Origin of the sequence: Thalassospira sp. CH_XMU1458, assembly GCF_037027205.1 — a bacterium.
In the GTDB taxonomy this organism is placed as follows: Bacteria; Pseudomonadota; Alphaproteobacteria; order Rhodospirillales; family Thalassospiraceae; genus Thalassospira; species Thalassospira tepidiphila.
Genome location: NZ_JAYMDW010000002.1, coordinates 1,220,343 through 1,435,807, shown reverse-complemented (window position 1 = coordinate 1,435,807; position 215,465 = coordinate 1,220,343). Strand labels below are relative to the sequence as shown.

The 215,465-nt window shown below is 54.9% G+C and carries 189 protein-coding genes and 2 tRNA genes (1 of these 191 only partly in view); 83 read left to right on the top strand and 108 right to left on the bottom strand.

The annotated features are described in order from the left end of the window. Window positions 1-77, top strand: a tRNA-Met gene (locus WBY09_RS14060). A gap of 135 nt (window positions 78-212) precedes the next feature. Here the strand turns inward: WBY09_RS14060 and WBY09_RS14055 are convergent. The 6 genes from WBY09_RS14055 to katG all read right to left on the bottom strand — a co-directional run bounded on the left by WBY09_RS14055 (window position 213) and on the right by katG (window position 9,183). Further along, window positions 213-1,355: an amidohydrolase family protein gene (locus tag WBY09_RS14055; protein WP_197147104.1), complete on the bottom strand. Its 1,143-nt coding sequence runs from the start codon at window positions 1,353-1,355 to the stop codon at window positions 213-215. A gap of 315 nt (window positions 1,356-1,670) precedes the next feature. Continuing rightward, on the bottom strand, window positions 1,671-2,189 hold the full coding sequence (locus WBY09_RS14050; RefSeq protein WP_336233053.1) for a methyltransferase family protein: 519 nt from the start codon (window positions 2,187-2,189) through the stop codon (window positions 1,671-1,673). A 262-nt stretch (window positions 2,190-2,451) separates the two neighbouring features. Next, window positions 2,452-3,339: a hypothetical protein gene (locus WBY09_RS14045; RefSeq protein ID WP_336233052.1), complete on the bottom strand. Its 888-nt coding sequence runs from the start codon at window positions 3,337-3,339 to the stop codon at window positions 2,452-2,454. 236 nt (window positions 3,340-3,575) lie between these two features. Continuing rightward, window positions 3,576-5,114 carry a DNA polymerase gene (locus WBY09_RS14040; RefSeq protein ID WP_336233051.1) on the bottom strand — a complete coding sequence of 513 codons (1,539 nt, stop codon included), beginning with the start codon at window positions 5,112-5,114 and terminating at the stop codon, window positions 3,576-3,578. 1 nt (window position 5,115) lies between these two features. Beyond that, on the bottom strand, window positions 5,116-6,783 hold the full coding sequence (locus WBY09_RS14035; RefSeq protein ID WP_336233050.1) for an RNA-directed DNA polymerase: 1,668 nt from the start codon (window positions 6,781-6,783) through the stop codon (window positions 5,116-5,118). A gap of 216 nt (window positions 6,784-6,999) precedes the next feature. Then, on the bottom strand, window positions 7,000-9,183 hold the full coding sequence (gene katG, locus WBY09_RS14030; protein WP_336233049.1) for a catalase/peroxidase HPI: 2,184 nt from the start codon (window positions 9,181-9,183) through the stop codon (window positions 7,000-7,002). A gap of 516 nt (window positions 9,184-9,699) precedes the next feature. On the opposite strand from katG, the gene WBY09_RS14025 reads away from it, so the two are divergent. From WBY09_RS14025 to WBY09_RS14000, 6 genes are all read left to right on the top strand, one after another. Next, window positions 9,700-10,710, top strand: coding sequence for a cation diffusion facilitator family transporter (locus WBY09_RS14025; protein WP_336233048.1), 1,011 nt, complete (start codon window positions 9,700-9,702; stop codon window positions 10,708-10,710). A gap of 109 nt (window positions 10,711-10,819) precedes the next feature. Further along, entirely contained in the window at window positions 10,820-11,752 is a 933-nt protein-coding gene (locus tag WBY09_RS14020) for a 2-dehydro-3-deoxygalactonokinase (protein WP_336233047.1), read from the top strand. A gap of 65 nt (window positions 11,753-11,817) precedes the next feature. Beyond that, entirely contained in the window at window positions 11,818-12,477 is a 660-nt protein-coding gene (locus WBY09_RS14015; RefSeq protein WP_336233046.1) for a 2-dehydro-3-deoxy-6-phosphogalactonate aldolase, read from the top strand. Window positions 12,478-12,599: 122 nt separating this feature from the next. Then, window positions 12,600-13,382 (top strand): SDR family oxidoreductase, encoded by a 783-nt coding sequence (locus WBY09_RS14010; RefSeq protein WP_008890444.1) that lies wholly within the window; start codon window positions 12,600-12,602, stop codon window positions 13,380-13,382. A 170-nt stretch (window positions 13,383-13,552) separates the two neighbouring features. After that, window positions 13,553-13,825, top strand: coding sequence for a GIY-YIG nuclease family protein (locus WBY09_RS14005; RefSeq protein WP_296989011.1), 273 nt, complete (start codon window positions 13,553-13,555; stop codon window positions 13,823-13,825). 97 nt (window positions 13,826-13,922) lie between these two features. Further along, a complete protein-coding gene (locus tag WBY09_RS14000; protein WP_008890446.1) occupies window positions 13,923-14,270 on the top strand; it encodes a hypothetical protein in 348 nt (115 codons plus the stop codon). Window positions 14,271-14,350: 80 nt separating this feature from the next. Here the strand turns inward: WBY09_RS14000 and WBY09_RS13995 are convergent, their stop codons facing one another. The 14 genes from WBY09_RS13995 to cysD form a co-directional block, all read right to left on the bottom strand. Further along, window positions 14,351-15,454, bottom strand: a complete 1,104-nt coding sequence (locus WBY09_RS13995) for an ABC transporter substrate-binding protein (RefSeq protein ID WP_336233045.1) — start codon at window positions 15,452-15,454, stop codon at window positions 14,351-14,353. Between the two features lie 181 nt (window positions 15,455-15,635). Then, complete coding sequence (locus tag WBY09_RS13990) at window positions 15,636-16,274, bottom strand: CDP-alcohol phosphatidyltransferase family protein (protein ID WP_197147121.1); 639 nt, start codon at window positions 16,272-16,274, stop codon at window positions 15,636-15,638. 92 nt (window positions 16,275-16,366) lie between these two features. Further along, window positions 16,367-17,302, bottom strand: coding sequence for a glucosaminidase domain-containing protein (locus WBY09_RS13985; protein ID WP_197147122.1), 936 nt, complete (start codon window positions 17,300-17,302; stop codon window positions 16,367-16,369). A gap of 63 nt (window positions 17,303-17,365) precedes the next feature. Next, window positions 17,366-18,076, bottom strand: coding sequence for a GNAT family N-acetyltransferase (locus WBY09_RS13980; protein WP_197147123.1), 711 nt, complete (start codon window positions 18,074-18,076; stop codon window positions 17,366-17,368). Window positions 18,077-18,259: 183 nt separating this feature from the next. Continuing rightward, entirely contained in the window at window positions 18,260-20,011 is a 1,752-nt protein-coding gene (locus WBY09_RS13975; protein ID WP_197147124.1) for a peptidase M14, read from the bottom strand. After that, window positions 20,008-20,862, bottom strand: coding sequence for an ABC transporter permease (locus tag WBY09_RS13970; protein ID WP_336233044.1), 855 nt, complete (start codon window positions 20,860-20,862; stop codon window positions 20,008-20,010). Before WBY09_RS13970 ends, WBY09_RS13975 begins: the two co-directional genes overlap by 4 nt. Before the next feature lie 4 nt (window positions 20,863-20,866). Further along, window positions 20,867-21,790, bottom strand: a complete 924-nt coding sequence (locus WBY09_RS13965) for an ABC transporter permease (RefSeq protein ID WP_008890453.1) — start codon at window positions 21,788-21,790, stop codon at window positions 20,867-20,869. A gap of 73 nt (window positions 21,791-21,863) precedes the next feature. Further along, the gene (locus WBY09_RS13960) at window positions 21,864-23,393 is read right to left on the bottom strand and encodes an ABC transporter substrate-binding protein (RefSeq protein WP_197147127.1); all 1,530 of its coding nucleotides are present in this window, start codon (window positions 23,391-23,393) and stop codon (window positions 21,864-21,866) included. A gap of 101 nt (window positions 23,394-23,494) precedes the next feature. Beyond that, entirely contained in the window at window positions 23,495-25,321 is a 1,827-nt protein-coding gene (locus tag WBY09_RS13955; protein ID WP_287444138.1) for an ABC transporter ATP-binding protein, read from the bottom strand. Between the two features lie 474 nt (window positions 25,322-25,795). Next, window positions 25,796-29,170, bottom strand: a complete 3,375-nt coding sequence (locus WBY09_RS13950) for an error-prone DNA polymerase (RefSeq protein WP_336233041.1) — start codon at window positions 29,168-29,170, stop codon at window positions 25,796-25,798. A 4-nt stretch (window positions 29,171-29,174) separates the two neighbouring features. Next, window positions 29,175-30,809: a Y-family DNA polymerase gene (locus tag WBY09_RS13945; protein ID WP_336233039.1), complete on the bottom strand. Its 1,635-nt coding sequence runs from the start codon at window positions 30,807-30,809 to the stop codon at window positions 29,175-29,177. Continuing rightward, complete coding sequence (locus WBY09_RS13940) at window positions 30,721-31,542, bottom strand: ImuA family protein (RefSeq protein WP_197147129.1); 822 nt, start codon at window positions 31,540-31,542, stop codon at window positions 30,721-30,723. The genes WBY09_RS13945 and WBY09_RS13940 overlap by 89 nt, the downstream gene beginning before the upstream one ends. 160 nt (window positions 31,543-31,702) lie before the next feature. Next, complete coding sequence (cysN, locus tag WBY09_RS13935; protein WP_336233038.1) at window positions 31,703-33,622, bottom strand: sulfate adenylyltransferase subunit CysN; 1,920 nt, start codon at window positions 33,620-33,622, stop codon at window positions 31,703-31,705. Further along, entirely contained in the window at window positions 33,622-34,515 is an 894-nt protein-coding gene (cysD, locus tag WBY09_RS13930) for a sulfate adenylyltransferase subunit CysD (RefSeq protein ID WP_245227912.1), read from the bottom strand. Before cysD ends, cysN begins: the two co-directional genes overlap by 1 nt. Before the next feature lie 345 nt (window positions 34,516-34,860). Between cysD and WBY09_RS13925 the strand changes: the two genes are divergently transcribed. Next, window positions 34,861-35,661: a hypothetical protein gene (locus WBY09_RS13925; protein ID WP_336233037.1), complete on the top strand. Its 801-nt coding sequence runs from the start codon at window positions 34,861-34,863 to the stop codon at window positions 35,659-35,661. Between the two features lie 157 nt (window positions 35,662-35,818). Continuing rightward, a complete protein-coding gene (locus WBY09_RS13920; protein WP_336233036.1) occupies window positions 35,819-37,036 on the top strand; it encodes an aminotransferase-like domain-containing protein in 1,218 nt (405 codons plus the stop codon). A gap of 107 nt (window positions 37,037-37,143) precedes the next feature. Here the strand turns inward: WBY09_RS13920 and WBY09_RS13915 are convergent, their stop codons facing one another. From WBY09_RS13915 to WBY09_RS13900, 4 genes are all read right to left on the bottom strand, one after another. After that, the gene (locus tag WBY09_RS13915; RefSeq protein WP_197147134.1) at window positions 37,144-37,278 is read right to left on the bottom strand and encodes a DUF2474 family protein; all 135 of its coding nucleotides are present in this window, start codon (window positions 37,276-37,278) and stop codon (window positions 37,144-37,146) included. After that, window positions 37,278-38,270 carry a cytochrome d ubiquinol oxidase subunit II gene (gene cydB, locus WBY09_RS13910; RefSeq protein ID WP_443082662.1) on the bottom strand — a complete coding sequence of 331 codons (993 nt, stop codon included), beginning with the start codon at window positions 38,268-38,270 and terminating at the stop codon, window positions 37,278-37,280. Before cydB ends, WBY09_RS13915 begins: the two co-directional genes overlap by 1 nt. 2 nt (window positions 38,271-38,272) lie before the next feature. Next, window positions 38,273-39,661, bottom strand: a complete 1,389-nt coding sequence (locus WBY09_RS13905) for a cytochrome ubiquinol oxidase subunit I (protein ID WP_336233034.1) — start codon at window positions 39,659-39,661, stop codon at window positions 38,273-38,275. Between the two features lie 206 nt (window positions 39,662-39,867). Continuing rightward, on the bottom strand, window positions 39,868-40,764 hold the full coding sequence (locus WBY09_RS13900; protein ID WP_336233033.1) for a LysR substrate-binding domain-containing protein: 897 nt from the start codon (window positions 40,762-40,764) through the stop codon (window positions 39,868-39,870). Window positions 40,765-40,873: 109 nt separating this feature from the next. On the opposite strand from WBY09_RS13900, the gene WBY09_RS13895 reads away from it, so the two are divergent. Further along, entirely contained in the window at window positions 40,874-41,878 is a 1,005-nt protein-coding gene (locus WBY09_RS13895) for a YeiH family protein (protein ID WP_336233032.1), read from the top strand. 171 nt (window positions 41,879-42,049) lie between these two features. Here the strand turns inward: WBY09_RS13895 and WBY09_RS13890 are convergent, their stop codons facing one another. Together WBY09_RS13890 and adh are read right to left on the bottom strand one after the other, a co-directional pair. Then, entirely contained in the window at window positions 42,050-42,457 is a 408-nt protein-coding gene (locus WBY09_RS13890) for a DUF779 domain-containing protein (protein ID WP_336233031.1), read from the bottom strand. 72 nt (window positions 42,458-42,529) lie between these two features. Further along, a complete protein-coding gene (adh, locus tag WBY09_RS13885; protein WP_336233030.1) occupies window positions 42,530-44,050 on the bottom strand; it encodes an aldehyde dehydrogenase in 1,521 nt (506 codons plus the stop codon). Between the two features lie 376 nt (window positions 44,051-44,426). Between adh and WBY09_RS13880 the strand changes: the two genes are divergently transcribed. The 4 genes from WBY09_RS13880 to WBY09_RS13865 all read left to right on the top strand — a co-directional run bounded on the left by WBY09_RS13880 (window position 44,427) and on the right by WBY09_RS13865 (window position 52,138). After that, window positions 44,427-46,328 carry a sigma-54-dependent Fis family transcriptional regulator gene (locus WBY09_RS13880; RefSeq protein WP_336233029.1) on the top strand — a complete coding sequence of 634 codons (1,902 nt, stop codon included), beginning with the start codon at window positions 44,427-44,429 and terminating at the stop codon, window positions 46,326-46,328. A 98-nt stretch (window positions 46,329-46,426) separates the two neighbouring features. After that, complete coding sequence (gene asnB, locus WBY09_RS13875) at window positions 46,427-48,361, top strand: asparagine synthase (glutamine-hydrolyzing) (RefSeq protein WP_336233028.1); 1,935 nt, start codon at window positions 46,427-46,429, stop codon at window positions 48,359-48,361. A gap of 253 nt (window positions 48,362-48,614) precedes the next feature. Further along, window positions 48,615-50,159, top strand: coding sequence for a glycerol-3-phosphate dehydrogenase (gene glpD, locus WBY09_RS13870; protein WP_336233027.1), 1,545 nt, complete (start codon window positions 48,615-48,617; stop codon window positions 50,157-50,159). 191 nt (window positions 50,160-50,350) lie between these two features. Continuing rightward, window positions 50,351-52,138, top strand: coding sequence for a Na/Pi cotransporter family protein (locus WBY09_RS13865; protein ID WP_197147144.1), 1,788 nt, complete (start codon window positions 50,351-50,353; stop codon window positions 52,136-52,138). A 12-nt stretch (window positions 52,139-52,150) separates the two neighbouring features. Here WBY09_RS13865 and WBY09_RS13860 read toward each other — a convergent pair whose 3' ends face one another. Both WBY09_RS13860 and WBY09_RS13855 read right to left on the bottom strand, forming a co-directional pair. After that, window positions 52,151-52,603, bottom strand: coding sequence for a GNAT family acetyltransferase (locus WBY09_RS13860; protein ID WP_197147145.1), 453 nt, complete (start codon window positions 52,601-52,603; stop codon window positions 52,151-52,153). A 212-nt stretch (window positions 52,604-52,815) separates the two neighbouring features. After that, on the bottom strand, window positions 52,816-53,466 hold the full coding sequence (locus WBY09_RS13855; RefSeq protein WP_197147146.1) for a hypothetical protein: 651 nt from the start codon (window positions 53,464-53,466) through the stop codon (window positions 52,816-52,818). A gap of 210 nt (window positions 53,467-53,676) precedes the next feature. Here WBY09_RS13855 and WBY09_RS13850 point away from each other — a divergent pair, with 210 nt between their 5' ends. The 3 genes from WBY09_RS13850 (at window position 53,677) to WBY09_RS13840 (ending at window position 57,480) form a co-directional block, all read left to right on the top strand. Next, window positions 53,677-54,402: a response regulator gene (locus tag WBY09_RS13850; protein ID WP_063088408.1), complete on the top strand. Its 726-nt coding sequence runs from the start codon at window positions 53,677-53,679 to the stop codon at window positions 54,400-54,402. Next, window positions 54,399-55,949 (top strand): ATP-binding protein, encoded by a 1,551-nt coding sequence (locus tag WBY09_RS13845; RefSeq protein ID WP_336233026.1) that lies wholly within the window; start codon window positions 54,399-54,401, stop codon window positions 55,947-55,949. Before WBY09_RS13850 ends, WBY09_RS13845 begins: the two co-directional genes overlap by 4 nt. Window positions 55,950-56,175: 226 nt before the next feature. Next, the gene (locus WBY09_RS13840) at window positions 56,176-57,480 is read left to right on the top strand and encodes an adenylate/guanylate cyclase domain-containing protein (protein WP_008890478.1); all 1,305 of its coding nucleotides are present in this window, start codon (window positions 56,176-56,178) and stop codon (window positions 57,478-57,480) included. A gap of 6 nt (window positions 57,481-57,486) precedes the next feature. Here WBY09_RS13840 and WBY09_RS13835 read toward each other — a convergent pair whose 3' ends face one another. The 14 genes from WBY09_RS13835 to WBY09_RS13770 all read right to left on the bottom strand — a co-directional run bounded on the left by WBY09_RS13835 (window position 57,487) and on the right by WBY09_RS13770 (window position 65,532). Next, window positions 57,487-58,083 (bottom strand): hypothetical protein, encoded by a 597-nt coding sequence (locus tag WBY09_RS13835; RefSeq protein WP_197147148.1) that lies wholly within the window; start codon window positions 58,081-58,083, stop codon window positions 57,487-57,489. An 85-nt stretch (window positions 58,084-58,168) separates the two neighbouring features. Continuing rightward, window positions 58,169-58,429: a RebB family R body protein gene (locus WBY09_RS13830; protein WP_008890480.1), complete on the bottom strand. Its 261-nt coding sequence runs from the start codon at window positions 58,427-58,429 to the stop codon at window positions 58,169-58,171. 58 nt (window positions 58,430-58,487) lie between these two features. Then, window positions 58,488-58,811 carry a RebB family R body protein gene (locus WBY09_RS13825; RefSeq protein ID WP_008890481.1) on the bottom strand — a complete coding sequence of 108 codons (324 nt, stop codon included), beginning with the start codon at window positions 58,809-58,811 and terminating at the stop codon, window positions 58,488-58,490. Between the two features lie 86 nt (window positions 58,812-58,897). Beyond that, window positions 58,898-59,122: a RebB family R body protein gene (locus WBY09_RS13820; protein ID WP_008890482.1), complete on the bottom strand. Its 225-nt coding sequence runs from the start codon at window positions 59,120-59,122 to the stop codon at window positions 58,898-58,900. Beyond that, window positions 59,119-59,304: a hypothetical protein gene (locus WBY09_RS13815; protein ID WP_063088406.1), complete on the bottom strand. Its 186-nt coding sequence runs from the start codon at window positions 59,302-59,304 to the stop codon at window positions 59,119-59,121. The genes WBY09_RS13820 and WBY09_RS13815 overlap by 4 nt, the downstream gene beginning before the upstream one ends. A gap of 41 nt (window positions 59,305-59,345) precedes the next feature. Continuing rightward, entirely contained in the window at window positions 59,346-59,624 is a 279-nt protein-coding gene (locus WBY09_RS13810; RefSeq protein ID WP_008890484.1) for a RebB family R body protein, read from the bottom strand. Between the two features lie 14 nt (window positions 59,625-59,638). Then, window positions 59,639-59,935 carry a RebB family R body protein gene (locus tag WBY09_RS13805; protein WP_296991240.1) on the bottom strand — a complete coding sequence of 99 codons (297 nt, stop codon included), beginning with the start codon at window positions 59,933-59,935 and terminating at the stop codon, window positions 59,639-59,641. Window positions 59,936-60,075: 140 nt separating this feature from the next. Further along, window positions 60,076-60,411, bottom strand: coding sequence for a RebB family R body protein (locus WBY09_RS13800; protein WP_008890486.1), 336 nt, complete (start codon window positions 60,409-60,411; stop codon window positions 60,076-60,078). Window positions 60,412-60,645: 234 nt separating this feature from the next. Beyond that, window positions 60,646-60,969, bottom strand: coding sequence for a RebB family R body protein (locus WBY09_RS13795; RefSeq protein ID WP_008890487.1), 324 nt, complete (start codon window positions 60,967-60,969; stop codon window positions 60,646-60,648). Window positions 60,970-61,201: 232 nt separating this feature from the next. Next, window positions 61,202-61,525: a RebB family R body protein gene (locus WBY09_RS13790; protein ID WP_008890488.1), complete on the bottom strand. Its 324-nt coding sequence runs from the start codon at window positions 61,523-61,525 to the stop codon at window positions 61,202-61,204. 154 nt (window positions 61,526-61,679) lie between these two features. Beyond that, window positions 61,680-62,915 carry an RNA polymerase sigma factor gene (locus WBY09_RS13785; protein WP_336233024.1) on the bottom strand — a complete coding sequence of 412 codons (1,236 nt, stop codon included), beginning with the start codon at window positions 62,913-62,915 and terminating at the stop codon, window positions 61,680-61,682. Between the two features lie 243 nt (window positions 62,916-63,158). Beyond that, entirely contained in the window at window positions 63,159-63,659 is a 501-nt protein-coding gene (locus WBY09_RS13780; protein WP_120226168.1) for a hypothetical protein, read from the bottom strand. Further along, window positions 63,659-65,251, bottom strand: a complete 1,593-nt coding sequence (locus tag WBY09_RS13775) for a hypothetical protein (RefSeq protein ID WP_336233023.1) — start codon at window positions 65,249-65,251, stop codon at window positions 63,659-63,661. Before WBY09_RS13775 ends, WBY09_RS13780 begins: the two co-directional genes overlap by 1 nt. A gap of 205 nt (window positions 65,252-65,456) precedes the next feature. After that, a tRNA-Thr gene (locus WBY09_RS13770) sits at window positions 65,457-65,532 on the bottom strand. Window positions 65,533-65,727: 195 nt separating this feature from the next. Here WBY09_RS13770 and WBY09_RS13765 point away from each other — a divergent pair. Next, entirely contained in the window at window positions 65,728-66,501 is a 774-nt protein-coding gene (locus WBY09_RS13765; RefSeq protein ID WP_336233021.1) for a class II glutamine amidotransferase, read from the top strand. On the opposite strand, the gene WBY09_RS13760 is transcribed toward WBY09_RS13765, so the two are convergent. Next, window positions 66,502-67,284 (bottom strand): DeoR/GlpR family DNA-binding transcription regulator, encoded by a 783-nt coding sequence (locus WBY09_RS13760; protein ID WP_197147152.1) that lies wholly within the window; start codon window positions 67,282-67,284, stop codon window positions 66,502-66,504. 200 nt (window positions 67,285-67,484) lie between these two features. Here WBY09_RS13760 and WBY09_RS13755 point away from each other — a divergent pair, with 200 nt between their 5' ends. From WBY09_RS13755 to WBY09_RS13730, 6 genes are read left to right on the top strand one after another with little or no spacing between them, the layout of a single operon-like run. Next, on the top strand, window positions 67,485-68,462 hold the full coding sequence (locus tag WBY09_RS13755; RefSeq protein ID WP_336233019.1) for an ABC transporter substrate-binding protein: 978 nt from the start codon (window positions 67,485-67,487) through the stop codon (window positions 68,460-68,462). Next, window positions 68,462-70,198: an ABC transporter permease gene (locus WBY09_RS13750; protein ID WP_336233018.1), complete on the top strand. Its 1,737-nt coding sequence runs from the start codon at window positions 68,462-68,464 to the stop codon at window positions 70,196-70,198. Before WBY09_RS13755 ends, WBY09_RS13750 begins: the two co-directional genes overlap by 1 nt. Beyond that, the gene (locus WBY09_RS13745; RefSeq protein WP_286791075.1) at window positions 70,186-71,277 is read left to right on the top strand and encodes an ABC transporter ATP-binding protein; all 1,092 of its coding nucleotides are present in this window, start codon (window positions 70,186-70,188) and stop codon (window positions 71,275-71,277) included. Before WBY09_RS13750 ends, WBY09_RS13745 begins: the two co-directional genes overlap by 13 nt. Then, window positions 71,277-72,365 carry an MBL fold metallo-hydrolase gene (locus WBY09_RS13740; RefSeq protein WP_286791076.1) on the top strand — a complete coding sequence of 363 codons (1,089 nt, stop codon included), beginning with the start codon at window positions 71,277-71,279 and terminating at the stop codon, window positions 72,363-72,365. Before WBY09_RS13745 ends, WBY09_RS13740 begins: the two co-directional genes overlap by 1 nt. Before the next feature lie 34 nt (window positions 72,366-72,399). Further along, a complete protein-coding gene (locus tag WBY09_RS13735; protein ID WP_336233017.1) occupies window positions 72,400-72,990 on the top strand; it encodes a histidine phosphatase family protein in 591 nt (196 codons plus the stop codon). Continuing rightward, complete coding sequence (locus tag WBY09_RS13730) at window positions 72,987-73,460, top strand: phosphatase domain-containing protein (RefSeq protein WP_083952903.1); 474 nt, start codon at window positions 72,987-72,989, stop codon at window positions 73,458-73,460. Before WBY09_RS13735 ends, WBY09_RS13730 begins: the two co-directional genes overlap by 4 nt. Before the next feature lie 62 nt (window positions 73,461-73,522). Here WBY09_RS13730 and msrB read toward each other — a convergent pair whose 3' ends face one another. The 5 genes from msrB to WBY09_RS13705 form a co-directional block, all read right to left on the bottom strand. After that, a complete protein-coding gene (msrB, locus tag WBY09_RS13725) occupies window positions 73,523-73,963 on the bottom strand; it encodes a peptide-methionine (R)-S-oxide reductase MsrB (protein ID WP_336233015.1) in 441 nt (146 codons plus the stop codon). Window positions 73,964-74,107: 144 nt separating this feature from the next. Then, window positions 74,108-74,581 carry a thermonuclease family protein gene (locus tag WBY09_RS13720; RefSeq protein ID WP_336233013.1) on the bottom strand — a complete coding sequence of 158 codons (474 nt, stop codon included), beginning with the start codon at window positions 74,579-74,581 and terminating at the stop codon, window positions 74,108-74,110. A 15-nt stretch (window positions 74,582-74,596) separates the two neighbouring features. Beyond that, window positions 74,597-75,151: an AAA family ATPase gene (locus WBY09_RS13715; RefSeq protein WP_336233012.1), complete on the bottom strand. Its 555-nt coding sequence runs from the start codon at window positions 75,149-75,151 to the stop codon at window positions 74,597-74,599. Window positions 75,152-75,343: 192 nt separating this feature from the next. Then, complete coding sequence (locus WBY09_RS13710) at window positions 75,344-76,408, bottom strand: hypothetical protein (protein ID WP_336233011.1); 1,065 nt, start codon at window positions 76,406-76,408, stop codon at window positions 75,344-75,346. 95 nt (window positions 76,409-76,503) lie between these two features. Then, window positions 76,504-77,490, bottom strand: a complete 987-nt coding sequence (locus WBY09_RS13705) for a LysR family transcriptional regulator (RefSeq protein WP_336233010.1) — start codon at window positions 77,488-77,490, stop codon at window positions 76,504-76,506. Between the two features lie 234 nt (window positions 77,491-77,724). Here WBY09_RS13705 and chvE point away from each other — a divergent pair, with 234 nt between their 5' ends. The 4 genes from chvE to araD all read left to right on the top strand — a co-directional run bounded on the left by chvE (window position 77,725) and on the right by araD (window position 83,587). Continuing rightward, the gene (gene chvE, locus WBY09_RS13700; protein WP_008890506.1) at window positions 77,725-78,804 is read left to right on the top strand and encodes a multiple monosaccharide ABC transporter substrate-binding protein; all 1,080 of its coding nucleotides are present in this window, start codon (window positions 77,725-77,727) and stop codon (window positions 78,802-78,804) included. Window positions 78,805-78,951: 147 nt separating this feature from the next. Then, window positions 78,952-80,475 carry a multiple monosaccharide ABC transporter ATP-binding protein gene (mmsA, locus tag WBY09_RS13695; RefSeq protein WP_336233009.1) on the top strand — a complete coding sequence of 508 codons (1,524 nt, stop codon included), beginning with the start codon at window positions 78,952-78,954 and terminating at the stop codon, window positions 80,473-80,475. A 10-nt stretch (window positions 80,476-80,485) separates the two neighbouring features. Further along, window positions 80,486-81,670, top strand: coding sequence for a multiple monosaccharide ABC transporter permease (mmsB, locus tag WBY09_RS13690; protein WP_336233008.1), 1,185 nt, complete (start codon window positions 80,486-80,488; stop codon window positions 81,668-81,670). Between the two features lie 168 nt (window positions 81,671-81,838). After that, entirely contained in the window at window positions 81,839-83,587 is a 1,749-nt protein-coding gene (gene araD, locus WBY09_RS13685; RefSeq protein ID WP_286791083.1) for an L-arabinonate dehydratase, read from the top strand. Between the two features lie 103 nt (window positions 83,588-83,690). Here the strand turns inward: araD and WBY09_RS13680 are convergent, their stop codons facing one another. Further along, a complete protein-coding gene (locus tag WBY09_RS13680) occupies window positions 83,691-84,368 on the bottom strand; it encodes an HAD hydrolase-like protein (RefSeq protein WP_197147164.1) in 678 nt (225 codons plus the stop codon). Between the two features lie 259 nt (window positions 84,369-84,627). On the opposite strand from WBY09_RS13680, the gene glmU reads away from it, so the two are divergent. The 5 genes from glmU to rfbA all read left to right on the top strand — a co-directional run bounded on the left by glmU (window position 84,628) and on the right by rfbA (window position 90,935). Then, a complete protein-coding gene (gene glmU / locus WBY09_RS13675; protein ID WP_197147165.1) occupies window positions 84,628-85,971 on the top strand; it encodes a bifunctional UDP-N-acetylglucosamine diphosphorylase/glucosamine-1-phosphate N-acetyltransferase GlmU in 1,344 nt (447 codons plus the stop codon). Window positions 85,972-86,053: 82 nt separating this feature from the next. After that, on the top strand, window positions 86,054-87,877 hold the full coding sequence (gene glmS, locus WBY09_RS13670; RefSeq protein ID WP_197147166.1) for a glutamine--fructose-6-phosphate transaminase (isomerizing): 1,824 nt from the start codon (window positions 86,054-86,056) through the stop codon (window positions 87,875-87,877). Between the two features lie 209 nt (window positions 87,878-88,086). Continuing rightward, window positions 88,087-89,157 (top strand): dTDP-glucose 4,6-dehydratase, encoded by a 1,071-nt coding sequence (gene rfbB / locus WBY09_RS13665; protein WP_197147167.1) that lies wholly within the window; start codon window positions 88,087-88,089, stop codon window positions 89,155-89,157. Beyond that, the gene (gene rfbD, locus WBY09_RS13660) at window positions 89,111-90,061 is read left to right on the top strand and encodes a dTDP-4-dehydrorhamnose reductase (RefSeq protein ID WP_245227904.1); all 951 of its coding nucleotides are present in this window, start codon (window positions 89,111-89,113) and stop codon (window positions 90,059-90,061) included. The genes rfbB and rfbD overlap by 47 nt, the downstream gene beginning before the upstream one ends. Next, window positions 90,054-90,935 (top strand): glucose-1-phosphate thymidylyltransferase RfbA, encoded by an 882-nt coding sequence (gene rfbA, locus WBY09_RS13655; protein ID WP_064781648.1) that lies wholly within the window; start codon window positions 90,054-90,056, stop codon window positions 90,933-90,935. Before rfbD ends, rfbA begins: the two co-directional genes overlap by 8 nt. 6 nt (window positions 90,936-90,941) lie before the next feature. On the opposite strand, the gene rfbC is transcribed toward rfbA, so the two are convergent. Further along, complete coding sequence (rfbC, locus tag WBY09_RS13650; protein WP_064781647.1) at window positions 90,942-91,499, bottom strand: dTDP-4-dehydrorhamnose 3,5-epimerase; 558 nt, start codon at window positions 91,497-91,499, stop codon at window positions 90,942-90,944. Between the two features lie 151 nt (window positions 91,500-91,650). Then, window positions 91,651-92,361: a hypothetical protein gene (locus WBY09_RS13645; protein WP_287444168.1), complete on the bottom strand. Its 711-nt coding sequence runs from the start codon at window positions 92,359-92,361 to the stop codon at window positions 91,651-91,653. A gap of 508 nt (window positions 92,362-92,869) precedes the next feature. On the opposite strand from WBY09_RS13645, the gene groES reads away from it, so the two are divergent. Together groES and groL are read left to right on the top strand one after the other, a co-directional pair. Beyond that, complete coding sequence (gene groES, locus WBY09_RS13640) at window positions 92,870-93,157, top strand: co-chaperone GroES (RefSeq protein ID WP_008890518.1); 288 nt, start codon at window positions 92,870-92,872, stop codon at window positions 93,155-93,157. A gap of 59 nt (window positions 93,158-93,216) precedes the next feature. Further along, window positions 93,217-94,872, top strand: coding sequence for a chaperonin GroEL (gene groL, locus WBY09_RS13635; RefSeq protein ID WP_063088383.1), 1,656 nt, complete (start codon window positions 93,217-93,219; stop codon window positions 94,870-94,872). Window positions 94,873-94,997: 125 nt separating this feature from the next. Here groL and WBY09_RS13630 read toward each other — a convergent pair whose 3' ends face one another. Next, window positions 94,998-96,092, bottom strand: a complete 1,095-nt coding sequence (locus tag WBY09_RS13630) for an NADH:flavin oxidoreductase/NADH oxidase (RefSeq protein WP_064781644.1) — start codon at window positions 96,090-96,092, stop codon at window positions 94,998-95,000. Window positions 96,093-96,401: 309 nt separating this feature from the next. On the opposite strand from WBY09_RS13630, the gene WBY09_RS13625 reads away from it, so the two are divergent. Continuing rightward, complete coding sequence (locus tag WBY09_RS13625; protein WP_287444169.1) at window positions 96,402-96,905, top strand: Hsp20/alpha crystallin family protein; 504 nt, start codon at window positions 96,402-96,404, stop codon at window positions 96,903-96,905. Window positions 96,906-96,997: 92 nt separating this feature from the next. Here the strand turns inward: WBY09_RS13625 and WBY09_RS13620 are convergent, their stop codons facing one another. Further along, window positions 96,998-98,119, bottom strand: coding sequence for a PLP-dependent cysteine synthase family protein (locus tag WBY09_RS13620; protein ID WP_064781642.1), 1,122 nt, complete (start codon window positions 98,117-98,119; stop codon window positions 96,998-97,000). A 232-nt stretch (window positions 98,120-98,351) separates the two neighbouring features. Between WBY09_RS13620 and fliN the strand changes: the two genes are divergently transcribed. Continuing rightward, on the top strand, window positions 98,352-98,654 hold the full coding sequence (gene fliN, locus WBY09_RS13615; RefSeq protein ID WP_040823589.1) for a flagellar motor switch protein FliN: 303 nt from the start codon (window positions 98,352-98,354) through the stop codon (window positions 98,652-98,654). A 179-nt stretch (window positions 98,655-98,833) separates the two neighbouring features. Then, a complete protein-coding gene (locus WBY09_RS13610; RefSeq protein ID WP_287444170.1) occupies window positions 98,834-101,188 on the top strand; it encodes a glucose/quinate/shikimate family membrane-bound PQQ-dependent dehydrogenase in 2,355 nt (784 codons plus the stop codon). Between the two features lie 79 nt (window positions 101,189-101,267). Here WBY09_RS13610 and WBY09_RS13605 read toward each other — a convergent pair whose 3' ends face one another. The 3 genes from WBY09_RS13605 to WBY09_RS13595 all read right to left on the bottom strand — a co-directional run bounded on the left by WBY09_RS13605 (window position 101,268) and on the right by WBY09_RS13595 (window position 102,955). Beyond that, a complete protein-coding gene (locus WBY09_RS13605; protein WP_336233006.1) occupies window positions 101,268-101,933 on the bottom strand; it encodes a tetratricopeptide repeat protein in 666 nt (221 codons plus the stop codon). A gap of 114 nt (window positions 101,934-102,047) precedes the next feature. Continuing rightward, window positions 102,048-102,446, bottom strand: a complete 399-nt coding sequence (locus WBY09_RS13600; RefSeq protein ID WP_336233005.1) for a DUF2794 domain-containing protein — start codon at window positions 102,444-102,446, stop codon at window positions 102,048-102,050. 83 nt (window positions 102,447-102,529) lie between these two features. Next, window positions 102,530-102,955, bottom strand: coding sequence for a hypothetical protein (locus tag WBY09_RS13595; RefSeq protein WP_008890527.1), 426 nt, complete (start codon window positions 102,953-102,955; stop codon window positions 102,530-102,532). Between the two features lie 496 nt (window positions 102,956-103,451). Here WBY09_RS13595 and WBY09_RS13590 point away from each other — a divergent pair, with 496 nt between their 5' ends. The 3 genes from WBY09_RS13590 to der all read left to right on the top strand — a co-directional run bounded on the left by WBY09_RS13590 (window position 103,452) and on the right by der (window position 107,152). Beyond that, a complete protein-coding gene (locus tag WBY09_RS13590) occupies window positions 103,452-104,102 on the top strand; it encodes a tetratricopeptide repeat protein (RefSeq protein ID WP_210519428.1) in 651 nt (216 codons plus the stop codon). A 69-nt stretch (window positions 104,103-104,171) separates the two neighbouring features. Further along, window positions 104,172-105,506, top strand: coding sequence for an outer membrane protein assembly factor BamB family protein (locus WBY09_RS13585; RefSeq protein WP_232308365.1), 1,335 nt, complete (start codon window positions 104,172-104,174; stop codon window positions 105,504-105,506). Between the two features lie 110 nt (window positions 105,507-105,616). Then, entirely contained in the window at window positions 105,617-107,152 is a 1,536-nt protein-coding gene (der, locus tag WBY09_RS13580) for a ribosome biogenesis GTPase Der (protein ID WP_336233004.1), read from the top strand. A 347-nt stretch (window positions 107,153-107,499) separates the two neighbouring features. Here der and WBY09_RS13575 read toward each other — a convergent pair whose 3' ends face one another. The 13 genes from WBY09_RS13575 to rpsF form a co-directional block, all read right to left on the bottom strand. Continuing rightward, complete coding sequence (locus WBY09_RS13575) at window positions 107,500-107,973, bottom strand: c-type cytochrome (RefSeq protein WP_286792241.1); 474 nt, start codon at window positions 107,971-107,973, stop codon at window positions 107,500-107,502. Between the two features lie 174 nt (window positions 107,974-108,147). Further along, a complete protein-coding gene (locus WBY09_RS13570) occupies window positions 108,148-108,858 on the bottom strand; it encodes an SDR family NAD(P)-dependent oxidoreductase (protein ID WP_336233003.1) in 711 nt (236 codons plus the stop codon). Further along, the gene (gene purF / locus WBY09_RS13565) at window positions 108,855-110,315 is read right to left on the bottom strand and encodes an amidophosphoribosyltransferase (RefSeq protein ID WP_336233002.1); all 1,461 of its coding nucleotides are present in this window, start codon (window positions 110,313-110,315) and stop codon (window positions 108,855-108,857) included. Before purF ends, WBY09_RS13570 begins: the two co-directional genes overlap by 4 nt. 64 nt (window positions 110,316-110,379) lie before the next feature. Further along, window positions 110,380-111,066: a CvpA family protein gene (locus WBY09_RS13560; protein WP_008890535.1), complete on the bottom strand. Its 687-nt coding sequence runs from the start codon at window positions 111,064-111,066 to the stop codon at window positions 110,380-110,382. Between the two features lie 58 nt (window positions 111,067-111,124). Beyond that, window positions 111,125-112,537, bottom strand: a complete 1,413-nt coding sequence (gene radA / locus WBY09_RS13555) for a DNA repair protein RadA (RefSeq protein WP_063088371.1) — start codon at window positions 112,535-112,537, stop codon at window positions 111,125-111,127. A gap of 57 nt (window positions 112,538-112,594) precedes the next feature. Next, complete coding sequence (locus tag WBY09_RS13550) at window positions 112,595-113,371, bottom strand: ABC transporter ATP-binding protein (protein WP_064781622.1); 777 nt, start codon at window positions 113,369-113,371, stop codon at window positions 112,595-112,597. An 18-nt stretch (window positions 113,372-113,389) separates the two neighbouring features. Continuing rightward, window positions 113,390-114,163 (bottom strand): MlaE family ABC transporter permease, encoded by a 774-nt coding sequence (locus tag WBY09_RS13545; protein WP_008890538.1) that lies wholly within the window; start codon window positions 114,161-114,163, stop codon window positions 113,390-113,392. A 59-nt stretch (window positions 114,164-114,222) separates the two neighbouring features. Continuing rightward, window positions 114,223-115,344: an alanine racemase gene (alr, locus tag WBY09_RS13540; RefSeq protein WP_120226201.1), complete on the bottom strand. Its 1,122-nt coding sequence runs from the start codon at window positions 115,342-115,344 to the stop codon at window positions 114,223-114,225. 49 nt (window positions 115,345-115,393) lie between these two features. Continuing rightward, window positions 115,394-116,932, bottom strand: a complete 1,539-nt coding sequence (locus tag WBY09_RS13535; protein ID WP_008890540.1) for a replicative DNA helicase — start codon at window positions 116,930-116,932, stop codon at window positions 115,394-115,396. Between the two features lie 203 nt (window positions 116,933-117,135). Then, window positions 117,136-117,750, bottom strand: coding sequence for a 50S ribosomal protein L9 (gene rplI, locus WBY09_RS13530; protein ID WP_336232999.1), 615 nt, complete (start codon window positions 117,748-117,750; stop codon window positions 117,136-117,138). Then, window positions 117,750-118,688, bottom strand: a complete 939-nt coding sequence (locus WBY09_RS13525; RefSeq protein WP_063088484.1) for a DUF2232 domain-containing protein — start codon at window positions 118,686-118,688, stop codon at window positions 117,750-117,752. Before WBY09_RS13525 ends, rplI begins: the two co-directional genes overlap by 1 nt. A gap of 47 nt (window positions 118,689-118,735) precedes the next feature. Continuing rightward, window positions 118,736-118,969 (bottom strand): 30S ribosomal protein S18, encoded by a 234-nt coding sequence (rpsR, locus tag WBY09_RS13520; RefSeq protein WP_008890543.1) that lies wholly within the window; start codon window positions 118,967-118,969, stop codon window positions 118,736-118,738. Between the two features lie 22 nt (window positions 118,970-118,991). Further along, window positions 118,992-119,369, bottom strand: coding sequence for a 30S ribosomal protein S6 (gene rpsF, locus WBY09_RS13515; protein WP_008890544.1), 378 nt, complete (start codon window positions 119,367-119,369; stop codon window positions 118,992-118,994). Window positions 119,370-120,024: 655 nt separating this feature from the next. Between rpsF and fabD the strand changes: the two genes are divergently transcribed. From fabD to mltG, 5 genes are all read left to right on the top strand, one after another. Next, complete coding sequence (fabD, locus tag WBY09_RS13510; RefSeq protein ID WP_008890545.1) at window positions 120,025-120,966, top strand: ACP S-malonyltransferase; 942 nt, start codon at window positions 120,025-120,027, stop codon at window positions 120,964-120,966. A 42-nt stretch (window positions 120,967-121,008) separates the two neighbouring features. Continuing rightward, window positions 121,009-121,749, top strand: coding sequence for a 3-oxoacyl-[acyl-carrier-protein] reductase (gene fabG, locus WBY09_RS13505; protein WP_008890546.1), 741 nt, complete (start codon window positions 121,009-121,011; stop codon window positions 121,747-121,749). A 170-nt stretch (window positions 121,750-121,919) separates the two neighbouring features. After that, entirely contained in the window at window positions 121,920-122,156 is a 237-nt protein-coding gene (locus WBY09_RS13500; protein WP_008890547.1) for an acyl carrier protein, read from the top strand. An 88-nt stretch (window positions 122,157-122,244) separates the two neighbouring features. Further along, the gene (gene fabF / locus WBY09_RS13495; RefSeq protein WP_336232997.1) at window positions 122,245-123,504 is read left to right on the top strand and encodes a beta-ketoacyl-ACP synthase II; all 1,260 of its coding nucleotides are present in this window, start codon (window positions 122,245-122,247) and stop codon (window positions 123,502-123,504) included. 29 nt (window positions 123,505-123,533) lie between these two features. Next, entirely contained in the window at window positions 123,534-124,508 is a 975-nt protein-coding gene (gene mltG, locus WBY09_RS13490; RefSeq protein WP_336232996.1) for an endolytic transglycosylase MltG, read from the top strand. A 64-nt stretch (window positions 124,509-124,572) separates the two neighbouring features. Here the strand turns inward: mltG and WBY09_RS13485 are convergent, their stop codons facing one another. After that, a complete protein-coding gene (locus WBY09_RS13485) occupies window positions 124,573-125,364 on the bottom strand; it encodes an SDR family NAD(P)-dependent oxidoreductase (protein WP_286792249.1) in 792 nt (263 codons plus the stop codon). 192 nt (window positions 125,365-125,556) lie between these two features. Here WBY09_RS13485 and WBY09_RS13480 point away from each other — a divergent pair, with 192 nt between their 5' ends. Together WBY09_RS13480 and gmk are read left to right on the top strand one after the other, a co-directional pair. Further along, entirely contained in the window at window positions 125,557-126,441 is an 885-nt protein-coding gene (locus WBY09_RS13480; protein ID WP_120226205.1) for a YicC/YloC family endoribonuclease, read from the top strand. A gap of 20 nt (window positions 126,442-126,461) precedes the next feature. Then, window positions 126,462-127,094: a guanylate kinase gene (gene gmk / locus WBY09_RS13475; RefSeq protein ID WP_064781615.1), complete on the top strand. Its 633-nt coding sequence runs from the start codon at window positions 126,462-126,464 to the stop codon at window positions 127,092-127,094. 23 nt (window positions 127,095-127,117) lie between these two features. On the opposite strand, the gene rsmA is transcribed toward gmk, so the two are convergent. From rsmA to WBY09_RS13440, 7 genes are all read right to left on the bottom strand, one after another. Then, a complete protein-coding gene (rsmA, locus tag WBY09_RS13470; RefSeq protein ID WP_064781614.1) occupies window positions 127,118-127,987 on the bottom strand; it encodes a 16S rRNA (adenine(1518)-N(6)/adenine(1519)-N(6))-dimethyltransferase RsmA in 870 nt (289 codons plus the stop codon). A 5-nt stretch (window positions 127,988-127,992) separates the two neighbouring features. Next, window positions 127,993-129,009 (bottom strand): 4-hydroxythreonine-4-phosphate dehydrogenase PdxA, encoded by a 1,017-nt coding sequence (pdxA, locus tag WBY09_RS13465; RefSeq protein ID WP_064781613.1) that lies wholly within the window; start codon window positions 129,007-129,009, stop codon window positions 127,993-127,995. A gap of 27 nt (window positions 129,010-129,036) precedes the next feature. Further along, complete coding sequence (locus WBY09_RS13460) at window positions 129,037-130,317, bottom strand: peptidylprolyl isomerase (RefSeq protein ID WP_336232994.1); 1,281 nt, start codon at window positions 130,315-130,317, stop codon at window positions 129,037-129,039. Window positions 130,318-130,323: 6 nt separating this feature from the next. Next, a complete protein-coding gene (locus tag WBY09_RS13455; RefSeq protein WP_336232993.1) occupies window positions 130,324-132,492 on the bottom strand; it encodes an LPS-assembly protein LptD in 2,169 nt (722 codons plus the stop codon). Window positions 132,493-132,513: 21 nt separating this feature from the next. Further along, on the bottom strand, window positions 132,514-133,617 hold the full coding sequence (lptG, locus tag WBY09_RS13450; RefSeq protein WP_064781610.1) for an LPS export ABC transporter permease LptG: 1,104 nt from the start codon (window positions 133,615-133,617) through the stop codon (window positions 132,514-132,516). After that, window positions 133,614-134,711, bottom strand: a complete 1,098-nt coding sequence (gene lptF, locus WBY09_RS13445; protein ID WP_064781609.1) for an LPS export ABC transporter permease LptF — start codon at window positions 134,709-134,711, stop codon at window positions 133,614-133,616. The genes lptG and lptF overlap by 4 nt, the downstream gene beginning before the upstream one ends. Window positions 134,712-134,946: 235 nt before the next feature. After that, window positions 134,947-136,713, bottom strand: a complete 1,767-nt coding sequence (locus WBY09_RS13440) for an acyl-CoA dehydrogenase (RefSeq protein WP_336232991.1) — start codon at window positions 136,711-136,713, stop codon at window positions 134,947-134,949. 381 nt (window positions 136,714-137,094) lie between these two features. Between WBY09_RS13440 and WBY09_RS13435 the strand changes: the two genes are divergently transcribed. Beyond that, entirely contained in the window at window positions 137,095-138,597 is a 1,503-nt protein-coding gene (locus tag WBY09_RS13435) for a S41 family peptidase (protein WP_252724093.1), read from the top strand. Between the two features lie 85 nt (window positions 138,598-138,682). Here WBY09_RS13435 and WBY09_RS13430 read toward each other — a convergent pair whose 3' ends face one another. The 3 genes from WBY09_RS13430 to WBY09_RS13420 form a co-directional block, all read right to left on the bottom strand. Then, window positions 138,683-139,552: an NAD(P)-dependent oxidoreductase gene (locus WBY09_RS13430; RefSeq protein WP_336232989.1), complete on the bottom strand. Its 870-nt coding sequence runs from the start codon at window positions 139,550-139,552 to the stop codon at window positions 138,683-138,685. Window positions 139,553-139,675: 123 nt separating this feature from the next. Beyond that, entirely contained in the window at window positions 139,676-140,728 is a 1,053-nt protein-coding gene (ppk2, locus tag WBY09_RS13425) for a polyphosphate kinase 2 (RefSeq protein ID WP_286792256.1), read from the bottom strand. A 247-nt stretch (window positions 140,729-140,975) separates the two neighbouring features. Further along, window positions 140,976-141,218 (bottom strand): DUF1127 domain-containing protein, encoded by a 243-nt coding sequence (locus WBY09_RS13420; protein ID WP_286792257.1) that lies wholly within the window; start codon window positions 141,216-141,218, stop codon window positions 140,976-140,978. A 138-nt stretch (window positions 141,219-141,356) separates the two neighbouring features. Between WBY09_RS13420 and gcvA the strand changes: the two genes are divergently transcribed. Continuing rightward, window positions 141,357-142,304, top strand: a complete 948-nt coding sequence (gcvA, locus tag WBY09_RS13415; RefSeq protein WP_336232988.1) for a transcriptional regulator GcvA — start codon at window positions 141,357-141,359, stop codon at window positions 142,302-142,304. 2 nt (window positions 142,305-142,306) lie between these two features. Here the strand turns inward: gcvA and WBY09_RS13410 are convergent, their stop codons facing one another. Continuing rightward, entirely contained in the window at window positions 142,307-142,723 is a 417-nt protein-coding gene (locus tag WBY09_RS13410) for a DUF1489 family protein (protein ID WP_008890565.1), read from the bottom strand. A gap of 216 nt (window positions 142,724-142,939) precedes the next feature. On the opposite strand from WBY09_RS13410, the gene WBY09_RS13405 reads away from it, so the two are divergent. From WBY09_RS13405 to WBY09_RS13380, 6 genes are all read left to right on the top strand, one after another. Beyond that, window positions 142,940-143,233, top strand: a complete 294-nt coding sequence (locus tag WBY09_RS13405; RefSeq protein ID WP_008890566.1) for a DUF2849 domain-containing protein — start codon at window positions 142,940-142,942, stop codon at window positions 143,231-143,233. A 10-nt stretch (window positions 143,234-143,243) separates the two neighbouring features. Continuing rightward, window positions 143,244-144,899 (top strand): nitrite/sulfite reductase, encoded by a 1,656-nt coding sequence (locus WBY09_RS13400; RefSeq protein WP_336232987.1) that lies wholly within the window; start codon window positions 143,244-143,246, stop codon window positions 144,897-144,899. Beyond that, window positions 144,886-145,401, top strand: coding sequence for a DUF934 domain-containing protein (locus tag WBY09_RS13395; RefSeq protein WP_336232986.1), 516 nt, complete (start codon window positions 144,886-144,888; stop codon window positions 145,399-145,401). Before WBY09_RS13400 ends, WBY09_RS13395 begins: the two co-directional genes overlap by 14 nt. 341 nt (window positions 145,402-145,742) lie before the next feature. Beyond that, window positions 145,743-147,410, top strand: coding sequence for a methyl-accepting chemotaxis protein (locus tag WBY09_RS13390; protein ID WP_336232985.1), 1,668 nt, complete (start codon window positions 145,743-145,745; stop codon window positions 147,408-147,410). Between the two features lie 427 nt (window positions 147,411-147,837). Beyond that, window positions 147,838-149,175: a hypothetical protein gene (locus tag WBY09_RS13385; RefSeq protein WP_336232984.1), complete on the top strand. Its 1,338-nt coding sequence runs from the start codon at window positions 147,838-147,840 to the stop codon at window positions 149,173-149,175. A 37-nt stretch (window positions 149,176-149,212) separates the two neighbouring features. Continuing rightward, a complete protein-coding gene (locus WBY09_RS13380; RefSeq protein WP_336232983.1) occupies window positions 149,213-150,601 on the top strand; it encodes an MATE family efflux transporter in 1,389 nt (462 codons plus the stop codon). A gap of 16 nt (window positions 150,602-150,617) precedes the next feature. On the opposite strand, the gene WBY09_RS13375 is transcribed toward WBY09_RS13380, so the two are convergent. Genes WBY09_RS13375 through WBY09_RS13355 form a run of 5 tightly spaced genes read right to left on the bottom strand, consistent with a single transcriptional unit; the run spans window position 150,618 to window position 156,495 of the window. Beyond that, window positions 150,618-151,127, bottom strand: coding sequence for a GNAT family N-acetyltransferase (locus WBY09_RS13375; protein WP_286792264.1), 510 nt, complete (start codon window positions 151,125-151,127; stop codon window positions 150,618-150,620). A 3-nt stretch (window positions 151,128-151,130) separates the two neighbouring features. Continuing rightward, on the bottom strand, window positions 151,131-152,060 hold the full coding sequence (locus WBY09_RS13370) for a hydroxymethylglutaryl-CoA lyase (RefSeq protein WP_336232980.1): 930 nt from the start codon (window positions 152,058-152,060) through the stop codon (window positions 151,131-151,133). After that, window positions 152,060-154,063: an acetyl/propionyl/methylcrotonyl-CoA carboxylase subunit alpha gene (locus tag WBY09_RS13365; protein ID WP_336232979.1), complete on the bottom strand. Its 2,004-nt coding sequence runs from the start codon at window positions 154,061-154,063 to the stop codon at window positions 152,060-152,062. The genes WBY09_RS13370 and WBY09_RS13365 overlap by 1 nt, the downstream gene beginning before the upstream one ends. Window position 154,064: 1 nt before the next feature. Continuing rightward, window positions 154,065-154,877, bottom strand: coding sequence for an enoyl-CoA hydratase/isomerase family protein (locus tag WBY09_RS13360; RefSeq protein WP_336232978.1), 813 nt, complete (start codon window positions 154,875-154,877; stop codon window positions 154,065-154,067). Window positions 154,878-154,884: 7 nt separating this feature from the next. Beyond that, window positions 154,885-156,495, bottom strand: coding sequence for a carboxyl transferase domain-containing protein (locus tag WBY09_RS13355; protein WP_336232977.1), 1,611 nt, complete (start codon window positions 156,493-156,495; stop codon window positions 154,885-154,887). A 468-nt stretch (window positions 156,496-156,963) separates the two neighbouring features. On the opposite strand from WBY09_RS13355, the gene WBY09_RS13350 reads away from it, so the two are divergent. Continuing rightward, entirely contained in the window at window positions 156,964-157,617 is a 654-nt protein-coding gene (locus WBY09_RS13350) for a hypothetical protein (RefSeq protein WP_336232976.1), read from the top strand. 62 nt (window positions 157,618-157,679) lie between these two features. On the opposite strand, the gene WBY09_RS13345 is transcribed toward WBY09_RS13350, so the two are convergent. Further along, a complete protein-coding gene (locus WBY09_RS13345; protein ID WP_336232975.1) occupies window positions 157,680-158,312 on the bottom strand; it encodes a 2-hydroxychromene-2-carboxylate isomerase in 633 nt (210 codons plus the stop codon). Window positions 158,313-158,431: 119 nt separating this feature from the next. After that, a complete protein-coding gene (locus WBY09_RS13340) occupies window positions 158,432-158,905 on the bottom strand; it encodes an Lrp/AsnC ligand binding domain-containing protein (RefSeq protein WP_008890579.1) in 474 nt (157 codons plus the stop codon). Between the two features lie 204 nt (window positions 158,906-159,109). On the opposite strand from WBY09_RS13340, the gene putA reads away from it, so the two are divergent. From putA to WBY09_RS13325, 3 genes are all read left to right on the top strand, one after another. After that, window positions 159,110-162,913, top strand: a complete 3,804-nt coding sequence (gene putA, locus WBY09_RS13335) for a bifunctional proline dehydrogenase/L-glutamate gamma-semialdehyde dehydrogenase PutA (protein WP_336232974.1) — start codon at window positions 159,110-159,112, stop codon at window positions 162,911-162,913. Window positions 162,914-163,141: 228 nt separating this feature from the next. Then, window positions 163,142-163,759 carry a BON domain-containing protein gene (locus WBY09_RS13330; RefSeq protein ID WP_336232973.1) on the top strand — a complete coding sequence of 206 codons (618 nt, stop codon included), beginning with the start codon at window positions 163,142-163,144 and terminating at the stop codon, window positions 163,757-163,759. A gap of 165 nt (window positions 163,760-163,924) precedes the next feature. After that, on the top strand, window positions 163,925-164,158 hold the full coding sequence (locus WBY09_RS13325) for a (2Fe-2S)-binding protein (RefSeq protein ID WP_063088336.1): 234 nt from the start codon (window positions 163,925-163,927) through the stop codon (window positions 164,156-164,158). Between the two features lie 92 nt (window positions 164,159-164,250). Here WBY09_RS13325 and WBY09_RS13320 read toward each other — a convergent pair whose 3' ends face one another. Further along, the gene (locus WBY09_RS13320) at window positions 164,251-165,300 is read right to left on the bottom strand and encodes a Glu/Leu/Phe/Val dehydrogenase dimerization domain-containing protein (protein WP_336232972.1); all 1,050 of its coding nucleotides are present in this window, start codon (window positions 165,298-165,300) and stop codon (window positions 164,251-164,253) included. Between the two features lie 538 nt (window positions 165,301-165,838). Between WBY09_RS13320 and WBY09_RS13315 the strand changes: the two genes are divergently transcribed. Further along, complete coding sequence (locus WBY09_RS13315; RefSeq protein ID WP_008890584.1) at window positions 165,839-166,072, top strand: hypothetical protein; 234 nt, start codon at window positions 165,839-165,841, stop codon at window positions 166,070-166,072. Between the two features lie 105 nt (window positions 166,073-166,177). On the opposite strand, the gene WBY09_RS13310 is transcribed toward WBY09_RS13315, so the two are convergent. From WBY09_RS13310 to WBY09_RS13285, 6 genes are all read right to left on the bottom strand, one after another. Then, entirely contained in the window at window positions 166,178-167,854 is a 1,677-nt protein-coding gene (locus tag WBY09_RS13310; protein WP_336232970.1) for a thiamine pyrophosphate-dependent enzyme, read from the bottom strand. 67 nt (window positions 167,855-167,921) lie between these two features. Beyond that, window positions 167,922-169,271 carry an NADP-specific glutamate dehydrogenase gene (gene gdhA / locus WBY09_RS13305; protein ID WP_336232969.1) on the bottom strand — a complete coding sequence of 450 codons (1,350 nt, stop codon included), beginning with the start codon at window positions 169,269-169,271 and terminating at the stop codon, window positions 167,922-167,924. A 112-nt stretch (window positions 169,272-169,383) separates the two neighbouring features. Further along, window positions 169,384-169,983, bottom strand: a complete 600-nt coding sequence (locus tag WBY09_RS13300; protein ID WP_336232968.1) for a 2-hydroxychromene-2-carboxylate isomerase — start codon at window positions 169,981-169,983, stop codon at window positions 169,384-169,386. A 164-nt stretch (window positions 169,984-170,147) separates the two neighbouring features. Next, window positions 170,148-171,326: a hypothetical protein gene (locus WBY09_RS13295; RefSeq protein ID WP_336232967.1), complete on the bottom strand. Its 1,179-nt coding sequence runs from the start codon at window positions 171,324-171,326 to the stop codon at window positions 170,148-170,150. 32 nt (window positions 171,327-171,358) lie between these two features. Continuing rightward, window positions 171,359-172,495, bottom strand: coding sequence for an NAD(P)/FAD-dependent oxidoreductase (locus tag WBY09_RS13290; protein ID WP_336232965.1), 1,137 nt, complete (start codon window positions 172,493-172,495; stop codon window positions 171,359-171,361). 31 nt (window positions 172,496-172,526) lie between these two features. Beyond that, complete coding sequence (locus tag WBY09_RS13285) at window positions 172,527-173,516, bottom strand: hypothetical protein (RefSeq protein WP_336232963.1); 990 nt, start codon at window positions 173,514-173,516, stop codon at window positions 172,527-172,529. Between the two features lie 239 nt (window positions 173,517-173,755). Between WBY09_RS13285 and WBY09_RS13280 the strand changes: the two genes are divergently transcribed. The 6 genes from WBY09_RS13280 (at window position 173,756) to pgmG (ending at window position 180,094) form a co-directional block, all read left to right on the top strand. Continuing rightward, window positions 173,756-174,655 carry a division plane positioning ATPase MipZ gene (locus tag WBY09_RS13280; RefSeq protein ID WP_008890591.1) on the top strand — a complete coding sequence of 300 codons (900 nt, stop codon included), beginning with the start codon at window positions 173,756-173,758 and terminating at the stop codon, window positions 174,653-174,655. A 67-nt stretch (window positions 174,656-174,722) separates the two neighbouring features. Further along, window positions 174,723-175,445 (top strand): VWA domain-containing protein, encoded by a 723-nt coding sequence (locus WBY09_RS13275; RefSeq protein ID WP_336232961.1) that lies wholly within the window; start codon window positions 174,723-174,725, stop codon window positions 175,443-175,445. Then, window positions 175,445-176,272, top strand: a complete 828-nt coding sequence (locus tag WBY09_RS13270) for a J domain-containing protein (RefSeq protein ID WP_336232960.1) — start codon at window positions 175,445-175,447, stop codon at window positions 176,270-176,272. The genes WBY09_RS13275 and WBY09_RS13270 overlap by 1 nt, the downstream gene beginning before the upstream one ends. A gap of 113 nt (window positions 176,273-176,385) precedes the next feature. Beyond that, entirely contained in the window at window positions 176,386-177,273 is an 888-nt protein-coding gene (gene galU / locus WBY09_RS13265; protein WP_197147216.1) for a UTP--glucose-1-phosphate uridylyltransferase GalU, read from the top strand. A gap of 80 nt (window positions 177,274-177,353) precedes the next feature. Beyond that, a complete protein-coding gene (locus WBY09_RS13260) occupies window positions 177,354-178,676 on the top strand; it encodes a UDP-glucose dehydrogenase family protein (RefSeq protein ID WP_197147217.1) in 1,323 nt (440 codons plus the stop codon). A 2-nt stretch (window positions 178,677-178,678) separates the two neighbouring features. Further along, window positions 178,679-180,094, top strand: a complete 1,416-nt coding sequence (gene pgmG, locus WBY09_RS13255; RefSeq protein WP_286792279.1) for a phosphoglucomutase/phosphomannomutase PgmG — start codon at window positions 178,679-178,681, stop codon at window positions 180,092-180,094. 83 nt (window positions 180,095-180,177) lie between these two features. Here the strand turns inward: pgmG and WBY09_RS13250 are convergent, their stop codons facing one another. Beyond that, window positions 180,178-181,446 (bottom strand): D-alanyl-D-alanine carboxypeptidase, encoded by a 1,269-nt coding sequence (locus WBY09_RS13250; protein ID WP_197147219.1) that lies wholly within the window; start codon window positions 181,444-181,446, stop codon window positions 180,178-180,180. A gap of 214 nt (window positions 181,447-181,660) precedes the next feature. Here WBY09_RS13250 and WBY09_RS13245 point away from each other — a divergent pair, with 214 nt between their 5' ends. Then, complete coding sequence (locus WBY09_RS13245) at window positions 181,661-182,410, top strand: hypothetical protein (RefSeq protein ID WP_286792281.1); 750 nt, start codon at window positions 181,661-181,663, stop codon at window positions 182,408-182,410. A gap of 536 nt (window positions 182,411-182,946) precedes the next feature. Here the strand turns inward: WBY09_RS13245 and WBY09_RS13240 are convergent. Further along, window positions 182,947-183,126 carry a hypothetical protein gene (locus WBY09_RS13240; protein WP_336232959.1) on the bottom strand — a complete coding sequence of 60 codons (180 nt, stop codon included), beginning with the start codon at window positions 183,124-183,126 and terminating at the stop codon, window positions 182,947-182,949. Window positions 183,127-183,238: 112 nt separating this feature from the next. On the opposite strand from WBY09_RS13240, the gene WBY09_RS13235 reads away from it, so the two are divergent. From WBY09_RS13235 to WBY09_RS13210, 6 genes are all read left to right on the top strand, one after another. Then, the gene (locus tag WBY09_RS13235) at window positions 183,239-184,090 is read left to right on the top strand and encodes a phasin family protein (protein WP_286792282.1); all 852 of its coding nucleotides are present in this window, start codon (window positions 183,239-183,241) and stop codon (window positions 184,088-184,090) included. A 305-nt stretch (window positions 184,091-184,395) separates the two neighbouring features. Further along, a complete protein-coding gene (clpS, locus tag WBY09_RS13230) occupies window positions 184,396-184,722 on the top strand; it encodes an ATP-dependent Clp protease adapter ClpS (RefSeq protein WP_008890601.1) in 327 nt (108 codons plus the stop codon). Between the two features lie 3 nt (window positions 184,723-184,725). Then, the gene (gene clpA / locus WBY09_RS13225) at window positions 184,726-187,044 is read left to right on the top strand and encodes an ATP-dependent Clp protease ATP-binding subunit ClpA (protein ID WP_008890602.1); all 2,319 of its coding nucleotides are present in this window, start codon (window positions 184,726-184,728) and stop codon (window positions 187,042-187,044) included. Between the two features lie 107 nt (window positions 187,045-187,151). After that, the gene (locus tag WBY09_RS13220) at window positions 187,152-187,694 is read left to right on the top strand and encodes a hypothetical protein (RefSeq protein WP_008890603.1); all 543 of its coding nucleotides are present in this window, start codon (window positions 187,152-187,154) and stop codon (window positions 187,692-187,694) included. 550 nt (window positions 187,695-188,244) lie between these two features. Next, window positions 188,245-188,862 carry a hypothetical protein gene (locus tag WBY09_RS13215; protein ID WP_064781557.1) on the top strand — a complete coding sequence of 206 codons (618 nt, stop codon included), beginning with the start codon at window positions 188,245-188,247 and terminating at the stop codon, window positions 188,860-188,862. 11 nt (window positions 188,863-188,873) lie between these two features. Then, window positions 188,874-190,556, top strand: a complete 1,683-nt coding sequence (locus tag WBY09_RS13210; RefSeq protein ID WP_336232956.1) for a methyl-accepting chemotaxis protein — start codon at window positions 188,874-188,876, stop codon at window positions 190,554-190,556. Window positions 190,557-190,629: 73 nt separating this feature from the next. Here WBY09_RS13210 and WBY09_RS13205 read toward each other — a convergent pair whose 3' ends face one another. Next, the gene (locus WBY09_RS13205; protein WP_252724095.1) at window positions 190,630-191,790 is read right to left on the bottom strand and encodes a GNAT family N-acetyltransferase; all 1,161 of its coding nucleotides are present in this window, start codon (window positions 191,788-191,790) and stop codon (window positions 190,630-190,632) included. 241 nt (window positions 191,791-192,031) lie between these two features. Here WBY09_RS13205 and serA point away from each other — a divergent pair, with 241 nt between their 5' ends. Beyond that, complete coding sequence (gene serA / locus WBY09_RS13200; RefSeq protein WP_063088315.1) at window positions 192,032-193,273, top strand: phosphoglycerate dehydrogenase; 1,242 nt, start codon at window positions 192,032-192,034, stop codon at window positions 193,271-193,273. Between the two features lie 81 nt (window positions 193,274-193,354). Here the strand turns inward: serA and WBY09_RS13195 are convergent, their stop codons facing one another. From WBY09_RS13195 to WBY09_RS13175, 5 genes are all read right to left on the bottom strand, one after another. Next, window positions 193,355-193,837: a GNAT family N-acetyltransferase gene (locus WBY09_RS13195; protein ID WP_286792284.1), complete on the bottom strand. Its 483-nt coding sequence runs from the start codon at window positions 193,835-193,837 to the stop codon at window positions 193,355-193,357. Window positions 193,838-193,880: 43 nt separating this feature from the next. Then, window positions 193,881-194,546, bottom strand: a complete 666-nt coding sequence (aat, locus tag WBY09_RS13190; RefSeq protein WP_008890610.1) for a leucyl/phenylalanyl-tRNA--protein transferase — start codon at window positions 194,544-194,546, stop codon at window positions 193,881-193,883. 202 nt (window positions 194,547-194,748) lie between these two features. Continuing rightward, on the bottom strand, window positions 194,749-196,098 hold the full coding sequence (gene accC / locus WBY09_RS13185; RefSeq protein ID WP_197147226.1) for an acetyl-CoA carboxylase biotin carboxylase subunit: 1,350 nt from the start codon (window positions 196,096-196,098) through the stop codon (window positions 194,749-194,751). Between the two features lie 17 nt (window positions 196,099-196,115). Next, window positions 196,116-196,562, bottom strand: coding sequence for an acetyl-CoA carboxylase biotin carboxyl carrier protein (locus tag WBY09_RS13180; protein ID WP_197147227.1), 447 nt, complete (start codon window positions 196,560-196,562; stop codon window positions 196,116-196,118). Between the two features lie 10 nt (window positions 196,563-196,572). Beyond that, window positions 196,573-196,860 (bottom strand): type II 3-dehydroquinate dehydratase, encoded by a 288-nt coding sequence (locus WBY09_RS13175; RefSeq protein ID WP_197147228.1) that lies wholly within the window; start codon window positions 196,858-196,860, stop codon window positions 196,573-196,575. A gap of 320 nt (window positions 196,861-197,180) precedes the next feature. Between WBY09_RS13175 and thiS the strand changes: the two genes are divergently transcribed. Then, window positions 197,181-198,176: a sulfur carrier protein ThiS gene (gene thiS / locus WBY09_RS13170; RefSeq protein ID WP_064781543.1), complete on the top strand. Its 996-nt coding sequence runs from the start codon at window positions 197,181-197,183 to the stop codon at window positions 198,174-198,176. Window positions 198,177-198,307: 131 nt separating this feature from the next. On the opposite strand, the gene WBY09_RS13165 is transcribed toward thiS, so the two are convergent. The 3 genes from WBY09_RS13165 to WBY09_RS13155 all read right to left on the bottom strand — a co-directional run bounded on the left by WBY09_RS13165 (window position 198,308) and on the right by WBY09_RS13155 (window position 201,194). After that, window positions 198,308-199,069 (bottom strand): DsbA family protein, encoded by a 762-nt coding sequence (locus tag WBY09_RS13165; RefSeq protein WP_197147229.1) that lies wholly within the window; start codon window positions 199,067-199,069, stop codon window positions 198,308-198,310. Window positions 199,070-199,155: 86 nt separating this feature from the next. After that, entirely contained in the window at window positions 199,156-199,842 is a 687-nt protein-coding gene (locus WBY09_RS13160) for a hypothetical protein (RefSeq protein ID WP_252724096.1), read from the bottom strand. Then, window positions 199,839-201,194, bottom strand: a complete 1,356-nt coding sequence (locus tag WBY09_RS13155) for a M48 family metalloprotease (RefSeq protein ID WP_336232954.1) — start codon at window positions 201,192-201,194, stop codon at window positions 199,839-199,841. Before WBY09_RS13155 ends, WBY09_RS13160 begins: the two co-directional genes overlap by 4 nt. On the opposite strand from WBY09_RS13155, the gene WBY09_RS13150 reads away from it, so the two are divergent. Next, a complete protein-coding gene (locus tag WBY09_RS13150; protein ID WP_336232953.1) occupies window positions 201,181-202,569 on the top strand; it encodes a gamma-glutamyltransferase in 1,389 nt (462 codons plus the stop codon). The two genes, WBY09_RS13155 and WBY09_RS13150, sit on opposite strands and share 14 nt — an antisense overlap. A gap of 78 nt (window positions 202,570-202,647) precedes the next feature. Beyond that, entirely contained in the window at window positions 202,648-203,799 is a 1,152-nt protein-coding gene (locus WBY09_RS13145; RefSeq protein ID WP_336232952.1) for a pyridoxal phosphate-dependent aminotransferase, read from the top strand. Between the two features lie 72 nt (window positions 203,800-203,871). Here the strand turns inward: WBY09_RS13145 and WBY09_RS13140 are convergent, their stop codons facing one another. After that, window positions 203,872-206,874 (bottom strand): Rne/Rng family ribonuclease, encoded by a 3,003-nt coding sequence (locus tag WBY09_RS13140; protein ID WP_336232951.1) that lies wholly within the window; start codon window positions 206,872-206,874, stop codon window positions 203,872-203,874. A gap of 649 nt (window positions 206,875-207,523) precedes the next feature. Between WBY09_RS13140 and WBY09_RS13135 the strand changes: the two genes are divergently transcribed. From WBY09_RS13135 to WBY09_RS13115, 5 genes are all read left to right on the top strand, one after another. After that, window positions 207,524-208,807, top strand: a complete 1,284-nt coding sequence (locus WBY09_RS13135) for an N-acetylmuramoyl-L-alanine amidase (protein WP_336232950.1) — start codon at window positions 207,524-207,526, stop codon at window positions 208,805-208,807. Between the two features lie 257 nt (window positions 208,808-209,064). Further along, on the top strand, window positions 209,065-211,488 hold the full coding sequence (locus WBY09_RS13130; RefSeq protein ID WP_197147231.1) for a penicillin-binding protein 1A: 2,424 nt from the start codon (window positions 209,065-209,067) through the stop codon (window positions 211,486-211,488). Window positions 211,489-211,669: 181 nt separating this feature from the next. After that, window positions 211,670-212,798 (top strand): peptide chain release factor 2 gene (prfB, locus tag WBY09_RS13125; RefSeq protein WP_120226253.1). Its coding sequence is split into 2 segments (ribosomal slippage): window positions 211,670-211,738 and window positions 211,740-212,798, totalling 1,128 coding nucleotides; the frame shifts between segments, so codons are not numbered across the junction. 254 nt (window positions 212,799-213,052) lie between these two features. Next, entirely contained in the window at window positions 213,053-213,307 is a 255-nt protein-coding gene (locus WBY09_RS13120; RefSeq protein WP_008890625.1) for a hypothetical protein, read from the top strand. A 118-nt stretch (window positions 213,308-213,425) separates the two neighbouring features. Continuing rightward, window positions 213,426-214,031, top strand: a complete 606-nt coding sequence (locus tag WBY09_RS13115; protein ID WP_197147232.1) for a nucleoside deaminase — start codon at window positions 213,426-213,428, stop codon at window positions 214,029-214,031. 81 nt (window positions 214,032-214,112) lie between these two features. Here the strand turns inward: WBY09_RS13115 and WBY09_RS13110 are convergent, their stop codons facing one another. After that, on the bottom strand, window positions 214,113-215,465 hold the 3' portion of the coding sequence (locus tag WBY09_RS13110; RefSeq protein ID WP_286792290.1) for a methyl-accepting chemotaxis protein. Its footprint extends 786 nt past the window's final position; only the last 1,353 of its 2,139 coding nucleotides appear in the window; the start codon falls outside the window, past its right edge — the gene reads right to left on this strand; it ends in the stop codon at window positions 214,113-214,115.

The following is a 215,465-nucleotide window of genomic DNA, read 5'->3' as shown; positions in this document are numbered from 1 at the left end:
CGCGGGGTGGAGCAGCCCGGTAGCTCGTCAGGCTCATAACCTGAAGGTCGCAGGTTCAAATCCTGCCCCCGCAACCACTTCTTGTATAAGTCGCTTCTTTGCGAAATATAACAACGCCCTAAATCAAAACACCCCGCTTGGCGAACCTGAGCGGGGTGTTTGTCTTTGCTGTAGCCTTGTTTGGTAAAGGCGTGTGGGTTTGAGGAGAGGTCTCAGACCTTTATACCGAACAGTTTTTGCGCATTCCGGAAGGCAATTTTTTCCTTGGCTTCACGGGGCAGATCCACTGCCTTAAACCAGTCGGTTCCCTGCTTCATGTCTGCAAACGGATAATCGGTTCCAAACATCACACGATCCACACTGATGTATTTCAACAAAAGATGAAGCAGTTCATCCTGGAAAAATGCGCTGGTCGTGTACCAGAAATTGTCATTGAAGTACTGGCCGATGGGCTTGTTCAGTGAGCCTTCGGTCACGTCGCCCAAATCTTCGACGATACGCTCAAAGAAGAACGGAAGGCCTTCTCCCATATGGCCGATGATCATTTGCAGTTTGGGGAACCTGTCGAACGTTCCTGTCATGATCAGTCGAAGACATTGCGTAAGCACCTCCTGATGCCAACCATATCCGGAACCACTGAGAATATAGTCCTGATATTCGTCATTATATCCTGGCCGCATGATGCGGTAGTAAATGTCGAAGACTTCCTTGGGCGGGAAACCCGGATGCAGGTATATCGGGACATCAAGTGCCTCGGCCCGCGCCAGAAGGGGTTCAAAATCGGGATGGTCGAGAAACTTTTTGCCGATGAAGCCATTGGTCATGGCGCCGACAAAGCCATCTTCGCGAACGGCGCGTTCCAGTTCGTCGGCTGATGCGGCCGGGTCCTGTAGCGGCAGGGTTGCATAGGCCTGGAACCGCCCCGGATAGGTGACCATCGGGCCTGTGGCAATCATCTTGTTGAGGCGATAGGCAAAATCGATGCCTTCCTGACCAGCGAGATCCTGCACACCGGGTGTATGTGCCGAGAGGATCTGCATATTGATCCCTGCCTGATCCATGTCACCGATGCGGCCGGGGCCAAGTTCGGCAAGACCGGTTTCCCTGAGATATTCCACGTGATCATCGTTAATCGCATTCAGCGCGATCAGTTCGTCGGTGGTATAGGTCTCTTCGGTGGCGATAAAGGGCAGGTCCTGGTCTCGCAAGGCAATGGTCGATTTTACTGCCGCAGTGGTGTTGGCGGCATTGGCGGGTGCGGCCAATCCGGCACCAACACCAATGGCCGCAGCACCACTTAGAAAGCTGCGGCGTCCTATTGCTAGGTTCCCTTGGTGATTTTCGGTCGGTTTCATATCAATTTCTACTCCGCTATTACGTTGTGTGGTTCGGGGGCTTTCGTCATCATCGTTCTTGGGATCGAACATTGGTGACGGCAGCCCGGTAGGCCTAAAACCAATGGAAAGGGCAGGCGCTTCACTCAGACGGCCTTGTGTGGATCGACTTATGCGCGTCCACGTCTGGGCAAATATCGGATCAACAGGCAAAAGGCCTGCTATTGCTGGGGGTGGGGGCAGATCGCAACATCGTCGCGCGGGATAAAAGACAAGCTGTTTTTCAGCCGCTCAACCGCGTCGGGCTAAGCGGGACACCCTATTTAGGTTTGGCACCTAGGGCAGATAGATCACAGGTGTCAGCCATCCCTTTTCCTGCATCACTTTGATGCCTTCCAATACCGGTCCAGCAGCCAGAAACCACATCGCATCGCGCGTCGTGGTTAAAAACAGTGACGGCTTGCACAGCAGTGTTTCTTTATCCCGCCAGCGAAACCAGGTCGGCCGAAAACGCGGCACAGTATTGGTATAGCGCAGGAATGCCTTGCCAAAGCGTTCTGATAACAGCACCTCTTCTTGCAAGACCACATTGCGAAACACCATCCAGCACACGCCCGCAAACAAACTGGCGAGCACGATGCTGCCGGTCTGGGCTCCGACACCAAACGCCCCGATTATGCTGAAGAGATAAAGTGGATTACGGCAGCTTGAATAAGGCCCGGTGGTGACAAGCTCTGTGTTCTTGCGCCCGCCGATATAAAGGGAGCACCAGCCACGTCCGATGATGCATACGTAAATCGCAAATAGCCCAACGGCTTCGATCATGTCGTGAAGCGCGCTCTGCCGATCGGTCAAGGACCGAGATCCGGCAACGAGTACCAGAAGAACCACAACACCAAGCCGAAGAATACGTTTTCTTCGGCGCTGTATGGTTCGCATGCCGGCGTCATCCGGGGGCGTTCCCGACACCGCATTACCGGCAAAACGGAGTGCTGTAGGGGGGATCATAAAGTTCACTCTTGCCACAAATCAAACTGCGGTAACTTCTATCGTTAACAGGTTGATTGTGGCGTCCAGTGCTTCACATCCGGTCGTTCGGTTGCAAACTCAAACTTACTCACTCCCCCTCAACCACCCCATCGACAACACCAGCCTCCATCAGCTCTGCCACCTCCGGGAACCAGATCCCGGAATGCGGGGCGAGGAAGACTTGCTTAAGGAAACTCTCGGCAATGCCCTGGCTGCGATAGAAGGTGATTTCCTTTTCCTGCTGGCCCTTGATGTCATAAAGCGGGACGGGGTAGTCGAGATCGATCTTGTATTGATGAAAGCCCAGCCGGGCGTTCGGGCCAAGGTAACGCTTGGCGCCACCGATAAAGGCGGTTGTGCAGGCGGAACTGCAGGCCTCATAAACATAGGTGTCCAAGCCCCGATCGCGGATCAGCAAGCCGACACCGCGCCCCTCATAGACATGCCCGCCATCACTATGCAGGACGATGCCGGTGATACCCGGATTTTGATCGAGCAAGGCGGCCAAGCGCTGCGCCATGCCAAGGGTAAAGGTGCCAGTGATGTAAATGCGGGTGTTATCGGGGCTGAGGGTCAGCGCATACTGGCTGGCGCGGGCATCTTCAAGCTCGGTCAGGTTGACCGGAATAAACCGCTCCGGGGCAAGGGCGCGGAAGGAGGCCGCGATGCTGAGTACGGTAAAGACCAGACAAAGCCCGATCACCCCATAACTCACAACGGTCCAGATATTGGCAAGAATGCTCGATTGAAGTTGGGTAGCACGCAGCACCCCAACCACCTGCCAGACAAAAACAACGCCATGAAAAAGAAGGATAAACGCAACCGTCGCGATCAGCGCGGGGATGCGATCAGAGATGTAGGGCGGGAGCGTATAGCGATCTGCAAACAGGATCAGAGCACGGATCAGGATCAGGTTGACGCACAACGCGAATAACAGCGGGTGTTTTCCCTGCCAGTGATCCCGGATGTATGCCAATCGATCTTTCCCTAAGAAATTTCAGATCCTTTTTCCACGATACAATTTTATTGCTGCTTCGAATAGCACAGTGCGGCTTTTGGGGAGAAGGGCTGAAACGAAAAATATCAAGTATGGATATGATAAGGGAGCCAGATACTGCTTCAGTCGAGGGAACAAAAAAAGAGAGCAAAAATAACTCTGTCCCCTTTCTGCAAATAATTGTTATTTGGTGGAGGTGAGGTTAGATCGCAATATTAAGTCAAAAAGCTACCAATCGAGGCCTTTCCAGAGACCTTGCCGTCAAAATGATTTGTCATCACCGTTTCAAAAGTATTTTGTACGTTGTTGGGAGTATCCGGTCTTGCGTGCTGAAAGAGCACTGCGTCGTGCATTGGCAGCAATATCTCAACATCGTCGTGTTTAGATACTTCAATGATTGTTTTCTTAAATATCAAAGAGCCTTCACCTTGAACAAGTTGACTGATTGCGGAAAGCTGTTCCTTCTTGGTGGCTTCATCGCCTTTCTTATAGAATCGATTTCCACTCGAAGTTGATACAAAGCCAAATTGTTCAAAGTTTCGCAAAGCCTCAGTTTTCCATGCTTCATAGCGTGTAAACCCCTTGAAGGCTGCTCTAACAACTTTCCGGTCAATGCCATGCTGAGCGGCAACAATAGTTAAGTTCTGACGTTTCATCCCGTAGGCGTATGCAAGGAAAAGAATTTTTGCTGCCTTACGAGTTCCCTGTCCTTCCAATTGATCCGTACAAAAAGAAGCGTACATGTCAGCTTTAGCGTAAAGTTTCAATAACTCAGGATCGTCGGACAAAGCCGCCATGATTCCAACTTCAAACTGCCCATAATCTACGTAGCATAACTGTTGTCCGGCATTGGGGATGATAATATCGCGGTAGCGTTTTGCTAAGTTTTGCAGCGAAGGGTTTCTGGTTATAATTCGAGAAGTTCTGCTGCCAAAAACATCGTATAGAGGATGAACTTTATCATCTCGCAAAGCGATCGATTTTAAAATAGTACGAGAGTTGTCAATCTTCCTTAATTTCAAGACCATCTCAGAGTAGTCTCGGATATTGGGGTGATAGTTCGTTATGAAATCTATAGAGTAAGATGAAATATCTACATTTTTTTTAGCCGCATGGTTAATGATTTCTTCATCAGAGGGAACCTCAAGGTAAGTATTGTACTTATCTGAGAACTCCTGAAGCTCGCAGTAATATTGATGATCTGCTTCTGAGCGGTAATCCGTAAGTCGATCATTCGAAATTGAAACGCCGCGAGCTCCAGAGGTTTGAACGACGTTCATGCAAGGAACTTCTATGTTCAGAAATCGTTCAAAATCACCGGTGATAAATGAACGGCGTACCAACTCGATATAGTACAGGCTCATGAGTTCGTGAAATTTATGTACTGTTTCTAGTTGAACAGGTGCCTCTTTATAAAAAGCCTTTTTATACTTCGATACTGTCTCATGTTCCCGTGGTGCGAAGCGGTTAACATAGTTTATGACGTCAAGTTTCTCGCGGTCTTTACGAGTTTTGGGATCTCTCGAAGTGCTGCTGCGAAGTTCATCAAGGTCAATCACCCTTTTCGGCAATTTCCCGCACTGATTGTAGATGTCTTGAGCTATGAGCCAATAATCGTGCGTGATTATTAAGCCTTGAAGGTCTTGGATGTTCGTTGCGTCAATTTCCCCAAAGTAATTTTCTGACGTAATAAAAAAAAGAGATTTATCACTCTCTGAGTAGTCTTTGATGAATGTTAAGATGTGATATGGCATGCTACGAATAGTCTTTGATATCTGCGTAAAGATCTGAAAGTGTAGGGCGTTCTGGCTCGGAGATAGCTACACCATCGCTACGGAAATACTTTATGGACTTTTCTATTGTTCGAAGTAGCTTTATCGGTACTTTTCCATGAAGTTTTCTCTTGTGTGTCGGTGACAATATACTAGCCGTCATTAGAAAATAGCGTTGAGTTTGATACGGCCAAGAATCATCGTATGCATCTAGTAGTTGTTCTATGATTTCTTTTGACCCGGTGGCGTGAAGCCAAATTAAAACTCCCGAAATTTCTCCACAATACTTGGTAGATATAACAAGGTTTTTAGCTAATTCGTCTAGGTCGTCACGCTGAAACTTATGTGAGGCGAGAAGTATCCACAGCCAGTAGTTTTGCCAATCATGAATTGCGGTGCTTCTATCCACAAGTATATCAGAAATTTTATCCAAAGAGCTTTTATCCGGTGACAATACTTGAATCAGCGAGCAGAGTTGGTCTGTCGAAACAGCGTCTGTCTTTAAGCTGCTAATAGCATAATCAATTAGTTGGCTCGCAGTAGAGCTTTTCACATCAAACATATTGGCTGCTATTATCTGGCTAAGTCTGTTAACCGCAAATCTAAATGAACGTGATTGTGTTTCTCCATGTTCTAGAGAATTCTCTATTATTAGAATAATATATTCGATGGATCGAATAAATACCCTTCGACTTTTAGATCTCCACATATTCTCTACTGAAGATACAAGAGAATTTCTTGATGGAAAAAATTCCACTATTTGATTATGGTCGGCGTCGTGAGCGAGAATATTTGTCTTCGTAGCATTGATATTCATACCAATATCCCGAAGAAGTGTGATTAATTTCTGTAATGCTTTTCTTGCTTCAAGCTCATTGTCAGAAATGATTCTGATGTCGTCGACGTAACGATAGTAGTTGTATCCCAGATCTTGCATTCCGTGATCTACATGAGACAGTAACACGTTTGATAGGAATGAAGAGGCGTCTCTGTTCTGCGGTAAGCCAAAATCGCCAGAGTATGTCCAATTGCTGAGTAAATTTTGTAAAGATTGAATTGCAGAACGTACCTGTCCTTTGATATATCCGTCAGTAGTCGATTTATGAAGAATGCTTAAAAGAGCTTCAATTAATTGATCACGCGATATGTTTTCAAAGAAGTTACTTATATCAGTTGCAACTAGGTACTTTTTTCTGCGGACAAAAGTGTAGGTGAAACCTTCGAAATCGAGCCATTTGTTGATTTTATTACAAAACAAATATTTCGTTTCAGGCTCTCTTCGATTGTATCGGTAGCTAAGGACTCTGGGCGAAAGGCACGAATCAAAGTGAGGCACCAGGAAGGTGCAAATTGCTTGATAAACAAACCGGTCAAAGAAGTCTGTTTCTAATGAATATCTTTCTGCAAAGTTCTTTTTAGGGATGGAGCGCACGCTTCTCTTATCTCCCGTGTATAGTCCTCCCCCAATATTTAAACATTCGAGAATTACATCCATACAGTGCGTAGGGTCTTTGAATAGGTCAATGTAGCCAAGTGTGTCTGCATACCAATCATCCCGCATGTCTTGCTGTAAGTGTTGCAAGACCAGCTTGAAGTTCACTGGAAATCCAAGCGCCTGTCCTGTTTCAAACAAATCGTATTTAGATTGCATTTTCTCAGCCTGCTGAGTTTTCTCAGAGAAGATTTCTGATCCCTGAAATTTTGTTTAGCATTAACTTAATCTACTATTGAGAGATATGTCTCATGGAAAATCTCTTTTATGTGGTTCGAGGTGTCACTCAAGCACAAAAAAACACCCCCGGCCAACGACCGGGGGTGTTCTCTTTCCAGAGCCCTAAAGCTCCAAATCACATCAGGCGATTAGCCCTCACGCCAGATCAAAGCGATCGGCGTTCATGACTTTTACCCAAGCCGCGACGAAGTCCTTGACGAACTTCTCGTGGTTGTCGTCCTGAGCGTAGACTTCGGCGTAGGCGCGCAGGATCGAGTTGGAACCAAACACCAGATCCACGCGGGTGGCGGTGTATTTGGTTTCGCCGGACTTGCGATCAACGATGTTGTACAGGTTGTTGCCCGCCGGTTTCCAGCTGTAGCCCATGTCGGTCAGGTTGACGAAGAAGTCGTTCGAGAGAACGCCAACGCGGTCGGTGAAGACACCGTGTTTGGTGCCGCCATGGTTGGTGCCAAGGGCCCGCATACCACCGATCAGGCAGGTCATTTCATGGGCGGTCAGGCCCATGAGCTGTGCACGGTCCAGCAGCATTTCTTCCGGTGAGACGACATAGTCCTTTTTCGACCAGTTGCGGAAACCATCGGCCAACGGTTCGAGGACATCGAAGCTGTCCGCGTCGGTCATTTCGTCCGTCGCGTCACCCCGGCCCGGTGCGAACGGGACGGTGATGTTAACCCCGGCATCTTTCGCGGCCTTTTCAACCGCAGCCGTACCGGCGAGCACGATGAGATCGGCAATCGAGACTTTCTTGGCAAGGCCAGCCTGGAAGTCTTCGAGTGCCTTGAGGACTTTCGCAAGGCGTGCGGGTTCGTTGCCTTCCCAGTCCTTCTGCGGGGCCAAGCGAATACGTGCGCCATTGGCACCACCACGGCGGTCCGACCCACGGAAGGTGCGGGCAGAGTCCCACGCGGTGTTGATCAGATCGGTCGCGGAGACGCCAAGACCCAGCAGCTTGGATTTGAGATCGGCGATCTCGGAGTCCGAGAGGGTATAATCAACTGACGGGATCGGATCCTGCCAGATCAGGTCTTCTTTCGGGACATCCGGGCCGAGATAGCAGGCCTTCGGGCCCATATCACGGTGGGTCAGTTTGAACCATGCACGGGCAAAGCAGTCGGAGAAATAGTCAAAGTCATTATTGAATTTCTCGATGATGGCGCGATAGGTCGGGTCCATCTTCATCGCCATGTCGGCATCGGTCATGATCGGCATGCGGCGGATCGACGGATCTTCGACGTCAACCGGCATGTCTTCTTCTTTGATGCCGATCGGTTCCCACTGGTTGGCACCGGCCGGGCTTTTCTTAAGCTCCCACTCATAACCCAGCAGCAGCTTGCAATAGCCGTTATCCCACTTGGTCGGGTGGGTGGTCCAGGCACCTTCGATGCCAGACGTCACGGTATCGCGGCCAATGCCACGCTTGGTGTGGTTCATCCAGCCAAAGCCCTGTTCATGGACATCGGCGGCTTCGGGTTCGGCTTCCAGCAGGGATGCATCGCCATTGCCGTGTGTTTTACCAACCGTGTGACCACCAACCGTAAGCGCGGCGGTTTCTTCGTCATCCATTGCCATACGGGCAAAGGTTTCACGCACCTGGGCTGCGGTCTTGAGCGGGTCGGGCTGACCATTGACCCCTTCCGGGTTCACATAGATCAGGCCCATTTGGACTGCTGCCAGCGGGTTTTCCATGGTGTCAGGCTTGGAGACATCTTCATAACGATTGTCAGATGGTGCCAGCCATTCGCGCTCAGCCCCCCAATAGGTGTCCTTTTCCGGGTGCCAGATATCTTCACGGCCACCGGCAAAGCCAAAGACCTTAAGACCCATCGACTCATAAGCCATGGTGCCGGCCAGAATGATCAGGTCGGCCCAGGAAAGCTTGTTGCCGTATTTCTTTTTGATCGGCCAGAGAAGACGGCGCGCCTTATCAAGGTTGGTGTTATCGGGCCAGGAGTTCAGCGGGGCGAAACGAAGGTTGCCCTTGCCGCCGCCACCACGGCCATCGGCCAAGCGGTACGACCCGGCAGAGTGCCAAGCCATACGGATCATCAGACCGCCATAGTGGCCCCAGTCGGCCGGCCACCAGTCCTGGCTGTCGGTCATGAGATTTTTGATGTCGGTCTTGACCGCTTCAAGGTCGAGCTTTTTGAATTCTTCGGCATAGTTGAAGTCTTCACCATAGGGGTTCACCTTGGTGTCGTGCTGGTGAAGAATGTCGAGATTAAGCGTCTTTGGCCACCAGTCGCTTACTGATTTGCCCGTCTCGGTCATGCCACCATGCATTACCGGACATTTCCCTGCGGTATGTTTTCCGTCCATTTTTTCTCTCTCCGTCGTGGCTGAGATGTTTTAAACAGCTCCTGGACCCGTATCGCGTGTATCGCGCGGTCGTGGGACGCGTTGATGTGTTGCGTCCGTTTGTTGTTTCTCCCTGACCTAGTTTAACCAAAACCAGCACCATGAAACCAGAAGTTATACGTGACGGTTTCATGTTGAAGGTAATCATCAACTCAGGGATCGCAATGCGACACGGGGTAATCAATTTTGCGCAACGGGTTTCCCATCGCTTTGAGAAGGCTAACAACGATACAGGTAATAGGGGAAATAGTTATTTCATGTGTTTTCGATAGTTTTTATCGATGAATTGATTTGGGGTGGTGAAATTGCCGGTTTTGGCCGGGGGCGGTTGGGGTCGTGACATTTGCAATCAGTCGGGTAGACTGTGTTCGAGTTCACAGTCTTAAGACCTCAAACATGCGGGGTTTTCCTGATCCCGCATGTTACGCGCCCACCACACTGCCCCGATGCAGCCCCACAGAAAGCGGAAATCCCCATATGTCTCATTCTTCAAAAGGTGCCATCTATATGGCGGCAGCGGCCAATTTGCTGATTGCTGTCGCCAAGTTTGGCGGGGCGGCGATTACCGGATCGGCCGCGATGATGTCGGAAGGCATTCATTCGCTTGTCGATACCGGCAATCAGGGGCTTTTGCTTTTGGGCTTGAAGCTTTCAACCCGTGAACCCGATGAACGGCATCCGCTGGGCTATGGCAAGGAAACCTATTTCTGGTCGTTTCTGGTGGCGGTGATGATTTTCGGACTGGGGGCCGGCGTTTCGATCTGGGAAGGCGTGGACAAGGTCATTCATCCGCATGCGCTTGATGTACATGTGGTGGCAACATTTGGCGGGTTTGATTTCCGCACCTATCACGTGGTGTTTTCGATCCTGGTCATCGCGATTGTGCTTGAGGGCTTGGCGTTTCGCACGGCCTATATCACCTTCCGGGCACAGCATCCGAATGTGCCGCTGATCAAGGCGGTGCGTAGCAGCAAGGACCCGACCGTTTTTGTCATCCTGTTTGAGGATTCAGCAGCGCTTTTGGGGCTTGTTGTCGCCTGCGTCGGGATTGCGGCCGCCTATTTGCTTGAAATGCCGGTGCTTGATGGTTTCGCATCGGTGATGATCGGGCTTATTCTGGCGGTGACGGCCTTTATGCTAGCGGTTGAGTGCAAGGGGCTTTTGATCGGTGAAAGTGCCAACAGCCAAAGCCGCAAGAAGATCAATGACATGGTTGCCGCCATTCCCGGCATTCTTAAGGTCAACGAGATCATTACCCTGCATCACGGGCCAAAAAGCCTGATTGTGTGTGTCAGTGTTGATTTCGAAGATACGGTCACATCGGTCGCATTGGAGGCCGCCGTATCGCGGCTTGAAAGTGATATTCGCGCCGAAATTCCCGAAGTATCGAAAGTGTTTATCGAAGCACAGAACTGGCGCGCCCATCAGAAGCTTCTTGATGAATTGGGTAGTGGCCCCGATGCCGCCCCCTTAACCCACCCGGCCTAACGCGACGGTGCTATTGGTGTGTGCGCTGGTTGCGGTTGAACTGGCGTGCGCGAAATAGTATGAGGAATAAAACCAATAAGGAATTTCACGGGAAGGGATGCGTTCGAACATGACTAAAAAGATCTTCCCGAGCTGGATCGCGGTTGATTGGGGGACGTCAAATCTGCGCCTTTGGGCGATGGATGATACCGCGAACATCCTTGGTTCGGCGGAAAGTCCGCTGGGCATGAATGCGATTGCAGGCGACGCCAAACTTTCGTTCGAGGCGGTCCTGATCGACCTGATCGAAGACTGGCTTGGCGGTGACCGGGCAAAGCTGCCGGTGGTGATTTGTGGCATGGCCGGCGCCAAGCAGGGCTGGATCGAGGCACCATATTGCGATGTGCCGGCACGGCCATCCGATCTGGCCAAGGGGGCGGTAACACCAAATGTGAGCGATCCTCGCATTTCTGTTTTTATCCTGCCGGGGCTTTGTCAGCGCGGTGACCCAGATGTCATGCGCGGCGAGGAGACCCAGCTTGTTGGCTTTATGGCGCAAAACCCGGACTTTTCCGGCTGGGTCTGTTTGCCCGGTACTCATTCGAAATGGGCACAGGTTGGCGATGGCGTGATCAAGGCGTTTCGCACCTATATGAGTGGCGAGGTATTTGCCCTGCTTTCGCAGCAATCCATCCTGCGTCATTCGGTCGATGATGCCTGGGACAATGCTGCCTTTGCCGATGCCGTGCGCAAGGCATCCGAACAGCCAACCGCCTTCCTGCACAGCCTGTTTACCGTGCGGGCCGGGGCGTTGGTGGCAAAGGGGGATGCATCTGTTGCGCCGGGGGCAGCGGTTTTATCGGGCACGGTCATCGGGGCCGAGATTGCCGATGTTTTAAGTCGCCTTGCACCGGGGGATGACATTGCCCTGATCGGGGCGGGCAAGCTGGCATCACTTTATCAGGCGGCCTTGGCGGTTCATAACCACAAGGCAACGCCGCAGGACGGGGCTGCGATTACGCTTGCCGGGCTGTCGCGTGCCCATGACGTTGTGACAGGCTAAATCCCGATCTATTCAGGCCCCGGATGCATGACATGCAAGCGGGCTTAACAAACAGGAAGACAGTTATGGCTTATCCGACATCCGTCAATGACCAGATCACCGATAGCGCCTCAGGGGCCGGGCACCGCAAACTGATCGCGATCCTGCGCGGCGTGCAGCCCCACGAGGCCGTTGATATGGCGCGCGCGCTTGTCTATGCCGGGATCACGATGATCGAGGTGCCGCTCAATTCCCCTGAACCGCTTAAAAGCATTTCTGCCATGAAAGAGGCGGTCGGGAATGCCGCGATGATCGGGGCGGGCACGGTTTTGACAACCGATGACGTTGCCAATGTGAAGGCGGCGAACGGTGAATTCGTCGTATCGCCAAACTGCGATGTCGAGGTGATCGCCAAAACCAAGGAACTTGGTATGGGCTCCTGGCCCGGTGTTTTGACGCCCACCGAATGCTTTGCCGCGATCAAGGCCGGGGCAGACGGGCTTAAGATTTTCCCGGCCAGCATCATCGGCGCTGAGGGCATCAAGGCAATGCGTGCTGTCCTGCCAAAAGATGTGCCGGTTTATGCCGTTGGCGGTGTCGGCCCGGATGATTTTAGCGTCTATGCCAAGGCGGGCTGTGATGGTTTCGGCCTTGGTTCGGGCATCTATAAGCCCGGCATGACGGCGGGCGATGTCTCAAAGGCGGCCGTTGCCTATGTCCGCGCGCATGATGCGGTGTTTGGCTGAAGGGCCCGTTCCGGAAGATTCGGTTTTGAAATAATTCCAAATTATGGAAGTGCGTTTGACCCTTGGGGGCGTGCGGGCTAAATTCCTGCCATTGTCTGAATTCCTGAACATGGGAGGATCCATTGGATCTTGGAATTAAGGGCCGCAAGGCCATCGTTTGTGCCTCATCCAAGGGGCTTGGTCGAGGCTGTGCGATCAAACTGGCCGAAGCCGGTGTTGATCTTGTGCTCAATGCGCGTTCCGAAGGGCCGCTGAACGAAACTGCGGAATATATCCGTGATACTTATGGCGTGAATGTCACAACGGTCGCCTGCGACATCACAACCGAAGAAGGCCGTAACAAGGTTCTGGCGGCTGTCGATGCGCCGGATATTCTTGTTAACAACGCAGGTGGTCCGCCCCCGGGTGTGTGGTCCGACTGGGGTCAGAAGGAATGGGAAGCCGCCGTTCAGTCGAACATGCTGACACCGATCCTGCTTGCGACCGCGGTTCTGCCGGGCATGATTTCGCGCCAGTGGGGCCGGATTGTGAATATCACGTCGGGTTCGGTCAAATCGCCAATCCCGCATCTGGGCCTTTCGAACGGGGCGCGTGCCGGTCTGACCGGCTTTGTTGCCGGGACTTCGCGTCAGGTGGCCAAGGATGGGGTGATTATGAACAACCTCCTGCCGGGCCAGCATGATACCGACCGTATCAATGCGCTGATGACCAACAAATCCAAGGCAGAAGGCATTTCGCTCGAAGAGGCACGCACCAAAACCCAGGCGGGTCTTCCCACGGGACGTTTTGGTGATCCGCTTGATTTCGGGGCGACCTGTGCCTTCATGTGCAGCGAACATGCGAAATTCATGGTCGGGCAGAATGTTCTGCTTGATGGCGGAGCCTTCAACTCCACCATGGGCTGATATGTCGCCTTTCGTCACAGGACGGTCTGCAAACACCCATTTGCTGCGCTTCCGGTGCTCACGTACGTCAAGTACGCTGCGCGCCGGTTCTCACAAACAGGCATTTTCGACACGCCCTGTGACGAAATCCAACATATCACCAAGTGCCCAACACAAAGGGTGGTGCTAGCATGGCGTCATTCACCTTTGTTTATGTACTGCGCGAATGTGATTTCAGGCCGGGGCAGGGCAAGGCCGCTTTGCCCCGGACCTATGTTGGCTGGTCGACCGATGTCGAGGCCAGGCTTGCCACGCATAACAGCGGCAAGGGAGCCAAGACGACGCGCGGGCGCCAGTGGGAACTGGTTTATGTCGAACGGTTCCGCACCTTCGGGCAGGCGATGAGCCGGGAATGGCATCTTAAGCGCGATCGCAAGCTGCGTAAGATGCTGGCAGGTGGATAGGCTGGTTGATTTGGAAACAAATCAGGGCTTGCATCATCGCGCCAAGTGACAGATATGTCCTTGAAATAAACGCATTCAAACTAGGGTACCTCTGATCATGGCATTCGTTCGCAAAAATCCACTGAAACTCAACAATCTGCAGCTGCGCACGCTTGTGCTTGCACAGGTGATTGCCAAGGACCCGAATTCGGGCAAGATTGACGAGGCCACCGGCGAAGCAACGCTTTTGCGTGTCCCCCATGCCCATGGTGATCACGTTCATGTTGGCAAGTTTACCGTGGCCGCCCGTGATGCCAGCGGGTTCGACAACCCGGCTGTCTGGGTCGCACTTGCCCGTAAGGGGCTGGTCAAGGAAGGCTATCCGGCCAGCATCGTTCTGACCAAGGAAGGCATGGAATATGATACCGGCCTTGGCGATCATTTCCTGGAAGAAAGCGATCACTAGGATCGGTTGATAGCGATACCGACCTGAGACGAAAAAGCCCTGCATTTGCAGGGCTTTTGTTTTGGCAATGACGTGCCTTTTTAGTCGACCCGGATGAATTTTCCGTCCTGGATGGCCACGAAATAGATGTTGCGATTGCCATCGCCAAAGGCATCAAACACCAGTTCCTGATGCAGCCCCTGTTGCGGCGGCAGATTGGTCAGCGCATCGGCAAGCGATTGATCCGGGTGCTTGGTACGGAGTGCGGCAAACAGAACGGTCGCCGCGTCATAGCCCAGAACCGCGGTATAGCCGGGCTGACGACCGAACATTTCGTTGAATGCGGCGACAAATTTCTGGAAGCGCGGGTTGGTGTCATAGCGGTCATAGGCCTGTGCCAGTTCCACGCCTTCGACCGCCTCGCCACCGACCTCGATCAGGGCCTGTGAACCCGCCCATTCTGAGACAGCAAGCGGAACGCTTGATGACAGCTTGCGGATTTCTTGGGCCATCATCGCACTGTCTGTGCTGTTGGTGATCAGAACGATCGCGTCGGGATCGTCGGCCAACAATTGGGCTGCTGCTTCGGCGTGGGTGATATTGTCGGTATTGATCCAGATTTTGGAGATGACCCGCCCGTCAAGGGCATCAAGTTCCAGAAGGAACTCGCGATACCAGCTGTCAGTAAAGGCCTGGTTCTGGCCATCAAGGGCAAGGGCGACCCGTTCATAGCCCTGATCGATATAGCGACGGGCATAGGCGCGCGCATTTTCACGCGTCGTGGTGTTCATGCGAAACAGGTTGTCACGAAAACCGGCAAAGTCGGCCGCAGAGACCGTAGGCGAAATGGTCACGACACCCAATTCATTGATCACCGGCAGCATCGCCATGCCGATCGAACTGATGATCGGGCCGACAATCGCATCAACGCCAAGACGCTTGAGCTCGCGCACGTGATTTTGGGCCACTTCCGGGGTTTTCAGATCATCACGCGGAATGATTTCCACCATGCGACCATTGATGCCGCCATCGGTATTGACCTGTTGGGCGGCCAGTTTCAACGCATCAAGCGCGTCCGTTCCGGCATCCGATCCGGGGCCGGACAGGCCGGCAATGAAACCGATTTTGATCGGGCCTGATTGATCACAGGCAACCAGCAAGAAGCATCCGACAAAGACAGAGCACAGAAACCTGATGGACCGCATTTTATTCCTTGCAGTTTTTCTTGATCGGCCCGATAGGCTGGCCCTTTGTTATTGCCTTATCCTGTCATGATCGTCAGCGACAAGGCGACAAATCCGATATGGCAGTTCCCCGAATGTGTTTCAAGCGGTTGATATTGCGATATTTGCCGCATCAACCCAAATCCCGATCCTAGCCCAAGTCCTAGCCAAAGTCGCGTCTGGCCTGAAGCACCCGTCCCATCGTGGTCATCAGGCACAAGGCACCGAAAACGGCGGCGATCATGTTAAACGAGGCCGGGAAGATACAAATAAGACATAAGACCAGTATGGTCTCGCTGCCTTCGGTGATGCCGGTCAGATAGAAAAAGCTCTTCTTGCCTTGGGCGTCGCCATCCGTGCGCCCCTGCTTGGCGGCAATGATCGCATAGGCCAGAAAACTCGAGCCGGTGCCGACAAAACAGAAAATCAGAAACGCCGCCATCAGGGCATATTCCGGTCGACCGATGGCAAAGGCCAGAATGATGCCCGAATAAAACAGAAAGTCGGACACGATATCGTAGTAACCGCCGAGATCGCTTTCCTGGCTTTTTGCATTGGGATGGCGCGACCGTGGGGCGGCATGGCGTGCAACTGCGCCATCAAGCCCGTCCATGAACCGTGATCCAAGGATCAAAACAAGTGCTGCGTAATCAAGTCTCAGCACAAGACAGCCTGCCGCCAGCAAGCCAAGGAAAAAGCCAACGCCGGTGATGAAGTTGGGCGTAATGCCCGTGCCCGAAAGCGTACGCGCAATCGCATTCAACGGCACATCAATCAGCGGGCGCAGGCGGGCATCAAACATCTGGTGTTTCCGGTTATCTCGTTGAAACAGCGACTATAAGCGCAAGTTCGATGGAATGAAAATCACCAGTTTGTTGATTGCGGGTGAGATGACTATTCACCGGACGGGATCAGTTGGTAATAGGGGCTTTCTTCAAGCACGGCGTCGTCGACGGGGCTGAGTTTGTTTTGTCGAATGACCGCCTGGATTTCTTCGATATAGACACTGCCGCGTTCGGAATATCGGGTCAGTGTTTCGGCCAGAACAGATCCCGAAAGGGGTTCCTGAGCGGCGATCATTCTGGCGCGCAAATCGCGAAATTCCGTGTAGGCCGACCCGGTATTGAGGTTCATCATATAGGCCCGGACCGAACCGAACGGTGTTTTGAAAGCCGCGATCTTGTAATCACCAAGGTGCTTTCGCTGTTCTTCGGGCGTGATGCCGTCGCCGCCATAGGTCCATTGGCCAAACAATGCGTTGCCAAGGGCGGCAAAGCGCGATGTGCCCCAGCCGCTTTCGATGGCCATTTGCGCCATGGCAAGCGACGGGGGAACCGGCGCGATGCGTTTTTCAAGTTCCGCGATGGTTGCCGGGTCTTCGGGGGCTGTTTCAACACGGTATTGTTCGGCCAGTTCAGCAATGATCGAAAGATCGTTGGTGCGGATCGCATCGCGAAGGACACTGCTTTGCAGGGCGATTTCCTCGTTCGCAAGCAGGGTCAACGGGCCGAGTGTCCGGAAAAATGTGCGTTTCTTGGCCGTGACCGTCAGTTGATCGGCAAGTTCGTCGCGCCATCTCGTCGGGATGGTTTGCAGGAAAAGCCGGGGAACGATGCGTTCCCCCGCGTTCCAGCGTTCTGCGGTATAGCCAAGATCCTCAAACAGCTTTTCAAGCTGTTCATAGCCATTCAGTTCAATGCGGATAACGTCGCTTTGGTCGGGCGTCGGCAGAAGGATATCCGCCCGTGCAGCGGGAAGGAGACCCGCGGTCATCCCAAAGGTGGCAACCGCCAGAACGGAAAATGTGCGTATCAGGACACGTTTAAACATGGTGTGCCTCGCTGATCTGACCTGACATCGGTGCAGGATCAGAATGCTACCATGCTTTGGGGTTTAACGGCGAAAATCTTCAAGACGTTTGCGCTGTTTTCCAGCCTCGTCAAAGTTATCGGGTGCCAGCCACGCCTCGAACGCGGCCTTGACGGCGGGCCATTCTTCAACGATGACGGAAAACCATGCGGTGTCGCGGTTGCGCCCTTTGTAAACCATGTGATTGCGGAACGTACCTTCATAGGTGAAGCCATATCGTGTGGCGGCGGCACGCGACGGGGCGTTCTGATCGTCGCATTTCCACTCATAGCGGCGATAGCCCAGCTCATCAAAGGCGCGCTTCATCATCAGATACATCGCCTCTGTCCCGCCGATGGTCTTTGAAAGGGCCGGGGCATAATTGATATTGCCGATTTCGATCACGCCATTGTTGGGATCCATGCGCATGAAGGCGGCAACGCCGACAGCCATGTTGGTGGCCTTGTTGATGATGGTATGGAGCATCGGGTCGTTACTGGCGTTCATGCCGTCGAGCCAAGCCTTGTAAGCGGTGAAATCGGCAAACGGGCCAGTCGGAAGGTATGCGAAGCGCGACCCATCGGGCACCTTGCTGTTGGCATCAAACAGTTGCGTGGCATCGCGGGCAACATCAAGCGGGCTTACGATGACGTGGCTGCCGATCATGTCGTTGCGCGGTGGCAATGCACACCCGGTCCAGTTTTCAACCGGGTGGCCGACGGGTTTGCCAAAAATGTCTTTGTGGGGCGTGGTCATGGTGGTTCCTGTTGGTCTGATAAAGGGTGGTTTCTGATCAGCAGGATGGTTTGAATTGGCTCTCTGTTCCAGTGCCAGTTTTGCAAATGTGATGGTGCCAATGCAAAGCCCCCACATCGGGCAATGCGGGGGCAGGAGGCTTGGAGGGGAGTTTGTGTTTGTCGGCAAGATGAAGGGCCGTGACTATCCCTTTTGCGCCATCAGTTTTTGATGGGCGTCGTAGGCCGCGATCACGGTTTCCATCTGTGCTGTGTGACCCGCAATGAATTCCGCGCCATAGATTGTCTCGTCGGGATATTCTGTGATCAGGGTCAGCGGAACATCATGGCGATCATCAATGGAAATCATGCATGGGAACCCATTGATGATGTCAAAGCCGGTATCGCCCGCATGGGTGCGATACAGTTCGATCTGGGCATTGTTGAAATCAAGGAGGCCCGGAATGGTTGCCAGCTGCTTGGTGACCAGATCAATGAAGGCATTGGCATGATCGGTCCAGTCATCGTGATGACGCATGATCAGGAAAAACCCCTTGGGCAGGGTCCACATATCAAACCCGCGCGGAACATATCCCGACAGCGGCCGGGTCCATTCGTGGGATGGATAACCATGCAAGTTTACATGCAATTGCGCCTTGCTGAAATCTTGCGCCTTCTTGCGAATTTCCTTTTCCAGCAGGTTGGCGCCAGTACGATATTCAAGATCATCTCCCAGTGCCGTATAGCGTGCCGCATGATGCATATGACGCGGATTGTCGATAATCAGCCGCTGATGCAGGGCATAGCCATCGGGGTTTTCCAGCGGCGAAATGGTGAAATGCGCACCATCGCGTTTGGCTAGTGCCTTGGCCGCGCGAAGCGCGCCGGACGGCCCGGTGATTTCGTTTGGATGCTGCCCGCCACTGATCATCACAGGAATATCGGTTCCGCTGTGATAACGTGCGCTGATCGTCCGTCCTGAACGCGATTGCGCTGTAAAGACGTCCCCGTCAATTTTCCCCAGTTCATCGGCGATCTGGGCACTGGTGAGCGGATTGGTCGCGGTATCAAGGTCCTGTGCTGGTCCTATGGTTTCCGTCGTTGAAAGCGCGCGGTTTTCAACCGTCACCGTCAGTTTGTCGGTCCCGGTCTTGATTTCCGGGACGATCTGCCCGGGTTGCAAGCCACGATCGCCCAGCGGTCGGCCGGATTTGACCTGAAACAGTTCAAGCAGCGAGAAATAGAAATCTTCGTGCAGGGCTTCATGCAGGCTGATTGCTTCATGCCCGAGTGCGATCGGGTGATCCTGACCGGGGAGCTCGACCGTGATGTTCAGTTCATTGAAATACGGTTCCTGATTGCCCCAGTCATGGGCAGCGATGGCCGCCATGGTTTGATGAAACAGGATTTCGTAATCTGTATCGAGTTGGGCGTCGCCAATGACTTTGCCATCGGCATCAGAAATCCGCAGCCAGCCGGTCGGTGACAGATGCGTTTCATTGACCGTATCGCGATGTACGCGGTTCGGGGCAAAGACTTCATGACTGGCCGTTGCACCGTTCCGGTCGGTCAGAACAACTTCATAAACCCCGTCGGTCCGGGGGCCTGCGTGAAAACTGATCCGCGCATCACCGACAAGTGCGCCTAATGGATAGGTTTCAAGTAGGAACCGGTTATCGTTTGCGGCTTCGTGGCGCGGATAGGTTACGCGGATGTCAGAGTAAGACTGCGCAGCAAGATCAATTTCTTCCTGGAAGAAATGCAGCAGCGGCTTATAGGAACTTCTGATCCTTGCGGTGATGCCGTGCTTGGCAAAGGCGGCCTCTGCCGCGCGGCGGGAAGGGGCATCTTCAAACAGCCATGCCTCGATCACCTGACCTTTGTGTGCCGGTGTTGCGAAATCCCTGATCAGGGTGTCGATGGTCCGTGGAAGGGTGGTGGCGAAAATACGGGTCATCGTGAAGTCCTACCTGTGGGGTCAAGGCTGTCGCGAAGCCAGTCACCAAGAAGGTTCAGGCCAAGCACGGTCAAAAGAATGGCAAGTCCCGGGAAGACAGATACCCACCAGGCATTTTGAAGGTAAGTACGGCCATCGGCCAGCATGCCACCCCAGCTTGGGATCAGCGGATCAACGCCGAGGCCAAGGAAGGTCAGACTGCTTTCGAGCAGGATGTTATTGGCGACATTCAACGTCATCAGAACAATGACCGGGCCGATCAGGTTGGGCAAAAGGTGACGGAGCAAAATGTGAACATCGCGCACGCCAATCGCCTGTGCCGACTGGATGAATTCCCGATCGCGCAGCGACAAGACCGAACCGCGCACCAGACGGGCATATTGCACCCATTGCGAGACGATCAGCAAAATGATCATGTTGGTCAAACCGCCGCCGACAATGGCGATAAAGGTGATCGCCAGCAGGATGAAGGGCAGGGCAAGCTGCACATCGGCAAAGCGCATGACAATCATGTCCCAGAAGCCGCGATAATAGCCCGATACAAGCCCCATGATCACGCCGATCACAACCGCACCGGCAACCGAAAGAATGCCAACCTGAAGCGAGATTTTGCCCCCCATGACGACGCGGGCCAGCACATCACGGCCCAGCGGGTCGGCGCCCAGTATGTGGGCCGTGTCGGTGAAGGGCGCTGTCAAACGGGCCATCAGGTTGATCTTGTCACCGCCGTCGGGAAACAGCAGGTCGGAAAACAGAACCGCAAGGCAGATTCCGCCGGTCAGAAGCACGCCAAGAATGAATTCCAGATTTTTATACCGCATGAAACGGGCGGATTTGGCAATGGCTGTCATGGAATTACTCCGTTCTGATCCGCGGATCGATCAGGCCATAGGCAATGTCGACCAAAAGGTTCACGCCAACAATCAGCATGGAAAGAACCGTAATCACCGCCTGAAGCACGGGGTAATCACGCGCCCCCACAGCATCAAATGCAAGGGTACCAAGACCAGGCCAGTTGAAAACGCGTTCGACCACGACGATGCCCCCCAGAAGCCCGCCAAACTGAAGACCGAAATAGGTAATCAGCGGGATGGCACAATTGCGCAGCGCATGTTTGTACAGCACCGTGCTTTCGGAAAGCCCCTTGGCCCGGGCGACCATGATGTATTGCGACTGCATGGTTTCGAGCATCGAGGTCCGCACAAGACGCACATTGGTTGCGGTCAGGATGATGCCCATTGTAATGGCGGGCATCAGGAAGCTTGCAAATCCGTCCATTCCGCTTGGCGGCAGCCATTGCAGGGTAATGGAAAACAACAGAACAAGCATGATGGCCAACCAGAAGTTCGGGAAGGATAACCCGATCAGCGAAATGATCCGGATGAACTGATCTGCCCATTTGCCGCGCGAAACGGCGGCCTTGATGCCAAGCGGGATTGATACCGCGATCGAGACGAACATCGAAGCAAAGGCCAGCATCAACGTTGCCGGCAAGGCATTGCCAATCAGGTCGATCACCGGTGTTCCGCCAAGGAAAGAGCGGCCGAAATCAAGGGTGAAAATCCCCAGAAAGAAATCGGTATATTGCACCAGAAATGGCTTGTTGACGCCCAGTGCCTCGCGAATACGGGCAAGGTCCTCTTCGGTGATGCTGCCTGCACCCTGCGAAAGCATGAGTGCCGGGTCACCGGTCAGGCGAACGGCAAAGGCGACGACCAGTGTGACGGCGACAATCACAAAGGCAGCCTGCAAAATGCGTTTAATCAGAAATCCGGCCAAGGTCTTAATTCCTTAAGCAAACAGAAGGTGGGATGCCGCCCGTAATGCGGGGCAGGCGGCATCCCGTAAAGGATCAGTCGACTGAAACTTCGTTCAGGCGCAGGCGGCTATCGGGAACCGGGGTGAAGTTTTTAACCCGGTTGGATAGGCCAAAGATCGCATTGAGGTTGTAAAGCGGCATTTCCAGCGCACGATCAGCTGCGTAATTGGCAATCTCGCGCAGGATTTCCTCACGCTTGGCCTGATCGGTGATGGCGCGCTGGCTTTCAAGCAGCTCGTCCATTTTTGGGTCGCTGTCATACGGGTTCCATTTTTCACCCGTGTGATACATGAAATAAGCCGTGTTATCGAAATCAAGCGTCCAGCCACCCCAGGACTGCTGGAACATCTCGCCGGTTTTACCCTGCGGGATAATGTCGTTTAGCAGAACGTTGGTTTCGTAAGGCTTGATCGTTGCATTCAGGCCAATGATCTGAAGGTAGCTGGCAACAGCCTGCGCCACTTCGTTAAAGGTTGAAGCATTGCCGCGAATATTGATCTGAACATTGGCGCCCGGTGCGACGCCCGCTTCGGCCAGAAGTTCCTTGGCTTTGTTCGGATCATAAGGAAGCGGCTCCAGGGAGGGATCATAACCAAACGACAATTCACCCTGGAAGCTGACGATCTCGGATGCCTGACCACCCAGAACCGCATCAATGATCGCCTTGCGATCAACGCCATAAATCATGGCCTTGCGCACGCGCTCATCCTTGGTAATACCGTTCGCGGTATTAAAGCGCAGGGCATAGACGGTCGGGCTTGCGGTGGTGACGACCTGAATATTCGGGTCTTCTTCGATGGTCGGGATCATGCCGATCGGAATGGTCGGCGGGATCACCAGGTCAACGCGACCAGCCTGCAATTCGGCAACAGCCGTCGATGGCTCGCTGATGAAGCGGTATTCAAGATTGGAAATCTTGGCCTGATCGCCCCAGAACCCGTCATAGGCTTCCAGTTTGATGCCGACCTTCGGTTCGTAGGATACGAATTTGAACGGACCGGTGCCGACCGGGTGCGCGTTGAAATAGTCTTCGCCATTCTCAGCGATATATTTCGGCGGCACGATCATCGCACCATAGCCGGCAAGCTTGGTCAGCAGAACCGGATCAGGCTGGGTGAGGTGCATGTCGACCGTGTAATCGTCGATGACTTCGACATTGTCAATCGCGGCATAGTTCGAACGCTGCGGGCCTTTTTTACCTTCTTCGCCCATCAGGCGATCAAAGGTGAATTTTACAGCATCGGCGTTGAACGGCTCGCCATTATGGAAGGTAACGCCTTCACGCAGTGCAAAGCGGATACGCAAACCGTCATCAAGAACCTCCCACGAGGTTGCCAGACCCGGTACCAGTTTGGTGTCCGGCCCGCGATAGGTCAGACCATCATAAATGTTGGTTGCAACCGAGGCCCAGTTAACCAGAAAGGTATCGACCGGATCCCAACTGCCCGGATCCTGCGGCGAGGAAACGGTGAGTGTGCCTTCGGCGTGTGCCGGCGCAGACGCCATCATGCCACCGGCAAGAGCCAGCGCCATAAGGGCGGTACGCATTCCCTGTTTAATCATCAAGTTTTCTCCTTTGGTTGGTGGCTGGCTTTTGGAGCATCACGGAAAACACCGGTTTTTGATTTTCTGGTGTTTTTTTGGGTGACGTCCCGAAAGCCCGATCAGACCGCGTTGGCCACAAGATGGCCGGGTGCGATTTCCTGATAGCTGACAATGGCCGGTTCATCCCCGACACGACGCACCGGGCTTGGAATTTCACCGTCAAGCATGGTGCGATTAACGTCGCGTGTGGGGTCGGCCACCGGTACGGCGCTGAGCAAGCGCTGCGTATAAGGGTGTGACGGGTTTTCAAGAACCTGCTGGCGCGAACCAAGTTCGGCGACCTGACCGAGATACAGCACGGCGACCCGGTGGCTCATCTTTTCAACGACGGCCATGTCGTGGCTGATGAACAAGTAGGCCAGGCCGTGTTCTTCCTGCAATTCCATGAACAGGTTGATGATCTGTGCCTGGATCGACACATCAAGGGCCGAAAGAGCTTCGTCCGCGATGATCAGTTTCGGGTTCGAGGCAAGTGCACGGGCAATACAGATGCGCTGGCGCTGACCGCCGGAAAATTCGTGCGGATAGCGATCCGCATGTGCCGATGTCAGGCCGACACGTTCAAGCAACTGGTCAACGCGCATTTTGATCTGTTTGGTGCCATCCATCAGATGATGGGTATGGATCGGTTCGGCAATTGAAAAACCGACCTTTTTGCGCGGATCAAGCGAGGCAAACGGGTCCTGGAAAATATATTGAATTTCCTGACGCAGACGTTGCTGATCAGCCTTGCCCATGCTGGCAAAGGGACGGCCATCAAATGTGATGTTACCGCTGGTGGCTTTTTGCAATTGCTGAATGGTCCGCCCGATCGTCGATTTGCCTGATCCGGACTCTCCGACCAGGGCAAGAGTCTCGCCGCGGTAAATGTCAAAGCTTACATTTTCGACCGCATGCACACGATGTGTGACGCCGCCAAAAATCCCCTTTTTGATGTCAAAGCGGGTGACAAGATCGCGCACCTGCAAAAGTGGTTGGGCATCGTATTTTGCCGTGTTCTGGATGTGCTCACTGCCGACGATACGCGGGGTGTCGCCATCCATGACGGCAACCGGGAACCGTTTGGGGAATTTCTCGCCCGCCATGGCACCAAGACGCGGAACCGCCGAAAGAAGTGTTTTGGTGTAGGGGTGCTTTGGGTTGGCAAACAGGTCTTTGACCGGGCCTTCCTCGACCTTTTTACCTTTCCACATCACCACGACGTCGTCGGCAACTTCGGCCACCACGCCCATATCGTGGGTGATGAAAATAACCGCCATGCCGAGTTCGGCCTGAAGATCACGAATGATGGTCAGGATTTGGGCCTGAATGGTGACGTCAAGGGCGGTGGTCGGCTCGTCCGCAATCAGCACTTTGGGCCGGCAGGCAAGGGCCATGGCGATCATTACGCGCTGTCGCATGCCGCCGGAAAGTTGGTGTGGGTAGCGGTTCAGAAGTTGTGCGGCATCTGGCAGGCGCACCATTTCAAGAAGCCGCAGCCCTTCTTTCAGAGCGTCTTTCTTGGACATGCCTTCATGCAGGATCAGCGATTCTGCAATTTGGTCACCTATGGTGAATACCGGGTTCAGCGACGTCATCGGTTCCTGGAAGATCATGGCAATGTCCTTGCCACGGATCGCACGCATCTTTTTTTGCGGCAGGGCGAGCAAATCCGTTTTGCCCGTCGTTCCTTCAAAGATGATTTTCCCGGACGGGTACGTTGCCCCCATCATTTCTGCCAGACGCATCACCGAAAGAGAGGTCACTGACTTGCCTGATCCGGACTCTCCGACAATGGCCGTCGTTTTGCCCGGTGAAACGGAAAGGTTCAGGTTTTCAATGACGCGCGATGCGCCAAACTCGACAGACAGATCCTCAATACGCAGAAGCGGGGCATGTTCAGTCACGCGATTATCCTCGACTATCAAGTGTCGGAACGCGGGGTGGCGCGTACCGTGCAGACCGGGACCCGGAATTGCTGTGGATGGTTGGCATCTGATAAAGAGGTGTTGGGACGCCGTGGGGGGCGATGATCCCGATGTTTGCTGCACCGGCAGCACGTACCTTTTTCCAGATAATAGAGTTCAGCAACCCTGATCGCGGTTGAGCGATTTATAATTTATACACAATCATCATCATTTATCTGACGTTTTGTCAACGTTTTGTCTTTTTTTGAAGTTCAAATCGCATTTTCTGCACTTTCGGACGTGTCAGACCCTTTTTCGCGATCTGCTAGTTTGCTGTTTTTAATAAAAATAGTTACAGGCGACTTCTTTTGGCTCTTAAGCTCGGTGTTGGATGCGTGATGTGCCGGTCCAAGGGCAAAAAGACAGACTCCGTGAGTTGGATTGGCCGATACCTGTTTGGGTCAAACGGTCAGATCAATGGAAATCATGGCTGTCGATCTTAAGACGTTTGTGACTGGCGGTGCGTGTTTCTGGTTTTGAGCCCAGCTGATCCAAATCAGCCTCCGGTTTAGGGGCGGGTCGGGGTGCTGTGGGTGATGTGGCTTCCCCGGTTGGCAGGGCGGTGCGTGGGCTGGCCCAGCGCAGGTTGCGTGGATGGTTGTTGGCATCGCGCGCAATTTTGGTGTTCTCGCTCATCGATTGCAGCATATGGCTCAGATCGACCAGCTTGTCGGCAATGATGTGCGTCACCCCGTCTTCACGTTGCAATTTGCCGGTCACCCCAAGGACCGTGGCGGTCATCACCTCGCGACGGTGTTGTTCCATCACCTTGCTCCAGACCACAAGGTTGGTGATGCCGGTTTCATCCTCAAGGGTGATGAAAACAACCCCGGATGCCGTGCCGGGGCGCTGGCGAACAATCGCAAGTCCCGCATGGGTCAAACGATCCCCATTTCGCACATTGGGCAGATCACTGGCGGTACATACACCGGCGGCACCCAATGCATCACGCAGCATCGCCATCGGATGGCCCTTAAGCGACAGGCGCAGGCTGGCGTAATCTTCGATGATCTCTTCGCCCGGGCCCATGATCGGCAGGTCCACCGGCGCCTCTGCGCCAAATTCGGCCGAGACCCCCATATTGTGGTTAAAGTTCTGGGCCGCCTCAAACAGCGGCAGGCTTGCTGGGGCCTTGCGCCCCTTGCCAAAACGCCGCACGGCCCAAAGGGCTTCGCGCCTTGATAAGCCAAGCGATCCGAACGCATCGGCCTCAGCCAGTTTTTCAAGGGCTGCTGGGGATAGTCCTGTCTGGCGCGCCATCAGATAGACATCCTGAAACCCGCCAGCGGGCCGGTTGGAAATCAGGGCAAGGGCATCAAGCTCGCCAAATCCCTTGATCTGGCGAAAGCCAAGCCGCACGGAATGATATCCCGCCGTGCGGCCCAGTTCACGTTCCAGCTGATTGTCCCAGAAGCTGTGATTGATATCGATTTCAAGCACGCGCACCCCGTGATTGCGCGCATCATTGACCAGTTGTGCCGGGGCATAAAACCCCATCGGTTGCGAATTCAAAAGCGCACATAAAAACACATCCGGGTGATGGCATTTAAGCCAGGACGACGCATAGGCCAGAATGGCAAAACTCGCCGCGTGGCTTTCGGGGAAGCCATAATCGGCAAAGCCTTCGATCTGTTTGAAGCAGCGTTCGGCAAATTCCATGTCATAGCCGTTACCCAGCATGCCATTGATGAACTTGGTCCGGTGTTCGCCAATGGTGCCGGTGCGCTTGAACGTTGCCATGGCACGACGCAGGTTGTCGGCCTCTCCGCCGGAATAGCCAGCGGCGACAATGGCGATCTGCATCGCCTGTTCCTGAAACAGGGGCACACCGCAGGTGCGTTTCAATACGGCTTCGAGTTCCGGGGATGGATATTCGACCTTTTCACGGCCCATGCGCCGCTGCAAAAATGGATGGACCATGCCGCCCTGGATCGGGCCGGGACGGACGATGGCGACCTGAATGGTCAGATCATAGATGCTTTGCGGTTTAAGGCGGGGCAGCATGCTCATTTGCGCGCGCGATTCCACCTGAAAGGTGCCGACACTGTCGGCCTTTTCCAGCATGCGATAGGTCGCCCGATCTTCCTTGGGAAGGGTGGCCAGATCATAATCAATGTTCTTGTGCGTGCGCAGCTCATCCAAGGCCTTTCGGATGCAGGTCAGCATGCCAAGGGCCAAGATATCGACCTTAAGGATACCCAGCGCATCAATGTCATCCTTGTCCCATTCAATGGTAGTCCGGTCCGCCATGGCGGCATTGGCAATCGGCGAGAGTTCACAAAGCGGCCCGCGCGTGATGACAAAACCACCAACATGTTGCGACAAATGGCGCGGGAAGCCCGTCAACTCGCCCGCGATATCGAGAACCGCCTTCAGGCGTGGTTCATCGGGATGAATGCCAGATTGACGCATCATATTGTCATGCGCGCCCTTGCTGCTGGATCCCCAGATGGTTTTGGTCAGTTTGACGATGGTGTCTTCCGACAGGCCAAATACCTTGCCAACATCGCGAATGGCGCTGCGCGATCGATATGAAATCACCGTGGCGGTCAACCCCGCCCGTTCGCGGCCATAGCGTTCATAGATGAACTGAATAACCTCTTCGCGGCGTTCATGTTCAAAATCGACATCAATATCCGGTGGTTCATTGCGCGCATTGCTGATGAAGCGCGAAAACAGCAATTCCACCTTGTTGGGATCGACCGAGGTGACATGCAAACAAAAACACACCGATGAATTGGCCGCTGATCCGCGCCCCTGACACAAAATGCCACGGGACCGGGCAAAGGCAACAATGTCATGCACGGTCAGGAAATAGGGGGCATAGCCCAACTCGTCGATCAGTTTAAGTTCTGTCTCGATCAGGTTTTTGACCTTGCCCGGCACACCTTCGGGATAGCGTTTATGCGCGCCTTCCCAGGTCAGGCGGATTAACCGTTCCTGGGTGCCTTCGCCCGATCCGTCATTTTCATCGGGGTATTCATAGCGCAACTCATCCAGGCTGAAGGTGCATTGATCGGCTATCTCGACGGTGCGTGCGATCCAGTGCGGGTGACCCGGAAACAGGCGGGCCATTTCACGCGGTGATTTGATATGGCGTTCGCCATTGGGGAATAAACGGTATCCCGCATCCTCAATCGTGCAGTGATGGCGAATGCAGGTCAGGACATCCTGCAATGGTTTGCGCGATCGTAAATGCATATGCACGTCATTGGTCACCACGGCCGGAATGCCAAGATCGGCCTCGACCGCCTCGGTAAATTCCAATCGTTCGCTGTCAAACCCGTCCATAAACCGCCCGATGGCCAGCCAAATGCGATCTTCGAAATGCGATTTCAAACTGATCAGTTCAGTGCGAAAGGTGTCACCCGGCACCTGTGGCGGCACGGCGATAAACAGCAGGCCTTCGCCATGGGTGACGATATCGTCAAGATAAATCTCGCACGATCCCTTGGGCGCGCGCCGCTTGCCAAGGGTGAGGAGCCGGCACAGTCGGGCATAAGATGCACGGTCGGTCGGATAACACAGCAAGGATGGACCATCCATAGGATCAAGCCGACAGCCGACAATGTAATTCAACCGGTCGGCATAATTGCGATGGGCGGTATGGCCGCGCACCACCCCGGCCAGCGTATTGTGATCGGTGATCGCAATTGCATGCAGGCCCTTGGTGGCTGCGGTCAGGACCAGTTCCTCGGCATGCGATGCGCCGCGCAGAAATGAAAAATTGCTGCTGACATGCAGTTCGGCATAGGCCGGATCATCGGTGCGGTTGGTTTTCTTGGTCATGGCATCATCCGGCAAACAATCCATGCACCGACCAGATATCCTGCCCGGCATGGCCGCTGCGAAACAGCCAGATCAACCGGCCTTTCTGATCGCATATACGGAAATAATCGCGTGTCATCTGCGACAGGGCGTAATTATCCCGGTCCAGATGGCTCCACCATTCCGGGCAGATGCGCTCTGGCCCGTCGGCCCGCAGAACATCAATCATCATCTTGCGCCAGCGTAGCTTTGTCGGCGCACCGTTGGCACTACGTTCCATGACATCAACCGGTTCGGGCGGATCAATCAGCCGAACCGGGCGTTTGGGCAGGGGCGCATCCGCAAGACGTGCCGGTTTGGCAGCCCCGGTGGGCGGCTGCCTTATGGCCGCCCGTTCGGGCAGGTGGCTGGCGTGATGGGCCGGGCGAAACAGGATATCCTTGGGCCCCAGATGATGGGCAATGCGATCAAGCAGTTGGGCAAGCGCAATGGTGTCGCTGTTGTCTTCCTGCTTGCGATCAAGGCGGACCTGACGAAAGGCAACATGTTCGACCCACGGGGCATAGATAATCACCTGTTCGATGCCAAAGCCGGTATCAACACCGGGCATCTTTTCCGCGAGCAATCGCAGGATATGGCTTTCGGACTGGCAGGGCGTGCCAGTTGTGGTCGTGATGGTATGGGCATGGCCATCGACCCGAATGGACCGAACGATCAGGCGCCTAAGACCAAGGTTTTCATCGCGCAGTTTGGCGCACAGATCGGCCACCATGCTTTCAATCGCATGTGCCAGCGTGTCAGCACTCCCCAATGGTTCGCCAAAGCTTTGTTTGATCAGCCACGGCGCATCGGGCAGCTCAAAATTCAGATGTTCGGGCAGGCGGCCATAAAACTGATCAAGGCGATGCAACACATCCGGGCCAAGGCGGGTGGTGATATTGGCACGCGGCAGGGGTGTGATATCGCCAAGGTGTTTCAGGCCAAGTCGCGACAGAACCGCGCTGATGTCATCCGATAATCGCAGACAGGATGCCGGAAACCCGGCCGCAATCCCGTGATCGCGTGGCAGGGACAAGATGCGCTCATTGGGTGCGCCCGGATGACACCGGGCCGCGGCCCATGCGGCACCAGCGGTATCGGCAATGGCGGTGCGGGCAGCAATGCCTTGGGCCTTCATATCGCGCAGGATTTGTTTGATCATCGCACTTTCGCCGCCAAACAAATGACTGCCGCCAGTGATTTCAAGCCATAGGCCAGCATCCCCATTAAGCCCATGCGCATGCAAGTCCCGATCCGGCGCAATCCATGGGCTATAGCGGTCCATGAAGCGCACCAGACGGGCAAATTTGCCATCGCAGAGTTCAGGCTCTTCAGGGCTGTCCTGAAGATCGGGCAGGATGCTGCGCGCATCCGACAAACGCATGCCACCATGAAGTCCGGCCTTTTGTGCCGCTGCATTCAGGCCGCAGACGAGCACACCCTTGTGATCGCTGCGCGTGATCACGTGCGGGGTGTCTTGTGGCTTTGAGGCCTGTGGGGCAGTTTTCAGACTGTCAGCATCGCGGGGCTGATCAGGCGTGGGCGTGCCTGTCTTGTGTTGAGGCTTCTGACAGTCGGTTTTCCAGTGGGTCAGCCACAGATAAAGAAAACGTTGTTGCATCGGTTTTGACTTTCCAGCTTCCCGGTCGGACCCCGCGTCCCCCGATCAGGCTGAGATGATGGTCGTTTCCTGTTGGTCGTTCTGTTGGTTCCAAGGCGTTTACAGGTGTGATTTGCCAGCGCGTCCATGCGCTTGAGGTCGGAATGCGCCCGTTTCTGGCAAGCGGGCGCAAAACAATGATGCGTGTGCCACCACTTTCACAGGCCAGTTGCAGGCGCCGGGCGGTGGTCAGGTCATAGTCGGTGGTTTCAATGATCACCGCACGGACCTGACCGGATTTTGCCACTTCCTCGCAGGTCCAAAGGGCGGTGGCCTGTTGATCGACTGTCATCATCAACGGTTTGGGTTCAAGGGCCGTCATCGGCAGGGAAAGGGCATAAAACCCGCCCTGATCAAGGGCCCGACGCTGCCGGATCCAGAAAATGCCCTTGCCGGGTGGCGGGGCAGATGGGTGATTAGAGGCATCAGAGGACGCATCCACAGACAATGTCGCCAGATACCACGCCAAAAGGGACGCCGCGCAATCATCATGGCCGCAAAGCACTTCATGCAGGCCAATCGGGGCAAGACCGCCGAGGCTGATATGATCGCGCAGGAATGTGCTGCCAAAGGCACGCGCAATCACCCTGTCTACCCGATCTGGCCCACCGGACAGACAGGAAACCTGAACCTTCCATTGTTGCTCGGCCCGCGCCAGTGCCGCGCGTGCCTGATGAATGCGTCTGTCTGACATTTTATTGTTCCTGTTTTGTTCTGTTTTATGTGGTCAAAGCGGAACAGGAGTCAAGGCGTATCCAATCGGGTTTTTCAGGATCGGTGATATGTGGTTGAAGCAAAAGAAAACCCGGCATTCGCAAATGCCGGGTTTTCCTGAATGCATGTCTGAGTGCAGATCAGATTTCCGGGAACCAGGCCCCGAGAACACCGAATTCTTCAAGCTTGGCGACAATGGCCTCTGCGGCTTCTTCGGCGGTTTGATCGGATGTGTTGACCGTGATCTCGGCATTTTCCGGGCGCTCATAGGGGCTGTCGATCCCGGTGAAGTTGGCGATCTCGCCGGCACGGGCCTTTTTATAAAGCCCCTTCACATCGCGCTGTTCGCAGACTTCAAGCGGGGTGTCGATAAACACCTCGATGAACTCGTCCTTTTCAACAAGGCTGCGCGCCAGTTGGCGTTCGCTTTTGAACGGCGAGATGAAGGACACCAGCGTGATCACGCCCGCATCGACAAAAAGCTTGGCGGTTTCCCCCACACGGCGGATGTTTTCCACGCGATCGGCATCGGTAAAGCCAAGATCCTTGTTCAGGCCATGACGGACATTGTCGCCATCAAGGGTGTAGGTGTGCTTGCCAAGGGCGTGGAGCTTTTTCTCAACTAGGTTGGCAACGGTCGATTTGCCTGCACCCGACAGGCCGGTAAACCACAGAATGACCGATTTCTGGCCTTTCTGATAGGCACGCGCGCCCTTGTTGATGTCCATTTCCTGCCATTTGATGTTGGTCGCACGGCGCAGGGAATGGTTGACCATGCCCGCCCCAACGGTGGCGTTGGTAAAGCGGTCAATAATGATGAAGCGGCCTGAATGACGGTTCTGATCATATGGGTCAAACGCCAGCGCCTTGTCGGCCGAGATATTGGCAATCCCGACTTCATTAAGCTCAAGCGTCTTGCCCGCCACATGTTCAAGCGTGTTCACATTGACCTTGTATTTAAGGTCGCTGATCTGCGCATTGGCAACCTGTGCGCCCATCTTGATCAGATAGGGACGGCCGGGCAGAAGATGATCTTCATGCATCCAGATGATGCGGGCTTCGAACTGATCGGCAAAGTCGGGTTTGGCATCTGCGTGTGCCAAAATGTCGCCACGCGAAATGTCGATTTCATCTTCAAGGGTCAGGGTGATCGCCTGACCAGCAATCGCTTCGTCAAGGTTGCCATCAAAGGTGACGATGTCCTTGACCTTGCTGGTCTGGCCCGATGCGGTAACGACAACCTCGTCACCCGGTTTGACGCGGCCTGATGAAATGGTGCCGGAAAAACCCCGGAAATCAAGGTTCGGGCGGTTCACCCACTGCACTGGCAAACGGAACGGCTTTTCAATCGCATCCTGTTCGACCTGCACATCTTCAAGATGGGCCAGAAGCGTCGGGCCGGAATACCAGGGCGTATTCGCGCTCGGCTCGATCATGTTATCGCCACGAAGGGCCGAAAGCGGGATCGCGGTGATCGAGCTATAGTTCAGCTGTTCGGCGAATTTCAGATACTCTGCAACGATCTGATCAAACTTGGATTGATCATAGTCGATCAGGTCCATCTTGTTGACGGCCAGCACCACATGCTTGATGCCCAGAAGCGATGTGATGAAGCTGTGACGGCGGGTCTGGGTCAGAATGCCCTTACGCGCGTCAATCAGGATGACGGCCACATCGGCGGTCGAGGCACCGGTTGCCATATTGCGGGTATATTGTTCGTGGCCGGGTGTATCGGCGACGATGAATTTGCGCTTGTCGGTCGAGAAGAAGCGATAGGCGACATCAATGGTGATGCCCTGTTCGCGTTCGGCCTGCAAACCATCAAGCAGCAAGGCGAAATCAATCTCGCCGCCTTGGGTGCCAACCTTGCGACTATCTGATTCAAGGGCGGCCAGCTGATCTTCAAAGATCAGTTTGGAATCCCAAAGCAGACGCCCGATCAGGGTCGATTTACCATCATCCACGCTGCCGCAGGTGATGAAACGCAGAAGGCTTTTTTCTTCCTGGGCCTTGAGGTAACCAAGAATGTCTTCAGCAATCAGGTCAGATTTATGGGACATCAGAAATAACCTTCCTGCTTCTTCTTCTCCATCGACCCGGCCTGGTCGTGGTCAATCATGCGGCCCTGACGTTCGCTTGAACGGGTCAAAAGCATTTCCTGAATAATATCGGGCAGGGTGGCTGCCTCAGACTCAACAGCACCCGTCAGCGGATAGCAGCCAAGGGTCCTGAAACGCACCGATTTCATTTGCGGCGTTTCGCCCGGGTTCAGCGGCATCCGGTCGTCATCGACCATGATCAGCATGCCGTCACGTTCGACCACCGGACGTTTGGCGGAATAATACAGCGGCACAATCGGGATCTGCTCGAGATAGATATATTGCCAGATATCAAGCTCGGTCCAGTTCGAGATCGGGAAAGCACGGATGCTTTCACCCTTGTTGATCCGGGCGTTATAGATATCCCACAATTCCGGGCGCTGGTTTTTCGGATCCCAGCGATGGGTTTCGGTGCGGAAGGAAAACACGCGTTCCTTGGCACGTGCCTTTTCCTCGTCACGCCGCGCACCGCCAAAGGCCGCATCGAACTTGTATTTGTTCAGCGCCTGTTTGAGCGATTCCGTCTTCATGACATCGGTATGCAGGCTGGAGCCATGGGTGAACGGACCAATGCCGCGCTCCACACCGTCCTGATTGATGTGAACAATCAGATCAAAGCCATATTCAGCCGCCATCCGGTCGCGAAATTCGATCATTTCGCGGAATTTCCAGGTGGTATCGACATGCATCAATGGAAAGGGCGGCGGGGCAGGATAAAACGCCTTGCGCGCCAGATGCAGCAGAACTGATGAATCCTTGCCGATGGAATAAAGCATCACCGGCCGCTCGAACGATGCCGCCACCTCGCGGATGATGTGGATACTCTCTGCCTCAAGCTGGCGGAGATGGGTCAGATTAGGCTGCATTCTCTTTCCTGCCGATCAATCATAACTGTGGCAATCAACACATAATTTAGTGTTTATAAAAGTATTTCACTTAGCTTTGATGGGTAATATGGAACGCCCCGCAACGCAAGTGTGATTTCTATTTTTACACAAAATTTTGTAGTCGAATGTTTATCAACACCTTTAATAGTGTTTAATTTGAAAGGCGTGGCAGGGCAAGTTTATTTGCATCGCAGGGCCTCTGTTCGGGGAGGAAGGCCTCAATTTTACCTTCCAAGCCAGATGCATTGACCAGATACCCCATTCATCGCCATATCAATCGCACGCAATTGCGGCGGCGATATGTGGGGGGCGATGAACGGACACGCACAGCCATTCAAGACTTGGATTATTCAGGATGGTATGGCCCTGATGTGGCAGGGGCGGGGCATTGTTGCCATTTCGGTACTGCTGACGGTTCTGATCGGCGGGCTTGGTTCTGTCATGCCCGGCCCGGCATTGCTGGATGCTGAAGGGTCGACCAACCTGATGGGCGCCATCTGGCAAGTCATCTGGTTTGCGATTTATGCCATTCCGCTGATCCCTGTTGCCTATGTCAGCCACATCGCTGTCCTGAGGGGCGAGGTCGGGTTTGCGGCCATGCGCATGCAAGGTTTGGCCGGTTTGTTGCGTTTTGCGCGGGGCATGATGGCTGCAGCATTGGTGGTGGCGGTGTTGATCACGCTCTATCAGCTTGTTTTCGTGTCCAATCTTCTTTTGATGAGTACAGGCCGCGTTGATGCGTCGGCGGCGTTGCGTCTTGGTGTGGGGGCTGTGACGGCCCTTCTGGTCTTTGTCCTGATTGTGCTGTTGGGCGCATGGGGGGCGATGATCGTTCAGACGGGGCGGGCAAGGTTTAGCGATGTTCTGGCCGTCGGACGGCGATGCTTCTTCTATCTGTTTGTGCGACTCTTGGCGGTGGTTTTGTTCCTGCCCATTCTCTCAGCCTTGGTATTGCCAGTCACGGGGCAGGTGGTGGCGATACTGGTTGCCATTGGCATTCCCGCCGATCCGGCATTTCTGATCGTCAGTGCGGCATTTTCCGCGTTGATCGGCTGTTTCGCGGTTGTGCTGGTCTCCGTGATCTTTTGTAGGGCCTCGCTGCGGGTAAAATAGAAGGCACAGCGCAAAACCGCATGGAGCTGTAACAAGCTTGGCGATGGAGTGCATTGTAATTTTATTTCAAATTTCGATGAGTTAATAAAATAAACTTGATTTAGGTCAGTGTTGCTTGCCAAATAACGGCAATGTTGCTGACCTAAAGAGTGCTGCCATGTCTGTTCAATGGAATGAAATGATCGTCGCCGATGCCCGTGCCCTGCGGGCGTCTGAAATTCGTGACCTGCTGAAAGTGGCTGAACGGCCAGAGATTATTTCATTTGCCGGTGGCGTGCCCGATCCCAAGCTTTTCCCGCTTGCGACCTTTAATGACGTTTATGGCGATCTGACCGGCGATGAGCAGGCCGGGCGTCGCAGCCTGCAATATTCCATCAGTGAAGGCCTGCCCGGGTTGCGGCAATGGATTGCGGATGATCTGGCGGCGACTGGGGCTGCGTGCGATATTGATAATATCCTGATCACCTGTGGTGCGCAGCAGGGGTTGGATATGCTCGCCCGCCTGTTGCTGGAACCGGGGCGCGAGATCGTTCTGGAAAAGCCAAGCTATCTTGGCGCGATGCAGGCCTTTTCCATGCGTCGGCCAAGCTATGTCGGCATTGCCATGGATGATGAGGGGCCGGTGATTGCCGAACTTGATGCCGCCTTTGCCAAGGGGGCCAGGATTGCCTATCTGTCGCCTGATTTCCAGAACCCGACCGGACGATCCTATTCGCTTGATCGCCGTTTGGCGGTGCTCGATACTGCCCGCAAATATGGCGCGGTGATCCTTGAGGACGCGGCCTATTGCAAGCTTGCCTATGAAGGTGAAAGCCTTCCGTCCCTTTTGACACTTGATGATACCTATGGCGATCCGGATGCCGGAACGGTTATTCAACTGGGCACTTTTTCCAAAACGCTGGCACCGGCACTTCGTATTGGCTGGATCACGGCACCGCGTCCGGTGATCCGTCAGCTTGTTTTGATGAAGCAGGCGGGGGATCTGCATGTTTCAACGATCAATCAGGAAATTGCACTGCGTGCCGCATCGAAACTGTTCCCAAGCCATCTGGAAACCCTGCAGGATGCCTATCGCGCCAAGCGTGATGTGATGCTGGGCGCGCTTGCGGACTTCATGCCCGAAGGTGTCAGCTGGTCGCGCCCGCAAGGGGGCATGTTTGTCTGGTTAACATTGCCCGAAAACATCAACAGCCGCGAACTTCTGATCGATGCGATGGAAGACGCCAAAGTAGCCTTTGTCCCCGGTCAGGCATTCTTCTGTGACCAAAGCGGCATCAATACCGCGCGCCTGAGCTTTGCCACCGAAAGCAGCGAGCGTATCCGCGACGGGATTGAACGTTTGGCCCTGCTGATCCGGCGCAAGGACAACCAGTAAGCCAAAAAGAACCCGGCAGCGGGTGGGGAGTGCTGCCGGGTAGAGACCTGCTGTCGGGGGTATGAAGCAGGTCACGGGAGTTTGGTTCGGTTAGGTCAAGTGGATCATCACGCCTGACCCATCAGGGCACGCAGCAGTAAGGATGCTGCGCCAAGCACGACAACCCCGCCGACATAAAGGCCGACAAACCACAGCCATCTGCGGGCTTTTGGGGATTTGACAGGTGATTTGATGCTGGTCATCAGTGATACCCCTCATCCCCGGTCTTGCCGCGAAATACCCAATAGGCATAGGCGGTGTAGCCCAGAATGATCGGCAGCAGGACCACAGCCCCCACCAGCATGAAGGCAAGGCTGTTTTCCGGGGCAGCCGCATCGCGGAAGGTGATCATCGGCGGCACGATATTGGGATAAAGCGTGATCCCGAAACCGACGTAACTGAGGAAGAAAATGCCAAGCGTGATGCCAAACACCGTCTTTTCACGCTTCTTGACCGCATGCCATAACCAATAGAGCAGACCAACCGTCACAATTGGGATCGGGGCCAGATACAGCATGTTTGGCAGTTCAAACCAGCGCTGGGCGTAGGCCGGGTTAACATAGGTCGTCATCAGCGACACCACGCCAAGATTGGCCGCCATCCAGATTACGGCTGGTTTGGCAAGTTTGCGCAGGTTGCCCTGAAAATCGCCTTCCATCTTCATGATCAGCCAGCCGGTGCCGAGCAGGGCATAGCCGACGACAACAGCCGTGGCACAGAACACCGAAAACGGGCTCAGCCAATCAAACGCACCGCCAACAAAACGTCCGTTTTCAACGGCAATGCCTTCGATAAAGCCGCCCAGCATGGCACCTTGCATCGCAGCTGCGATGATCGATCCGGCGGAAAAGGCAAAGTCCCAGTGTTTCTGGTGGTTCTTGCTTTTGAACCGGAATTCAAACGCCACACCACGGAAAACGAGCGCGAGCAACATGGTAAAGACCGGAATATAAAAAGCCGTCATCAGCAATGAATAGGCCTGCGGGAAGGCGGCATAAAGTCCACCGCCCCCCAGGATCAGCCAGGTTTCATTGCCATCCCACACCGGGGCGACGGTATTCATCATCCGGCCGCGATTTTTCGGCTCTTTGATAAAGGGAAACAGGATGCCGATGCCAAGGTCAAAGCCATCCAGCGTGACATAGGCAAAGACGGCAACAGCAATCAGCAGAACCCAGATCAGTTGATAATCCATGATCATTCTCCTGCCACAGGCGGATGTGCGGCTGTCGATTGGCGACCACCGGCCCGCAAGATTTCGGTTTCTTCAGGGATGTGGGCCGCACGCGGATCCTTGACCATGGCGCGCAGGATATAGGCCGTGCCGACCCCGAACACGATGGCATAGACCACAACAAAGGCGATCAGCGATCCGGCAATGGCCGTCGGGGCGACGGGCGACCCGGCCTCGGATGTCCGCATCAGGCCATAGACCACCCAGGGCTGGCGCCCGACTTCGGTGGTAAACCAGCCGGCCAGAATGGCAACAAAGCCACTTGGCCCCATCAGAAGGGCAAAACGATGCAGATAGCCACAGCTATAAAGCTTCTTGCGCAGGCGTGCGATGACGCTGGCAATACCCAGAAGTGCCATCAAAACACCCAGCCCAACCATGATCCGGAAGGTCCAGAACACAATTGCCGCATTCGGGCGATCTTCAGGTGCGAAGTCCTTAAGCCCGGTGATCTTGCCATCCCATTCATGGGTCAGGATCATTGAACCCAGCTTGGGGATTTCGAGTGCGTATTTGGTTTCTTCCTCTTCCATGTCGGGCATGCCAAACAGGATCAGCGGTGCACCTTCGCGGGTTTCAAAATGCCCTTCCATCGCGGCCACTTTGGCAGGCTGATGTTCAAGGGTATTAAGCCCGTGCAAATCACCGGCAAAAATCTGGATCGGGCCAAGGATGGCCGCCATCCACATCGCCATGGAAAACATGATCCTGGCCGCCCGGTTTTCGCGATCACGCATCAGATGCCATGCACCAACCGCACCAACCACAAGGGCGGTGGTGAGGTAAGCCGCCAGCACCATATGAACCAGACGATACGGGAAGCTCGGATTGAAAATCGCATCGATCCAGCTTGAAACAACCGCCCGGCCATTTTCAATCACATAGCCATCAGGCGTTTGCATCCAGCTGTTGGCCGACAAAATCCAGAAGGCCGAGAAAAGCGTGCCAATCGCAACCATGGTGGTGGCGGTAAAGTGCAGCTTCGGTCCGACACGGTTCAAGCCAAACAGCATGATGCCAAGGAAGCCTGCCTCAAGGAAGAAGGCGCTTAGCACCTCATAGGCCAGAAGCGGGCCGATCACACCGCCGGTAAATTCGGAAAACGGTCCCCAGTTCGTGCCGAACTGATAGGACATGACAATCCCGGATACGACGCCCATGCCAAAGGCCAGGGCAAAGATTTTCATCCAGAATTTGTAAAGCGAAAGATAGGTCTCGTCCCTAGTGCGCAGCCACAGGGCTTCGAGCACAAACAGGAAGCTTGCCAGTCCGATGGTAAAGGACGGGAAGATAATGTGGAACGAGACGGTAAAGGCAAACTGTATGCGCGCCAATAGTTCTGCATCAAGCATTGGCAGGGTCCTCTAAGGTGGCGAAGCCTCTGGACAACTCTGCATCTTCCGGGTTCGGAAGTGCCCTTTGACGGATGCATGTGTCGGTTTCGGGTGGCGCATGCACAGGTTGCCCTGTCAGACCGACCATTAGAACCGACCCCAAAATGCTGCATTGCGAATGCGCAATTTACACTTGGAATATTTTTAAATTCGATTGTTGCGATCTAGGTATTCAGGGGCGAAAGGCACAGTTTCTCAAGTGCCAAAGAACTTTGGGTTTGCTGGCGTTCCTTGTGGCGCAGGACCATGAATTTGCGCGGCGGGATCGGGAAGTTGGCGCGCGCAAGGCGGCCTTGGGCGATCAGCGAGCTTACCGCGAACTGCGAAACGGCGGTGGCGGCGATGCCGTTTTCGACTGCGGTAATGACCGCCTCGTTGCTCGGTAGGACAAGTGCGGTCCGCAGGCGCGCGGGATCAACGCCTTGACCCCGAAGGGCGGTTTCAAATTCCGATCTGGTTCCCGACCCGGCTTCGCGGAGGATCCAGTTTGTCTGGGTGACAAGGGCCTGAGGGGTCAGGGCCCGGCCATTAGCCCATGGGTGTTTGGGCGAAACAACAATCACCAATGCGTCTTCGGCGACTTCGCGTTTGGCAAGTGTTGGTTCGTTGATATCGCCTTCGATAAAGCCAATATCAGCCGCGCCACCGCGCACCGCATCAGATACGGTTTTAGTGTTACCAATCGTCAGACGGATTTCGATGCCGGGATACTGATCATGGAATTTCATCAGAAACGGCGGCAACCAGTAACTGGCAATCGTCTGACTGGCATAAACATTAAGCTCCCCGCGTTGCATGCCGCCGAGTTCGGCCAAAGTCAGTTCAGCCGCCCGCGCACGCGCCAGCGTTGATTTGGCCTCATCCAAAAACAGTCGCCCGGTCTGGGTCAGTTCAATCCGCCGTCCCACCCGGTTAAACAGCGCCACACCATAAAAGCCTTCAAGGTTCTTGATCGCGGAACTGACGGCCGATGGTGTAAGCCCAATCGCCTCGGCCGCGCGCGTCAGATGTTCGCGTTCGGCAACCGCGACAAAGATCTGAAGCTGTTCAAGTGTCATCATGGTTATGCTCAATCATTCAATTTAATCGAATGAAATATGAGTTTTTATTCGATGGAAGTAAATGGTTAGGCGTGAGATTTTCTGCCTGTGATCAAAACACAGGAAAACCATGTTTTTTAACGCCCGCCTCAAACCGATCCTGCCCGGACTTGCCGTAACCATTCTGGTCGCGCTGGCAGCCAAGCTGGCCGAACATGCCGAGCGTATGTTGTTCGGGCGTGGCTGGGTGGAAAGTCTGGTCTTTGCCATTCTGATCGGGGTGGTGGTGCGATCGGTGTTTGGTCTGGCGCCGCGCTATTTTGCCGGGGTTCGGTTTTGCGTCAAGACGGTGCTTGAAATTGCCATTGTGCTTTTGGGGGCGTCAATCAGTGCGCAGGCCATCGGGTCGGCTGGTGGCGGGTTGGTTGCGGCCATCATCGCGGTCGTCTGTATCAGCCTGTTTGTCAGTTACCACATCGGGCGCGCGTTTGGCCTTTCCAGCCATCTTTCGATGCTGGTGGCGTGTGGGAATTCGATCTGTGGTAATTCGGCAATTGCGGCAACCGCCCCGGTGATTGAGGCACAATCAGATGATGTGGCGGCCTCGATCTCCTTTACGGCGGTTCTGGGTGTGCTGTTTGTCTTTGTTTTGCCGATGCTTCATGTCGGATTGGGACTATCCGCAACCCAGTACGGTATTTTTTCCGGCCTTACGGTTTATGCCGTGCCACAGGTTCTGGCCGCAACCGCCCCGGCCGGGACCCTTGCCGTTCAGGTTGGTACACTGGTCAAGCTGATCCGGGTTCTGATGCTGGGGCCGGTGATCTTTGCGCTGGCTTTGATTGGCGGGCGGGCACGTGAAACCAAGCTTCCGATTGCGCAGGTCGTGCCGTGGTTCATCATCGGTTTTATCGCCATGATGGCGGCCTGTTCGTTTGACCTGATCCCCGATATTGCCCGTGCGCCGATCAAAACCACCTCGTCCTTCCTGACCATCCTTGCCATGGCCGCCCTTGGACTGAGTGTTGATATTCGCAATGTCCTGCATGTCGGTGGCCGGGTGGTGATGGCGGCCCTGTTGTCATTGATGTTTTTGTGTGCCCTTGCCGGTGTGGTGCTTGCGGTTCTGGCGTAAAGCTCAAAAAACACCCGCTGCCAGAATGGGGGCAGCGGGTGAGGGAAAAGAGGCCTGGCACAGGTACGGTCGTGCCAACCTCTTATGGCGTTTCGTTGGGGGGAGCACCGTGTGACAGGGTGCAATCAAACGAAACGCCGCAGGAAGGGTGTGGGGCCTGAATTGCCAGTGTTATCGTGGCTGTGCGATAGGTGTGGTCTCCTCGAACGCCTTTAAGGCCTTCCATTCATCGTCGCTAAAGATGCGGGATCGGGTCAGGAAGCGTTTGCCTTCTGGCCCCTCAAGCGAAAACATACCGCCGCGCCCATCGACCACATCAATGATCAGCTGGGTGTGGCGCCAATATTCGAACTGTGCGCGCCCGATATAAAACGGGCTGCCTTCGATCTTGCCCAGCAACACATCCTGATCACCGGTTTTGAACTCCCCATCGGGAAAGCACATCGGTGCACTGCCATCACAGCAGCCCCCGGACTGATGAAACATCACCGGCCCGTGGATATCCTTAAGCTTCCTGATCAGTTGGGTCGCGGCATCGGTCGCAACCACCCTGTCAGGAACAGTGTCAGATCCGTTCAATGTCACCTCCTTCTTTGCAAAAGGCGACCGGACGCAAGACGGTGCTTGCGTCCGGTTGTGAAGAGGATCGGATCAGAAGAAGCCCATCGGTTTCGGATCGTAGGAAACCAGAAGGTTCTTGGTCTGCTGATAATGGTTGAGCATCATCTTGTGGTTTTCACGCCCGATGCCCGATTGCTTGTAACCACCAAAGGCCGCATGCGCCGGATAGAGGTGATAGCAGTTGGTCCACACACGACCGGCCTTGATGTCGCGGCCGAAGCGGTATGAACGGTTGGCATCACGCGTCCAGACACCAGCGCCAAGGCCATACAGCGTATCATTGGCGATATGCAGCGCCTCAGCGTCGTCCTTGAACGTGGTGGCCGATACGACCGGGCCAAAGATTTCCTCCTGGAAAATCCGCATGCGGTTATGGCCCTTGAAGATGGTCGGCTGGATATAGAAACCATCGGAAAGGTCACCGCCCAGATCGGCCTTGTCACCGCCACACAGGACTTCGGCACCTTCCTGTTTGCCGATATCCAGATAGGACATGATTTTTTCCATCTGCTCGGTCGATGCCTGCGCACCCATCATGGTGTCGGTATCAAGCGGGTTGCCCTGTTTGATGTTGGCAATGCGCGACAGCACGCTATCCATGAACTTGTCATAGATGCTTTCCTGAATGATCGCGCGCGACGGGCAGGTGCAAACCTCACCCTGGTTCAGGGCAAACATCGCCATGCCTTCGGCTGCTTTTTGGCGGAAATCATCGTCAGCGGCCATCACGTCTTCAAAGAAGATGTTGGGCGACTTGCCGCCGAGTTCGAGGGTGACCGGAATGATGTTTTCCGATGCATATTGCATGATCAGGCGGCCGGTGGTGGTTTCCCCGGTGAAGGCGACCTTGGCGATACGGTTGCTTTGTGCCAGCGGCTTGCCAGCTTCCACGCCAAAGCCCTGCACAACGTTGACCACGCCTGCCGGGATCAGATCGGAAATCAGTTCCAGAAGAACACAGATCGATGCCGGGGTTTGTTCGGCCGGTTTCAGAACCACGCAGTTCCCCGCGGCAAGGGCCGGGGCCAGTTTCCAGACCGCCATCAGGATCGGGAAGTTCCATGGAATGATCTGACCGACCACGCCAAGCGGTTCGTGGAAGTGATAGGCGACGGTATTGTCGTCAATCTCGCCAAGCGAGCCTTCCTGTGCGCGAATGGCACCCGCGAAATAGCGGAAATGGTCAATCGCAAGCGGAATGTCTGCTGCCAGGGTTTCACGCACCGCCTTGCCATTGTCCCAGGTTTCGGCGACGGCCAGCATTTCAAGATTGGCTTCCATACGATCAGCAATCTTGTTGAGCATGTTGGCCCGTTCCGTGACCGAGGTCTTGCCCCAGGCCGGGAAGGCGGCATGGGCGGCATCAAGGGCCTTTTCAATGTCTGCAGAGCTCGATCGGGCGACTTCGCAGAACGGCTTGCCATTCACCGGCGAGACATTTTCAAAATACTGACCCTTGGCTGGGGCCACCCATTCACCGCCAATGAAGTTTTCATAGCGGGATTTGAAGCTGACCTTGCTGCCAGAGTCATTTGGATTCTTGTAGATCATTTGGGTTCCTCCGAGATAACGGGCGATTTGCCGCCCGCATTTTTGATTATGACGATCCGTTACCCGCAAAGGTCGTGCCACTTGGTGATTTCGATGGCGGTTTGTCAGAAAGAACCTGTTTTTCAGATGGTTGCGCGTTTCCCGTTGAACCGGGTGTTTTGTGCCATCGGCATGACTGGAACAGGGCGATTGGCACAAATTGTTCCAAAAATGGAACACTCGCGGTTTTGCCGGATTTGGCGGGCGAAACTGTTTGGCGTGGGGGACGTCAAATGTGTTACGATTTGGCCTGTGATCGGCTGTGGCAAAAGTCACGCACCGGAAAAATCCGGGCCAAAGAAATGGCAAAAACACCGACACAAGGGAGATAGCGTCTATGTCAGGAAACATTCCCGGCGGACGGATAGAAGCAGCCCTGCAGCTGAGCGGCGGGGCGCAAAATCGTGCGGTGCTCGAAAGCTGGCAACGGTGTGAACAACGCTTTGGTCTGGCTCATGACACCCTGCGCCGTCCCGAAGTCATATCTGAAAGCCAGACCCGGCAATTGCGTGATCGCAACGGGCGGCTTTATCACCATGCCCATGACCTTGTGCGCACGCTGTATCGCAAGATTGATGCATCCGGCTATGCGGTGTTTCTGACCGATAATAGCGGTGTGATCCTTGACAGCGTTGCGGCCCATTCGCTTTTGCCATCGTTTCGCACCAACGGCCTTTTGCCCGGTGCGGTCTGGAGCGAGGAACGCGAAGGTACCAATGGCATTGGCACCTGTATTGTCGAAGGCCGCCCGATCACCATCCACAAGGACGAACATTTTCTGGCACAGCATTCGGTTCTGACCTGTACAGCAGCCCCCGTCTTTGATCCCGATGGCAAGGTGTGCTCGGTTCTGGATGTGTCGGCTGTGCGCGAAGATATCAAACGCCCCGATTGCCTGCGCGTGCGCGGCATGGTGGCCGATTATGCCGATGCGCTTGAGCGTATCCTGTTTTTTGATGAGCGCGCCGGTGATGTGATTGTTCATCTGCATCCCGATGCCCGCCATGTCGGATCAACCCGTGATGCGATGATTTCGATTGCGCCAGATGGCACAATCAGTGGGGCGACATCGACTGCGCGGCGCATTCTGGCGGCGTGTGATAATTCCGCCGATATCGCCGATATGTTCGAGATGGATGTTGATAATCTGATTGCCAAACTGGCAAGCCCGGACGGGCAGGGACCATCGGCAACCCCGCTTAATATCGCGGGCGGCGGGGTTTTGTTTGGCAGTGTCACCATCCCGCAACGCATGCGCCGCCGTTATGTCGGGCGCTCAACACCGGTGGCGCGCAAGGCGCCATCCCTGCCAGCCCGACGCACGACTGATATCCCGGACAAGGACGCAGCCCTTCGGCGCATTTTCGAAATCGGTACGCGTCTGCACGCCAAGGACATCAATGTTCTGATGTCGGGTGAAACCGGCAGCGGCAAGGAATATCTGGCCCGTCATATTCATAATGCCACCCTTGGCAAGTCAAAGACGTTTGTTGCGATCAACTGTGCCGCCTTGCCCGAAGGTTTGATTGAAAACGAATTGTTCGGTCATGCCGGTGGTGCCTTTACCGGGTCTGCACGCGACGGGTTTGGTGGCCGCATCCGCGAGGCCAATGGCGGCACGCTGTTTCTTGATGAAATCGGCGACATGCCGCTGGCTGCACAGGGGCGTTTGCTGCGTGTTCTTGAAAGCCGCACGGTCGAGCCGCTTGGCAGCACGAAATCGGTACCGGTCGATTTCCGCCTGATCTGTGCCAGCAATGTTGACCTTAACGCGGCGGTGGCCGAGGGGAAATTCCGTGAAGACCTTTTGTATCGCATCAAGGGCGCGCGCCTTGCCGTGCCGCCTCTGCGCGAACGAAGCGATCTTGTCGATCTGATCGGGCGGCTTCTGGCGGTTCTGTCAGACGACTATGTTCAGTGCGAAGACGATGTTCTTTCTCTTTTGACCCGTCATGGCTGGCCGGGCAATGTCCGCGAATTGATCAATGTTTTGCAATATGCCGCGGTCTTTGCCGAAGACGGCGTGATTGAACGTCATCATCTGCCCGACGATTTCCACGCGACACAGACCAATGAAACACCATCGCCGCGCCAAACCATGGAGCGCGCCGAGGCCGATGCGCTGCGTCAGCTGCTTCGTGATCACCAATGGCATATCAGCAACACCGCCAAGGCGCTTGGTATCGGGCGCAACACGTTATATCGCCGGATGGCGCGCCTTGGGATTGAACGGCGCTGATTGGTCAAAAAGGGCTTTAGACCGATTTTGCGAATGTTTTCATTGTAGGGCACACCGTTATTGTTTTAAGTAACGGCAGGGCTTTACAGGATATTTTCATGTGTGGAATTGCCGGTCTATGGCTGTCTGAACAAGCTGATGCAACGGGCTTGGGTGATCGTGTATCGCGCATGAATGATGCGCTGTATCACCGCGGGCCGGATGGCGGTGATGTCTGGGTGGATGATGAAGGTGGACTGGCCCTTGGGCAGCGCCGCCTTGCCATCATTGATCTTTCCGATGCCGGCAAGCAGCCGATGCATTCCGCCAATGGCCGTTATGTCATGGTCTATAACGGCGAAATCTATAACGCCCCGGAACTGCGCGAAAAGCTGGCCTCGGCCAACATTGCCTGGCGCGGGCATTCCGATACCGAAGTCATCCTTGAATGCATTGCCCATTGGGGCCTGCGCGATGCCATCAAGCGCCTGATTGGCATGTTTGCCATCGCCCTTTGGGATCGGCAGAAAAAGAAGCTGTTCCTTGTACGTGACCGTCTGGGCATCAAGCCGCTTTACTGGTCGCGCTATGACGGCCATATCGGCTTTGCGTCCGAGGTCAAGGGGTTGCTGGCAGGCGATGCGATCTCGCGCGAGGTCAATCAGACCGGACTTGATGCCTATTTGCGCTTTGGCTACGTACCCTCCGGGCTTTCGATCTATGCCCACGCCAAGATGCTGAAACCCGGCCATATCCTTGAAATTTCATCGCACGATCAGGCGACCGAGACCGGATATTGGTCGGTCGAGGATGCGGTCCTTAACGGGCAGACGCATGCCTGGAGCGGTGATGATCAAAGTGCGGTTGACGCGCTTGAAGATTTGCTGCGCGATGCGGTTCAACGCCGGATGGTGGCCGATGTGCCGTTGGGTGCGTTCCTTTCGGGCGGGATTGATTCATCAACCGTCGTTGCCCTGATGCAGTCTGTTTCAGACCGACCGGTCAAAACATTTTCCGTCGGCTTTGAGGACGAGGCCTTTAACGAGGCCGCCTTTGCCGGTGAAGTCGCCAGGCACCTCAAAACCGATCATACCGAGCTTTACGTGACGCCCAAGGATGCGCTTGATCTGGTGCCGAAGCTTTCGGAAACCTATGACGAGCCGTTCTTTGACAGCTCCGCCATTCCGACCTATCTGATCTCGGCCCTGACCCGCAAACACGTTACCGTGGTCTTGTCTGGCGATGGCGGGGATGAGACATTTGGCGGCTATAACCGCTATTTGTGGGCCAAGCAGCTTAGCCGAGCCGCTGGCAGCATTCCATTTGGCAGCGGACTTGTGTCGCGCGGGCTTACCATGCTTTCGCCCGACCATTGGGACAAGCTTGTCGGGCTGATGCCGGGCAAGAAATCGACCAGTGCAATTGGCGATAAAATCCACAAGGCCGCACCGCTTCTGGCGATCCGCGATGATATTGATCGCTATCATGCGCTGATTTCGCTGTTTGATCCGGACAAGCTGCGCGGCAACCGCGCATCGAGCAAGAAATTCCGAGTGCCGGGCGAGAAGTTCTGTCGCAACCGTCATCTTGATTACGTGTCCTCCATGCAGGCCATGGATACGATGATGTATATGGTCGATGATGTTCTGACCAAGGTGGACCGGGCATCGATGGCCAATTCGCTTGAAGTGCGCGTGCCGTTCATTGATCACCGCGTGATCGAGTTTGGCTGGCGTTTGCCCGCAAGGCTCAAGATGAACGGATCGGTCGGTAAATATGCCCTGCGCCAGATCCTGTATAAATATGTCCCGCGCGAAATGATCGACCGGCCGAAAACCGGCTTTGGCGTACCGTTGGCGCAATGGCTGCGCGGGCCTCTTCATGAATGGATGGGGGACCATCTGGCCAATGAAGCGCTTTATACCGACTTCGGTCTGGATCGTCGCCAGATCGAGAAGCTCCGGTCCGAGCATATGTCAGGCAATCGCAATTGGGGCCATCAGCTTTGGACGATTGCCATGCTGTCTGATTGGCAGAAACGCTGGCTGGCCTGATCTGCTCTTACATCTTGCGTGTTGCGCATTCTTTGAGCCTCGTCTGAACCTCAGGCGGGGTTTTTCATTTTCGTTCACGAATGAACGTTTTCTTTCCTGTGGTTGATTCGGGTTTATCAGGCATAACTGAAGCATGTGCGTGCAAGCGGCGCATGGCTGTGTCGAATAAATGTCACAATTCGAAACTTGAAAATTTTCGAAAATGAACTATTTTGAAGCTTAACGAGTTTTCCTTCTGTGATGAGAGGCCCCGATGGCTGGCACTTCAAACTATGACCTGATCATTATTGGCGGCGGCATTAACGGTGCCGGGATCGCGCGCGATGCGGCGGGCCGGGGCCTTAAAGTGTTGCTGTGTGAAAAGGATGATCTGGCAAGTGCCACCTCGTCGGCCAGTACCAAGCTGATCCATGGCGGGTTGCGTTACCTTGAACATTACGAGTTCCGTCTGGTGCGCGAAGCGCTGACCGAACGCGAAGTATTGCTGGATAATGCGCCGCATATCATCTGGCCGCTGCGCTTTGTGCTGCCACACCGTGATGATCTGCGTCCGGCCTGGATGATCCGTCTTGGATTATTCCTGTATGACCATCTTGGCGGGCGCAAAAAGCTTCCGGCGTCCGAGGGCATTTCATTTGCCAAGCATGTCGCGGGTGCGCCCCTGCGTGACGAGATGACCAAGGGCTTTGTCTATTCCGATTGCTGGGTCGATGATGCGCGTCTTGTTGTCCTCAATGCGATGGATGCCAAGGATATGGGGGCCGAGATTTTGACCCGCACCGAATGTGTCGGGGCAAGCCGGTCAAATGATGGTTGGAACGTGACGCTGCGCGATCAGGAAACCGGCGAAAACCGTTCGGTGTCAGGCCGCATGCTGATCAATGCCGCCGGGCCGTGGTGTGCCGACCTGATCAATCCGGAAAACGGTGTGGTTAAGTCCGACACCAAGGCCAATATTCGTCTGGTCAAGGGCAGTCATATTGTCGTGCCCAAGATGTTTGACCATGATTTCTGCTATATCTTCCAGAATGGTGATGGCCGCATTGTCTTTGCCATTCCCTATCAGGATGACTTCACCCTGATCGGCACCACCGATGTCGATTTCAAGGGCGACCCGGCCAAGGTCAAGATTGATCAGGACGAGATCGAATACCTGTGCAAGCTTGCCAGCGGCTATTTCAAAAAGCCGATCACGTCAGACGATGTCGTCTGGACCTATTCCGGGGTGCGACCGCTTTATGCCGGTGAGGGCGCCGAAGCGAACGCGTCCAAGGTGTCGCGTGATTACACCCTGAAACTTGAATCCAACGGCGACCAGGCCCCGGCGCTGCATGTGTTTGGTGGCAAAATCACCACCTATCGCAAGCTTGCCGAACACGCGCTTCAGATCATTTCAAAGGAACTGGGCACCAAGGATACCCCGTGGACAGCAAATGCCGTGCTGCCGGGTGGGGATTTCCCCAATGCGTCCTATGAGGCGGCCTTTTCCGATTATGCCGCACGCTATGACTGGATGGATGCGGTGATGCTCAAACGTCTGCTGCGCGCTTATGGCACGCGGATCGACCAGATTGTTGGCGATGCCAAAACTGTTGGTGATCTTGGCAAATGTTACGGTCATGACCTGTACGAGGCCGAAGTCCGCTATTTGATCGAAAACGAATGGGTGCGTGATCTTGATGACCTGATCTGGCGTCGTTCCAAGCTTGGTCTGCGGTTGTCTGGTGATCAGGTTGCGGTCCTGCGCGAACGTCTGGCACAGGAAAAACCAGATCATAAATCGGTTGCCGCCGAATAAGCCATTGATCGCCTGCGAGCTGTCTGGCCTGATCGTCGGCTCGTTGGCCGGGCGCGGCAATGGGCTAGGCTCGGCTGGTGGAATGTCTGCCACCTCACAGTTTGGCAAGGGGCTAAACATCCGATTGGGTTTAGTCCCCAAACTGCGCTATGGTCGGTTTGTTTTCAACCGATTACCTCGACCGGTGCCCAATGCCACCCATCCTGAAATCCATCCTTGCAAGCACGCTCTTGCTCCTTGTGACCAACTCGGCTGCATGGGCGGCGGACGACGCGCCTTCGCTTGATACCTGGTCGATGGCCATCGGTTTGGTTGGCGGGTTGGCCCTGTTTTTATACGGGATGGATCACCTTGCCGGCGCGCTTAAAACCCTTGCCGGGGCAAGGCTACGCCGCGTTTTGTCTGGCATGACGCGCAATCGCATTTGGGCGGCAGTTTCGGGTGCGGTCATTACCGGGTTGGTACAATCTTCAAGTGTTACGACCGTGCTGGTGGTCGGGTTTGTATCGGCCGGACTGATGCCGTTTGCGCAATCGATTGCCGTGATCATGGGCGCCAATGTCGGCAGTACCCTGACCGCGCAAATCATCGCCTTTCGGATTGATGCCATTGCGCCGCTTGTCATCGCGATTGGCTTTGCCATGACAATGTTGGCCGATCGCAAGCGGTTTACGCTGATCGGCAAGGCAGTGCTGGGCATGGGGATGCTGTTCTTTGGCATGGGCATGATGAGTGATGCCATGGAACCGCTTCGGACCTATGGCCCGTTCATCGATGTGATGGGCCAGATGCGCAATCCGTTTCTCGCCATGCTGGTTGCGGCGGCGTTCACTGCGCTGGTGCAATCAAGTGCGGCGACCATGGGGATTGTCATTGTTCTGGCCGGGCAGGGGTTGGTGCCGCTTGATAGCGGGATCGCGCTTATTTTCGGGGCCAATATCGGTACCTGTGTTACGGCCCTGTTGGTGACGATTGGCAAGAACCGCGATGCGTTCCGAACCGCCCTTGGCCATATCCTGTTTAATGTGGTCGGGGTTTTGATCTGGCTGCCATTTATTGATCATCTGGTGACGCTTGTGGAGTTCATCACCACCGGGCGCACCGCCGAAACCGTCGATATTGCACGTGAAATTGCCAACGCGCACACCATTTTCAACGTCGCCAACGTCATCCTGATGATCGGCTTTGTCCCCGCAATAGCACGCCTGATTGAAAAGCTGGTCCCGGCCGAAATCGATACCGAACCGCGCCTCAGCCCGGAGCCGAAATACGTCATCCACGAACTGACCATAGCCCCGGCAGCAGCCCTTAGTTTGTTGCGTAATGAAGTCATGCATATGGGCGATGTGGTGATTGATGTCGTGCGCCGTGGGCGTGAAAACCTGCGCAACCCGACACGCCCGAAGCTTAAAAAGCTTGGCGAATTGGATGACGGGGTCGATAGCCTGCAAGACGCGATTGCGCTGTTTGCGGCGAAACTGCCGCGTGCGGAACTGCTGGCAGCTGACCTCAACCGCATGCAGAACGAGCTTGCGGTCAGCAACCATCTTGAAGCTGTTGGCGATCTGATCAGCGAGGAAATGGTCAAGCTGGTCGGCGAGTGGCTTGATATTCGCCACATGCCGTCAGACGAAAACCGCCAGAAAATGGCAGAGCTTTACGAGATCGCCGAAGATTGCCTGAAACAGGCGATGACCGCCTTTTCCGCCGAGGATCTGGAGGCCGCCAATCGTGTGCTGGGCCGCAAGGCGGAGTTCACCACCAAGCTTGATACGACCCTTCGCAAGGTCAGCGATGAAATCGGCCCGCGCGATCTTGATATTCGCCGGTATCGGATTGAGGTCGCAATGGTCGAACGTATCAACCGCCTGTATGAGCGCGCACGCCGGATTGCCCATGCGACAATCGCGATTAAAAATCAGCAGGAACCAGCGCCGACCGAACAGAACGCGGCATCGACCATTGCCGATGCCATGTAATGTTCTGGTGCCTTAACGGTCGGCAGGCGGGGTGTTGATGTCTTTTTGCATCACGGTGACGTCGCAGGCGCGATAGCCAAGATGGCGATAGAAATCCTGCGTCGCATGGTTATCTGCACGCACCATCAATTGCATGCGCCAGACACCCTGATCGCGCAGCCAGTTTTCCCCGACTTCCATCAGGCGGCGACCCAGTCCTGATTTCTGCAAACTTGGTGTGACGGCCATATAATAGACCCAGCCACGGTGCCCATCATGACCCGCCATGATGGAGCCGATAATGTTATCGCTGTTATCTTCCCAAACGAAAAGGGTGGCTTCGCTGCTTTCAAGCGCGAAGCGCACATCCCATTCCGGCGGATTATACGGGCGGTAAAGCCCGGTTTCCTGCCAAAGGGCTGTCAGTGCGGGGATATCATCAAGGGTCGCGGTTCTGGGGGCGGGTTTTGGGGCGTTGGTCGTCATGGTGCTTCTTTCATGGGGCGCGTTGCAGAAGCGCGTAACAATGCTTGGATTACGCAAAGCCGTCAAACCCAATTGCATGACAAGTCGATGAAGTTAAACGCCAAAACGCAAAACGCCCCCAAGGGGAGCCTTGGGGGCGCAGGCGGGTCCGGGGTATCGGTTGGGATGGGGGAAGTCCCCGGACCGGGGAAGGTCAGGTTTTGACGGAATTATCAGATGATCGGGCGACCGGTCACGCTGCTCAGTTCCATTTCGCGGACAATGTCGCCGGCCTGATTGGTGACGGTGGCGGTATAAGTACCGCGCGGGGTTTCGGTGATGTCGCCCAGTTTAAGCTCACCATTGCCAAACCGGATCACCATCGCATTGGCCAAAAGCATCATCTGATCGGCGGTGAATTTGCGATCAAAACGTGCGGCCTTGTCTTTGTTCGGTTTGCCGATCAGTTTGCGCAGGTCATGATGGGTGCCGCGATCCATGCGGCCGGTTTTTTCATCAAATTTCAAAACCTCGACCACATCGCCACTGGCATTGAGCAAGACAACATCAATCTTGCCAGCCTGTTCGGACACCTTGGCATCACCGGTCTTGAGGTTGGATTCACCCATCTTCAAAAGCATCGCATCAACCAGCGTGCGGGCTTCATCGGTGGTCAATGGCACGGCGCGTGCGCGGACTTCGCCATGGAACATGCCGCCTTTGCCGTGTTTGCCATGTTCGCCGTATTCACCGTGTTCACCGCGCATATATTCGCCTTTATGTTCGCGTTCGCCAGGCGATGCATATGTCGCTGCAAACGGGGTTGCGATCATGGTGGTGGCAATCAGGGCCGCAGCAAGTTTAAGGGTGGTTTTGCGTTTCATCGGGGACCTCATCAGGTTTGTGGGGGATCAATGTGTTGAAGCCCGTTATCGCCTATGATTGTCGCGAAATGATCCCGGCGAACGGGCAAAATGGTCGCAAGCTTTGCCAAAAGGCCGTTTTGCGACAATCTGATACAAATTGCCGTTTCTGCCGGAACTGACGACGCGTTAGGTTAGGCTTCACAGACGATTTTGATTTCAGGACCGCATATGAGCGACCAGCCCCACATTCTTGTTGTCGATGACCATCGTGATATCCGTGACCTTTTGGGGCGGTATCTGCGTCAACATGAATATCGTGTGACACTGGCATCTGACGGGCGCGAGTTGCGCAAGCTGATGGCGGATAACATCGCACCCGACCTGATCGTGCTCGATCTGATGATGCCGGGCGAAGACGGGCTGAGTTTGTGTCGCTGGCTGCGTGAAAACTATGATGTGCCAGTCGTGATGCTGACAGCCCTTGGCGAGGAAACCGATCGCATCATCGGTCTTGAGATGGGCGCGGATGATTATCTGGCCAAGCCGTTTAATCCGCGCGAATTGCTGGCCCGGATCAAGGCCGTGATGCGGCGTGCGCAAAGTCTTCCGGTCGGGCGCAAGGGGCCGCTTCCGGGCGGGCAGGTGCATTTTGACCGTTGGGTGCTGGATCGTACCCGCCATGAATTGCGCGATGCCAATGATGTGGTCGTGCCACTCAGTGCCGGGGAATATGGCCTGCTTTGTGCCTTTGTCGAACATCCCAACATGGTGCTTAACCGCGATCAGTTGCTTGATCTAACCCGTGGGCGCGAAGCCGTGCCGTTTGATCGCAGCATCGATAATCAGGTCAGCCGCCTGCGCAAGAAAATTGAACATGATGCCAAGAACCCGACCCTGATCAAGACCGTCTGGGGCGGGGGATACATGTTCACCTGCGAGGTGACCGAAAAATGACCAAGCGCCGCCTGATCAAACGCCTTTGGCCGCAAAGTCTGACCGCGCAGCTTGTCTGTCTGCTGTTGGGCGCAATCATCCTGACCCACATCGTCCTTGGTGTCATGCTGGCCGAAGAACGCCGGGATGCGGTGGCGTCTGAGCGGCGCGGTTATGCCCTGTCACGGGTGGCGGCAATTTCGCGCATTCTGACAACAACCCCGCGTGATAACTGGGCCGATGTGTTGCGCGTGGCGCAATCACCGCAAAACCGCCTGCGGCTGGTGCCGGAAAGTGATGTGGTTTCCGGTGACGGATTTACCTCGGACACGCTGAGCCAGCGTTTGAACAAGGCACTGGACCTTGAAACCGGGGTTCCGGCGCGGGTTGAAATCCTGTCCGAGGATGAATGCTGGACGGAACGTAAAACACTCCGGCGTGAAAAGGATGCGTTTCTGGAACGTGACCGTATGGAGCGATCCGGCCACGACGATGATCATCATGATCGCGATGATGACCGTGATGATGATCGCCGAGCCCCTTGGTCGTTGCGCTACCTTGACCGGTTTGATTGCGATACCTCGCCGGTGATGCGCCTTGTTGTGCCGATCAGGATCCTTGGTCCGGACGGGGAGCCAACCGGCACAGCGCCCGATGTCTGGCTGGAAGCCATGATTGGCGGGGTCGTCTCGCCGCCGTGGTTTGTGTTCGACAATCTTTTGCGTGTTCTGGCATCCGGGCTTGTCATTGCCGTGATTGCCTTTTTCCTGGCGCGCCGAATTTCCCGGTCGTGGGACGTTTTGACAAAGGCAGCCGATCGTGTCGGGCGCGGGGATTATCCCGAACCGGTGCCTGAAACCGGTCCGATTGAAATCAGACGCGCCACAAGGGCCTTTAACCGGATGACTGCCCGCCTCAAACGCTTTGTCGAGGATCGCACAAGGATGCTGGCCGCCATTTCGCATGATCTGCGTACGCCAATTACGTCGCTGCGCCTGCGCGCCGAATTTGTCGATGATCCGGAAAACCGTGCGCGCATCATCGAAACCCTTGATGAAATGGAACAGATGGTCGAAGCGGCAATGACCTTTGCCCGCGAAGAAACCGCGAATGAGGAAACCCGCAAGATCGATCTGACTGCCCTTGTTGAATCCGCGGTCGAGGATCTGGCAGAAACCGGACGCCCAATCAGATATATTGGCGAGGTCGATACCCGGGTTTATCCGTGCCGGCCGCTTTCGATCAAGCGCGCCTTTGGCAATCTGGTGTCCAATGCCCTTAACTTCGGCGATACGGTCGAGGTCGCGGTGCGCGATGCCGATGATGGCGGCCTGTGGATCGAAATTGCCGATGACGGGCCGGGGATACCGGTCGAACAGCGCGAACAGGTGTTTGAGCCATTCTTCAGGATTGAAGCGTCACGCAATCGTGATACTGGCGGTATTGGTCTTGGGATGGCAATCGCACGCACCGCCGTCCGGGCGCATGGTGGCGAAATATACCTTGAAGACTCCCAGAAAGGCGGGCTTCTGGCGCGTATTTACCTGCCGCCGGCACAGCCGCAATAACGTTGAATTCAGTCGTTTTGAGACTGCGTAATTCCGGTGCCGGCAAAGTGCGACAGTTTTTTGACAGATAGCCCTTGCGCTTTAAGTGACCAATAGTCATTTGTTTGCCGGAAAATAACTGTTTCCAAATCAATAATTGCTAAATTGCATTGCTGTTCTATTTAGGGTCTGGATTTGAACCAACGGCAGTGCGACAATCAAGCAGACGAACGGACGGAGCGTGCCCATGACCAATAACCAGTCTTCATCCGGCGTGGTAACCCCGCTTCCCGGAACCAATAACGCGCAAGCCGCGCGTGGATTTGTGCGCTCTGTTAACGACTGGCTGATGGAATGTGCGCTTGATGATACCGACATCAGCGAACTTCTGTCTGGCATGGCCAGTCGTCTGGTCGCATCGGGAATCCCGATTGATCGCGTCATGGTCGCGTTCAAGACCCTGCACCCGCTGTATGAAGGTGTTTCCTATATCTGGACCAAGGAAAACGGCCAGGTTGTGCGTACCACCCACATGGGCGATGATGAAAAGGACCGCGATTGGGCTGAAAGCCCGATGAAATGGATGCTTGATAGCGATGTCAGCTTCATGCGCCGTCATCTTATTGGCCCCAGTGCGGTTGTCGACTTCCCGATCCTTGAAACTTTCCGCCGCCAACGGGGCACAGACTATTACGCCCTGATGACCCCGTTCGTGACCGATAGCGACAGCACGCTCAATAGCAACCGCATCTTCATGACCTATCTGACGCGGCGTCCCAGTGGCTTCTCGGACGAGGATCTGGCGATCCTGTCAGGTATTCAGCGCCGCTTTGCCGTGTCGTGCAAAATGCGCATCAACCATGAAGAAACCCGCACCATTCTGGAAACCTATCTTGGCACCGACGCCGGGCAACGTGTCCGCAATGGTCAGATCAAGCTGGGCGACAGTACCAAAACCCGTGCAGTGATCTGGTTTTCGGATATGCGCAACTCGACCTCGGTTGCGACCCATGTCGGTGATGATGCGTTCCTGGGCGAAATGAATGATTTCTTTGGTGCAACAGCCGGTGCCGTGCTTAAGCACGGTGGGCAGGTTTTGCGCTATATCGGGGATGCGACGCTTGCGATTTTCCCGATTGATGAAGACGAAACCAATCTTGAAACCGCCTGTTACGCAGCACTTTATGCCGCGGCCGAGGCCCAGTTGAACATCGATGCGCTGAATGCGCGGCGCGAAGAAGTCGGAAAACTGCCATTCGATTACGGCCTTGGCATGCATGTCGGGGAAGTGATTTACGGCAATGTCGGCGTTTCGGAGCGTGTTGATTTTACCGTGGTCGGGCAGGCGGCAAACGAAGCAGCCCGCATCGAACAACTTACCAAGCAACTTGGTCGGCGTGTTCTGGTCAGTTCGACCGTGGCCCGGTTCATTTCCTGCCCGACAGAGGAAATGGGCGCCTATGAGCTTCAGGGGACGGGTGTCAGTCTTAAACTGTTTGCCCCGGATTTCTCGGAGACCTGCCACCGTATCGAGCTGATGCGCAGCGCCTGAGCCTGATCAGGCGAGGCTGTCAAAATCCTTCACCACCGAACTGGCTGACGTGCCGACCTTGGAGAAGGTTGTCTGGGCGTCACTGACGGCATCGGTCGCAGCCTTGATGATCTTGGAATAAGGGTCGACTTCCTTGGTAGCCAGCATCTGTTGCATGGCGACGCCGGTGGTGGCGGATGCCATCGACATGATATTGCGCAGATAATCCGTCGAATCCTGCACCGCATAGGCGGCGGCCTGCGCAACCTTTTGATAGGCCACACCATTGGCACCGGGGATCGCACCGTTCAGAACCGCATGGTTGGTCGTGCCGACAGCCTGCACGATCTGCGGGTTCAATGCCGTGCTGAGCGGCGGGGTGCCCGGCGGATTGTCCGGGGCTGCAGGATCAGACGGCGATGCCGGTTTGTTTGCATCATCCTTGTCATCGGCCTTCTTATCGCCTTTTGCGTCGCCACCATCTTTCGCGTCTTTGGTGTCTGCGGCGTTTTTGTCGCCGTCACCATCCTTGTCGGCGGGGGACGCGGCTTTGTCCGGCTCATTGCCCTGATCTTTGTTTTCAGCTTTCGGATCTTCGTTCTGTTTTGCGTCGTCGTCTGCCATCGAAAACCTCATATGCAACGGGTCAAAAGACCGGTTTGATTATCTCTGTCGGGACGGGTCAGGAGCCATAAAATCTGCGGGCGCGTTATTCGCCGCTTTTGCCGCCGCCCATGCCACCGCCAGTACTTTCCAGGATCATACGGCAGGCGCTTGATGTGACGGCGTTGCCGATCTGCTGCAGGCCGCCTTGGGTCTGCATGGCGTTTTGCATCGACAAACTGATGGAATGTGCCATCGTCTGATACACAAGCCCCATGGCATGTGCCGGTGCTTCGCCCAGAACCTTGACGTTGTTCTGGGTCACTGCATCGGTGATTTGTGAGTTTACAGGGGTGTTGTCTGCCATTTCACGCCCTCATGTTTTGACCGTATTTGGTCCGGGCAGGACCAGACGGATCATGTGCCTAGCGGCGGGTTGCTGCCAAAATTACGAGTAGTGTCAAAAGCGCATCGCTGTTGTCAGACCGGCCGAGTTTGGCTGTTGCCTGCGCACCCGCCATGGTGTTGACGGAATAAAGCTGCATCACGCCCTGATTGGTGGCGGCTTGCGAACACATCGATGCCTGTTGCTGTGCCTGAACAGCGTTCTGGAACAGGATCGATGTTGAATGGGCCGCACTTTGGTAAATCGCACCCATCGCATTCGCAGGCGCGGAACCAAGAACACTGACCGCACTCTGGGTCACAGAGTCTGTAATCTGACCATTCACCGGGGTTGGAATTGCCATGTTATCCTCCGAAAAAGCGATCGGTCTGACCGCACATCTCTAGACGTCGCACGGACGTGATTGTGATCAATTAGAGTCTGTTGCGCCTAGCCCGCCTGGGCGGTGATCAGGGCAACAAGCTTTGACGTTGCTGTATTGGCAACCTGTTGCATGTTGCCTTGTGTCAGGGTTGCGTTTTCCATGGCAAGGCCGGTGGCATGTGAATGCGACTGCATGGCCATGGAAACCGCCTGTGCCGGGCTTTCACCCAGAATTTTGACGTTGGTCTGGGTGACAGCATCGGTAACTTGCGGGTTTACGATATCACTCATGTTACGTCCTTTGTCTGTTCGCCCTGGGCGCTGGCGGCGTAGTCAAACTTTTCCTTGTAGTCCGATCCATCCCCCATAAACATTGGGTCGGCCTGGCCAAGCCACGAACTGGTTTCGGTGTTATCTTGACCTTCACCTTTCTGATCGCCGGATTCTTGTGAATCTGCGTCTTCGAGGGACACGGTATCCGAATCCCCTGTCGCATCGAGGCCGTCGTAAGATGCTATTTCCCCTTCGTCCCAGTCTGCTGTGTCGTAAAAAAATTTGGCTTGTTGTCCTGGACCGACAGGGTGGCCTTTGCACATTCCATGGTGGTTGCAAGGCTTGCGACCGCCTGTTGCTGCTGTTCATTGACCATGTTGGCAAACAGGATCCCCTGTGCCTGGGCCTGCGACAGATAGGTCTGCATCGCGCCCATCGCCGGGCCATTGGCAATGACCGATGTGTTGGTTTGGGTGACGCTGTCGGTAATTTGTTCATCGACTTCGTTCGGATTGCTCATCGGGGTGATCCTTATTAACTACGACGTTTCATCATTTGCAGAATGCTCTGGGTCATGGTCGTCATGCCGATCATGGCATTTTGCTTTTGGGCCGAGACCATGTTCGCCATCAGGATGTTCTGCGATTGCGCCTGACCCATCATGGATTGCAACGCGGCGAAGCCCGGACCGGCCCCCATCGTGGCAACATTGGTCTGGGCAACGCTGTCAGTGATCTGATCTGAAACCGAGCACTGATGATCATCTTCATGGTGACTGGCGGTGTGGTGCTGGGATTTCTTGCCGTCTTGCTCAGGTGGTGCCGATGGCATGTCCGTCTCCTTGTCTGGAGGAATGGGCTGGCGGAAGTGCTACGTATCGGTTTGACGCCGAGCGCGGGCATTTGTGAAAGAAAAAGCCCGGCAAGCGCATGCATGCCGGGCGGGGTTGGCGGCGAAACCAGTGGGGATGTTTAGGACACGGCCGTACCGGTCGTGGCCTTAAGAGCCGACAACAGCGAAAGCATATTGTCGGGAACGTCGCTTGCGGCGAGTTTCGAGGTCGCAACGGCCCCCGCCATGGTGTTGACAGAGTAGACCTGGATGACGCCCTGATTGGTGGCCGCCTGAGAGGAAATGCCCACCTGATGCTGGCTGCTGACAGCGTTCTCATAGAGAATGCCATGAGAATGCGCCAGCGACTGGTAAAGCGAGCCCATGGCCATTGCCGGCGCATCACCCATGACCTCGACATTGGCTTGGGTGACGGCGTCGGTAATCATACCATTGACCGGAGTGTTATCAGCCATTGTGTATCTCCTGGTTACCTAAAGAAGTGCCGGAAGGAACGTAAGGCCCCGAACCGACCCTTTCCGCATGTCCTGCGGTCAGACAGATGACGGGGGACTTGGTGTCTTGTGACGATGGGCTGGCAAAAACTTGGATTGCTTGCAGAACCGTCGCCACAATGAAAACGGGCGGTCGCAGATCAATACGACCGCCCGGTGTGATATTGGCTGGACGGGCCGAAACCCTGATCAAAATCAGTTTCTGGTTGCCTGAAGCGTCGTCAGAAGCGTCAGCATGTTGTCGGGCACATCGCTTTTGGCGATCTTGGAGGTCGCAACGGCGTCAGCCATGGTGTCGACCGAATAGATCTGCAGGATGCCCTGATTGGTCGCGGCCTGCGAGGTGATGCCGTTCTGCTGCTGGGCGCTGACGGCGTTCTGATACAGGATGCCCGTCGAATGTGCGAGGGACTGGAAGATCGAACCCATCGCCATTGCCGGGGCGTCGCCCAGAACTTTCACGTTCGCCTGGGTCACGGCATCTGTGATCTGACCATTTAGCGGAGTGTTATCAGCCACTGTTTATCTCCTGTTTGCCTAGGGAAATGCTGGAAGGAAGAGATGTTCCAAACCAGCCACTTTGCGTGTGTTGCGGTCAGACAGATGACGGGGGGCTTGGCGTCTTGTGACGCCGGGCTTTGCAAAAGAACGGATTGTTTTGCAAAGCGCTGATCAAATGAAATCGGGCGATCGCTGATGATTGCGACCGCCCGATTTGAAACTGGCTTTGGGGCCAAAGATGTTTTGAAAATCAGCCCTTGGTTGCCTGAAGAGCGGTAAGAAGCGACAGCATGTTGTCGGGAACGTCGCTTTTGGCAATTTTGGAGGTCGCAACAGAGTCTGCCATCGTATCGACCGAATAGATCTGGATGACGCCCTGGTTGGTTGCGGCCTGCGAGGTGATACCGATCTGCTGCTGTGCGCTGACGGCGTTTTCATAAAGAATGCCGGTGGAATGTGCGAGGGACTGGAAGATCGAGCCCATTGCCATTGCCGGGGCGTCGCCCAGAACTTTCACGTTAGCCTGGGTGACTGCATCAGTGATCTGACCATTTACCGGGGTCGGAATCGCCATTGTAAAGTCTCCTTCGTTACGCTTTGCGGTGTGCTGCTTGCTGTTGTGTTTCTGTCGGGGTTTCGCCGTCCCGTTTTCAGTCTATCGACGCTGGTGGTGTATCGTTGTGACGCGTCTTTTTTGCGAGTTGGTCGTTTTTTTTACGCACGTATTCTTATTGAATGCCCGAAGCCCTAAGGTGTTCGCGGGCCAGCTGAACACGTTTGCGCACCGCGCAGTTGCTTAAGCCCAGGGCTGCTGCAATCTCGTCATAGGTGCGGTCCTGAACACAGCGCATCAAAAGCGGCTTGCGCAGTTTTTCCTGCATCTCGAGAAGGGCCGCTTCGAGCTGATCCAGTTTTTCACCAGCGAGGTATGATTCCTCGGGGCTCGGTGTGATCGGGGCTGTCATCGGGGATGCCGGTGTGTCGGCCGCGCCATGGGTTTCTTCGCGATATTCCGCCTTGCGCCGGTTTTGCCTGTGCAAATCAATGCAGGCGTTATGGACAATGCGCGATAACCAGGCGCGATGGTTGCGGATTTCATCCATGGATTCTTCGAATTTGGTCGATGCCTTGACCATCGCCTCGGACAGCGCATCTTGCGCATCATCCATATTGCCTGACATCAGTTTCAGGCATTGCTTCAAAAGCGTGTCTTGCTGATCAATCCACAGCGGCCAGAAATTCGGTGCTGCCGGGCCCAGATCGGTATCCGGTTGCGGATGGGTTTGCGGCGTGGAGTGTGAGGGGGAATATTGTCCTTCATCGGGGGTATTTGGTGTCCCCGGTGCCGTCGGCGTTTGCGGGACCGGGACATGTGGCACCGGTTGGCGCAATGTCGGGCTTTCTGCCCCCGGAACAAGACCACGCAGGATATCAAGCGGATCGGTCGGTGTGCCACCAGGGGTGCCAAGCGCACCGGCAATGATGTCTTCGGGGCTCGGGCCGCTGCGTGATGGTTCAAGACCCGGGAAGCCTGCCAGGGGGTTGAAGTCTGCCGGGTAACCGGGCGGCGGGCTGTATCGTGGCTGGCCCTGGTTTGTTGCGGTGCCGGGGTTTGCGGTTGCGGCGGGGTGGGTGTCTGCCGGTTTTGCCGGTTCTGCCGCAGGTGCCATCGATTGCATGATGGCGCGTGCATCAAGGGCGCTACTTGCCGGGGCCGTCAATCTGTCGTGACCGGCACTTTGATCGGCTTCTTGATCTCCGGGGTCGTCGGCCGCGGCAAGCTTTGCCAGATAATCTTCGGCAATGCGCGCCCGTTGTTCGGGTTTTAACCGGGACCAGATTGACGTCACCTTGTCATCATCACCCAACGCCAGCGACAGGCTTTGTTCAAGACTTTTGGCAAAGCTGATCTCGGCTTCTGTCAGGGTTGCCTCATCCTGCGGACTGTTCTTTTCGTTCTGCACTATGGACCCCTCCGGTTGATTGAATGCAACCATAGGCTGATTAAGTTTTGCGGTAATCATTATGACGTAGCCGCAAAAGAATTGTGAATAAAAGTTTCTATACATCCTATAGTTGTGTTTTCGTGCGCAACGGCGCAGCCGTCGCGATGCGGGCTGAGGATAGGTTGGGGACAGATCGTCGCGCTTTGATGCGCTTGTTATTGCCGTTCCTGTTCCGGGCGATGCCCGGTTGCAGACATCAAGCTAGGTCTTTTTGCCGGATGTCTTTTGCTGGGGCGCGGGACCTGAAGATTGGGGGTCTTGTTCCTTTTTCGGATCCCTTGGCGGGAAGGCTTCGGCAAGGGCGGTTTCCACCTTCTCGGACAAGGCCTGCATGCGCAAGTCAATCTCGCGTGCGATGATGTTGCGGATTTCATTTGCGATATCGAACATGACCTGCTGGCCGTTCTGCATGTTTGGATCCGATGCCATATGCGGTGCCCCTTGTTGTGCCGCCTGAGGATGTGGGGTGGCTTGCCCTGTTTGTTGGCTGCCGATTGCGGGTTGCGGGGCCTGTGCGCCGGATTTCACGTTTTCGGCATGATTGGAAATGGTCTGCTTTTGATCAAGAACCTGGGCGCGGGCCCGTTCGGCGGCTTGCGCCATGGCCTGCTGGGTTGCCAGATATTCCTGATTGAACGCCTTCCGGACCGCGTCCTTGCGATCACTTGCCGTGCTTACATCGTTTTGCGCCTGCCCAGACATCAGGTGCCTCCTTTGCTGCTACCAGTGCTGCCAGAGTTGTCACTGCTGTCACTATTGCCGTTCTTGCCTTTGCTTGAGCCCGATGACGATTTGGCATTGGTGCTGCTGCTGGTTTTGCTGCTGTCGCTGTTGTCGGTGTCACCATCATCGCCCGGGTCGGATGTTTTTGCCGCTGCGCCAGATTTCGCCGGCGTGGGTGTGGGCGCAGCTTTCGCCGCTGCTGGTGTCGACGCCGCTGCTGATGCCGATGCGCTTATATCTGCATCAAGCATAAAGGCCGGTGGGATGAACCCGTATTTTTCAAGATCGGCAGCATTGGGATCGGTTGGCAGACCGGTCAACCCGGTTTCAAGCCGTCCTCTGCTATCTGAGATCATGCTGGCAGCCCGGCAGGCCGACTGATCATGCTGGGCATTGCAGCTCAGGATCGCGGTTGGGGTGCTGGTTCTGGCCTGGGTCATCAGCTGGGCGGTGACATCAAAGCTGGTCTCGGCTTCATAGCGCACCAGAACAACAAGACCGGCCCCCTTGTCGCCTTCGCTGGGCGGGGTGATCTGCACCCAAAACGGGACGCTGGAATTGGGGGCGACCATCACATTGCCCGCAACGATGGGGCTGGGCAGGGTACCGACATATTCCAGATGGATCGGCACCGGTGCACGATCAGCAAAGATCAGACGGATCAACGCCACATCCGGGGTTGCTTCACTGCCCGTCGCGCCAACCGTCTGTTCAAGATGGATGGCATGCGGTGCACCGCCATAAATCGGCACTTCGGACATCTGGGGGGCTGTGCCATCGGCATCGATTGCATCAAACAGAAGCGCACGCAATTGTGACGGGGCCGCATTCGGTGCCGTAACCGAAAGTTCGGACTGCGCATCTGTTGATGCACCGACATGCAAGGACCATTTGCACAAGGATTTTGGCACATCCGGTGCCAGCATTTTCGCAGAAATGGCTGTTTGTGCACTGGTCTTGGTCGGCGACAGGGGATAGCCCTGTTCCATGCTGATTGCCCAGTCGGGCGTATCGGCGGTGGTGTCTGCCTTGCCCTGAAGGGTCGGCATGGCGGTGCGGAACATGTCATCACGGATGACGGGGCCGGTCATTTCGGTTGTGCTGCCGTCCGCATGGATTGTGGTTACACCCCATTGCTCGTCCGTAGAACTGCCCGGGATATTGGTGGCAGCCGAACCACTATCAGTACTGTACCAAGGGTCCATGTTTTCAAGCGGGCTGGTGTAGCCTTCCGTCGGCGCACTTGCAGTTATTGGGGTTGGCGATGACGTCCCGCCATCAAGCAGATAACGTTGAATGATCTGGAATGCGGTTTCCATTGGCTGTGACGGCTGAGCCGAACCGCTCGATGCGGCTTGCTCAAAGCCCGGCAAGCCAAAGTCACGGCAAAGGGCTGCCATCATGTCAACGGCGGCCTGTTCGGAGCTGATCGCGTCCGGGGCTTCGGTTGGTTCGCGCAGATTGTTTTCGGCGTCTGCCGCGCCGGCCTCGGATGACGGTTGCCCGTTATCGGAATTGTCGCTGGATTTGGTCGAAGCCTTGGCTGGTTTGGGCGCGTCACTATCGGTCATGCCTGCACTCCCCAATGGTGTCTTGCAACACTCAAAAGGGCCGCCATCATGCCGCCCCTGATCTGCAAGAAGTTATAACGGTTCCTTGCAAACAGACGCATCGGGTGGGGGGAATGTGAAAAGATTGCGCTGCAAACGGCCAGAAAACACAAAACCCGCCAAAGATGCAGCAGGCTGCGTCTTGGCGGGTCTTTGTTTTACAAAATGGTGCTGGTGATAGGATTTGAACCTACGACCTACGCATTACGAATGCGCCGCTCTACCAGCTGAGCTACACCAGCACGATTCATTTTGTGGCGCGGAAAATACGGACAATCACCCGCCTTGGCAAGAGGTTTGTTGTTCTTTTTGCCAACAAGTGCCGGACTTTTAGCCATGCCCTGAAATCAGGACAGAGACACACAATATCACATTGACCATGCTGTGATTATCCGGCTTAGATGTGCGCGATCAAAATTCATGTGCGGGGGCAAATCATGTGTCGTTGGCTGAGCTATATCGGGGATCCGGTTTATCTGGAAAAGCTGGTCTTTGAGCCGCGCCATTCACTGGTCGAACAAAGCCTGCATGCCGAACAGGCCAAAACGCCGACCAATGGCGATGGCTTTGGCCTTGGCTGGTATGACGAACGCCCGACACCGGGGCTTTATCGCGAAATCCTGCCGGCCTGGAATGACCCGAACCTGCGGTCACTTGCCCACCATATCCGCTCGGGCCTGTTCTTTGCCCATGTCCGGGCCTCGACCGGCACCCATACAAGTCGCACCAACTGCCACCCGTTTTCCAGCGGCCAGTATCTTTTCATGCATAACGGCCAGATTGGTGATTACCCGCTGGTGCGCCGATCCTTGGAAATGATGATCGAAGACGAATTTTACGAAGGCCGACAGGGCTCCACCGATAGCGAACTGATCTTTTGCCTGATGTTGACGCTCGGCCTGCGTGATGACCCGCACCGCGCCATTCGCCGCACAATCGAGGTTGTCGAAAACGAAATGAAGGTGCGCGGTGCGACCTCTCCGTTCCGCTTCACCGCCTGCCTGTCAAACGGCAAAAGCGTCTGCGCCATCCGCCATGCCAGCGACGACAAGCCACCATCACTTTACTGGCGCAAACGCGATGATCACGTGATTGTCGTCTCCGAGCCGCTTGATACGGAAAGCGATAGCTGGAAGGCGGTTGCACCCAACCACACCCTGCATGTCGAAGGTGATCTGACCATCAGCGAAGAAGCAACGCTTGTTTGCTAATTAAGACACCACAACAATCTGACTGCGCGCCTTGACCAGTGCGCGTTGCAGGGCATCGCTTGGCGCGGTGTTGAGCAACACAGTCTGAAAATCGCTGGCATGGCCGTCACGGCAGAGCGCCTTGCGGCCAACTTTTTTCTCATCGATCATCAGGATGGCGTGATCGCAGCACGATACCAGTGCGCGCCGTGCACGGACTTCGTCCATGTTGAAGTCCAGCAAATCACCTTCGTCACTCATCCCGCCAACACTGACAATCCCGAAATCGGCGCGCATGCTGCCGAAAAAGTCCGCACTGTCTGCACCAATTATATCCAAGTCACGGGTCCGAACGGTGCCACCGGCAAGGCGCAGTGTGACATTCGGCGCGTTTTGCAGCGCCATCACCACATGCAGATTGTTTGTGAGAACCGTTAAGTTGCGATGCGATGCCAGATGTTGGGCGGCAAGTTCGGCAGTGGTGCCGGTGCCAATCGCGATTGTGCAGCCCTCCGGGATCAGATCAGCCACCTTGGCGGCAATCGCCATCTTGCCCGTTCGGTTCCAGACTTCGCGCTTTTCATAGGCCGAGTTATCCGGATCGGGTGCCGGGCCCGCAAGGCCATGACGGCGAAACACACGCCCCTGTTCATGAAGGTCGCGCAAATCGGTACGGATCGTCTGGACCGAGACGTTAAACCGGCGTGCCAGTTCCTCGACCGCCATAAAGCCGGTCGATTTGACAAGGGCGACGATGCGGTCGCGTCGGCGGTCAAGGGGCACTGCATCAGACGTTTTAGTCACGGTTATTCTTTCGTTCGAAAGTTGTTATTTCGCTTCTGATCTGAGTATAGACAGGCCGAAACACCGCTGCATAGCCCGGTTTTCCTATTGAAACATTTAATTCTTGGTGTTGTCACACAACTGAAATCGAAATCCCGATAGCTTCCGGATCGAAACATTTTCGAACGAAACCTTCTTTTCGATCTATAGGGATGCCGATCATGCGTAACGTTCTTCTTGCTGCGGTTGCCTCTGCCGCGATGATGCTGCCGATTGTGGGGCAGGCTGCTGAAAAGCTGGTTCTTTATACCAGCCAGCCGAACAAGGATGCCCAGACCACTGTTGATGCCTTTATGGCTGCCAACCCCGATATTGAAGTTGAGTGGGTCCGTGACGGCACCACCAAACTGATGGCGAAACTGCGTGCAGAAATCGCTGCCGGCGACCCGCGCCCGGATGTTCTTCTGATTGCCGATACCGTAACGCTTGAAGGTCTCAAGCAGGAAGGGCAGCTGCAGGCCTATAAATCGGGCGAGGCAAGTGCTTATGAAGACGGTCTTTATGATGGTGAAGGCTATTACTATTCGACCAAGCTGATCACCAGCGGCATCGTCTATAACACCGCTGTCAAAGCCCCGACATCGTGGAAAGATCTTGCTGATCCGGCGGTGAAAAACCAGATTGCAATGCCAAGCCCGCTTTATTCCGGTGCGGCCCTTATTCATCTCTCCACCCTGACCGAGAACAAGGATCTTGGCTGGGATTACTATCAGGCATTGGCAGCCAACGAAGCACGCGCCAAGGGTGGCAATGGCGGTACCTTCAAGGCGGTTGCATCGGGTGAAAAGCCGTATGGTGTGGTTGTCGACTTCCTTGCCATCCGCGGCAAGGCCGATGGATCGCCGGTTGATTTCGTCTTCCCGTCTGAAGGTGTGACCTATGTGACCGAGCCGGTCGCGATCATGAAAGACGCCAAGAACGTTGATGCCGCGCACAAGTTCGTTGACTTCCTTCTGTCCGAACAGGGGCAGGAACTAGTGCTTGATATGGGCTACATCCCGGCGCGCAACGACATGGCGCTTCCGGCCGGTTTCCCGGCACGCAGCGAGATCAAGTTGATGGACTTCAATCCGGCCATCGCGCTGGAACAGGCCGAAGCCAACAAACAGAAATTCGCAGACATGTTCGGGGCTGAATAATGCAGGCTACAGGTCGCCTTCGCGGCGTTCTGCCTGGCATAATCGCCAAACCAAATGGCAACCGGTCTTCGGACCGGTTGCTGATTTGGTTGGTGGTGCCGGTATTTATTATTTCGATTTTGCCGATCCTGCGCCTTGGGTTTGAAGGCGTGATGGTCGGTGGTGTGCCTTCGTTTGATTATTTTCGTGACGTGCTGGGCAATTCATCAACCTGGCGGGCCACGGCAAACAGTCTTTATACCGCCGGTCTGGGAACGATTATTTCCCTTTTGATTGGTGGTTCTTTTGCCTTTTTGGTCGCACTGACCGATATCCGCGCCAAGGCGGCATTGGTGTTCTGTTTCATGATCCCGATGATGATCCCGCCACAGATCACAGCACTCAGCTGGGTTCAATTGACCGGACCCAGCAGTGCGCTTTTAAACGCCATTGGCATGGCCCCGCCGTTGGGATCGCCCCAACCACTTTATTCCGCAGAAGGTATCGCCCTTTTGCTGGGTATTCAGCATGCCTCCATCGTGTTTCTGACATTGCGCGCAAACCTGCGCATGTTGCCGCGCGAACAGATCGAAGCCGCCCGTCTGGCGGGTGCACGCGGCGGGCGTTTGTGGTGGCAGATCATTTTGCCGCTGACCAGTCCGGGCCTGATTGCCGGCACCGCCATGGCCTTTGTCACCGCGCTTGGCAACTTTGGCATTCCGGCGATGCTGGGCATTCCGGCAGGCTATCAGACCCTGCCGACTTTGATTTATCAAAAGCTTGCCGGTTTTGGCCCGTCCGTTCTGGGTGAGGTTTCCGTTCTTGCCATGCTGATCGGCGCGATTGCGATTTGCGGTGTGGCGCTGCATCACCGTTTGCTGTCCAAACGTGACTATCGCCTGATGGGCATGGTTGGGCGCCCGTTGGATGTCAAACTCGGTGCGCGCCGAAGCTTGGTTGAAATAGCCCTTTGGGCGGTATTGGTCGCCATTCTGGTCATTCCGCTTTTGGCCCTGTTTACCACCGCATTGGTGCCGGCCTTTGGCGTCAAGCTGACATTCGCCAATGCCACGTTTGAGGCGTTCCACGAAGTCATGTTTGTGCAGCTATCCACCATTCGCGCGTTTCAGAACAGTTTTGTTCTGTCCGTGGGGGCGGCGGTGACGCTTGTTCTGATGTGTTTGCCGCTGGCTTATGTGATGGTGCGCAGGCCTTCGAACCTGACCAAGCTGATCAATCTTCTGGTCGAGGTGCCCTATGCCTTGCCCGGCGTGGTTTTGGCGATTGCCTGCATCTTGCTGTTTATCCGCATTCCGCTGATTGATGTCAGTTTGTATGGCACGCTTGCGATCATTTTTGTCGCTTACCTTGCGCGGTTCCTTGTGATCGCGCTTCGGCCGGTGATGAACAGCTTTACCCAGCTTGACCCGGCCCTTGAAGAAGCCGCCCAGGCCTGTGGCGCAGGGTTGTCGCGACGCTTGCGCGATATCTTGCTGCCGCTTGCCGCACCTTCGGCTGCGGCCGGTGCACTTTTGGTGTTCCTGACCGCCTTTAACGAACTGACCGTTTCGGCCCTTTTGTGGTCGGCCGGGAACGAGACGTTGGGCGTTCTGATTTTCAATCTTGATGACAGTGGCGACACCGTTCTGGCCTCGGCCGTGGCGGTTCTGGTCGTCCTTGTGGTGATCGCGCTGATGAGCTGTTTTCAGCTTGCCGCGCGTCGTTTGCCCAAAGGAGTTGTACCGTGGCAGACATAAATCTTTCGCGCATTACCAAATGCTTTGGCGATTATCGGGCGGTCAATCAGGTCTCGCTTGATATTGCCGATGGTGAATTCGTAGCCCTTCTTGGCCCGTCCGGCTGCGGCAAGACGACGCTTTTGCGCTTGCTCGCCGGGTTCGAGGAACCCGATCACGGTCAGATTTCACTCGGTGGTCAGGTCATGGCAAGTCCTGAAAACAACGTCATGATCAGTCCCGAGGATCGCAATCTTGGCATCGTGTTTCAGTCCTATGCCCTGTGGCCGCATATGACGGTCGCGCGCAATGTCGGCTATCCGCTTGAGGTGCGCGGGCTCAGCCGTGCCGATCAGGATCGCAAGATTGCCGAGGCGCTTGATATCGTTGCCCTTGGCCCCTATGCCAATCGCAGTCCGTCGGAACTATCAGGCGGGCAGCGTCAGCGTGTGGCATTGGCAAGGTGCCTTGTCATGGAGCCGCGGGCGGTGTTGCTTGATGAACCGTTGGCCAACCTTGATGTCCACCTGCGTGAAACCATGCAGCAGGCGTTTCTTGATTTCCATCGCCGCACCGGGGCGACGATGATTTACGTCACCCATGACCAGGCTGAGGCCATGGCGATGGCGGATAGGATTGCGGTGATGGACAAGGGCCATATTCGCCAGATGGCAGCGCCTGAAACGCTTTATCGCGAACCGGCTGATCTGATGGTGGCGGGCTTTGTCGGGGCAGGGGCGGTTTTGCCGGTACAAGGTGTGACGGTCGGAAGTAACGGCAATTGCTCCGTCCAGTTGGGGCAAAGCAGCATTACCGCGCGCATCTGCCCGAAACTGGCCGATGGCCTTACGACTGTGAATACGGCCAATGCCGGTCTTTGTCTACGGCCAGAAGACGTCTGGGTCACGGATGATGCGCCGTTGCGTGGTCAAGTTGATGATTGCGTCTATCTCGGCGGGCGGTTCCGCCTGTCGGTTCGGATTGGCGCGGATCAGACATTGCCGGTCTATGCCAACCGCCGGGCCCGGATCGGAGAGCAAGTCGGCCTTCAGGTCAATGACGGCTGGGTGTTTGACCGCATGTCGGGTGAGGCCGCCTGATGTCAGCCCGTATGCGTGTTCTTTCCGGTCTTGGTGAAAAGGGACCGGCCTGTTTGCGACTAGAATTCTTTAACCGGCGCTGGCTGCTTGATTGCGGCGTCGGTCCCGAAAGTGATCAGGGATTTGATCCGGCGTGGCTTAATAAAGTTAACGCTGTTTTCATTACCCACGATCATATCGACCATATCGGGGCGGCCGGCGAAATCGTTGATGCCGGTTTGCCGATCTATTGCACCGAAGTTACTGCGCGTTCCCTTCCCAAGGGCGCCAATGTCATCCCCTTGCCGCCTTATGGGGAAATTCAGGTCGATGGCGTGACCGTCACCACCGGACGCACCGGCCATTCATTTGGCGGGGTGTGGCTGCATTTCGAACTGGGGGGCGGGGTGCTGTATTCCGGCGATTTCTGTCAGGAATCTGATTACTTCCTTTATGACGCGCCGCCTGATGCCGCAACGGTCCTGCTTGATGCGTCTTACGGCATGGAACAACTGACCCAGCAGGTCCGCATTGATAGCCTTTTGACCACCATGACCAAGCTCGATGGGCAAATCCTGTTTCCTGTGCCGCCCAGTGGCCGCGCGGCGGAAATGGCGCTTCTGTTTGAACGTCATAGCCTGACAGACTGGTCGATGGATGATCGTTGTTATGGGCAGGTCAAACAGGTGCTTGATGCCCATGGATCGGATTATGTCGCAAGTGACGCGATCCGCCAGTTGCGCAGTCTTAAGGACAAGGCAAAGCATTTCAATCCGGATGCACGGTTGCTTTTGTGTCATGCGCCATGCGCGACCTTTGGCAAGGCGCGTGAACTGATTGATCAGTGGCAGGATGCCGGTCGCATGGGGGCAAGTGCGCATGTGATCTTTACCGGTTTCATGCCGATCGAGGCGCGCAAGATGGTCGAAAAGGGCCATGCCCATTTCCGGCGTTGGAACGTGCACCCATTGGCAAGCCATGTGATTGATCTCGCCAATCAATGTCACGCGATGCAGGTCGTGCCGCTTTTCACCAGCCGGCCCGAGGATTTTGGACTTGTCGACGGGTTTGACGGGCGGCTACAGCTTGCAGATCGGTTCTATTTGTAATGCATGCGTTCTCCAACAAAGGTGATGTCCGGTCATGATCTATGCCGCTGAAAAGTTCGATTTTCCCAAGCTGCCGTTTGTCTTCATCCGACACGGGGAAACCGATGCCAACCGGGCGGGTATCATTGCCGGGTCAAACGAACCACCGCTGAATGAAACTGGCCGCGAACAGGCGGAGGCGATTGCACCACTAATGGCGATGGCGAAATGGCGGGCGGTTTATGTCAGCCCGCAGGACCGGGCACGCACGACGGCCAATCTGGTGTTGCCCGATTATGACGCCAGGGTGCTTGACGGTCTGCGCGAACGTCATTGGGGCGATCTGGAAGGCCGTCCGATCTCGGAACTGTGCCCGCGCTTTGACACGCCCCCCAATGGCGAGGGGTTTGATGCCATGTGCCAACGCGTGTCCTTTGCCATGCAACAGGCCCTGGCCGAGGTCAGCGATGACCTGACCGTGATCGTTGCCCATTCCGGGGTGGCGCGCTGCATTCTTTACATGACCGGGTTTGAGGCCGATGGCCCGCGCGTGCCCAACGCCACACCGATCCTGTTCCGCCCGATGGAAATCGGCTGGGAGTATGAAAATTTGACCGAAAACCTGATCAAGGAGATTTCTGCGTGACTGAACCCAAAGCCCGTGATGCGCGTGATGCAGTCGTGTTCGATATGGATGGCACGCTGGCGCATTTTGATGCCGATGCTTTGGGGCATCTGGTTCATGGTGTGGAAAAACAGTGGGATGCGTTCTTTGACGCCATGGACCACGCCAAACCGATTGAAAATATCGAGAAACTGTTGCGCATCCTGCATGCATCCGGCCATGCGATCCTGATCTGTTCGGGCCGCCCGGCGGGCTGGCAACACCGATCAGAAGCTTGGCTGCGTGCGCATGATATCCCGTTTGATGGTATGTATCTGCGCCCCATGGATGCCGATCACCGCACCGACGAAGAGGTCAAGGAAGACCTGCTGGCCAAGATCATCGAGGATGGCTTTAATCCCTGGCTTGTGGTCGATGACCGCAGACGGGTGGTCGATAAATGGCGCGATATGGGGCTGACTTGCCTGCAATGTGCGCCCGGTGATTTTTGAGTGTGATTTCTAATCCTCATACAAATAAAAAGACCGGCCAGATGCCGGTCTTTTTTGTCTGTTTATTCGAATAAGTGGCGATACTCGCCGTATCCTTCGGCCTCAAGATCCTCGATCGCGACAAAGCGAAGGGACGCCGAGTTGATGCAATAACGCAATCCACCGCGATCCTTCGGGCCATCGGGGAAGACGTGGCCAAGGTGGCTGTCACCATGTTTGGATCGGACTTCAATCCGGCGCATGCCATGTGTGTTGTCTTCTTTGGCGACGATATGGTCGGATTGGACAGGCTTCACAAAGCTTGGCCAGCCACAGCCGCTATCGAATTTGTCGCGCGAGGTAAAAAGTGGCTCGCCCGAGACGATATCGACATAAAGCCCGTCTTCCTTGTGATCCCAGAAATCATTGCGAAACGGCGGTTCGGTGCCGCTTTCCTGTGTCACATAATACTGTTCAGGCGACAGGTCGCGGATGGCATCCGGGTCTTTGTGATATTTGCTCATATTTCGTCACTCAAGCCTTTCTGAACTTCGGTCGGGCGATTTCCTTTTTGCAAAGATGGTTGGAATATCGCTGTTGTCCAGTGACTTCACACCGAAGTGACATCAAAGGCCGATCTGATCAGACCTGACACTCAACCTTGGCACTCAACCTTGGCACCAGGGCTGGCGTTTGGTTTTGCCGTCATAGGGGCGGGCAAGGCCGTTTTCGATCAGCTCAAGATCAAGCGGGCTGCCATCGATCCGCACAGACGCCACCACGCGCCCGCCATAACGGCCCCATTCCGGTTCGCAGAACTGCACCGATGTCGCAGACTTCAGGCGTTGGCGGGCATAGTCCCGCGCTTTTTGCGCCAGTTGCTTTTCACTGTCGCATTGGCCGCGTATTTCTGGCGTATCAATACCGCGCACGCGCACCGACATATTGGCTATTTCATCCGGCAGGCCGGGAATGGCGACATAAATCGTGTCCCCGTCATAGGCATAGTTGCCGCGATATTCGCGCAGCGGCCAGTCATAGCAGGCGGCAATCGCCGGTAGGCTGGTGATCATCGTTACTGCGGCCGTGCATGCCATGACGGCACGTTTGGCAAATCGGGATGTGGGGTTGTTTGACGTCATCTTGGGGCGTGTTTCTTAGAGTTTCAGGCGGGCAAGGATTTGGGCGGCGCGTTGTTCGACCGGGCCTTTGCGAATTTCGACCAGTTCATAGCCGCATTCATGATAGGTCCGGCACAGCACGACATATGTTCTGACGGCCTCGGAGAAGCTTTGTGTGCGTGCCGTATCGTTTTTATAGATTTCCGACCAGGGCGGCAGGACGAACGCCACCCGGTGATAGCGATAGGTATTGATCGCGCGGATGAGGTCGGGGTTTTCCGGTAATCCAGAAAGCCTGCGGTGCGCCAAGGTGTCGGGCAGGCCGCGGTCACAGAAAACCGTGCGCGGGTGGTTCTGGATATCTTCCTGCCATGCGCGAATGAATCGTCGGAACATCAGCCCGGCATAGGCATCATTATCCTCCCACGGCAAGGCGGTGCCGCCGCGTTCAAGCTGCTCTTCGATGATGGCACGCGCCACCTCGGGGCTGGTGTCAAAGCCCCGGTCATCAAGATGATTGATCAATGTGGTTTTGCCCGTACCGGGACCGCCGGTAAGGACAACAAGGTTGGACGTTATGGGTGTTTGCATTCGTGTTCGTGTCTCCGCAAGCACGCCGTTCTGGTCGGGCTTTGCGGCAAGGGGATGGCAATATTGTTGTTGGTTTTGGGTATTGGCGAGATCTGTATGATCTGCGCAAGACGCGCTTTTACCGGCTTGGCCCTGCAAGTCAATTGCCAAGTCAACGGCAAAGAAAATGCGGTGACGCTTTGTTGCCGGGGATTAGACGCAGCCTTCGATCAATGTGATTGCATCGCTGCCAGCATGAATGGCGATGACCGTGCCGCTTTCATCAATCTCAAAGCGGATGCCGTGCGTTTTGGCGTCATCCTGCCACCAGGTGACATAGCGCCCGTCCGGGCCAAGATATTCATTTTCTTCCTCGATCAAGGTTTGGCCGGCAAAGGCGGCATACACGTCTTCCTTGGTCGATCCAATGGAAAGGCCATTGCGGGTGCGCACGAGGCTTGTGGCAACATCATGCTCGTCACCATAAAGCGACACGCGGGCAAGTTTGCCATCAAGGACCATGTAGCCCAGTCCGGACGGATCCAGATCGCGTTGCAGATAGGTGCAGCTTTCATCATCGCCGGCAATAAAGGTATCAAGGTTCGGGCCGATCACATCGCGCAGTTCATCATCGCTCATGCCGATCTTGGCCGGTCCATAGCCCTGTTCGGACAGGTTGGCGATGCCCGTGGCAATGGCATCGGTAATGACAAGGTCAATAATCGCCGTGCTGCCGTCATGGCGGATTTTGCGCGGTGTCACGGTCTGGTGCAGATGGACTTGCGGCCAGCCGTTGCCGGCAATCCAGTCATCGGGGAAAAGCAGGTTGCTTTGCGGTTGCAGGCACAGAAGGTCGGCCTTTTTCAAAACATCCTTGTGGCGCGCCTTAAGCACGAGCGGAATATCCATGCAGATGGTTTGCGGGACATCTTCCATCCAGCTGACCGGGACGCCCGGACCATCGCAATTCTCGGGATCGGGGCGGAGTTCGCAATAGGACGGAACGATATTGTCCATGACGAAATCAAGCCGCATCGGACCTTTGCCCGCCGAAAACACAAGCGTTTCAAGCGCCTCTTCGTTCGGCTCCAGCCACTGAAAATGGTTGATCATCCAGGCAGTGCTGGCACGCATGTCCATGACCGCAAAGGCGGCCGGGCGGTCCATGTCGGACATTTCCGCCGTGCTGTCATCGGTCGCACTGGCATGCGCGCCCGTTGCGATCAGGGGCGAGACGGCGACGAACAAGGCGCTGAGATATCGAAGGCTTGCGGGCATGTTTTACTCTCGGTCACAACATGTCTTGTTTTGTCTCAGAAGCTTACGCCAGTTTTGGAGAGCTTCACAGTGCAAACAATTGCATGACGATCAGCCTAGCCATGCGGTTTTTCGATGCGTGCAAGAATATGATCGGAAACCAGTTGTGCCGAGGGTGAAAGCCGATGGCCGCGCGCGGTGATCAGACTATAGGGTTTAATTTCAATCACGCCATCAAAGGGCAGTTCGGTAATCAGCCCTCCACTGGTCAGAAGGGTTGTGACTTCCTCGGCCATCGGGGCGATGGCGTTGGTGTCTGATAGGGTCGCCAGCGTCACCAGAAGGGATGCGGAATTCAAACTCGAATGCGGCAAGGGCAGGTGGCGTGAAATAAACACATCCTCGATCGTGCGACGCATTAGGTTGCCCGGCGGTGGCAAGATCCATTCGAACTGGGCAAGGCGGGCCAGCGTGATCGGTTTGTTGCTTTCAAGCAGCGGATGGCCGGTCCGAACCATCAGGCGGATTTTCTCGCTCCTGATTTCGCGGATGTTAAACAGGCGTGGGTCCATGTCCTCGGGCACGCGGCCAATGACAAAGTCATGATCACCGGCCAGCAAATCCTTGATTAGCAAATGCGACGGTCCGACGCCAACATGGGCTTCAAGCAACGAGTTGACGGCCTGGACGCTTCGGATGGCGGGCACCACCAGTTCAACGGCCGCTGCGGTCACAGCGCCAATGAAGACAGTGCCGCCACCATGTTTGATGTCCTCGATCTCGCGTTCGGCTTCGCGGATTTCAATCAGCATGCTGCGCGCGCGTCTGGCAAGGGCGCGTCCGGCATTGGTCATCTCGATCCCGCGCGCACTTCGGACACACAAGCGCGCCTCAAGGATGTTTTCCATCTCAGACAATAGTCTAGAGGCCGCCGGTTGGGATGTCTTGAGCATGTCAGCCGCCAGACTGATCTGACCGGTCTCTTCCATCGCGACAATCATGCGCAGATGACTAAGCTTAAGCCCCCTCTGAAACAGGTTGCCAGAGCGGAAAAGCAGGGATTTCGCAGAACTGAGCGGGAGCAGATTGGATGTCTTGGCCATAATGGATTCCTCCGGTATGGCGTGATTTTAGTATATCAATTTTGATATGCAAGTTTCGAAAATGTTTATTTGATTGTTATGTAGGGCGTCTGAATAATGGCGCCGTGTCCTTTGGGAAATAGGATGCAATATCAATTGAAAACAAAGACACGACGTATGCAGGTCACGAATGCCTGTGAAAGTCGGGCGTAAAGAATAATGGCATGTATGCCGTGTCTTTTAGGGAGGATAGCTATGAAACGTCTCGGTGCCGTAATGGCAGGGGTCGCCTTTGGCGCGGCCGCAATGATGAGCCCGATGATTTCCGGCGGTTACGCCCATGCCGATGAAAAAGGCTATGTCGGGATCGCAATGCCCACCAAATCTTCGGCACGTTGGATTTCCGACGGAAATTCCATGGTCGAGCAGTTTGAAGCTGCCGGCTACAAAACCGATCTTCAGTACGCAGAAGACGATATTCCCAACCAGCTGTCCCAGATCGAAAACATGATCGTTAAGGGCGTCGACGTCCTTGTGATCGCGGCGATTGACGGCACCACGCTTTCGAATGCGCTGGAAAACGCAGCAGCAGCAGGCATCAAGGTCTTCGCCTATGACCGCCTGATCGTTGAAAGCCCGAATGTCGATTATTATTCCACCTTCGACAACTTCCAGGTCGGCGTTCAGCAGGCCACCTCGCTGGTTGATGGCCTGATTGAATCGGGTGAGCCGCCCTATAATGTTGAACTGTTCGGCGGTTCGCCGGATGATAACAACGCGTATTTCTTCTATAACGGTGCGATGTCGATCCTGCAGCCGCTGATCGACGAGGGAACCATCGTGATCAAATCCGGCCAGATGGGCATGGACACGGTCGGTACCCTGCGTTGGGATGGTGCGGTTGCTCAGGCCCGTATGGATAACCTTCTGTCGGCACATTACACCGATGAAGAAGTCGATGGTGTTCTGTCGCCGTATGACGGGCTGTCGATTGGTATCCTGTCGTCGCTTAAAGGCGTTGGTTACGGTTCCGGCGATATGAAAATGCCGATCGTGACCGGTCAGGATGCTGAACTGCCGTCGGTCAAGTCGATCCTGGCTGGTGAACAGTATTCCACCATCTTCAAGGATACCCGTGAACTTGCACGCGTGACCGTTTCGATGGTGGACAGTGTCCTTGCAGGCGAAAAGCCGACCATCAACGACACCAGCACTTACGACAATGGTGTGAAGGTTGTTCCTTCCTACCTGCTTGAGCCGATCATGGTTGATAAATCCAACTGGGAAGAAATCCTTATTGGTTCAGGCTATTACACCAAAGACGAAGTGCAATAAGCGCTTAGGCATTGAAGGTCCCGGCGTTTGCGCCGGGGCCACTTTTCTTAGGGTTTCTAGGGCAACTCGCCCGACTGGTTTCCAGGAAAACAAAGACCAAAGCAGACGAAGACGCCGTTGCAGTGTCAATGGCAGTGGGAGGACCGGATGGATACCATCCTGGAAATGAAGAACATCACCAAGACCTTCCCGGGTGTGAAGGCACTGGATGATGTCAGCCTCAAAGTTGAACGCGGGGAAATCCACGCGCTTTGTGGCGAAAACGGTGCAGGTAAATCCACCCTGATGAAGGTGCTGAGCGGTGTTTATCCGCACGGAACCTATGAAGGTGACATCCTTTATGATGGTGGGGTGCAGGAATTCAAGGATATCCGCGACAGTGAAGAACGCGGGATCATCATCATTCACCAGGAACTGGCACTTGTGCCGTTGCTGTCGATTGCCGAAAACATTTTTCTGGGCAACGAAATCAGCGAAAATGGCGTGATCAACTGGCCTGCGACCTTTGCGCGCACCGGTGAGTTGCTGTCAAAAGTCGGTTTGAAAGAAAACCCGGCGACGTTGGTCACCAATATCGGTGTTGGCAAACAGCAACTGGTCGAAATTGCCAAGGCGCTTTCGAAAAAAGTGAAGCTGCTGATCCTTGATGAGCCAACAGCCAGTCTTCAGGAAAATGACAGCCAGAAACTGCTCGAACTGTTGCTGGAATTCAAGGCGCAGGGCATTACCTCGATCCTGATTTCGCATAAGCTCAATGAAATCAACCGGGTGGCAGACCGCATCACGGTTATCCGCGATGGCAAGGCGATTTCGACCCTTGATGCGCGCGGTGGCAACATTACCGAAGACCATATCGTCAAGGACATGGTCGGGCGCGATATGGCGCACCGCTATCCGGAACGCACGCCAAGTATCGGTTCAGGCAAGTTGATGGAAGTCCGCAACTGGTCGGCAACCCATCCGCTGCATCCCGAACGCAAGGTCGTTGATAATGTCAGCATTGATGTTGCGGCCGGTGAAGTTGTCGGTATTGCGGGCCTGATGGGCGCTGGTCGGACCGAACTTGCCATGAGCATCTTTGGTCAGTCCTATGGCACAGATATTTCCGGTGAAGTCCTGATCAATGGCACGCCGGTCGATGTATCGACCGTGGAAAAGGCGATTGCATCGGGACTGGCCTATGTCACCGAAGACCGCAAGGAAATGGGTCTGATCCTTGAAGAAAGCATCACGACCAACATTACACTGGCCAATTTGCCGGGTGTTTCGGAAAACGGTGTTCTCAATGACGGCGCAGAACGATCTGTTGCCGAGGAATACCGGGAAAAAATCAACATTCGAACGCCTAATGTCGCACAGAAGGTGATGAACCTTTCGGGCGGCAACCAGCAGAAAGTCGTTTTGTCAAAATGGCTGTTTGCGGCACCCGAGGTGCTCATTCTTGATGAGCCGACGCGCGGCATCGATGTCGGGGCGAAATACGAGATTTATACGATTATCAACCAACTGGCAGCCGACGGTAAGGGGGTCATCATGATCTCGTCGGAAATGCCGGAGCTTCTGGGCATGTGCGATCGCATCTACGTCATGAACGAAGGTGAGATCAAAGGACAGCTTGCGGCAAAAGACGCAAGCCAGGAAGCAATCATGCGCATGATCCTGAAAGGCTGAGGAACAGACAATGACGGATACTGAAACCAAATCAATCGGCTACTATCTGCGCACCCACATTCGTGAATACGGCATGGTTGTTGCGCTGGTTGCCATTCTGGCCTTCTTCCAGGTCCTGACCGGCGGCATCATGCTCAAGCCGGTCAACCTGACCAACCTGTTCCTGCAAAACAGCTATATCATCATCATGGCTGTTGGCATGTTGCTGGTGATTGTTGGCGGCAATATTGACCTTTCGGTCGGCTCTGTCGTTGGCTTCATCGGTGCGCTGGCCGCCGTGATGATCGTTAATTGGGATTTGCCAACCGTTCTTGTCGTTCCGGTCTGCCTGATTGCCGGGGCCATCATTGGTGCAGCCCAAGGGTATTGGGTGGCCTATTGGCGCATTCCGTCCTTTATTGTGACGCTGGCAGGGATGCTGGTGTTCAAGGGCTTGACGCTGGCACTTCTGGGCGGGGCATCGGTTGGTCCGTTCCCCGACAGCTTCCAGGCGATGTCGTCGGGCTTTATCCCGGACTTCTTTGGTGGTCTGATCGAAGGACGCTTTAACGTCTTTTCGATGACGCTGGGTGTGGTTCTGGCGGCATTGCTGCCGATCCTTGGTCTGCGTTCGCGCGCCAAGCAGGAGAAGTTTGCCGCGGTCGAAGAACCGATGGCCGTATTTGTCATCAAACACGCGGTTGCGGGGATTGCGATCCTGTTTGTGACCTATCTGCTGTCGACCTATCGCGGATTGCCAAACATTCTGGTGATCATGGCGGTTCTGATTGCGATCTTTACCTTCATCACCAACTCAACCACCCTTGGTCGTCGTATCTATGCGCTCGGCGGGAATGAAAAAGCAGCCAAGCTTTCGGGCATCAATACCAAACGCCTGACCTTCTTCACATTCGCCAATATGGGCATGTTGGCCGCCCTTGCCGGGCTGGTTTTTGCCGCCCGTCTGAATACAGCAACGCCAAAGGCAGGTCTTGCGTTTGAGCTTGACGTTATTGCCGCTGTCTTTATTGGTGGCGCGTCGATGTCAGGCGGTGTTGGCAAGGTCATTGGTGCCGTCGTTGGCGCATTGATCATGGGTGTCATGAATAACGGGATGTCGATTATCGGTGTCGGTATTGACTGGCAGCAGGTGATCAAGGGCCTCGTGCTTTTGGCGGCTGTGATCCTCGACGTCTACAACAAAAACAAGGCGTAACAACACGATGGCGCGGAACGATACGCATCGGGGTCACACCAACCGGCTTCACCATAATTGGTTTATGGCGCCGGTTGCTGATGCGTGTCGTTCAAAGTCCTGTGTGCGGCCATCCCAACCGTACATCACCGGATCCGTCACGATAATAAGTCAAAAAGGAAAACGGGCATGACGAAGTTCAAACCGGCACCCTGGCCGCGTACCCTCCGCTCGCAAGAGGGGTGGTTCGGCGGAACCAGCAAGGACAATATCTATCACCGCAGCTGGATGAAGAACCAGGGCTTGCCATCGGATCTGTTTGACGGACGTCCGGTGATTGGCATTTGTAACACCTGGTCGGAACTGACCCCATGTAATGCCCATTTGCGCGATCTGGCCGAACGCGTCAAACACGGCATCTACGAGGCTGGTGGTCTTCCGCTTGAATTCCCGGTGTTTTCCACTGGTGAAAGCACGCTGCGCCCGACCGCGATGATGTTCCGTAACCTTGCATCCATGGATGTCGAGGAAATGCTGCGCGGAACGCCGCTTGATGGCGTTGTCCTGATGGTCGGCTGCGATAAAACCACGCCCTCGCTTCTGATGGGGGCGGCCAGCGTTGATATCCCGGCGATTGTTGTCACCGGTGGGCCGATGCTCAATGGCAAATGGCGTGGTGAGGATATCGGATCGGGCACATCGCTGTGGCAGCTTTCCGAGGACCGCAAGGCCGGCAAGATCAGCACCGAAGATTTCCTCGAAGCTGAAATTGCCATGTCGCGGTCGCCGGGCTCGTGCAACACCATGGGTACCGCATCCACCATGGCCAGCATGGCCGAGGCGCTTGGTATGGCGCTTTCGGGTAATGCGGCCATTCCGGCCGTGGACAGCCGCCGTCGCGTCATGGCGCACATTACCGGTCGCCGTATCGTTCAGATGGTCAAGGATGACCTGAAACCGTCTGACGTTATGACCAAGGAAGCGTTCGAGAACGCCATCCGGGTCAACGGCGCAATCGGTGGTTCGACCAACGCGGTTATTCACCTGCTTGCCATTGCCGGACGTGTCGGCATCGATCTGTCGCTTGATGACTGGGATCGGTTGGGCCGTGATATCCCGACGATTGTGAACCTGCAGCCGTCTGGTGACTACCTGATGGAGGAATTCTTCTATTCCGGTGGTTTGCCTGTGGTGATCAAGGCACTGGCCGAGGCTGGCAAGCTTCATAATGATGCCCTGACCGTCTCGGGTGAAACCATGTGGGAACAGGTCAAGGATGTCCGTAACTGGAACGAAGACGTTATTCGTCCGTTCGAAAAGGCCCTGACCGCCAGTGGTGGCATTGCCGTTGTCAAGGGCAACCTGGCCCCGAATGGTGCGGTCCTGAAACCGTCGGCTGCAACCCCGGAACTTCTGACACATCGTGGTCGGGCTGTGGTGTTTGAAGACATTGATGATTACAAGGCCAAGATCTATGACGAGGACCTTGATATCGATGAAACCTGCATCATGGTTCTGAAAAACTGCGGTCCGAAAGGCTATCCGGGCATGGCAGAGGTCGGCAATATGGGCCTGCCGCCCAAGGTGCTGCGTAAAGGCATCACCGACATGGTCCGCATTTCAGATGCCCGCATGAGCGGCACGGCATACGGCACGGTGGTGCTTCATACCTCGCCCGAGGCCGCGGCAGGCGGGCCGTTGGCCGTCGTTAAGAATGGCGACATGATCGAACTTGATGTCCCCAACCGTCGCCTGCATCTCGATATCAGCGATGAAGAGCTGGCCCAGCGCCTGAAAGCCTGGAAAAACAGCGTTCCGGTCCCGGAAAGCGGCTATGCCTCGCTCTATTACAAATCGGTCATTGGTGCCGATCGGGGGGCTGACTTCGACTTCCTTGTCGGTCATCGCGGCAAGGCAATCCCCAAAGACAGTCATTGATTGATCCTGTCGGGATTTGATTTCCCAGATCACATGCCGCGGGGGGCGGTATGTGATCCACTCCAGACCGGCCAGTATTGAATTGCTGGCCGGTTTTGCTTTGTCAGGCGCGATTAGCAATACCGTTCATCGCCGATACAAGGTCGGCATAGGCGGTCACAACCGCATCCGCACCAAGCGATTTGGCCCGGGCGTCATCGACTTCCATGGCAGCGGCAATCGCATGAATGCCTGCCGCACGGGCGGCGTTTACATCATTGGCGTGATCGCCGACCATGATGGCGGTGTCGGTTGATTTATCAAAACCAAGCTGCCCCAGCACAAAGCCAAGGAAACGGCCATCAGGCTTTTTGACCTCAAAGCTGTCGCCACCAGCGATGACGCTAAACAGATCGGCAACGCCAAGCTTGGTAAGGATTGCCTTGCACGGCGCTTCGGGTTTGTTCGACGCCAGCGCAATAGTCCAGCCATCTGACTTCAGTTGGCGCAGGACCGTTTCGGCATTTTCAAACAGGCGGGTATAGGCGTAGTCGGTTTCGACATATCGCGCGTTGAAATCGATGTTGAGTTCATCAAGCATCGCGTCAGAGGGCTCTGATCCGCGTGCGGCAAAGGCGCGTTTGGTCAGCATCCATGTGCCATCACCCAGCATGGCTTCAATATCATGACGAACAAGTGGCGCATGCCCGTGGGCCGCCAGCAAATCATTCATCGCAAACAGGATGTCATCGACGCCGTCAATCAGGGTGCCATCAAGGTCGAACAGAATGAATTTGGCCATCGGGTGGGGCTCCTTGGATGTGAATTAGCGGCAGTGGTGACAAGTGCAGCATGGTTTATAGGAACTTAACGGAAACCGTGCCATTAACAATCGGTAACATCTGCTAACAGCTGGTAACAAAACGTGATTCTTTATGGGCTTTTGCTGTCCGGGAATATGTTCTAAGACTTGCTGCGAACGGGAATATTTGCATCACACTTCATCGTGATGGTGCCTGCAAAGGGGATGCTGCGGAATGGCGCAGCCAACAGGGTTATAAATGTCGCTTGAACTGAGTGTTGTTGTTTTGGCCGCCGGGATGGGCACGCGCATGAAAAGCGCAATGCCCAAAGTCATGCACAAGGTCGCGGGCAAGCCGATGGTGGGTCACGTGATTGATACCGCTTCCCACCTGAAGGCCGCAAAGACCATGGTCGTTGTCGGCCCGGATATGCCGGACCTGATCAAGACCGTTGCACCGCATCCAACCTTTGAACAAACAGATCGCCTTGGCACTGCGCACGCCGTTCTTGCTGCCAAGGATGGCTTGAAGGGGCTTACGGGCAATGTTCTGGTGCTCTATGCTGACAGCCCGCTTTTTACCGCCGAAACACTGGCCCGCCTTGTTGCCGCGCGCGAAGAAAATGATCATGCGGTGGCGGTTCTGGGCTTCCGGCCCGAAGACCCGACCGCTTATGGCCGTTTGGTCACAGATCAGAACGGCAACCTGACCGCGATTGTCGAGGACAAGGAATGCGACGACGCGCAGCGTCAGATCAATTTCTGTAATTCCGGTGTGATGTGTTTTAAGGCCGAGGACATGATCACAACCCTTGAGGCGATTGATAACGCCAATGCCAAGGGTGAATATTACCTGACCGATGCGGTCGAAGTGGCGCAAAAGAACGGCCAAAGCTGTGTCGCGGTCGAGGTGGACGAGGCAGAGACACTTGGTGTCAATTCCCGCACCCAGTTGGCCGTCGCCGAAGCCATCCTGCAAAATCGCTTGCGCGAAGCCGCAATGGCTGAGGGCGCGACGTTGGTTGATCCGGCGTCGGTATTTTTCAGTGCCGATACCAAGCTTGGCCGTGACGTCATTGTTGAGCCGAATGTTGTCTTCGGACCCGGTGTGACCGTCGGCGACAATGTCGTGATCAAGGCGTTCAGCCATCTTGAAAGCTGTGTGGTTGGCAATGGTGCCGATATCGGGCCGTATGCCCGTTTGCGTCCGGGGGCTGAAATCGGTGCCGGGGCGCGGGTTGGCAACTTTGTCGAGATCAAGAAGGCCGTGCTTGAGGCCGGGGCCAAGGTCAATCATCTGAGCTATATCGGCGATGCCCGTGTCGGTGCCAAGGCCAATATCGGCGCCGGGACGATCACGTGCAATTATGACGGTTTCCGCAAACAGCATACCGACATCGGGGCAGGGGCGTTTATTGGCTCCAACTCGTCGCTTGTCGCCCCCGTCGAAATTGGCGATGGCGCAATTGTTGGCGCGGGCAGCACGATCACCGGCAAGGTCGAAGCCGACGCATTGACCCTGACCCGGGCCGAGAGGATCGAGAAAAAGGGCTGGGCGGCCAAGTTTCGCGAAAAAATGCGCGAACTGACCGGCAAGAAATAGCCCAAAACAAAGATTTTGAAATTGCCGCCCACATTTACGGGTGGCCAGACGACACGCGATATAAAGCAGGAAGAAAACCAATATGTGCGGCATTATCGGGATTATCGGCAAAGACAGCGTTAGCGATCGCATTCTTGAAGGCCTCAAACGTCTTGAATATCGCGGTTATGACAGTGCCGGGATTGCGACCCTGGTCAATGGCGATATCGAACGCCGCCGCGCAGAAGGCAAGCTGATCAATCTTGCCAACCGTTTGGCGGACCAACCGCTTGCTGGTGATGTTGGTATTGGCCACACCCGCTGGGCAACCCATGGTGTTCCGACCGAAAACAACGCCCATCCGCATACCGATGGCAAGGTTGCCGTTGTTCATAACGGCATCATCGAAAACTTCCAGGAAATCAAGGCGGAGCTTACTGCCAAGGGGCGGGTATTTGCCACCGACACCGATACCGAGGTGGTCGTGCATCTGGTGTCCGATTTCCTTGATCAGGGCAAAAGCCCGCGTGACGCCGTGGCCGCGACCCTGCACCGCATTGAAGGTGCCTTTGCGCTGGTGATCATGATTGCCGGTCAGCATGACGTCATCTTTGGTGCCCGTCGTGGAACGCCGCTTGCCGTTGGTTTGGGCGAGGGCGAGATGTATCTTGGTTCGGACGCGATGGCGCTGTCGCACCTGACCAACAAACTGATCTATCTTGAAGAAGGCGACTGGGTCGAAATGACCCGCGATAGCGTTCAGGTGCGCGATGAAAATGACGAAGACGTCACCCGCGAAACCAAGCTGTCGGCGGTTTCGGGTGCCATGATGGGTAAGGGCAATTACAATCACTTCATGCAGAAGGAAATCTTCGAGCAGCCTGCGGTGATTGGCGATACCCTGCATGCCTTCATCAATCCGGCGACCCAGACCATCAAGCTGCCGGACATGCCGTTTTCCTTTGCCGATGCGTCGCGCCTGACGATTGTCGCTTGCGGCACGTCCTATTACGCCGGTCTGGTGGCAAAGCATTGGGTGGAACGCTATGCCGGTCTTGGTGTCGATGTCGATGTCGCATCCGAGTTCCGCTATCGCTGCCCTCCGCTGCCAAAGGGTGGCGTTGCCCTGTTTATTTCGCAGTCGGGCGAGACGCTTGATACGCTGGCTGCCCTTCGCTACGCCAAATCCAAGGGCCAGAAGATCGTTTCCATCGTCAACGTGCCCGAAAGCACGATTGCGCGCGAAAGTGACGTGGTGCTTCTGACCTATGCCGGCCCGGAAATCGGGGTGGCGTCGACCAAGGCGTTCACCACGCAGCTGACTGTCCTGGCTTGCCTCGCGGTGACCATCGGACGCGAAAACGGCACCCTTGCCAAGGACGAGGAAGCAGCAATCGTAACCGCACTCACCGAGGTGCCGAAACATGCTGCCGAGGTCCTGCATCATGATGAAGCGCTCAAGCAGCTTGCCCTTGATGTCGCCGATGCGCGCGATGTGCTTTATCTCGGTCGTGGTCTTGGCTATCCGATCGCGATGGAAGGGGCGCTCAAGCTCAAGGAAATTTCCTATATCCACGCCGAAGGTTATGCAGCGGGTGAAATGAAGCACGGCCCGATTGCCCTGATTGACCAGTCGGTTCCGATCATTGTCATTGCGCCGTCTGACGAGCTGTTTGAAAAAACCGCATCCAACATGCAGGAAGCGGCGGCACGTGGCGGACGGGTGATCTTTATCTCGGATGCGCCGGGGCTTGCCAAGCTGGGTGATATGGCCTCTGCCACGGTTGAGCTGCCCAAGGTCGCCGACTTCGTCGCACCGATCCTTTACACCATCCCGGTTCAGATGCTGGCCTATCATGTTGCAGTCCACAAAGGCACCGATGTCGATCAGCCACGCAACCTTGCGAAATCAGTAACGGTTGAATAATCACCGCGATTATTCAAAATTATCAAAAAATGCCGGATGCAATCGCGTCCGGCATTTTGTTTGCGCTTTATGGGATGGCGACACGAAAGGTGCACAAAAGTAACATTTCTTTGCAATAAGTTAACCGAAGGTTCGACACTATCGTTTGCGCAATGTAATCTCGTAGTGACGACGTCGGTTCCAAGCCACAAATTTTCAATGAGAGCAAAATGAAAGTTATCGTGACGGGCGGTGCAGGTTTTATCGGGTCTGCTGTTTGTCGGCTGATGACCGGGTTGAAGGGCTATGAAGTCCTTAATATCGATAAACTGACCTATGCGGGTGATCTGCGGACGTTGGCGTCAATTTCCGCACGCGATAACTACCATTTTGCCCATCAGGATATCTGCAACCGGGACGCCATTGCCAAACTGTTTGATGAATTCCAGCCCGATGCGGTGATGCATCTGGCGGCGGAAAGTCATGTTGATCGTTCGATCGACGGACCGGCTGATTTCATTCAGACCAATGTGGTTGGCACCTTTACCCTGCTTGACGTCGCACGCGCCTATTTTGAGAAGCTGTCGGCAGGCAGGCGAGCGACATTCCGGTTCCACCATATTTCGACAGACGAGGTTTATGGATCGCTTGGCAGCGAAGGGCTGTTCACCGAAGAAACGGCTTATGCGCCGACCTCACCTTATTCTGCCAGCAAGGCAAGTTCGGATCATCTGGTGCAGGCGTGGCACCATACCTATGGATTGCCCATCGTCATCAGCAATTGTTCCAACAATTACGGGCCGTTTCAGTTCCCGGAAAAGCTGATCCCGTTGATGGTGCTGAACCTGCTGCATGGCAGGAAGCTTCCGGTTTATGGCGAGGGTTTGAATACGCGCGACTGGCTGCATGTTGAAGATCATGCAGAGGCACTGGTCAAGATCCTGACCGAAGGCCGCATTGGCGAGAAATACAATGTTGGCGGCTGTAACGAACTGACCAATATCGATGTCGTGAAACGGATATTCGATACAGTCCGCGCGATCATACCGGACATCGCATTCGACAGTTTTGATGGCGCGGTGACATATGTAAAGGACCGTCCCGGTCACGATTGGCGCTATGCCATCGATCCAACCAAAATGCAGAATGAGTTGGGTTGGAAGCCGAAATACGATTTCGAAACCGGCCTGCGGCAAACCATTGAGTGGTATGTGAACAATCGCGCATGGTGGGAGCCGATTTTACAGAACAAATATGCCGGAGAACGTCTGGGAAGTGCCAAGGGGCAAGCCGATGCCTAGAATACTGGTCTTTGGCAAAAATGGTCAGCTTGCCAGGTGTCTGGCTGCATCCGCGCATGAATTTCCCAAAGCCCAACTGACCTTTGTTGGTCGGGAAGAATGTGATCTTGAGGATGCGTCCCAAATCGAGCCCGTTATCGACAGCGTGCACCCGGATATTGTTGTCAATGCAGCGGCCTACACTGCGGTCGATTTGGCTGAGCAGCAGGAAAATATCGCGTTCAAGGTTAACGGCGATGCGGTTCGCGCAATGGCGCAGGCCCTTGCCAAACGCTCCGTCTCGCTGATCCATGTCTCAACGGATTATGTTTTCGACGGGAAGGGAACAAAGCCTTATCGCGAGGAAGATGCTGTCTCGCCCTTGGGTGTTTACGGCAACAGCAAGCTTGCGGGTGAAGTTGCCGTAAAAGAGACACTCCAAAACTATCTGATTTTGCGCACATCCTGGGTCTATAGCCAGTTTGGGAAAAACTTCGTCAAAACCATGCTTAATCTGATGGCGCAAAGGGATGAAGTTCGAATTGTCGATGATCAGACCGGATGCCCGACAAGCGCCCATGATCTGGCACATGCGATTCTGGAGCTTTGTTGTGTGGCGATCTCTGCCGAGTTTGATAAATTCGGCACCTATCACCTGACCTCAGATCAAGAAATGACATGGTTTGAGTTTGGCAAAAGCATTCACAAGATCGCTTTGCAGGAGTGGGGTGAGGATTGGAAAGGCAAAGATTGTGTGGTTTTGCCAATCAAGTCCTCGGAATTTCCAACGGCGGCAAAAAGGCCAGAATACTCTGTAATGTCTTGCAGGCTTATCAATGATACGTTTGGTATCAAGTTGCCAAATGTAGAGGACAGCCTGACGGCTGTTATCAGAGGGCTTGGGAAGGAAAATTCGGATGCGTAAAGGGATCATACTGGCAGGCGGTACAGGATCGCGTTTGCACCCTTCGACACTGGTTGTCTCCAAGCAGCTGCAGCCCGTCTATGACAAGCCGATGATCTATTATCCGCTGACTACATTGATGCTGGCGGGAATCACAGACATCCTGATTATCAGCACGCCCCGCGATGTGCCGCTGTTCAAAGATCTGCTCGGTGATGGTTCGAAATGGGGGATCAGCCTTCAATATGCGGTTCAGCCTGAACCCCGCGGCCTTGCCGATGCGTTTATTGTCGGTGCGGATTTTGTTGGGAACGATCCGTGCTGTTTGATTTTGGGTGACAATATCTATTTTGGGCACGACCTGACGAAATTGTTGGGCAACGCCATGGCCCAATCCGATGGGGCGAGCGTGTTTGCCTATTACGTTCAGGATCCCGAAAGGTATGGCGTGGTCGAGTTTGACCGCAATGGTGTGGCCCTGGATATCGAGGAAAAACCGGCCAACCCCAAATCGAATTTCGCCGTGACGGGGTTGTATTTTTACGACTCAGATGTTGTCGACATTGCCAAATCGATCAAGCCGTCCAAGCGTGGTGAGCTTGAAATTACCGATGTTAACAAGGCTTACCTTAAGCGTGGCACGCTTAAGGTCGAGAAGATGGGCAGGGGCTATGCCTGGTTGGATACGGGAACGCACGCTGCGATGCTTGAGGCCGCCAATTTTGTCCGTACCGTCGAGAGCCGCCAAAGCCTCAAGATTGCCTGTCCTGAAGAAATCGCGCTGAGAAAGGGCATGATCACGGTCGAACAGTTTGAAAAGCTTGCGAGTGAGTTTGGCGAGAGTTCTTACAAGGCATATCTTCAGACGGTTCTGCGAACCTACGATATCCTGTGAGCGGAACTAGAATACCGGGTTCTCTCGATAGCTCGCAAAACTCATGGCTTTCTCGTCTTTTGCCGACAGCGTGACCTGGTTTTCGTCAAACGGCCAGTCGATGCCAAGGTCCGGATCATTCCACATGATCGCGCGTTCGCTTTCCGGAGCATAAGGTGCTGATACCTTGTAGTTCACTTCCGTGTTCGGCTCGAGCGTGACAAAGCCGTGGGCGAAACCGGCGGGAATGAATATCTGGTTCCAGTCTTCTGCGCTGATTTCAGTCGATACCCATTTCCCGAACGTCTTTGACTTGGCGCGAATGTCGACTGCGACATCCAGAATGCGGCCTCTGATGACCCGAACCAGCTTGTCTTGGGCAAAGGGCGGGCATTGAAAATGCAGTCCTCGCAGCACACCGACATTGCTCGATAAAGAGTGATTGTCCTGCACAAACTGCGGATCGATGCCAGCTTTGGCAAAGGCTTCCAGATTATAGGTTTCAGAGAAAAAACCCCGCTCATCGCCAAATTTCTTCGGGAAGATCAGCTTAACATCGGGAATTTCCAGCTCTTCAAATTGCATCCGTGCTGCCTTGTGCAGGGTAAATTAATTCGTCCAGACTATGGATAGCAGAAGCTTGGCCTTCGTGCATATGCGCATTTTTATAAAATTCTGAGCTTGGCAATTGAATGGGCGGTCGGCTTTATCAAAGCTGCGGCACCCGTCGTTGCGATTACTGATTCTGGGCCTTGCGAAATGGATCCGTTAGCGCGACGAGGGCAGAGAACTTTTTCATGAAGGGGGCGAATTCCGCGCCAAGATAATGATAAAGCGGCAAGACCGAAATTGTTTCCTCGATTACCGGTGCTGGTGTGTTGCCCAGGATGCCCTGTGTCAGCATGTCGTCGATATTGCTATCTGCGGACAGAAAACGCGTGATGCGCCCTTCGGCATAGGCCTGGTGCTTTTCGGTATTATACATCATTGGCTTGTGCGTGATGCCGGTTTTGGCCGTATCGGCATGGACGTACTTTTCCTGCCATATCACGCCGAGCGTAAAGGCAATCGGCGTTGACGGGTCTTGATCGTTCGGATTGCGCCAAAGCCGGTTTGCGATCTCGCGCAGGGCAACCGATGATCTGACAAAGGCGCGCGAATAGTTCTTTTCAGCGGCAACCGCACGCAGCAATTCACCGTCCACCAGACCTTCATTGAAATGCAAGGGGCCGCGACGCCCCGGCAGTTTGACGGCCTGAAGCGGGCAGCCGAGATCCGCATAGAGTTTTTGCAAGATCACAATCGACTTCTGCGACATCGGGTCATTTTCGACATAGGCAATCTTTTTCGGGCATTCGACATCGGCCTCATCGGCCCAAGCATCAGTGCTGATTGTTTGCGAAGAAAACAAACCGACTAGGGCAAATAACAGAAAAGCAGGCGCCATCAGCTCTTGTCGTTTGCCTGAAGGCCCGGACGTCAGGGCCGATGAATTTTTACTGCATGACATTTTCTGCAATCCGGGTGTTTGCGCGGTCATTGGACGTTATTTGCGTTCTTTGGCTGGAGCTTAGACGTGAAACCCGCTTTTTCATAGGTGTTTGAACCATGCATCTTCGTCGCTTGAACCGGATCTGCCAAACAGCCCTTTGACAAAAGCAAGTGTGACAGCCCGATATATATTCTTTTGCGGTGTTGTGTCGGGGCTTGTTTCCCGGGCATGAAAATGTTTTGATCAGCCCGCTTTAAAACGGGGGCGGATTTTTGCTGCGCTGCGTGCGCGGAAATCGCCAAAAATCGTGACATTTCTGCGTCTTTTTACATCTCCCTATTGACTTTGAACTGGTACTCCAATAAATGCTGTTAGCACTCGCCGGGGGTGAGTGCTAATACGGGCTCATCCCGGTTAGTCTTAGTTATTAACGAGCCTTAGCTTAAACACGGAGTTGTCTAAAATGAAGTTCCGTCCGCTGCATGATCGAGTACTGGTACGTCGTGTCGAATCCGACACCAAAACTGCCGGTGGCATCATTATTCCGGATACCGCCAAAGAAAAACCGCAGGAAGGCGAAGTCATCGCTGTTGGTTCTGGCGTTCGTAAAGAAGATGGCTCGGTCGTAGCCCTCGACGTCAAAGCAGGTGACAAAGTCCTGTTTGGCAAATGGTCGGGCACCGAAGTCAAGGTCGACGGCGAAGAGCTGTTGATCATGAAAGAATCCGACATCATGGGCATCATGGACTAAGTCAGCCCGTTTGGGTGATTTGTCCACGTTCATCCGTCTCATAGAGAGGAAAGAATATTATGGCTGCTAAAGAAGTAAAATTCTCCACTGACGCACGCGCCAAAATGCTGCGCGGTGTCGACATCCTGGCAGATGCTGTCAAGGTGACCCTCGGCCCGAAAGGTCGTAACGTTGTTATCGAAAAGTCCTTTGGCGCACCGCGCGTGACCAAGGACGGTGTTTCGGTCGCCAAAGAAATCGAACTGACCGACAAGTTCGAAAACATGGGCGCACAGATGGTTCGCGAAGTCGCGTCGAAAACCGCCGATCTGGCTGGTGACGGCACCACGACCGCAACCGTTCTGGCACAGGCCATCGTTCGTGAAGGCAACAAGTCTGTTGCTGCCGGCATGAACCCGATGGACCTGAAGCGCGGTATCGACCTTGCGACAACCAAAGTGATCGAATCCATCCAGAGCCGTGCACGTAAAGTTGCCGGTCGCGATGAGATCGCACAGGTTGGTAACATTTCTGCTAACGGTGACCGTGAAGTCGGCGACATGATCGCAGAAGCCATGGAAAAAGTTGGCAACGAAGGCGTTATCACCGTTGAGGAAGCCAAAGGCCTGCACACCGAACTCGACGTTGTCGAAGGCATGCAGTTCGACCGTGGTTACCTGTCTCCGTACTTCGTAACCAACCCGGAGAAAATGGTCGCAGAAATGGATGCTCCGTACATCCTGCTGTTCGACAAGAAAATCTCCTCGCTTCAGCCGATCCTTCCGCTGCTTGAGTCGGTCGTTCAGTCCGGCAAGCCGCTTCTGATCATTGCTGAAGACATCGAAGGCGAAGCACTGGCAACCCTGGTTGTCAACAAGCTGCGCGGTGGTCTGAAAATCGCTGCTGTTAAAGCACCGGGCTTCGGCGACCGTCGTAAAGCCATGCTCGAAGACATCGCCATCCTTACCGGTGGTCAGGTTGTCTCCGAAGATCTCGGCATCAAGCTGGAAAGCGTCACCCTCGACATGCTCGGTACCGCGAAATCGGTTACCATCACCAAAGAAGAAACCACCATCATTGATGGTGCTGGTGAGAAAGCACAGATCGAAGCACGCGTTGGCCAGATCCGCGCCCAGATCGAAGAAACCACCTCTGACTACGATCGTGAAAAACTGCAGGAACGTCTTGCGAAACTCGCAGGCGGCGTTGCAGTGATCAAAATCGGTGGCGCTTCGGAAATCGAAGTGAAAGAACGCAAAGACCGCGTTGACGATGCCCTGCACGCGACCCGCGCTGCTGTTGAAGAAGGCATTGTTGCTGGTGGTGGTACGGCTCTGCTGTACTCTGTCAAAGCCCTCGAAGGCCTTGAAGGTGAAAACCACGACCAGACCATCGGTGTTGACATCGTTCGCCGTGCCCTGCAGGCACCGGTTCGCCAGATCGCACAGAACGCTGGCGTAGACGGCGCTGTTGTTGCTGGCAAACTGCTTGAGCAGGACGACGTAGAGTTCGGTTACGACGCTCAGAAGGGCGAATACACCAACCTCGTCAAAGCTGGCATCATCGACCCGGCCAAAGTTGTTCGTACTGCTCTGCAGGACGCAGCATCGGTCGCTGGCCTGCTGATCACCACCGAATGCATGATCGCCGAGAAAGCCGAAGACAAATCGGCTGGCGGCGCGCCTGACATGGGCGGCATGGGTGGTATGGGCGGCATGGGTGGCATGGGCTTCTAAGCCTTACCCAACCGACCTATCGCATAAGGGAAGGGGCTCGCCATTGGCTGGCCCCTTTTCTTTGTCTAAGCGGCAATAAAAAAGAGCCCGCACACTGGCGGGCTCTTTGATGAATTCAAAAGGTGTCAGCCAAACAGCTTTTTAAGCGTTCTGGGCTGACAGCGCAGATATTGCGGAGCTGCCTTGACCTCGGCGCCCAGCGTTGCGGCGGCATGCCACGGCCAGCGCGGGTCATACAGAATGCCGCGCGCAAGGGCGATGGCATCGGCCTGCCCGGTAAAGGTGATGGCTTCTGCCTGTTCGGCCTCGGTAATCAGGCCGACCGCAATTGTGGTCATGCCGGTTTCGGCCTTGATGCGGGCGGCAAACGGCACCTGATAATTGGGGCCGAGCGGGATTTGCTGATCGATATGAAGGCCGCCTGACGAAACGTCGATAAAATCACATCCGCGGTCCTTGAGGAGTTTGGCAAGCGCGACGCTTTGATCAATATCCCAGCCGCCTTCGACCCAGTCGGTTGCCGAAATACGGATGCCCAGCGGATAGTCGGCGCCAACGGCCTTGCGGATGGCGTCATAGATTTCGATCACGATGCGGGTGCGGTTTTCAAACGAACCGCCATATTCATCGTCACGCTTGTTGGCATGCGGTGACAGGAATTGATGGAGCAAATAACCATGCGCGCCATGAATTTCAATCGCGTCAAAGCCCAGCCGTACGGACCGTTCAGCCGCCTCGACAAAGGCCTGAATGACGTCTGCAATGCGTGATTTTGTCATTGCCTCAGGGATTGGGTCGCCGTCACGGAATGGCAGGGCAGAGGGGGCTGAGACCTGCCAGCCATTTTCATGATCCGGGGAAAGGGCATGACCCCCGAGCCACGGTTTTTCGCAAGATGCCTTGCGCCCGGCATGGGCCAACTGAACCGCAATCGGCATGTCGGAATGGCTGCGCACAGCTTTAAGCGTTTTACCAAGTGCTGCCTCGGTTTCGTCATCCCACAGGCCGACATCGCCATAGGTAATGCGTCCTTCCGGTTCGACGGCGGTGGCTTCGATAATCAGAAGACCGGCACCCGATTGCGCCAGATTGCCCAGATGCATGTCATGCCAATGGGTGACCTTGCCGTTATCGGCGGAATACTGACACATCGGTGCGATGATAATGCGGTTATCAAGGGATAGCTTGCCCAGTGAAAGCGGGGTGAAAAGAGTGCTCATATGCGTTCCTTTAACTCGGACAGTGACGCGCGTGCGCCAATCAATGGGATGAAGCTAATCCGAGGGCGGGGCGGGCGCCAGCGTCGTGTTGAATTTTTCCAGGGAATGGAATGCCAGAAGGGAGTTTTCCAAGCAGCCGATCAGAAAAAATCAAAAATTCGCAAAAAAATGCATCGACCCACTTGCAGAAATTTCCACCCGATCTATCTCAAGATTGGAAAGGGGCATGGTGCCCCGATACGCGTCAAGGTTGCAGCCTGGTCTGGACTGATGGCGCAAGAATACTCGTCTGTAATGGAGGGTACTACAATGACTGGTCTTCAGACTCTTAATGGATCCCGTCGTCCGTCTTCTGCACCGACTTACGGTGATCCTTTCACTCTTATTTCCCGTGACGTTGACCGCATGATCGGTTCGATCTTTGGTCACCGTGCAGCCCCGTCGGCACAGGTATCTTCCGAAGAAGGCGAAGTGACCCAACCGTTGCTGAGCCCGCGGATCGACATCTATGACGGCGAAGATCACTTTGAACTTTCCGCCGAACTCCCGGGCGTTGAACAGGATGACGTCAATGTCGAAGTGCTTGACGGTGTTCTGACCATCACCGGCGAGAAGAAATTCAGCCGTGAAAGCAAGGATGGCGCCCATGTTGTCGAGCGTAGCTATGGCAGCTTCAAGCGGTCCTTCCGCCTGAATGACACCATTGATGCCGACAATATTACCGCATCCTTCAAGAACGGTGTTCTGTTGCTTACTCTTCCAAAGGTAGCAGAACAGAAGCCCGAACCGCGCAAGATTGCGGTGACCGGCTAAGGACTGTCTCTCCTCCCTGAGAAGCTTCCCCTGATAAGACTGACGGGCGGTTTAACCGCCCGTCTTTTTTTGTGTTCGCAGATTGGTGAGGCTTAGGTTGCCGAACGCCCGGCGTAACCGCTGCAATGATCAAGCGGCATGTCAAAGAGGCCTGTTTCGTCAAAGCGGTCGAGTGCATCTGTCCACGGTGTCAGGTCGATGTTCTGCGCCTTGAGCCAGTCGGGATTGTAATAGGTATCGCAGTAGCGATCCCCGCCATCACAGAGCAAGGTCACGACCGACCCGGTTTGACCGGCTTTCTTCATTTCCGAGATCAGCGACAGGGTCGCGATCAGGTTGGTGCCTGTCGATCCGCCGCAGCGCCGACCAAGATGCTTTTTTAGATAATAGAGGGCCGCAAAGCTGGCCGCATCTGGGATGCGATACATGCGATCGACCACGGTCGGGTTGAAGCTGGGTTCGACACGCGGGCGACCAATGCCTTCAACGCGCGATCCCTTGCTGTTGGTGACCGAACAGTCACCGGTTTCATATCCATTATAGAAAACCGAGTTTTCCGGGTCGGCCACGCAAAGCTCACAGCCCTGACCAAGGCTTCGGCCATAACGGATATAGCGCCCGATGGTCGATGATGTGCCGCCTGTTCCGGCGCCGACAATGATCCAGCGTGGAATGGGGTGGGGTTCGCGTTTGAGCTGATCAAAGATGCTTTCGGCGATGTTGTTGTTACCGCGCCAGTCGGTCGCGCGTTCGGCATAGGTGAACTGGTCCATGTAATGGCCGCCCAGCTCGCGCGCCAGACGTTGCGATTCCTCATAAATCTGACCGCTGTGATCGACCAGATGGCTTTCGCCGCCATAAAAGGCGATCTGATCGATTTTTTGCTGTGATGTGGATTTCGGCATCACCGCAATAAAGCGCAGGCCAAGAAGGCGGGCAAAATAGGCCTCTGACACGGCGGTCGAGCCACTGGATGCCTCGATGATCGGGGTGTCATTGTTGATCCAGCCATTGCACAGCCCATAGAGAAACAGCGATCGCGCCAGACGATGTTTGAGGCTGCCGGACGGATGGGTCGACTCATCTTTAAGGTACAGGCCAATGTCACCAAGCTTTGGCAGATCAAGGCGGATCAGATGGGTATCGGCAGACCGGTTGAAATCGGCTTCAATCGTGCTGATGGCATCGGCCACCCATTGGCGGTCATAAGGCATGAAACATCCTGATGTCTGGTTGGATCACTTTTTGGCCAAGTTTGGCCCGGAATCGTCATCTGTTTAGGGCAATATAATACAAAAAACGACAGTAAAATTGTGCTGATACATTTTCAGAACCGATCAGCAATCGTCGATTTTATCAGATTGGGCTTGCTAACACTTTTTTCAAAGCTCACCTTTAAGATACAAGCTTCACGATTCTTTCGATTTGACGGGATGGCGCGAAATCATGGCTGACGACGATAAGGACCCGTTTAGCGTACGTATGGGGGCCTCTGACATTGGGGCGGCCTATGACGTGCCTGTGCGTGTGTCAACGGTGATTGGCAAAAGCCAGATCCAGGTCGCGCAATTGATGCGCCTGACCCGTGGTGCCGTGCTTGAGCTGGACCGCCGCGTGGGGGAGCCGGTTGATATCTACGTCAACAACCGTCTGGTCGCCCGCGGGGAACTGGTTGTCGTTGATGAAAATCTGGGTGTGACGATTACCGAGGTTGTCAAAAGCGGTATGGTGATCGAAACCCACCACTAATTGCGAACGCACCGCAATCAACGCATCCCACCGGCTCATGTCTGACGGTGGGATTTTTTTGTCCTCGGTGGAACTTGCAAGGTTTTCAGGCGTTTGTGGATAAACCCCTTTGAAGACTCAAGTTCCGGTCCACTGTCTTTGATGACGGTTGGCGACCTCATTTAGCCGAGGGTTACCCCATGATTAATCTAGTGACATCAGGCCTTCTGGCTTTGATTGGTCTTGCACTTGCTGTTGGCGGTGCATGGCTGATTGCGGTCGGCGGGAGCTTCTATTACGCGCTTGCCGGATTGGCCTTCCTGTTTGCAAGCTTTCTGGCCTTTTCACGCAAGCCCGTTCTGTTGCCGTTTTATGGCGTGTTTACACTCGCAAGCCTGGTCTGGGCTGTGTGGGAGGCCGGGTTTGACTGGTGGCAACTGGCCCCGCGCGGCGGTCTGATCATTGTTGTCGGGCTTTGGCTGATGACGCCTGTTTTCCGCAAAACTTTGGTCCGGGCGTCGCAGGATCAGGACAGCGCAAGCGAGAATGCGACACCGGTTCGGTCCTTTGTGCTTGAAGGTAGTATTGTCATCGCCGTGATCGTTGCGGTCTATTCGATGATGAACAATCCCAATGCAATCGAGGGCACCCTGCCAACCAGTAAGGTTGTCGACAACCCGCAATATGGGGGCTCCGTGCCGAATGGCGATTGGCATCATTATGGGCGAACGAGCTATGGGCAACGTTATTCACCGCTTGATCAGATCAATACCGATAATGTTGCATCGCTTGAACAGGCCTGGGTCTATCAGACCGGTGATTTGAAACGCGAAAGTGACGTGCCTGAAACCACCTATCAGGTCACACCGCTTAAGATCGGCGAGACGCTGTATCTTTGCACACCGCACAGTTGGGCGATTGCGATTGATGCTAAAACCGGACAGGAAAAGTGGAAATTTGATCCGGGTATTCCGCAAAATCCCGACCGTCAGCATCAGACATGCCGGGGTGTCACCTATTACAAGGATGCGGCCACCAACGAAACCGGCCCGTGCACCGAACGTGTGTTCCTGCCGACATCCGATGCACGTCTGATCGCCCTTGATGCGGCAACGGGTGAAATTTGCCCGTCATTCGGGGATGAGGGCACGGTGCATCTGGAAACCAACATGCCCTACAATCCGGCGGGCTATTATTATTCAACGTCGCCGCCGGTGGCCGCTGATGGCAAGATCATCATTGGCGGGGCCGTGAATGACAACTATTCCACCAAATCGCAGTCTGGCGTTATTCGCGCCTATGACATCAATACCGGCGAGCTGATCTGGAACTGGGATTCCGGTAATCCGGAACAAACCGAACCGATCCCCGATGATCAGACCTATACCGCCAATTCGCCCAACAGCTGGTCGGTTTCCAGTGCGGACGAGGCGCTTGGGATGATTTACGTGCCGCTGGGCAACAAGGTCCCTGATCAGTTGGGCATGAACCGCGATGAAAATGTGGAAACCTATTCCTCGTCGATCGTGGCACTCAGCCTTGAGACTGGTCAGGTCCAGTGGGTGCGCCAGACGGTGCATCATGATCTTTGGGACATGGATGTACCGGCACAGCCAGCCCTGCTTGATATCACCAGCCCCGATGGGGAAACCGTTCCGGCACTGGTCGGGCCAACCAAACAGGGCGATATCTATGTTCTGGACCGCCGCACCGGTGAGCCGATCATTCCAGTGACCGAGGTGCCCGCACCCGGTGGCGCAATTCCCGAGGATCATACCGCCCCGACCCAGCCGGTTTCAGACCTGACCTTCATGCCGGAACCGCTGACCGGGAAGGACATGTGGGGCATTACCCTGTTTGATCAGATGGCGTGCCGCATAGCATTCCATCTGTTGAAATACGAAGGCCGCTACACGCCGCCGTCTCTGGAAGGGACGCTGGTGTATCCCGGCAACTTCGGGACGTTCAACTGGGGCAGTGTTGCGGTTGATCCGGAACGCCAGATCATGTTTGGCATGCCGACCTATCTTGCCTTTACCTCGCGCCTGATCCCGCGTGCCGAGGTGCCGCCCCGTGGCAGTGAAAAGGCCAGTGAAATGGGGATTAACCGTAACGAAGGTGCGCCTTACGCGGTTGAAATGGGACCGTTCCTGTCGCCGCTTGGCATTCCGTGCCAGGCCCCGCCATGGGGATATGTTGCCGGTGCCGACCTGCGTACGGGCGAGATTGCCTATATGCACAAAAACGGTACGGTCGAAGACATGACCCCGTTGCCGTTGCCATTCGAACTTGGTGTGCCGGGCATTGGTGGCCCGATCCTGACCAAGGGTGGTGTGGCGTTCCTTGGCGCGGCGGTTGATAACTATTTCCGTGCCTATGACGCAACGACCGGCGAGAAGATTTGGGAAACCCGTCTTCCGGCCGGTGGTCAATCAACGCCGATGACCTATGAAACCGATGACGGGACGCAATATGTGCTGATCGTCGCAGGTGGTCATGGATCAATTGGCACCAAGCCGGGCGATTATGTGATTGCCTATAAGCTTGCCGAGTAAGACCGGCCAAAACAGACCTTAATGCGCACGCGCACCTGAAAGAAATCAGGTGCGCGTGTCGTATCTGGTGCTTGCAAGCCTATCCCGTCGCATCAAGGGCGAGGCGTTTTTCAACCCGTTGAATTTCCTCGGGCCGGAGCCTTGGTTCCAGCGCGTCCAGTGCGGCCTGCGGGTTCAGTGGTTCTGCCTCGTTGGCACCTTCGGGAAAGCTGATCGGGCCGCGTGCAGCACGTCTTAGCCAGTAATAGGCGTCGGCATAATTCTGTTTCACGCCCCAGCCACGTTCAAGCAAGGCACCGTACATGAATTGTGCGGCGTGCATGTTTTCGTTCGCGGCAATTTCAAAGTAATGCGCGGCCTCGACAAAGTTCTGTCGGACCCCACGACCGTGGAAATACTGCGCGCCGATCATATAGGCGGCATTGGCATTGTGCGGATCAATGCGTAGTGCGCGCTTGAAATACTTCGTGGCCTGAAAATGATCATAGGGCAGGCCAAATCCGTTGAAATGCATCAGGCCAAGATAATAGGTCGCCCCACCATGGTTGGTCTTTGCAGCCTTGCCAAACCAATCAGCCGCCATTTCGTATTCAGGCGCCCCCAGATCACCACGAAAATACAGCAGGCCCAGCGCATATTGCGCATACGGGTCGTTTTCCTGTGCCGCCAGATGCCAGAAAGATTGCGCGCGCACGTAATCCCCAGCCTGATAGGCATAGTAGCCTGTCTGGTATTCCTTGCTCATGCCTGCTGTGTTTCCCGCTGTTGGCAACAACAGGCAGGTCAGCACGGCAAGCGCGAATAAGGGGTGTCGGCCCGAAGGGCTGGCCGATGAGGGGCTGGTCACGTGTGGGAACCGTCAGGAGTTTGTTTTAAACAGGGGCACGACCTTGCGGGCGCGTTTTTCGATGGCTTCAAGTACATTGACGATTTCAGCGCTTTGTTTGATGCGCTCACCGCTATGCAGGGCAACATATTGTCCGGCATTTTTGTGCTCGTTGCCGAGCTTGATGACCGTGAAAAGAGGGGTTTCGTGGGTTGAACGGAAAATCGAAAACATCGCCATCCCGTCCAGATGATCGATGGCATAATCCTTCCAGGCGCCGCTGGCAACCTGTCGGGAATACGTATTCATGAGTTTCATTAGTTCAGCCCGGTCAAAATGAACAAAGCTTTTGGCTTTGCGGTATTTGGCCAAATCGAACAATGTTCCCATGTGGTACTCCGGCAGCGTGTGTTCGAGATTGTCCTTTGCCACAATGGGAAAATGACAACCTGATGACACGGTAGCGCGGATTGGCCGATGCCTCAAGTTTCAATGGATGAAAAACAGACCGGATTTTAGAGGCTGCGTGAACGGGTTGGCGGCCAATCAACGGTTTGCGATCCGGTGTTATAGGGATCGGGCGTGCGATAGCAACTGACCGCCGCAAGCGAGCGATAGCAATAAAGCGGCGGTTCCGGCACCGGTTCCTTTTTGCAATAGGACTTGCCGTCAATCTTGCGGATGGTGGAGCAATCCTGACCGGTCGACAGCGAAACCGCATGGTCAATCAGGGTTTTGTCGGAATTGATGATGCTGACCACGTCAAAGGCAATATACCATTCACCGCCGGTAAACAGGCTGGTGCCGACAACATCGGACATCGTTGTTCCACAGCCCGACACAGTGGACCCCATCAAGGCTGCAAACAGCCCGGCAAGGATACGCTGTCGGATAAGGCGCCGTTTTGCGGGCTTGGTATGTGCAGTCTCACGACGTTTCATTGTGGTCTCCGTCCGCTCACCGGGCAAATATGACCGATGACAAGTTCAAATCTGTTCCCTTGGCATTTACCAAAGCAAGCCCTGTGCCGAACTGTGTCTTTGCCCCTGATAAAACGACATGTGGCACTGATCGTGGGCGTTTTCAGCCCTGTGCATCAATGTCAAAAAGCATCCGGGTGCGGTGATGGTGGCGTTCAAACATTTCAAAGCCGTTTAAAACGGGCGACGTCGCGGCGAAAATGTGCATCTGGCAGGCAATTCTTTCCCGTTGGGTTTGCTGTGCCCGAATTGGGCCACATGACGCTGATATCAGCCATGAAACGGTTATTGAGATCCCGCTTAATCCGAGGGCGGGGCAAAATAATCGTAGGAATAACCGGAATGGTGTCGAGCAGACTTGACCCTGTACCCGCTGGCGCGTTAAATCCTTGCCAGAAATTTTTCAGATAAGCGGGCAGGTTGCCCGCTTTATTGTGACCGGATTGGAGCCGTTTTCGTGGTTGATATTTTCCAGGAAGTCGAAGAAGACCTTAAGCGTGAACGCAGCGAAGAGCTGTGGCGCAAATACGGGAAATACGTGATCGGCGTTGCAGCGGCCATCGTGCTGGGTGTTGCCGGTCGTGAAGGCTGGAAAACCTATGAAACCAGCACCAGCATCGAAAACGGTACCCGTCTTGCAAATGCCGTCGAACTGGCACAGGACAGCGCAACCGACGAAGACGCCGCATTGGCCGCCCTTGATGCGATCATCGCTGATGGCAATGCCGATTTTGTCGCGCTCGGTCATTTCCAGAAGGCCGCTGTTTACCTTCGCGCGGATGCAACGCCGTCTGCAATCAGCGAACTCGAAGCGATTGCCGGTAATTCCGACATTGATCAGGTTTATCGCGATCTTGCGGTGGTTCAGATCGCAATGAACAGTGCCAGTGCCGAAAACGCACAGGACCTTATCACGCGTCTTGAGCCGATCGCAGTGCCCGAGAATGCGTGGTATTACTCTGCACGTGAAATGATTGCACTTCTGCATATCGCAGGTGGTGAGGTCGAAGCTGCCAAACCGCTTCTGACCGAGATTGCTGATGATAACAGTGCGCCGGCCGGAATGCGCGCACGGGCAAGTGAAATTCTCAAGGCTGTTGGTGCCTGAGGTTCTTCGGGCATCAATGGATCGCAATCCGCGATCCATATGACGTGAGTTTTTTCAGGGGATACGGTTTTGACCACACGCGGTATTAAGTCACTTCTTTGCGTAATGGGCCTGACGGGCCTTTTGGCAGGGTGCTCAGGCTGGCTTGGCGAGGCAGAAGATCCGCCGCTTCCCGGCGAGCGTATTTCGGTCCTTGCCCTGCAAAGCACGGTTCAGCCCGACATTGAACTGACCGACCAGCGCGTGATTTTGCCTGAACCGGAACCCATGGTCGACTGGCCGCAAAATGGCGGCTATCCGAGCCACGCACTTCATCACGTTGCCCTTGATAACGATGTCCTAGAACAGGACTGGTCGATTGATATCGGCGAAGGATCGATGGATGACAACCTTCTGCTTAATCAGGCGATTGTCGCGCGCGGTGTGATCTTTACCATCGACGCCAGCGCCGAAGTACGTGCCTTTGCCGCATCTTCGGGCAAGCGGATCTGGTCGCTTGAACTGGCCCCTGAGGACGAAGAAGACAGCACGCTTTTGGGCGGCGGTCTGGCCTATGAGGCCGGTGTTATCTATGCCACGACGGGCTTTGCCGAAATCATTGCCATTGATGCGCCAAGTGCCACGATCCTTTGGCGTCAACAGGTGACGGCGCCGATGCGTTCTGCGCCGACTGTGCGTGGTGGCCGTGTGTTTGCCATTACCATCGATAACCAGACCGTCGCACTGAATGCGCGCACCGGTGAAACGCTTTGGAACCATCGTGGTGCGTCCGAGGGCGCCTCCTTTATCGGTGGTGCCAGCCCGGCGGTGGATCAGGGTGTTGTTATTTCGGCCTATTCGACGGGCGAGCTTTATGCCCTTCGTGTTGAAAACGGTCAGGTGATCTGGTCGGATGCGCTGGCGGCGGCCGGTCGTACCGATGCGGTGTCGGCGATTGCCGATATTCGCGGCCTGCCGGTGATTGATAATGACCTGGTGATTGCGACAAGTAACTCCGGTTTGACGACCGCGATTGACCTTCGCACCGGGGTTCGTGTCTGGGAACTTGAGGCCGGTGGCATCCAGTCACCGTGGGTGGCCGGCGAATATGTATACCTGCTAACCAACACAAATGACTTGATTGCCTTGCGTCGACGCACCGGACAGGTTAAATGGGTGACCGTTCTGCCCCGTTTTACCGATCCCGAGGATCAGGAAGGCCCGATTGTCTGGACAGGGCCGGTACTGGCCGGTGACAGGTTGATCGTTGGTAACGAGCAGGGCGAAGTAATGACTGTTTCCCCTTATAGCGGTGACATTCTTGGTGAGGACGAAGTATCCGGGCCAATTACCCTGCCGCCATCTGTTGCCGGTGACAGCCTTTACTTCCTGACTGCGGATGCCGATCTAATCGCATATCGCTGATCAGGATACAGTTTTAGGCAAGGCGATTTGCCTTGCAGGATTTGCGATGCGCCGTGGGTCAATGTGCCCACGGCGCATAACGCCTTTTATTACGAGAGTCTGAAAATCAGATGTCGCTGAAAGTTGCCATTATCGGTCGCCCCAATGTCGGGAAGTCGACCCTGTTTAACCGTCTGGTCGGCAAAAAGCTGGCGCTTGTGGACGATCAGCCCGGTGTGACCCGTGACCGCCGTTATGGCAAGGCACGCCTTGGCGATATGTCTTTTGACATTATCGACACCGCCGGTCTGGAAGAAGCGTTTGATAATTCCGTCGAAGGCATGATGCGCCAACAAAGTGAAAAGGCGTTTGAGGAATGCGATGTTGCGCTGTTCCTGATTGATGCCCGTGCCGGTCTGACGCCGCTTGATAACCATTTTGCCGATTGGCTGCGCAAACGCCAGAAGCCGGTCTATGTCATTGCCAACAAGCACGAAGGCCGTGATCAGGATCCGGGTCTTTATGAGGCCTATGGCCTTGGTCTTGGCGATGTCGCGCCGATCTCGGCCGAGCACGGCCTTGGGATCGAGTTGCTCTATGACATGCTTGAGCCACACTGGAAAGAATGGAAAGACCGCGAACGGGTTGCCAGACAGCATGCGCGCGAAGCAGCACAGGAAGCGCTGAATGAGGCCCGTGCGGATAGCCTTGCAGATGAAGATTTCGACGATGAAGACGGTTTTGCCGATGATGAAGGTGAAGTCTTCCCGTCCTATGAGATCGAATTCAGCGAGGACGACGAAGACGAAGATGGCGAACTGATTGTCGAAGGCGCACGTGACAATTCGAAAATCCAGTTGGCAATTGTCGGTCGTCCGAATGCTGGTAAATCAACCCTTCTGAACCAATTGCTTGGCGAAGAGCGCGTCATGACCGGGCCGCAGGCCGGGCTCACCCGTGATTCGATTGCGGTCGACTGGTCCTATGAAGGCCGCCCGATCCGTCTGGTTGATACCGCTGGTATGCGCCGCAAGAAGAAGATTGATGACCGCGTTGAAAAGTTGTCGGTTGCCGATACGCTGCGCGTGATCCGCTATGCGCAGGTCGTGGTCCTGATGCTTGATGCGACCAACACGCTTGATAAGCAGGATTTGACGATTGCGCGTATGGTGCTTGAAGAAGGCCGTGCGTTGATCATTGCGGTTAACAAGTGGGATGCAATCATCGACAAAAAGGGCGTCATGCAGGAACTGCGTGACAAGCTTGATACTTCCTTTGCCCAGGCCAAGGGTATTCCGGTTCTGACCTTCTCGGCCCTTACGGGACGTGGCACGGATCGCCTGATGCCGACCGTTCTTGATATCCACGATATCTGGAGCCGTCGCATCCCGACCTCGCAGCTGAACCGTTGGCTCGAAGCAACCACCGAACGCCATTTGCCGCCGGTCATTTCCGGGCGTCGTATTCGCCTGCGTTATATGACCCAGGCGAAATCGCGTCCGCCAAGCTTCTTTATCAACTGCTCCAAGGCAGCCGAACTGCCCGAAAGCTATACCCGCTATCTGATCAATGGTCTGCGCGAAGATTTCGATATGCCGGGCGTTCCGATCCGTATTTATCTGCGCAGCAGTGATAACCCCTATGCCAACAAGAAAAAGAAACGCTAGAGCGCGTCGCGTTTAATCGGCATCATTTTGTTTGTTTTTGGCGTGTCGTTTGGCAAGGCACAGCGTGCAGAGCGATGTTGCGCATCGGTCAAACGGTGTAACGTCGCGAAACGCCGCCAAAAGCGAACCCTCCGGGCCGGGATAACCTTCCGCCCCGCAGCGTCAAGACCCTTGAACGTAGCCCCGCTACGTCCTGCGGTCCTTTCCTCGCCGGACAGAAGGTTATCTCCGGCAAAATGGTACCGATTAGACCCGACGCGCTCTGGTTTCGACCTGTTGCCAAACACAACAAAGCCGCCCGTCGGAAACGAGGGCGGCTTTTTCGTGCTAGATAGCTGCGCAAGGCCTTATTCGAATGCGGCAGACGGGCCGTTATCAATGATTTCCTTGATATGGTCGGGCAGGTCCTGTTCGGTGAAGCCTTCCTGGATTTCGCGGCTTTGGACAAAGGCGAAAATGTCGGCAATGTCCTGGCCGGAGAAATCAATCTGATAGCCGAGATCGGCCTGCTGCAGGGCCAACATCTGCGGTGCGCCGCGCCACATGCGGGCAAAGAATTCGAACGGCTCGCGGGCGATATTCATGTTTGATGCGTCAAGGCTGGTGGCGACATCGCTGCCGACATTATTCACCGAATGACAGATCACACAGCCCCTCTCGGCAAAGAGTGTTTTGCCACGTTCGGCATCCATTTGTGGCATCACGGGGCTGCTGTTTTCAGCAGCTGAGGCGTCTTTTGCGATTGTTGTAGTGGCAAAGGTCGCCAAACTCACAGTGACGCCAAGTGCGGCAATAAAGCGGGAAGGGGTGAACGAATTCATGTAATGCCGTGCTCCGATGCCGGTGGCGGGATAATTCCTGCATGCTATCGGGCAAACACCAAGTATGGCAATGGTTTGATCTGAATTTTATGCGTGATGCCGGTGTTCATTTGACGCATACGGAAAAGGGCCCGCTTGGGGCCCTTTGATTTTTTGGTTTTTCGGTCGCAATCACTAAGCGTCAACCACTTCGCCGTGCTTGGTGCAGTTAGCTTCTGCCAGATCGACGAAGACATCGGTGATGCTTTCGGGCGTCGGCAGGGTTTGGGGATCTTCGCCCGGATAGGCTTCAGCACGCATTTTGGTGCGGATGCGGCCCGGATTGACCAGATTTACTTTGACCTTGGTCTGTTCGAGTTCCTGCGCATAGGACAGAACAAGGCTTTCAAGCGCTGCCTTGGTCGATGCATAGAGGCCCCAGAACGCACGCCCCTTGCTTGATGCGTTCGAGGTCACGAAGATTGCCCGGCCAGCCTCAGACAGCTGCAGCAGCTTGTCCGTGGTACGGATCAGATGGAAGTTCGCCGTGACGTTGGTGGCATAGGTGTTCTGGAACACCTGCGCATCAATGTGGCCCACCGGGGCGATTTCGCCCAGAAGGCCGGCATTGCCCACCACGATATCAAGCTTGCCGAACCGCTCATAGATCGTCGGACCCAGCATGTCGATCTTGTCAAACATGGTCAGATCAAGCGGCAGCAGGGTGATCTTGCCACCGGCTTCGGTCACTTCGTCACTCAGTTCTTCAAGCGCACCGACATTACGACCAACCGCAATCACATGCGCACCTTCGGCAGCAAAGCGTTTGGCAACCGCACATCCGATCCCGTGCGATGCCCCGGTGATCAGGGCAACGCGACCTTCAAGACGTTTGGTGTCGGTCATGCAGACTGCCTTTCAACCAACTGGCTGAGCTTGCGGTCCTTGTTTTCGGCATTGTGATCGGTGAGCTTGATCGGGTAGTCGCCGGTGAAGCACGCATCACAGAAGGCCGGATTATCGTTGTCGCGGCCTTCAAGACCGGTCGCACGATACAGGCCATCAATGGTGACGAAGGCCAGACTGTCGACGCCGATGATCTTTGCCATGCTTTCGATGTCGTGATTGGCCGCCATCAGTTTGTCTTTGGACGGGGTATCAACGCCATAGAAGCACGGGTTCATGGTCGGCGGGCTGGTGATGCGCATATGGACTTCGGCCGCACCGGCCTGACGGACCAGATCAACAATCTTGGTCGAGGTCGTGCCACGCACGATCGAGTCATCGACCAGAATAACGCGCTTGCCCTTAAGCTTGCCGGGGTTGGCGTTATGTTTCAGCTTCACGCCAAGGTGGCGGATCTGATCGGTCGGCTCGATAAAGGTACGCCCGACATAGTGGTTGCGGATGATGCCCAGTTCGAACGGAATACCGCTTTCCTCGGCATAACCAAGGGCGGACGGCACGCCGGAATCCGGAATTGGCACGACAACGTCGGCATCAACAGCGGATTCACGGGCCAGTTCGCGACCGATATGCTTGCGCACGTCATAGACGCTTGTGCCTTCGACGATGCTGTCGGGGCGGGCGAAATAGACATGCTCGAAAATGCAGAAGCGCGATTTTTGTGGCTTGAACGGCTTGATCGAGCGCAGGCCATCATCAGTGATTTCAACGATTTCGCCCGGTTCGACGTCACGGATGAATTCCGCGCCAACGATATCAAGGCCAACCGTTTCCGATGACAGGATATGGGCGTCATTGAGCTTGCCCAGAACCAGCGGACGCACACCGAGCGGATCCCGCACACCGATCAGTTTCTTCTGGGTCATGACGACCAGCGAATAGGCACCTTCAACCTGACGGACCGCATCGATCAGGCGATCGACGATCTTTTCATACAGGCTGGTCGCGATCAAGTGAATGAAGGTTTCGGTATCCGAGGTCGACTGGAAGATCGAGCCGCGTTTCACAAGGCGTTCACGCACCGCAAGCGAGTTGGTCAGGTTGCCGTTATGGGCAATCGCCAGACCACCGAATTCAAAATCGGCAAAAAGCGGCTGCACGTTGCGAAGGCCCTTGCCACCCGCTGTCGAGTAGCGGACATGGCCGACCGCACGGTGACCGGGCAGGCTTTTGATGACATCTTCTGAACCAAAGATATCGCCAACCTGGCCGGATGCCCGGTGTGCCGGAAAATCTTCGCCGTCATAGGACACAATGCCTGCGGCTTCCTGTCCGCGATGCTGCAGCGCATGCAGGCCAAGGGCCGTTAATGCCGTCGCATCGGGGGAGCCAAAAACGCCAAAGACGCCACATTCTTCACGTAGCTTGTCGTCATCAAATGGATTGGTGGTCAGCATGAGTGGGTTCCGCTCTCTCGCCGGTGGCGCACGGAATTCGTTATTCTTACGAAACCCACACGCCTCACTCGTTAGTGGTCGCCTCAATCAGGCGATCCAAATCATCGCGCGAGGGCCTTGTATACCCGTTTAGGGGCGCGGGTCCAGTCCCTTTTGGTTCCGGACCAAGAAGTTGGCGATAGGTTTTTTCGTTCGCATCGGCCTCACGCTGAGCGCGCTCAAGCTCTTGAGCCGTGGTATCGAAAATTTCGTCAGGTGCCATGCGCATAATGAGGAAGGCACCTTCTTCCAGAACCGGGCGGGTGCGGGCATCGCGGACCCAGTCGGGCTGCGAATCTGCGGGCAGCAACCAGGACAGCGCCAGGAAACCGATACAGACAATCAATGCCCCGCGCAAAAGGCCGAATACAAAGCCAAGCGTGCTATCGAGGCTATCGAGGCCGGAGTTCTGAACCGCCCGGCCAATGCGGCCGCTTATGAACGAGAAAATCAAAAACGAAATCAGAAACAGGCCAACCCCGGTTGCCAGATCGGCAATCAGTTCGGACGGGATCAAATCCCGAACATAAGGCCGCGCAACCGGATAGCCATAAAGGGCGACAAGCCCGGCACCGACCCAGCCCATCATCGAAAGCGTTTCGTGGATAAAACCGCGGAAAAAGGCAAAGATCCCCGATATCAGCAAAATGCCGACAACAATCAGATCAAACACATCACGTGCGCCAAGATCGGGAAGGGCGGAGAAATCCATTTATGCGTAAACCTTGTTCGTCAGTCCGGGTGGCGGGGCAGTCGTGCTTTGAAGGTGCTTAATACATGCCTTCGCGTGGACGCACCTTGTCGCGGACATCGTCGCCGAAGAGGTTTACCAAATCCTGAAGATGGCCGATTTCGGTCTGATTGAGGCCCTTGATCGACATCTTCTTCTTGCCCTGTGTGCCATTCTTGGGCGTATAGGCATTGCCAAAGCCAAGTTTAGTGGCTTCTTTCAGCCGCGATTCGAGCTGCCCGACCGGGCGAACTTCACCCGAAAGGCCGATTTCACCAACAATTACCGTCTCGCCCGGAACCGGCGCATCGGCGACCGCCGAAATCAACGCAGCCGCAACCGCCATGTCGGCCGCTGGTTCACCCACCCGCAAACCACCGGCGACGTTAAGGTAAACATCAAACTGGCTCAGCGGTAGACCACAGCGGGCATCCAGTACAGCCAAAATCATGTTCATGCGCGCAGAGTCCCAGCCAACGACCGCACGACGCGGGGTGGCAAGGGCCGATTGCGCCACAAGCGCCTGAATTTCGACCAGCATCGGGCGCGTGCCCTCAAGCCCGGCAAAGACCGCAGTGCCACTGACCGGGGAATCACGATCTGCCAGAAACAGTGCGGACGGGTTGGGGACTTCGACAAGGCCCGCATCGCCCATTTCAAACACGCCAATTTCATCGGTCGCGCCGAAACGGTTCTTCACCGCGCGCAGGATGCGGAACTGATGACCACGTTCGCCTTCGAAATACAGAACCGTATCGACCATATGTTCCAGCACGCGCGGACCGGCAATCTGGCCTTCCTTGGTGACGTGACCGACTAAAAGCACGGCAAATCCCTTGCGCTTGGCAAGGCGGATGAGTTCCAGCGCACAGGCGCGGACCTGTGAAACCGTGCCCGGTGCACTATCAAGGGTGTCGGCATACATGGTCTGGATCGAGTCAATCACCACCACGTCGTGGCTGCTGGCTTCAAGGGTGGTGATGATGTCGCGCAGGCTGGTGGCAGCGGCAAAATCGACCTTGGATTTTTCAAGGCCTAGACGGGCGGCGCGCATGCGGACCTGATCAACGGCTTCCTCGCCCGAGATATAGGCGCATTTATGCTTGGCGGCCATGGCCCCGACGGCCTGCAAAAGGATGGTTGATTTACCAATCCCCGGATCGCCGCCCACCAACAGGGCCGACCCCGGTACAAGCCCGCCGCCGCAGGCACGATCGAGTTCGGTGATGCCGCTTATGATGCGTTTCGGGCTGGCACTTTCGCCTTCAAGGGCGACGAATTCGATGGTCTTGCCCTTGGCACCCCCGGCAATGCCGCCGGTGGCCTTGGGCCCACTTTCAACGCGCTCTTCCTCGATGCTGTTCCATTCACCGCATGCGTCGCAACGCCCGGTCCATTTGCGGTATTCGGCACCGCAGTTCTGGCAGATGAAACGGCTTTGGGTTTTGGCCACAGAATGCTCCGCAGATCAAAGAAGTGTCAGTAAGGGCTTATGTCGGTCAGGTAACGCTCAGAGATGCTTGAGATCAAGTTCAAGCGGACCTTCGATATCACCGGCAACGAATTGTTGCAAATAGGGGTTATCGGACGTGTCGATATCAGCAACCGGCCCATCCCAGATGATCTTGCCCTGATATAGCATGGCAACCCGATCAGCGATCTTGCGTGCGCTGGCCATATCGTGGGTGATGGTCATCGCACTGGCACCGAGTTCACGGGTGCATTTGACGATCAGATCATTGATGACGTCGCCCATGATCGGGTCAATGCCGGTGGTCGGTTCGTCAAAGAACAGGATTTCCGGCTCCGTCGCAATGGCACGTGCGAGGCCCACACGTTTTTGCATACCGCCCGACAGGGATGCCGGGGACATGTTGGCAATATCAGCCGCCAGACCGACATCCTCAAGCCGTGCAATCGCAAGATCGCGAGCCTTGGCGGGTTTCATGCCCTGACCTTCGATCAGGCCAAAGGCGACATTTTCCCAAACGGTGAGTGAGTCAAAAAGGGCAGCCCCTTGAAACAGCATGCCGGTTTTTGCCAGCATGGCATCGCGTTCGGCCTGTGATGCGGTGGTCATTTCGACCCCGTCCACCTTGATCGATCCCTGATCCGGGGTAAGCAGGCCCAGAACGCATTTCAGCGTAACCGACTTGCCGGTGCCAGAACCGCCAATGATGGCAACCGATTCACCCTTGGCGACATCAAGGTCGACACCCTGAAGCACCTTTTTCGGGCCAAAGCCCTTGTGAACGTTGCGAAGCGATATCTTGGCTGTGTTGCTCATGATCCTGTCAACCGGCCCTTATCGCGTGAAGAACAGTTCGGTGACGATATAGTTCGAAATCAGGATCAGGATGGAGCTTGAAACAACCGCGTTGGTCGTTGCCTGACCAACACCCTGTGCGCCGCCGCGGGAATGATACCCGTGATAGCACCCCATCAGCGTGATGATAAAGCCAAACACGGCGGCCTTCACCAGACCCGAAACCACATCAAGCTGTTCAAGATACTGGAACGTGTTGCGGATATAGGAGCCGTCATTAAAGCCAAGCTTGTTCACACCCACCAGATAACCGCCCATCACCCCGATGATATCGCCGATCAGAACCAGAACGGGCAGGGTGATCAAACCGGCAATCACACGCGGCACGACCAGATATTTGAACGGATTGGTCGACAGGGTCACAAGTGCGTCGATCTGTTCGGTCACACGCATGGTGCCGATTTCTGCGGCAATGGCGGCACCAACACGGCCAGCGACCATGAGGCCAGCCAGCACCGGGCCCAATTCGCGGGTCATGGAAATGACAACCACGGTCGCAACCGCACTTTCGGCCGAAAATCGCGAGAACCCGGAATAGGATTGCAGCGCCAGAACCATCCCGGCAAACAGGGTGGTCATGGCGACAACCGGCAAGGAGAAATAGCCGATTTCACGCATCTGTTTGAAAATCAGGCGGAAATAGATCGGCGGTGTAACCATGTGGCCGATGGTGCGACCCGCAAATACCGTGACGCGACCGACAAGGGCCAAAAAGGTCAGAAACATATGGCCAACCGGCGCAAAGATCGGCATCTGTACTTCGAAGTCCCCTGTTATCGACCTGCCGGAATTGTCTGGCTGGCTATTATGATTTAGCTCTCTGTATAAACCCGCCGGTAGCGATGTCCAAGAGAAGTTAGAATTTCATAACCGATTGTACCAGCAGCAGATGCAACGTCGTCAACCGTCATCTTGTCATCAAGAAGCGACACCATATCCCCGGCCTTAAGCGTTTTGCCCGGAAGGTCGGTAATATCAACCGTGATCGCATCCATCGAAACGCGCCCGACATAGGGAACTTCATGCCCCTTGATGATCAGCTTGCCGGAATTGGACAGTGAACGCAGCCAACCATCAGCATACCCAACTGCAAGGGTGGCGATTTTCGATTTGCGTTTTGCCTGCCAGGTGCCGCCATAACCAACCCTCTGAGGTTCATCGATTTCGCGGACCTGAAGGACTTTGACCTTAAGATTCACGACAGAACGCATCGGGTTGGTGGTTTCCGGCGTCGGGTTTCCGCCCCAAAGGGCGATGCCCGGGCGGCAGAATTCCAGATGGTAGTCATCGTTGCGGAAAATCGCCGACGAGTTACAGAACCCGCGCGGGGCCGGCGGCAGGCGCCGATACCATTTCATGAACAGGTCGTACTGTTCCTTCGTCACCGGGTTTCCGGCCTCGTCAGCCGCAACCGGGTGGGTCATATAACCGGCCTTTTCAAACCCATAAAGCAGGGATGAATAGCGATCGACAAGGTTGCTGACATCAAGCGGCGTCAGGCCAAGGCGGCTCATACCGGTATCAAGATGGATAAAGGCCGGGGCCGGACGTTCATATTCGCGGCACAGGTTTGACCAACGTTCGATCTGTTCAAGATCATTCAGAACCGGGATGACGTCATTTTCAATAAAGAATTCCTCGTCACCGGGCAGGACACCGTTCAGAACCGCAATGCGACCACCACCACGCAACACCGGGAACAGTTCGGCGGCTTCGTTGGCTTGTGCCACAAAGAACAGCCGGCATCCCTGCTTTTTCAGGACCGGGACAATGGTTTCGGCGCCAAGACCATAGGCATTCGCCTTTACCACAGCCGCACAGGTGCGCCCGGTATAGCGTTTGGTCAGGGTTTTGTAGTTGTCGGCAACTGCTTTCAGATTGATTTGCAGTTCCGCGCACTCGGCAGCACGGCCGACGGCGGGAAGAACGGTCATTCGTAATACCCCGTGGAATCCGTTGGTGGATGGGTGGTTGCCCTATCCTCTATTCATATTCTTCTTCTGTGTGATCAAGATCACCAAACTTGGTGTAGTTCCCGTCAAAGAACAGGCGCACGTTGCCTACCGGGCCGTGACGCTGCTTGGCAACAATAACCTCGGCAGTGTTGTAAACGTGGTTCAGGCGTTCCTGCCACTGCGAGTAACGTTCCCCGAACTTGTCGGTGGCTTCTTCCGGGCGCTGGGCCGGTTCGGCACGTTCGAGATAGTACTGTTCGCGATAAATGAACATCACGACGTCGGCGTCCTGCTCGATCGAGCCGGATTCACGAAGGTCGGAAAGCTGCGGACGTTTGTCTTCGCGCTGTTCGACCGCACGTGAGAGCTGCGACAGGGCCAGTACCGGAACTTCGAGCTCCTTGGCAATCGCCTTGAGCATACGGGTAATTTCCGAAACTTCCTGCACGCGGCCATCGCCGCGGAAGTTGGTCGGCGGTGCCAGAAGCTGCAGGTAATCGACGACGATCATCGCAAGGCCGTGCTGACGTTTCAGGCGGCGGCAACGTGTGCGAAGTGTCGATACCGGAAGGGCCGGCGTATCATCGATATAAAGCGGAACGGTATTGAGTTCCTGGGTTGCCAGCAAAAGGCGTTCGAAATCCTGTTCGTTCAGATCACCACGGCGCATGTTATCGCCTGAAACCTCGGCCGCCTGCGACAAAAGGCGCCCGGCAAGCTGTTCGGCCGCCATCTCAAGCGAGAATACGGCAATCGCCCCGGTTCGGGTTTCATCGCGGGTGTCTTCGCCCGCCGCGCGGTTCTGATGCGATGCGATGGCGGCGTTAAAGGCGATGTTCATCGCAAGGGCTGTTTTACCCATCGACGGACGACCGGCAAGGATCAGCAAGTCAGACGGGTGCAAACCGCCAAGCTTGCGGTCGATGTCGCGCAAACCCGTGGTCACACCAACAACGCGCCCGGCGTTTTTATAGGCGTGATCAATGTTCTCATAGGCCTTGGCAAGGGCGGGGCCAAACGCGACAAAGCCCGATTCCGCAGAACCGGCTGTTGCCAGCGAGAACAGTTTCTGTTCGGCTCTTTCGATCTGGTTGGTGGCGTCGGTATCAAGTTCGTACTGGTAGGCTTCGTTGACGACTTCTTCGCCAAGCTCGATCAGTTCGCGTCGCAGATACAGGTCATAGACCAGCTTGCCATAGTCGCTGGCATTGATCACCGAAACCAGATTGTTTGACAGTTCGGCCAGATATTGCGCACCACCGATTTCGGCAAGATGTTCATCCTGCTTGAAATAGGCTTTGAGCGTGACCGGGTTGGCCAGTTGGCCGCGTTCGATCAGCTTGCCGCAAGCCTCAAAGATGCGACCGTGACGCCCATCGGCGAAATGTTCCGGGCGCAGAATATCAGACACGCGCTCGTAGGCGGCGTTGTTATTAAGGATCGCGCCAAGAAGGGCAGCCTCCGCTTCAAAATTGTGCGGCGCCATGCGATCAAGCACCATTTCGGTGTCGGCGCCATGGTCCGGTTCAAGCGGGGCAAAAAGGGCATCTAAATTGGGATCTGTCATGGGCCGAAAAGGTAGCAGGCATCAGCAAGACCGCAAAGAGCTAATCGGTATAACTCATAGCCGGTATTCCGCCAGCGCAGAGGTCGCAAATGCCGCAGGCTCCTGAAATGCTTTGAAAAATCGACGGGCTTTGGCGTTAGGGCAAAAGAAAACGGCACATCCCTGCGGATGTGCCGTTTTCAAATCGTTCGAAGAACCTGCGATTAAGCGTTGGTTTCTTCTTCGTCAGCTTCGATTGCTTCTGCAAGGTCAGCCGGAACTTCTTCTTCGAAGAGTTCTTCAGCGGCTTCGAGGGCTTCCTCTTCTTCCGCTTCCATTTCTTCGATGGTGCCAAGAACAGCAGCACCCTTACGGAGCTGTTCAGCGGCATCTTCTTCGGAACGTGCAACGTTGGCAGTTACCTCAATGATAACTTCCGGGTGCAGGTTGATTTTGACCTGGTGCAGACCAAGGGTCTTGATCGGCTGATCAAGAACGACCTGGGTACGGGCAACAGTGAAGCCTGCTTCGGTTACTGCGTTTGCGATATCGCGGGCAGTGACCGAACCATAAAGCTGGCCAACGTCGGATGCCTGACGAACGACGGTGACTGCGAGTTCACCCATCTTCTCGGAAACAGCTTCTGCTTCCTTACGGCGTTCCAGGTTGTCAGCTTCAAGCTGTGCTTTCTGTGCTTCGAACACAGAGATGTTTGCTTTGGTTGCACGAAGGGCCATGCCCTGCGGCAGCAAGCGGTTGCGGGCGTGGCCCGGCTTGACGGTGACTACGTCACCCATCTGACCGAGTTTTTCTACCCGCTGGAGCAGAATAACTTCCATCACCGATCCTCCTCATTGCTACGGGTCATCGGTTCTTTCCCCCGCAGCCTGATTAAATGCTCAACAATTCCAAGTCCGGTGATCGCGATAAACGACCAGGTGGACAGAACCGCGACGATGTAAAACACCGTCAGAATTACACGTTTTTGCGGCCATCGGGCTGCCTGCCCATGCACCAGCGCCAATCCCTGAAACAGGAACGGCACTGCCAGTACCACCGCGACGTTGCGCGCCACATAAGCCAGCGAACCATCGGCAAAGCCGACCGTAAACCCGGCCAGGGCAAACACAAACAGTGACCAGCCAGGCAAGGCAAAGGTTGCCATACTTGGTGTCGGACGCAGGTTTTTGCCTGCACGCACCAAAATTGCCTGTGCGATTGCGGCATTGGCGAACAGCATCAGAAGCCAGCTCACCGCTGCAATCGCCGGGAAGTAAGTCTGGAACATACCAATCAGACCCTGAACATCGGATGTCATAGGGACACCCATTTCCGAGTACATCTGGCTCAGGAACTTCGCGATGAAGTCCTGAATGTCCACACCTTCCGCCGTCAGTGTTCCGGTAACGAAGATCATTACCGTAGCGACCATGACGGCCATGGCACTTACGACAATTCCGGAAGGCAGAAAGGCAAGATTGCCATTTTGATCTTTCCGGACGACCAGCGCCATGCGGGTCAACAACATCGCCGGTCCGGCAAACACGACCATAAAGACCGTGAAAGGCAGTAATCCCCCCATAAGAATGAGGGCAATACATGCGGCAAATGCCGCAACCAGCAGGCGTTTGGGCCCTTGCCACAATCCCGTAAGGAAAAGCGGCAGATGCCCGAAGTATGAAAGCAAAAGAGCAAACGGATTTCCTGATAGAACCAGCAGGAACAGAACGGCACTGCCAAGTCCGGTCCCAATCGCTATGAGGGTGTCACGTTGCATCATTTACTCCCGGCCCGAGACCTCAAAAGGGTCTCTTGCCGACTGCCTCAGACCTGGTCTGCGTAGGGCAGCAGCGCCAGGAAGCGTGCACGCTTGATGGCTTTCGCCAGTTCGCGCTGCTTCTTGGCCGAAACCGCAGTGATACGGCTCGGAACGATTTTGCCGCGTTCGGAAACGAAACGCTGCAGCAGTTTGACATCTTTGTAGTCAATCTTCGGCGCATCATCACCCGAGAACGGGCAGGTTTTACGACGACGGAAAAACAGACGACGTCCAGCCATGATATTATCTCCTCGCTATCTGTTAGCCGTTCTGACGGGGACCGCCACGGCGATTACCGCCACGGCCGCCGCGCTCGTCGCGGTTGCGCAGAATGGCAGACTGTTCTTCTTCGAACTCGTCAACCTTGACAGTCATCTGACGCAGAACGTCTTCGTTCAGGCGCATCTGACGCTCGTATTCCGCGATCGCGTCTTTGTCAGCTTCGATCTGGAAGAGAGTATAGTGGCCTTTGCGGTTCTTTTTGACACGGTATGCCAGGGAACGCAGACCCCAATATTCGGTTTTGGCGATTTTGCCGCCGAGACCTTCGATGGTCTGGGTCAGCTTTTCGTTCAGACTTTCGACCTGTGCGGTCGAGAAGTCCTGACGTGCGATAAACACGCTTTCGTATTTGCTCATAATACTCCTATTACTCCTTTTGGCTTATCTCTTCCTGCATGACCTCGTGCCATGCAGGCATAGCCGGACAATCCCGGCAAGGAGCCGTGAGACGGCGGAATATACACTTTTCGCCCATGAGTGCAACGCCAAATGCAGCTTTTTGCCGATTACGGGATAGCGCGATGGCTTTGACAGTATCGGCAGAAACCTGCGTGTTTCTGGCATCGATCTGTCACGGGCTGAGCATTGCGGTTTCGGGATAACCGACATGCACGCGATTGTGAAGGCGGTGTTTGTCCCTGCATTCAATGCATCTTCGGACTTAAAGCGACGGCAGGCCTTGGTTTTCCATAGGGGCTACGGCGGTGGAGCTTGTGGATGCGGGGCGTGGGGGATTGTGCGCTGCGCAACAGCCAGTCCTTCGTAAATGACGCAAAATATGCCATAAACGCGCAAATCGGGTCTCAAACCCGAAAGTCACACTATTGTTCACTATTGTTATAGTGTGATCGCGACGTGCAGTTTTAGGGCGTAAAAAAAATCAAACCAACTGCGCCCATCAGGTTTCAGTTCTTGACAGTGCGCTTGCGCACGCTATCAAGGGTGGCTCAATTTCAAGGGGCCGGATTTCGGCACAGTCTTCGTAGAAGCGGACAAGGGTTTATTTAATATAATGACACGCGCACTCGTTTTCCCCGGACAGGGGTCGCAAGCGGTAGGTATGGGCAAGGAACTGGCAGACGCATTTCCGGTCGCCCGCGAAGTTTTCCAGGAAGTTGATGATGCGCTTTCGCAAAAGCTTAGCGCGTTGATGTTTGAAGGTCCGGAAAACGAACTGACCCTGACCGAAAACGCGCAGCCGGCTTTGATGGCGGTCAGCCTTGCGGTGACCCGTGTTCTGGAAAAAGAAGGCGGCTTTACCCTGACCGATAAGTGCGACCTTGTTGCTGGTCATTCCCTTGGCGAATATTCCGCCCTTGCAGCAGCAGGCACCTTTGCCATTTCCGATGCCGCGCGCCTTTTGAAAATCCGTGGTCAGGCGATGCAGGCCGCCGTTCCGGTGGGTGTTGGCGCGATGGCAGCCCTTCTTGGTCTTGATTATGTCGATGCGGTTGCGGTTGCCGAAGAAGCAGCACAAGGTGAGGTTTGCACTGCCGCCAATGACAATGCCAGCGGGCAGGTTGTTGTTTCCGGTCACAAGGCCGCTGTGGAACGCGCGATTGAGATCGCCAAGGAAAAGGGCGCAAAGCGCGCTGTGTTGCTGCCGGTATCGGCACCGTTCCATTGTGCCCTGATGCAGCCGGCAGCCGATCGCATGGCAGAGGCGCTTGGCGCTGTGACCATGAATGCACCGGGCAAGCCGGTGGTGGCCAACGTGACCGCAGAAAAAACTGACGATCCGGAAACCATTCGTAAACTCCTTGTAGAGCAGGTTTGCGGCACCGTGCGCTGGCGTGAGTCGGTTCTTTATATGAAAGAGCAGGGCATCACCGATCTGGTAGAGATCGGCGCAGGCAAAGTTTTGACCGGCATGGTACGCCGTATTGACCGCGATCTGAGCGGTACGGCTGTGAATGGTCCGGCAGATATCGAAGCATTCCTCGGCGCTCTGTAAGAGTGTCCGGAACACGAACGAACCCAAAGGGAACGAAAATTTATGTTTGATCTTGCAGGGAAAACAGCACTCGTAACCGGTGCGACCGGCGGTATCGGTGGCGAAATCGCCAAGGTTCTGGCCGAAGCTGGTGCGAAGGTTGCTCTGTCGGGGACCCGTCAGGAACGCCTCGAAGCGGTTGCTGCTGAAATCGGTGGCAACGCGGTTGTTGTTCCGGCCAACCTTTCGGATAAAGAATCGGTCGACGGCCTGATCAAAAATGCCGAGGAGGCCCTTGGTGGTCAGCTTGATATTCTGGTCAACAATGCCGGAATTACCCGTGATCAGCTTGCCATGCGTCTCAAGGACGAAGACTGGCAGGCGGTTCTTGATGTGAACCTGACCTCTGCCTTCAAGCTTGCGCGCAATTCGCTGCGCGGCATGATGAAACGCCGCCACGGCCGTATTATCAACATCACCTCGATCGTTGGTGTGACCGGCAACCCGGGCCAGACCAACTATGCCGCTGCCAAGGCCGGGATGATCGGTTGGTCAAAATCGCTGGCGCAAGAGGTTGCGGCGCGCGGAATTACGGTTAACTGTGTGGCACCGGGCTTTATTACCACGGCCATGACCGAAGAACTCGGAGATGCCCAGAAAGAAAAGCTTTTGGGCGGTATTCCGGCAGGTCGCATGGGCGACAGCAAAGAGATCGCAGCAGCGGTTCTGTATCTTGCAAGTGACGAAGCAGCTTATGTCACAGGACAGACCTTGCATGTGAATGGCGGAATGGCGATGATTTAACCCGTTGCGGGTTGCCTTCTTTTCTGTTTAAAAGAGGCCGCTATACCAAATATTGAAACTGGCGATTGTTCGTTGCCGGTTTCCGGTTCCCGGGAACTCCTTCAATAGGGGGACACAACGGGTACCACGTGTAAACTAACTGACAGAAAACCTATTGAAGGATTTGAGCTATGAGTGATGTCGCAGATCGCGTGAAGAAGATCGTTGTCGAGCACCTCGGTGTTGAAGAAGACAAGGTCACTGAAAACGCAAGCTTCATCGACGATCTGGGCGCAGACAGCCTGGACACCGTTGAGCTGGTTATGGCGTTTGAAGAAGAATTCGGTTGTGAAATTCCGGATGACGCGGCTGAAAAAATTCTGACCGTTAAAGACGCGATCGACTTCATCGAAAAGGCGGACAGCTAAGTTTGCTGTTAGACATGGGCGCCTAGAGGGCATCCTCAGGCGCCCTTTTCGTCTTTGCTGGATTCATAGAATAAAGGCGTAATGCGGGATGAGACGCGTAGTTGTTACCGGTATTGGTGCTGTTACTCCGCTTGCTAGCGGGGCACTGAATACTTGGCAGAAACTGCTGAACAGCCAATCCGGGATCAAAAGCATCGATACGTTTGACGTGTCGGATATCCCTGCCAAAATCGCAGGCCTCGTGCCGCGCGGTGAGGGTGACGGACTTTTCAACGCTGAAGATCATGTCTCGATCAAAGACATGAAGAAAATGGACGATTTCATCGTCTATGGGATTGCTGCTGCTGATCAGGCGATTGCGGATTCTGGCTGGAAGCCGGAAACCGACGAAGATCAGGAAGCAACCGGCGTTTTGATCGGTTCGGGGATCGGTGGGTTGCCCAAGATTTCCGAGGCAACTGATCTGGTCAATAACGGCAAGACCCGTCGTGTCAGTCCGTTCTTCATTCCGTCTTGTCTGATTAACCTGGTTTCAGGTCAGGTTTCGATCAAACACGGTCTTAAAGGTCCGAACCATGCGGTGGTTACCGCCTGTTCGACCGGTGCACACGCCGTTGGCGACGCATCGCGCATGATTATGCTTGGCGATGCCGATGTCATGGTTGCGGGTGGTGCCGAAGCTGCTGTTTGCCGTCTTGGCATGGCGGGCTTTGCTGCTGCACGTGCGCTTTCGACCAGTTACAACGACACACCGACCGAAGCATCCCGTCCGTGGGATGAAGGCCGTGACGGTTTCGTCATGGGCGAAGGTGCAGGCTGTGTCGTTCTTGAAGAATACGAACACGCCAAGGCGCGTGGGGCGCGGATTTATGCCGAAGTTGCCGGTTACGGCATGTCGGGTGATGCCTATCACATCACCGCACCGGCCGAAGACGGCAATGGCGGCTTCCGTTCGATGCGCAATGCCATCCGCAATGCGGGTTTGAACCCGGAAGACGTTGATTACGTCAACGCGCACGGCACCTCGACTCCGCTGGGTGATGAAATCGAACTGGGTGCGGTCAAACGCCTGTTCGGTGATCATGCCCAGAAAATGTCGATGTCTTCGACCAAATCGGCAACCGGTCACCTTCTGGGTGCTGCCGGTGCGATTGAAGCAGTGTTCTCGATCCTTGCGATCCACGAAGGCGTTGTTCCGCCGACGTTGAACCTGCGCAATCCGTCCGAGGCATGCAAAGGCATCGATCTGGTTCCGCTTGAAGCCAAACAGCGTAAAGTCAATGTCGCTCTGTCGAACTCGTTCGGCTTTGGCGGCACCAACGCATCGCTTGTTTTCAAGGCCGTTTAAACAGCAGAGCAACCCCCGGGAGCATTCCCTTGAAGCGTTTTCTGCTTTTTATTGGCTTTCTGATCATCACCGCTGCTCTCGCCACAGGTGGGGCAGCGGTGTATGTTTATGTGCAATACACATCGCCGAGCAATTTGGCGCAGGAACGCGACATCATCATCCCGCAGGGGACCGGTGTACGCGGTATTGCCGAGATTTTCCAACGTGAAAACATCATCACCGAGCCGCTGATCTTCCTTGCCGGGGTTCGCGTCAGTCAGCTTGACCGGTCACTGCGTGCGGGGGAATACCACTTCCCGGCCCGGGTCAGCCCGAAACAGGCTGCTGAAATTCTGGCCTTTGGGGATACGGTCAAACGGTTCGTCACCATCCCCGAAGGTCTTCGTTCCGGCGAAATTGTCGATCGGATCAATCTGGTGGATGGGTTGAGTGGCGAGATCACTGATATTCCGGCCGATGGCACCTTGTTGCCCGAAACCTATCAGTTCTCGTTTGGCGATACGAAGCAAAGCATCATTGATCGTATGCGCGCAGCCCACGATGAAATGGTCAAACAGCTTTGGCCGGGCCGTCAGGACGGATTGCCGTTCGACACCATTGAAGAGGCGGTTATTCTGGCATCCATCGTGGAACGCGAAACCGGTGTTGCTGGTGAACGGGCGCGGGTTGCAGGCGTGTTCATCAATCGCCTGCGACGCGATATGCGTCTGCAGTCTGATCCGACAGTTGCCTATGCGCTCAGCCCGGACAAGCGTCTTGAACGTCCTTTGACACGCAAGGACTGGCGTTTTGAGAGCCCCTATAACACCTATGTCACCAGCGGCCTGCCGCCCGGACCGATTACCAATCCGGGGCGCGATGCGTTTTATGCCGTGCTGCATCCGGCTGCGACCGAAGATCTGTACTTCGTCGCAGACGGGACGGGTGGGCATGCCTTTGCCAGAACCCTTGATGAGCATAATCGCAACGTTGCCAAGTGGCGGCGCATCCGCGACGGGCAGTGATCACGACGAAGAGTTTGGACCAAATGATAAAGGCGGCATCAATCGGATGCCGCCTTTATGCTTGCTAGTGTTTGCCGTGGCTATCGGGCGATGATGTTTTCTTCGGGATCTGGGATGCCGCAAGATCCATCAACCATTGCGGTGTCATCTTAAGCATTCCGATGATCAGGTTCATTTGCCACGGGAAGGCGATCATGCCCTTGTTGCGTTCAAGGCCCCGCACGATCTTCTTTGCGGCCTTGTCGGCCTGCATGAAGAAGGGCATCGGGAAATCATTGGCATCAGTGATGCGGCTTTTAACAAAGCCCGGGCAGATAACATTGACCTTCACCCCATCGGGCGCCAATGCACCACGCAATCCCTCGCCGTAAACCCGGACAGCCGCCTTGCTGGCGCAATAGGCCGGGGCAGAGGGCAATCCACGCCAGGATGCCTGGGAGGCGACCAATGCGACCTGACCGCGTCTGCGCGCACGCATGACCTTGATCGCCGGATCAATCGTGTTCAGGACACCGGCAACGTTGGTGGCAAAGATATCGCGAACCTGTTCGGGGCTTTCGCCAAGGCCACCCGTACCTGCCGAAATGCCGGCATTGGCAATAACGAGGCTGAGCTGCGCAATTTCATCGCAATGGGTGACATAGGCGTCCATGGTTTCGCGAGACGTCACATCGAGAACATCGGCATAAACATTGGCCCCGGCGGCGCGGCAATCATTTTCCACCAGTTGCAAGCGTGTTTGATTGCGACCGCTGATAAAAAGGGTCACGCCGGTGCGCGCGAAATGGCGGGCCAGGGCAGCGCCAATACCCGAACTGGCACCGGTGATCAGAATGGCATCGTACTGAAAGGACATTGTTGCTCGTACTGGGTTTTGAAATAAGGAAATTGATTTTTGCGGAACATGCTGCAGCAATAGGGCAGCATTATGAAATACGGCTTATGTTTACCATATTGTCGTTATCGCGTGATGATCGGTGTTCACCCTTGGCGGGACACGGGCCAATGGTTATAAACGCCCAAACACAAAAGCGAACTGGATGAAAAGATGACCGTTTCAAGCATGACCGGATTTGCGCGCGTTGATGGCGCTGCCGATGGTTTCGGCTGGACCTGGGAACTGCGCAGCGTCAATGGCAAGGGGCTTGATGTTCGCTTGCGTCTGAATGGCGGGTTTGAGCGTCTTGAAGCCAAGGTGCGCGATGCGGTTTCCAAGCGGTTCAAGCGCGGCAATATGGGCGTGACCCTGAATGTTACGCGTTCCGGCGATAGCAATGCCTATTCAGTGAACCGGGAACTGCTTTCCGAACTGGTCCAGATCGCTGAGGAGTTTGACAATACCAGCAGCCTGTCGGCAGGCACCATTGCAGATCTGATGAATGTGCGCGGCGTGCTTGAGGCCTATGAGCCACAGGAAGACGAAGCAACCCGGGACGCCAATGATGCCGCCGTGCTGGCAAGCCTGAATGAGGCCATCGATCAGATGGCCGCCCACCGGGCAGAAGAGGGCGAAAAACTTGACGCCATGCTGCGCGGCCATGTCGATAATATCGAGGCGACTGTTACACGTGCTGAAAACTGCGAATCAGCGCGTGCCGACGCCATCAAGGATCGTCTGAAACGCCAGGTCGAAGAATTGATGGATGCGGGCAAGTTCGACCCCGAACGCCTGCATCAGGAAGCAGCGATTTTGGCGACCAAGGCCGACATCCGCGAAGAGATTGATCGTCTCAAAGCCCATATCAGTGCAGCACGTGATATGTTGACCAAGGGTGGCGCAATCGGGCGTAAGCTTGACTTCCTGTGCCAGGAGTTCAATCGCGAGGCCAATACGCTGTGCTCAAAGGCCAATGATATTGAACTGACCAATTGCGGCATGGAGCTTAAAGTGATCATTGATCAGCTCCGCGAGCAGGTCCAGAACGTCGAATAAGCGGCAGGGAAGGAAACATCATGATCGATCCGCATAACCGCCGTGGCGTGATGCTGGTGTTCTGTGCGCCGTCCGGTGCCGGTAAAACGACCATCACCCGTCAGTTGCTTGAAAATGATGACAAGATCTCCTTGTCTGTTTCGGCAACAACTCGTGCAGCCCGCCCCGGCGAAGAAGAGGGTACTCACTACTTTTTCAAGTCGGTCGACGATTTCAAACATATGATTGCTGATGACGCACTGCTGGAATGGGCAGAGGTGTTTGGCAACTACTATGGCACGCCCATTGGGCCGGTTGAAAAGGCGCTGTCGGAAGGCCGCGATGTGCTGTTTGACATCGATTGGCAGGGGGCCCGCCAACTGCGCGACAAGGGCGGCGATGACGTTGTATCGGTCTTTATCCTGCCGCCGTCATCGGGTGAGTTGGAACGCCGCCTGCGTGATCGCGGCCAGGACGCCGATGACGTGATTATGAAACGCATGGCCAAGGCCGGTGCGGAGATCAGCCATTGGGAAGAATTTGACTATGTGCTGATCAATGATGATCTCGATCGTTGCATCGCCGATGTTCAGCACATTATCGGTGCCGAACGCATCAAGCGCGAACGCCAGACGGGCTTGCCGGGCTTTGTCAAAAAACTTCTGACAGACTGATACCGGATACGAAAATGGCCGCTTTACGAAGCGGCCATTTCATCATGAACCTGTGTCAGGCGGACAAAATCCGCAACACTGAGTTCCTCGGCCCTGACAGTTTCGGTAATCCCGGCCTTTGCAAGCAATTCACCAACATTGATGTTCAGGGTCTTAAGGCTTGCGCGCAGCATCTTTCGCCGTTGACCAAATGCGGCCTGGGTAATTTTGGCAAGGCTATCAAGATTGATGTCGGTGCAACGATCTGCCTTGGGGCGGAGTTGCACGACGGCAGAGGTCACCTTCGGCGGTGGGGTAAAAGCACTGCGGTGGACATCAAACAGGATGTCGCAGTCACACAGATACTGACACAGCACGGATAGACGTCCATAGGCTTTGCTTTTCGGGCGAGCGACGACGCGCTCAGCCACTTCCTTTTGAAACATCAGGGTCAGGCTGGCGAACTGATCAATCTGCATCAGCCAGCCCAGCAATAGTTGCGTGCCGACATTATAGGGCAGGTTGGCGACGATCTTGCGCGGGGCCGGGCCCAATGTTGTGACATCGACCTCAAGCGCATCGCCATCAATGACGTGAAGCGCACCGGGGTAATGATTGCTGATCTGTTCCAGAACCGGTTGGCAGCGCGGATCACGCTCGATCACGGTCAGGTTCTTTGCACCGTTAAACAGCAACGCACGGGTCAGGCCGCCGGGCCCCGGACCGATTTCAATCACGGTGGCATCATCAAGCGGTGCGGCCGCACGGGCAATGCGCCCGGTCAGGTTCAAGTCAAAAAGGAAGTTCTGGCCGAATTTCTTTTGCGCGGAAAGATCATGGGTTGCGATCACTTCGCGCAGCGGCGGAAGGCCATCATTGGCAAGCTTGCCAGTATTGTCATTGTCTTCTGACACGTCGGTCAGGCTCCTGTCGCAAGGCGTTTTGTTGCCATTTCTGCTGCCATCTTCAGGGCCGCAATCAGGCTATCGGGGCGCGCGATGCCTTTGCCGGCGATATCAAGTGCTGTGCCATGATCGGGCGATGTTCTGATAAATGGCAATCCCAGCGTGACATTCACACCACCATGGAAATCAAGCGTCTTGACCGGTATCAGGGCCTGATCGTGGTAGGGGCAGAGCGCAACGTCGTAATTGGCGCGTGCCTCTTCATGGAACAAGGTGTCGGCCGGTAGGGGGCCGACAACATCCACACCTTCATCACGCAGTTGTTTGACGGCTGGGGCCATGATGGTTTTTTCTTCGCTACCCATTGTGCCATCTTCGCCCGCATGCGGGTTCAGCCCGGCGATGGCAAGGCGCGGCTTGGCGATCCCGAAGGCAGTTTGCAATGACTGATGCGTGATCCGGCAACGCTCGACAATCAGCTCGGTTGTCAGCTGTGTCGGGACATCCTTGAGCGGGATATGGATGGTTAGCGGCACCACGCGCAGTTTGCTGTTGGCCAGCATCATGACGGGGATTGTGCCCGGTCCTGCGAGCTCTGCCAGAAACTCGGTATGGCCGGGATGGCGGAAACCGGCTTCATACAATGCACTTTTCTGGATCGGGTTGGTGACGACGGCACTTGCCTTGCCCGTGCTCGCCAGTTCGACGGCCTTTGTGATGCTCTCAATCACGACGCTTGCGGTTTTGGGTGATGCTACACCTGAAACGACTTCGGTCCCGCTATCTGTGATTTCCAGAACCGGCAGGGCATCCTTAAAAACGGACGTGGCTTCGTGGATTGTCCGGATCACGCGCACCGGAACATCAGTACCGCTTCGGCCGATTGCTTGAGTGATCGTGCTTACAGGCGAGATCAGGCAAAATGGTGCAAGCTCATCCTGCGTGCGACGCAGCCATGCATTGATGGCAAGCTCGGGGCCAATGCCGCCGGGCTCGCCGATCGTCAATGCGATGGGGTCGCGTTCTGTCATCTTGCTATCGGGGTCCTGTCGACCGGATCAGATCCGGATATCAATAAATGCCTGGCGGCGCAGTTCACGAAGTTTGCGGCGTGCCAGAATATCAAGACGTTCCAACCGCAGACGGTTTTCAATGTCCTGACGGCTGGGCAGGTTGCTTTCTTCTGTAATGTTACAAATCATCACCATCAACGCACCGCCATCAACCTGAATAATGTTGGACGGTGTTCCTTCATCAAGATTGGTGACGGCTTGGCGGATCGGCCCAGAAAGTTCGCCGGGCGAAATGCCTTCCATCTTGCCGCTCAGATCAGATCCAAGGTCGACAGCAACATTCGCCATGGCGTCACAGCTATTTGCCGTTTCACGGGTGTTTTGCAGGACTGCGATTTTGGCGTCAATCTGGTCTTGCGGCATGTCACCGCTAATCGGGACAAACAGCTGATAAAGGTCCAGTCTGGTATCAGTAACAGCATCTGTGTCACCAACGCGGCGATCCAGCAGTTTGACGATGTAATATCCGCGGACGGTCTGGACCGGCGCACTTACGTCACCGGGTTGCAGCTGGTTGACCGCCTGCTGCAAGTCAGCCGACATTTCACCGGCGTACAGCCAACCAAGGTCGCCACCATTGGCGGCACTTGCACTGGCTGAGAACTGTCGTGCTAGGCCCGCAAAATCCGCGCCCTTGTTCAGGGCATCACGGATTTCTTGCGCAGTTTGGTAAACGCGCGTGCTGTCCTGTGGGTTATCAACAGGCAGGAAGATTTCCTGAACGCGGTTGCGCGGCTTGTTCTGGTTGCTGATGATGCGTTCAAGCGTATCGTCGATCTCGGCTTCGGAAATCTGAACTTCACCCCGCATGCTGCCGAGAACTTTTTGCCAGGCGACCTGCGGGCGGATCTGATTTTCAATCGTTCCGGATGCGATTTGCCGTTGCGACAGATACCTGTCGAGCATGCCGTCGGGAAGGCCGGCATTCTGCTCGATCATTGATTTGCCTCGCGCTATGTCTTCATCGGTGACTTCGATGCCACGACGCTCGGCTTCCTGCAGTTGCAGCTTTTCATTGATCAGTTGCTGCAAAATCTGCGGCGCCATCTCGTTGCTGCGCTGAGGTGTCATCTCGATGTTGGAGGAGACGGCAACAAGCTTGATGCGTTCAACCAGATCGATGATCGAAATCGGTTCGTCATTGACAACCGCAGCGACGCCAACTGGCGACTGGGCGCGGACAGGGATCGCATACGTTAGAAGCACAATAGCAGTGAGTAGGGCGACGAGTTTTGCGTTATTGAGCATCGAAAGTTTAAAAAACATCTTTGGTTACAACCCGGCTGCAGATTCGAATTCGCCCAGTGTCTTAAATACAAGACGGAAAATAAAGTCGTCGGACTCTCCTAGGTCCTGATCACGATAGAAGGTTCGGCGGATGCGTCCATCAAATATGAAACACTCGTCCTCATAGACGAATCCGACACCGTATTCTAGCGGGTCTGATTGATCGATGTCGTATCGCCCATATGCACGCCCAGACCAATACTCGCTGAATTGCCGTTGCGCCTGAAAATAGAACTCTTCACGTTCATCAAATTCTTCACTGCCAGCGTCGTCGGTGAAATGAACATAAGTAGTATTGATACGCAAGGTGTCCATTGAACCGGCACTTGCCGTTACCTGATTTCTGCGAGCCGAAAAATCCTCGTTTGAAAGACGATAACGGTAAGTGAGATCAAGGTACCGGTTAGGCGCCACAGTTACGCGCCCGACATAGTCTGAAAGATGTTCATCTAGTCCGGAGCCTGCTGCGAAAGTATCATTTTCATTTGCGCGGTAGCTTTGGCCAAACATCGCGCTGGTATAGCCGCCCTGAGGTCCGTAGATACCCCACTCAAGGCCATAACTTGCCCTGAAACCGTCCTCTGCGCGATCCAGACCGCCAAACCTGTCATGGGAGAACAAGTTGATGTCATCCAGTTCAAATGATTGCGAATCCTCGTTCGGGATCTCATCCGGATTACCGCCGTTCGGAGACCAAGCTGCCATGGCGATTGGGGTTATGACTTGTTGGTACTGCCCTTGGTTGCTTACGAACGGCATCTGCCAGTCAATTGCAGCCAGTGGCAGCAGGCGTCCCGTATATCCACTGTAGTTTTCTCTATTATTGCGAGATACGTCTGATACGAGGTAGTTGTCACTTCGGACGGAGAGACTAAGTTTGGTGACATCCCCCATTGTGCCGACGTGAGGGAGCTCCCAACCGGCTTTGGCAGACACACGATGCGAATTGGTACCCTCATCGCGGGTCAAGGAGAGGCCATCCAAGTCCAAGGTTGTTATGCTACCGTATTTTGCTGGCGCGGATTGTCCGTGAAACTGCAGATGCGGCAAAACAATGGGGGTCGTGTCCCGGTCATCATCACTCTTCAGCCCTTGGAAGTAGTATGCATCAGCGCGCGTGTAGCTGGCGCCGCGAAACCCCTCGGAAAATAGATTCGAAGTCAGGACGGAAGGTGAGCCAAACCCATACCGTGAAAGATATGTTTTTTCTGATGCTTGTTCGGCGTCAAAGCCCCAACGCCACGTCGGATCGATATCAAACCGTCCTTTGGCATCAATATGGCCTTGCCAGTCATCCTCACTGTCTCTTGTGACGCTGTTGACGACGTCGAATTCTCCACTGTCCAGACGCTGTCTGTACTCATTTGCGAGGACAGGCCCTTCATCGGTTGTATAGGTCGGCGTGAAAGTCATGTCCTTGCTTTCGTCGATCGACCAGTAATAGGGTTGGCTGAAGTAGCTTCCAACGTGGCTGGTGCTGCCGAATGACGGTGCAAGCAAACCTGACTGCCGTTTTACGGTGGGGTCTGGATGCTGAAAATATGGGGTGTAGAGAACAGGAATACCTGCGACTTCAAGACGAGCGTCTTCGTATTCCACGGTTTTACTTTCTGAATCATGCAGCACGCGCGCCGCGCGAATGCGCCAAAGCGGTATTGAACCACTTCCATTGTCTTCGCAAACTTTGCAGGGGGAATAAACTGCTTTGGCAATTTCGGTAAAGTTCCCGCCGCTGCGGCGGGCACCTGCACCGGCGATCCGGGTGTTCTCATCCAACAGGACATAAATGTCCTGAACGATCCCTTCCTTGAAATCGCCGCTCAGTTCGACGTAGCTAGCGAAGGTGACTTCGCCCGTCGGTTCAGTGATACTGACATTTCCCGAAGCCGTGAGAACATCCTGTGTTCGGTCATAACTCACCGTATCCGCAAGCAATATACGTCCCTCCCGGGAAATTTCGACATTCCCACGCGTGGTGACAGTTTGGAGTTCCTGATTGTAATCGACCTCGTCGGCACTGAACAAAATGGCTGGTTCCGGCGTAGGAACTTCTGAGCCAGTTGTTTGTGCAGTGGCAGAATGCAAGCTCGCAAGACCACCAGCAAGGAAAATCCCACAGCCCAGAATGGTGCTGGTCACAAGTTTTTTTATCATTCCCCCCGCCATGACCATAGGCTAGCCATCCTCAAGATGTAGCAATGTTGTAACCCCGAGCAACAGAGAAATTCCAGCTGGCGCCCACGCCGACAAAATCGGAGGAATTCCGCCGGAAACGCCCAAAGCTGAAATCACATCCGTGCAAAAATACAGAATGAAGCCGGTTGCTACCCCCCCTCCGATAACAAGGGATGCGCGCCGACGTCGAGAAAATTTAAGGCAAAATGCAGCCGCGATCAAAACCATGGCACATAAAAGTAAAGGTCTCGACAACAGGCTGTGAAAATGGATGCGGTGACGGGTGGCATTAAAACCAGCGCGTTCAAGCAGTGTGATGAAGGGCTTCAGATCCCAGAATGACATCGTTTCCGGTGAAGCGAAACTGTCCTGTATCTTCCGCGCAGTCAGGTTCGTTGGCAGCATCATTTCTTCTGCAAACGTGCTGGCCTGACCAGGGACGAAGCTCCATGAATCATAGAAACGCCAAGTTCCCGGTTCGAGAACAGCCCGACCGGCATCGACCCGCATCGTGAAATCATCCGCATCTTCAAAACGGAAGATTGTCACGTTTCGAAGATCAAGTTGGTCGCCCTGCTGGTTGCTGACCGATCGTGCAAAAATAACTGCCTGACCATCTTGGGTGCCTTGACGTAACCAGAGACCGCTTGAAGACAGGTTCATGACACTTGCGTTGTTCTGCAAATAACGTGCTTCGAGCGTTTCGTATTTCTGTAGCAGAATCGAAGATAGAGGATTGAGTGCACCTACCTGAATGCTGCCGAGAATTAGAGCGCACAGGATTGGTGGGAGCATGAATTGCCATGCTGAAACTCCCGCCGCGCGCGTCACTACAAGCTCCTGATTGCCGGTCAGTTTCCAGAATGAAAACATCGAACCGAACAGGACGGCAAAAGGAAGGACCTTCTCTGTCATGAACGGGATTCGACTGGTTGCCATTTGCAGTACAATGCCGACTGTGGCGTCGGGCTTGTTGCCCGCCCGCCGGAGCAGTTCAATGGTGTCACCGATCAGGATTAAACCGATCAGGAGGGCAAGAATAGCCAGAACTGAAATCAGGACATGCTTGCCGAAATACCATGTCAGAAGCGGTGAAATCCTCATGCTTCTGCCTCTTGGCTTATTGCGCGCCGCGCCTTGATCACTGGGCCGCGGAATGTCCAATACAGCCCCAATGCAATTGGGATTGCTGCATTCATGTACATCAATGGAACGAGAGCAGGATTCTTGGCAGCCAAATTTTTCACCGCAATGCCTGTTGCCTGACAAACGACCATCACACCAATCGCAACCAACAGTCTTCCCGTTTGGCCGCGTCGCGAGAAACTGCTTGAAACAAGAACGGCCAACGCGATGCTGGCAAAGGAAATGGCATTCAGGGGAGAGATCAGGCGATCATGTCCCTCTGCTCGGAAAGAACCCAAGTCGTGTTGTGCAATATCCGGTGGTGTTCCCGTTAAAAGATTATACACACTGCGCTCGCGGGCTTCCTGATAACGCAGTCCTTCTTCCGCAGAACCTTGCGCAATATCAACCGCATAGCGATCGAAATAAAGAATCGACATGGTGCCATCCTCGGCATTGACTTCTTGGCGGTTGCCATCGAGCAGTACAATACGTGGACCCTCGTCAGTCCTCAGCAAAGCGCCATGTTTGGCCATCATGGTCGTTTGGGCATCGGGCTCACGTGCGTCATGCACCAGAATGCCCAGCAATTCGTTATCGCGACCGACCTCGCGAACGTAAATGGTCAGGCCGTCAATGTCGGTGAAGCTGCCTTCCTGCAACAGCACCGATGAGAAATCATTGCGGATCGAGAATTGCAGTTCCTTGAACTGTGTGTAGCTGTAGGGAAGGTAAAACAGTGTCAGGAAATAGCAGACTGCCGTCGACAGAAGTGCGACAATCAGTGCCGGCTTGGCGAGTGCCCACTGGCTCAACCCCGCCGAGCGCATGACGATGAGTTCGCGGTCCTGGATCAGTTTGTTGTAGGTAAAGACAATAACGAAAAACAGGGCGATCGGAATAATGATCGTCAGAAAGCTTGGCAGCAGCAGGGATGTCAGCTGCAAAAAGACCGAGATCGACAAGCCCCGATTCACAATCATTTCAACAAAGCGCAAGCTTTGTGAAAGCCAGATCACACACAGAAGCCCCAGTGTGACAAAGACCATCATGATCAATTGCTGTTTGAGCATATATCGGGTTAAGCGATTCATTGGGCGGATTATAGAGAAGCAATCAAAAACCGAAACAGGAAATTGTCGTCAAACCCGTTCAAATCTTGCGGGATTTCCGAATGTTGGTCGGTCGACGTGGTTAAGATCGGATGGGTTGAATAGGTGCACTAAAAAAGTCGCACCACCGTTCTGCATTTGCGGAGATGGTGCGACGTTGTGATGGTTAAAAAGCGCGGCAAAATTATGACTGCGGTTAAAGCAATTCCGTTTCCGTACAATTCCTGATCTGTGCCGCCATGAAAGCAGCCTCTGGCAGGAGTTGAGTGAAAAAGAACATACAGCTTTTTTTCTTTGCCTTGCGCAGGTCTTCTGGTGTTTCGGTGTCGTTCAGAGCGCCAAGAGAGCGCAGCATCAGCCATCCGGAAATGCACAGGGCAGCCTGACGCAAATATGGTGTGGCAAGCACTTGTGCCATATCAGCATCCGCAGCACAGCGTTCCAACACGCACTCCGTTGAATTTTCGAGATCGACGATTGCGTGATCCAGTTCACGGCGTGCCTTGGCGAGGTCGCTTGTTTCATCGATATCTTTCAGGCTGCGGATCGCCTCCTTGATATCTGCAAGCATTGCCGTCAGCGCAGTCGCCTTATCCCTAAGCACCTTGCGTCCGATGAAATCAAGCGCCTGAATGCCGTTGGTGCCCTCATAGATCGGGGCAATACGGGCGTCGCGAAGGTGCTGGGCTGCCCCGGTTTCCTCGATAAAGCCCATGCCGCCGTGGATCTGCACACCAAGCGATGCATTGTCGACGCCAATATCCGTTGCCCAACCTTTGACCAGCGGAATCAAAAGGTCGGCACGCGCCTGTGCTGCCGCACGATCCTGTTTGTCAGAAAGATGGTGAGCAAGATCAAGCTGCGCGGCGGTATAAAGCGAAAGTGCGCGCGCGGCATCGGTCGAGGACCTTATGCGCATCAACATGCGCTGTACATCGCCGTGGACTGCGATCGGCGCCTCTTCGCCGGTTTTGGCATCCCGTCCCTGTTTGCGCGTGTTGGCATAATCAAGCGCCTGCTGATAGGAGCGTTCGGAAATGGCGACACCCTGTTGGCCAACGGCAAGCCTTGCGTTGTTCATCATGGTGAACATATAGGCCAGTCCCTTGCCTTCTTCGCCAACCAAAAAGCCGGTCGCACCGCCTTTGTCGCCAAACTGCAGAACCGCCGTCGGGCTGCCATGAATGCCAAGCTTGTGTTCAAGCGACACACAGGTGACGTCGTTGCGTGCGCCGATTTTACCACTGTCCGAGACCAGATATTTGGGAACGATAAACAGTGAAATGCCTTTGACACCGGCCGGGGCATCGGGCGTTCGGGCCAGAACAAGATGCACGATGTTCTCGGTCATCTCGTGATCGCCATAGGTAATGAAGATCTTTTGGCCGGAAATTTTGTAGCTGCCATCCTCTTGCAAAACGGCTGTACTGCGCACTTTCGAGAGGTCCGATCCGGCTTGTGGTTCGGTCAGGTTCATGGTGCCAGTCCATTCACCTGATATCATGCGCGAAAGATACAGTTCACGCTGTTGGTCCGATCCATGGGCAATAAGGGCCTCAATCGCGCCGGATGTCAGCATCGGGCAAAGCGCAAACGCCATGTTTGCCGCCTGCCACATTTCGGCAACTGCAGCGCCAAGCAATATTGGCAAGCCCATGCCGCCCTCGCTTTCCGGCGCGGATATGCCTTGCCAACCGCCTTCACAGAATTGCGCATAGGCCTCGTTCCAGCCTGTCGGTGTGCGAACAGTACCGTCCTCAAGAATTTTTGCGCCTTCCTTGTCGCCAACACGATTGAGCGGGGAGAGGACGGAGGCAGCAAATTTCCCTGCTTCTTCAAGGATTGCGTCAACCAGATCCGCACTGGTTTCACCATAGGGTGGCAGGTTGGAAACCGTATCCAGACCAATCACGTCATGGATCAGAAAACGGATATCTGAAATGGGGGGCGTAAAGTCGCTCATGAAAAAAGACGTCTCCCTGAAATGTGAGCCGCCCGCTCGGAACAGTCGGCTTTTTGCCAACCTTGTTTTATTGCCTCGTAGCATAACGACCCGATCCCGCAAGATCGAGTCTGATTCGTGCAGTCGGGCGACAGGACGCATTCAACATTGGTTTAAGTCACGCTTTGTGGCTTTCACACTGGCGAAATGACAAAAGACTACCGATATGTTCCCAAGACCCAAGTTCGATGCCTTAAACAGGTAAAAGTTGCGTGATCTGGTATCTATTATTTGCCAAGGGGTCGCCAATCGAAAAAAGGCAGGCTAGACTTGTCGTTGTTCAAGGCCAATTGATGTTCAATATGCATTTGGTCAAAAAAATCGAAGGACAGGAGCAAGCTGTTGCTGCGTAAAGGAATATTGCCAATTTTGTTTGCGGTGGTGATTTCGTTCGCCGGGACAAGACTGGTGGCCTGTGCCGGACCGGCATGGCCAAGCGATGAAGAACGCAGATTTCTGGACGCTTACCGCACCAGCGTGACCGCTGGCGCCAGCGAAGAACAGTTTGCCCATGCCGACAAGCTTTACGTCGAAGCACTTCAGGTCCTGTCGGAAACTTATGTCGAGCAAATTGATCGCGTGGCGTTTGTCGATAACAGCATTGCGATGTTGGGCGACCTTGAAACCGATGACACATCGCCGATCGGTGTGGTTGGTGCGGTGCTTGATGACAGTCTGCATGACCTTGATCCGCACAGTGCGTATATGACCGACGATATGTTCCGTCGCCTTCAGGAAAGTACAGAAGGCAGCTTTGCCGGTGTCGGGATCGTCATTGCCCTTGATGATGAAAAGCGCATCCGGATTGTCTCGCCGATTGATGATACACCTGCGGCACGCGCCGGTTTGCGTCCGGATGACCGGATTACCCACATTGATGGCTACCAGATGGTCGGCGAACCGATTTCAGAGGCCGTGCGTCGGATGCGTGGCCGGGTCGGGGATCCGGTGACCCTGACCATCCAGCGTGTCGAAGACAGTTTTGATGTCACGGTAAAGCGTGCCCGGATTGAGGTGCCCTCGGTCACGGCAAGTATCATTGATCAGGATATCGGTTATATCCGGGTGTCGCGGTTTGATGCGACCACACTCGACCAGACTCAGGAATATTTGCGGGAACTCGAAGACCGGATCGCATCGCCACGCGGCATTATTGTCGATTTGCGCCGTAATCCGGGTGGGCTTCTCGATAGTGCGGCAGATATCGCCGATCAGTTCCTGACAGAAGGTCTGATCGTTGCCACCGAAGGACGCGGTGAGCGCAAACTGAGGAGCTACGAAGCCGACCGGTCCGATTTCTTTGAGAAAGTGCCGATGGCAATCCTGCTTGATCGTGGTTCGGCATCCGGTGCAGAGCTGATGGCAGCGGCCCTCCGTGAAAACGGTCGCGGCATCATCATCGGAGAGCGGTCCTTTGGCAAAGGGTCGATGCAGCGCATCATGCCGCTGACTTCGGGCGGCGGGCTTAAAATCACCACCGGTTACTACACCACACCTGAGAACCACATTGTGCAGGGCCATGGTGTGATCCCGGATATCGAAATTACGCTTGCTGATGCCGAGGAATTCGAACGCGAGATTGATCTTGAGCACGCACTGCCTTCGCGCCGTCGCGATCCGCGTCAGTCATTGGCAACCCTTGAGGCCACCAGCTGCGAGCAGGATATCGAGATCGAACGCCTTGGCAAATCGAGCCGCGAGAATCTAGAGGAAAATCTGGCAGACGGTGAGGGTGAGAAACCCCTTCGCGATTCCGTTCTTGAATGCGCGGTGGGCTATTTCGATAAAGGCCCGCTGGCAAACTACCGCAATCAGATGGAGCCGCTGCTGCGCGCAGGTCTCTGATCGGTATCGCCTGATATCGTATCAAAAAAGCGCGACCTTAACGGGTCGCGCTTTTTGTTTTGTCGGTCTGATGCCAGGCGGCAGTTTAACCGCGTGCCAGCAAATCAATCAGGCTTGAGGTGTCCCAACGGTTGCCGCCGCGTTCCTGCACCTGGGCATAGAACTGGTCAACCAGGGCCGTGACCGGTAAACGGGCGCCATTGCGTTTGGATTCTTCAAGGCAAATGCCCAAATCCTTGCGCATCCAGTCAACGGCAAAGCCGAAATCAAACTTGTTCTCGACCATGGTGCTGCCGCGGTTTTCCATCTGCCAACTGCCAGCGGCACCCTTGGAAATAACATCGAGGACCTTTTCCATATCAAGGCCGGCCTTAACGCCGAAATTGACACCTTCGGAAAGGCCCTGAACCAGACCGGCGATGCAAATCTGGTTGACCATTTTGGTCAGTTGGCCGGAACCGCTTTCACCCATCAGCTTGCAAGATTTGGCAAAGGCATCAATGACCGGGGCAGCGCGATCAAACGCATCCTGATCGCCGCCACACATGACGGTCAGAACGCCATTCTCGGCACCTGCCTGACCACCGGAAACCGGGGCATCGATGAATGAAATGCCCATATCCTTGGCCGCAGCAGAAAGTTCGCGCGCGACATCGGCCGATGCGGTGGTGTTGTCGATCAGGACAGATCCCTTGTCCATACCGGCGAACATCCCGCCGTCGCCCAGCATGACGCTGCGCAGATCGTCATCATTGCCGACACAGGAAAAGACGAATTCCGCACCCTTTGCTGCCTCGGCCGGGGTGGGGGCGGACGATCCGCCAAATTCGGACACCCATTTTTCTGCTTTGGCTGAAGTACGGTTGTAAACGGTAACGTCGTGACCTGCTTTTTGCAGGTGACCGGCCATCGGATATCCCATGACACCCAGACCGATAAATGCACATTTTGCCATTGTTTGCCTCCCGAAGGTTTATATGCCTCCAGTAAAGGTTGCAGCGCGGGCAATGTCAATGAACGCAAATGTTACCACGACAATGTTTTCACCATCCGGAAGACCAGAGATTGAGCGATCTGGTCAATCCTCATCAAGTTCCTCGGCGACGCTGTGAATGATCCGGCGGTCATATACAAGGATTTCCGGCCGTTTTCCGGGGTATTCAAACTTCGACAGATAGAACCGGATGGCGTTGATGCGCGCACGTTTCTTGTCATCTGACTTCACGATCACCCACGGGCTGTCGGTGGTGGAGGTATGAAAGAACATGTCGCGTTTGGCCTCGGTATAGGAATCCCAAAGGTTCTGGGAGGCCAGATCAACCGGGCTGAGTTTCCATTGTTTGAGCGGATCGCTTTGGCGTTGTTTAAAGCGCCGTGCCTGTTCTTTTTTGCTGACCGAGAAATAGAACTTGGTCATGTGGATGCCGGATCGGATCAGCATGCGTTCAAGTTCGGGTACGGATTGCAAAAACTCGCTGACGTCAAACATGCTGCAAAAGCCCATCACACGTTCGACCATCGCACGGTTATACCAGGACCGGTCAAACAGTGCGATCTCACCGCCACTGGGCAGATGTTCGATATAGCGTTGGAAATACCATTGCGTCAATTCGCGGTCGTTGGGTTTGCCAAGGGCGACAATCCGGGCACCACGCGGATTAAGATGTTCGGTAAAACGTTTGATCGTGCCGCCCTTGCCAGCGGCATCGCGCCCTTCAAAAATGATCAGCGATTTGAGGTTTTCCGCCTTGATCCAGTTTTGCAGTTTCAAAAGCTCGATATGAAGCGGGGCAATCAGTTCCAGATATTGCTTACCCTGCATCTTCTTTGCCCGCGCCTTCGGGTTCAGGTCGATATCGGGTGGAAGCTGATCTTCCGCAATGTTGCGCAGGTTCTGGCTGGTTGTTTTATTCGGGCCCGAAGGATGGTCGTCAATCCGTTCCATGGTCAGGTTTTCGGAGTCCAGCAAGAAGTGGTCCTTTGCCTCAGTATCAAGTTTCGAAAGGGCATCTGTGCGGTTGGCCGCAGATCGGCTTTTACCCGTGCGCCGTGTTGCGTCACCGAGCACGTCATTACTGTCCTGCTTGGCTGTTTTCACGGTTTTCTTTGACGTTTTCTTTTCCGAGGTCATGCGCCCGATTCCGCCGGTTGTGGTCAGATGTAACCATAACTTTGCGGGATTATTGAACTCATCGCAATGCAATGGATCAAATTACGACCTGTTGCGCGATCTATGAACATGACGCACGAAAAAGCCCGGTCAATGTGAGGGCATTGACCAGGCCAAGGGTGGGGTGTGCGGTGGCACGAAGGGTGTGGATCTGTCTTGCGCTGTGTTCCGTGGGGGCGGGGTAATGCAGGACAGATCCCGTGCAGGGTTATCGCAGCGGGAAAGACTGCCGGTATTCTTCTTCGGCCTGGGCACGGGTGATCCCGATGTCCGCAAGCTGCTGATCTGACATTCTGAGCAACATCCGACGTTCTTCACGAACCGCAAGCAACCGTGCAAAGCGGTTTGAAAGATCATTGAGGCGGCTAACAAGGGTGGTAATGAACTTACGGATACTTGCTTTGGGCGGGCGCTCCACGGCAGACGGAGCAGGGCTAAGTGAATAAGCCATCATTCTCTCCATGAGTTAATATTGCTAATGCAATGTTTGCTGTTGAAGCCATATTGCGGCTATCTTTGGAGCGCGACAAACGAGTATTTCTGATCAAACGGATTAGGAATTCTAATTCATGATGTTGGAGTAATATCCATGCGGCTTCCGCCTTTGCAGTCCGTGCGCGCCTTTGATGCCGCTGCCCGCCATCTGAGCTTCACCAAGGCGGCCGAGGAGCTGTTTGTCACTCAGGGCGCCATCAGCCAGCAGGTCCGCCAGCTTGAGGAATATCTTGGTTTCAAGCTGTTTCATCGGTTGCCGCGTCAGATCCATCTGACCGAAGAGGGCGCGCAACTGGCCCAGGCAACCACAGCAGGCTTTTCATGCATTGCCGAGGAGATCGAACGCCTGACCACGATTGAGGAAGCCGGTGTGGTGACGGTCAGTGTGTTGCAAAGTTTTGCGGTGAAATGGCTGGTGCCGCGTCTCGGGCATTTCCGCGATGCGTTTCCCGATATTGATGTGCGCATTCATGCCGATGACCGGCTTGTCAATTTACGGACCGAGGGCATTGATCTGGCGGTTCGGTTCGGCAGTGGCAATTATCCGGGGCTGGTGTGCGAAATGTTGATGCGTGACGAGTCTTTCCCGGTGTGCAGCCCGGCCTATCTTGCCGCCAATCCCGAACTGAAAGAACCGGCCGATGTCGCCGGGCACCAATTGCTTCATGATGCCACCACCTTTATGGATCACCCGCATGCCGCCGACTGGGAATTCTGGCTCAACGGTGTCGGTGCAGAAGGTGTTGATGTCAGCCGCGGTCTTCGGTTTAACTCCGGCGACATGGTCATTCAGGCCGCCCTGATGGGGCAGGGGATTGCCATGGCGCGCACAAGTCTGGCCGCCCTTGATCTGGCGGCGGGCAATCTGGTGCGACCGTTTGCGCAAAGCGTTGCCTCAAGCGGGGCCTATTATCTGGTGTATCCGGAGGAGCACCTGAGACGGCCGCGCGTAAAGGCATTTGTAAGCTGGCTTAAAAATGAAGTGGCTGAGACCTTGCGCGAAATTGATCCCGATGAGGCGGACGCCCCTGTCGAGGGCTGAGTTCAGATTAACCCAAGGTCACGCAATTCGTCGGCCATGTCATCGGGCAGGGCGTCAGTGCCGCCGCCCTGTTTTTCATCTGGCGGGCATTTATCATCGGGGAAATAGCGCCATCCCTGAAAAGCGCGGTGCGGGTAGGGACGGGTGGCGATCAATTCGTCGTCCAGCACGATGCGGCAATATTTCGTGCCTTCTTCATTGACGTATTCTTCAAGATCAATGACCTGCTGGCGGCAGCGCACCGCCCCCTTGATCACCCAATAAATTGATCCGCCATCAAGAATCTCTGCCTTGCGTTTTGGCGTCATGCGTGTGGTGTGGAAAATGCGCCCGTGCATGGCCTGAAAATAGGTCTGCCATTCCTTCAGGCTTTCGGGGCTTTCTGTGCCGACGCTCAGTTTGATGATGTTCAAAGGCATATCAGGAAGGTTTCTTGTGCGGTGGTGTTCAATGACTGATGAGGTAGAACCCGTACGCCGAGCGGTCAATAGTGGATTATTAAAACACAAAAATAAGTGTAATATATGATATTTCACAAAAAAACTTGACCAATAAGGGGTAATCAGCCAAATTCTGGTGCAGAAAAGGTCCGATACAGGACCAAACCCGAGAGATTTACAGGCTGAGAGAACCGAATGTCCCTGCAAGTTGTCACGGCAAACCGTCTGGAAGACGGGTTGGTGGTGTTCCTGACCAGCGATGGTAGCTGGAGCGAAAACATCAACGATGCCCGCATCGCTGACGGCAAAGAGGCCGCAGATGCGCTTTTGGCTGAAGCCAGTGCACCCGAACTCGATATCGTGATTGTTGGGCCTTATCTGATTGATGTCGAACAGCAGGGCGCGGATATCGTGCCGACAAAATACCGCGAAGTTCTGCGCACCAAAGGTCCGAGTGTCCGCGAAGACCTCGGCTATCAGGCGGTATAAGGAGAGCCCCATGTATCGTTATGACGATTTTGACCGCCAGCTTGTCCATGAACGGACTGAACAGTTCCGCGAACAGGTAAAACGCCGCCTTGCCGGTGACATTACCGAGGAACAGTTCCGTCCGCTGCGTCTGATGAACGGTGTGTATCTGCAGCTGCACGCCTATATGCTGCGCGTTGCCGTTCCGTACGGCACGCTGCGCGCTGATCAGCTGCGCCAGCTTGGCATGATTGCGCGGGTCTATGACAAGGGCTATGGCCATTTCACCACCCGCCAGAACATCCAGTATAACTGGCCGAAGCTTGATGAAATCCCTGATGCGTTGCTCGACCTTGCGAAGGTCGAAATGCATGCGATCCAGACATCAGGCAACTGCATTCGTAACACCACGACCGACCAGTATGCTGGTGCTGCGGCCGATGAAATCGAAGATCCGCGCCCCTATTGCGAACTGATTCGTCAGTGGTCGACTTTCCATCCGGAATTCACCTATCTGCCGCGCAAGTTCAAGATCGCCGTGACCGGATCGCCAAATGACCGTGCCGCGGTCAAGGTCCATGATATCGGTCTTCGCATGCATCAGAACGATGCGGGTGAAACCGGCTTTGAAGTCATGGTTGGCGGTGGCCTTGGTCGTACGCCGTTTGTCGGCAAGACCATCCGCGAGTTTATTGGCAAGAACGATTTGTTCTCCTATCTAGAAGCCATCCTGCGCGTTTACAACCGCTTTGGCCGTCGTGATAACAAGTACAAGGCGCGTATCAAGATCCTCGTTCACGAGGAAGGCATTGATAAAATCCGCGAGCTCGTCGAAGAGGAATGGTCCCAGATCAAGGACGGGTCGCTGCGCGTTGATGATGCGGAAATCGCCCATTACATCGAACAGTTCGCCCCGCCGGCGTTTGAAGCCCTTTCTGACGACGATGCCGATTTCGAACGTCACAAGGCGGAAAACCGTCGTTTCGCCAACTGGGTGCGTTCGAACGTCATCGAACATAAACAGCCGGGCTATGCGATTGCCAACGTATCGCTGAAACCGATTGGCGGCATTCCGGGCGATGCGACCGATACCCAGATGGAACTGGTTGCCGATCTTTCGGAAAAATACAGCTTTGGCGATGTGCGTGTGACCCACGAACAGAACCTCGTTCTGCCGCACGTCAAAAAGGCCGACCTTTTCGCGGTTTGGAGCGAACTGGACAAGGCTGACCTTGGTACCGCCAACCTTGGCTATGTCACCGATATCATTTCCTGCCCGGGCCTTGATTATTGCGCCTTGGCAACCGCGCGTTCGATCCCGCTGTCACAGCGGATTTCCGAACGTTTCGGGGATCTCGATCGTCAACATGACATTGGCGAACTCAAGATCAAGATTTCCGGTTGCATCAATGCCTGCGGGCATCACCATGTTGGTCATATCGGTATTCTTGGCCTCGATAAGCGCGGCAAGGAGTTCTATCAGATCACGCTTGGTGGTGACGCCAGCCAGGATGCCTCGATCGGCAAGATCGCCGGTGCCGGTTTCTCCGAAGCCGAAGTGGTCGATGCGATCGAAAGCCTTGTGACCAAATATATTGATATCCGCGAAAGCGGCGAACGTTTCATCGACACCTACCGTCGTGTCGGCATGGATCCGTTCAAGGAGGTGCTTTATGGCGATCGTTAAGAATGACAGCGTGATCGAACAGGAATGGATCACGGTTGACGCCGAAGGCGACCTTCCGGCAAGTGACGAAAACCTGATTGTGCCGCTCGCCCGTTTCAAGGAAGAACGTGACAGCCTTCTGGGCCGCAATGGCGGTCTGGGTGTGCAGTTGAACCCGGGCGATGCGCCCGAAGATCTGGCAGATGATCTTGATCGTCTGTCGATCATCACGGTCAATTTCCCGGCCTACACCGATGGCCGCGGATATTCCTATGGCCGGGTGTTGCGTGAACGCATGGGCTTCACCGGCGAACTTCGCGCGGTTGGCGATGTCCTGCGTGACCAGATCCTTTACATGCACCGCTGTGGTTTTGACGCCTATGACCTTAAGGTCGAAGGCGAAGTCGCCCTGAATAAGGTGCGTGCCGCACTTAAGGAAATGTCGGTCTATTATCAGCCGACCGGTGATGGCCGCGTCACGGCACAATCTTTGCGCGAACGTCGTCGCGCCGCTTTGAAGTAAACGGCGAAAAGCATCCGGCCTTCGACCATTGTCGAATAAGCCTGAGCCATTCAATCAAGGGTCCCCGAACAGGGGGCCCTTTTTCTTTTTCCACATGGCTCAATACATTGGAAAGTCTCTAAGAAGATAGATTACATGATTGATTTAATGATAATCTTTCTCCGAATCAAACGTATATATAAGATTATTCTTGAGTTTTATGCTTATACACAAGGTGTCCTCATAATGAATAGGCCAATATCACCTAACGCATAGTGACGTAATCACGCGTATATCACGTAATGATTGTAAAAATATAATATGATGAATGAGGTGACAGAGTAATTGGGAGAACCTCGTTTATGTCGGTTTTTAATCGTCTCAAAATTTCAACAAAAGTATATGGCGGCTTTGGCGTTGTGCTGGTTTTGCTCGTGCTTGCCTCTCTCTGGTCGGAGTTCTCGATAAGCAGTGTCGGGGATGACTTCGTGCGGTATCGCCATATCGCATTGCAGTCCAACCAAGCAGGCAGGGTGCAGGCCAACCTGCTTGAAGCACGCGTCTCGGTTAAACACTATCTGCTGACAGGAGACAGTGCTGCGGCAGACAATGTCGATGAGCGTCTGGCGACAGCAATAAAGTTGAATGACGAACTTGTTGCCCTGCTTGATGAACCGCAAATGATTGAAACGGCGCAATCTGCCGGGGCAAACCTGATCATCTATCGCGATACCTTCGACAAGGTTGCGTCACTGCCCGTGGGGGATCCGGCGCGTGATCAGCTGGTGGCTGATACACTCGATGAAGTTGGCCCGGTGGTTGCCGAAAATCTCGAAGACCTGAAACTGTCGGTCAAGGCGGAACAGGATCAAATCGGCCCGCGGGCGACCAAGGCGGCGTCACAGGCGGTGATCGTTACCGCCATTGTCGGCGGTGTGGCGGTGATCCTTGGTGGTTTTGCCGCATGGATTATTGGTACGGGTATTTCGCGTCCGATCCGTCAGATCACCGAGGTCATGAAGGAACTGGCCGGTGGCAACAAGCAGATTGATATTCCAGGCCAGGATCGCCGCGATGAAATCGGAGATATGTCCAAGGCGGTGCTGGTCTTCAAGGAAAACATGATAAAGGCTGAACAGCTCGCAGCGGAAGAAGCCGAGGCCGTCAAACGTCGCGAAAAAAGGGCCGCGAAAATTAACGAGCTGACCGCCAGCTTTGATCAGGACATGTCGGTTATCCTTAAAACCTTGGCCTCTGCCGCGACCGAGATGCAGTCAACCGCAACCGGCATGAGCAGCACGGCCGAGGAAACAAGTCGTCAGTCGGGCATCGTTGCTGCTGCGGCCGAACAGGCATCGACCAACGTTCAAACCGTTGCCAGCGCGACTGAACAACTCAGCGCCTCGATTGCTGAAATCACCCAGCAGGTCAGCCAGTCATCGACGGTTGCCAATCGCGCGGTCGAAGATGCCGAGAAAACCAACATCCAGATCCGTGGCCTTGCCGAGGCCGCGCAAAAGATCGGTGATGTGGTCGGTCTGATCAGCGACATCGCCGAACAAACCAACCTGCTGGCCCTTAATGCCACCATCGAGGCAGCCCGTGCGGGCGATGCCGGCAAAGGCTTTGCCGTTGTCGCGGCAGAGGTCAAAAACCTTGCAACCGCGACGTCACGCGCGACCGAGGACATCACCAACCAGATCACCGGTATTCAGAATGAAACCGATGGGGCGGTGACGGCGATTGGCACGATTTCTTCCACCATCACAGAAATCAGCGAAATATCAGCTGCCATCGCAAGTGCCGTCGAAGAACAGGGGGCGGCAACCCTTGAAATCACCCGTAACGTTCAGGAAGCTTCCGTCGGTACGACCGAGGTAACATCGAACATCGTCAGTGTGAATGAGGCGGCCGGGTCCACCGGCGCTGCTGCCGAACAGGTGCTGAGTGCCGCGTCAGAATTGTCGCGGGAGTCTGAAAGCCTGCGCCACAAGGTTGAAGCATTCCTGAGCGCGGTACGTGCTGTGTGATCCTATACATTCGAACATTGCAAATATGTTCTGACTGAGGGGCACTCGTTAGAGTGCCCCTTTTTCTGTCTGCATGGCGGGCAGAAAACTTTAGAAAGTTGTTATTTTAGGGTTACTTGAATTGTGCTGCCCGTGAAATTGAGCATCAGCACCATATTAATCTTTGGCAATAGGGCTACGTATAGTTTTCGCCAAAAGGGTAGCGTCAGGTCGCAATATCCTGTATGCAATTAATAGCTGTTTATGTTGGTCTTTGAGACAACCTTTAAGGTTTTAGTCGACTGTTCTTTGCGTGAAGACAGCGGCCCGGAAGGGGATCTCTGACCGACATCCGTACTTTTCGATGTGTGCCATCTTTTGGGCAAAGAAGGTGGTTCTAATCACAGGCAGCCGTTCTCTTGATCAAGCGAGGTGGCCGGAACCATAGATGACTACTGTATCGGGACTTGCACATGCGGTTGACGGATGCGTGATTACGCGGGATTTCGCCCGCTATGACCGTGCCTATCACGACAAAGTACAAAGATATAACGATCATCTTGGTGCCATGGCCGGGATATTGCGCCGGTTCAGCGAATATAGCCGCACCATGCTTGCGTCCCAGCAGCTCTATATCTACGCCAAGTGGCTTGCACGGTACACGGCCTATTGGCCGCGGCTCGATGATCTTGTAACGCGCCTTGAAAGCAGCTTTGCCGAAACCGATCAAAGTTACGTTGCGCGCCAATCATCGATCGATGGATCGTGGGGCTGGCAATATACCGAGTTTCATCACAAGTTTGATGCGACCATTGTGCGTCTGCATGAACTGGCAACGGAAAAACGCGCACCGCGCTACCCGCTTCATTTTCTGGAGCCGGTATCAACCATCCCGAAAATGCGCGCCTATCTCGAAGATCTTCTGGTGTCGGATATTGCCGCAACCGGGCGCAACAAGCGTGATGAACTGGGCTCGGTCCTGTGCTGTCTGGCGCAGTTATGCTTCAAGCCGCGCCTGCGCAATTTTGCCCGCGAACATGTGCGCGGGATCGCGCTTGATGATGCCTATATCAAGGCCTTCACCGATTTCCTTGACGACATTCAAAACCCGGAAACCGGTTACTGGGGGCCATGGTATTCATCGGATGGTAAAACCCATCGCTATGATGATCTGAGTTTTACGTTCCACATTGTGTCCTATCGCAAAGGGGATGTTCGCCATTGGCCAAGCCTGATCCGCACGACCCTTGAGCGGCGGGGTGAAGAATATCCGGTTGGCTGGCGGAGCCGCGGTAATTTCAACAACCACAACAATTATGATGTCGCGAAGATATTTCGTCATGGCTGGTCACATATGACACCAGCCCAGCGTGATTTCGCAGCAAGGCAGCTTGACGAGATGTTGGGCTGGTGTCTGACGCATTCGATGCGCAAGGATGGCAGTTTTGTCTTTGACGAACATTTTTATAATTCGCTTGAGTCCTGTCACTATTTCGGCGTTTCGTTTCTTGATGAGGTCGGCTATTTCCGGCCGCGCAAACGGTTCTGGACGGACCGGAAATTCCCCGAGGCCAGCCGTGTGCAGCACCATGTGATAGCCCGGCTCAATGAGTTTTGCCCGCAAAATCCAAGCGTCATCGCCGCGAAATGGAAGGCTGGAACGGATCTGAACCTTGCCGCGAAACAGCCGGTATCGGCGGCAGAAACAGAACATCTTTCAAGGCGGCAACGGCACAAGTTCCTTGTCAGTGCCGATACATCTGCAAGCTCTTTCAAAAACGATTGATGCCTCGCTTTTCCAACCGTGACGGATCAAACCCAAAATGGCGTTGCAGCAGCAGTATTTTATTGGTGGGTCGATTCTGCGCCATATCCTGAGCATGGCTTCGACAAGCATGCTTGCACTTGTTGCGATGGTGGCTGTCGATGCGCTTGATCTGTTTTTCCTGAGCCTTCTGGGTGACGTCGATATTGTTGCCGCACTTGGCTTTGCCTGGCCGTTGATATTTTTCACGCTGGCGATATCGCTTGGGGTGTCGACATCGATGACGGCATTGGTGGCACGGGCCGAAGGGCTTGGCGACCGTGACCGCGCGCGTGTGATGGCAACGCATATTCTGCTTTTCGGTGTCGGTCTTTCGGTTCTGATGACGGTGGCGATTTGGTGGGGGGCGCCAACGATGCTGGCAGCACTTGGCGCATCAGGCCGCGTCCATGCGCTTGGTACAAGTTATCTTCAGATCGTCATGCTGTGCCTGCCCATTCTGGTGCTTAGCATGGCATCCGGTGCGCTTTTACGGGTGATCGGTGCCAAACAGCGGTCGATGTGGGCCAAGGTCGCAGGGGCGGTCACCAATGGCGTGCTTGATCCGATATTTATCTTTGGTTTTGGCTGGGGTGTGGAAGGTGCCGCCTGGGCCACCGTGATATCGCGCGTCGTGATTATGGTGATTGCGTTTTATGGCGTGCGCAATGTGCATAACATGCTGGGCCGCTTTGATCGTGCTGTATTCGCGCAAGATGTTCGCGAAATTGCCAGGGTCACCGTGCCGGTCGGGCTGGCCAAAACCGGCCCGCCAATTGCCAGCGGCTTTATCATGGCATCAATGGCAAACTTTGGCTCAGATGCCGTCGCGGCAATGGCGATCATCGAACGCATCGCCCCATTTGCTTTTGTCGGTTACATGGCCTTGCCCCAAGCTATCGGGCCGATCTTTGGGCAGAACTTTTCCGCCAAACGTACGGATCGGGTGCGGGCCATCTGGCATTCGGTCTGGGGGCTGATTGTTGTCTATGGTCTGGTGGTGTCGGGGCTGTTGTTTGTTTTGTCTGACCAATTGGCTGAGCTGTTTCGCACCACACCGGAAACTGCAAACCTGCTGGGCCTGTTTTGTACGGCGATTGCGCCGCTTTACATGTTCCTGGGGCTGCAGTTTTCATCCCATACCTTCTTTAACGTCACCGGGCGGCCTAATCTTGCGATGCTTGCCGATCTTGCCAAGGAGTTTCTCGGCGTGATCCCGCTCGTCTGGTCGGGCAGCATCTATTTCGGGGCCGTCGGGGTTTTGTGGGGGCAGGTCGCAGGGATTGTGTTGTTTGGTGCCTTGACCGGCATCGTCAGCTACAGGCTGGCGTGCCAGAAACCTCGTTCAGACCAATTGTTGCAATCGGGGACACACAAGCCCGTGGTTGGGGGCGGGAGCGCAGGGTGATTTGCGATCAGAAAGATCAGCCTTGTTTCTGATCGCGGGCATTAAGCGTCATCAAAAGACACGGGCCCTTGGCGGTTTCATATTCCCGCCCGGCAACAAAACCAATGGACTCATAACACCGAATAGCACGTTCGTTTTCCGGATCGGGGTCTATCCCGATCATGGGCGCGCCACGTTCAAACAATTGGCGTGTCAGCATCTTTAGGAACATTTGTCCATGCCCGCAGCCCATCATGTCTGGCACGCCAATAAAGGCGTCTAGACAACGGGTTTGTTCCGGCAGGGGATCAAAATGCGCCTGTGGCCATTGATGGGCGTCGTAATGCTGGACAAAGGCAAACGGCCGATTGCGGTACGACACAATCAGGGTCGCCATTTCGGCCAGTTCGACATCTTCGGAAATCAGTTCAAGCTGTTCGGCCGGTTCGCCCCACCAGCGGATAACTTCGGGCACATGCAGCCAGCGGCCAATCATCGGCAGATCATTTGGGGTGGCCCGTCTGAAGCTGTATTTTGACGGGCCCATCCATTAGTCCCCGGTCGTTGATCTTTTTGCTGCCAAGGCCAGATTGACCTTTGATGCGCTTGATTTTGCTATCTGATCACAAATCCAGCTTCCTGTCTCGGCAAGCTTTTCAAGATCGATACCGGTTTTGATGCCAAGCCCGTTCAGCATATAGACAACATCCTCGGTCGCGACATTGCCACTGGCCCCTTTGGCATAGGGGCAGCCACCAAGACCGGCGACGGAACTGTCAATTACGGCCACACCCATTTGCAGCACAGCAAGCAAATTGGCGAGTGCCTGACCATAGGTGTCATGGAAGTGGGCGGCGAGCTTTTCGGTCGGTACATGTTTGGCAACAGCGGCGATCATCGCCTGTGCCTTGGCGGGCGTCCCGGTGCCGATGGTATCGCCCAGACTGATTTCGTAACAGCCCATGTCATAAAGCGCCTTTGCGACCTCGGCGACCTTTTCAGGCGCAATGTTGCCTTCATAGGGGCAGCCCAGCACGCAGGAAACATATCCGCGTACTGCAAGACCTGCCTCGCGTGCCGCGTCGGCCACCGGGCGGAAGCGATCAAGGCTTTCTGCGATGGAGCAATTTATGTTCTTTTGCGAGAAACTTTCCGATGCCGCGCCAAATACCGCAACCTCGGTCGCGCCCGCGGCAATCGCGGCCTCAAGGCCCTTCATGTTCGGGGCCAGAACAGGGTATGTCACACCGGGCTTACGGGTGATCTGGGTCATGACATCTGGCGCATCTGCCATTTGTGGCACCCATTTCGGGCTGACAAAGGCGGTGGCCTCGATCACCGATAAACCGGCATCATTCAGGCGATGGATCAGCTCGACCTTGGTTGCAGTCGGGACCATCGCCTTTTCGTTCTGAAGCCCGTCGCGCGGACCGACTTCGACAATCTTGACGTGACTTGGCAGATCGGAAATCAGGGCCATTATTCGGCCTCCTCAATCGCGATCAGTTCAGCGCCATCATCGACCTGATCGCCCACACCAAAGAACACTTCCTTGATCGTGCCGGTGACGGGGGCAGAAATGGTGTGTTCCATTTTCATCGCTTCCATGACGACAAGCTTGTCACCCGCTGTGACCGATTGACCGGCCTTTGCCATCACAGCGATGATCTTGCCCGGCATCGGTGCGGTCAGACCGCCACCCGTGCCTTCGTTGCCACCGGCCGCGGCCAGCGGGTCAAAGATGTCTAGACGGTCCGAGCGACCATCACGGAAAATCATCAGACGATTACCGTCACGAAGCACCGACGCGCGTTTGCGGACGTTATTCAGGCTGGCAACGATGGCGCCATTTTCATCATGCTCGGCACTGGCGATGATAGCGCTACCATCAGGCATATCGATGACATATCCCTGATTACGGTAATGCACCTTGACCAGCAGGTCCGATCCATCATGACGCAGGATCAGGTCATGGTGGTTGTCGTCATTCAGCCGGAAACCAGCCGTGCTGTGCCATGGCGAATAGGGATCGTTGCTTTGCGCGGCATAACGGGCGGCCTCCGCATCGCGGGTCAGCAGAATATCAAGGGCGGCGAATGCCAGCGCCTCGTTATCGGGCGTGGTAGGGGCGGGGATCAGATCATCCTGATAGTTCGGGATGAAACCGGTTTCGACTTCGCCCCGCTCAAAGGCCGGATGGCGGGCGATATTGCCAAGGAAACCGGTGTTGGTGGTGACACCAACAATCTGAACATCGTTTAATGCGGTCGCCATGCGGCGCAAGGCCGATGTGCGATCCACGTCCCAGGTGATCAGCTTGGCGATCATCGGGTCATAATGGATGGAAACTTCGCCGCCTTCATATACGCCGGTATCAACGCGCACATGATCGGTTTCGTGTGGCATACGCATGTGAACAAGTTTGCCGGTTGCCGGCAGGAAGTCGTTCTGCGGGTCTTCGGCATAGATGCGGACTTCAAAGGCATGACCGTTGATCGATAGCTCTTCCTGCGCCTTTGGCAGTTTTTCGCCATCGGCCACCCGCAATTGCCATTCCACAAGGTCTTCGCCGGTGATTTTTTCCGTCACCGGATGTTCGACCTGAAGGCGGGTGTTCATTTCCATGAAATAGAACGCACCCGACGCGTCCAGCAGAAATTCAACTGTTCCTGCGCCCTGATAGCCAATTGCCTTGGCGGCATCGACCGCGGCCTTGCCCATCTGGGCACGGAGGTCCTCGGTCATACCCGGTGCAGGGGCCTCTTCAATCACCTTTTGGTGGCGGCGCTGCAATGAGCAATCGCGTTCAAACAGATAGACCGCATTGCCATGGCTGTCGGCAAAGACCTGAATTTCGACATGGCGCGGTTTGACGATCAGTTTTTCAATCAGGCAATGGTCATCGCCAAAGCTGCTTGCAGCTTCGCGTTTGCAGCTGATCAGCGCGTCCTTGAAATCGGATGGCTTTTCAACCGCACGCATGCCCTTTCCGCCACCCCCGGCGGATGCTTTGATCAATACCGGATAACCGATCTTGTCGGCCTCAGCCGCTAGAAGGTCAGGGTCCTGATCTTCGCCGTGATAACCCGGCACCAGCGGGACACCGGCCTTGCCCATGATTTTCTTGGCTTCGGATTTCGATCCCATGGCGCGGATGGCACTGGCTGGCGGGCCGACAAAGACACAGCCGGCCTTTTCCAGCGCATCGGCAAACCCGGCGTTTTCCGACAGGAAGCCATAGCCCGGATGAACCGCATCAGCGCCCGATTGCGCGATGACTTCAAGCAACCGGTCGGTGCGCAAGTAGCTGTCCTTGGGGGCAGGCGCGCCAATGTGATAGGCCTCGTCGGCGTGTTTGACATGCAGGGCATTGGCGTCGGCATCGGAATAAACGGCGACCGTGGCAATTCCCATGCGACGGGCGGTCTTGATCACGCGGCAGGCGATCTCACCGCGGTTGGCGATCAGAAGTTTGCGCGGCATGTTATTTCTTGCTCCAGTTCGCAGGACGTTTTTCCAGAAAGGCACCGACACCTTCGCGGCCCTCGTCGCTTGCGCGTTGATCGGCAATGCGTTGGGCCGTGTCATCAATCACGGCATCTGAAATCGGCTTGTTGGCGACCGCGTAAATCAGGTTCTTGGCGGCATGCATTGCGTCTGGCCCATTGGCCAGAAGGAGTTTTGCCATTTCCTGCCCGCGGGCAGCCAAATCATCGGTTGAGGTGATCTCATGCACCAGCCCGATCTGCTGGGCGGTTTGGGCATCAAATCGCTCGGCGGTCAGGAAATAACGCCGCGCCTGATTGACCCCGATGGCCTCAACCACATAGGGCGAAATCACCGCCGGGATCAGGCCCAGCTTGACCTCGGACAGGCAGAAGCTGGCGCGATCGGACGCAATCACGATGTCACAACATGCTGCCAGACCAACGCCGCCACCAAAGGCTGCCCCGTTGATAAGTGCGATGGTCGGTTTCGAGGCAAAATTCAAAACCTTCATCAGTTTGGCAAGGGCGCGGGAATCAGCAAGGTTTTCCGCATGGCTATAGCCCGCCATACGCTTCATCCAATTCAGGTCCGCCCCGGCCGAAAAGCTTTTGCCAGCCCCGGTCAGAATGATCACCCGAACAGCCGGATCGGCATCAAGGGCCTCGATCTTGGCGGTCAGGTCAGCGATCAGGACATCATCAAAGGCATTGTGAATTTTGGGCCGGTTCAAGGTGATGGTCGCAACGCCATTGGTAGCGATTTCACACAGGGCGGCATCAGAAATGTTATCTGTGTTTACATTGCTCATGACGGCCTCACATTCTGAACACGCCAAACCGGGTTTCTTCGACCGGTTTGTTGAGTGCAGCAGACAGGCCAAGGCCAAGCACCATGCGGGTGTCAGCAGGGTCAATCACGCCATCATCCCAAAGGCGGGCGGACGCGTAATAGGGGTGGCCTTGTTCCTCGTATTGATCGCGGATCGGGGCCTTAAACGCCTCTTGCTCGGCTTCTGGCCAGTTTTCACCGCGCTTTTCGGCGGCATCGGCGCGAATTTGCGTCAGAACGTTCGCTGCCTGTTCACCGCCCATGACGGAAATACGGGCATTTGGCCACATCCAAAGGAAGCGCGGGCTGTACGCACGGCCACACATGCCATAGTTACCAGCACCAAAGGACCCACCGATCAGGACGGTGAATTTCGGTACATTTGCCGTGGCAACGGCGGTTACAAGTTTCGCACCGTCCTTGGCAATGCCGCCGCTTTCATATTTGCGGCCAATCATGAAGCCGGTGATGTTTTGCAGGAACACCAGCGGAATGCCGCGTTGTGCGCAAAGTTCGATGAAATGCGCACCCTTAAGCGCACTTTCGGAAAAGAGGATACCGTTATTGGCAATGATACCGACCGGATAGCCAAAGATGCGGGCAAAGCCGGTGACCAACGTCGTGCCGTACTGTGCCTTGAACTCATCAAAGTCGGAGCCATCAACGATGCGCGCGATGATTTCACGCACGTCATAGGGTTTTTTGGTGTCGGTCGGGACAACGCCATAAATCTCACGCGGGTCATAGGCCGGGACGCGCGGCTCGGTCAAAGTCAGGCCGGGGTTCTTGGTCCAGTTCAGGTTCTTGACGATATCGCGCGCAATCGAAAGCGCATGACTGTCATCCTGGGCATAATGATCAGTTACACCGGACGTTTTGCAATGAACATCGGCCCCGCCAAGATCCTCGGCCGAGACGACTTCACCGGTCGCCGCCTTCACCAGCGGCGGACCGCCGAGGAAGATCGTGCCTTGTTTGCGGACAATAATGCTTTCATCCGACATTGCAGGGACGTAGGCACCACCCGCCGTGCAGGACCCCATGACAACCGCGATTTGCGGGATGCCCTTGGACGACATGGTCGCCTGGTTAAAGAAGATGCGCCCGAAATGGTCGCGATCGGGGAACACGTCATCCTGACGGGGTAGGTTGGCCCCGCCGCTATCGACCAGATAGATGCAGGGCAGGTTGTTTTCGAGTGCGATTTCCTGTGCGCGAAGATGCTTCTTCACGGTCATCGGGTAGTAGGAACCACCCTTGACCGTGGCATCATTGGCGACAATCACGCATTCAACGCCTGAAACACGGCCAATGCCGGTAATGATGCCGGCTGCCGGAACGTCTTCATCGCCATACATGCCATGTGCGGCAAGCTGCGAGAGTTCCAGAAACGGGGAGCCGACATCAAGAAGCTGGCGAATACGTTCACGCGGCAAAAGTTTGCCTCGCCCGGTATGACGATCACGGGCGCGTTCACCGCCGCCCAGTTTGACCGCAGCGATTTGATCGCGCAAATCCGCAACCAGCTTTTCCATATGTTCGGCATTGTTGCGGAATTCTTCGGAACGGGCGTTCACCGCAGATTTCAGTACCGTCATCGTCCGTTTTCACCGTTTTTTTGTTATGGGCAAATCGGCCCGCGTGCAGGGTGTTTATGGCTGTTGTTATCGGTGAAGTTTACGTAAACGTCAATATTAAATCGGTATTTCAGTACCGAAATTAACTATATGCTATCAAATCACCCATAGCGTTGAGCGCATATGGGTTGTTTGCAGATGACCACTGGTCGCCATAAAATCGCAGCCGATCCTTATTTTGATCGATCTTGTCTTGGGAATGCGGGCGAAAAAATAATGTCATACCGGACTTTGATCTGTTTGGTTTTTTGTTCATGTGTTGCTGTGGTTTTCGGACAAAGGTCCGCGCATGCGCAAGATGCGCTTTATGAAATTCATTGGCTTAAGGCCGATGTGCCGCCGATTGGTATTGGTAGTGGACCGTTGGCCGGCAAGGGGCTTCATGGCGGGATCCTTGATATATTGTTCGGTGCGTCGCTTGATCCCGACATGGTGAAGGGGCATGCCAATATGGCGCGGTTGTTTGCCTTGATGAAAACGGGAAACTACTGCGTGCCGGGACTGATCCGGACCGCTGAGCGCGAAGAGGTTGTATATTTTTCCAAGCAGCCAAGCGCGGTTCTTGAGAGCAGTCACCTAGTGTATTCCCCAGACAACCGAAAGCTCCATGAGGCGATTGATGACAAGGTCTCGCTGGCCCAGCTGCTTGACGCGGGCTTTGTTGTCGGAATCGGGGCGGGCATTTCGTATGGCGAAGAAACAGACAGTATCATCCAGCGCTATTCAAACTCAGACAGCGTTGTTCGACATCCTACGCCCAATTTCCTGGCGCCGATGTTGTCGATGATTGAAATGAAACGTGTGGATTTTTCGCTGGCACCACCCTGGGCGTTGACGTGGTTTCTGGTCAATCAAAAGAACGGCCTTGGTGGTGATAGCACCCCGATGATCGTCACCCATCCATTCAGCGAAGCATCAGAAAAAATCAACTACCACGTGGTTTGCACCAAGAATGATTGGGGCAAGAAAGCGGTCACCATGATCGATGAAGTGCTAGCACGAGATGACATCCGTCAAGCTCTTGCACGCAATGCGCAAACCTGGTTGTCCACCACGAAAGTGCAAGAAAAAGTCGTTAAGTAGAAAGGCTGATCTGCACCTTCCAGAAGAGCTTGTTCTGCATTCAACGGCGACGTTTGACGGTGCTACTGACCGGGGTTGTCTGTTGTGCTACCAAGTGTGAGCTTGCGCAGTGAAATCCACTGGGCGAGTTGATCGATGCGGTCATTCCCGAAGAAAGGTTCGTCCTCGTAGAAGAAGAAGGGCGATCCAAAGGCGCCCATCTTGATCGCGTCCTCGGTAACAGCGCGGACATGGTCTTTCCATTTCTGGGATTCGACGGCGGCACGCATTTCGGATGCATTGATGGAATGGCGGGTTGCGGCGGCAAAAACATTTTCCGGGTTGGACATATCAAGCCCGTCGGCAAAATAGCCGCGATAGATGTCCTTGGCGAACTTGCGCGCCAACATCGGAGATCGCGATTCCAGCCAGTAATAGGCCCGGGTCGGAACCAGTGCCGCGTAGGGGAAGTTATTGGGGATTTGGAACGGAATGTTTTGCAGGCGTGCGCAGCGTTCCATGTCGTGACGGAAATAAGTTCCGCGGATCGGCTGATCCAGAAGCGGGCTTTGTCCTGTCTGTTTGAAGGCAGCCCCAATCATGAAGGGGCGCCAGACGACCGTGACGCCATGGCGTTTTTCGAAGTCTTCCATCCGCTCGGCGGCAAGGTAGCCGTAAGGTGACGAGAAATCGAAGTAGAAGCTGACTTCAGACATGTTCCTGCACCCGTTATCCGTTTTGTTTTAACCAACAACTTTTCCAGCAGATCTGATGTCTGCTTTGATGGATGCGATTTTGATCTATTAAGTTGTTGCGAATCAACAAAAAAAGAAAATCAGGGAATGACGATGCCGGGCCGGACTTTTACTTCTTCCATCACGACATATGTATGAGTCTGACCGACACCCTGAACAGAAGACAGCCGTTCAAGGAACTCGCGATAGGCATACATGTCCTCGACGCGCAGTTTTGCAAGATAGTCAAAACCACCTGCGACCATATGGCATTCTTCGATTTCAGGGAGCTTCTTGATCGCAGCGGCGAATACGTCAAAGACGTCGGGTGTGGTACGATCAAGAGTGATTTCAACGAAGACCACAAGTGACTGGTTAAGCTTGCGCGGGTCCAGTGTTGCCATGTAGCCGGTGATAAAGCCGTTTTGCTCGAGGCGGCGCACGCGTTCCAGACAGGGTGTCGGGCTCAGATTGACCCGGCGTGATAGCTCCACATTGGACATGCGGCCATCGTTCTGAAGTTCGCGAAGGATCTGTTTGTCGATCTTGTCCAGGCTCTTGTGGTTCTTCTGCATTTTAAGCGTCCAGCCAGTATTTGTGACTATGCGAATGTAAAAATCGTGGATGATATATCGTATTTTAGCCAAAAATGGCAGCACATTTTTCGGATGAAATAATATTGTCTGTCGCCATAGAGGTGCAAAAGGCCCCGAAGCGCCTGAAATAATGTGCGTTCTTCGGGATCGGCAAAGTCCAACATCAGGGAGAGGCTTTTAAACATGTTCCGTACCGAACTGCCGCAACCGAATGAAATCCGCCAGACGATCCGTGACACATATCGCGCCGATGAAGAGGCCGTTGTTGAACGCCTGATTGAAACAGCGCGTCTTTCCCCGGAACAGACCGCGCGCGTTCAAAATCGCGCCTATCAACTGGTTGCCCGCGTGCGCAGTGCCGATAACGGCAAAAGCGGCATTGATGCCCTGCTGCATGAATACGAGCTGTCGAGTAAGGAAGGTGTCATCCTGATGTGCCTTGCCGAAGCACTGTTGCGTGTGCCCGATGCGGTGACTGCCGACAAGCTTATTCAGGACAAGCTTTTTGATGCCGACTGGCAAAGTCATCTCGGCCATTCCGACAGCTTCTTTGTCAATGCATCGACCTGGGGCCTGATGCTGACCGGGCGGGTGATCAAGTTCGGCAAGGCGGAAAAGGCCGATCCGGGCCGCCTGATCAAACGCATGATCGGCCGTTCCGGGGAGCCTGTCATTCGCAAGGCATTCAACCACGCCATGCGGATCATGGGCCGCCAGTTCGTGATGGGCCGCACGATTGACGAGGCCGCCGAGCGCGCCAAGGCGAATGAAGAAAAAGGCTATCGTTATTCCTATGACATGCTGGGCGAAGCCGCCCGGACGATGAAGGATGCCGATCGCTATTATAAGGCTTATGAAACCGCCATTCATGATATCGGACGCGTTGCCAATGGCCGTGGGCCGATTGATAGTCCGGGCATCTCGGTCAAGCTTTCAGCGATCCATCCGCGCTATGACTTTGCCAACTATGACCGCGTGATGAACGAACTGACGCCGCGGCTTAAGGAACTGGCGCTTCTGGCGAAGAAATACGATATCGGCTTTACCGTCGATGCCGAGGAAGCCAACCGCCTTGACCTGTCGCTTGATGTCATCGGCACTGTCTTTGCCGATCCGGATCTTGATGGCTGGGAAGGCTATGGTCTGGCGGTCCAGGCCTATCAGAAACGTGCCTATCACGTTCTGGAATGGCTGGCTGATCTGTCGACCAAGGTCGGGCGCAAGATGATGGTCCGCCTTGTGAAGGGGGCCTATTGGGATACCGAAGTCAAATTCAGTCAGGAAAACGGTTTTGACGGCTATCCGGTCTTTACCCGCAAGGCATCGACCGATGTGTCCTATCTGGCGTGTGCGAAATATATGCTGTCGCGCCGCGATGCATTTTATTGCCAGTTTGCCAGCCACAATGCCCACACGGTGGCATCGGTTCTGGAAATGGCGGGCAATGACCGCACCTTTGAATTCCAGCGCCTGCATGGCATGGGCGAAGCACTTTATGAGCAGATCGTCGACAAGAACGGCGAAAACGTTCCGTGCCGTGTCTATGCGCCGGTTGGCACCCATGAAGACCTTCTGGCCTATCTGGTGCGCCGTCTGTTGGAAAATGGCGCAAACACCAGCTTTGTAAACCGTATTCAGGATGAACAGCTGCCCATCGAGGAAATGATCGCCGATCCCATCGAAAAGATGGCGGCCCTTCCGCGTAAAGGCCATCCGAAGATCCCGGCACCGATTGACCTTTATGGTGCAAGTCGCGTCAACTCGCGCGGGCTTGACCTGACCGATACGCAAAAGCTTCTGCCGCTCAGTGCAAAGCTTGCCGAGATCAAGAACAAGACCTGGAACGCCGCCCCGCTGATTGATGGCAAACTTGTTTCGGGTACCCCGATTGATGTCATCAACCCGGCCAAGCTTGACGAGAAGGTCGGTGACCTTGTGCAGGCGACCGAGGCTGATATTGACGCCGCCGTTGTGGCTGCCCTCAAGGGCTATGAAACCTGGAACAAGACACCGGCGAGTGAACGCGCGACAGCACTGCGTCGTCTGGGTGATCTGCTTGAAGAAAACATGGACGAGTTCATCGCGCTCTGTCAGCGCGAAGCCGGCAAGCTTTATTCCGATGGCGTTGCCGAGGTGCGTGAGGCCGTCGATTTCTGTCGTTATTATGCCAACCGGGCGGAGGAAACCTTCCGCGAAGGCAGCCCGCTTGAAGGCCGGGGGGTGATTGTTTGCATCAGCCCGTGGAACTTCCCGCTTGCGATCTTCTTGGGGCAAGTAACCGCGGCCCTTGCAGCAGGAAATGCTGTGATTGCCAAACCAGCAGAGCAGACTTCACTAATTGCTGCCCGTGCGGCAGAACTGATCCTTGAGGCGGGAGTTCCGGGCGCGGCATTCCAACTGGTGCCGGGACCGGGGCGTGTGATTGGTAATCAGCTGATCAATGATCCGCGCATTGCCGGTGTCGCCTTTACCGGGTCAACCGAAACCGCACAGGTGATCAACCAAGCGCTGGCAAAACGCCCGGGTGTTCCGTTGCCACTGATTGCCGAGACCGGTGGTCAGAACGCGATGATTGTTGATTCGACCGCACTGCCCGAACAGGTCGTGCAGGACGCAATCATTTCCGGTTTCCAGTCTGCCGGTCAGCGTTGCTCGGCCCTGCGCGTGCTGTTTGTTCAGGAAGACATTGCTGACAAGCTTTGTGAAATGCTGGTCGGTGCGATGAAGGAACTGCGCGTTGGTGATCCGAAATTCCTTGATATTGATGTCGGTCCGGTGATTGACGAAAAATCGCGCAAGGTTCTTGAAGCCCATGCCGAGCGCATGAAAAAGGAAGCCAAGCTTCTGCATGCCTGCGACATGCTTCCGGAATGCGAAGGGGGTAACTTCTTTGCGCCGCATTGCTTTGAAATTCCATCGATCAATGTGCTTGAACGCGAAGTGTTCGGGCCGGTTGTGCATGTGGTGCGCTATAAAGCGCGCGATCTGCCCAAGATCCTTGATCAGATCAATGCATCGGGTTATGGCCTGACCCTTGGTATCCATTCCCGTATTGATACCACCGTGCGCGAGATTTCGCAGAAGCTGCGGGTTGGTAACTGCTATGTGAACCGTAACCAGATCGGTGCGGTGGTCGGTGTCCAGCCGTTTGGCGGGCAGGGTAAATCGGGGACAGGTCCAAAGGCCGGTGGTCCGCACTACGTCGAACGTTTTGCCAAGCCGATTGCGAAGGCAAATACCATTTCCAATGACGATGTTTCAGACGATCGCGCACCGATCATCGTCAAGGATGTCATTGCGACCAACGAATATGCCGCGATGCTATCAGCCCAGGAAGAATGGCAGGCAACCGATGGCAATGCGCGCGTGACCATCCTTGAAAAGCTGTCGGCCAAGATGGATGCATCGGGCAATGATGCCCTGATGGCGGGGGCCGATCATGTGGCGAACTTCGCCGCACTTTCGGAAAACGGCTTTGTGGCACCAACCCGGATGCCCGGGCCGACCGGTGAAACCAATGACCTGTATTGCCAGGGCCGTGGTGTTTACCTGATCCAGGCGGACAAGGACGCCGAACCGGCAAAAATCATCCGTCATCTGGGGGCCGCCCTTGCCGCTGGCAATGCGGTGATCCTTGCGGGCGATCAGAAATGGTTGGCCGACATTCCAGCATTCGCACAGCAGGCAGGCCTTCCGGCGAAGCTCGTCAAGGCGGTTGGCACCAACACCGGTCTGGGTGCTATGTATGATGGTGATATCGTCGGGGTATCGTGCGTGGCATCGCTTGATCGCGTGACATCCTTCAAGCAGCTTCTGGCCAAGCGCGATGGCGCGATCCTGTCGCTGATTTCCGATAGCGGCGCCGAGGATGACGGTGCACTGCCTGATGAGGCGTTCCTGCATCGCTTTGCCACTGAAAAGACGATCACGATTAACACCACGGCGGCGGGCGGTAACGCATCGCTGATGTCGATGGAAGAAGATTGATCTGCTAGATGGACATGTCAGATGGACCGGGACGAAATTCCCGGTCCATTTTTCTTTCTTTTATTCGTGATCTCTGATGTAGGATGTGCTCGCCTGAACGCGGTCGGGCTTTTTTTCGTCAAAATTGGCTGCAATAGCTATTGGTCGGAACAGTTGACGTCCTGCGGCGTTTGAACTGACGCAAGAAGATTGACCCATGTCAGGCAGGCATGAACAAGGAGAACAGGAATGATCAAGGTAAACCGCGGCATTGGCCGTGTTCTGAAAACGGTATCGGTATGTGCGCTGCTGGCGGCCTGCGGACCGCTGCAAATGCCGTTGGAAGACCGCACCGGCAATGACCAGTGGCAAGATACCCAGATCAAGTCCGGCATCCTTGGTGAGTTCTCCAAGGTCGATCACACCTATCTGATGGATGTGAATATCGACATCTGGGAACAGAATGTCATGGTCACCGGCATGGTGGACTCCAAGGGCAAGTATTATGACGTCATGTCGCTGGTCAAACAGGATAACCGGATCAAAACGGTCTATGACCATCTGGTGATCGCCGATCAGGAAACGATTGATGCCTATCACCGGGCCGAAGATGAATACGGCAAGAACGCCGTTCCGACCGATTCGGCAACCCAGTCCGTGTCCGACGTCTGGATCGAAAGCCAGATCAAGGCATTGTTATTGGCCGAAAAAGGTGTGAGTTCCGTCAACTATCGTTGGCAGTCGGTCCAGAATGTCGTCTACATCATGGGCGAGGCACAAAGCGATGCAGAGCTTGAAAAGGTCCTGTCGATCGTGCGCCGCATCAAAGGTGTGACCAAGGTGGTCAGCCACATCGCAAAGGCCTGATCACTTTTATCGCCTTGTGATAAAACAGTTTTTCGAAAATTCCCCGCAGGCGTTCGGCCTTGCGGGGAATTTTTTTGACCGGGTTTGTTGCAAAAGTGTTTGAAAACCATTCGCATTTATCTTAGAGGTGGCGATACGTAATTAATAACTGATTGCAATCGCACCATGTATGTCTGCATTTGTAATGCGCTTAAGGAAAAAGACGTCCGCCGTGCTGCCGAGCAGGGCGGGGCGACACGTCCGGCGGAAGTTTTCCGTTTCCATGGTTGCGCGCCACAATGTGGCAAATGCGCCTGCCATATGCGCGCAGAACTGCTTCAGGCCAAGACCTGCGGCAATTGCGATTGTGATGATGCAGCAGCTGTGACGGCAAATATCGAACCGATTGCCGCCGAGTAAGCTACTTCGGGATATTCAGGCAAAACGAAAAAGGCGAGGCCTATGCGGCTTCGCCTTTGTTGTTTGTGCATGATGCTGCTTGATCAGCACCGTTACTTTTTCAGGCCAAAGCGTTCCTCGGCCAAGCGGTCGGCGACAAAGCCGGTCGACAGGTCCTGGTCCTTGGCGCGTTCAAAAATCTCGCGCACGGTCTCACCAATGCCTTCGATATGCATGTTGGTTTCGGCAACCGTTTTGCCTTCACGGCAGTAATAGACTTCGATGACACCGCCGGCATTGATCACGTAATCCGGGGCATACAAAATCCCGGCTTCGCGCAACATCTCGCCATGGCGATCATCTTCAAGCTGGTTATTGGCTGCACCGGCGATCACGCCAACCTTGAGTTCCGCGATAGTACGGTCATTGATCACCCCGCCAAGGGCACAAGGGGCAAGGATATCGGCATCAACCGACAGGATTTTATCAACCGGAACCGCGGTTGCGCCAAATTCCATGGCAGCGGCCTTCATGCTGGCGGCATTCAGGTCCGCAACAATCAGCTTGGCCCCGGCGGCATGCAGCATCCGGCACAAGTGGTAGCCGACATGCCCCAGACCCTGCACCGCGACCCGCATGCCCGCAAGGTCGTCGCTGCCATGTTTGAAGCGCACCGCTTCCTTAAGCCCGATGAAAACGCCATAGGCGGTAAAGGGGGATGGATCACCTGTGCGTTCCGGGTCCTTGCCATCATTGATGCCACCGACATGCTTGGTCTGGCTTGCGATATAGCCCATGTCTTCGGGGCTGGTGCCGACATCCTCGGCAACGATATAGCGACCGCCAAGTTGTTCAACAGCGCGACCCATTGCGCGGAAGAATTCTGGCGTCTTTTGACTGCGCGGATCACCGATAATGACCGACTTGCCGCCGCCAAGCGGAAGGTTGGCGAGGGCGGATTTGTAAGTCATGCCGCGCGACAGGCGCAAAACATCATGGATGGCGTCCTGTTCGCTGGCATAGGGCCACATGCGACAGCCGCCCAGTGACGGGCCAAGGTTGGTGTTGTGGACCGCGATGATGGTTTTCAGGCCGGTGGTTTTGTCGCTGGCAAAGACGACCTGTTCGTGGTCATCAAAGGCGATATCGGAAAAGACGTTCATCCTCTTGCAGCCTCCTGGCAGCATCATTTTTCTGGTGCAGGCTGTTTCCTGCTTATCCCTTTATGTTTGATGCATCGCGCATTGGATCAATTTTTAATTCCGCGAATGTGCAAAAAAGATCGTTTTGGTTGAGGGGCTGCTTTGGTGTGGAATTATTCGGAGTTTGCCAAAGCTGCATTGTAATTTTATTGCGCGCACTGTGCGCTGCAGCATCTTCGCTGTTTGAAGGTAGGCGGCATTTTCGATGCGACCGAGATTCTTTTGTGGTCGAAATTGGTCGGTTTCAGCCTGGCCTTTATGGTGCAGTGCACTTGCGGCGATTTGTCCTGAATCAGGGCATTCGTCATGCGCCTATGCCAAATTCGCACTTGAAACCGGAGCAATTAATCTGGAAATATCAATTAACCGGATAATTTACGGCTCGTTAAGGTGCGAAACGTAGACTCACGGTTGGGTATCTTGTGATTGAGATTCCCGGTTCAGGACAGGTTGGCGTCTGGGCGGCGCCAGCGAACAAAATATAAGGAGAGCGGCGGATATGTCTGCATTCACAGGCCATCGCCAAACCGTATATGAAGTTGAACTGCACAATCAGGCTGTGCGCGAATGTGTCAAAGAGAACCGATCCCACGACCTCTTTGATGACCGCTGGGCTGATGTTCAAACTCATGAAGTTGCGGCCAGCGACGAAACCAAGGCCCTTGCCATGATCGAAAATAGCTATCCGTCAGAAGATGGTTTCGTTGTCGATCACGTCAAACGCCTAGGATAACAGTCACCAACATATTCGAAAAAAAAGCGTGGTCAGCTTTGCTGCCACGCTTTTTTTCTGAGCTGAACCTGTACAACAAAGCAAGCTTCATTGGGGCGATTTGGCCTATGACCTCAGCTTGCCTAGCATTTCCCGCCCCTTGGCAACGGCAAATTTCTGTGCCTGCGAGAAGGTCGGGTTCGGCGGCATGATCAGGGCGTCAGGGTCAACCGGGACCTGAATGACGGTTGGCTTCTTGCTTGCAAACGCTTGTGACAGCGCGCTTGAAAGCTCCTTGGTGTTTTCCGCACGCAGGCCAAGACAGCCACAGGCCTGGGCGATGGCCGCCATATCCGGGTTTTTAAAAGCGATTGCATGTTCGGGCAGGCCTTTGGCTTCCTGTTCCAGTGCGATGAAGCCAAGCTTGCTGTTGTCAAAGACAACCGCCGTGATCGGCAGGTCGTATTCGGCAGCGGTCAAAAGCTCACCCATCAGCATGTTGAATGCGCCGTCACCCGCAATGGCGACGACCTGACGATCAGGATAGGCTAACTGCGCGCCATTGGCCCCGGAAAGGGCAAAGGCCATCGTGCCAAGCCCGGATGACAGGGTGAAACGCTGGTTGCGTTTTACCCGCAAATGCCGCGCGGCCCAGGCTGTGGTCGTTCCGGTATCAACCAGGAAAATGGCATCGTCGGCGGCATGGTCTGCGATTGCGGACATGACACTTGCGGGGTGAAGCGGGCTTTTGTCGGACTTTTCGATCTTTGACCAATCGTCTTGCTGATCCTTGACCTTATCGATCCAGTGTTTGCGCTGCGTTTCGGTGTCTTTGGGCGCGACGCGATCCAGAAGACCCTGCACCGATAGCTTGGCACTGCCGATCAACGGGGCATCAATATCAAGCCGTTTGCCGATCTGGCTGCGATTGCTATCGATCTGGATGGTTTTGGCATCTTTAGGGAAAAATTCCTGATAGGGGAAATCGGCGCCAATGATGCACAGCAAATCACAATCTTCGACAGAATCCTGACCCGGTTTGCCACCCAGAAGGCCCAGCCCACCAATGCAAATGGGATCGTCGTCATCAAGCCAGTCTTTGGCGCGCAGGGTTCTGACGATCGGTGCATCAATACGGTGCGCCAGATCAAAGATCTCCTGGGCTGCCTCGGCACCGCCAATACCGGCAAGAATGACGGGCTTTGATGCCTGATCAATCAATTTGGCAGCGTGATCAAGGTTCTCGCTGGACGGGGAAACTTCGCGGGTTGCCAACAAGGTTGCAATATTGATCGGACCATCGGCGCAATCGGCACTGGCGATATTGTTCGGGATACAGACATGGGCGGGCGCACGATTTTCAATCGCGGCCTTGCAGGCTTCTTTGAGGATACGCGGGGCCTGTGCCGGATCCATGATCGTCTCGGAATAGACGGTGACGTCTTCGAATAGCTTTTTCAGGTCAACTTCCTGATGATACTCGGTGCCGATAAATTCCGAATCAACTTGGCCTGTGATGGCAAGAACCGGGGCATGGTCGTGACGGGCATCATAAAGGCCGTTCAGAAGATGGATGGCACCACCACCCGCCGTGCCGACACAGCATGAAAGATTGCCGGTCAGTTTTGCTTGTGCGGATGCGGCAAACGCACCACCTTCTTCATGCCGGACAAGGACGAAATCAATTTCATCCCTGTTTTCAAGGGCAAATGTAATGTCATTGATCGCGTCACCGGGGATGCCAAACACATGTTTGACGCCAAGATCACTCAGTAAATTGATTGCGATATCGGCAACTTTCATGGGGAAACTCCTTGGTTTCAGTCGTGAGAGAGCCGCAAACTACAATCGCATCAACGGCCGGGTTTGATTACGAAAGCCAGAATGCATTCATGGTTTCTGCGACGCGCTTGAACGAAGCAAGATTGGCACCATCGCGATAATTGATGATTTTTCCGTCCGGACTGTTTTCGATGCAGTCCTTGTGAATTTTGGACATGATTTCACGAAGGCGTTTGTCGACGTTTTCCGTATCCCAACTCAGACGCTGCGCATTCTGGCTCTGTTCAAGGCCGCTTACTGCAACGCCGCCGGCATTGGATGCTTTGCCAGGGGCATGCGGAATATTGGCGTTGATGAATACTTCCTGTGCCTTTGCCGTCAGCGGCATGTTCGCGCCGTCACAGAGCATCATCACCTTGTTTTCAACAAGCTGCTTGGCGTCTTGTTCATCAAGCTCGTTTTGGGTTGCGCAGGGCAGGGCGATATCGCACTCAAGCCCCCAGGGGTTCTTGTCTTCAAGGAACTCGGCATTCTTGCCGCCGTCAAATTCTGACAGTGATTTGCGTTGGTTGTTTTTCCAGTCATCAACCTGATCAAGAAGGTCGTTGGTCAGGCCATTGGCAAAGTGCATGGTGCCGGAGCTGTCACTCAGACTTATGACCTTGGCTTCAAGTTCTATGGCCTTGCGCGCGGCGTGAAGCGCAACATTGCCTGCACCACTGATCGCAATGCGTTTGTCTTTGATTTCCTTGTTTTCCTGATCAAGCATGTGACCAAGGAAATAGATGCAACCATAGCCGGTTGCTTCTGTGCGCCCGGCACTGCCGCCAAAGTGGCATCCTTTCCCGGTCAGCGCACCGGTCCACTTTTGCGTCAGCTTGATATAGTGACCAAAAAGGATGCTGATTTCGCGTCTGCCAACGCCGATGTCACCGGCGGGCACATCGGTATCCGGCCCGATATGGCGATAAAGTTCCTGCATGAATGCCTGACAGAAACGGCCGATTTCCTGCGGGGATTTGTCTTTTGGCGAAAAGTCGGCACCACCTTTCGCCCCGCCCATCGGCAAGCCGGTCAGGCTGTTTTTCAGGGTTTGTTCAAACCCGAGAAACTTGAAGATACTGGTACTTACCGTCGGGGCAAACCGAAGGCCGCCCTTATAGGGGCCCATCGATTGATTGAACTGAATGCGCCAGCCGCGATTGACCTGTATCTGTTGGTCGTCATCTTCCCATGCCACGCGAAACTGCAGCACGCGATCCGGTTCCGTGCAGCGTTCAAGAACCGCATTTTTGCGCATCTCGATTTGATCAAGATACCAACCGGCAATGGAGCCGACGACTTCCTCCACTGCCTGGTGAAATTCCGGCTCGTTCGGTGTCTTGTCCTCAAGCCGGCTCAGGAAGTCTTTTTGAAAATCAGATGCGCTTTGTGTCATTTAGATGCGGGCTTTTTTACTGTTTCTGCTGCTCTGGTTAACGTGCCAGAGGCGAAAAAGTGCCCGCATAATATTTTGTTTTGATGGTTTTAAGGTTCTATCGCGCGCTTGATCAGGCGTTCTGTTGCAGCGTTCGTTCAACAAAATCAAGGCGGTCCTGCCCCCAGAACATCTCGTTGCCGATGAAATAGGTCGGCACACCAAAGATGTTACGATCGCGTGCGGACTGGCAGTTCTCGTCATAGATTTTGGCGATCTCTGGCAGGTCGGCATGTTCGAGATATTCCGTCGACAGGCCACTTGATATCAGGGCCTCGCGCACGGTCGCGGGCAGCGAAACATCACGTTCACGCAGCCAGATATCCCCCATCAGGGTTTCTGTCAAAGCACTGACGTCTTTGCCATCATCCTGAACGGCGATGATCGTGCGCGCGGCGAGTGTTTCATCGACCGGGAAATGGGTCGGATGCAGGTTGACCGGAATGCCGAGATAATCCGACCAGCGTTTCAGTTCAACAAGTCGGTATTCTTGACGCGGTTTCGGGCGTTTTGCCAAAGGCACGCCGCCGCCATGTTCCCAGACATCGGCTGCCCGGCAGGGTTTATGGATGATTTGCACGCCATGTTTTTTGGCAATGTCGACAACGCGGCGAAACCCGAAAAAAGACCACGGTGATTGCACGAAGAAATAGTGGATGATGGGTTCGGACATATGGGCCTCCTGGCGCCGCGATGCAGATTATGTTTTTGAATTGCCGACAGTCGACACCCACCACACTGCCCAAACAGGGGTGCTGCGTCAAATGTCCTTGGCGTAATCACGCACAGGTTCAGGTCATATGTTTGTGATGATGGAATGCGAAATGTCTGCGCGACCTAGTAGTCAAGCCACCAGGAATATTCATCAATACCCGCCATCAGAACACCGTCAAAGCCGAGCTTCATGATGTTGCCAAGATAGCTGTTTTCGCTGCCAAAGATGATGCTTTGCCATTCGCGTGACCAATAATGCACGTGATTTTCCTGTCCCCAACGTGCCATCAGGTTGCCTTCACTGATGAAATCGGGACTTCCGGCTCGCCATCCGCTTTGCCAGTAATAACGATATGTCTCGGCCGTCGCGATATTGAGATACGAAATCAGGTTCCGTGGTGTTCCGGTCTTCTTGTAACGAAGCCGCTTCATATCATCATAGGTTAGCGGAATGGTCCCGCGATGGAACGGATCAATGATCAGCGTGTCGTAGTTGGTTGCAACCAGCGCATCGACATAGGCGTCCTTCGTGCCATAGGGAGAACTATCAAGCACCAGGGCAAAGTTCTTTGCCTCGCGGATATTGTCGATCACATGCGGGTTTGCCCCGAAAGGGGTGCTTGGAACCTTTGCCAGGGATGAAAGCTGCATGCCCGGCGGTGGGGCCGCGTAATAAAGGGCATCCAGCCCCCGAAGCTGAGCGCGTGCCTTGTCCATGTCGGATCGATTTTCGGTGTAATCGACCGCAAGATATTGCAGGCCTTCAAGTTTAAGCCGTTCCAGATAACCGAGGATATATTTGGTTTCTTCTGCGTTGGTGGCTTCGCCGTATTTCTCGAAGCCGTAAAATGGGGCTTCGACCAAAATACCGTCAAGGGCACGTAAGTAGTTTCTGGCCGGTTCAGCGACGCCGCGGGTGGCAAACAGGGTTTTTTCAAGGAACTCGGTCAGTTCCAGGCCATTCATCGCAATGATCGAAAAGTCACTGCGATAGCTTTTTGCCCACCGACTGATCGCGATGACGTAATCGCGCATTTCCTCGACGAAGTCTTTTTCAGGCTTACCGGTGTCTGTCAGTCCAGGCAGACCCTCGGTCAGGCTATTGGGGGCGGGGATAAAAGGTTCAAGCTGCTGCGCAACGGCACCAAGCGGTGTGGATGCCAGCAACGCCCCGCCAAGCCCCGTCGCGCCAGCGCCAAGGAAATGTCGCCGCGAGATGGATTTGGGCGCGGCTTTTCCGCCAGACGCATTTTGCGCCGTTTGTCTGGTCCGCCCTGACGTGCTGTAAGGTTGCTTGGCCATGCCTTTATCCATCGCTGATGATATGGGCGATCTTATGATGCTGCCTTCATTGCGCCTTGCTGTGTGATCAACTCGGTCACCCGGTTGCCAATTGCAAGGGATGCAGTAAGACCCGGTGATTCAATACCATAGAGCATTACAAGACCATTAAGCCCGTGCTGTTTTTCATCAGCAATCATGAAGTCACGCGCCGCTTCGCCCGGGGCCTGAATTTTCGGGCGCACCCCGGCATAGCCGGTCTGAAGCGCACTTTCATCAAGATCGGGATAGTATTTGCGGATGGCTTCGGCAAAGGCGGCCCGACGTTCTTCGGGGACGTCATAGTTTGGTGCATCAACCCATGTCACGTCCGGGCCAAAGCGCGCCTGTCCGCCCATATCAAGGGTCAGGTGGATGCCAAGGCCTGCCTGTTCGGGGGCCGGATAGATCAGGGTGGAAAACGGTGCCTTGCCCGATAGCGTGAAATAACAGCCGCGCGCATAATGCTGCGGCGGGACAGATGCCTGTGGCAGGCCGGTAAAGTTCCGGCCCAGTGTCTGGCTGTGCAGGCCACCGGCAACGATCAGTTCCGCGCAGGTCAGGCTCATTTCTTCGCCGTCGGCATCGGTGGTGCTGACGGTATAAAGCCCGTTTTCGAAACTGACGGCCGTGACCTTGGTGTTGATCGCAAGTGTTGCGCCATTGTTTTCCGACTCACCCAGCAGGGTGACCATCAACTGGTGGCTATCGACAATACCGGTGGACGGGCTTTCAAGGGCGCCGACACAATGAAGGGCCGGTTCGCGTTCAAGGGCCTCTTCGCGGGACAGCCAGACAAGGTCGGTGACGCCGTTTTCATATGCCTTGTCCTTGATCCCGGCCAGTGCGGCCATTTGGTCTTCGGCTGTGGCGACAATCAGTTTGCCGGTGCGTTTGTGTTCGATGCCGTTTTCTTCGCAATAACGATACAGCATCTCGCGCCCGGTGACGCAAAGCTCGGCCTTCAGGCTGCCTTTCGGATAATAAATTCCGGCATGAATGACTTCGCTGTTGCGCGCGCTGGTTTCGGTGCCAATCGCATCATGCTGTTCAATGATCAGGACTTCGCGACCGGTTCGCGCAAGGGAACGGGCACAGGCCAGGCCGACAACGCCGGCCCCGATGACGATGGTTTGGATATCTGCAGTCATGATCACGTGTATCTTGTTTATGGTGGTGGGCTTAGTTTGCCTGGCGGAAATAGACAGCCTGTCCTTGGTTGTCCTTGCCATTACCGGTGACAACAGCCGGGGATTCGCTGGTGTAAATACCGCGCGCAAAGCTGCTGTCGTTACAATAGACATACCAAGTCCCGAACGGAAGCGTATCACTTTGATAGGCACCGCCCTCGTGGCGCCAGATGCCCTCGCAATGACGTTGGTCATCATCAAGGATCATTGTGCCTTCGCCCGATGGCTGATCAAAGCGCAGCGTGCCGGTTCCGCGCACCGATTGCCAGTTGGTGATGATATCAATGCCATCAATCGGCGGCGGGGTGGTTTCGCCTTCAGGCTGCTGAAGCGGGGTTTTATCTGCTGGTGCGACAACAGTGGCGGCAATTGCCGAATTTTCCGCGAGCTCAATGTTCAGTCGGCCAAAGAATCCAGCGGCAAATTCCTGGGCATCAATCATTGGTAGACCACTGAGCGGCGCACTGCTGCTACTTGTGGCCTGAACCTGTGTCGGGGTGCAGTAGTAGCCCAGCAGGCGACTGCCACGTTGGGCCGGTGTTTGCGGATCCCATTGACCGACAAAGGAAACGCATTGCGACCCGTTGCGGGTAAAGGGCGACAGGGCAATCGGGCCGTATCGGGTTTCCTGCACGAAGCTTGCGCCATTCAGGCTGGTGCGGCCGCGAAGCGCGTCAAACATATCAAGCAACTGCTCGGACGCCATGGCGGTGCTAAACCGAAAACCGGGGGCGGAGGTCGTATAGACCGTTTCAAGATAAAGGTCGCTTGCAGCGGCAGGGGATTCGCTTACCGAACGCGGCGCATACCAGCGGCCGACAAAGACCGTGCTGTTATCGCGATACTGACGCAGGAAGCTATTCTGACCCTCGACGTCCGAGGCAAAGACAATCGGGCTCTGGTCTTGCGGGATTTGTTCGAACCCGCCGGTTTGCTGTGCGACGGCCATCTGTGGTGTTGCCACCAGAAGGCTTGCAAACATGCTGCCGATCAAAGCCGCCCGATACCTCACATTGCGTCCTTTCTATATGTTTTCAGGCGCATTTTTGTATTGCGCTACCCTTATCTTTACCTTTGTGCATCTAGATTGGCTAGGGGGCAGTCAACCGATGCCTGTTAACGTGATCTCTTTTACCTTGATTTTTGGGTGCAAACGGGCTCATTGGGGAGGTTGGCCTTGGGGACAAAGTCAAAAAGCCTGAAGATACGGAGCATTTTATCATGACGGTGCAACAGACCGGCGCGAACGGGGACAGCGCGGGCCAGCAGACGGCAACAGACAAACAACCGCCGTCCAATCGCGCCCATGTAATCGTGATCGGCAATGAAAAGGGCGGGTCAGGTAAATCGACAACGGCGATGCATCTGATCGTTTCCCTGATGAAGATGGGGTTCAAGGTCGGATCGCTTGATATCGATGCCCGTCAGGGGACGCTGACACGCTATGTCGAAAACCGGAACGCCTTTAACGACCGCAAAGGCCTTAAGCTTCCGGTGCCCGATCATCGACCGATTTATCGCAGCGAATTGCCCGATGCCAACCAAGCCAAGCTGGACGAGCGCGAACGCTTTACAACCGCACTTGGTGAAATGGTGATCGGCTGCAACTTCATCGTCATGGATTGCCCGGGCAGTGACAATTATCTTTCTCGCTTGGCCCATGCCTGTGCGGACACGCTGATCACCCCGATCAATGACAGCTTTATCGACCTTGATATGTTGGCGCGGATTGACCCGGACAGCCTTGATATCAAGGGGCCCAGCATCTATGCCGAGATGGTCTGGGATGCGCGCAAGCGTCGGGCGGCGATTGATGGCGGCACGATTGACTGGATCGTCATGCGCAATCGTCTTTCACATCTTGATGCGCGCAACAAACGTGACATTGCCGAAATCGTCGACAAGTTGGCCGATCGCATCCGCTTCCGTCAGGCGCCAGGCTTTGGCGAACGCGTGATTTACCGCGAACTTTTCCTCAAAGGTCTGACGCTGCTTGATCTGCGTGAAAAGGGTGTCGGCATCCCGATGAGTATGTCGCACATGGCCGCCCGTCAGGAAGTCAGATCGCTTCTGGAAGTGATCGGCTTCAAACCGGCCGACGGCGAGGAGTTGCCGATCTGACTGCATCCGGCCTATATCTTGTAGGATGACAAATTGTCCAACCGGAATATGAAGCAGGCAGGTCTCCTTGACGCGCAAAGATATCATTCCAGAGACATCCGACGCCAATGAAGTGGTAGACTTCCTAGGCAAGGCGCGGCAGATGGCGGTGCATGCACCATCATCCGGGCCGGCACAGGGTCGGCTGATTTTTGCCATGGATGCAACCGCCAGCCGCCAGCCAAGCTGGGACAGCGCGGCTGAAATTCAGGCGGAAATGTTCGAAGCGGTCGATGGTGTCGGCGCCCTAGATGTGCAGCTTGTGTTCTTTCGCGGGCTTTCGGAATGCAAATCAAGTGGCTGGTGCCGCAACGCAAAATCATTCCGCGATTATATCACCAAGGTTACTTGTCGCGCCGGCCATACTCAGATCGAACGTGTTCTGGCCCATGTCGAACGCGAAGCGGGTGATAAAAAAATCGATGCCTTGATTTATGTCGGCGACTGTATCGAGGAAAATCCAGATCATCTGGCCCCGATTGCTGGGAAACTGGCGCTTAAGGGGGTAAAGGCATTCATGTTTCAGGAAGGCCATGACCGGGATGCGGCATTTGCCTTTGGCGAAATTGCGCGGATAACCGGTGGCGCCTTCATGCAGTTTGATGCCAGTGCGGCCGGCAAGCTTCGTGATTTACTTGGCGCAGTGGCAAGCTATGCCGTGGGCGGGCAGTCCGGACTTTCGATCTATCAAAAGAAAACCGGGTCTGAGGAAGTGCTCAGGCTTGGTCATCAATTGCGAAAGCCGCGTTGATGCAGTGGTTTTTGATCGGCATCGCAGCATTTATCGGGGTTGGCTTCTTCATTCGGTGGATGACAGAGGCCGAGCCCAAAGAAATCCGTAAAATTGTCTTATTTCTGATCATCTTGGTGTTGATCATGCTTGCGGGCTGGTTGTTGCTCACAGGCAAGATTGCCGCGATGGGCGCGGCTTTGGCGGCGACTGTGCCGTTTTTGTTTCGGATGATGAAGCTTGGATTCCTGTGGCCAATCTTTCGCAGGATCTTTGCAGCGTCCCGAAAACGCGCCCAGCCGGGAAGTTTTGGCAACCGCACATCCGGTGCGGGATCAAGTTCGGAAATTCGTACCGAATTTCTGCATATGGTGCTTGATCTTGAAACCGGGCAAATGCGCGGTGGCGTTGTCAGCGGTCCCTTTACCGGGGCCGATCTTGACAGCTTGGGACTTGACGACCTGCAGTCGCTTTATGTTGACTGTTGCAGTGCAACCGACCAAAGCCGGGCGGTTCTGGAAGCCTATCTTGAACGCCGCCCCGATTGTGCGGGATGGCAAAGCTGGCGCCAGAACGACCACGGCGAAGACGGAGCACAAAACGGAGGAAGCGACCGCAACCATAACGAGCAAGGCCAAGGTGACAAAAGGAGTTCAAGTGCGTCAGGCATGACGGCGAAAGAGGCCCGAGAAATCCTGGGTGTGGCGGATAATGCCACCCGCGAGGAAATCAACCGGGCCTATAAAAAGCAGATCAAGGCGGTCCACCCGGATCATGGTGGATCGGACTATCTGGCCTCAAAGATTAATGCCGCGCGAAGCCTTTTGTTACGGCTATGTAAAGATTAGCGTCAATAATACGTGCGCTTGCTTGATCCGTGTTCTGGAATTGTGGCAGAAGCATATATGCGGGCAATTCCAATACGGACTGGCGTGCAGCGGTTGAAAAAGGAAAGTATTGAATGTCAAAAAGAATCAAGAAGGCAGTTTTTCCGGTCGCAGGCATGGGAACCCGTTTTTTGCCCGCCACCAAGGCAATGCCAAAAGAAATGCTGCCGGTCGTTGACAAGCCACTTATTCAATACGCTGTCGAAGAAGCCATTGCGGCCGGCATTGAAGAATTCATTTTTGTAACCGGTCGCGGCAAAACCGCGATTGAGGACCATTTTGATCGCTCTGCCGAGCTGGAGGCGATCCTGACCGAGCGGGGCAAGGAAGAAGCACTGTCCAAAGCGCTTGAAATGATCCCGGAAAACGGTCGTGTGACCTATACCCGTCAGGGCAACCCGCTTGGCCTCGGGCACGCTGTTCTGTGCGCCAAGTCGCTGGTCGGTGACGAGCCGTTTGTCGTGCTGCTGGCCGATGACCTTATCCAGTCAAAAGTCCCCTGCATGAAGCAGATGGTCGATAGTTATGGTCGTACGGGTGGCAACATGGTTGCCGTGATGGATGTCCCGCGCGATGAAGTTCATCGTTATGGTGTGCTGGAAATCGAAGGCACCAACGGCCGCCTTGTCAGTGCATGCGGCATGGTGGAAAAGCCAAAACCCGAAGAAGCCCCGTCGACCTTGTCCGCCATCGGGCGTTACATCCTTGATCCTGGCATTTTCGAGGTGCTTGAAAACATTCCGCGCGGCGCTGGTAATGAAATCCAGCTGACCGATGCGTTGGCCGCAATGATCGGCAAGGTGCCGTTCTATGGCTATAATTTCGAAGGCCGTCGTTTTGATTGCGGCAACAAGATCGGCTTCCTGAAAGCCACAATGTCATTTGCCCTTGCCCGTGAAGATATGCGCGACGATGTCCGCAAGCTTATTCACGAATTCGCCGAAGGCGAAGCGGCAGAATAATCATTCATGTCAACAATGTCCGACCGGAATAGCGATGTGATCTGTTCCGGTCGGGATTTACTTACCAGGATAAAACCTCCATGCGCGTAGCTATGATCGGGACCGGATATGTTGGACTTGTTTCCGGTGCCTGCTTTTCCGAGTTTGGTACGGACGTTGTTTGTGTCGACAAGGATGTAGAAAAAATCGCCCGTCTCGAAGACGGTATCATGCCAATCTACGAGCCCGGGCTGGATGTTCTGGTCGAAAATAACGTCAAGGCAGGCCGCCTGACCTTTACCACCGACCTCAAGGAAGGGGTCAAGGATGCGGACGCTGTCTTTATTGCCGTTGGCACGCCGACCCGACGCGGCGATGGTCATGCCGATCTGAGTTACGTTTATGCTGCGGCCGAGGAAATTGCCGAAGCCATGGACGGCTTCACCGTCATCGTTACCAAATCAACCGTCCCGGTTGGAACCGGTCGTGAGGTCGAACGCATCATTCGTGAAAAGCGCCCGGATGCAGAATTTGCTGTGGTCTCGAACCCGGAATTCCTGCGCGAAGGATCGGCGATTGGCGATTTCATGCGCCCGGACCGCGTCGTCATCGGCACCAGTGATGAGCGCGCCCGCGAAGTGATGTCGGATCTGTATCGTCCGCTGTATCTGATCGAAACCCCGATTGTCTTCACCACCCGTGAAACGTCGGAAATGATCAAATATGCGGCCAACACCTTCCTTGCCGCCAAGATCACCTTCATCAACGAAATTGCCGATCTTTGTGAAAAGGTCGGTGCGGATGTCCATGATGTTGCACGCGGCATCGGCCTTGATGGCCGTATTGGCAAGAAGTTCCTGCATCCCGGTCCGGGCTATGGCGGGTCCTGCTTCCCGAAAGATACCATCGCACTTGTGCGCACCGCACAGGAATATAACAGTCCGCTTCGCATCATCGAGACGGTTGTCGATGTCAACGCCAAGCGTAAAAAGGCGATGGCAGATCGCGTGATCTCGGCATGCGGTGGCTCTGTTGCGGGCAAGACCATCGGTATTCTTGGTCTGGCTTTCAAACCCAATACCGATGACATGCGCGATGCACCGAGCCTTGATATCGTGCCAGCCCTGATCGCGGCAGGGGCGAGTGTCAAGGCCTATGACCCCGAAGCCATGGAAGAAGCCAAGAAGCTTCTCGATGGCATTTCATATTGCGACAACGCCTATGATACGGTCGAAGGCGCAGATGCAATGGTGGTTCTGACCGAGTGGAACGAATTCCGCGGTATGGACCTTGATCGCATCAAGGACGCGCTGAAACACCCGATCGTCGTTGATCTGCGTAACGTTTACGATCCGAACGAGATGGCTGAAAACGGTTTCAGCTATTCCTGTGTCGGTCGTGCATCTATCGGAGGCAAATCCTAATCATGACGAATTCCGCCGGACACAAGTTTGATAGCTCTGTTTTGCGCGAATATGACGTGCGCGGCGTTGTTGGCAAAACCCTGCATGCGGCAGACGCCAATGCGCTGGGTAAAGCCTTCGGAACCATGGTGCGCAGATCTGGCGGAAAGCGCGTCGCCCTGGGGCGCGATGGTCGTCTGAGCTCGCCAGATCTGGCGGCGGCATTGGCCGAAGGTATTCTGTCGACCGGTTGTGACGTGGTGCGCATTGGTCGCGGGCCGACCCCGATGCTGTATTTCACGGTTTATGATCAAAAAACCGATGCCGGCATCATGGTCACCGGTTCGCATAACCCTTCGAACTATAACGGCTTCAAGATGCTTAATGCTGGCAAGTCGGTATTTGGCGACGCCATTCAGCAACTTGGCAAAATTGCCGCCAGCGGTGATTTCGAAACCGGGCAGGGCACGGCAAGCGACATTGATATCGAGGATCGCTTTGTCGAACGCCTTGTGGCCGAGCTTGACTGTGATGTCCCCAATCCGATGACGATTGTCTGGGATTGCGGCAATGGTTCTGCCGGTGACGTGGTGCGCAAACTGACGGCCAAGCTGCCCGGTACGCATCATCTGTTGTTTGATGATATCGATGGTAATTTCCCCAACCATCATCCCGATCCGACGGTCGAGGCCAACTTGGTTGACCTCAAGGCGGCCGTTGCCAAACACAATGCCGACTGGGGTGTTGCCTTTGACGGCGACGGTGACCGGATTGGCGTGATTGATGGCAAGGGCAACGTCCTTTGGGGCGATCAGCTGTTGCAGATCTATGCCGCGGACGTTTTGCAGCGTCAGCCAGGGGCTGCGATCATTGCCGATGTCAAGGCCAGTCAGACCCTGTTTGACGAGGTCAACCGGATTGGTGGCAAGGCCATCATGTGGAAGACGGGCCATTCCTTAATCAAAACCAAGATGATCGAGGAAAAGGCACCGATTGCCGGTGAAATGAGCGGCCATATCTTCTTTGCCGAACGTTATTACGGCTATGACGATGCGACCTATGCCGCCGTCCGCCTGTATCGCATTCTGGTTCAAAGCGGCAAAAGCCTTGCCGAATGGCGGGCCGCCATGCCGGTTGCGGTCAATACGCCGGAAACCCGTATCGACTGCCCGGATGACCGCAAGTTCGCGCTGATTGAAGAAGTCCGTGCTCGCCTGGCTGAAGCCGGTGCCGAGGTCAGCGGTATTGATGGCGTGCGTGTCAGCACCGATGATGGCTGGTGGTTGCTACGTGCATCCAACACCCAACCTGCCATCGTGGCCCGCTGTGAGGCCGCCGATGATGCCGGGTTGGCACGTTTGAAGGGGCAGGTGAGCGATCAACTGGTCAAAAGCGGTCTGTCTTCGGATGACTTCTTTGCACCGGGTGGTGGTCATTAATTAAGACGTTCACCGAAGACAAAATGAAAAAGGCCCGTCAGATTTTCTGACGGGCCTTTTTGTATCTCTGTGCGATTTGGCTTTTAGCCAGCATCACCCGCATTGACCGGGATGCACGCAACATTTTCACGCTTGAGCGCATCACACGCAGCGCGTGCTTCGTTCTCGCCATCAAAGCCCAGCAGACGGGCACGATAGACAACACCGGTGCCACTGGCTTGCTGCTCGACCGCAGCACGGGTCAGGCGCAGAACATCGGGGGCGGTACGTGCCGCGGCAAGGACCGCTTCCTGTGCCCGGCGCTGATCGCTAAAGGCGCCAACCTGAATGCCCCAGCCCGCACCGGTTTCCGGCTTCAGGCGGGTGACAACGGTTTGGGTGTCAATACGGCCCGGCTGTTCTGCTTCGCGAAGCGTGCTGCGCTTGGCAATCAGCAACTGGGCATCTGCTGGCAGGATCTTGTCTTCCGGGCTGATGCGCGGACGCGGAACAACAATTTCACCGTCCTTGGTCAGCTTCATATAGGCCTGATCAAGGAGCTTTTTCATCTGGTCATCACGGGTGCGGGCGGTGCGACCCCCAAACACAACGCCAATCAGGCGTTTACCATTGCGATTGACCGAGGCGACAAGGTTGAAGCCCGATGCGTTGATATAGCCGGTCTTGATCCCGTCGGTACCATAGTAGGACGCCAGAAGATTGTTGTGGTTGCCATAGGTGCGGTTGCCAAAGCGGAACTTCTGGGTCGCGAAGTAATGATAGTAGCTGCCATAATTCTTGCGCAGCGCCACAGCCAGTTTGATCATGTCACGTGCAGTGGTCATCTGCCCGCGGTTGGGCAGGCCGGACGCATTACGGAAGGTGGTGCGCGACATGCCAAGGCGGCGCGCCTCGGAAGTCATCATCTGGGCAAACTTGATTTCCGTGCCACCAAGATGTTCGGCGACAACAACTGCAATGTCGTTGGCCGATTTGGTGACCAGCGCCAAAATAGCATCCTTGACGGAAATGGTTTCGCCCGGCTGAAGACCAAGTTTGGAGGGGGCCTGGCCCCAGGCACGCTTGGAAACCTTCATCCGAGTCGAAAGCGATACCTTGCCGTGTTCCAAGGCATCAAAGACCATGTAAAGGGTCATGATCTTGGTTAGCGACGCCGGATAGACCTTGTGATCCGCCCGATATTCGTGAAGCGTTTCGCCAGTGTCGCCGTCAATAATCATCGCCGTGTAAGTCCGCGCCTGCGCAGCGGAGGGCGAGAGAACTGTGAATGAAATAGTCGCAACCAGACACAAAAGCACAACAACAACGCCACGCATGCTCAGCGAGCGCGTCACGGACAGAGCTTTGGCCATTGCAGTTGGCCCGGAAAGGGTCATTAAACGCATTATATCGGGCTCGGCTTTGAGGTTTCCCCAAGAACTAAATAAGTTCACTGTCGCATCACAGCCTTAAACAAATGTTTAAGAGCATCGAATTTCGGTGGTCGTCACTCGGGCCTTGAGATGGCCATTTTTATTCGCAAGACTGTATTTTATATCTCCAGATTAGCAAAAAATCGAGGATGGAATGTCAGAAAAGACGGCTCCAGTTCACACCAATACGGGGACCCGCAGCGCCAGCTGGGCCAAAGCAGGTCTTGCCGCACTGGTGATTGCAGGCCTTGCCGGTTGTACCTTTACCCAAACCAGTGACGTCAGTAATCCGCTTGTCCGAAAGGCATCATGGTTTTCTTATCTTAATGCCGATGATCTTCGTCAGGCTTGTGCAGCAGGCGATGCAGAAGGACAAATTCGCATTATTTATAATGCCGAATATTACAAGGAAGTCCGCGTCTTTGAATTAACGCCGTATCCCGGGTTTGAGGAATTCAATCTGACCACCCGTGTCTTCGGGCCGATACAGGTCAAGGAAATCAATGTTGAACTGAATGCACCGCTTGGTGCATTTGGGGGCGAAGAGGCCGTTGATCGTATTGACCGCGATTCTTATCTTGCCATCACCGATGCGCTGCAGGCCGAAGGTTTCGGAACGCAAAACCGTGATGGTCTGCGTCTGTATTCCGATGATTTTTACTGGGTCGCCATTGGGTGCTCGTCGGGTGGCATCACGCTGGGTACTTGGGCATCCGGTGTGGATGATTTGCGTGCCCTTGAGTTCCCGGAAGTTCTGGCAAACCTTTCTTCGGTTGAAAAAGACCTTCCCGAGCCGCCTGCCGCTGAAAACGCACGATCGCAATCGGCGGCACAGATGCATCATGTCCAGAACAGCGACTCCGGTGAGTTTTACAGAACCGTGCGCGGAAATATGCTTCGTTAGGGCGCCAATATGTTGCAACCGGGCGATGGCGTGACGTGTTCATGTTATTGCCCGGCTTGCTAGCTTTATTGCAATGCAGCAAAACTTTGGGCTAATGCCTTGATCAAGTTGCTGTTTTGAAAATTTCTTGGAATTCCGGCGTTTTCTGTTGAAGGCGTGCCGGGAAATATGGCGTATTTGTCACTAAACTGTACTTGACGCGACAGGGTAATTCCATCTAGGGTTATGTTGCAATGCAACATTGATCCGGATAGATATTCCGGTGATCAGGAGGTTGAGGCAATGGCTGATTCCAAAAAGAAACTAGCCGGGAAAACTGCAACCAAGCAGGCTTCCGCGTCGTCACCCAAAACTGTAGCAGCTTCAGTCCCGTCGGCAGCGCAGTCTGCGCCTGCCAAGCGGAAGGTAATGACATCTTCCGAGATAGAAGCCGCAGCTCAGCAGCCTTCGGCGGAAGCGCAAAAGGCATCGCCTTCACCATCGCCCGATACGGCAAAGACGCCGAGTGACGAAGGAGCGTCGATCAAAGCTGCAGGTCAGGCTGCCTCGTCTGCGACGGTCGCGAAGGTTGATACATCTGCGTCTGCTGCCAAAACGCCGGTCAAAGATGCCGCGTCGGCCGGTGCTTCCGAAAAAAATGCAGAGCCCCCGAAACCTGCCAAGGCTGAGACATCTTCGCCATCTGCGCCGGCATCAAAGCAGGCTGAATCTGCCACGAAACCTTCCGTTGCGACTTCCGGGGCCGCGCGACCTGCTAGTGAGGTGACGTCGCCAGCAAGCAAGTCGACAGCGCCCAAATTCCCCACCAAAAGCGAAAAGGCCAATACTGTGAGCACGAAACCCAAAACTACGGCAACCAGCAAGTCTGCCGCTTCCGCCGCCCCGAAAAAGAAAACCGTTGCCAAGTCGGCGCCGAAAAAGGCTGCTGCTGCACCGGCAAGTACGGCATCGAAATCTGCGCCTGCGCCGAAGGCCGCGGCATCCGCGACGTCTGAGAAATCGGCAGCACCGGCAACCGTGGCGGCAGAGTCTGCTGGTTCCAGGCCTGCGGCAACGCCGACCGCGACCCAAACCCCAAGCAAGTCGACTGCAACCGCAAAGCCGGTTGATGCCAAACCTAAGGCAGAACCAAAGCAGGGCGACGTTTTTGGCTTTGGTGCATTGTTCATCGACGGAACGGGGATGGAGCCCTATTTCGAACTTTGGAAGACGCCAGAGGTCGAAGCAATGGTCACCGCTGGCAATGAGGCATTCGAAGAAAGTGTTTCTGCTGCCAATGAGGCATTCGGCAAGATCTTTGAAACCATGACCGGTCAGGCCGATGTTTTTTCCGGTGCCGGGTCGCGGGTTGCTGCTCAGTATGAAGAGCTGCTTGATACCCAGAAGAAAAGTTTCGAGGAAGTTTGGCAGGCAACCATGGCGATGTTTGAAAAGACCGGTGGCATTGGCACCGAGCTTTCGAGCTGGATGCAAAAAGAATTTGAAGCATCGCAGGAAGATCTTGATGAGTTGACCAAGGTTGAAAGCCTTGCAGACCTTCAGGAGCTGCATTCACGCATCGTCAATCGCTGCTATGAAAGCAGTTTGGCCGAAGGTGAAAAGATGCAGGAACTGATGTTTTCTGCCTTTTCGGACGGCCTAAATGCGATTAGCAAGGCAACGAATGTTACGCTGAAATGAGGCAATGGATGCATGTTGGATATCCCAGCACCTTCCAATCCCGAGCGGGTATGGCTTTTAGCCATGCCCGTTTTTTTATGTGTCTTTTCGCGTCCCGGATAATTTTGGAGTGACAATAATCACGAAGTTTGTCGCCTGATCTTGCAGTGCGTTATTCGCAGCCTAAATGAATCGAAGATGGACAACGAACGAAACTCGGATGCACAATAAATTCCTAGTGAGAACCGCGTAGCGGACTTTGAAAGAGTTTGGCAATGACCTATCATGGAGATCATGCAGGAAATAAGGGTTCCGGTAAGTAGACGATGACTGAACAGGATAATGACGGCACTGATCTGCCAAACACGGGGATCGTAACAAAGACACGGCCCAAGACCAAAAAGCCGTCCATGTACAAAGTGCTGTTGCTGAATGACGACTATACTCCGATGGAGTTCGTCGTTCACGTACTGGAACGGTTTTTTGAAAAGGGACGTGAAGAAGCCACCGAGATCATGCTTCAGGTGCACCGCAAGGGTGTCGGAGTGTGCGGTGTATTCACCTACGAAATCGCAGAGACCAAAGTAAACCAGGTCATGGACCTGGCCCGCCAGAACCAGCATCCGCTGCAGTGTACCTTAGAGAAGGAGTGACATATGCTATCGCGCAATCTTGAGGAAAGCCTGCACCGTGCGCTCGCATATGCGTCGGAGCGCAGGCATGAATATGCCACTCTTGAACATCTTCTGTTATCGCTGACCGAAGATCAGGATGCGCTGGCAGTGCTGAAGGCCTGCCGGGTTGATATTGATCGGCTGCGTTCCGATCTGCTGGAATTCGCCGATAGCGAGCTTTCCGGCCTGATCAGTGCGCGTCTGGTGGACCCCAAACCGACCGCCGGTTTCCAGCGCGTGATCCAGCGTGCTGCGATCCACGTCCAGTCTTCTGGCCGCGAGGAAGTGACCGGTGCCAATGTGCTTGTTGCCCTGTTCTCTGAACGGGAATCGCACGCGGTTTACTATCTGCAACTCCAGGATATGACCCGTCTTGACGCGGTAAACTACATCTCACACGGTATCGCCAAGGCGACCGAGCTTAATGAGCGTCGCATTCCGCGCGGTGCCGATGAAGAGCCGGTTGCAGGCATGTCGCCAGAAAGCGACGAAAGCGGCCCGGCCGAGGGCGAGGCGCTTAAAGCCTATTGTGTGAACCTCAATGTCAAGGCGCAGAGCGGCAAGATCGATCCGCTGATCGGTCGCCAGAACGAGATTGACCGCACCATTCAGGTTCTGTGCCGTCGTACCAAGAACAACCCGCTTTATGTCGGTGATCCAGGCGTTGGTAAAACCGCCATTGCCGAAGGGCTCGCGCGCCGTATCAATGATGGCGATGTGCCAGAGGTTCTTGAAAACGCGACGATCTTTGCCCTTGATATGGGCGCACTTCTGGCAGGAACCCGTTATCGCGGGGACTTCGAAGAACGCCTGAAGGCTGTGGTCAAGGAACTTGAAGAGTACGAAGGTGCTGTACTGTTCATTGATGAAATTCACACCGTGATTGGTGCTGGTGCGACGTCGGGCGGGGCAATGGATGCTTCCAACCTGCTGAAACCGGCACTGGCAAGCGGGTCACTGCGTTGCATCGGCTCAACCACCTACAAGGAATTCCGGGGTCACTTTGAAAAGGACCGCGCCCTTGTGCGTCGTTTCCAGAAAATCGATGTCGAGGAACCGTCAGAAGCCGATACCGTCAAGATCCTCAAGGGGCTCAAGCCCTATTACGAGGAGCACCATCAGGTCAAATACACCAACGAAGCCCTGCGTTCTGCGGTTGAGCTGGCATCGCGTTACATCAGCGACCGCAAGCGGCCCGATAGTGCAATTGATGTGATTGACGAGGTTGGTGCATCGCGCATGCTGGTCGCCCCCAGCAAACGGAAACGTACGGTGAGCAAGCGTGACGTCGAGGAAATCGTCGCCAAGATCGCCCGCATCCCACCAAAATCGGTTTCGACCGATGACCGCAAGGCGCTGGCAAATCTTGAGCGTGACCTGAAAACGGTTGTGTTTGGCCAGGACAAGGCAATCGAAGCAGTTGCCAGTGCGATCAAACTGGCCCGTGCAGGTCTGCGTGAGCCGGAAAAACCGATTGGCAGTTATCTGTTCTCGGGCCCGACCGGCGTTGGTAAGACGGAGGTCACCAAGCAGTTGGCAACGGTCATGGGGATCGAGTTCATCCGCTTTGACATGTCCGAATATATGGAGCGCCACAGCGTATCACGCCTGATTGGTGCGCCTCCGGGCTATGTCGGGTTTGACCAGGGTGGTCTTTTGACCGATGCCGTTGATCAGCATCCGCATGCGGTCGTGCTGCTGGACGAGATCGAGAAGGCTCATCCGGACCTGTTCAATATTCTTCTGCAGGTCATGGATCATGGCAAACTGACCGATAACAACGGCAAGACGGTCGATTTCCGTAATGTCGTGCTGGTCATGACGACCAATGCCGGTGCATCTGACATGGCTAAGCCGCCGATCGGCTTCAAACGTGAAATGCGTGTTGGCGAAGACGAAGAGGCAATCAAGCGCACCTTCTCGCCGGAATTCCGTAACCGTCTGGATGCGGTGATTCCGTTTGCCAACCTGCAGCCGGAAGTCGTCAAGATGGTTGTCGACAAGTTCATCTTGCAGCTTGAAGCACAGCTGGCGGATCGCAATGTTTCGATCGAACTGACCGAAGCAGCGCGGGCCTGGATGGCCGAACGCGGCTACGATGCGGCCTTCGGGGCGCGTCCGTTGGGCCGCGTCATTCAGGAGCACGTCAAAAAACCGCTCGCCGAAGAGTTGCTGTTTGGCAAGCTTTCGAAGGGTGGGGCTGTGCTGGTCGATATCGAAGACGATGCTGTCACCTTCCGTTATCCGGAAGATGAAAATGGCGAGAAACAACAGAAAAAAGATCCGGAAATGGCCGGTTAAAATGGACCTTTTTCGGTTTTCAGGTTGTTGTTAATGATTGGCAGTATAGATTGGTGCCCGGGGATATCGTTCCCCGGGCATAATCATATAAAGAACGCCAGAATATCATGAGCCAGGCTGCACAACGAAAATTTCGGAACGAAGTCGAGGAGTTCCTATCCAGACTTGAGCTGCGTGCGCGAAAGTTGATCGCGCTGGCCAATACGCTTGAAAAGAACGCCGACAAGTCCGACGTCACCGGTTATCGACCGTTTCGTGAGGAAGTCGACAACTTCAAGGCGTTGTCTCTGGTGATTATGGAGCGGATGAACAAGCTCGAATCCCATCCTAAAAAAGAAGAACTGGAAAAACAGTTTCACAAGCTTCAGGTCGTCATGCTCAGGATTGTCATCAAGACGAGCCTGAAATTCTTCTTTGTCATGAGTGCAAAGGAAAACCTGCCGCTTGGTGCGCGCGAAATGTTCCAAAGTGAACTCAGGACCCTTTATGAGGCAGAGCGGATGATCTCCGATCCGCGCTATATCAGTCAGCTCGACGACTCTGCAAAGGACGATCTTGAGATCGCGAAATCCATTCTCGAGGAAATCATCGAGAAGGCGCCAGCGCTTCTGAACTTCAATAGTCGGACGAAGAAGAAACGCGCTAAGTAGGTGTATAAGCTTACTGAAAATTAAGCGGTTCTAATTCTCTCCAGCATATTTTTGCAAAATGCAAACTTATTAATTCGCATTTTGCAATCTTTGCATTTTGAAATGCAAAGATTATCAGGTAACGTATTTCAGTCATGTGGGATGGCGACCGGAATTTCCCGAAAAACCACGGTTTTTTGAGGGGTTTATAAAGTTGGCACGCATCCTGCTTATGACAGCATGGACAGTTGTTCTTTGCAGGGGCGCGTCTCGCGCCTGGAACAACGTAATCTTCTGCAGTTTGCTCGTGTCCCAACCAAACTCAGCGGCGGTTTTTACCGCCGCTTTTTTCTTGCCTGATTTCAGTCGCCCATTTTCCCGCATATCCCAAGGTCGCAGTGTTGTTTCTTTGCGCGCAATCCACATATAGCTTATGTGGAAGCTCCTCTCGTGCGGTTCCACATCGCTATAGATTCTAAAAAAGGTTGTATTTGTTTTTTACCTTTTGTATAAGAATCTATACTAACAGATAGTCTTGATCTGCCATTGGCATAGACTGGGGAGTAAGCGAATGAAATTCAAAAGTGGTGTGGCTTTGGCCGGTATGCTCGCAGCGACAGTTTTTGTTCTGCCACATGCTGCTTTTGCCAAGGCAGAGTTGCCGGGGGACCCCAATGCACTGATCACGGATGAAGTGATTAGAAACATTCGGGAATGGTTGGCAAATCCGGTTGTTGAGCTGTCCATTAGTTCGCAGAACAAGCTGCGCAAGGACATGACACAAGAACAGATTGATGCGGCAGACCTTCAGTGGCGCGCTGAACGCGAAGCAGAAGATCAGCCGTTGGTTGCAGCAATTCTGACCAATCCGCTGTCGAGCTACCTGACACAAGTCCAGGCACGCTCCGGTGGTATGTTTGCCGAGATATTTGTGATGGACGCCGTTGGCCTGAATGTAGGGCAAAGCTCCATCACGTCCGACTTCTGGCAGGGGGATGAAGCGAAGTTTCAGAATACCTATCCGAATGGTCCCGACGCTGTGTTTATCGACGAGGCCGAATATAACGAGGGTTCTGACGCCTGGCTTGCCCAGCTCAACATGACCATGAGCAACGCAGATCGTCAGCCGATCGGGGCCGTGACCGTTGAGGTCAATCTCAATGAACTCGCGCGTCGCAGCGGTCTGTAGGGAGAAATACAATGAAATTCTTTGAGAACCTCTCTATCCCGGCAAAGCTGATGAGCTGCTTTGCTATTATGATCGCGGTAATCTTGATGGTGGCTGGCGCAGGCGTTTTTTCGACCATGCAGGTCAGCAACGCCAACGATCAGCGCGATTATCTCTCGAAATTTGAACGCGACTATCGCGACCTTGATCGCGCCTATCTTGTCGCACGTCAGGAACTTATCTACTTCCTGACGACCGGCGACCGCGCTGGCTTGGCTGGGTATGAAACAGCGCGCGAAGAAATCGACATTCGTACGGATGTGCTCAAGACATATGCTTCAGTCAGCCCAGAGATCGCTGCCCTGATTGAAGAAATGGACGGCGCTATCGACCGTTGGGAAGAAATTGCAGCGGAACAAGCACAACTGATGCGCCACTATCTGACGGTTAACCATGCTCGTGCGATTGAAGCATCGGGTGAGCCGCGTGAACTATCAGACCAGGTCACTACGGTTGCAAGCGAGCTTGCCAAGAATATCGATCAAATGATTCTTGATGTTGAGGCAGAAGTCGCCCAAGCCATGCAGATCTTCCAAGTCACGCTTGGTGTTGGCGTCGTTCTACTTATCATCATGGCCGTGCTGTTTGGTGGTACCTTGTCGCGGATGATTGCGACCCCGATTCGTAAGATGACCGACGCTATGGGTAAACTGGCTGCTGGTAATCTTGACATCGAAACGCTTGACATGAAACGTGCCGATGAAGTGGGCGCCATGGCCAAATCGCTTGAAGTCTTCCGGGAAAACGCACGTGAACGTGCCCGCATGGCCGAACAGGAAAAAGTCGAGGCCCAGCGTCAGGTTGAACGTAGCCAGCGCATGGGAACTCTTACCAAGGGCTTTGACGAAAAAATCCAGGATGTTCTGCATGCGGTGAACGCCGCCCTTGATGATGTCCGTTCCGCATCCGAGACGCTGACGTCACACGCCCAACGCGCCAACCAGGATGCGCAGGACGTGGCCGAACAGGCGCAAGAATCCTCGACCAATATCGAAACCGTGGCATCTGCAACCGCTCAGTTGTCGGCCTCTATCTCCGAGATTTCCTCGCAGATTGCCCGCGTGACCGAAATCACGCAGGAAGCGGTCGGTCAGACAGAACGCACCAACGAGCGTGTTGAAAAACTCAATGAAGCGGCACAAAGCGTTGGCGAGGTGGTCAATCTGATCAGTGATATTGCCGATCAGACCAACCTGTTGGCCTTGAACGCAACCATCGAGTCCGCTCGTGCGGGTGAAGCCGGCAAAGGCTTTGCCGTGGTTGCCGGTGAAGTCAAAAACCTTGCATCCCAGACGGTCAAGGCAACCGAACAGATCACGGCCAAGATTGCCGAGATGCAAAGCGAAACCGGTGCTGCTGCCGAGGCTGTGCGTGGCTTTGCCGACACCATCAACAAGATTGATGAACTGATGTCGGTTGTCGCCAGTGCGGTGGAAGAGCAGGGCGCTGCAACCGAGGAAATCTCGCGCAGTGTCGAAGGTGCTGCGAACGGTAACGTTGCCATCACCAATGCTGTTAAAAGCGTTGCCAGTGCAACCACCGAAAGTGGTGACCTTTCCAGTGGCCAGCTTGACAGTGTCGGGCGATTGGCGGCCGCCAATGACGAACTTCGCAGTCACGTTAACGGCTTCCTCAATGACGTCCGTACTGTCTGACGCCTAAGACATATCAATGCCAAAAGGCGCGGGAATTTCCCGCGCCTTTTTTGTTTGGGGTATCCGGGCTGGGTTACGACCCTGATGGTTCTTTGCGATAGGGGCTGTGTTCGGAAAGGATGTAATCGCGGTCCTGACTGATGTGATTGCGTTCCTGGGTCAAAAATTGCGCGACCGCGCGTTTCAGTCCCGGATCAGCAATCAGATGGGCGGAATGGGTTATTACCGGTTCATAGCCGCGCTGGATTTTATGTTCGCCCTGTGCGCCCGCCTCGACGGTTTTAAGGCCATGCTCAATCGCGATATCAATCGCCTGATAGTAACAGGTTTCGAAATGCAGAAGCGGCGTACGGTCGATCGTACCCCAGTTGCGGCCATAAAGGGTTTCAGACCCGATCAAGTTAAGAGCACCGGCCACCATTTCTCCGTCATTGAACGCACATACAAGAACCGTGCGATCACGCATACGGTCATGCAGCAGATCGAAGAATTCCCGCGTCAGATAAGCCTGGCCCCATTTGCGGTCAGATGTGTCGCGATAGAAATGATAAAACCGGTCCCAATGGTCGGATTTCAAATCATCCCCACGCAGTGCCTTGAAACTGTAACCAGCTTCAAGAACTTGCTTGCGTTCCTTGCGCAGGTTTTTGCGTTTGCGCGAATTCAGTGCGCCCAGAAAATCATCGAAATTCTGATAGTCGCGATTGCGCCAGTGATACTGCATGCCCGTGCGCGCGAGAAAACCTGCCTGTTCCATCAACTGGCTTTCATCGCCGCTGCAAAACGTGACATGCAACGTCGCCATGCCAAGTTTTTCCGGCAGGATCGTCATGCCGCTGATTAAGGCGTTGCGCACGCTGTCGGGATCGGGATGATCCTTGGCGACAAGCAGCCGCGGGCCCGGCACCGGGGAAAATGGCACAGCCGATTGCAGTTTGGGGTAATAGCGTCCACCAGCACGTTCATAGGCCTCTGCCCATGACCAGTCGAAAACATATTCGCCGTAAGAATGGCCTTTTACATAAAGCGGCACAATCCCGATGACATCACCAGTCTCATCCTCTGCCACAAGGTGAAACGGCTGCCAGCCGGTTTCGGCGGTTGTTGATCCGCTGTCTTCCATGGCGGACAGGAAGGCAAAGCTGACAAACGGGTTGTCAAACCCGGCGCACTTGTCCCACTGGGCCTGCCCGATTTGATGAATATCGGTGACGGTTTTGATTTCGACAGCCAAATCTGAATTCCTGCAGATGGTCCCCATGGCGCCCGGTTTAACTCCCGAGGCCTTATTTTTATACGCATTAGCCGGTATATGCGTTCAGAAGATAGGCGCAATGCGCATTTACGCAAGGGAAAGCCTTTGACGGAAGCGCATCTAAGTCCTATTTCATTGTGCCACAGGCCATTTGGAATTGGTCTGAAAACGGCTCGGGGATTTTCCCGTGTCGCCCTCGCGAAGAAAAGGATGGTGCGCCGTGAACAGCAAACTTTCGTTGGAGAAGGACAAGATCAAGGTTGTCCTGCTCGAAGGTATCCATGAAAACGCTGTAAAGATGTTCAAAGAGGCCGGCTACTCAAATGTCGACCATTACCCTGCTGCGCTCGACGCGGACGAACTTAAGTCCGTTGTCTCCGAAGCGCACTTTTTGGGCATTCGTTCCCGTACCAAACTGACCGAAGACGTTATCGAAGCTGCGTCCAAGCTGACCTCGATCGGCTGTTTCTGCATCGGCACAAACCAGGTTGACCTGCAGGCTGCCGCGATGCGCGGTATCCCGGTGTTTAACGCACCGTATTCCAACACCCGTTCGGTTGCCGAACTGGTGCTGGGCCAGATCATCATGTTGCTGCGTGGTATTCCCAAACGTAACGCAGCCGCCCATGAAGGCGACTGGCTGAAAAATGCCCATGGCTCGTACGAGGCACGTGGCAAGACGCTTGGTATCATCGGCTATGGCCATATCGGTTCGCAGCTTTCGGTGCTGGCAGAATCGCTTGGCATGAATGTCATCTATTTTGATGTTATCAATAAGCTTGCCATGGGCAATGCCAATTCCTGTTCGTCGATGGATGAACTGCTTGCCAGATCGGATGTGGTATCGCTGCATGTTCCGGCCAACGAGCAGACCAAGAACATGATCACGGCGACTGAGCTCGCCAAGATGAAAAAGGGCGCACACCTGATCAATGCGGCACGTGGCAATGTCATCGTGATCGAAGATCTGGCCGCTGCCCTTGAAAGCGGTCATTTGGCCGGTGCGGCGATTGACGTGTTCCCGGTCGAGCCGGCAGGCAAGGACGAGCAGTTCGAGAGCCCGCTGCGCGGTATGAGCAACGTCATCCTGACCCCGCATATCGGTGGTTCGACCCAGGAGGCACAGGAAAATATCGGGATCGAGGTCGCTGACAAGCTGATCACCTATTCCGATAACGGCTCGACCCTGGGGGCTGTGAACTTCCCGGAAGTATCGCTTCCGGTCAAGGATCGCACCCATACCCGCTTCATGCACATTCACCGCAACGTTCCGGGCGTGCTGCTTAAGATCAACGATGTGTTTGCCCGTCGCGGCATCAACATCAGCGGCCAGTATCTGCGCTCAGAAGGCGGTGTCGGCTATGTGGTGGTTGAAGTCGACGAGGAAATCAAACCGGGCGAGGGCGTTCGCAAGGAACTCTCGGCAATCGAAGGCACCCTTCGCGTCCGCTTCCTGTTCTGATCTGAACAGATTTTAGAGAACAAAGAAGGGCGGGTGCCAGATGGTGCCCGCCCTTTTTCCGTTTTGTGGTATCTGTGTTGCTTAAAGCTTGCGATACATTACCAGTGCATCGGTTTCGCCCAATGTCGGGTGCATGAAGGCACCGGGCAGGCGCCCGACAATCTCAAACCCAAGCTTTGGCCAAAGATGTACTGCGGCGGCGTTACTGGCGATGACGAAATTGAACTGCATCGCGCGGTATCCAAGATCCTTGGCACGGACCAGCGAATCTTCACACATGCGCCGCGCAATGCCCCGGCCACTTGCCGCAGGGGATGTCATGTAGCCGCAATTACAAACATGCGATCCGCCGCCGCCCTGATTTTGGCGGATGTAATAGGTGCCAACGATCTTGCCGTCTTCCTCGGCAACCAGTGTGACCTTGTCCTTTCCCATCCAGTAGGCGATGACGTCGTCGTCACTTAGATTGCTATCAATGGCGTAGGTATCCCCGGTCCGAAGGATGGGGGCGACAATTTCCAGAATGGCGGGAATGTCGTTGTCGGTGGCGGGGCGAATTTGCATGGGGTGCTCGTCTTGGCGTGAAGGTCAATCGGCTCGGCTGAACTCAGGAGGGCGCGTGTGGCTTACTATCGCCGCCTGTCAGCGTTTCTTCAAGGATTTCGGGATCGACTTCAAACGGAAGGTTGGCGCGCCCCGTCAATGCCTTTGCCAGTTCGTTGCGATAGCGTTCGCGCGGAATTTCCTCGACCCCGAACTGTTTGAGGTGATCATTGACGAACTGCGTATCAAGCAGGCTGTAGCCCCCCTGACGCATCAGCGCGACCAGATGGACGAGGGCGACTTTTGACGCATTGGTCGCGCGTGAAAACATGCTTTCACCAAAGAACGCCTTGCCCAGACTGACACCGTACAAGCCACCAACCAGCTCGCCGTCTTTCCATGCCTCGATCGAATGCGCGCAGCCCATCTTGTGAAGCGCACAATATGCATCAAGGATGTTGCTGTTAATCCAGGTGTCGTCGCGGGTATCGGTGGGCTCCGCACAGGCGCGGATGACCTCGGGAAAGGCCCGGTCGACATGGATCTTATAGGTGCCCTTGCGCACAGCCTTGCGCAGGCTGCGCGGGACATGAAACCCGTCAAGCGGCAAGACGCCGCGCCACTCCGGATCAATCCAGTACAGGGTTGGATCATCATGGCTTTCGGCCATTGGAAACAGGCCGACGGAATAGGCGCGGATCAAAAGATCAGGGGTCAGCTGGTTTGACATGATCGCAGTGATAATTGCTTTGGTCCTGTTTTTCTGGTGGTTGTTTACATATGAGTGACCCGGTCGCATGCGACAAGGTTGTTACCATTTCCAGTTTGAACCGGTCCCTTATAATAGGGAAGCGCGATTAAATTTTTGATTTAAATCTCAAACGAAAAACGGGAACCCGAAGGTTCCCGTTTGAAATCATCTTAGGCGCTGATCACAACGTTTTGTTAATGCCCATGAACTTTTCCAGCCAGTGGATGTCGTAATCCCCTTTCTGGATGTCCGGGTTGGCAAGAAGTGTTTGATGCAACGGAATGGTGGTTTTGATGCCGCCAATCGCGTATTCCGCCAGCGCACGACGCAGACGCATCATGCATTCCTCACGGTCGCGACCATGAACAATCAACTTTGCGATCATGCTGTCATAATAAGGCGGGATCGAATAACCGGTGTAAATACCGCTATCGACACGAACGCCCAGACCGCCAGGTGCATGATATTCCTTGATCTTGCCCGGTGACGGGACAAAGGTCTGCGGGTCTTCGGCGTTGATGCGGCATTCAATGGCGTGACCATGAATTTCAAGGTCTTCCTGCTTGAATGACAGCTCAAGTCCCGCTGCAACCCGGATCTGTTCGCGCACAAGGTCAACACCGGAAATCATTTCGGTGACCGGGTGTTCCACCTGAAGGCGGGTGTTCATTTCGATGAAATAGAACTCGCCATTTTCATAGAGGAACTCGATGGTGCCGGCATTGCGATACCCCATGCCGATCATGGCATTGGCAACCGTGGAACCGATCCGTTCGCGTTCTTCGGGCGTCAGGGTCGGAGACGGGGCTTCTTCAAGCACCTTCTGGTGGCGGCGCTGCAACGAGCAATCGCGTTCAAACAGGTGAACGGCGTTGCCGTGCGTATCCCCGATGACCTGCAATTCGATGTGGCGCGGTTTGCCAAGGTACTTTTCCATGTAAACGGCGGCATTGCCAAAGTTCTGCAATGCTTCCTTACGGGTCATGGAAAATGCTTCGGCAAGATCTTCTTCGCGCTCGACCACTTTCATACCACGACCACCGCCGCCGCCTGATGCCTTGATCAGGACCGGGAAGCCGATCTCTTTGGCGCATTTGCGGGCTTCATCAACGCTGGTGATTTCACCATCAGATCCCGGAACACACGGAATGCCAAGCTTTTCGGCCGTCTGCTTTGCCGTGATCTTGTCACCCATCATGCGGATATGTTCCGGCGTCGGGCCGATAAAGGCAAAGCCGTGCTCTTCGACCATGGAGGCGAAATCAGCGTTTTCCGACAGGAAGCCGTAGCCCGGATGGATGGCCTCGGCCCCGGTGATTTCAGCAGCCGAAAGAATGGCCGGAATATTCAGATAGCTGTCTTTGGATGCTGCCGGGCCGATGCAGACCGATTCGTCGGCCAGACGCACATGCATGGCGTCCGCATCAGCAGTGGAATGCACCGCGACAGTTTTGATGCCCATTTCGCGGCAGGCGCGCTGAATACGAAGCGCGATTTCGCCACGGTTGGCAATCAGGATTTTGTCGAACATGCGGTTGATACCCCGGCTTATTCAATAATGACTAGCGGCTCGTCATATTCGACCGGATGGCCGTCGGTCGCGATAATCTGGGTGATCTTGCCAGATTTTGGTGCGCGGATCGGGTTGAAGGTTTTCATCGCTTCGATCAGCATCAGGGTCTGGCCTTCGGCAATGCTTGCGCCGACCGAGATGAACGGAGCCGCACCGGGTTCCGGTGCAAAATAGACAACGCCGACCATCGGCGATTTGACCGCACCCGGATGGGAGGCGGCATCAGACGGCGCCGCAACAGCCGGCGCGGACGCAACCGGAGCAGCCGGCGCCACAGCCGGAGCAGCAGCAACCATGGTGCCCTGACGGGCGACGCGAATACGGTTGTCACCTGCGGCAACTTCAATTTCGGTCAGATTGGTGTCGTCCAGCAGCTCGGCGAGCTGGCGAATGGCGTCATTGTCGATGTTGAACTTGCTCATTTCGATATCTTTATGATGGTGTGTGGATCAATCCGCGCATGGCATCCAGGGCGTTCTTGGTGCTCCGGGAGCCAAAGCCGTAGATCATGCCGTTTGCAGCTTTCGAGACGTTAAAATCGTGTCTGAATGCATTCCGCTTTTGAATATTGGACAGATGAATCCCGAATTTCGCCATGAACAATGCGGCGAAAGCTTCAAGGATCGCAACCGATGTGTGCGTATATGCCTTAGCATTGCCAAGAATGCCAGAGTCTTCTTGTCGGTTTTGCTTAAAACCAGTCAACTCGTTCACTTCCATTCTTGTATCACAGCATCCATCGCGCATCAGTCCGCAGGGTGTCTCGACCGTTCAGGAATGCCCGAACCGCGAAGCAATCCGCTTCTGAATGCCCAACATTTGGAGTTGCGTTTATAACACGACCAAAGTCTGACGCAACTTTGCATTGGCCTTTGCAACGCGGCCTTGATGCTTACGGGGTGTATGATTGGTCAGCAAGGCGAGCTTGCCGGGCCATCAACACCAAAAAGCCATGCAAGACGGCTTGCTTCGGGCGAGCGTGCTGCGCATACTGCGCGGCAATTGTGAATAATTTGATACCACATGGATGAAACGGAAAGATGCGTCTTACGATCAACGGTGAAGACCGCACCATCGAAAATGCTGGAAACGTTGCCGAACTTCTTGGCGAGCTTGGAATCGCCCAGACCAAGGTCGCGGTCGAACGCAATCTGGAAATCGTTCCCAAAACGGCCTATGGCGAAACCCGGCTGGCCGATGGCGACAAACTTGAAATCGTGCATTTTATCGGCGGTGGGTCACATGAAGCAGGCCTGGCTGCGGCAGATGACGACGGTTTCGTTGTTGCAGGCAAGAAATTCTCGTCCCGCTTGCTGGTGGGCACCGGCAAGTACAAGGATTTTGAGGAAACCAAAATCGCGATCGAGGCATCCGGTGCCGAAATTGTTACGGTTGCCGTGCGCCGCGTAAACCTGACCGACCCGAACCAACCGATGCTGGTCGATTATGTCGATCCGAAAAAATACACCTATCTGCCCAATACGGCCGGCTGCTTTACCGCCGATGATGCTGTACGCACCCTGCGCCTTGCACGCGAAGCAGGCGGCTGGAATCTGGTGAAACTCGAAGTGCTGGGCGATCAGGCCACACTGTATCCCAATATGCCCGAAACGCTTAAGGCGGCCGAAGCCCTGATCAAGGATGGCTTTGATGTCATGGTGTATTGCAGCGACGATCCTATTCAGGCCAAGATGCTCGAAGATATGGGCTGCTGCGCGATCATGCCGTTGGGCTCTCTGATCGGTTCTGGCATGGGCATTTTGAACCCGGTCAATATCGCGCTGATCAAGGAAAACGCCAATGTGCCGGTTCTGGTTGATGCGGGCGTTGGCAGTGCATCCGATGCCGCCGTTGCCATGGAACTGGGCTGTGACGGTGTCTTGATGAATACCGCAATCGCCGGGGCAAAGGACCCGATCCGGATGGCGCGCGCCATGAAACATGCCATCATTGCCGGGCGTGAGTCCTTCCTGGCTGGCCGCATGCCCAAAAAGAAATATGCCGATCCGTCCTCGCCACTGGCGGGGATTATCTAGGCGATATTCTTGCGATAAGCTGTAATGAGAAAGGCCGTTTCACTATCGAAACGGCCTTTTGCTTTTCATTGAGACGGCGAAACAACAAAACTGCACATGTGGGTGTTTTGCTTTTGGTCAGCTCGTCTTGATCAGGACGCGTCTTTCAGTCCGGCATCGACCAGCGCGTTCACACGCTCCATATCCGCACCCGAAACCAGCGTGCCATTGATCAGGAAGGCCGGGGTGCCGGAAATGCCAACGGCGCGCGCCATGCTTGAATACTGTGCCAGCATGCCGGTGATTTCGGGCGCCTTCATGTCTTCAAGCATCTGTTCAACGTCGATGCCAACACCTGCGGCCAGTTCATTGATACGTTCCTGATCAAGCAGGCCACGGTTGGTCATGAAGGCTTCGTGGGCTTCCATGTATTTGTCCTGCTTGTCGGCGGCGAGTGCGGCACGCGCGGCAAGGGTGCTTTCCTCGCTCAGGATCGGGAATTCGACAAAGATGGTGCGAACCTTGCCATCACTGTTTTCGGCAATTTCCTTCACGCCATCAAAGGCGCGCTTGCAGTAACCGCAGTGGTAATCAAAAAACTCGATCACGGTTACCGGCGCATCAACCGGCCCGACCGAAGGAACGGAACTGTCGGCAACCAGCGCATCCCAGACAGGGGTGATGGCCGCAGCCTGCTGGCGGGACTGCTCAGCGGCCTGCCAGGATTGGACATTCTGGATCGCGTGCAAAAGAACATCCGGGTTATCAAGCAGGTATTGTTCAATAACGCCTTCGATTTCGGTTTTCTGTTCAGCGCTCAGGCTATCCTGCGCGAAGGCAGCCGGCGCGCCAAACAGCATGCCGATACCAAGTGCTGTGCCAGCAAGAAAGCGTTTTGCGATATGGGAGTTCATTGGACGTCCTTTTGTCTCTGGCCAGTTGTAGTGCTGTGGTCCTGACCCTGATGAAATGTGATGGTTTTTGATACGTGATCTCGTTGCTAACGTGAAAGTAAAATATGCGTTAGATGTATCACACTATTCTGTGCGGCGTTGTGATCATCGCCCGAAACAATGCCGATCCATACAAGGCGCACCTCGTCGGCCTGGGCATCGGGCCAATATCGCCGATAAAGTGTCGCCAGATCAAAATATTCGCGGTGCCATTCACCGTACCGCACTTGATATTGGCCAACGGCGATGCGGACTTCCTGATCCATGGTTGGTTTGCCGGATCCAAGATCACTTTCCGTCCAGCTTCCCTGTGCCTGCCGTCGGAAACCAAGCACCAGTTCAACATCCCCGACTTGGGCGGCGCTGTTGAATTGCCAGTCAAAAGACAAAAACGGTGAGGCCAGCACGATTACATTTGTCCGCCGACCGATTTCAAATGCCCCCATCCCGGGGTGAGCGGCAAGCGCAATGCGTCCGTCCTTGTCCTCCCAGCCAAGCGGGGCCGGATTCACGTCAGACTTTTGATTGACCTGCCAATAGCGCGGCGGGTTGGATAATGAAAAAGGCGCATACAGAAGTTTCAGGTCACCACTGACATCCACACCAGCACCGGGCAGGCTGCAACTTGCCATGCCGAGCGATCCCAGCACGACCATTACAGACGCCAAAACCCTTCTGGACGTGAAGGCGCGCGGTGTCCGTGGCTTGGCACGCAGTGCGGGCGAAGACGTCAATTGGCGGCGTCCTTGCCCGGTACACCATCAGGATTGGTCGCCTGAAGAATGTCCTGCGCACGAACCCATGTGGCCGTGCCCTTTTCAAGCTTCCGGTCGGCCTGAACCGCATGATAGCTCGCCGCTTGCCGGTCACCGGTCAAAAGGCTGTATTCCGCCTGTGACAGGGATGCTTCGCCTTCATTACCCAGACGGTTTTCAACAATCGCACGGAACCGCCATGCCGATGCATTGCCGCGTTCGCGCGACAATACCCCGATCAGGTTTTCCTTGGCCGGGGCGAGATACGCCTCATCGCCGGTTTCGATCATCGCATGCGCCAGAAGAAGTCGGATCAGCGGCGCACCGTTTGAAAGTTCAGCCGATTTTTGCAGTGGTGGAATGGCATCGCGCGCACGCCCGAATTCCAGAAGAATCTGGCCTTTCAGTTCTTCGAAATATGGATTGGATGGTTCCTCGGCTATCAGGCCTTCGATAATCTCAAGCGCGGGCTCAAGCTGTGAGTCCCGGTAATAGGCGATCGAGCGGGCATAACGCGCGGCAATGCTCGTATCGCTTTCGGGATAGGTGCGCATGGTATTTTGAATATGGTTGGTAAAGGCAAACAGTTTGGCGCGCATTCGGGCATGGCGCTCATACAGATCGGTGCTGACCTTTGCATCCTTGAGCGACGAGTTGGACACATAATTTTCAAGGAAATCGACACGTTCGACGGTCAGCGGGTGGCTGCGCAGATACGGGTCCTGACTTGCGGTACTCAGCAATTCCTGACCTTCAAGCGTCTGCATGAATTCCAGCATCCCGCGCGATGAAATACCCGCCTCTGTTAAATACTTCACACCGGCCTGATCGGCACTGCTTTCCTGGGTCCGCGAATAGGCAAGAAAGTTACGGGTGGCCACGTTCTGACCGCCCAGAATGGCAGCAGTCCCAACGTCGGATCGGCCGGCAGCCACACCGGCAGCAACACCGGCAATTGTGGAAAGAATCGAGATTGCAGACGCATTGCGCAACTGGTCATGAACGCGTGAAAGATGCCCGCCCGATATGTGGCCGGTCTCGTGGGCAACAACGCCGATAACCTGTTCGGGAGTCTCTGCTTTTAACAACAGCCCAGTATTGATAAAAAGCTTTTGGCCCCCGGCAACAAATGCGTTCAAGCTGTTGTCGGAAACGATATAAATGGACACGCCATTCGGATCGAGGCCCGCTGCCCTGAAAATGGGCGTGGCATACATCCGAAGGGTTTCCTCAATCTCTGTATCGCGGATAAAAGAACGACCCTGCGCGAAAACCGTGCTAGGCAGGGCAACAAGGAAAATGGCAGTGAGAGTAATAATGCGTCTGAGCAAAATGTGCGTTCCATATTTTCGTTCGACTGATGTCGGTTCCGTGCCGACGCGCAAGCCATCATGGCGGATCGCGGTCGCAATCGCAATGACTGCCGGTCTTGCCGCATGTAGTGCTAATGAAACAGAAAATCTTGGTCAAATAGGGGCAGTGTCCGGTTATTTCGGTGGTGTGGTCGCTGATGAGCCACGTGCCGTCCGGAATGCGAGGGATGTTTTGTCGGCCGGTGGCACGGCTGCGGACGCTGCTGTGGCGCTTTATGCCACCATGACCGTGACCAAGCCATCTGTTGCCGGCATTGGCGGTGGTGGGGTTTGTGTTGTGCATGACCGCGCAACGAAAAAGGTCGAAGTTCTTGATTTCTGGCCACGTCCGGGCACACGCACCGGTTCCGATCAGACGCCAACCACCATCCCGACCGTTCCGCGCGGCCTTTATGCGCTGAGCGCACGTTATGGCCGTTTGCAGTGGGGCTCGCTGATCAGTGCTGCCGAACAATATGCCCGCCTTGGTGTGCCGGTGTCGCGGTCGCTGGTTAAGGATATCGAGGCAAACCGTGCCCGGATTGAAGCCAGCCCGGCATTGCGCGCGACATTTATGCCGGATGGCAAGATGCTTGAAGTCGGTGACCGTATCCGTGCGGTTAATCTGGCGGCGCTTCTGACGTCACTGCGCGTCAAAGGACCGGGCGAATTTTATAGCGGTGCGTTGGGGGCTGACATCGCCAATGCCGTGACTGCGGCGGGCGGGACACTCACCGCCGATGACATGCGCACCTATCGCCCGCAGTGGAAAACCGCGACCGAGATCAAGGTTGGTAATGAAACGCTTTATCTGGCCTATCCGCCGCGCTCCGATTCTGGCACTTCGGTCATTACCGACGGCAGCGAACTTGCCGATATCCTGAACCGTTATCTGGCGGATATCGCATCGGGTTCTGAGGCCGCACAGGCTGGTGCCGGACGCAGTGGCTTTGTCGTTGTTGACCGTGCGGCCAATGCGGTTGCCTGTGTCACCACCATGAACAAGCCGTTTGGTGCGGGGCTTGGCGCGGATGCATTTGGCCTTAATCTGGCTGCGGGGGATGCGAATATGATTTCCACTCCGCTGATGGGCCCGGCATTGATGGTGAACCCGTTTGTCTGGGAATACTATTACGGCATTGCCGGCACGGGCACACCGGCCGGTGCGACCAAACAGATCGCCACAATGGCCGAAGACCTGATTGGTACTGGTGCTGCATCGGGTATTTCGATGAATTCCGATGGGGCGTCTTCGGTCAATGTCATCAAGTGCCTTGAAGGTACGCCACCCCATCCGGAAAGCTGCCAGTTCCTTGCCGACCCGGCAGGCGGTGGCATGGCCGGAACCCGCTAATCAAGAAACCAACCAACAGGGCAGGGATCATCGATCATCCTGCCCTGTTGTTCCTAAACACATGTCAGGACCCCACAAATGGCATTGAAACAATCCCTTCGTGGTGCAATTTCACCCTTTATCGTGATGGACGTGATGCGTGCGGCCAATGCGCGCGAAAAGGAAGGCAAGGCTGTCTTTCATCTTGAAGTCGGCCAACCCGGAACCCCGGCACCGCGCAAGGTGCGCGAAGCCGCTGCCAAGGCGCTCGAGTCCGATCTGATTGGCTATACCAACGCCATGGGCATTGATCCGCTGCGCGAAGCCATTGCGGGTCATTACAAAACCAAGTTTGGTGTTTCGGTGGATCCGGCGCGGGTTTGTGTTGCCAGTGGCTCGTCATCGATCTTTGTACTGGCGTTTTTGGCCGCCTTTGATGCCGGTGATCGTGTTGCGATGGCGGCCCCCGGTTACCCGGCCTATCACAACATCCTAAGCGCGCTTGGTATAGATACGATCAACCTGCCCGCCGGACCGGAAACCCATTATCAGCCGACTGTGCAGATGCTGCGCGATCTGGATGAACCGGTTGATGGCCTGATCGTTGCCAGCCCGTCCAACCCTGCGGGCAGCATGATTGATGTTGAAACCTATCGCGAACTGGCAACCTATTGCCGTGAAAACGGCATTCGCCTGATCAGTGACGAGATTTATCAGGGCATTTCATTTGGCGATGTGGCCGAATGCACCGCGCTTGAGTTCGGAGATGAAGCCATCATCATCAACAGTTTCTCGAAATACTTTTCCATGACCGGCTGGCGTCTGGGCTGGGCGATTGTGCCGCCCGATCTGATGCGTGCGGTCGAATGTCTGCAACAGAACCTGTTCATCTCGGCCCCGGCGCTTTCGCAGTTGGCGGCAGTGGCCGCCTTTGATTGCGAGGATGAGCTACAAGCCAACATCGCGGCCTATGCGCGCAATCGTGAAATCCTGCTGGATGGTCTGCCAAAGGCCGGTTTCACCAAGTTCGCCCCGGCCGACGGCGCGTTTTACCTTTATGCCGATGTGCGCGATCTGACCAATGACAGCGAAGCGTTCTGTAAACAGATGCTCGAAGAAACTGGCGTTGCGACGACACCGGGGACGGATTTCGACCGCATGCGCGGCAAGGGCTATGTGCGTTTCTCGTTCGCGCATAGCGAAGACACCATGATCGGTGCGGTCAAGGCGCTTCAGAACTGGAAACGCTGATCTTTCAATAGATAACGACGAAAAAAGGGCTGCCTGATGGGCAGCCCTTTTTGTTTGTTCAAATGCCCGGTCTTAACGACCGAGGCTCCACCAGCCGCGTTTTTTCGGCTTCGGTTTTTCGTCTTTTGCCGGCGCAGGCGCCGGTTCAGCTTTCTCAGCCTTGGCAGGCTCGGCGGCTTTCGGCTCGGCCGGTTTTTCTACAGGCTTCTCGGCAGGTTTTTCTGCCGTTTTTTCGACCGGGGCTTCTGCCTTTGGCGTTTCTTTCTTCGGTGCCGGTGCGCTGACTTCTGCCGGGGCAGATGCCGGTGCGCTTGCGGCTTCCGGTTTTGCTTCCGCCTGGGTTTCAGGCTTTGCTTCCGGGGCCGGACCAGACTGGATCGGGATGTTTTTCACATCACCACGATCTTCATCACCGTCAGTGCGATCAGAACGGCTGTTGCGATCACGACGGTTGCGGCGATTGTCATTGCGATCACGACGCGGACGGGCCGGGGCCGGGGCAGTGGTGCTGCGGGTACGACCGGCACGAACGCCTTCCTGATCAAAGCTGTCGGCATCCTGACCTTCGCTGTCGGCGTCGATCACGGTGTTTTCATCCGTGCCGTCCGGTGCTTCATGATCACGATTGCGACGTGCAGCCGTCAGGGCCGGATCATCAGCCGGTGAACGGGTGCGGTTGCCATCAAAGTCCTGACGACGCGAACGACGGCGACCACCACGCTTGCCACGACGGCGGCGCTTGCGATTGCTTTCGTCATCATCGTCATCATTATTGTTGCCATCTGCATTATCAGATGCGCCATCGCTGTCGTCTGATGCTTCCTGCGGCTGATCATTGTTGCGATCATCGCGGTCATCATTGCGGCCACGGCGACGACGACGGCGACGACGGCGCTTGCCGCCCTGATCGTCGTCTTCGTTGCGCTCGATTTCGTCTTCTTCTTCTTCGAGATCAACCGGGTTTTCGATCGCGGTCAGCGACACACTGTCGGTATTGAGAACCGCAGAAACCTCTTCGACCTCGTCACCTTTTTTCGCGCGTGTACGCTCGATACGGTGATCAGGTGAAATCAGGCTGTCATCGCCAAAGATCATGACGCTGAAGCCATAACGGCTTTCGATCTCGCCAAGCGAGTCACGTTTGCGGTTGAGGATATAAAGCGCGACTTCACTGGCAACATGGACGGTCAGCGCGCCGGAACGGCGACGCATGCCTTCTTCCTCGATCACGCGCAGCAAGTGAAGGGCCGCACTTTCAATCGAACGGACAAGGCCGACGCCACGGCAATGGGTGCAAACTTCAAATGCGCTTTCGACCAGCGACGGGCGCAGGCGCTGACGCGACATTTCAAGCAGACCAAACGGGCTGATGCGGCCGATCTGAAGACGCGCACGGTCGTTGCGCATCGCTTCCTTAAGCTTGCGTTCGACAGATGCCTGATTGCGGTGATCTTCCATGTCGATAAAGTCGACAACGATCAGACCGGCAAGGTCACGCAGGCGCAGCTGACGTGCGAGTTCTTCGGCCGCTTCAAGGTTGGTCTTGTAAGCGGTTTCTTCGATGTTGCGTTCGCGGGTCGAACGGCCGGAGTTAACGTCAACCGCGACCAGTGCCTCGGTCGGGTTGATAACAAGATAACCACCGGATTTAAGCTGTACGACCGGGTTGAGCATCGCATCAAGCTGGCTTTCCACCTGGAAACGGTGGAACAGCGGCACGCCCTGATCTTTGTAGGGCTGCACGCGCTTGGCATGCGACGGCATCAGCATCTTCATGAAGTCTTTGGCAACCCGGTAACCATCGTCACCTTCGACCAGAACTTCATCAACATCACGTGCATAAAGGTCACGGATGGAACGCTTGATAAGGTCGGCTTCTTCGTAAATCAGGCACGGTGCCTGGCTCTGAAGGGTGGTTTCGCGGATACGATCCCACAGGCGCATCAGATAATCGAAGTCGCGTTTGATTTCGGCTTTGGTGCGTTCGGAACCAGCGGTACGAACGATCACAGCCATGCCGTCCGGAATCTCAAGCTCGGCCAGAATGGATTTCAGGCGCTTGCGATCCTTGGCATTGGTGATCTTGCGCGAAATGCCGCCACCACGCGGGGTGTTTGGCATCAGAACGCAATAACGACCGGCCAGCGACAGGAAGGTCGAAAGAGCCGCACCCTTGTTGCCGCGTTCTTCCTTGACGACCTGAACCAGAATGATCTGGCGGCGTTTGATCACTTCCTGAATTTTGTAGCGTTTCTGAAGTTGACGGCTGTGTGACTCAACGAATTCATCACCGTCGTCATCGCCACCCATATCCTCGATGTCTTCTTCAACATCGGCGGTCGCGTCAAGCGCTGTTACTTCGTTGGCCTCGTCATCGACATCAACTTCAAGCTCGGCGATTTCCGCAGACATGGCGGCATTGCCACCAGTCGGGGTATCGTCACCGTCCGAACCGTTGTCTTCATTGCCGTCAGAGGATGCTTCTGCGTCGGTGCCAGATGCTTCGACATCATCGCTTTTCTTGCGACGATTGCGCGGGCGACGGCGACGCGGCTTGGCTTCTTCTTCCTCGCCAGAACCTGCATTGTCGGTTGCAGCATCTGACGGGGCAGCGGCCTCGGCCGATGCGGTGGCGTCAGTGTTTTCTGCCTCGGGCGTGTCGGATGCTTCGTCCTTGCTCTGGGCGCGCGGTTTGCGGCGGGAGCGTGAACGCGACGGCTTCTTGTCTTTTTTCGGGCTGTCTTCGGTATCGCCGATATTGTCTTCGACGATTTCGGCGTCCTTGACCTGTGTGTTGCTCTGCTGGGCAAGAGCTTCACGGTCGGCAACCGGAATTTGATAATAGTCGGAATGGATTTCGCTGAACGCAAGGAAACCATGACGGTTTCCGCCATAGTCAACAAAGGCCGCCTGAAGCGACGGTTCTACCCGCGTGACTTTCGCGAGATAGATATTACCCTTGATTTGCTTTTTTGTCGAAGTTTCGACGTCGTATTCTTCTAGGCGATTTCCGTGAATAACAACGACGCGGCTTTCTTCCGCGTGCGTTGCATCGATAAGCATACGTTTGACCATTCGGAACCTGTTCCTGGAGGCCCCGCCAGTTCAATGCTATGGGCGCAATTGCGCTGATATGCAAACAAACCGGCGTGTCCGGAGGCGCCAACCATAAAGGTCGCGATATGTCCTGTATGTATCTGGGTCATCGCGTGTCGGCTGCTCTTCCGGTTGGACCTGGTTTTGGTGTTGAAACAAAAAGAATTAGATTGCGTGTCTTCGAGCGCGCCAAGACAGCCTTTTTAAGGAGGGCTCTATCGGGAGCGGGAATTGCCGCGTCACCGAGACACCGACCGTAAGAACTGCACTCGTCGCGTCCTCAGCCTGGTGGCATTTTGGTTGCTTACCACAAAGCATAGGAATCTCGGGTGCAACATATCCCTTTTATGCGTATGCTACAAACAGTTTTGTTGCGTGATGTGACGACTTTCTGACAGTAACGTGTAAAAACACACAGAAATCCGCGCGATTTTCCTTTGGATGATTTGGTTCGGGCAAATATATGAAAACACACTGTTTTTACAGTTTTGCCCCATGCCATGCCCATCGCGGAAAGTTGAAAGGTCTGTCATGCAAGTTCTGTCGTTGGTCAATTGCCCGTTAACCAACGCATTGCTATAAGCGCTTAACAGATGCTCTTGCAGGGTAACAGGCGCTGAAACGACAGATGTATTCACAGCACGCGACTTCATTTTCCACGCCGAAAAACGCACCATCGCGATCGTTGCTGGTTAAAATTGCCAGAACGATGATGGTGGTGGTTGCGCTGTTGTGTGCCTCCCAGATCATCGTATCAGGGGCGTCTGCCCAAACGGCCAAGGTGCTTGGCGCGCGGCTCGGAGTTTATCCCGATTACACGCGCTTTGTGATCGATCTCGATCAGGAAGTCGACTTTACCTATTTCCTGCTGCCCGATCCGTACCGCATCATCATTGATATGCCGGAAATTGACTGGAACGCCCCGCCGGGCAAGGTGACCTCCGGTGGTGGGCTTATTTCCGGTCTGCGGTATGGCCTGTTTAAACCGGGCACGTTCCGTGTGGTTCTTGATGTTGCCCAACCATCGCTGGTTTCAAAGATTTTCTCGTTGCCGCCCGGCGGCGGGAAGCCCAACCGTCTGGTGGTTGATCTTAAACCGACACAGCGCGATGCGTTTCTGACCGCATCGCGCCAGAGCATGGAAGCCTATTCTGCGCGCAGTCGTAACGATACCAGTGCGACCGAACAAAGTGTCGATGTCGCGGTGCAATCGGGCCGCGGTGGCGAAGAAAAGCCGTTGATCGCGATTGATGCCGGGCATGGCGGGGTCGACCCGGGCGCGATCGGGGTTGGCAATGTCTATGAAAAGGACCTGACCCTTGCCGCTGCACGTCAGTTGGCCGAAACCCTGACCGCATCGGGCCGGTATCGCGTGCTATTAACGCGTGACAAGGATGTGTTCCTGAAACTGCGGCAACGTGTGGACATCGCGCGCAAGGCTGGGGCTGATTTGTTCATATCCCTGCATGCGGATTCAATTGGTAATCCCAAGCATCGCGGCGCATCGGTCTATACCCTGTCTGAAAACGCATCGGACAAAGAGGCCGCGGCACTGGCGTCCAAGGAAAACAAGGCCGACGTGATTGCCGGTATAGATCTTTCCGATGAAAACACGCTGGTGCAAAGCATTCTGATCGATCTTGCGCAACGTGAAACCATGAACCTGTCGGCGACCCTTGCGGCCAACATGGTCAGTCAGCTTGCCCAAAGCATAGAACTGCAACGTCGTACGCATCGCTTTGCCGGTTTTGCGGTTCTGAAGGCACCGGATATCCCTTCGGCCCTGTTTGAAATGGGATATCTTTCGAATGCGACCGACGCCAAGTTGTTGCAAAGTCCGGCTCATCGCAAAAAGATTGCCGATGCGGTCTTGCGGGCAATTGATATCTATTTCGAGAAACACAAATTCTAATACTCGGGCGTGATGCCGATGATTTCGCTGGGGCCTAAACGGTCAGCGAAATCATTGTGTGGTGTTTGCGCGAACAAATGCTGTCTGGCGTGGCGGCTGTCACAACCTTGTCATTATTTTGCCGCTATAATGCGGATACATCCGTTTTTTCGGCACAGACAGGCGAAATGTCTGCCGGGACATTGCATTTCCGGTAAGAGTGCATGAATATGCGCCCCTACCGGATCAGGCCAACAAAATGAAAAAGACCTGCTTACATGCGAATTTTACTTAGTATTTTCGGCTTTCTGTTCTTGATGGCGGTTGCGGGCGGCGCCGGTATGCTGGCGATCTTCTGGCACTTTGGCCAAGGACTGCCCGATTACACCCAGCTTGAAAATTACGAGCCCGAGGTCATGACACGTGTTCATGCATCCGACGGTGCGCTGATTGCCGAATATGCGCGTGAAAAGCGTGTTTTTGTGCCGATATCGGCCATCCCGCCCAAGGTGGTTGATGCCTTTGTCGCGGCCGAGGACAAAAACTTCTTCTCCCACCCGGGGATCGATTTTGCCTCTGTCTTGCGTGCGGCTGTGACCAACGTTGTCAATATGGGCACGGGAAAACGTCCGGTCGGTGCATCTACCATTACCCAGCAGGTCGCCAAGAACTTCCTTTTGACCAACGAAGTTTCCTATGAGCGCAAGATCAAGGAAGCCATTCTGTCCTTCCGGATCGAGCGCGCCTTCTCCAAGGAACACATCCTCGAACTTTATCTGAACGAGATTTACCTTGGCAGTGGCAGCTATGGCGTCGCCGCCGCAGCCTTGCGTTACTTCGACAAGTCACTTGATGAACTTAATATCGAAGAAGCTGCCTATCTTGCAGCCCTGCCAAAGGCGCCTTCGAACTATCACCCGGTCCGTAACCACGACGAAGCCAAGGCGCGTCGTAACTGGGTAATCGGCCGGATGCTGGAAGAAAATTACATCACCGAGGCCGAAGCACAGGCGGCATGGTCGGCCCCGCTTCAGGGCAAAAGCCGTGAATCGGTTGATACCTATCAGGCTGATTTCTTTGCCGAGGAAGTCCGTCGCCAGCTTGTTGATCGTTACGGCGAGGGCATGCTGTATGACGGTGGCCTTTCGGTACGTTCGACCGTGGTCCCGCGTTTGCAGGATATCGCCGACAAGGCGCTGTTTGACGGCTTGGTCGAATATGATCGCCGTCACGGCTGGCGCGGCCCGATCACCAACATTGATCTGTCGGGCAACTGGCAGCAGGCCTTGCGCGAAGTTGAAACGCCCGCCGATATCCCGTGGGATCGTGCGGTTGTTCTTGATACCGACGCCAACGAGGCAAAACTGGGCCTGATGAATGGCGAGCAGGGCCGCATTCCGCTGCGCTTCCTGACATGGGCGCGCCCGTGGCAAAAGGGCCAGACATTGGGTGCGGTCGTTAACCGCCCGTCAGATGTCCTGAAACCCGGCGACGTCATTTACGTCAAACATTTCGCCGAACTTGATGGCGAAAAACTGCCGCCCAATACCTATGGCCTGCGTCAGATCCCGAACGTCAATGGTGGTTTGGTGGCGATGGATCCGCATACCGGCCGCGTACTGGCGATGTCGGGTGGTTTTTCGCATGATCTGTCGAAATTCAACCGCGCGACACAGGCCCGCCGTCAGCCGGGTTCGGCCTTCAAGCCGTTTATTTATCTGGCTGCCCTGGACCAGGGCTTTACCCCGTCCACACTGGTGCTTGATGCGCCGTTTGTGATTGATCAGGGGCCGGGGCTTGGAAAATGGAAACCGGGCAACTATAGCGGCCAGTTCTATGGTCCTTCGACCATGCGCCTTGGTATCGAAAAATCGCGAAACCTGATGACGGTGCGTCTGGCACAGACCATCGGCATGCCGACGGTTGTCGATTATGCCGAACGGTTTGGCATTGTTGATGAAATGCCAGATGTCCTGTCGATGTCGCTTGGCGCGGCTGAAACGACGGTGATGCGTTTGACCGCGGCCTATGCAGAACTGGTCAATGGTGGCAAGAAAATCACCCCGACCCTGATCGACCGTATTCAGGATCGTCGCGGCAATGTGATTTATCGTCGTGACGAACGCGAATGCACCCTGTGTCAGGACGTGGAATTCCGCAATCAGATGCCGCCTGATTTGCCTGATACCCGTGAACAACTGACCGATCCGGCCAGTGCGTTCCAGATGGTTCACATTATGGAAGGCGTCATTTCACGCGGTACCGGCCGGACAATCGCCGAGCTTGGTTATCCGCTGGCCGGTAAAACCGGCACGACCAATGATTCGCGTGATGCATGGTTTGTCGGCTTCTCGCCGGATTTGGCCGTGGGCGTTTATGTCGGCTTTGATGACAACCGATCCCTTGGTGACAAGGAGCAGGGCGCAAGTGCCGCAGCCCCGATCTGGAAGGAGTTCATGCGCGGTGCGCTTGAAGGCACCAAAGCCATTCCGTTCCGTACACCGCCGGGCATTCGCATGGTCCGTGTTGAATCGCGTACCGGCCTTCCGGCTGGCCCGGGTGCTCAGGATGTGATCTGGGAGGCCTTTAAACCCGGCACCATCCCGGCATCAAACGACAACGTGATTGATGGCGGTTATAGCGGATCCGGAAATTCGGATAACAGTGCAGGCGCTGTGTCCGGGCCGGGTGGCATTTACTAGGCCGTATTTCGCGGACCTTTGAGTTCGTCCGAAAAAGACATTAACCCGGCACAAATTCTGTGTCGGGTTTTTGCATGGTTGCAGGGGTTTCAAGCCGGACAAAAACTGTTATAAGCCACGCCGACATTGCTACATCTTTGATGTGGCAAAACAGATTTTCAGACGAATAACGGAGACATCAATGCGCGCCGAAGCACAGGCATTGGTCGATGAAATCAAGCAGTCGATGGCACTGCTGAGGAGGCATCTTTGACTGGGATAACGCTCTTAGACGCCTCGACGAACTGAACGCACTTGCCGAAGACCCGACCCTTTGGGACGATGCGGCAAACGCGCAGAAAGTCATGCGTGAACGTACCCAGCTTGATGACGCCATCAATGGTTATAAAAAGCTCGCCCAGGAGCTTGAAGACAGTGTTGGTCTGATCGAACTCGGCGAAGCCGAAGGAGACAACGAAACCGTTGAAGAGGCCGAAGAGGTTCTGCGCTCGATCCGCGACATCGCGGCAAAGCGTGAACTTGAAAGCCTGCTTTCTGGCGAAGCTGATGGAAATGACGCCTATCTTGAAATTCATGCCGGTGCTGGCGGGACCGAGGCCCAGGATTGGGCATCGATGCTGGCGCGCATGTATTATCGTTGGGCGGAGTCCAAAGGCTACAAGCTTGAGATGCTTGAAGAAAGTGATGGTGAGGAAGCCGGTATCAAATCGGTGACCTACAAGATCACCGGCCATAATGCCTATGGCTGGCTCAAGAACGAGGTAGGTGTGCATCGTCTGGTGCGTATTTCGCCCTATGACAGTTCGGCACGTCGCCATACCAGCTTCTCGTCGGTTTGGGTTTATCCGGTGATTGACGACGATATCGAAATTGAAATCCTTGATAAGGATCTTCGTGTCGATACCTATCGCGCATCGGGTGCCGGTGGTCAGCACGTTAACAGAACCGATTCTGCTGTGCGTATCACCCATATCCCGACCGGCATCGTTGCCCAGTGTCAGAACGACCGTTCGCAGCACAAAAACCGCGATACGGCGATGAAGATGCTGAAAGCCCGCCTGTATGAGGCAGAGCTGCAAAAACGCGAAGCCGAGGCACAGGCTGTCGAAGACAGCAAAACCGATATCGGTTGGGGCCATCAGATCAGATCGTACGTCCTGCAGCCTTATCAGATGATCAAGGACCTGCGCACGGGTACGGAAACGTCTGATACCCAGGGCGTTCTGAACGGCGATCTTGATGCCTTCATGGCCGCGGCCCTTGCTGCCAAGGTCACAGGGTCGGCCGGGGAAATCGAAGATATCGACTGATCGGCTATCCTGAACCACCTGCATTTGAAAACACCCCGTCCGGATCTGGCGGGGTGTTTTTTGTTTTGCGATGGTCAAACCGGCAGAAAATCGCAAATCGAGCGCAAATATCCCATTTCTGTCACAGAATTGCCGGATAGCTCTGCAACAGTGTGGTCAAGCGCGATCTGTCGCATACAACAAAACACCCGGGTAATACGGGACACGGGCAGGTCGTGCGGAGCAAACATCCATACTCTCACGGGAAGATCCAAATGGCCCATCAGTCCCATGGTCCGGTCGCGGTCGGCGACCAGTTCAAACTCGCTACACCCAACGGTCCGATTTTCGAAGTCATCAAAATCCGCGAAATGGCCCCGGTTGATCATGCGCTGATCACCAAGGTACGGGATCAGAAATCCCCGACGCTGATTGCGATCACCACCTTGCTTGATCGTGATTTCTATATTCCGGTTCCGCCGGAAAGGCGCCAGATGCCTGATAATGACGGCATATTGCGCGGTCTTTGATTGTAAAGCGTATCGATAGGCTGTTTAGCGCCTGTTGATATGAAAAACAGGTTGGCTTGGCGGCCCGGACGCGATGAAATAGCAGCATGTAAAATCACCGCCATCCGGGACCGCCAACATGACCGATACCAACGCTGATCAGAATATCCTCGCCCGCCTGTTTTCCGTGCTAGAGGACGACATTCTGCCCAAAACCCGTGCCGGCGTATCGGGCGGCAACAAGCTGTTTGGTGCGGCGATCCTGCGCAAGGATGACCTTTCGCTGGTCATTGCCGAAACCAACAATGAAACCGAAAATCCGCTCTGGCATGGCGAGGTCCATTGCCTGAAGCGGTTCTATGAAATGCCCTCTGATCAGCGCCCGGCAACGTCGGAGCTGATTTTTCTTTCGACGCATGAGCCGTGCTCCATGTGCCTGTCGGCTATCACCTGGGCCGGGTTTGATAATTTCTATTATTTCTTCTCGTATGAAGATTCGCGTGATGCCTTTGCCATTCCCCATGATCTGAAAATCATGAAGGAGGTCTTCACCCTTGAGGACGGCGAATACAACAAATCCAATGCCTTCTGGGATAGCCATTCCATGATGGGCATGGTTGCCGATCTGCCCGGCGATCAGAAGGCCGCCTATCTGACACGCGCCAAGGCAATTTCGGATGAATATGACCGATTGTCGGCCCAATATCAGGACAGCAAATCTGATAACGACATCCCGCTGAACTAAGCCCGACGCAAAGCTTTAAACGCACGAAAAACGCGCCCCACCTTCAAGCGGGGCGCGTTTTGGCGTTTCCGGGCAGTTTGATCAGGCGGCGCGAACCGTTGCGATGAAACTGTCGACTTCTTTGCCAAGGCGGGCGGCCGATTTTGAAAGCTCTTGCGCGCTGGCCAGGACCTGGGTCGCGGAATGGCTTCCTTCATTTGCGGCCTTGGTGACATCGCCAATCGCATTGGTCACTTCCTGTGTGCCGTTGGCCGCCAGTGCAATGTTATGGCTAATCTCGTTCGTGGCGGCGTCCTGCTGTTCAACTGCTGCCGAAATCACGGTCGAGCTTTGCTTGTTGTTTTCGATGACATCGCTGATTTCATCAACCGCGGTGACCATTGTGTTGGTAATGCCCTGTACCTTTTCGATCTGGGCGGTGATGTTTTCGGTCGCACGCGCCGTCTGGTTGGCCAGATTTTTGACTTCCTGTGCGACAACGACAAACCCCTTGCCGGCATCCCCTGCACGTGCTGCCTCAATGGTGGCGTTCAGAGCCAGCAGATTGGTTTGTTCCGCAATGTCCTGAATCAGTTCCACCACGCTGGAAATTTCGCGTACAGCACCTGCAAGCCCGTTTGCCGTTTCGCGGGTCGAGCTTGCCGTTTCTGTGGCCCGAGTGGTTATGTTGGTTGCGTTCTGGACCTGCGCGCTGATTTCGCGAATGGATGCGGCCATCTCTTCGCAGGCAGATGCCACCGTTTCGACATTGGTACTGGCAAGGCCAGACGCATTTGAAACAGATGTTGCCTGTGCATTGGTCTGTTCCATGATCGCGGTAAGGCCTTGGGCGGTTGCCTCAAGTTCGGTTGCCGCCGACGCCACAACTTTGACAATCGTGCCGACATTGTCCTGAAACGCATCGGCCAACTTGTTCATTTGTTCGCGCTTTTCTGCCGCGGCCTGCACCTTGGCTTGCTCGGCTTCGGCCTCAAGTTCCTTGGCGCGGATCATGTTCTTTTTAAAGACTTCGGTTGCCTTGGCGATGTCGCCAATCTCATCGGGACGATCTGTACCAAAGACTTTGGTATCAAGCTTGCCATCGGCAAGGGTGCCAAGGTTGCCGACAATTTTTTTGATCGGTTGGGTCACTGAACGGGCAAAGAGGATACTCGCCCCGATGCCAAGCACTGCCACAAGGCCGACAATCACCGCCGCAATCATCAGGGCACGATAAACCGGGGAAAATGCCTCGGCAGTGTCAATCTCGCCCAGAACAATCCAGTCGACGCCATTGAACTGGATCGGCGTATAAACTGAAATGACCGGGACGCCGCGGTAATCAACAATTTCGTGAATGCCGCTATTGCCCGCCAATGCATCGCGGGTTGCATCCTCGTTCACACGGTTTTTAAGGATCGTGCTTTCTTCGGAAAACCGGGAGTCACTTCGCAT

Coding starts and splice junctions, on each gene's coding strand:
- WBY09_RS13135 (WP_336232950.1), top strand. CDS start 207,524: ATGTATTCACAGCACGCGACTTCATTTTCCACGCCGAAAAACGCACCA.
- WBY09_RS13895 (WP_336233032.1), top strand. CDS start 40,874: ATGTTTTTTAACGCCCGCCTCAAACCGATCCTGCCCGGACTTGCCGTA.
- gdhA (WP_336232969.1), bottom strand. CDS start 169,271: ATGACACAAAGCGCATCTGATTTTCAAAAAGACTTCCTGAGCCGGCTT.
- rpsR (WP_008890543.1), bottom strand. CDS start 118,969: ATGGCTGGACGTCGTCTGTTTTTCCGTCGTCGTAAAACCTGCCCGTTC.
- galU (WP_197147216.1), top strand. CDS start 176,386: ATGTCAAAAAGAATCAAGAAGGCAGTTTTTCCGGTCGCAGGCATGGGA.
- WBY09_RS13210 (WP_336232956.1), top strand. CDS start 188,874: ATGAAATTCTTTGAGAACCTCTCTATCCCGGCAAAGCTGATGAGCTGC.
- WBY09_RS13630 (WP_064781644.1), bottom strand. CDS start 96,092: ATGAGCACTCTTTTCACCCCGCTTTCACTGGGCAAGCTATCCCTTGAT.
- WBY09_RS13855 (WP_197147146.1), bottom strand. CDS start 53,466: ATGAAACGCAAAACCACCCTTAAACTTGCTGCGGCCCTGATTGCCACC.
- WBY09_RS13710 (WP_336233011.1), bottom strand. CDS start 76,408: ATGCCCGCAAGCCTTCGATATCTCAGCGCCTTGTTCGTCGCCGTCTCG.
- WBY09_RS13325 (WP_063088336.1), top strand. CDS start 163,925: ATGTATGTCTGCATTTGTAATGCGCTTAAGGAAAAAGACGTCCGCCGT.
- WBY09_RS13820 (WP_008890482.1), bottom strand. CDS start 59,122: ATGAGTGATATCGTAAACCCGCAAGTTACCGATGCTGTCACCCAGACC.
- WBY09_RS13270 (WP_336232960.1), top strand. CDS start 175,445: ATGCAGTGGTTTTTGATCGGCATCGCAGCATTTATCGGGGTTGGCTTC.
- WBY09_RS13755 (WP_336233019.1), top strand. CDS start 67,485: ATGCGTAACGTTCTTCTTGCTGCGGTTGCCTCTGCCGCGATGATGCTG.
- WBY09_RS13735 (WP_336233017.1), top strand. CDS start 72,400: ATGATCTATGCCGCTGAAAAGTTCGATTTTCCCAAGCTGCCGTTTGTC.
- WBY09_RS13980 (WP_197147123.1), bottom strand. CDS start 18,076: ATGACCACGCCCCACAAAGACATTTTTGGCAAACCCGTCGGCCACCCG.
- WBY09_RS13460 (WP_336232994.1), bottom strand. CDS start 130,317: ATGTTTTTTAAACTTTCGATGCTCAATAACGCAAAACTCGTCGCCCTA.
- WBY09_RS13330 (WP_336232973.1), top strand. CDS start 163,142: ATGATCAAGGTAAACCGCGGCATTGGCCGTGTTCTGAAAACGGTATCG.
- WBY09_RS13575 (WP_286792241.1), bottom strand. CDS start 107,973: ATGAATTCGTTCACCCCTTCCCGCTTTATTGCCGCACTTGGCGTCACT.
- WBY09_RS13115 (WP_197147232.1), top strand. CDS start 213,426: ATGACCGATACCAACGCTGATCAGAATATCCTCGCCCGCCTGTTTTCC.
- asnB (WP_336233028.1), top strand. CDS start 46,427: ATGTGTGGAATTGCCGGTCTATGGCTGTCTGAACAAGCTGATGCAACG.
- WBY09_RS13605 (WP_336233006.1), bottom strand. CDS start 101,933: ATGAGCAAGGAATACCAGACAGGCTACTATGCCTATCAGGCTGGGGAT.
- accC (WP_197147226.1), bottom strand. CDS start 196,098: ATGTTCGACAAAATCCTGATTGCCAACCGTGGCGAAATCGCGCTTCGT.
- WBY09_RS13750 (WP_336233018.1), top strand. CDS start 68,462: ATGCAGGCTACAGGTCGCCTTCGCGGCGTTCTGCCTGGCATAATCGCC.
- WBY09_RS13130 (WP_197147231.1), top strand. CDS start 209,065: ATGCGAATTTTACTTAGTATTTTCGGCTTTCTGTTCTTGATGGCGGTT.
- WBY09_RS14020 (WP_336233047.1), top strand. CDS start 10,820: ATGACTAAAAAGATCTTCCCGAGCTGGATCGCGGTTGATTGGGGGACG.
- WBY09_RS13865 (WP_197147144.1), top strand. CDS start 50,351: ATGCCACCCATCCTGAAATCCATCCTTGCAAGCACGCTCTTGCTCCTT.
- adh (WP_336233030.1), bottom strand. CDS start 44,050: ATGATCTACAAGAATCCAAATGACTCTGGCAGCAAGGTCAGCTTCAAA.
- WBY09_RS13430 (WP_336232989.1), bottom strand. CDS start 139,552: ATGGCAAAATGTGCATTTATCGGTCTGGGTGTCATGGGATATCCGATG.
- glmU (WP_197147165.1), top strand. CDS start 84,628: ATGTCGCTTGAACTGAGTGTTGTTGTTTTGGCCGCCGGGATGGGCACG.
- WBY09_RS14055 (WP_197147104.1), bottom strand. CDS start 1,355: ATGAAACCGACCGAAAATCACCAAGGGAACCTAGCAATAGGACGCCGC.
- groES (WP_008890518.1), top strand. CDS start 92,870: ATGAAGTTCCGTCCGCTGCATGATCGAGTACTGGTACGTCGTGTCGAA.
- WBY09_RS13360 (WP_336232978.1), bottom strand. CDS start 154,877: ATGAGCAATGTAAACACAGATAACATTTCTGATGCCGCCCTGTGTGAA.
- rpsF (WP_008890544.1), bottom strand. CDS start 119,369: ATGAGCAAATACGAAAGCGTGTTTATCGCACGTCAGGACTTCTCGACC.
- WBY09_RS13845 (WP_336233026.1), top strand. CDS start 54,399: ATGACCAAGCGCCGCCTGATCAAACGCCTTTGGCCGCAAAGTCTGACC.
- WBY09_RS14040 (WP_336233051.1), bottom strand. CDS start 5,114: ATGCCATATCACATCTTAACATTCATCAAAGACTACTCAGAGAGTGAT.
- WBY09_RS13250 (WP_197147219.1), bottom strand. CDS start 181,446: ATGGCCAAAGCTCTGTCCGTGACGCGCTCGCTGAGCATGCGTGGCGTT.
- WBY09_RS13545 (WP_008890538.1), bottom strand. CDS start 114,163: ATGCCGATCTTTGCGCCGGTTGGCCATATGTTTCTGACCTTTTTGGCC.
- glpD (WP_336233027.1), top strand. CDS start 48,615: ATGGCTGGCACTTCAAACTATGACCTGATCATTATTGGCGGCGGCATT.
- WBY09_RS13830 (WP_008890480.1), bottom strand. CDS start 58,429: ATGGCAGACAACACCCCTGTAAACTCACAAATCACCGATGCAGTGACC.
- WBY09_RS13355 (WP_336232977.1), bottom strand. CDS start 156,495: ATGACGGTACTGAAATCTGCGGTGAACGCCCGTTCCGAAGAATTCCGC.
- WBY09_RS13315 (WP_008890584.1), top strand. CDS start 165,839: ATGTCTGCATTCACAGGCCATCGCCAAACCGTATATGAAGTTGAACTG.
- WBY09_RS14035 (WP_336233050.1), bottom strand. CDS start 6,783: ATGCAATCTAAATACGATTTGTTTGAAACAGGACAGGCGCTTGGATTT.
- WBY09_RS13960 (WP_197147127.1), bottom strand. CDS start 23,393: ATGATTAAACAGGGAATGCGTACCGCCCTTATGGCGCTGGCTCTTGCC.
- WBY09_RS13215 (WP_064781557.1), top strand. CDS start 188,245: ATGAAATTCAAAAGTGGTGTGGCTTTGGCCGGTATGCTCGCAGCGACA.
- WBY09_RS13860 (WP_197147145.1), bottom strand. CDS start 52,603: ATGACGACCAACGCCCCAAAACCCGCCCCCAGAACCGCGACCCTTGAT.
- glmS (WP_197147166.1), top strand. CDS start 86,054: ATGTGCGGCATTATCGGGATTATCGGCAAAGACAGCGTTAGCGATCGC.
- putA (WP_336232974.1), top strand. CDS start 159,110: ATGTTCCGTACCGAACTGCCGCAACCGAATGAAATCCGCCAGACGATC.
- WBY09_RS13340 (WP_008890579.1), bottom strand. CDS start 158,905: ATGCAGAAGAACCACAAGAGCCTGGACAAGATCGACAAACAGATCCTT.
- WBY09_RS14015 (WP_336233046.1), top strand. CDS start 11,818: ATGGCTTATCCGACATCCGTCAATGACCAGATCACCGATAGCGCCTCA.
- gcvA (WP_336232988.1), top strand. CDS start 141,357: ATGCGGCTTCCGCCTTTGCAGTCCGTGCGCGCCTTTGATGCCGCTGCC.
- WBY09_RS13740 (WP_286791076.1), top strand. CDS start 71,277: ATGTCAGCCCGTATGCGTGTTCTTTCCGGTCTTGGTGAAAAGGGACCG.
- WBY09_RS13405 (WP_008890566.1), top strand. CDS start 142,940: ATGTCCCTGCAAGTTGTCACGGCAAACCGTCTGGAAGACGGGTTGGTG.
- WBY09_RS14025 (WP_336233048.1), top strand. CDS start 9,700: ATGTCTCATTCTTCAAAAGGTGCCATCTATATGGCGGCAGCGGCCAAT.
- WBY09_RS13825 (WP_008890481.1), bottom strand. CDS start 58,811: ATGGCAATTCCAACCCCGGTGAATGGTCAGATTACAGACTCTGTGACC.
- WBY09_RS13500 (WP_008890547.1), top strand. CDS start 121,920: ATGAGTGATGTCGCAGATCGCGTGAAGAAGATCGTTGTCGAGCACCTC.
- WBY09_RS13715 (WP_336233012.1), bottom strand. CDS start 75,151: ATGCAAACACCCATAACGTCCAACCTTGTTGTCCTTACCGGCGGTCCC.
- WBY09_RS13975 (WP_197147124.1), bottom strand. CDS start 20,011: ATGACCCGTATTTTCGCCACCACCCTTCCACGGACCATCGACACCCTG.
- aat (WP_008890610.1), bottom strand. CDS start 194,546: ATGTCAAACCAGCTGACCCCTGATCTTTTGATCCGCGCCTATTCCGTC.
- WBY09_RS13915 (WP_197147134.1), bottom strand. CDS start 37,278: ATGACCAGCATCAAATCACCTGTCAAATCCCCAAAAGCCCGCAGATGG.
- WBY09_RS13940 (WP_197147129.1), bottom strand. CDS start 31,542: ATGTCAGACAGACGCATTCATCAGGCACGCGCGGCACTGGCGCGGGCC.
- WBY09_RS13995 (WP_336233045.1), bottom strand. CDS start 15,454: ATGCGGTCCATCAGGTTTCTGTGCTCTGTCTTTGTCGGATGCTTCTTG.
- fabF (WP_336232997.1), top strand. CDS start 122,245: ATGAGACGCGTAGTTGTTACCGGTATTGGTGCTGTTACTCCGCTTGCT.
- WBY09_RS13345 (WP_336232975.1), bottom strand. CDS start 158,312: ATGTCTGAAGTCAGCTTCTACTTCGATTTCTCGTCACCTTACGGCTAC.
- fabG (WP_008890546.1), top strand. CDS start 121,009: ATGTTTGATCTTGCAGGGAAAACAGCACTCGTAACCGGTGCGACCGGC.
- WBY09_RS13920 (WP_336233036.1), top strand. CDS start 35,819: ATGTCTGTTCAATGGAATGAAATGATCGTCGCCGATGCCCGTGCCCTG.
- WBY09_RS13840 (WP_008890478.1), top strand. CDS start 56,176: ATGACCAATAACCAGTCTTCATCCGGCGTGGTAACCCCGCTTCCCGGA.
- rfbB (WP_197147167.1), top strand. CDS start 88,087: ATGAAAGTTATCGTGACGGGCGGTGCAGGTTTTATCGGGTCTGCTGTT.
- WBY09_RS13385 (WP_336232984.1), top strand. CDS start 147,838: ATGACTACTGTATCGGGACTTGCACATGCGGTTGACGGATGCGTGATT.
- WBY09_RS13835 (WP_197147148.1), bottom strand. CDS start 58,083: ATGGCAGACGACGACGCAAAACAGAACGAAGATCCGAAAGCTGAAAAC.
- pdxA (WP_064781613.1), bottom strand. CDS start 129,009: ATGACAGAACGCGACCCCATCGCATTGACGATCGGCGAGCCCGGCGGC.
- WBY09_RS13220 (WP_008890603.1), top strand. CDS start 187,152: ATGAGCCAGGCTGCACAACGAAAATTTCGGAACGAAGTCGAGGAGTTC.
- WBY09_RS13900 (WP_336233033.1), bottom strand. CDS start 40,764: ATGATGACACTTGAACAGCTTCAGATCTTTGTCGCGGTTGCCGAACGC.
- WBY09_RS13440 (WP_336232991.1), bottom strand. CDS start 136,713: ATGAGCGACTTTACGCCCCCCATTTCAGATATCCGTTTTCTGATCCAT.
- WBY09_RS13720 (WP_336233013.1), bottom strand. CDS start 74,581: ATGACGTCAAACAACCCCACATCCCGATTTGCCAAACGTGCCGTCATG.
- WBY09_RS13120 (WP_008890625.1), top strand. CDS start 213,053: ATGGCCCATCAGTCCCATGGTCCGGTCGCGGTCGGCGACCAGTTCAAA.
- WBY09_RS13400 (WP_336232987.1), top strand. CDS start 143,244: ATGTATCGTTATGACGATTTTGACCGCCAGCTTGTCCATGAACGGACT.
- WBY09_RS13300 (WP_336232968.1), bottom strand. CDS start 169,983: ATGTCCGAACCCATCATCCACTATTTCTTCGTGCAATCACCGTGGTCT.
- katG (WP_336233049.1), bottom strand. CDS start 9,183: ATGGACGGAAAACATACCGCAGGGAAATGTCCGGTAATGCATGGTGGC.
- fabD (WP_008890545.1), top strand. CDS start 120,025: ATGACACGCGCACTCGTTTTCCCCGGACAGGGGTCGCAAGCGGTAGGT.
- msrB (WP_336233015.1), bottom strand. CDS start 73,963: ATGAGCAAATATCACAAAGACCCGGATGCCATCCGCGACCTGTCGCCT.
- cysN (WP_336233038.1), bottom strand. CDS start 33,622: ATGTCCCATAAATCTGACCTGATTGCTGAAGACATTCTTGGTTACCTC.
- fliN (WP_040823589.1), top strand. CDS start 98,352: ATGGCTGACGACGATAAGGACCCGTTTAGCGTACGTATGGGGGCCTCT.
- alr (WP_120226201.1), bottom strand. CDS start 115,344: ATGACCGTTCTTCCCGCCGTCGGCCGTGCTGCCGAGTGCGCGGAACTG.
- WBY09_RS13705 (WP_336233010.1), bottom strand. CDS start 77,490: ATGGCCAAGACATCCAATCTGCTCCCGCTCAGTTCTGCGAAATCCCTG.
- WBY09_RS13310 (WP_336232970.1), bottom strand. CDS start 167,854: ATGAAAGTTGCCGATATCGCAATCAATTTACTGAGTGATCTTGGCGTC.
- WBY09_RS13560 (WP_008890535.1), bottom strand. CDS start 111,066: ATGGATTTCTCCGCCCTTCCCGATCTTGGCGCACGTGATGTGTTTGAT.
- WBY09_RS13165 (WP_197147229.1), bottom strand. CDS start 199,069: ATGAACTCCCATATCGCAAAACGCTTTCTTGCTGGCACAGCACTTGGT.
- WBY09_RS13645 (WP_287444168.1), bottom strand. CDS start 92,361: ATGGCGCCTGCTTTTCTGTTATTTGCCCTAGTCGGTTTGTTTTCTTCG.
- WBY09_RS13245 (WP_286792281.1), top strand. CDS start 181,661: ATGTCAGAAAAGACGGCTCCAGTTCACACCAATACGGGGACCCGCAGC.
- WBY09_RS13380 (WP_336232983.1), top strand. CDS start 149,213: ATGGCGTTGCAGCAGCAGTATTTTATTGGTGGGTCGATTCTGCGCCAT.
- WBY09_RS13140 (WP_336232951.1), bottom strand. CDS start 206,874: ATGGTCAAACGTATGCTTATCGATGCAACGCACGCGGAAGAAAGCCGC.
- gmk (WP_064781615.1), top strand. CDS start 126,462: ATGATCGATCCGCATAACCGCCGTGGCGTGATGCTGGTGTTCTGTGCG.
- cydB (WP_443082662.1), bottom strand. CDS start 38,270: ATGGATTATCAACTGATCTGGGTTCTGCTGATTGCTGTTGCCGTCTTT.
- WBY09_RS13905 (WP_336233034.1), bottom strand. CDS start 39,661: ATGCTTGATGCAGAACTATTGGCGCGCATACAGTTTGCCTTTACCGTC.
- rfbA (WP_064781648.1), top strand. CDS start 90,054: ATGCGTAAAGGGATCATACTGGCAGGCGGTACAGGATCGCGTTTGCAC.
- groL (WP_063088383.1), top strand. CDS start 93,217: ATGGCTGCTAAAGAAGTAAAATTCTCCACTGACGCACGCGCCAAAATG.
- WBY09_RS13550 (WP_064781622.1), bottom strand. CDS start 113,371: ATGAGCAACACAGCCAAGATATCGCTTCGCAACGTTCACAAGGGCTTT.
- WBY09_RS13145 (WP_336232952.1), top strand. CDS start 202,648: ATGGCATTGAAACAATCCCTTCGTGGTGCAATTTCACCCTTTATCGTG.
- WBY09_RS13625 (WP_287444169.1), top strand. CDS start 96,402: ATGACTGGTCTTCAGACTCTTAATGGATCCCGTCGTCCGTCTTCTGCA.
- chvE (WP_008890506.1), top strand. CDS start 77,725: ATGAAACGTCTCGGTGCCGTAATGGCAGGGGTCGCCTTTGGCGCGGCC.
- WBY09_RS13950 (WP_336233041.1), bottom strand. CDS start 29,170: ATGACCAAGAAAACCAACCGCACCGATGATCCGGCCTATGCCGAACTG.
- WBY09_RS13570 (WP_336233003.1), bottom strand. CDS start 108,858: ATGACCGACACCAAACGTCTTGAAGGTCGCGTTGCCCTGATCACCGGG.
- WBY09_RS13535 (WP_008890540.1), bottom strand. CDS start 116,932: ATGACAGATCCCAATTTAGATGCCCTTTTTGCCCCGCTTGAACCGGAC.
- mmsB (WP_336233008.1), top strand. CDS start 80,486: ATGACGGATACTGAAACCAAATCAATCGGCTACTATCTGCGCACCCAC.
- lptF (WP_064781609.1), bottom strand. CDS start 134,711: ATGCTCAAACAGCAATTGATCATGATGGTCTTTGTCACACTGGGGCTT.
- der (WP_336233004.1), top strand. CDS start 105,617: ATGTCGCTGAAAGTTGCCATTATCGGTCGCCCCAATGTCGGGAAGTCG.
- WBY09_RS13375 (WP_286792264.1), bottom strand. CDS start 151,127: ATGGGCCCGTCAAAATACAGCTTCAGACGGGCCACCCCAAATGATCTG.
- WBY09_RS13455 (WP_336232993.1), bottom strand. CDS start 132,492: ATGATAAAAAAACTTGTGACCAGCACCATTCTGGGCTGTGGGATTTTC.
- WBY09_RS13180 (WP_197147227.1), bottom strand. CDS start 196,562: ATGAGCAAGTTCAACATCGACAATGACGCCATTCGCCAGCTCGCCGAG.
- ppk2 (WP_286792256.1), bottom strand. CDS start 140,728: ATGACCTCGGAAAAGAAAACGTCAAAGAAAACCGTGAAAACAGCCAAG.
- WBY09_RS13395 (WP_336232986.1), top strand. CDS start 144,886: ATGGCGATCGTTAAGAATGACAGCGTGATCGAACAGGAATGGATCACG.
- WBY09_RS13485 (WP_286792249.1), bottom strand. CDS start 125,364: ATGTCCTTTCAGTACGATGCCATTCTGATCACCGGTGCCAGTTCGGGT.
- mmsA (WP_336233009.1), top strand. CDS start 78,952: ATGGATACCATCCTGGAAATGAAGAACATCACCAAGACCTTCCCGGGT.
- pgmG (WP_286792279.1), top strand. CDS start 178,679: ATGACGAATTCCGCCGGACACAAGTTTGATAGCTCTGTTTTGCGCGAA.
- WBY09_RS13480 (WP_120226205.1), top strand. CDS start 125,557: ATGACCGTTTCAAGCATGACCGGATTTGCGCGCGTTGATGGCGCTGCC.
- WBY09_RS14000 (WP_008890446.1), top strand. CDS start 13,923: ATGGCATTCGTTCGCAAAAATCCACTGAAACTCAACAATCTGCAGCTG.
- WBY09_RS13970 (WP_336233044.1), bottom strand. CDS start 20,862: ATGACAGCCATTGCCAAATCCGCCCGTTTCATGCGGTATAAAAATCTG.
- WBY09_RS13195 (WP_286792284.1), bottom strand. CDS start 193,837: ATGCAAATTCGCCCCGCCACCGACAACGACATTCCCGCCATTCTGGAA.
- WBY09_RS13765 (WP_336233021.1), top strand. CDS start 65,728: ATGTGTCGTTGGCTGAGCTATATCGGGGATCCGGTTTATCTGGAAAAG.
- WBY09_RS13285 (WP_336232963.1), bottom strand. CDS start 173,516: ATGTTTGCAAGCCTTCTGGTGGCAACACCACAGATGGCCGTCGCACAG.
- WBY09_RS13370 (WP_336232980.1), bottom strand. CDS start 152,060: ATGGCCCTGATTTCCGATCTGCCAAGTCACGTCAAGATTGTCGAAGTC.
- rplI (WP_336232999.1), bottom strand. CDS start 117,750: ATGGAAGTTATTCTGCTCCAGCGGGTAGAAAAACTCGGTCAGATGGGT.
- WBY09_RS13985 (WP_197147122.1), bottom strand. CDS start 17,302: ATGTTTAAACGTGTCCTGATACGCACATTTTCCGTTCTGGCGGTTGCC.
- WBY09_RS13880 (WP_336233029.1), top strand. CDS start 44,427: ATGTCAGGAAACATTCCCGGCGGACGGATAGAAGCAGCCCTGCAGCTG.
- WBY09_RS13595 (WP_008890527.1), bottom strand. CDS start 102,955: ATGAAACGTCGTGAGACTGCACATACCAAGCCCGCAAAACGGCGCCTT.
- clpA (WP_008890602.1), top strand. CDS start 184,726: ATGCTATCGCGCAATCTTGAGGAAAGCCTGCACCGTGCGCTCGCATAT.
- WBY09_RS13260 (WP_197147217.1), top strand. CDS start 177,354: ATGCGCGTAGCTATGATCGGGACCGGATATGTTGGACTTGTTTCCGGT.
- thiS (WP_064781543.1), top strand. CDS start 197,181: ATGCGTCTTACGATCAACGGTGAAGACCGCACCATCGAAAATGCTGGA.
- clpS (WP_008890601.1), top strand. CDS start 184,396: ATGACTGAACAGGATAATGACGGCACTGATCTGCCAAACACGGGGATC.
- WBY09_RS13320 (WP_336232972.1), bottom strand. CDS start 165,300: ATGAACGTCTTTTCCGATATCGCCTTTGATGACCACGAACAGGTCGTC.
- araD (WP_286791083.1), top strand. CDS start 81,839: ATGACGAAGTTCAAACCGGCACCCTGGCCGCGTACCCTCCGCTCGCAA.
- WBY09_RS13290 (WP_336232965.1), bottom strand. CDS start 172,495: ATGACTGCAGATATCCAAACCATCGTCATCGGGGCCGGCGTTGTCGGC.
- WBY09_RS13990 (WP_197147121.1), bottom strand. CDS start 16,274: ATGTTTGATGCCCGCCTGCGCCCGCTGATTGATGTGCCGTTGAATGCG.
- WBY09_RS13525 (WP_063088484.1), bottom strand. CDS start 118,688: ATGCAACGTGACACCCTCATAGCGATTGGGACCGGACTTGGCAGTGCC.
- WBY09_RS13620 (WP_064781642.1), bottom strand. CDS start 98,119: ATGCCTTATGACCGCCAATGGGTGGCCGATGCCATCAGCACGATTGAA.
- WBY09_RS13610 (WP_287444170.1), top strand. CDS start 98,834: ATGATTAATCTAGTGACATCAGGCCTTCTGGCTTTGATTGGTCTTGCA.
- WBY09_RS13390 (WP_336232985.1), top strand. CDS start 145,743: ATGTCGGTTTTTAATCGTCTCAAAATTTCAACAAAAGTATATGGCGGC.
- WBY09_RS13775 (WP_336233023.1), bottom strand. CDS start 65,251: ATGACCGATAGTGACGCGCCCAAACCAGCCAAGGCTTCGACCAAATCC.
- WBY09_RS13805 (WP_296991240.1), bottom strand. CDS start 59,935: ATGCCATCGGCACCACCTGAGCAAGACGGCAAGAAATCCCAGCACCAC.
- WBY09_RS13175 (WP_197147228.1), bottom strand. CDS start 196,860: ATGGAAGTGAACGAGTTGACTGGTTTTAAGCAAAACCGACAAGAAGAC.
- WBY09_RS13280 (WP_008890591.1), top strand. CDS start 173,756: ATGACGGTGCAACAGACCGGCGCGAACGGGGACAGCGCGGGCCAGCAG.
- WBY09_RS13945 (WP_336233039.1), bottom strand. CDS start 30,809: ATGCAACAACGTTTTCTTTATCTGTGGCTGACCCACTGGAAAACCGAC.
- purF (WP_336233002.1), bottom strand. CDS start 110,315: ATGCTGACCACCAATCCATTTGATGACGACAAGCTACGTGAAGAATGT.
- rfbD (WP_245227904.1), top strand. CDS start 89,111: ATGCCGGAGAACGTCTGGGAAGTGCCAAGGGGCAAGCCGATGCCTAGA.
- WBY09_RS13850 (WP_063088408.1), top strand. CDS start 53,677: ATGAGCGACCAGCCCCACATTCTTGTTGTCGATGACCATCGTGATATC.
- WBY09_RS13420 (WP_286792257.1), bottom strand. CDS start 141,218: ATGGCTTATTCACTTAGCCCTGCTCCGTCTGCCGTGGAGCGCCCGCCC.
- WBY09_RS13150 (WP_336232953.1), top strand. CDS start 201,181: ATGCGTCTGAGCAAAATGTGCGTTCCATATTTTCGTTCGACTGATGTC.
- WBY09_RS13295 (WP_336232967.1), bottom strand. CDS start 171,326: ATGGCCAAGCAACCTTACAGCACGTCAGGGCGGACCAGACAAACGGCG.
- lptG (WP_064781610.1), bottom strand. CDS start 133,617: ATGAGGATTTCACCGCTTCTGACATGGTATTTCGGCAAGCATGTCCTG.
- WBY09_RS13410 (WP_008890565.1), bottom strand. CDS start 142,723: ATGCCTTTGAACATCATCAAACTGAGCGTCGGCACAGAAAGCCCCGAA.
- rfbC (WP_064781647.1), bottom strand. CDS start 91,499: ATGCAATTTGAAGAGCTGGAAATTCCCGATGTTAAGCTGATCTTCCCG.
- WBY09_RS13350 (WP_336232976.1), top strand. CDS start 156,964: ATGGTGAAGGGGCATGCCAATATGGCGCGGTTGTTTGCCTTGATGAAA.
- WBY09_RS13925 (WP_336233037.1), top strand. CDS start 34,861: ATGAACGGACACGCACAGCCATTCAAGACTTGGATTATTCAGGATGGT.
- WBY09_RS13780 (WP_120226168.1), bottom strand. CDS start 63,659: ATGTCTGGGCAGGCGCAAAACGATGTAAGCACGGCAAGTGATCGCAAG.
- WBY09_RS13790 (WP_008890488.1), bottom strand. CDS start 61,525: ATGGCGATTCCGACCCCGGTAAATGGTCAGATCACTGATGCAGTCACC.
- WBY09_RS13680 (WP_197147164.1), bottom strand. CDS start 84,368: ATGGCCAAATTCATTCTGTTCGACCTTGATGGCACCCTGATTGACGGC.
- WBY09_RS13365 (WP_336232979.1), bottom strand. CDS start 154,063: ATGCCGCGCAAACTTCTGATCGCCAACCGCGGTGAGATCGCCTGCCGC.
- WBY09_RS13810 (WP_008890484.1), bottom strand. CDS start 59,624: ATGAGCAATCCGAACGAAGTCGATGAACAAATTACCGACAGCGTCACC.
- WBY09_RS13800 (WP_008890486.1), bottom strand. CDS start 60,411: ATGGCTGATAACACTCCGGTCAATGGTATGATTACCGACGCCGTCACC.
- WBY09_RS14005 (WP_296989011.1), top strand. CDS start 13,553: ATGGCGTCATTCACCTTTGTTTATGTACTGCGCGAATGTGATTTCAGG.